Annotated in this window: 222 protein-coding genes, 1 tRNA gene, 2 pseudogenes and 2 riboswitches (1 of these 227 running past the window's edge); of the genes and pseudogenes, 133 read left to right on the top strand and 92 right to left on the bottom strand. The window is 71.6% G+C overall.

Going from position 1 to position 225,371, the window contains the following annotated elements:
• The 3 genes from AC5L30_RS13175 to AC5L30_RS13165 all read left to right on the top strand — a co-directional run.
• Positions 1-1,021, top strand: the 3' portion of a protein-coding gene (locus AC5L30_RS13175) for a fumarate hydratase (protein WP_494867450.1). Its footprint begins 647 nt before the window's first position; only the last 1,021 of its 1,668 coding nucleotides appear in the window; its start codon lies beyond the left edge, outside the window; its stop codon occupies positions 1,019-1,021.
• 258 nt (positions 1,022-1,279) lie between these two features.
• Positions 1,280-4,261 (top strand): AfsR/SARP family transcriptional regulator, encoded by a 2,982-nt coding sequence (locus AC5L30_RS13170; RefSeq protein WP_494867449.1) that lies wholly within the window; start codon positions 1,280-1,282, stop codon positions 4,259-4,261.
• A gap of 35 nt (positions 4,262-4,296) precedes the next feature.
• Positions 4,297-5,706 carry a class II fumarate hydratase gene (locus tag AC5L30_RS13165; RefSeq protein ID WP_494867447.1) on the top strand — a complete coding sequence of 470 codons (1,410 nt, stop codon included), beginning with the start codon at positions 4,297-4,299 and terminating at the stop codon, positions 5,704-5,706.
• Between the two features lie 19 nt (positions 5,707-5,725).
• Here AC5L30_RS13165 and AC5L30_RS13160 read toward each other — a convergent pair whose 3' ends face one another.
• Positions 5,726-6,016 (bottom strand): hypothetical protein, encoded by a 291-nt coding sequence (locus AC5L30_RS13160; RefSeq protein ID WP_494867445.1) that lies wholly within the window; start codon positions 6,014-6,016, stop codon positions 5,726-5,728.
• A 423-nt stretch (positions 6,017-6,439) separates the two neighbouring features.
• On the opposite strand from AC5L30_RS13160, the gene AC5L30_RS13155 reads away from it, so the two are divergent.
• The 3 genes from AC5L30_RS13155 to AC5L30_RS13145 all read left to right on the top strand — a co-directional run bounded on the left by AC5L30_RS13155 (position 6,440) and on the right by AC5L30_RS13145 (position 8,154).
• Positions 6,440-7,252: a helix-turn-helix domain-containing protein gene (locus tag AC5L30_RS13155; protein ID WP_494867443.1), complete on the top strand. Its 813-nt coding sequence runs from the start codon at positions 6,440-6,442 to the stop codon at positions 7,250-7,252.
• Entirely contained in the window at positions 7,243-7,425 is a 183-nt protein-coding gene (locus AC5L30_RS13150) for a DUF397 domain-containing protein (RefSeq protein WP_145789870.1), read from the top strand. Before AC5L30_RS13155 ends, AC5L30_RS13150 begins: the two co-directional genes overlap by 10 nt.
• A 129-nt stretch (positions 7,426-7,554) precedes the next feature.
• A complete protein-coding gene (locus tag AC5L30_RS13145) occupies positions 7,555-8,154 on the top strand; it encodes a GNAT family N-acetyltransferase (protein WP_494867441.1) in 600 nt (199 codons plus the stop codon).
• Here the strand turns inward: AC5L30_RS13145 and AC5L30_RS13140 are convergent.
• Positions 8,121-8,666 (bottom strand): CGNR zinc finger domain-containing protein, encoded by a 546-nt coding sequence (locus AC5L30_RS13140; protein ID WP_494867439.1) that lies wholly within the window; start codon positions 8,664-8,666, stop codon positions 8,121-8,123. The genes AC5L30_RS13145 and AC5L30_RS13140 overlap by 34 nt on opposite strands.
• A gap of 86 nt (positions 8,667-8,752) precedes the next feature.
• On the opposite strand from AC5L30_RS13140, the gene AC5L30_RS13135 reads away from it, so the two are divergent.
• The 3 genes from AC5L30_RS13135 to AC5L30_RS13125 all read left to right on the top strand — a co-directional run bounded on the left by AC5L30_RS13135 (position 8,753) and on the right by AC5L30_RS13125 (position 12,289).
• On the top strand, positions 8,753-9,727 hold the full coding sequence (locus AC5L30_RS13135) for an EamA family transporter (protein ID WP_494867437.1): 975 nt from the start codon (positions 8,753-8,755) through the stop codon (positions 9,725-9,727).
• A 76-nt stretch (positions 9,728-9,803) separates the two neighbouring features.
• Positions 9,804-10,520, top strand: coding sequence for an HAD family hydrolase (locus AC5L30_RS13130; protein WP_494867436.1), 717 nt, complete (start codon positions 9,804-9,806; stop codon positions 10,518-10,520).
• A gap of 56 nt (positions 10,521-10,576) precedes the next feature.
• Positions 10,577-12,289, top strand: a complete 1,713-nt coding sequence (locus AC5L30_RS13125; protein WP_494867434.1) for a S8 family serine peptidase — start codon at positions 10,577-10,579, stop codon at positions 12,287-12,289.
• A gap of 243 nt (positions 12,290-12,532) precedes the next feature.
• Here the strand turns inward: AC5L30_RS13125 and AC5L30_RS13120 are convergent, their stop codons facing one another.
• The gene (locus AC5L30_RS13120; protein WP_494867432.1) at positions 12,533-13,141 is read right to left on the bottom strand and encodes an endonuclease domain-containing protein; all 609 of its coding nucleotides are present in this window, start codon (positions 13,139-13,141) and stop codon (positions 12,533-12,535) included.
• Between the two features lie 110 nt (positions 13,142-13,251).
• On the opposite strand from AC5L30_RS13120, the gene AC5L30_RS13115 reads away from it, so the two are divergent.
• Together AC5L30_RS13115 and AC5L30_RS13110 are read left to right on the top strand one after the other, a co-directional pair.
• Positions 13,252-13,500, top strand: a complete 249-nt coding sequence (locus AC5L30_RS13115; RefSeq protein ID WP_494867430.1) for a hypothetical protein — start codon at positions 13,252-13,254, stop codon at positions 13,498-13,500.
• Positions 13,501-13,762: 262 nt separating this feature from the next.
• Positions 13,763-14,140 (top strand): hypothetical protein, encoded by a 378-nt coding sequence (locus tag AC5L30_RS13110; RefSeq protein ID WP_494867428.1) that lies wholly within the window; start codon positions 13,763-13,765, stop codon positions 14,138-14,140.
• A 49-nt stretch (positions 14,141-14,189) separates the two neighbouring features.
• On the opposite strand, the gene AC5L30_RS13105 is transcribed toward AC5L30_RS13110, so the two are convergent.
• Positions 14,190-14,798: an IclR family transcriptional regulator gene (locus tag AC5L30_RS13105; protein WP_494867671.1), complete on the bottom strand. Its 609-nt coding sequence runs from the start codon at positions 14,796-14,798 to the stop codon at positions 14,190-14,192.
• A gap of 294 nt (positions 14,799-15,092) precedes the next feature.
• Between AC5L30_RS13105 and cysS the strand changes: the two genes are divergently transcribed.
• Positions 15,093-16,508 carry a cysteine--tRNA ligase gene (gene cysS, locus AC5L30_RS13100; RefSeq protein ID WP_494867427.1) on the top strand — a complete coding sequence of 472 codons (1,416 nt, stop codon included), beginning with the start codon at positions 15,093-15,095 and terminating at the stop codon, positions 16,506-16,508.
• Positions 16,508-17,638, top strand: coding sequence for a 23S rRNA (guanosine(2251)-2'-O)-methyltransferase RlmB (rlmB, locus tag AC5L30_RS13095; protein WP_494867425.1), 1,131 nt, complete (start codon positions 16,508-16,510; stop codon positions 17,636-17,638). The genes cysS and rlmB overlap by 1 nt, the downstream gene beginning before the upstream one ends.
• Positions 17,639-17,757: 119 nt before the next feature.
• Here rlmB and AC5L30_RS13090 read toward each other — a convergent pair whose 3' ends face one another.
• A complete protein-coding gene (locus AC5L30_RS13090; RefSeq protein ID WP_494867424.1) occupies positions 17,758-18,849 on the bottom strand; it encodes an ABC transporter ATP-binding protein in 1,092 nt (363 codons plus the stop codon).
• A gap of 341 nt (positions 18,850-19,190) precedes the next feature.
• Here AC5L30_RS13090 and AC5L30_RS13085 point away from each other — a divergent pair.
• From AC5L30_RS13085 to AC5L30_RS13055, 7 genes are all read left to right on the top strand, one after another.
• Positions 19,191-19,267, top strand: a tRNA-Thr gene (locus AC5L30_RS13085).
• A gap of 660 nt (positions 19,268-19,927) precedes the next feature.
• Positions 19,928-20,383, top strand: coding sequence for a hypothetical protein (locus AC5L30_RS13080; RefSeq protein WP_494867423.1), 456 nt, complete (start codon positions 19,928-19,930; stop codon positions 20,381-20,383).
• The gene (locus AC5L30_RS13075; protein ID WP_494867422.1) at positions 20,380-21,426 is read left to right on the top strand and encodes a hypothetical protein; all 1,047 of its coding nucleotides are present in this window, start codon (positions 20,380-20,382) and stop codon (positions 21,424-21,426) included. The genes AC5L30_RS13080 and AC5L30_RS13075 overlap by 4 nt, the downstream gene beginning before the upstream one ends.
• A gap of 113 nt (positions 21,427-21,539) precedes the next feature.
• Entirely contained in the window at positions 21,540-21,941 is a 402-nt protein-coding gene (locus AC5L30_RS13070; protein ID WP_494867421.1) for a helix-turn-helix domain-containing protein, read from the top strand.
• Between the two features lie 35 nt (positions 21,942-21,976).
• A complete protein-coding gene (locus tag AC5L30_RS13065) occupies positions 21,977-22,396 on the top strand; it encodes a VOC family protein (RefSeq protein ID WP_088952055.1) in 420 nt (139 codons plus the stop codon).
• A 10-nt stretch (positions 22,397-22,406) separates the two neighbouring features.
• The gene (locus AC5L30_RS13060; RefSeq protein ID WP_494867419.1) at positions 22,407-23,078 is read left to right on the top strand and encodes a DUF998 domain-containing protein; all 672 of its coding nucleotides are present in this window, start codon (positions 22,407-22,409) and stop codon (positions 23,076-23,078) included.
• Positions 23,079-23,145: 67 nt separating this feature from the next.
• Positions 23,146-23,790 (top strand): histidine phosphatase family protein, encoded by a 645-nt coding sequence (locus AC5L30_RS13055; protein WP_494867418.1) that lies wholly within the window; start codon positions 23,146-23,148, stop codon positions 23,788-23,790.
• On the opposite strand, the gene AC5L30_RS13050 is transcribed toward AC5L30_RS13055, so the two are convergent.
• A complete protein-coding gene (locus AC5L30_RS13050) occupies positions 23,778-24,326 on the bottom strand; it encodes a hypothetical protein (protein WP_494867417.1) in 549 nt (182 codons plus the stop codon). The genes AC5L30_RS13055 and AC5L30_RS13050 overlap by 13 nt on opposite strands.
• Before the next feature lie 238 nt (positions 24,327-24,564).
• On the opposite strand from AC5L30_RS13050, the gene AC5L30_RS13045 reads away from it, so the two are divergent.
• Positions 24,565-25,332 carry an enoyl-CoA hydratase/isomerase family protein gene (locus AC5L30_RS13045; protein ID WP_494867416.1) on the top strand — a complete coding sequence of 256 codons (768 nt, stop codon included), beginning with the start codon at positions 24,565-24,567 and terminating at the stop codon, positions 25,330-25,332.
• A 76-nt stretch (positions 25,333-25,408) separates the two neighbouring features.
• On the top strand, positions 25,409-26,920 hold the full coding sequence (locus AC5L30_RS13040) for a serine/threonine-protein kinase (RefSeq protein ID WP_494867414.1): 1,512 nt from the start codon (positions 25,409-25,411) through the stop codon (positions 26,918-26,920).
• 70 nt (positions 26,921-26,990) lie between these two features.
• Here the strand turns inward: AC5L30_RS13040 and AC5L30_RS13035 are convergent, their stop codons facing one another.
• The 4 genes from AC5L30_RS13035 to AC5L30_RS13020 form a co-directional block, all read right to left on the bottom strand.
• A complete protein-coding gene (locus AC5L30_RS13035) occupies positions 26,991-27,434 on the bottom strand; it encodes an HNH endonuclease (RefSeq protein WP_494867413.1) in 444 nt (147 codons plus the stop codon).
• Positions 27,435-27,726: 292 nt separating this feature from the next.
• Positions 27,727-28,935, bottom strand: coding sequence for a hypothetical protein (locus tag AC5L30_RS13030; protein ID WP_494867412.1), 1,209 nt, complete (start codon positions 28,933-28,935; stop codon positions 27,727-27,729).
• A 67-nt stretch (positions 28,936-29,002) separates the two neighbouring features.
• The gene (locus AC5L30_RS13025; protein ID WP_494867410.1) at positions 29,003-30,556 is read right to left on the bottom strand and encodes an FAD-dependent oxidoreductase; all 1,554 of its coding nucleotides are present in this window, start codon (positions 30,554-30,556) and stop codon (positions 29,003-29,005) included.
• 24 nt (positions 30,557-30,580) lie between these two features.
• Positions 30,581-31,069 carry an MSMEG_6728 family protein gene (locus tag AC5L30_RS13020; protein ID WP_494867408.1) on the bottom strand — a complete coding sequence of 163 codons (489 nt, stop codon included), beginning with the start codon at positions 31,067-31,069 and terminating at the stop codon, positions 30,581-30,583.
• A 95-nt stretch (positions 31,070-31,164) separates the two neighbouring features.
• Between AC5L30_RS13020 and AC5L30_RS13015 the strand changes: the two genes are divergently transcribed.
• From AC5L30_RS13015 to AC5L30_RS13000, 4 genes are read left to right on the top strand one after another with little or no spacing between them, the layout of a single operon-like run.
• Positions 31,165-33,150: a potassium channel family protein gene (locus tag AC5L30_RS13015; protein WP_494867407.1), complete on the top strand. Its 1,986-nt coding sequence runs from the start codon at positions 31,165-31,167 to the stop codon at positions 33,148-33,150.
• Between the two features lie 50 nt (positions 33,151-33,200).
• On the top strand, positions 33,201-36,053 hold the full coding sequence (locus AC5L30_RS13010) for an AfsR/SARP family transcriptional regulator (RefSeq protein ID WP_494867406.1): 2,853 nt from the start codon (positions 33,201-33,203) through the stop codon (positions 36,051-36,053).
• Positions 36,054-36,083: 30 nt separating this feature from the next.
• Positions 36,084-37,073: an ATP-binding cassette domain-containing protein gene (locus AC5L30_RS13005; RefSeq protein WP_494867405.1), complete on the top strand. Its 990-nt coding sequence runs from the start codon at positions 36,084-36,086 to the stop codon at positions 37,071-37,073.
• Positions 37,070-37,855 (top strand): ABC transporter permease, encoded by a 786-nt coding sequence (locus tag AC5L30_RS13000; protein WP_494867404.1) that lies wholly within the window; start codon positions 37,070-37,072, stop codon positions 37,853-37,855. The genes AC5L30_RS13005 and AC5L30_RS13000 overlap by 4 nt, the downstream gene beginning before the upstream one ends.
• 19 nt (positions 37,856-37,874) lie before the next feature.
• On the opposite strand, the gene AC5L30_RS12995 is transcribed toward AC5L30_RS13000, so the two are convergent.
• Both AC5L30_RS12995 and AC5L30_RS12990 read right to left on the bottom strand, forming a co-directional pair.
• Complete coding sequence (locus AC5L30_RS12995; RefSeq protein ID WP_494867403.1) at positions 37,875-39,110, bottom strand: APC family permease; 1,236 nt, start codon at positions 39,108-39,110, stop codon at positions 37,875-37,877.
• An 11-nt stretch (positions 39,111-39,121) separates the two neighbouring features.
• Positions 39,122-39,859, bottom strand: a complete 738-nt coding sequence (locus AC5L30_RS12990) for a phosphatase PAP2 family protein (RefSeq protein WP_494867670.1) — start codon at positions 39,857-39,859, stop codon at positions 39,122-39,124.
• Positions 39,860-39,991: 132 nt separating this feature from the next.
• On the opposite strand from AC5L30_RS12990, the gene AC5L30_RS12985 reads away from it, so the two are divergent.
• Positions 39,992-41,203 carry a DUF4032 domain-containing protein gene (locus AC5L30_RS12985; RefSeq protein WP_494867401.1) on the top strand — a complete coding sequence of 404 codons (1,212 nt, stop codon included), beginning with the start codon at positions 39,992-39,994 and terminating at the stop codon, positions 41,201-41,203.
• A 26-nt stretch (positions 41,204-41,229) separates the two neighbouring features.
• On the opposite strand, the gene nagA is transcribed toward AC5L30_RS12985, so the two are convergent.
• The 3 genes from nagA to AC5L30_RS12970 form a co-directional block, all read right to left on the bottom strand.
• The gene (nagA, locus tag AC5L30_RS12980) at positions 41,230-42,339 is read right to left on the bottom strand and encodes an N-acetylglucosamine-6-phosphate deacetylase (RefSeq protein WP_494867400.1); all 1,110 of its coding nucleotides are present in this window, start codon (positions 42,337-42,339) and stop codon (positions 41,230-41,232) included.
• A complete protein-coding gene (locus AC5L30_RS12975; protein ID WP_494867399.1) occupies positions 42,336-43,301 on the bottom strand; it encodes an ROK family protein in 966 nt (321 codons plus the stop codon). Before AC5L30_RS12975 ends, nagA begins: the two co-directional genes overlap by 4 nt.
• 232 nt (positions 43,302-43,533) lie before the next feature.
• Positions 43,534-44,463: an SIS domain-containing protein gene (locus AC5L30_RS12970; protein WP_494867398.1), complete on the bottom strand. Its 930-nt coding sequence runs from the start codon at positions 44,461-44,463 to the stop codon at positions 43,534-43,536.
• A 200-nt stretch (positions 44,464-44,663) separates the two neighbouring features.
• Between AC5L30_RS12970 and AC5L30_RS12965 the strand changes: the two genes are divergently transcribed.
• The 19 genes from AC5L30_RS12965 to AC5L30_RS12875 all read left to right on the top strand — a co-directional run bounded on the left by AC5L30_RS12965 (position 44,664) and on the right by AC5L30_RS12875 (position 56,994).
• On the top strand, positions 44,664-45,449 hold the full coding sequence (locus AC5L30_RS12965) for a DeoR/GlpR family DNA-binding transcription regulator (protein WP_091403015.1): 786 nt from the start codon (positions 44,664-44,666) through the stop codon (positions 45,447-45,449).
• Positions 45,450-45,569: 120 nt separating this feature from the next.
• On the top strand, positions 45,570-46,580 hold the full coding sequence (locus AC5L30_RS12960; protein ID WP_494867395.1) for an ATP-binding cassette domain-containing protein: 1,011 nt from the start codon (positions 45,570-45,572) through the stop codon (positions 46,578-46,580).
• Entirely contained in the window at positions 46,577-47,593 is a 1,017-nt protein-coding gene (locus tag AC5L30_RS12955; RefSeq protein ID WP_494867393.1) for an ABC transporter permease subunit, read from the top strand. Before AC5L30_RS12960 ends, AC5L30_RS12955 begins: the two co-directional genes overlap by 4 nt.
• 110 nt (positions 47,594-47,703) lie before the next feature.
• Positions 47,704-48,108, top strand: coding sequence for a DUF3263 domain-containing protein (locus AC5L30_RS12950; RefSeq protein ID WP_494867391.1), 405 nt, complete (start codon positions 47,704-47,706; stop codon positions 48,106-48,108).
• Positions 48,109-48,344: 236 nt separating this feature from the next.
• Positions 48,345-48,980 carry a hypothetical protein gene (locus AC5L30_RS12945; RefSeq protein WP_494867389.1) on the top strand — a complete coding sequence of 212 codons (636 nt, stop codon included), beginning with the start codon at positions 48,345-48,347 and terminating at the stop codon, positions 48,978-48,980.
• Positions 48,977-49,372, top strand: coding sequence for a phage holin family protein (locus tag AC5L30_RS12940; protein ID WP_494867387.1), 396 nt, complete (start codon positions 48,977-48,979; stop codon positions 49,370-49,372). Before AC5L30_RS12945 ends, AC5L30_RS12940 begins: the two co-directional genes overlap by 4 nt.
• Positions 49,373-49,394: 22 nt before the next feature.
• Positions 49,395-50,048, top strand: coding sequence for a DUF3618 domain-containing protein (locus tag AC5L30_RS12935; RefSeq protein ID WP_494867385.1), 654 nt, complete (start codon positions 49,395-49,397; stop codon positions 50,046-50,048).
• The gene (locus tag AC5L30_RS12930) at positions 50,017-50,913 is read left to right on the top strand and encodes a hypothetical protein (RefSeq protein WP_494867384.1); all 897 of its coding nucleotides are present in this window, start codon (positions 50,017-50,019) and stop codon (positions 50,911-50,913) included. Before AC5L30_RS12935 ends, AC5L30_RS12930 begins: the two co-directional genes overlap by 32 nt.
• A 140-nt stretch (positions 50,914-51,053) precedes the next feature.
• A complete protein-coding gene (locus tag AC5L30_RS12925; protein WP_494867382.1) occupies positions 51,054-51,563 on the top strand; it encodes a GNAT family N-acetyltransferase in 510 nt (169 codons plus the stop codon).
• A 277-nt stretch (positions 51,564-51,840) separates the two neighbouring features.
• Positions 51,841-52,275, top strand: a complete 435-nt coding sequence (locus AC5L30_RS12920) for a hypothetical protein (protein ID WP_494867381.1) — start codon at positions 51,841-51,843, stop codon at positions 52,273-52,275.
• Between the two features lie 2 nt (positions 52,276-52,277).
• Positions 52,278-53,489, top strand: coding sequence for an SRPBCC family protein (locus tag AC5L30_RS12915; protein WP_494867669.1), 1,212 nt, complete (start codon positions 52,278-52,280; stop codon positions 53,487-53,489).
• Entirely contained in the window at positions 53,486-53,863 is a 378-nt protein-coding gene (gvpJ, locus tag AC5L30_RS12910) for a gas vesicle protein GvpJ (RefSeq protein ID WP_494867379.1), read from the top strand. The genes AC5L30_RS12915 and gvpJ overlap by 4 nt, the downstream gene beginning before the upstream one ends.
• Before the next feature lies 1 nt (position 53,864).
• On the top strand, positions 53,865-54,620 hold the full coding sequence (locus AC5L30_RS12905; protein ID WP_494867378.1) for a GvpL/GvpF family gas vesicle protein: 756 nt from the start codon (positions 53,865-53,867) through the stop codon (positions 54,618-54,620).
• 3 nt (positions 54,621-54,623) lie between these two features.
• Positions 54,624-54,941: a gas vesicle protein GvpG gene (locus tag AC5L30_RS12900; RefSeq protein ID WP_494867377.1), complete on the top strand. Its 318-nt coding sequence runs from the start codon at positions 54,624-54,626 to the stop codon at positions 54,939-54,941.
• Positions 54,910-55,239: a gas vesicle protein GvpO gene (locus tag AC5L30_RS12895; RefSeq protein ID WP_494867375.1), complete on the top strand. Its 330-nt coding sequence runs from the start codon at positions 54,910-54,912 to the stop codon at positions 55,237-55,239. The genes AC5L30_RS12900 and AC5L30_RS12895 overlap by 32 nt, the downstream gene beginning before the upstream one ends.
• A gap of 1 nt (position 55,240) precedes the next feature.
• Complete coding sequence (locus AC5L30_RS12890) at positions 55,241-55,624, top strand: gas vesicle protein (RefSeq protein ID WP_494867374.1); 384 nt, start codon at positions 55,241-55,243, stop codon at positions 55,622-55,624.
• Positions 55,608-56,435, top strand: coding sequence for a GvpL/GvpF family gas vesicle protein (locus tag AC5L30_RS12885; protein ID WP_494867372.1), 828 nt, complete (start codon positions 55,608-55,610; stop codon positions 56,433-56,435). Before AC5L30_RS12890 ends, AC5L30_RS12885 begins: the two co-directional genes overlap by 17 nt.
• Positions 56,432-56,644, top strand: coding sequence for a gas vesicle protein (locus AC5L30_RS12880; protein ID WP_494867371.1), 213 nt, complete (start codon positions 56,432-56,434; stop codon positions 56,642-56,644). The genes AC5L30_RS12885 and AC5L30_RS12880 overlap by 4 nt, the downstream gene beginning before the upstream one ends.
• Positions 56,641-56,994, top strand: coding sequence for a gas vesicle protein K (locus tag AC5L30_RS12875; RefSeq protein ID WP_494867369.1), 354 nt, complete (start codon positions 56,641-56,643; stop codon positions 56,992-56,994). The genes AC5L30_RS12880 and AC5L30_RS12875 overlap by 4 nt, the downstream gene beginning before the upstream one ends.
• A gap of 52 nt (positions 56,995-57,046) precedes the next feature.
• Here the strand turns inward: AC5L30_RS12875 and AC5L30_RS12870 are convergent, their stop codons facing one another.
• The 8 genes from AC5L30_RS12870 to AC5L30_RS12835 form a co-directional block, all read right to left on the bottom strand.
• Entirely contained in the window at positions 57,047-57,979 is a 933-nt protein-coding gene (locus AC5L30_RS12870) for an NHL repeat-containing protein (protein ID WP_494867368.1), read from the bottom strand.
• 93 nt (positions 57,980-58,072) lie between these two features.
• Positions 58,073-60,286, bottom strand: coding sequence for an AAA family ATPase (locus AC5L30_RS12865; protein WP_494867366.1), 2,214 nt, complete (start codon positions 60,284-60,286; stop codon positions 58,073-58,075).
• A 36-nt stretch (positions 60,287-60,322) separates the two neighbouring features.
• Positions 60,323-60,835: a hypothetical protein gene (locus AC5L30_RS12860; RefSeq protein ID WP_494867365.1), complete on the bottom strand. Its 513-nt coding sequence runs from the start codon at positions 60,833-60,835 to the stop codon at positions 60,323-60,325.
• 38 nt (positions 60,836-60,873) lie between these two features.
• Positions 60,874-61,632 carry a GTP-binding protein gene (locus AC5L30_RS12855; RefSeq protein WP_494867363.1) on the bottom strand — a complete coding sequence of 253 codons (759 nt, stop codon included), beginning with the start codon at positions 61,630-61,632 and terminating at the stop codon, positions 60,874-60,876.
• Positions 61,610-62,098, bottom strand: a complete 489-nt coding sequence (locus AC5L30_RS12850; RefSeq protein WP_494867362.1) for a DUF742 domain-containing protein — start codon at positions 62,096-62,098, stop codon at positions 61,610-61,612. Before AC5L30_RS12850 ends, AC5L30_RS12855 begins: the two co-directional genes overlap by 23 nt.
• Positions 62,095-62,568 (bottom strand): roadblock/LC7 domain-containing protein, encoded by a 474-nt coding sequence (locus AC5L30_RS12845; RefSeq protein ID WP_357755716.1) that lies wholly within the window; start codon positions 62,566-62,568, stop codon positions 62,095-62,097. Before AC5L30_RS12845 ends, AC5L30_RS12850 begins: the two co-directional genes overlap by 4 nt.
• A complete protein-coding gene (locus AC5L30_RS12840) occupies positions 62,565-65,168 on the bottom strand; it encodes a nitrate- and nitrite sensing domain-containing protein (protein WP_494867361.1) in 2,604 nt (867 codons plus the stop codon). Before AC5L30_RS12840 ends, AC5L30_RS12845 begins: the two co-directional genes overlap by 4 nt.
• On the bottom strand, positions 65,155-66,333 hold the full coding sequence (locus tag AC5L30_RS12835) for a hypothetical protein (RefSeq protein WP_494867360.1): 1,179 nt from the start codon (positions 66,331-66,333) through the stop codon (positions 65,155-65,157). Before AC5L30_RS12835 ends, AC5L30_RS12840 begins: the two co-directional genes overlap by 14 nt.
• Before the next feature lie 371 nt (positions 66,334-66,704).
• On the opposite strand from AC5L30_RS12835, the gene AC5L30_RS12830 reads away from it, so the two are divergent.
• Both AC5L30_RS12830 and AC5L30_RS12825 read left to right on the top strand, forming a co-directional pair.
• Positions 66,705-69,569 carry an alpha/beta fold hydrolase gene (locus tag AC5L30_RS12830; RefSeq protein WP_494867359.1) on the top strand — a complete coding sequence of 955 codons (2,865 nt, stop codon included), beginning with the start codon at positions 66,705-66,707 and terminating at the stop codon, positions 69,567-69,569.
• The gene (locus tag AC5L30_RS12825) at positions 69,569-70,435 is read left to right on the top strand and encodes an ABC transporter permease (protein WP_494867357.1); all 867 of its coding nucleotides are present in this window, start codon (positions 69,569-69,571) and stop codon (positions 70,433-70,435) included. Before AC5L30_RS12830 ends, AC5L30_RS12825 begins: the two co-directional genes overlap by 1 nt.
• Positions 70,436-70,444: 9 nt before the next feature.
• Here the strand turns inward: AC5L30_RS12825 and AC5L30_RS12820 are convergent, their stop codons facing one another.
• Positions 70,445-71,179: a DUF4232 domain-containing protein gene (locus tag AC5L30_RS12820; protein WP_494867356.1), complete on the bottom strand. Its 735-nt coding sequence runs from the start codon at positions 71,177-71,179 to the stop codon at positions 70,445-70,447.
• 172 nt (positions 71,180-71,351) lie between these two features.
• Between AC5L30_RS12820 and AC5L30_RS12815 the strand changes: the two genes are divergently transcribed.
• Complete coding sequence (locus AC5L30_RS12815; protein WP_494867355.1) at positions 71,352-71,819, top strand: DoxX family protein; 468 nt, start codon at positions 71,352-71,354, stop codon at positions 71,817-71,819.
• Positions 71,820-72,095: 276 nt separating this feature from the next.
• On the opposite strand, the gene AC5L30_RS12810 is transcribed toward AC5L30_RS12815, so the two are convergent.
• Positions 72,096-72,401, bottom strand: a complete 306-nt coding sequence (locus AC5L30_RS12810) for an ArsR/SmtB family transcription factor (RefSeq protein ID WP_494867353.1) — start codon at positions 72,399-72,401, stop codon at positions 72,096-72,098.
• 91 nt (positions 72,402-72,492) lie between these two features.
• On the opposite strand from AC5L30_RS12810, the gene AC5L30_RS12805 reads away from it, so the two are divergent.
• From AC5L30_RS12805 to AC5L30_RS12795, 3 genes are all read left to right on the top strand, one after another.
• Positions 72,493-73,455 carry a DMT family transporter gene (locus tag AC5L30_RS12805; RefSeq protein WP_494867351.1) on the top strand — a complete coding sequence of 321 codons (963 nt, stop codon included), beginning with the start codon at positions 72,493-72,495 and terminating at the stop codon, positions 73,453-73,455.
• 67 nt (positions 73,456-73,522) lie between these two features.
• Positions 73,523-73,658: riboswitch (SAM riboswitch) on the top strand.
• A 10-nt stretch (positions 73,659-73,668) separates the two neighbouring features.
• On the top strand, positions 73,669-74,955 hold the full coding sequence (gene thrC / locus AC5L30_RS12800; RefSeq protein WP_494867349.1) for a threonine synthase: 1,287 nt from the start codon (positions 73,669-73,671) through the stop codon (positions 74,953-74,955).
• 308 nt (positions 74,956-75,263) lie between these two features.
• Positions 75,264-76,283: a GNAT family N-acetyltransferase gene (locus AC5L30_RS12795; protein ID WP_494867347.1), complete on the top strand. Its 1,020-nt coding sequence runs from the start codon at positions 75,264-75,266 to the stop codon at positions 76,281-76,283.
• Positions 76,284-76,292: 9 nt separating this feature from the next.
• Here AC5L30_RS12795 and AC5L30_RS12790 read toward each other — a convergent pair whose 3' ends face one another.
• Both AC5L30_RS12790 and AC5L30_RS12785 read right to left on the bottom strand, forming a co-directional pair.
• Positions 76,293-76,535 carry a hypothetical protein gene (locus tag AC5L30_RS12790; RefSeq protein WP_494867346.1) on the bottom strand — a complete coding sequence of 81 codons (243 nt, stop codon included), beginning with the start codon at positions 76,533-76,535 and terminating at the stop codon, positions 76,293-76,295.
• Positions 76,475-76,801: a hypothetical protein gene (locus AC5L30_RS12785; RefSeq protein WP_494867344.1), complete on the bottom strand. Its 327-nt coding sequence runs from the start codon at positions 76,799-76,801 to the stop codon at positions 76,475-76,477. The genes AC5L30_RS12790 and AC5L30_RS12785 overlap by 61 nt, the downstream gene beginning before the upstream one ends.
• Before the next feature lie 166 nt (positions 76,802-76,967).
• Between AC5L30_RS12785 and paaN the strand changes: the two genes are divergently transcribed.
• Complete coding sequence (gene paaN, locus AC5L30_RS12780) at positions 76,968-78,641, top strand: phenylacetic acid degradation protein PaaN (protein WP_494867343.1); 1,674 nt, start codon at positions 76,968-76,970, stop codon at positions 78,639-78,641.
• Positions 78,642-78,795: 154 nt separating this feature from the next.
• On the opposite strand, the gene AC5L30_RS12775 is transcribed toward paaN, so the two are convergent.
• Entirely contained in the window at positions 78,796-79,326 is a 531-nt protein-coding gene (locus AC5L30_RS12775; protein ID WP_494867342.1) for a GNAT family N-acetyltransferase, read from the bottom strand.
• A 326-nt stretch (positions 79,327-79,652) separates the two neighbouring features.
• On the opposite strand from AC5L30_RS12775, the gene AC5L30_RS12770 reads away from it, so the two are divergent.
• The 3 genes from AC5L30_RS12770 to groL all read left to right on the top strand — a co-directional run bounded on the left by AC5L30_RS12770 (position 79,653) and on the right by groL (position 83,066).
• Complete coding sequence (locus AC5L30_RS12770) at positions 79,653-79,856, top strand: cold-shock protein (protein WP_196920002.1); 204 nt, start codon at positions 79,653-79,655, stop codon at positions 79,854-79,856.
• Between the two features lie 94 nt (positions 79,857-79,950).
• Positions 79,951-81,171, top strand: coding sequence for a hypothetical protein (locus tag AC5L30_RS12765; protein ID WP_494867340.1), 1,221 nt, complete (start codon positions 79,951-79,953; stop codon positions 81,169-81,171).
• Positions 81,172-81,443: 272 nt separating this feature from the next.
• Entirely contained in the window at positions 81,444-83,066 is a 1,623-nt protein-coding gene (groL, locus tag AC5L30_RS12760; RefSeq protein WP_030490078.1) for a chaperonin GroEL, read from the top strand.
• A gap of 56 nt (positions 83,067-83,122) precedes the next feature.
• Here the strand turns inward: groL and AC5L30_RS12755 are convergent, their stop codons facing one another.
• The 3 genes from AC5L30_RS12755 to AC5L30_RS12745 form a co-directional block, all read right to left on the bottom strand.
• Positions 83,123-83,371, bottom strand: coding sequence for a hypothetical protein (locus AC5L30_RS12755; RefSeq protein WP_494867339.1), 249 nt, complete (start codon positions 83,369-83,371; stop codon positions 83,123-83,125).
• Positions 83,372-83,448: 77 nt separating this feature from the next.
• A complete protein-coding gene (locus tag AC5L30_RS12750; protein ID WP_494867338.1) occupies positions 83,449-84,384 on the bottom strand; it encodes a GNAT family N-acetyltransferase in 936 nt (311 codons plus the stop codon).
• Between the two features lie 69 nt (positions 84,385-84,453).
• Positions 84,454-86,997, bottom strand: coding sequence for a S8 family serine peptidase (locus AC5L30_RS12745; RefSeq protein ID WP_494867337.1), 2,544 nt, complete (start codon positions 86,995-86,997; stop codon positions 84,454-84,456).
• A gap of 253 nt (positions 86,998-87,250) precedes the next feature.
• On the opposite strand from AC5L30_RS12745, the gene AC5L30_RS12740 reads away from it, so the two are divergent.
• The gene (locus tag AC5L30_RS12740) at positions 87,251-89,068 is read left to right on the top strand and encodes a glycerol-3-phosphate dehydrogenase/oxidase (RefSeq protein ID WP_494867668.1); all 1,818 of its coding nucleotides are present in this window, start codon (positions 87,251-87,253) and stop codon (positions 89,066-89,068) included.
• 88 nt (positions 89,069-89,156) lie between these two features.
• Positions 89,157-89,693, top strand: a complete 537-nt coding sequence (locus tag AC5L30_RS12735) for a hypothetical protein (protein ID WP_494867336.1) — start codon at positions 89,157-89,159, stop codon at positions 89,691-89,693.
• A gap of 10 nt (positions 89,694-89,703) precedes the next feature.
• On the opposite strand, the gene AC5L30_RS12730 is transcribed toward AC5L30_RS12735, so the two are convergent.
• Positions 89,704-91,104, bottom strand: a complete 1,401-nt coding sequence (locus AC5L30_RS12730; protein WP_494867335.1) for an FAD-binding oxidoreductase — start codon at positions 91,102-91,104, stop codon at positions 89,704-89,706.
• A gap of 68 nt (positions 91,105-91,172) precedes the next feature.
• Between AC5L30_RS12730 and AC5L30_RS12725 the strand changes: the two genes are divergently transcribed.
• On the top strand, positions 91,173-91,457 hold the full coding sequence (locus AC5L30_RS12725; RefSeq protein WP_366629570.1) for a DUF4031 domain-containing protein: 285 nt from the start codon (positions 91,173-91,175) through the stop codon (positions 91,455-91,457).
• On the opposite strand, the gene AC5L30_RS12720 is transcribed toward AC5L30_RS12725, so the two are convergent.
• On the bottom strand, positions 91,429-92,085 hold the full coding sequence (locus tag AC5L30_RS12720; RefSeq protein WP_494867333.1) for an HD domain-containing protein: 657 nt from the start codon (positions 92,083-92,085) through the stop codon (positions 91,429-91,431). The two genes, AC5L30_RS12725 and AC5L30_RS12720, sit on opposite strands and share 29 nt — an antisense overlap.
• Before the next feature lie 139 nt (positions 92,086-92,224).
• Between AC5L30_RS12720 and AC5L30_RS12715 the strand changes: the two genes are divergently transcribed.
• Positions 92,225-93,427, top strand: a complete 1,203-nt coding sequence (locus tag AC5L30_RS12715; protein WP_494867666.1) for an FUSC family protein — start codon at positions 92,225-92,227, stop codon at positions 93,425-93,427.
• Between the two features lie 24 nt (positions 93,428-93,451).
• Here AC5L30_RS12715 and AC5L30_RS12710 read toward each other — a convergent pair whose 3' ends face one another.
• Positions 93,452-94,720 (bottom strand): aminotransferase class V-fold PLP-dependent enzyme, encoded by a 1,269-nt coding sequence (locus AC5L30_RS12710; RefSeq protein ID WP_494867331.1) that lies wholly within the window; start codon positions 94,718-94,720, stop codon positions 93,452-93,454.
• A gap of 46 nt (positions 94,721-94,766) precedes the next feature.
• Positions 94,767-94,887, bottom strand: a riboswitch (SAM riboswitch).
• Positions 94,888-94,910: 23 nt separating this feature from the next.
• On the opposite strand from AC5L30_RS12710, the pseudogene AC5L30_RS12705 reads away from it, so the two are divergent.
• Positions 94,911-96,420: pseudogene (locus tag AC5L30_RS12705) on the top strand (PrsW family intramembrane metalloprotease); the annotation flags it as partial.
• Positions 96,421-96,426: 6 nt separating this feature from the next.
• On the opposite strand, the gene AC5L30_RS12700 reads toward AC5L30_RS12705, so the two are convergent.
• Together AC5L30_RS12700 and AC5L30_RS12695 are read right to left on the bottom strand one after the other, a co-directional pair.
• Positions 96,427-96,594: a hypothetical protein gene (locus AC5L30_RS12700; RefSeq protein WP_494867329.1), complete on the bottom strand. Its 168-nt coding sequence runs from the start codon at positions 96,592-96,594 to the stop codon at positions 96,427-96,429.
• A gap of 93 nt (positions 96,595-96,687) precedes the next feature.
• Positions 96,688-97,026, bottom strand: coding sequence for a GroES family chaperonin (locus tag AC5L30_RS12695; protein ID WP_030327790.1), 339 nt, complete (start codon positions 97,024-97,026; stop codon positions 96,688-96,690).
• 154 nt (positions 97,027-97,180) lie between these two features.
• Between AC5L30_RS12695 and AC5L30_RS12690 the strand changes: the two genes are divergently transcribed.
• Entirely contained in the window at positions 97,181-98,497 is a 1,317-nt protein-coding gene (locus tag AC5L30_RS12690) for an AI-2E family transporter (RefSeq protein WP_494867327.1), read from the top strand.
• A gap of 31 nt (positions 98,498-98,528) precedes the next feature.
• Here AC5L30_RS12690 and AC5L30_RS12685 read toward each other — a convergent pair whose 3' ends face one another.
• Positions 98,529-100,733: an ATP-dependent DNA helicase gene (locus tag AC5L30_RS12685; protein ID WP_494867326.1), complete on the bottom strand. Its 2,205-nt coding sequence runs from the start codon at positions 100,731-100,733 to the stop codon at positions 98,529-98,531.
• 102 nt (positions 100,734-100,835) lie between these two features.
• Between AC5L30_RS12685 and AC5L30_RS12680 the strand changes: the two genes are divergently transcribed.
• Positions 100,836-101,342: a DUF402 domain-containing protein gene (locus AC5L30_RS12680; RefSeq protein ID WP_494867325.1), complete on the top strand. Its 507-nt coding sequence runs from the start codon at positions 100,836-100,838 to the stop codon at positions 101,340-101,342.
• A 22-nt stretch (positions 101,343-101,364) separates the two neighbouring features.
• On the opposite strand, the gene sigJ is transcribed toward AC5L30_RS12680, so the two are convergent.
• Positions 101,365-102,330: an RNA polymerase sigma factor SigJ gene (gene sigJ, locus AC5L30_RS12675; protein ID WP_494867323.1), complete on the bottom strand. Its 966-nt coding sequence runs from the start codon at positions 102,328-102,330 to the stop codon at positions 101,365-101,367.
• 190 nt (positions 102,331-102,520) lie between these two features.
• Here sigJ and AC5L30_RS12670 point away from each other — a divergent pair, with 190 nt between their 5' ends.
• The 3 genes from AC5L30_RS12670 to AC5L30_RS12660 all read left to right on the top strand — a co-directional run bounded on the left by AC5L30_RS12670 (position 102,521) and on the right by AC5L30_RS12660 (position 105,234).
• Positions 102,521-103,462, top strand: a complete 942-nt coding sequence (locus AC5L30_RS12670; RefSeq protein ID WP_494867322.1) for a PPK2 family polyphosphate kinase — start codon at positions 102,521-102,523, stop codon at positions 103,460-103,462.
• Positions 103,463-103,589: 127 nt separating this feature from the next.
• Positions 103,590-104,216, top strand: a complete 627-nt coding sequence (locus AC5L30_RS12665) for a DUF47 domain-containing protein (RefSeq protein WP_030327784.1) — start codon at positions 103,590-103,592, stop codon at positions 104,214-104,216.
• Positions 104,217-104,226: 10 nt separating this feature from the next.
• Positions 104,227-105,234 (top strand): inorganic phosphate transporter, encoded by a 1,008-nt coding sequence (locus AC5L30_RS12660; RefSeq protein ID WP_196924668.1) that lies wholly within the window; start codon positions 104,227-104,229, stop codon positions 105,232-105,234.
• A 56-nt stretch (positions 105,235-105,290) separates the two neighbouring features.
• Here the strand turns inward: AC5L30_RS12660 and AC5L30_RS12655 are convergent, their stop codons facing one another.
• Positions 105,291-106,259 carry a Gfo/Idh/MocA family protein gene (locus tag AC5L30_RS12655; RefSeq protein WP_494867321.1) on the bottom strand — a complete coding sequence of 323 codons (969 nt, stop codon included), beginning with the start codon at positions 106,257-106,259 and terminating at the stop codon, positions 105,291-105,293.
• 277 nt (positions 106,260-106,536) lie between these two features.
• On the opposite strand from AC5L30_RS12655, the gene AC5L30_RS12650 reads away from it, so the two are divergent.
• The gene (locus tag AC5L30_RS12650; RefSeq protein ID WP_494867320.1) at positions 106,537-107,370 is read left to right on the top strand and encodes an NUDIX hydrolase; all 834 of its coding nucleotides are present in this window, start codon (positions 106,537-106,539) and stop codon (positions 107,368-107,370) included.
• Positions 107,371-107,498: 128 nt separating this feature from the next.
• Here the strand turns inward: AC5L30_RS12650 and pstB are convergent, their stop codons facing one another.
• From pstB to AC5L30_RS12615, 7 genes are all read right to left on the bottom strand, one after another.
• Positions 107,499-108,275, bottom strand: coding sequence for a phosphate ABC transporter ATP-binding protein PstB (pstB, locus tag AC5L30_RS12645; RefSeq protein WP_091402861.1), 777 nt, complete (start codon positions 108,273-108,275; stop codon positions 107,499-107,501).
• Between the two features lie 17 nt (positions 108,276-108,292).
• Positions 108,293-109,381, bottom strand: a complete 1,089-nt coding sequence (gene pstA / locus AC5L30_RS12640) for a phosphate ABC transporter permease PstA (RefSeq protein WP_494867319.1) — start codon at positions 109,379-109,381, stop codon at positions 108,293-108,295.
• Positions 109,378-110,469 (bottom strand): phosphate ABC transporter permease subunit PstC, encoded by a 1,092-nt coding sequence (gene pstC / locus AC5L30_RS12635; RefSeq protein WP_355005819.1) that lies wholly within the window; start codon positions 110,467-110,469, stop codon positions 109,378-109,380. Before pstC ends, pstA begins: the two co-directional genes overlap by 4 nt.
• Before the next feature lie 38 nt (positions 110,470-110,507).
• Positions 110,508-111,608: a phosphate ABC transporter substrate-binding protein PstS gene (gene pstS, locus AC5L30_RS12630; protein ID WP_494867317.1), complete on the bottom strand. Its 1,101-nt coding sequence runs from the start codon at positions 111,606-111,608 to the stop codon at positions 110,508-110,510.
• A 291-nt stretch (positions 111,609-111,899) separates the two neighbouring features.
• Positions 111,900-112,826 (bottom strand): mycothiol synthase, encoded by a 927-nt coding sequence (gene mshD, locus AC5L30_RS12625; protein ID WP_494867316.1) that lies wholly within the window; start codon positions 112,824-112,826, stop codon positions 111,900-111,902.
• 58 nt (positions 112,827-112,884) lie between these two features.
• Positions 112,885-113,748, bottom strand: a complete 864-nt coding sequence (locus tag AC5L30_RS12620; protein ID WP_494867315.1) for a polysaccharide deacetylase family protein — start codon at positions 113,746-113,748, stop codon at positions 112,885-112,887.
• A gap of 157 nt (positions 113,749-113,905) precedes the next feature.
• On the bottom strand, positions 113,906-114,625 hold the full coding sequence (locus tag AC5L30_RS12615) for a winged helix-turn-helix transcriptional regulator (RefSeq protein ID WP_363612376.1): 720 nt from the start codon (positions 114,623-114,625) through the stop codon (positions 113,906-113,908).
• Positions 114,626-114,866: 241 nt separating this feature from the next.
• On the opposite strand from AC5L30_RS12615, the gene AC5L30_RS12610 reads away from it, so the two are divergent.
• From AC5L30_RS12610 to AC5L30_RS12580, 7 genes are all read left to right on the top strand, one after another.
• Positions 114,867-115,925 (top strand): hypothetical protein, encoded by a 1,059-nt coding sequence (locus AC5L30_RS12610; protein WP_494867314.1) that lies wholly within the window; start codon positions 114,867-114,869, stop codon positions 115,923-115,925.
• A gap of 104 nt (positions 115,926-116,029) precedes the next feature.
• Positions 116,030-116,818 (top strand): LmeA family phospholipid-binding protein, encoded by a 789-nt coding sequence (locus AC5L30_RS12605; RefSeq protein ID WP_494867313.1) that lies wholly within the window; start codon positions 116,030-116,032, stop codon positions 116,816-116,818.
• A 105-nt stretch (positions 116,819-116,923) separates the two neighbouring features.
• Complete coding sequence (locus tag AC5L30_RS12600) at positions 116,924-117,001, top strand: Ms5788A family Cys-rich leader peptide (RefSeq protein ID WP_310503780.1); 78 nt, start codon at positions 116,924-116,926, stop codon at positions 116,999-117,001.
• 206 nt (positions 117,002-117,207) lie between these two features.
• Positions 117,208-118,056: a sulfurtransferase gene (locus AC5L30_RS12595; RefSeq protein WP_357351188.1), complete on the top strand. Its 849-nt coding sequence runs from the start codon at positions 117,208-117,210 to the stop codon at positions 118,054-118,056.
• A 2-nt stretch (positions 118,057-118,058) separates the two neighbouring features.
• Entirely contained in the window at positions 118,059-118,379 is a 321-nt protein-coding gene (locus AC5L30_RS12590) for a DUF1416 domain-containing protein (RefSeq protein ID WP_091402852.1), read from the top strand.
• A gap of 201 nt (positions 118,380-118,580) precedes the next feature.
• Positions 118,581-119,033, top strand: a complete 453-nt coding sequence (locus tag AC5L30_RS12585; RefSeq protein WP_494867665.1) for a winged helix-turn-helix domain-containing protein — start codon at positions 118,581-118,583, stop codon at positions 119,031-119,033.
• A gap of 60 nt (positions 119,034-119,093) precedes the next feature.
• Positions 119,094-119,957 (top strand): hypothetical protein, encoded by an 864-nt coding sequence (locus tag AC5L30_RS12580; RefSeq protein WP_494867312.1) that lies wholly within the window; start codon positions 119,094-119,096, stop codon positions 119,955-119,957.
• Positions 119,958-119,976: 19 nt separating this feature from the next.
• On the opposite strand, the gene AC5L30_RS12575 is transcribed toward AC5L30_RS12580, so the two are convergent.
• The 3 genes from AC5L30_RS12575 to AC5L30_RS12565 form a co-directional block, all read right to left on the bottom strand.
• Positions 119,977-122,031, bottom strand: coding sequence for an amylo-alpha-1,6-glucosidase (locus AC5L30_RS12575; RefSeq protein ID WP_494867311.1), 2,055 nt, complete (start codon positions 122,029-122,031; stop codon positions 119,977-119,979).
• A complete protein-coding gene (locus tag AC5L30_RS12570) occupies positions 122,028-122,408 on the bottom strand; it encodes an SCP2 sterol-binding domain-containing protein (RefSeq protein WP_494867310.1) in 381 nt (126 codons plus the stop codon). Before AC5L30_RS12570 ends, AC5L30_RS12575 begins: the two co-directional genes overlap by 4 nt.
• A gap of 79 nt (positions 122,409-122,487) precedes the next feature.
• Positions 122,488-122,862, bottom strand: coding sequence for a DsrE family protein (locus AC5L30_RS12565; protein ID WP_238666984.1), 375 nt, complete (start codon positions 122,860-122,862; stop codon positions 122,488-122,490).
• 12 nt (positions 122,863-122,874) lie between these two features.
• Here AC5L30_RS12565 and mtfM point away from each other — a divergent pair, with 12 nt between their 5' ends.
• Positions 122,875-122,979, top strand: coding sequence for a small membrane protein MtfM (gene mtfM, locus AC5L30_RS12560; RefSeq protein WP_030327764.1), 105 nt, complete (start codon positions 122,875-122,877; stop codon positions 122,977-122,979).
• A 2-nt stretch (positions 122,980-122,981) separates the two neighbouring features.
• A complete protein-coding gene (locus AC5L30_RS12555) occupies positions 122,982-123,572 on the top strand; it encodes a heme-binding beta-barrel domain-containing protein (RefSeq protein WP_204946022.1) in 591 nt (196 codons plus the stop codon).
• Positions 123,573-123,592: 20 nt separating this feature from the next.
• Here the strand turns inward: AC5L30_RS12555 and AC5L30_RS12550 are convergent, their stop codons facing one another.
• Positions 123,593-124,471 carry an aminotransferase class IV gene (locus tag AC5L30_RS12550; RefSeq protein ID WP_494867309.1) on the bottom strand — a complete coding sequence of 293 codons (879 nt, stop codon included), beginning with the start codon at positions 124,469-124,471 and terminating at the stop codon, positions 123,593-123,595.
• Positions 124,472-124,540: 69 nt separating this feature from the next.
• Here AC5L30_RS12550 and AC5L30_RS12545 point away from each other — a divergent pair, with 69 nt between their 5' ends.
• The 4 genes from AC5L30_RS12545 to AC5L30_RS12530 all read left to right on the top strand — a co-directional run bounded on the left by AC5L30_RS12545 (position 124,541) and on the right by AC5L30_RS12530 (position 127,983).
• Positions 124,541-124,969, top strand: a complete 429-nt coding sequence (locus AC5L30_RS12545) for a Fur family transcriptional regulator (protein ID WP_494867308.1) — start codon at positions 124,541-124,543, stop codon at positions 124,967-124,969.
• Positions 124,966-126,078 (top strand): CAF17-like 4Fe-4S cluster assembly/insertion protein YgfZ, encoded by a 1,113-nt coding sequence (ygfZ, locus tag AC5L30_RS12540; protein WP_494867307.1) that lies wholly within the window; start codon positions 124,966-124,968, stop codon positions 126,076-126,078. Before AC5L30_RS12545 ends, ygfZ begins: the two co-directional genes overlap by 4 nt.
• Before the next feature lie 23 nt (positions 126,079-126,101).
• Entirely contained in the window at positions 126,102-126,929 is an 828-nt protein-coding gene (locus AC5L30_RS12535) for a beta-keto acid cleavage family enzyme (protein WP_494867306.1), read from the top strand.
• 94 nt (positions 126,930-127,023) lie between these two features.
• On the top strand, positions 127,024-127,983 hold the full coding sequence (locus tag AC5L30_RS12530) for an asparaginase (RefSeq protein WP_328651987.1): 960 nt from the start codon (positions 127,024-127,026) through the stop codon (positions 127,981-127,983).
• A 228-nt stretch (positions 127,984-128,211) separates the two neighbouring features.
• Here the strand turns inward: AC5L30_RS12530 and AC5L30_RS12525 are convergent, their stop codons facing one another.
• Positions 128,212-129,009, bottom strand: a complete 798-nt coding sequence (locus AC5L30_RS12525; RefSeq protein ID WP_494867305.1) for an alpha/beta fold hydrolase — start codon at positions 129,007-129,009, stop codon at positions 128,212-128,214.
• Positions 129,010-129,121: 112 nt separating this feature from the next.
• On the opposite strand from AC5L30_RS12525, the gene AC5L30_RS12520 reads away from it, so the two are divergent.
• The 6 genes from AC5L30_RS12520 to AC5L30_RS12495 all read left to right on the top strand — a co-directional run bounded on the left by AC5L30_RS12520 (position 129,122) and on the right by AC5L30_RS12495 (position 133,336).
• Positions 129,122-129,718 (top strand): helix-turn-helix domain-containing protein, encoded by a 597-nt coding sequence (locus AC5L30_RS12520; RefSeq protein ID WP_494867304.1) that lies wholly within the window; start codon positions 129,122-129,124, stop codon positions 129,716-129,718.
• Entirely contained in the window at positions 129,715-130,347 is a 633-nt protein-coding gene (locus AC5L30_RS12515; RefSeq protein WP_494867303.1) for a hypothetical protein, read from the top strand. The genes AC5L30_RS12520 and AC5L30_RS12515 overlap by 4 nt, the downstream gene beginning before the upstream one ends.
• 71 nt (positions 130,348-130,418) lie before the next feature.
• Positions 130,419-130,733, top strand: a complete 315-nt coding sequence (locus AC5L30_RS12510) for a DUF2516 family protein (protein WP_030327754.1) — start codon at positions 130,419-130,421, stop codon at positions 130,731-130,733.
• Positions 130,730-131,617 carry an alpha/beta fold hydrolase gene (locus tag AC5L30_RS12505; RefSeq protein WP_494867302.1) on the top strand — a complete coding sequence of 296 codons (888 nt, stop codon included), beginning with the start codon at positions 130,730-130,732 and terminating at the stop codon, positions 131,615-131,617. The genes AC5L30_RS12510 and AC5L30_RS12505 overlap by 4 nt, the downstream gene beginning before the upstream one ends.
• 11 nt (positions 131,618-131,628) lie before the next feature.
• A complete protein-coding gene (locus AC5L30_RS12500; RefSeq protein ID WP_334507216.1) occupies positions 131,629-132,366 on the top strand; it encodes an alanyl-tRNA editing protein in 738 nt (245 codons plus the stop codon).
• 55 nt (positions 132,367-132,421) lie between these two features.
• Positions 132,422-133,336 (top strand): SDR family oxidoreductase, encoded by a 915-nt coding sequence (locus AC5L30_RS12495; RefSeq protein ID WP_494867301.1) that lies wholly within the window; start codon positions 132,422-132,424, stop codon positions 133,334-133,336.
• A gap of 12 nt (positions 133,337-133,348) precedes the next feature.
• Here the strand turns inward: AC5L30_RS12495 and AC5L30_RS12490 are convergent, their stop codons facing one another.
• From AC5L30_RS12490 to AC5L30_RS12470, 5 genes are read right to left on the bottom strand one after another with little or no spacing between them, the layout of a single operon-like run.
• On the bottom strand, positions 133,349-134,317 hold the full coding sequence (locus tag AC5L30_RS12490) for a helix-turn-helix transcriptional regulator (RefSeq protein ID WP_494867300.1): 969 nt from the start codon (positions 134,315-134,317) through the stop codon (positions 133,349-133,351).
• Between the two features lie 23 nt (positions 134,318-134,340).
• Positions 134,341-134,982 carry a response regulator gene (locus AC5L30_RS12485; protein WP_196919960.1) on the bottom strand — a complete coding sequence of 214 codons (642 nt, stop codon included), beginning with the start codon at positions 134,980-134,982 and terminating at the stop codon, positions 134,341-134,343.
• Positions 134,979-136,247: a sensor histidine kinase gene (locus AC5L30_RS12480; protein ID WP_494867299.1), complete on the bottom strand. Its 1,269-nt coding sequence runs from the start codon at positions 136,245-136,247 to the stop codon at positions 134,979-134,981. Before AC5L30_RS12480 ends, AC5L30_RS12485 begins: the two co-directional genes overlap by 4 nt.
• A gap of 11 nt (positions 136,248-136,258) precedes the next feature.
• A complete protein-coding gene (locus AC5L30_RS12475; RefSeq protein WP_494867298.1) occupies positions 136,259-136,993 on the bottom strand; it encodes an ABC transporter permease in 735 nt (244 codons plus the stop codon).
• Between the two features lie 12 nt (positions 136,994-137,005).
• Positions 137,006-137,914: an ABC transporter ATP-binding protein gene (locus AC5L30_RS12470; protein WP_494867297.1), complete on the bottom strand. Its 909-nt coding sequence runs from the start codon at positions 137,912-137,914 to the stop codon at positions 137,006-137,008.
• Positions 137,915-138,111: 197 nt separating this feature from the next.
• Here AC5L30_RS12470 and AC5L30_RS12465 point away from each other — a divergent pair, with 197 nt between their 5' ends.
• Both AC5L30_RS12465 and AC5L30_RS12460 read left to right on the top strand, forming a co-directional pair.
• Positions 138,112-138,903: an EI24 domain-containing protein gene (locus tag AC5L30_RS12465; RefSeq protein WP_494867295.1), complete on the top strand. Its 792-nt coding sequence runs from the start codon at positions 138,112-138,114 to the stop codon at positions 138,901-138,903.
• 1 nt (position 138,904) lies between these two features.
• Positions 138,905-139,426: an O-acetyl-ADP-ribose deacetylase gene (locus tag AC5L30_RS12460; protein ID WP_494867293.1), complete on the top strand. Its 522-nt coding sequence runs from the start codon at positions 138,905-138,907 to the stop codon at positions 139,424-139,426.
• Positions 139,427-139,479: 53 nt separating this feature from the next.
• Here the strand turns inward: AC5L30_RS12460 and AC5L30_RS12455 are convergent, their stop codons facing one another.
• From AC5L30_RS12455 to AC5L30_RS12425, 7 genes are all read right to left on the bottom strand, one after another.
• Positions 139,480-140,376, bottom strand: coding sequence for a GNAT family N-acetyltransferase (locus AC5L30_RS12455; protein WP_494867292.1), 897 nt, complete (start codon positions 140,374-140,376; stop codon positions 139,480-139,482).
• A gap of 202 nt (positions 140,377-140,578) precedes the next feature.
• The gene (locus AC5L30_RS12450; protein WP_494867291.1) at positions 140,579-141,586 is read right to left on the bottom strand and encodes a LacI family DNA-binding transcriptional regulator; all 1,008 of its coding nucleotides are present in this window, start codon (positions 141,584-141,586) and stop codon (positions 140,579-140,581) included.
• Between the two features lie 19 nt (positions 141,587-141,605).
• Complete coding sequence (locus AC5L30_RS12445; RefSeq protein WP_494867290.1) at positions 141,606-143,018, bottom strand: GH1 family beta-glucosidase; 1,413 nt, start codon at positions 143,016-143,018, stop codon at positions 141,606-141,608.
• Positions 143,015-143,848, bottom strand: coding sequence for a carbohydrate ABC transporter permease (locus tag AC5L30_RS12440; RefSeq protein ID WP_494867289.1), 834 nt, complete (start codon positions 143,846-143,848; stop codon positions 143,015-143,017). The genes AC5L30_RS12445 and AC5L30_RS12440 overlap by 4 nt, the downstream gene beginning before the upstream one ends.
• Entirely contained in the window at positions 143,845-144,828 is a 984-nt protein-coding gene (locus AC5L30_RS12435; protein ID WP_494867288.1) for a carbohydrate ABC transporter permease, read from the bottom strand. Before AC5L30_RS12435 ends, AC5L30_RS12440 begins: the two co-directional genes overlap by 4 nt.
• A gap of 69 nt (positions 144,829-144,897) precedes the next feature.
• Entirely contained in the window at positions 144,898-146,202 is a 1,305-nt protein-coding gene (locus tag AC5L30_RS12430; RefSeq protein ID WP_494867286.1) for an ABC transporter substrate-binding protein, read from the bottom strand.
• Between the two features lie 236 nt (positions 146,203-146,438).
• Entirely contained in the window at positions 146,439-147,197 is a 759-nt protein-coding gene (locus tag AC5L30_RS12425; RefSeq protein ID WP_494867285.1) for a maleylpyruvate isomerase family mycothiol-dependent enzyme, read from the bottom strand.
• Between the two features lie 114 nt (positions 147,198-147,311).
• Between AC5L30_RS12425 and AC5L30_RS12420 the strand changes: the two genes are divergently transcribed.
• On the top strand, positions 147,312-148,349 hold the full coding sequence (locus tag AC5L30_RS12420; RefSeq protein WP_494867664.1) for a UDP-N-acetylmuramate dehydrogenase: 1,038 nt from the start codon (positions 147,312-147,314) through the stop codon (positions 148,347-148,349).
• A gap of 173 nt (positions 148,350-148,522) precedes the next feature.
• Here the strand turns inward: AC5L30_RS12420 and AC5L30_RS12415 are convergent, their stop codons facing one another.
• Together AC5L30_RS12415 and AC5L30_RS12410 are read right to left on the bottom strand one after the other, a co-directional pair.
• Positions 148,523-149,311 (bottom strand): class I SAM-dependent methyltransferase, encoded by a 789-nt coding sequence (locus tag AC5L30_RS12415; RefSeq protein WP_494867284.1) that lies wholly within the window; start codon positions 149,309-149,311, stop codon positions 148,523-148,525.
• A 246-nt stretch (positions 149,312-149,557) separates the two neighbouring features.
• Entirely contained in the window at positions 149,558-150,325 is a 768-nt protein-coding gene (locus AC5L30_RS12410; RefSeq protein ID WP_494867283.1) for an SDR family oxidoreductase, read from the bottom strand.
• Between the two features lie 205 nt (positions 150,326-150,530).
• Between AC5L30_RS12410 and mshA the strand changes: the two genes are divergently transcribed.
• The 3 genes from mshA to AC5L30_RS12395 all read left to right on the top strand — a co-directional run bounded on the left by mshA (position 150,531) and on the right by AC5L30_RS12395 (position 153,741).
• Positions 150,531-151,895, top strand: a complete 1,365-nt coding sequence (mshA, locus tag AC5L30_RS12405; protein ID WP_494867282.1) for a D-inositol-3-phosphate glycosyltransferase — start codon at positions 150,531-150,533, stop codon at positions 151,893-151,895.
• Between the two features lie 57 nt (positions 151,896-151,952).
• Positions 151,953-152,468: a type III secretion system chaperone family protein gene (locus tag AC5L30_RS12400; RefSeq protein ID WP_112605262.1), complete on the top strand. Its 516-nt coding sequence runs from the start codon at positions 151,953-151,955 to the stop codon at positions 152,466-152,468.
• 232 nt (positions 152,469-152,700) lie between these two features.
• The gene (locus AC5L30_RS12395; protein WP_494867662.1) at positions 152,701-153,741 is read left to right on the top strand and encodes a hypothetical protein; all 1,041 of its coding nucleotides are present in this window, start codon (positions 152,701-152,703) and stop codon (positions 153,739-153,741) included.
• A 365-nt stretch (positions 153,742-154,106) separates the two neighbouring features.
• On the opposite strand, the gene AC5L30_RS12390 is transcribed toward AC5L30_RS12395, so the two are convergent.
• Together AC5L30_RS12390 and AC5L30_RS12385 are read right to left on the bottom strand one after the other, a co-directional pair.
• Positions 154,107-155,402 carry an MFS transporter gene (locus AC5L30_RS12390; protein ID WP_494867280.1) on the bottom strand — a complete coding sequence of 432 codons (1,296 nt, stop codon included), beginning with the start codon at positions 155,400-155,402 and terminating at the stop codon, positions 154,107-154,109.
• Positions 155,403-155,476: 74 nt separating this feature from the next.
• Positions 155,477-156,757: an MDR family MFS transporter gene (locus AC5L30_RS12385; protein ID WP_494867278.1), complete on the bottom strand. Its 1,281-nt coding sequence runs from the start codon at positions 156,755-156,757 to the stop codon at positions 155,477-155,479.
• Positions 156,758-156,909: 152 nt separating this feature from the next.
• Between AC5L30_RS12385 and AC5L30_RS12380 the strand changes: the two genes are divergently transcribed.
• Positions 156,910-157,677, top strand: coding sequence for a phosphoglyceromutase (locus tag AC5L30_RS12380; protein WP_196919940.1), 768 nt, complete (start codon positions 156,910-156,912; stop codon positions 157,675-157,677).
• A 63-nt stretch (positions 157,678-157,740) separates the two neighbouring features.
• Here the strand turns inward: AC5L30_RS12380 and phoU are convergent, their stop codons facing one another.
• Complete coding sequence (gene phoU / locus AC5L30_RS12375; RefSeq protein WP_151496297.1) at positions 157,741-158,394, bottom strand: phosphate signaling complex protein PhoU; 654 nt, start codon at positions 158,392-158,394, stop codon at positions 157,741-157,743.
• Positions 158,395-158,598: 204 nt separating this feature from the next.
• Between phoU and AC5L30_RS12370 the strand changes: the two genes are divergently transcribed.
• Positions 158,599-159,882, top strand: coding sequence for a sensor histidine kinase (locus AC5L30_RS12370; RefSeq protein ID WP_494867276.1), 1,284 nt, complete (start codon positions 158,599-158,601; stop codon positions 159,880-159,882).
• A gap of 24 nt (positions 159,883-159,906) precedes the next feature.
• Positions 159,907-160,590: a response regulator gene (locus tag AC5L30_RS12365; protein WP_030329696.1), complete on the top strand. Its 684-nt coding sequence runs from the start codon at positions 159,907-159,909 to the stop codon at positions 160,588-160,590.
• 90 nt (positions 160,591-160,680) lie between these two features.
• Here AC5L30_RS12365 and AC5L30_RS12360 read toward each other — a convergent pair whose 3' ends face one another.
• A complete protein-coding gene (locus AC5L30_RS12360; RefSeq protein ID WP_433271483.1) occupies positions 160,681-161,478 on the bottom strand; it encodes a DUF3109 family protein in 798 nt (265 codons plus the stop codon).
• A gap of 80 nt (positions 161,479-161,558) precedes the next feature.
• Here AC5L30_RS12360 and AC5L30_RS12355 point away from each other — a divergent pair, with 80 nt between their 5' ends.
• Both AC5L30_RS12355 and AC5L30_RS12350 read left to right on the top strand, forming a co-directional pair.
• On the top strand, positions 161,559-162,503 hold the full coding sequence (locus AC5L30_RS12355) for a Ppx/GppA phosphatase family protein (protein ID WP_494867274.1): 945 nt from the start codon (positions 161,559-161,561) through the stop codon (positions 162,501-162,503).
• A 75-nt stretch (positions 162,504-162,578) separates the two neighbouring features.
• Positions 162,579-163,385, top strand: coding sequence for a sugar phosphate isomerase/epimerase family protein (locus tag AC5L30_RS12350; RefSeq protein ID WP_494867273.1), 807 nt, complete (start codon positions 162,579-162,581; stop codon positions 163,383-163,385).
• Between the two features lie 31 nt (positions 163,386-163,416).
• Here the strand turns inward: AC5L30_RS12350 and AC5L30_RS12345 are convergent, their stop codons facing one another.
• The 3 genes from AC5L30_RS12345 to AC5L30_RS12335 are packed head-to-tail and all read right to left on the bottom strand — an operon-like array spanning position 163,417 to position 165,463.
• Complete coding sequence (locus tag AC5L30_RS12345; RefSeq protein ID WP_091402753.1) at positions 163,417-164,004, bottom strand: CGNR zinc finger domain-containing protein; 588 nt, start codon at positions 164,002-164,004, stop codon at positions 163,417-163,419.
• An 18-nt stretch (positions 164,005-164,022) separates the two neighbouring features.
• Complete coding sequence (locus tag AC5L30_RS12340; protein ID WP_494867272.1) at positions 164,023-165,189, bottom strand: glutathionylspermidine synthase family protein; 1,167 nt, start codon at positions 165,187-165,189, stop codon at positions 164,023-164,025.
• Between the two features lies 1 nt (position 165,190).
• Positions 165,191-165,463: a hypothetical protein gene (locus AC5L30_RS12335; RefSeq protein ID WP_494867270.1), complete on the bottom strand. Its 273-nt coding sequence runs from the start codon at positions 165,461-165,463 to the stop codon at positions 165,191-165,193.
• A gap of 106 nt (positions 165,464-165,569) precedes the next feature.
• Here AC5L30_RS12335 and AC5L30_RS12330 point away from each other — a divergent pair, with 106 nt between their 5' ends.
• The 11 genes from AC5L30_RS12330 to AC5L30_RS12280 all read left to right on the top strand — a co-directional run bounded on the left by AC5L30_RS12330 (position 165,570) and on the right by AC5L30_RS12280 (position 176,090).
• Entirely contained in the window at positions 165,570-166,490 is a 921-nt protein-coding gene (locus AC5L30_RS12330) for a proline dehydrogenase family protein (protein ID WP_494867268.1), read from the top strand.
• Between the two features lie 106 nt (positions 166,491-166,596).
• Positions 166,597-167,397, top strand: a complete 801-nt coding sequence (locus AC5L30_RS12325) for an alpha/beta fold hydrolase (RefSeq protein ID WP_494867267.1) — start codon at positions 166,597-166,599, stop codon at positions 167,395-167,397.
• Positions 167,390-167,965 (top strand): TetR/AcrR family transcriptional regulator, encoded by a 576-nt coding sequence (locus tag AC5L30_RS12320; protein ID WP_494867266.1) that lies wholly within the window; start codon positions 167,390-167,392, stop codon positions 167,963-167,965. The genes AC5L30_RS12325 and AC5L30_RS12320 overlap by 8 nt, the downstream gene beginning before the upstream one ends.
• Before the next feature lie 67 nt (positions 167,966-168,032).
• Positions 168,033-169,322, top strand: a complete 1,290-nt coding sequence (locus AC5L30_RS12315) for a hypothetical protein (RefSeq protein WP_494867264.1) — start codon at positions 168,033-168,035, stop codon at positions 169,320-169,322.
• A 43-nt stretch (positions 169,323-169,365) separates the two neighbouring features.
• Positions 169,366-170,757: an efflux RND transporter periplasmic adaptor subunit gene (locus AC5L30_RS12310; RefSeq protein ID WP_494867262.1), complete on the top strand. Its 1,392-nt coding sequence runs from the start codon at positions 169,366-169,368 to the stop codon at positions 170,755-170,757.
• The gene (locus AC5L30_RS12305) at positions 170,754-171,794 is read left to right on the top strand and encodes an ABC transporter ATP-binding protein (protein ID WP_494867261.1); all 1,041 of its coding nucleotides are present in this window, start codon (positions 170,754-170,756) and stop codon (positions 171,792-171,794) included. Before AC5L30_RS12310 ends, AC5L30_RS12305 begins: the two co-directional genes overlap by 4 nt.
• Complete coding sequence (locus AC5L30_RS12300) at positions 171,791-172,975, top strand: ABC transporter permease (protein WP_494867260.1); 1,185 nt, start codon at positions 171,791-171,793, stop codon at positions 172,973-172,975. Before AC5L30_RS12305 ends, AC5L30_RS12300 begins: the two co-directional genes overlap by 4 nt.
• Before the next feature lie 210 nt (positions 172,976-173,185).
• Entirely contained in the window at positions 173,186-173,395 is a 210-nt protein-coding gene (locus AC5L30_RS12295) for a helix-turn-helix domain-containing protein (protein ID WP_007465625.1), read from the top strand.
• A 270-nt stretch (positions 173,396-173,665) separates the two neighbouring features.
• Positions 173,666-173,767 (top strand): 30S ribosomal protein bS22, encoded by a 102-nt coding sequence (locus AC5L30_RS12290; protein ID WP_007465623.1) that lies wholly within the window; start codon positions 173,666-173,668, stop codon positions 173,765-173,767.
• 176 nt (positions 173,768-173,943) lie between these two features.
• The gene (locus tag AC5L30_RS12285) at positions 173,944-175,020 is read left to right on the top strand and encodes an NAD-dependent epimerase/dehydratase family protein (protein ID WP_494867258.1); all 1,077 of its coding nucleotides are present in this window, start codon (positions 173,944-173,946) and stop codon (positions 175,018-175,020) included.
• Between the two features lie 188 nt (positions 175,021-175,208).
• The gene (locus AC5L30_RS12280) at positions 175,209-176,090 is read left to right on the top strand and encodes a lysophospholipid acyltransferase family protein (protein ID WP_494867660.1); all 882 of its coding nucleotides are present in this window, start codon (positions 175,209-175,211) and stop codon (positions 176,088-176,090) included.
• 57 nt (positions 176,091-176,147) lie between these two features.
• Here the strand turns inward: AC5L30_RS12280 and AC5L30_RS12275 are convergent, their stop codons facing one another.
• From AC5L30_RS12275 to AC5L30_RS12265, 3 genes are all read right to left on the bottom strand, one after another.
• Positions 176,148-177,017 (bottom strand): HAD family hydrolase, encoded by an 870-nt coding sequence (locus AC5L30_RS12275; RefSeq protein ID WP_494867256.1) that lies wholly within the window; start codon positions 177,015-177,017, stop codon positions 176,148-176,150.
• 126 nt (positions 177,018-177,143) lie between these two features.
• On the bottom strand, positions 177,144-178,022 hold the full coding sequence (locus AC5L30_RS12270) for a DUF5667 domain-containing protein (RefSeq protein ID WP_494867255.1): 879 nt from the start codon (positions 178,020-178,022) through the stop codon (positions 177,144-177,146).
• A 280-nt stretch (positions 178,023-178,302) separates the two neighbouring features.
• On the bottom strand, positions 178,303-179,259 hold the full coding sequence (locus AC5L30_RS12265; RefSeq protein WP_494867253.1) for an ECF subfamily RNA polymerase sigma factor, BldN family: 957 nt from the start codon (positions 179,257-179,259) through the stop codon (positions 178,303-178,305).
• 508 nt (positions 179,260-179,767) lie between these two features.
• Between AC5L30_RS12265 and AC5L30_RS12260 the strand changes: the two genes are divergently transcribed.
• The 3 genes from AC5L30_RS12260 to AC5L30_RS12250 are packed head-to-tail and all read left to right on the top strand — an operon-like array spanning position 179,768 to position 182,380.
• The gene (locus AC5L30_RS12260) at positions 179,768-181,453 is read left to right on the top strand and encodes an AMP-binding protein (RefSeq protein WP_494867252.1); all 1,686 of its coding nucleotides are present in this window, start codon (positions 179,768-179,770) and stop codon (positions 181,451-181,453) included.
• Complete coding sequence (locus AC5L30_RS12255) at positions 181,443-181,697, top strand: glutaredoxin family protein (protein ID WP_030490173.1); 255 nt, start codon at positions 181,443-181,445, stop codon at positions 181,695-181,697. The genes AC5L30_RS12260 and AC5L30_RS12255 overlap by 11 nt, the downstream gene beginning before the upstream one ends.
• Positions 181,698-181,717: 20 nt before the next feature.
• Entirely contained in the window at positions 181,718-182,380 is a 663-nt protein-coding gene (locus AC5L30_RS12250; RefSeq protein ID WP_494867250.1) for an HAD family hydrolase, read from the top strand.
• Here the strand turns inward: AC5L30_RS12250 and AC5L30_RS12245 are convergent.
• Together AC5L30_RS12245 and AC5L30_RS12240 are read right to left on the bottom strand one after the other, a co-directional pair.
• On the bottom strand, positions 182,361-183,014 hold the full coding sequence (locus AC5L30_RS12245; protein ID WP_030329744.1) for a response regulator transcription factor: 654 nt from the start codon (positions 183,012-183,014) through the stop codon (positions 182,361-182,363). The two genes, AC5L30_RS12250 and AC5L30_RS12245, sit on opposite strands and share 20 nt — an antisense overlap.
• Positions 183,015-183,131: 117 nt before the next feature.
• A complete protein-coding gene (locus AC5L30_RS12240) occupies positions 183,132-184,436 on the bottom strand; it encodes a sensor histidine kinase (RefSeq protein ID WP_494867248.1) in 1,305 nt (434 codons plus the stop codon).
• Between the two features lie 370 nt (positions 184,437-184,806).
• Between AC5L30_RS12240 and AC5L30_RS12235 the strand changes: the two genes are divergently transcribed.
• From AC5L30_RS12235 to AC5L30_RS12210, 6 genes are all read left to right on the top strand, one after another.
• A complete protein-coding gene (locus tag AC5L30_RS12235) occupies positions 184,807-185,577 on the top strand; it encodes a redox-sensing transcriptional repressor Rex (RefSeq protein ID WP_030329747.1) in 771 nt (256 codons plus the stop codon).
• Positions 185,574-186,971, top strand: coding sequence for a glutamyl-tRNA reductase (locus AC5L30_RS12230; protein WP_494867247.1), 1,398 nt, complete (start codon positions 185,574-185,576; stop codon positions 186,969-186,971). Before AC5L30_RS12235 ends, AC5L30_RS12230 begins: the two co-directional genes overlap by 4 nt.
• Entirely contained in the window at positions 186,968-187,936 is a 969-nt protein-coding gene (gene hemC, locus AC5L30_RS12225) for a hydroxymethylbilane synthase (protein ID WP_494867245.1), read from the top strand. Before AC5L30_RS12230 ends, hemC begins: the two co-directional genes overlap by 4 nt.
• The gene (locus AC5L30_RS12220) at positions 187,933-189,513 is read left to right on the top strand and encodes a bifunctional uroporphyrinogen-III C-methyltransferase/uroporphyrinogen-III synthase (protein ID WP_112584249.1); all 1,581 of its coding nucleotides are present in this window, start codon (positions 187,933-187,935) and stop codon (positions 189,511-189,513) included. The genes hemC and AC5L30_RS12220 overlap by 4 nt, the downstream gene beginning before the upstream one ends.
• 20 nt (positions 189,514-189,533) lie before the next feature.
• Positions 189,534-190,517, top strand: coding sequence for a porphobilinogen synthase (hemB, locus tag AC5L30_RS12215; RefSeq protein WP_334498500.1), 984 nt, complete (start codon positions 189,534-189,536; stop codon positions 190,515-190,517).
• 483 nt (positions 190,518-191,000) lie between these two features.
• The gene (locus tag AC5L30_RS12210) at positions 191,001-191,570 is read left to right on the top strand and encodes a helix-turn-helix transcriptional regulator (protein ID WP_494867243.1); all 570 of its coding nucleotides are present in this window, start codon (positions 191,001-191,003) and stop codon (positions 191,568-191,570) included.
• A gap of 68 nt (positions 191,571-191,638) precedes the next feature.
• On the opposite strand, the gene AC5L30_RS12205 is transcribed toward AC5L30_RS12210, so the two are convergent.
• From AC5L30_RS12205 to AC5L30_RS12195, 3 genes are all read right to left on the bottom strand, one after another.
• Positions 191,639-194,917 (bottom strand): lamin tail domain-containing protein, encoded by a 3,279-nt coding sequence (locus AC5L30_RS12205; protein ID WP_494867242.1) that lies wholly within the window; start codon positions 194,915-194,917, stop codon positions 191,639-191,641.
• 92 nt (positions 194,918-195,009) lie between these two features.
• Positions 195,010-196,026: a GNAT family N-acetyltransferase gene (locus tag AC5L30_RS12200; RefSeq protein WP_494867659.1), complete on the bottom strand. Its 1,017-nt coding sequence runs from the start codon at positions 196,024-196,026 to the stop codon at positions 195,010-195,012.
• A 72-nt stretch (positions 196,027-196,098) separates the two neighbouring features.
• Positions 196,099-197,607: a lytic transglycosylase domain-containing protein gene (locus AC5L30_RS12195; RefSeq protein ID WP_494867241.1), complete on the bottom strand. Its 1,509-nt coding sequence runs from the start codon at positions 197,605-197,607 to the stop codon at positions 196,099-196,101.
• A gap of 37 nt (positions 197,608-197,644) precedes the next feature.
• On the opposite strand from AC5L30_RS12195, the gene AC5L30_RS12190 reads away from it, so the two are divergent.
• Positions 197,645-197,860 carry an FmdB family zinc ribbon protein gene (locus AC5L30_RS12190; protein ID WP_327042027.1) on the top strand — a complete coding sequence of 72 codons (216 nt, stop codon included), beginning with the start codon at positions 197,645-197,647 and terminating at the stop codon, positions 197,858-197,860.
• A gap of 152 nt (positions 197,861-198,012) precedes the next feature.
• Positions 198,013-200,859 (top strand): ATP-binding protein, encoded by a 2,847-nt coding sequence (locus tag AC5L30_RS12185; protein ID WP_494867239.1) that lies wholly within the window; start codon positions 198,013-198,015, stop codon positions 200,857-200,859.
• Between the two features lie 144 nt (positions 200,860-201,003).
• Here the strand turns inward: AC5L30_RS12185 and AC5L30_RS12180 are convergent, their stop codons facing one another.
• Complete coding sequence (locus AC5L30_RS12180; RefSeq protein ID WP_357190242.1) at positions 201,004-201,540, bottom strand: phospholipase; 537 nt, start codon at positions 201,538-201,540, stop codon at positions 201,004-201,006.
• A gap of 180 nt (positions 201,541-201,720) precedes the next feature.
• Complete coding sequence (locus AC5L30_RS12175; protein WP_494867238.1) at positions 201,721-203,382, bottom strand: glycoside hydrolase family 10-like protein; 1,662 nt, start codon at positions 203,380-203,382, stop codon at positions 201,721-201,723.
• 202 nt (positions 203,383-203,584) lie between these two features.
• On the opposite strand from AC5L30_RS12175, the gene AC5L30_RS12170 reads away from it, so the two are divergent.
• Positions 203,585-205,081 (top strand): amino acid permease, encoded by a 1,497-nt coding sequence (locus AC5L30_RS12170; protein ID WP_494867237.1) that lies wholly within the window; start codon positions 203,585-203,587, stop codon positions 205,079-205,081.
• Positions 205,082-205,128: 47 nt separating this feature from the next.
• Here the strand turns inward: AC5L30_RS12170 and AC5L30_RS12165 are convergent, their stop codons facing one another.
• Genes AC5L30_RS12165 through arfA form a run of 5 tightly spaced genes read right to left on the bottom strand, consistent with a single transcriptional unit; the run spans position 205,129 to position 210,897 of the window.
• Positions 205,129-206,157: a glycoside hydrolase family 43 protein gene (locus tag AC5L30_RS12165; protein WP_494867236.1), complete on the bottom strand. Its 1,029-nt coding sequence runs from the start codon at positions 206,155-206,157 to the stop codon at positions 205,129-205,131.
• Complete coding sequence (locus AC5L30_RS12160; RefSeq protein WP_181548743.1) at positions 206,154-207,011, bottom strand: carbohydrate ABC transporter permease; 858 nt, start codon at positions 207,009-207,011, stop codon at positions 206,154-206,156. Before AC5L30_RS12160 ends, AC5L30_RS12165 begins: the two co-directional genes overlap by 4 nt.
• A gap of 10 nt (positions 207,012-207,021) precedes the next feature.
• Positions 207,022-207,987, bottom strand: a complete 966-nt coding sequence (locus tag AC5L30_RS12155) for a carbohydrate ABC transporter permease (RefSeq protein ID WP_112584714.1) — start codon at positions 207,985-207,987, stop codon at positions 207,022-207,024.
• Positions 207,988-207,993: 6 nt separating this feature from the next.
• The gene (locus AC5L30_RS12150) at positions 207,994-209,322 is read right to left on the bottom strand and encodes an ABC transporter substrate-binding protein (protein ID WP_494867234.1); all 1,329 of its coding nucleotides are present in this window, start codon (positions 209,320-209,322) and stop codon (positions 207,994-207,996) included.
• Positions 209,323-209,382: 60 nt separating this feature from the next.
• Positions 209,383-210,897, bottom strand: coding sequence for an arabinosylfuranosidase ArfA (gene arfA / locus AC5L30_RS12145; protein WP_112670286.1), 1,515 nt, complete (start codon positions 210,895-210,897; stop codon positions 209,383-209,385).
• Between the two features lie 147 nt (positions 210,898-211,044).
• Here arfA and AC5L30_RS12140 point away from each other — a divergent pair, with 147 nt between their 5' ends.
• Positions 211,045-212,052 carry a LacI family DNA-binding transcriptional regulator gene (locus tag AC5L30_RS12140; protein WP_494867233.1) on the top strand — a complete coding sequence of 336 codons (1,008 nt, stop codon included), beginning with the start codon at positions 211,045-211,047 and terminating at the stop codon, positions 212,050-212,052.
• A 15-nt stretch (positions 212,053-212,067) separates the two neighbouring features.
• Here AC5L30_RS12140 and AC5L30_RS12135 read toward each other — a convergent pair whose 3' ends face one another.
• The 3 genes from AC5L30_RS12135 to AC5L30_RS12125 form a co-directional block, all read right to left on the bottom strand.
• Positions 212,068-212,793 (bottom strand): methyltransferase domain-containing protein, encoded by a 726-nt coding sequence (locus AC5L30_RS12135; protein WP_494867232.1) that lies wholly within the window; start codon positions 212,791-212,793, stop codon positions 212,068-212,070.
• 278 nt (positions 212,794-213,071) lie between these two features.
• On the bottom strand, positions 213,072-213,380 hold the full coding sequence (locus tag AC5L30_RS12130; RefSeq protein ID WP_124822832.1) for a hypothetical protein: 309 nt from the start codon (positions 213,378-213,380) through the stop codon (positions 213,072-213,074).
• 38 nt (positions 213,381-213,418) lie between these two features.
• Positions 213,419-215,056 (bottom strand): ABC-F family ATP-binding cassette domain-containing protein, encoded by a 1,638-nt coding sequence (locus AC5L30_RS12125; RefSeq protein WP_494867231.1) that lies wholly within the window; start codon positions 215,054-215,056, stop codon positions 213,419-213,421.
• A 62-nt stretch (positions 215,057-215,118) separates the two neighbouring features.
• On the opposite strand from AC5L30_RS12125, the gene AC5L30_RS12120 reads away from it, so the two are divergent.
• From AC5L30_RS12120 to AC5L30_RS12090, 7 genes are all read left to right on the top strand, one after another.
• A complete protein-coding gene (locus AC5L30_RS12120; RefSeq protein ID WP_494867230.1) occupies positions 215,119-215,889 on the top strand; it encodes an ROK family protein in 771 nt (256 codons plus the stop codon).
• Positions 215,890-216,008: 119 nt separating this feature from the next.
• Positions 216,009-216,377, top strand: coding sequence for a tetratricopeptide repeat protein (locus AC5L30_RS12115; protein ID WP_112584722.1), 369 nt, complete (start codon positions 216,009-216,011; stop codon positions 216,375-216,377).
• A 122-nt stretch (positions 216,378-216,499) separates the two neighbouring features.
• Complete coding sequence (locus AC5L30_RS12110) at positions 216,500-216,754, top strand: Smr/MutS family protein (protein ID WP_007465523.1); 255 nt, start codon at positions 216,500-216,502, stop codon at positions 216,752-216,754.
• Positions 216,755-217,126: 372 nt separating this feature from the next.
• Positions 217,127-217,741: a hypothetical protein gene (locus tag AC5L30_RS12105; protein ID WP_494867228.1), complete on the top strand. Its 615-nt coding sequence runs from the start codon at positions 217,127-217,129 to the stop codon at positions 217,739-217,741.
• Between the two features lie 8 nt (positions 217,742-217,749).
• The gene (locus AC5L30_RS12100) at positions 217,750-218,805 is read left to right on the top strand and encodes a helix-turn-helix domain-containing protein (RefSeq protein WP_494867226.1); all 1,056 of its coding nucleotides are present in this window, start codon (positions 217,750-217,752) and stop codon (positions 218,803-218,805) included.
• Positions 218,806-218,964: 159 nt separating this feature from the next.
• On the top strand, positions 218,965-220,440 hold the full coding sequence (locus AC5L30_RS12095; RefSeq protein WP_494867225.1) for a hypothetical protein: 1,476 nt from the start codon (positions 218,965-218,967) through the stop codon (positions 220,438-220,440).
• 538 nt (positions 220,441-220,978) lie between these two features.
• Positions 220,979-221,563: an HD domain-containing protein gene (locus AC5L30_RS12090; protein ID WP_494867223.1), complete on the top strand. Its 585-nt coding sequence runs from the start codon at positions 220,979-220,981 to the stop codon at positions 221,561-221,563.
• Here AC5L30_RS12090 and AC5L30_RS12085 read toward each other — a convergent pair.
• Both AC5L30_RS12085 and AC5L30_RS12080 read right to left on the bottom strand, forming a co-directional pair.
• Positions 221,530-222,000, bottom strand: a complete 471-nt coding sequence (locus AC5L30_RS12085) for an NUDIX domain-containing protein (RefSeq protein WP_494867221.1) — start codon at positions 221,998-222,000, stop codon at positions 221,530-221,532. The genes AC5L30_RS12090 and AC5L30_RS12085 overlap by 34 nt on opposite strands.
• A 4-nt stretch (positions 222,001-222,004) precedes the next feature.
• A complete protein-coding gene (locus tag AC5L30_RS12080) occupies positions 222,005-222,763 on the bottom strand; it encodes an XRE family transcriptional regulator (protein WP_494867220.1) in 759 nt (252 codons plus the stop codon).
• Between the two features lie 176 nt (positions 222,764-222,939).
• Here AC5L30_RS12080 and AC5L30_RS12075 point away from each other — a divergent pair, with 176 nt between their 5' ends.
• The 5 genes and pseudogenes from AC5L30_RS12075 to AC5L30_RS12055 form a co-directional block, all read left to right on the top strand.
• Positions 222,940-223,260 carry a hypothetical protein gene (locus tag AC5L30_RS12075; protein ID WP_089021118.1) on the top strand — a complete coding sequence of 107 codons (321 nt, stop codon included), beginning with the start codon at positions 222,940-222,942 and terminating at the stop codon, positions 223,258-223,260.
• 236 nt (positions 223,261-223,496) lie between these two features.
• Positions 223,497-223,925: a DUF3307 domain-containing protein gene (locus AC5L30_RS12070; RefSeq protein ID WP_328533118.1), complete on the top strand. Its 429-nt coding sequence runs from the start codon at positions 223,497-223,499 to the stop codon at positions 223,923-223,925.
• A gap of 32 nt (positions 223,926-223,957) precedes the next feature.
• Positions 223,958-224,140: a hypothetical protein gene (locus AC5L30_RS12065; RefSeq protein ID WP_494867219.1), complete on the top strand. Its 183-nt coding sequence runs from the start codon at positions 223,958-223,960 to the stop codon at positions 224,138-224,140.
• Positions 224,141-224,244: 104 nt separating this feature from the next.
• Positions 224,245-225,177 (top strand): hypothetical protein, encoded by a 933-nt coding sequence (locus AC5L30_RS12060; RefSeq protein ID WP_494867658.1) that lies wholly within the window; start codon positions 224,245-224,247, stop codon positions 225,175-225,177.
• 84 nt (positions 225,178-225,261) lie between these two features.
• Positions 225,262-225,371, top strand: a pseudogene (locus AC5L30_RS12055) (FtsK/SpoIIIE domain-containing protein); the annotation flags it as partial.

Here is a 225,371-nt window from a genome sequence, read left to right as displayed (position 1 = left end):
GTTTCTGGAGGAGAAGCTGCGGCTGATCGGCACCGCCGCCTGCCCGCCGTACCACCTGGCCATCGTCATCGGCGGCACCTCCGCCGAGTACGCGCTGAAGACCGCGAAGTACGCCAGCGCCAAGTACCTCGACGCGCTGCCGACCTCGGGCTCGATGAGCGCGCACGGCTTCCGCGACCTGGAGCTGGAGGCGGAGGTGCTGGAGCTGACCCGCAACTTCGGCATCGGCGCGCAGTTCGGTGGGCGGTACTTCTGCCACGACGTACGGGTGGTCCGGTTGCCCCGGCACGGCGCGTCCTGCCCGGTGGCGATCGCCGTCTCCTGCTCGGCGGACCGCCAGGCCGTCGCGAAGATCACCCCGTCGGGCGTGTGGCTGGAACGGCTCGAAACCGACCCGGCGCGGTTCCTGCCCGACGTCACCGACGATTCGCTCGACGCCGAGCTGGTCGTCCGGGTCGACCTCAACCGGCCGATGAACGAGATCCGCGCCGAGCTGTCGAAGTACCCGGTGAAGACGCGCCTCTCGCTCTCCGGGCCACTCGTGGTCGCCCGGGACATCGCACACGCCAAGATCGCCGAGCGGTTGGACGCCGGTGAGCCGATGCCGCAGTACCTGCGTGACCACGCGGTCTACTACGCCGGCCCGGCGAAGACCCCCGAGGGGTACGCGTCCGGCTCGTTCGGCCCGACCACCGCCGGCCGGATGGACGCCTACGTGGAGAAGTTCCAGGCCGCCGGCGGCTCGCAGGTGATGCTGGCCAAGGGCAACCGTTCGGGTCAGGTGACCCGCTCCTGCCAGCAGCACGGCGGCTTCTACCTCGGCTCGATCGGTGGCCCCGCGGCCCGCCTCGCCCAGGACTGCATCAAGCACGTCGAGGTGCTCGAATACGCGGAGCTGGGCATGGAGGCGGTCTGGAAAATCGAGGTGGAGGACTTCCCCGCGTTCATCGTGGTAGACGACAAGGGCAACGACTTCTTCGCCGAGGTCACCAAGCCGGTGCTCACCGTCGGCCGCCGCTGACCTGACCGGTACGCGAACGGGCGCCGGGCGAAATCGCCCGGCGCCCGTCCTGTCGTCCGTGCTTCGCCGACATCGGTACGCCCACCCCGCTGGGGTGGGACGGGCGCACCGCCCCCGTCGGATGCCGTCACCGACAACCCGGATCGAGTGTGCTGCGCACCGCTGTCGATCCGCTCTCAGATCACTCTCGCCTGACCGAGGCGATCTGTTACCACCGGACTACTCTGCTGGAGGTTGCACCACTGACGGGGAGAGCAGATGCGGTTCGGGATCCTGGGGCCCCTGCGGGTGGGCGGTGGCGAGTCCACTGTCACCGCGGGACGCGACCGGATCGTGCTCGCCATGCTGTTGTTGCGGTCCGGCCGGCTCGTGCCGGTCGACGAACTGGTCGACGCGGTGTGGGAGGACAACCCCCCAGCCACCGCCCGGGCCCAGTTGCAGACCTGCGTGTCGCGGTTGCGCCGCCGGTTCACCGAACTCGGGCTGGCACCGGAGCTCATCGTCACCGACCCGGCCGGGTACGGCGTGCGTACCGCACCGAACGACCTGGACGCCGAGGTCTTCACCCGGGGCGTGGAGGGGGCCCGCGCCCTGGCCGTCGCCGGTCGGCTGGCCGAGGCGCGTACCGGATTCCGCGCCGCGCTGGCGCTGTGGCGGGGGCCGACACTCGGTGGCATCCCGAGCCGGAGCGTCCGCCGTCGCGCGCAGGCGTTCGACGAGCAACGCCTCACCGCGTTGGAGGAGTGCGTCGACGTCGAGCTGCGCCTTGGTCAGGCGGCCGAGCTGATCGAGGAGCTGGCGGAGAGCGTCGACCGGCATCCGTTGCGGGAGCGCCTGCGAGGCCAACTGATGCTGGCGCTCTCCTCGGTCGGGCGGCAGGCCGACGCGCTCGCCGTCTACCGCGAGGGCCGGCGGATCTACGCCGACGAGCTGGGCATCGAACCCGGAGTCGAATTGCAGGAGCTGCACCAGCGGGTGCTCGCGGGCGATCTGGCCCTGGCCGGCCGACCGGCCGGACCCGCCGGCGCGGTCCGCTCGCTACCCCGGGCGATCGGGGACTTCATCGGTCGGCAGGAGACGGTGGCCCGCCTGGTCAAGGAAATCGAGGAGGACGGCACCCGGATCCAGGTGGTCGACGGAATGCCGGGGAGTGGCAAGACCACGCTTGCCGTACACGTCGCCAGCGCGCTCGCCGACCGCTATCCCGACGCCCAGCTCTTCATCGACCTGCACGGGCACAGCGAACGTCGGCCGTTGACACCGGCAACCGCCGTGGCGGCCCTGCTCCGTCAGCTCGGTGTGCCGGCCGAGCGGGTGCCGGAAAACCTGGACGACCGGCTGGCGCTCTGGCGAATCGAGCTGGCCGGCCGGCGGGCTCTGGTGGTGCTGGACAACGCCGCCAGCGCCGACCAGGTGGCACCGCTGCTGCCCAACGGCCCGCACTGCCTGGTGCTCATCACCAGTCGTCGTCGGCTGGTCGGGCTCGACGAGGGCCGGCCGTCGTCACTGCCGGTCCTCGACGCCGACGAGGCGATCGAGATGCTCGGTCGGGTGGCCGGCATGGAGCGGATCGCTGCCGAACCGGAGGCCGCGGCCGAGGTGGCGCGCCGCTGCGGCCATCTACCGCTCGCCATCCGGCTGGCCGGTGCGCGGCTGGCGCACCGACCTCGCTGGCAGGTCGCCGACCTCGCCGAGCGGCTGGTCGCCGGGGCGGGTCCGCTGGCCGAGCTGACGGCGGGGCAACGTTCGGTTGGGCAGGCGTTCGCGCTGTCGTACGCGCAGATCTCACCGTCGGCGCAGCGGCTGTTCCCGCTTCTCGGCCTGTACCCGGGCGGACGCCTGGACAGTCGGGTGGCCGCGGCCCTCGCCGGGCTGCCGCTGGCCGACACCCAGGAACTGCTGGATGAGCTGGTCGACGCCCACCTGGTGGAGGAGGTGCAGCCCGGTCGGTACCGGCTACACGATCTGCTCCGCGAGTACGCCCGGCTGCTGCTTGCTGCGCCAGAACGGCAGTCGGACCGCCGAGCCGCTCTGGAGCGGCTGCTGGACCATCACCTGTCCGTCACGTTGGCGATCGCCCGGATGATCGAGGCGGCGGGCAGTCGCCGGAGCATCCCCGCGCACACGCCCGGCCGACCCGATCTGCTGGCCGCCCCGGTGTTCGAGGGGCGGGCGTGGTTCGAGGAGAACCACGCTGGTCTCACCGCCCTGGTCCGGGTGGCCGAGGAGGAGGGCTTTCCGGTTCAGTGCTGGCAGTTGGCCCGGGCCTGCTGGCGGCCCAACTTCGACGGCGGGCATCTCGATGAGCTGATCGAGACCCACACGATCGGGCTTCGTGTTGCCGAGCGGCTGGGTGACGAGGCGGCTATCGCCACGATGTTGAACTACGTCTCCTCGGCGTACTTCCGACTGGCCCGGCTCCCGGAGGCGATCAGAGCGATGGAGATGGCGCTCAGTCTGCGCCGCCGCGTCGGGTTACGCGGCGATGTGCTCACCACGCTCTGGAACCTGGGCGTCTCGTACGCCGCGAACGGGGAACTTCGGCAGGCTGAGGCGAAGTTCGACGAGGCGCTCGGCCTGATCCGCGGTCGGGAGGACGCAGACGCGCTGAGCAATTTGTTGAACAACCTGTCCTACACCCTGATCGGCTGGGGTCGGTACGACGAGGCGTTGCGCCTGGCTCGGCTGCACCTCCTGCTGGCCCGGGAGACGAGGGACCTCCGGCAGACCAACAACGCGATCGGGCATCTCGCCATGGTCCGGCACCGGATGGGTGACCTGGGCCCGGCCCGCCGTCTGCTGCGGGTGGCCCTGTACCTCAAACGGCTGGGCGGCAACCGGTTCGGCGAGGGCGAGGTGCTCAACGAGCTCGCCGTGATGGAACGCGTCGCCGGACAGCCGGACCGCGCCGCCGCACTGCATCGGGAAGCGATGGTGGCGATGGTCGACGCCGGCGACCGCATCGGCCAGTGTGCCTCCCGTAACCTGCTGGCCCGGGCGATCCTGGAGCAGGGGGACGTGGCCAGCGCGCTCGACCTGCACCGTCGGGTGCTCGCCGACGCCAGTCGGCTCGGTGCCCGCTACGAGAAGGCCCGGGCGTTGGAGGGCGTCGCCCGCTGCGTACGGGCCACGGATCCGACGGCGGCCCGCGTGCACCTGGAGCAGGCGCTGGCGTTGTTCCGAGAGATTGAGTCGCCGGACCGACACGAGGTGGAACGGCTGCTCACCGAGTTGGGCTGACGGATCATCTGCGAGTCCGCCACGGGCGCGGCAGGATGGTACGCGTGACGACTCCAGAGGCGACCGGTTACCGCATCGAACGCGACTCGATGGGCGAGGTGGAGGTGCCCGCCGAGGCGCTGTGGCGGGCGCAGACCCAGCGTGCGGTGCAAAATTTCCCGATTTCCGGCCGAGGTCTCGAACCGGCCCAGATCAAGGCTCTCGCCCAGATCAAGGGCGCGGCGGCCGAGGTCAACGGCGAGCTGGGCGTGATCGACGCCAACGTGGCCGCCGCCATCGCCGCCGCCGCCGCGCACGTGGCCGACGGCGGTTACGACGACCAGTTCCCGGTGGACGTTTTCCAGACCGGCTCAGGCACGTCGTCGAACATGAACACCAACGAGGTGATCGCCACCCTGGCGAGCCGTGAGCTGGGCTCACCGGTACACCCGAACGATCATGTCAACGCCTCCCAGTCGAGCAACGACGTCTTCCCGTCCTCGATCCACCTGGCGGCCACCCAGTTCATCGTGGAGGACCTGCTGCCGTCGCTGGCGCATTTGGCGGCCGCGCTGGAGGCCAAGGCCGCGGAGTTCGAGACGGTGGTCAAGGCCGGGCGTACCCACCTGATGGACGCCACGCCGGTCACCCTCGGCCAGGAGTTCGGCGGGTACGCCGCCCAGGTGCGCTACGGGATCGAACGGCTGGAGGGCGCGCTGCCCCGACTGGCCGAGCTGCCGCTGGGCGGCACCGCCGTCGGCACCGGGATCAACACCCCGCTCGGCTTCGCCGCCGCCGTGATCGACAAGCTGCGCGAGTCGACCGGGTTGCCGCTGAGCGAGGCGCGTAACCACTTCGAGGCGCAGGGCGCGCGGGACGCGCTGGTGGAGACCTCGGGGCAGTTGCGGACGGTCGCTGTCGGCCTCTACAAGATCGCCAACGACATCCGCTGGATGGGTTCCGGCCCCCGCGCCGGTCTGCGTGAGCTGCGCATCCCCGACCTCCAGCCCGGCTCGTCGATCATGCCGGGCAAGGTCAACCCGGTGGTCGCCGAGGCGATGCGGCAGGTCTGCGCCCAGGTGATCGGCAACGACGCGACGGTCGGGTTCGCCGGCTCGCAGGGCGACTTCGAGCTGAACGTGATGCTCCCCGTGATGGGTCGCAACCTGTTGGAGTCGATCCGGCTGCTCTCGGCGGTGAGCCGGCTCTTCGCCGACCGGCTGGTGGCCGGCCTGGTCGCGGACGCCGAGGTCTGCCTGGCGTACGCCGAGGGTTCACCGTCGATCGTCACCCCACTCAACCGCTACCTGGGGTACGACGAGGCCGCGTCGATCGCCAAGGAGGCGCTGGCCAAGCAGACCTCGATCCGTGAGGTGGTGATCTCCCGGGGGCACGTCGACTCCGGCAAGCTCACCGAGACCCAGCTCGACGAGACGTTGGACCTGCTCCGGATGACCCACCCCTGACCCGGCTCGCCTGCCCTGGTCAGGGTAGGTGCCGTGGTCTCGCCCAGCCGAGGAAACGGGTGAAGAGCGCGGCGGGGTCCGGGCCGTCGTGTGGGTTGAGCCGGTACAGGTCGGCAGCCGCCTCGTGCAGGACGGTGCACAGGTAGACGCTCAATCCGATGCGGTCGTGCGCGTACTCCCGGCGCAGGGTGAGTCGGGCGACCGGGCACGGCCAGGGCGCCGCGCAGACCCGGCAGAGCCAGAGCGGGCGAAGCGGCAGATGCGGTCGACGTGGAGTCGTGGCGCGGCCGGCCGGGGTGGTCCGGGACATGCGGCGGCCTTCCTTTCGACCTGAATCGTTTGTGGCATCGGCATCACCACGCCCCCCCGCTCGCCCCGGGCCGGGCTGCCCCAAGATCGCGCTCGATCCTGGATGGAGTGGCGTCCGCACGCCAGGACCCCACTCTTTCCAGGATCGAGCGCGATCTTGCGCGGTGGGTCTGGGTGGTGGGCGTGGTCGCGAGGTCTTGGCTGTCTGGGAGGTGGGACCGCCCGGCACGGGGGAGCGGGCGGTCCCGTGCGGCGTCGGCAGGTCCCGGGGGACGGGGAGCGGCGCCGCACTTCACAGTCTGGTGATCAGGCGACTACGGTCGGAAGGGTTTGGCCGCGTCGTCATAGTCGCCCTGTTTCGGGTGGCACCGCCGCTGGCGGCCGGCTGGAGATGATCGTCGGCGGGGTGGAGGGCGGGCACGGCATGGCCGATGGACAGATGACGGCGGCGGCGTTCCTGATCGCGGAGCTGCGCCGGGCGCGGGTCCGGCGCGGCTGGAGTCAGGAGGAGCTGGCCAAGGCGGTGAACTACTCGGCGTCGATGGTCAGCGCCGTCGAGCTGGGGCAGCAGGTGCCCACCGCCAAGTACCTGGAACTCGTCGACCGCGCCCTGGACACCGGCGGCCTCTTCGGCCGGATGTCCACCGAACTGGTCAGCCTGGACCGGGCGCAGCCCTGGCTACGCGGCTGGCAGGCGATCTTCGAACAGGCGCGCACACTCCGGTGGTATGAGCCCCGCTACGTGCCCGGGCTGTTCCAGACGGAGGACTACGCCCGGGCGGTCTTCGAGGCGGGCGGCCTACTCGCCCCCGAAGAGGTCGACCGGCGACTGACCGCCCGGATGGAGCGCCAGGACGTGCTGCGCAGCGAGCGTGCGCCGCAAATCGTGGCGGTGCTGGACGAGGCCGTGCTGCGGCGACGGGTGGGCGGGCGGAAGGTGATGCGCGACCAGACGCTGCACCTGGTGGGCATCGCCACCGGGCACCCCCGGGTTCGGTTGCACGTGGTGCCGCGATCGGCCGAGGAGTATCCGGGGCTCGGTGGGCAGTTCGCGCTCGCCGTCCTGCCCGACGGCACGGAGGTGGCCTACCTGGACTGTCAGGTCCGCGGCCAGGAGCTGGACCAGCCGAAGGATCTGTTGCGGTTGCAGCGGGTCTGGGAGGCTACCCTGGGCGAATCCCTGCCCCCGCAGGCGTCGATCGAGTTGATGAACGAGGTGGCCGAGTCGTGGAGTTGACCGGTGCTCGATGGCGCAAGAGCAGCCGCAGCAACCAGGACGCCAACTGCGTCGAGGTGGCGACGAATCTCGGGGACGTGGTCGGGGTGCGAGACAGCAAGGACTCGGACGGGCCCGTGCTCGTTGTCGACGCGTACTCCTGGCGGCTCTTCGTGGGCGCGCCCCCGCGCTGACGCGACCGCCTCGCCCGCGACGGCGGTCGGGTTTCCCGCGCAAGTTCGCCGAAGTTGCGCGGATCTTGCGGGCGGTCGGCCCGGTAAAGAGGTCGACGGGGTCGTGGGGCGGGACGGATGATCCGGGCTGTGGGTGACGATGGCGTGGGTGTGCCGGCGGGGACCGGGCGGCTGCGGTTGCGGCGGCTGACCATGGCCGACGTGGGCGCGCTGGTCGAGCTGGACAGCGATCCCGAGGTGATGCGCTTCCTCACCGGTGGTGTCGCGACCCCGCTGGCCACCGTGCGCGACGAGCAGTTGCCGAGGTTGCTGGCCCAGTACGACAGGCATCCCGGGCTGGGTCGGTGGGCGGCGCACGACCGGGAGTCCGGCGAGTTCCTGGGCTGGTTCGCGCTCGATCCGTCGGAGGACGGCACCGAGGCCGAGTTGGGCTACCGGCTGCGCCGCTCGACGTGGGGGCGGGGGCTGGCCACCGAGGGGTCGCGGGCGCTGGTCCGGTACGCCTTCGAGACCGTCGGGGTGCGTCGGGTCTGGGCCGAGACGATGACGGTCAACGAACGCTCCCGGCGGGTGATGGTGAAGGCCGGCCTGCACTACGTGCGGACCTTCCACCTCCAGTGGGACGACCCGATTCCGGGCACCGAGCAGGGCGAGGTGGAGTACGAGGTGCGGGCCGAGGAGTGGGCGGCCGTCGGTCAGGAGCGGCCGGCGGCCCGGCGGGCGCGGTAGGCGGTCACCGCGGCGCGGTTGCCGCAGCCGGCCTCGCAGAACCGCCGGGACCGGTTTCGGGACAGGTCGACGACCACGTTGTCGCAGTCCGGGTATTCGCAGATCCGCAGCCGGCTCAGCTCCCCGGTACGGACCAGGTCGGCCATCGCCATGGCGGCCTCCACCGCGATCCGGGTGGCCAGCGGCGCGTCGCGGGGCACGGCGTGCAGGTGGTACGGCTCGTCGTCGTGCTCGATGAGCTGGGGCAGCGCCTTGTGTTCCAGCAGCAGGCCGTTGACCACCGCGACGATCTCGGGTGGCTCGGCGTACCAGATGCGGCGTAGTTGAGGCCGCAGCTCCCGGACGGCGTGCAGCTCGGCGTCGGTGTGCTCGTGCCGGCCGCTGTAGGAGTAGCGGACGAAGAACGCGTCCAGCGCCGCGACGTCGGGCAGCAACTCACCGTCCCGACCTGCGGTGTTGACCAGCGCCGCGGCGGCGATCAGCGAACACTCGGTGTCATGAGCGAACAGCAACTTGACTCCTGTCATGGCTTCCGCCTAGCGTCATCACCACAAGGATAGTTTGCTCATGACACGGTGCCCATCCCGAGGAGCGCGACATGCACTCACGACCTGCTGCCGGCGTCGGGTTGGCGCTGCTCTCCGCAGTCACCTTCGCCACCTCTGGAACCTTCGCACGATCGCTCATTGAGGCCGGTTGGTCAGCCGAGGCCGCGGTGATCGCCCGCGTCGGCGTGGCCGCCCTGGTGCTGGCGATCCCCGCCCTGCTGTCGCTGCGGGGCAAATGGGACGTGCTGCGGAGCAACGCCACCGCAATCGGGCTGTTCGGGCTCCTCGGCGTGGCGCTGGCCCAGGTGTGCTTCTTCAACGCCGTGCGCTACCTGCCGGTCGGTGTCGCGTTGCTGCTGGAATACCTGGGCATCATCCTCGTCGTGGTCTGGATGTGGCTGCGGCACGGGCAACCGCCCCGCCGGCTCACCGTCGCCGGGTCGGTGGCCGCGCTGGCCGGGCTGGCGTTCGTGCTCGACCTCGCCGGCACCGCCGACTTCCACCCGGTGGGTGTGCTCTGGGGGCTGGGCGCGGCGTTCGGCCTGGCCGGATACTTCGTGCTCGCCGGCCGGGTCGACCCCCGGCTGCCCTCGGTCGCCATGGCCAGCGGCGGAATGGCCGTCGGCGCCGCCGTGCTGCTCCTCATCGGGCTGACCGGCCTGCTGCCGCTGCACGCGACCTTCGGCGAGGTCACCTTCGCCGGGCAGCCCACCAGCTGGTTGGTGCCCATCGCCGGGCTGTCGCTGGTGGCCGCCGTCATCGCGTACCTCGCCGGTATCGCCGGCACCCGCATCCTCGGCCCGCGCCTGTCGTCGTTCGTCGGGCTGACCGAGGTCCTCTTCGCGGTACTGATCGCCTGGCTCTTCCTGAACGAGCTGCCAACCGGTTGGCAGTTGTTCGGCGGTGCGCTGATCGTCGCCGGCGTCGCCCTGGTACGCCTCGACGAACTGCGAGGGTCGCCCTCGACGCCCTCGACGCCCGCGCCGGTCACGCCCGAGCCCGAGCTGGCACTTGACCGCCGGTGAGGTTTGCGGTCGGTGAGTTCGACGGGCGGTGACTTCGACGGGCGGTGTGTTTCGCGGGCGTGAGAGAGTGGGCGTCGTGCTGACCACTGTGGTGTTCGACGCTGACGAGACGCTGCTGGACCTGCGCCCAGCGGTCACGGGTGGGCTGGTGGCCGTCCTCGACGAGATGCGGCGACGCACATCGGCGGCGGCCGGGGTGACGCTCGCCGAGCTGGAGTCGGACTGGAGGGCGGTCTTCGGCGAGCTGAGCGCCGCCCCGGTGGCGGAGATCCGGCGCGCCGCACTGGCCCGGTCGCTGGCCCGCGCCGCGCTGGTCCACCACCTGGACGAGATCGCCGACCTCTTCTTCGCCCAGCGCTTCGCCCTCACCCGACCGTTTCCGGACGTACCACCGACGCTGGCCACGCTGCGCGACCGGTACACGCTGGGCTTCGCCACCAACGGCAACAGCCGCGCCGAACGGTGCGGGCTCGCCGGCGAGTTCGCCTTCGAGCTGTACGCGCACGAGAATGGCCTGCCCAAGAAACCGGCCGCCGAGTTCTATGCGGCGGTGGTCGCGGCGGCTGGGGTGCCAGCCGGGCAGATCGTGTACGTCGGCGACTCATGGGAGCACGACGTGGTGGCGCCCCGGCGGGCCGGCCTGCGATCGGTGTGGCTGAACCGGCTCGGCCTGCCCCGCCCCCCTGGCTGCCCGCCCGACGCCGAGGTTGCCAGCTTGGCCGAACTGCCGGCCGCGCTGGCGAATCTCGAACTGGCGGGATTCACGGCCATAACGGGCGCTCAACTGGCGTAATCCGGATCGTTGCTGTGTGATGGCTGCCACGTCCCTCAACGAGAGGATCCCATGTGGTGAGCAAGCGCTTCACCGCCCGCACGGTCGCGACCGCGGCAGTGCTGGCACTTACGGCTACGGGGTTGGGTGTGCCGGCCAACGCCGCGCCGAGCAACTCCCGCACCTTCACTGTCGTCGCCGAGGACGGCGTCGCCGCCGACACGGCCGCCGCCGCGATCCGAGCAGCTGGCGGCACTGTGGTGTCCCGGTCCGACGAGGTCGGCATGTTCCAGGTCAGCAGCGACCGGGCCGACTTCGCGGCCAGGGCGACCGCCGCGCCGACGCTGATCGGCGCCGCCGAGCAGAAGGCCATCGGCCGCAAGCCGAAGCTGGACCGGGTCGAGCAGGAGCACCTGCTCTCCGCTGCCGGTGCCCGTGCTGCCGGTGCTGCCAAGAAGGGCGCCAAGCTCGATCCGCTCGACGACAAGCTGTGGGGCCTGGAGATGATCCAGGCCGACAAGGCGCGCAAGATCGAGCCGGGCGACCGTCGGGTGACCGTCGGCGTACTGGACACCGGTGTCGACGCCAGCAACCCGGACATCGCGCCGAACTTCAACTGGTCGCTGTCGCGCAACTTCGCGCCCGACCTGACCGACGTGGACGGCCCCTGCGAGGTGGCGAGCTGCCTCGACCCGGTCGGCACCGACGACGGCGGGCACGGCACCCACGTGGCCGGCACCATCGGCGCTGCGGCCAACGGCTTCGGCCTCTCCGGCGTCGCCCCGAACGTCTCGCTGGTCGAGCTCAAGGGCGGCCAGGACTCCGGCTACTTCTTCCTCGACCCGGTGGTCAACGCCCTGGTCTACGCCGGACGGTCCGGGATCGACGTGGTCAACATGTCGTTCTACGTCGACCCGTGGCTCTACAACTGCACCGCCAACCCGGCCGACTCGCCGGAGGACCAGGCCGAGCAGCGGGCCATCATCAAGGCGATGAAGCGGGCGCTGATCTTCGCGCACAACAAGGGCGTGACCCTCGTCGGTGCGCTCGGCAACAACAACGAGGACCTGGGCGCCCCGCGTACCGACGTCACGAGCCCCGACTACGGCGCCGACCCGTACGACCGACCGATCGACAACGAGAGCTGCTGGGACCTGCCCACCGAGGGCCCGCACGTGATCGGAGTGTCGTCGGTCGGCCCGTCCGGCAAGAAGTCGGACTTCTCCAACTACGGCACCGAGCAGATCTCGGTCGCCGCGCCGGGTGGTTGGTTCCGGGACGGCTTCGGCACCGACACCCACCGGACGCCGGCCAACATGATCCTCTCCACGTACCCCCTGAAGGTGCTGCAAGAGGAGCCGATCTCGGCGACCATCCCGGACCCACGGGTGGACGCCGACGGCAACATCGACCCTCGGATCGCCAACGAGGTCTTCAAGCAGTGCAAGGCCAACGGTGAGTGCGGCTACTACACGTACCTCCAGGGCACCTCGATGGCGTCCCCGCACGCCGCCGGCGTCGCCGCGCTGATCGTCAGCCGGCACGGTAAGGCGCAGGGTCGGACCGGCTTCGGGATGTCGCCGGACCAGGTCGAGCAGCACCTCTACCGCACGGCCGCCGAGCACGCCTGCCCGGAGCCGCGCCTCCAGCAGTACCGCAACGAGGGCCGAGACGAGACCTACGACGCGTACTGCGCCGGTGGGGTCAACTTCAACGGCTTCTACGGCTACGGGATCGTCGACGCCTACGCGGCGGTGAAGACCCCGCTCAAGCCGAACGCCCGCCCGTAGCGCACATCGCACTGCGGAGGTGGCCCAACCGCCACCGTCCCCCAGGGCCCGGTCGACGCTCGTCGACCGGGCCCTGGGTCGTCCGGGCCTGTTGTCCGTCATCGTCCGGGCCCGTTGTCATCGTCCGGGCCCGTCGTCACCGGCCGTCGCTTAGCGTTGATCATGATCAACTCAGTTTCCTTGAAGGCGCGGGGTTGGTGGCTGAAGGATGGCGCGGTTTCCAGGAACCCGAGATGATCATGGTCATGTGGACGATCCCCGTCGCCAACCGCGGCTGACCAGCGCGTCGCGTACCTCTCGAAGCATCGCCGGGAACTCGCCGTGCAGCCGTCGGCTGGTCACGTGCAGGACCAGCCAACCCGCGGCGACCAGCTGATTCAGCCGACGGCGATCGCGGTGCAGCTGCTCTACATCGGAGTGCCACTTCCCGTCGTACTCCACCGCCACCCGATATTGCGGCCAGGCCAGATCGGGGTGAAGCACAATGCCGGTCGGCAGGCGTACCGGATGTTGAACCGCTGGGCGCGGCAGCCCACCCAGCACCAACCGCACGCGTAGGTGTGACTCCGGCGGAGACTCAGCTCCGCCGTCGGCCAGGTCGAAGACCCACCGCGCTCGTCGCCCACCGGGTCGGTCAGCATTGCGGGCAGCCATGGCTGTCAGGGTGTCGCGTTCGGCCAGCCCCTGCCCGAGCATCGAGTCGACGATGGCGACTGCCCGGATCGGGTCGAGCCAGACAGCCGTTTCCCAGGCGGCCCGCCCGGGGTCGGACCGGGGGATCGGGAGATCCCGCTGCCCGGACCTGGGCGGGTCGGCCGCCGCCCAGCCATCGCCCCGGCTGACCGCCACCATGCCCCCTGCTCCGACGGACATGGCGGCCGCGCGGGACAGCTGCCGTGCTGGGCGTGGTGACATTCCGCCGGCAGGTGGACGCCCTGCTCCCGTAGGTCGCGCTGCATTACGTGGACGTCCAGCGTTCGCCGGTCGCCCTGCGTCCGGTGGTCGGCCCGCGTCTGGTGGTCGGCCTGCGTCCGGTGCTTGGCCCATGGCTGATCGGCGGCCTGCGTCTGGTGGTTGGCCTGCGTCCGATGGCCGGCCCATGGCTGATCGGCGGCCTGCGTCTGGTGGTTGGCCTGCGTTTGATGGTCGTCGCGTGTCTGCCGGTCGTCGGGTGGTTGGCGCGCCCGGCTCAGGGGTCTCGCTCGCCATGAGCGGGGTGATGGCGTTGACGTGCACGCGGAGGCCGCGCTGTGGGCCGATCCGCAACGGTCGGGGCACGAGGACGTGCACATCGTCGGTGAAGCTCGCCGCGTGTCGGACGCCGTGCAGGTAGGCGGCCGATGGGCCGCCGACCACCACTCCGGGCGGTAACCGGAGGAGGGCGGCGCGACACGCGAGGGAATGGTCCCGGTCCAGCCGGGCATCGGCGTAGATGTCGTGGCGCAACCGCACCCAGGCGGAGTTGCGCAGCTGATGTTCGGTGAGCAGGCCGTCCCGGACAGCGTCGGAGCCGCGGAAGACCTGCCAGGCCAGGGCATCGGGGCGATGCGGACGTGGGGGCATGCCGAGCAGCCTGCCGACCACCGACGGGCCACCGAAACCCCTGTGGACAACCCGGCCCGCGCGTACCGCCGGGCCTGTGGACAACCACGAATCCGCCGGCCGATCGTGCTATGGCACGGGCCGGAGTGGCCGATCAATCAGGCAATCGACCCGCCGGCCGGCTTTGATCCACTCGCGTTCCTGAAAGTCGGGCGGTCACCGGCCTCGGGATACCGCGACTTCCGTGAACCCGAGTTGATCAAGCCGCAGGGGCGCGGGCGCGCGGCGATGAGGTGGCGCGCGGTGTGAGGTGGCGCGGGGTCGCCTGGGCGGGGGGCGGTGAGGTGAGGGGGCGGGGTCAGCTGAGGGCGGTGGTGATGGCTCGGGCGGCGGCCAGCACCTGGGGGCCGATCGTGTCGACGTCCAGCGGGGCGAGCGCGACCACGCCGACGCTGGCCTCCAGCCCGGGTACGCCGAGCACCGGTGCGGCCACCCCGTACGCCCCGGCCTGCAACTCCCCGCTGCTACTCACCGGCTCTGCCACCCCGGCCCGACCGGCCAGGATCGCCCGGCCCGCCGCTCCACGGTCCAGTGGATGCCGTGCCCCGGCCCGGTACGCGACGTGGAACGACGTCCAGCTCGGCTCGACCACGGCCAGGGCGACGCCCTCGCCACCTTCGACGACGGTCAGATGCGCGGTCGCGCCGGCCTGCTCGGCGAGACGGCGTAGCGCGGGCAGCGCACCCTCGGCGAGCAGCGGCTGGGCGCGTCGGGCCAGGTGCAGCAGTCCAGCTCCGAGGCGCAGCCGACCGTCTCCGTCTCGACGCAGCATGCCGTGCCCGGTCAGCGCACTGACCAGCCGGTAGACGGCGGCCCGGCCGATGCCGAGCCGATTCGCGGCCTCGGTGACGGTCAGACCGCCAGCGGCGTCGGCGACCAGGTGCAGCAGCCGCAACCCTCGGTCCAGCGTCTGCGACGTCTCCCCGCCCCGCCCGGCAACCGCGTCGGCCCGCCCCGTACCAGCCCCGGCCCGCCCGTAGGCCGCGTCGCCCGGCCCCGAGGCCGGCCCGAAGGCCGCGTCGCCCGGTCCGGAGGCCCGCCCGTAGGCCGAGCCGCCAGGCCCGGAGGCCGGGTCGGCGGGGGCGGTGGGGTTGGCTGGCGGGTCACCGGAGCCACCGGAGCGTGCGGTCGCATCCACGCCTGGCAGCGTACGACCCGGCACCGGCGGACCCGGACAGGCACGGACAGCTACCCTTGTACGGTGACGCTACGCCTGTATGACACCGCCACCCGATCGGTGCGGGACTTCGTCCCGCGGGAAGCCGGCAAGGTGGGGGTCTACCTGTGTGGTCTCACCCTTCAGGCCCCGCCGCACATCGGTCATCTTCGCTCCGGCGTCAACTATGACGTCCTGCGTCGCTGGCTGTTGGCCGCCGGCTACGAGGTCACCTTCATCCGCAATCTGACCGACATCGACGACAAGATCCTGGTCAAGGCGGGCGAGCAGGGTCGACCGTTCTGGTCGATCGCGTACGCCAACGAGTTGCTGCTCGCCGAGTCGTACCGGTCGTTGAACGTGCTGGCGCCCACCTATGAGCCGCGCGCCACCGGGCACATTCCCGAGATGCATGAGCTGATCACGAAGTTGATCGCCGACGGGCACGCGTACCCGGCGAGTGACGGCTCTGGCGACGTCTACTTCGAGGTGGCGTCCTGGCCGGCGTACGGGTCGCTGTCGGGTCAGTCCCCGGACGCCATGCAGTCCGCCGGGGACGCCCCGGACCGGGGCAAGCGGGACCCGCGCGACTTCGCGCTGTGGAAGGGTGCCAAACCGGATGAGCCGGCGGACGCCTACTGGCCGTCGCCGTGGGGGCTGGGCCGTCCGGGCTGGCACATCGAGTGCTCGGCGATGTGCTGGCGTTATCTCGGCCCGGAGTTCGACATTCACGGCGGTGGCCTGGATCTGACGTTCCCGCACCACGAGAACGAGATCGCCCAGTCCCAGGCGGCCGGGTTGCCGTTCGCCCGCTACTGGGTGCACCACGGCCTGCTGAGCATCGGCGGGGCCAAGATGGGCAAGTCCGCCGGCAACGCGTTGGGCCTGGCGTACGTGGACTCGCTCGGGGTGCGGCCGGTGGAGCTGCGCTACTACTACGCCGCCGCGCATTACCGCTCCGTGATCGACTACTCGGAGGATTCGCTGCGCGACGCCGCCACCGCGTACCGGCGGATCGAGGGTTTCGTGCAGCGGGCCGTCGAGCGGGTCGGTGCCGGGCAGTTCGGTGAGCTGCCCGCCGGCTTCGTCGCGGCGATGAACGACGACCTCAACACGTCCGCCGCGCTGGCCGTGCTGCAACAGCACATTCGGGACGGCAACACCGCGCTGAGCGTCGGCGACGATGTGACCGTCCGCACCACGCTGGCCGTGGTGCGGGCAATGCTGGATATTCTCGGGATCGACCCCCTCGACCCGGCCTGGACCGGTGGCGGCCGATCGGACGATCTTCGTGCCGTGGTGGACTCCCTGATCGCGCTGGCCCTGGAGCAGCGCGCGCAGGCGCGGGGCCGCAAGGACTGGGCCGCCGCGGACGCCGTTCGTGACCAGCTCAAGCTGGCCGGCGTGGTGGTCGAGGACACCCCCCAGGGCCCCCGTTGGACTATTGGAGAGCAGGACTGATGGCCGGCAACTCGCAGCGCCGTGGCCGGCGACTGACGTCGAAGGCAGGCGCCCCCAAGGGCACCGGCGGCAAGAACAAGGACTCGTTGGCCGGGCGGGGTCGCACCCTGCCCGCGGACGAGCGGCCGTGGCACAAGGGCTACTCGGGCACGGAGAAGCTGCCCCAGCGCACCGCCTGGAAGCAGGACAAGGAGCGCCGCGCGGCGGCCGAGGAGGGGCGTGCCCCCAAGATCGGTCAGCCCGGTAGCAAGGACACCACCTGGGGCCGGGGCGGCGGTCGGGGCGTACCGGTCGGTCGCGGTGCCACCGGCGGGCGGGGCGGCAAGCCCACCGGGCGGTCCGGCCCCCGGGTCACGCCGGGGCGCAAGTCCAACCCGTCCAAGGACACCCCGGAGTTGCTGGTCGGGCGTAACCCGGTGCTGGAGGCGTTGCGCGCCAACGTGCCGGCGACGGCGCTCTACACCGCCCAGGGCATCGACATGGACGACCGGATCAACGAGATCATCCGGACCGCCGCCGACCGGGGCATCGCCAACCTGGAGATCAGCCGCGCCGAGTTGGACCGGATGACCGGCGGGGTGCTGCACCAGGGCGTCGGCTTGCAGGTGCCGCCCTTCGCGTACCAGCCGTTCGAGGACATGGTCGCCGCTGCCCTGGAGCAGCAGGCTCCGCTGCTGGTCGCGCTGGACGGGGTCACCGACCCGCGCAACCTGGGCGCCGTGATCCGTTCGGCTGCCGCGTTCGGCGCGCAGGGTGTCTTCGTACCCGAGCGTCGTGCCGCCGGGATCACCGCGACCGCCTGGCGGACCAGTGCCGGTGCGGCCGCGCGGGTGCCCGTGGCGCAGGTGACCAACCTGACCCGGTCGCTGAAGGCGTGCCGCGACGCCGGCTTCATGGTCGTCGGCCTGGATGCCGACGGTGACACCGACCTCTACAACCTGGAGGCCGCGGTCGGTCCGTTGGTGGTCGTGGTCGGTTCCGAGGGGCGCGGTCTTTCCCGCCTGGTCGGGGAGACCTGCGACCTGACCGTCAGCATCCCGATGATCTCCGAGGTCGAGTCGCTCAACGCCAGCGTGGCGGCGGCGGTCGCCCTGGCCGAGGTCGCCCGCCGGCGCTCCGTCGAGCTGTAGCCGCACGTCCACGAAGGCTCCCTCCGCCCAGCGCGGGAGGGGGCCTTCGTGCTCATTCAGGTACGACGACGAAGGGGCGGCCCGCCGAAGCGGACCGCCCCTTTCGGTACGGCGTTACGTCAGATCCGGCCACCGGTGGCGGCGTGGAAGACGTGGCTGCGACCGGCAACCGGCCGGACGAACACGGTGTCACCCATGTTCGGCATGTTGCGCCGGTCGGTGCGGACGACGAAGCGCTCCGAGTTGCCACCCAGCGCGGCGTGGCCGTAGACGTTGGCGTCCGAGCCGAGGTCCTCGACCAGCTCGACCACGACCGGCATGCCGCCCTCGGTCGGGCTGACCAGCTCGCAGTCCTCCGGGCGGAAGCCCACGGTGACCTTGCCGTCGCCACCCTCGGCGCGAGCCGCCTCGACCTGCTCCCGGGTCAGCGGGATCTGCAGCTCGGCGAACTCGGCGCCCCGCTCGTTCAGCGGGACGGTCTTGATGTTCATGGCGGGAGAGCCCATGAAGCCGGCGACGAACACGTTGGCCGGGGTGTCGTAGAGCGCCCGCGGGGTGTCCACCTGCTGCAGGACACCGTCGAGCAGCACCGCGACCCGGTGACCCATGGTCATGGCCTCGACCTGGTCGTGCGTGACGTAGACCGTGGTGACGCCCAGCTTGGCCTGGAGCGACGCGATCTGGGTACGGGTCTGCACACGGAGCTTGGCGTCGAGGTTCGACAGCGGCTCGTCCATGAGGAAGACCTGCGGCTCGCGGACGATCGCCCGGCCCATCGCGACACGCTGACGCTGACCACCGGAGAGCGCCTTCGGCTTACGGCTGAGGTACTCCTCCAACTGGAGCAGCCCGGCCGCCTCCTTGACCCGCCGGTCGATCTCCGACTTGGAGGTCTTGCGCAGCTTCAGGGCGAACGCCATGTTCTCGTACACCGTCATGTGCGGGTAGAGGGCGTAGTTCTGGAAGACCATCGCGATGTCGCGGGCCTTCGGGGGAAGGTGGGTGACGTCACGCTGGTCGATGTAGATCGAACCGGCGTCCACGTCCTCCAGGCCGGCGAGCATCCGCAGGCTGGTGGACTTACCGCAACCGGAGGGGCCGACCAGGACGAGGAACTCCCCGTCGCCGATCTCGAGGTCCAGCTCGTTGACGGCGGGACGCTCTTGGCCCGGGTAGACCCGGGACGCCTTGGAATAGGTGACAGTAGCCATGGTGAAGCGCTTCCTTTCACCGGCAGGAACGTGCCGGACGATCCGAGTGAAGGAGCAACCGGCACGTGTCCGTGCCGGTCAGCGGACGGTGGGCCGGTCGCGGGGGCGCCCGGGTTGTCGTCCGTGTCAGTGAACCGTAAACGCGTTTACCCGTGCTGCCAAGGCGGGGGGCCGCCGAGCCCACCAGGCGGGCTACGCATTCCGGTCACTCGGGCACGGTCAGACATCAATCGACACCACGTCAAGCGAGCGTGCGTCGGGTAGTTGACGATTCCCATGGTCGGGAGGCATCGCGATCGGGATAACCGGACGTCAGTCGCTATGCTGACCTCGACGCACACGCCCCTGTAGCTCAGCTGGCCAGAGCACTCGCCTTGTAAGCGAGATGTCGCCGGTTCGATCCCGGCCGGGGGCTCCAATTCCATCAGACCTTTCCGACCGGCAACGCTGTGCCTTTGCCGGTCCGCCCCGAGGGGCACCCCGGCGTCGACCGAGTCGCTATCGTGCCTTCGTCCCGCTAGCAGCCGGCGGCCCACCGGGAACCACCACGAAACAAAGCAGTGCCTTGCTCGTGCGGGGACTGACCGGAGGTCTGCTCTTTGCTGCCGGAAGCACTCCGGCGGCGGAGCCCACGCGCGTCGAGCAACCGGTCCAGGCCACAACCGCCGTGCCGTCTCCGACGCCCGACGTCCGCGGCGGGCTGGTCGCGGCATCGCAGCGGTCGCACGGGGCCGCCCACCGATACGCAGTGCGTCTCGGTGGACCGCGTCGACCCGCATGCCTGCACCGGCCGTTTCGACCCAACGGCAAGGACGGATGTCACGTCGTTCCTCCCCGTGGGCGCACCGAGCATCGTCTCGATCGGCATCCGCCTGTCGCCGTTCACGATCACCAACCGACGACCAGGGCTGGGTCCGCGCCGGTACGCGCTGGTGAGGCCGCGGACTTCTATTACCGCGAATAACAGAGCAGCCGAAGCGGACCATGCATAGCGCTGCTGGGTGAACGTATTCGGTGACTGGCTGTCCTATCGGTGACAGCGCATTCTGCAAACTGCCTGGTCAAGCAGTCCGACATAGTGCCGGTAACCATCGACGGGTCCTCCCGTTCTGTGCAGGGCTGCCATCATGCGAAGATGGGGGATTTTTCCGAGGAGTTGACGGGCACGCGCCAAAGATCGCTGGACCTGATTGCGGAGATGCGCCAGCAGTCCGTGAATTGGCGGCACCGTGTGCAGGCAGAGGTGGACGCGCTTGAGGCGAGCGGGCCGGACGACGAGAGCGAGAGTGTGCCGGAGGGTGCTCCCGCTCAGTACGCGGCAGTTCGTGACCGGGTTAATCGGGGAGAGTTGGATTGGCTCGACGTCCTGGCCGGGCGGGTGGACGACGCCGACGCCAAGGCCGTGCATGTCTGGCTGGACGGCCGGATGGAGATGACGCGTCGGGCATGCCGCCTGCTGGAGCGGGGTGCCTCGCTGGATGAGGCCGCGGCTGGTGTGGGTCTGGACCGGGCGTCGGAGAGGGGCCAGGGATGACGCTGAAGGTCGACAGCCGCTACCTGGTTGGCTACGCGGGGCAGCTTGAAGCGAACAAAGACGACGCGCTCGTCTCGATCGAGCAGTACTGCCGGCAGCACTGCCTCGACTTCGACGGGTTGGACGGCACGCTTCACCCGATGCAGTGGAGCATGGAACAGATGGCGAGTTCCATGCTCGATTGCTGTGACGCCGCCAAGCGGGGCATGTGGTTGGCCGCACATGGCCTGCGTGGCGCGGCAAAGGCGTATGACGCGGCGGACGTCTCCTCGGCGGAGCAGTTGTGGACTACGGGCCGAGCCTGGTCGATGCCGTCCGGCCATCGCGAGCGCGACGTAAGCGCACCCGGTGTCTTCTCCCAGGGTGCCGACGTGGCGCTCTCTCCGCCGCCCTTCACATCGCAGGTGGGCCAGGTCAAGGACGCGATCGACCAACTGATCGGCCCCGTCACCGGATGGGTGGCGCAGCTGACCGGCTTTGACCTGATGGAGAAGCTGACCCCGATGACCCTTGGTGACTCGGGAGCAATCCGCCGCGTCGGTGCGGCGTGGGGTGAGATGGAGCACGCCTTCCTCGCGGTCGCTGAGGACATCGACCGCGGCATGGACGTGCTGTCGACGCACTGGACCAGCGATCTGCCGGACACCGGTGGTGCCTCGGCAGCCTTCGACTACCACATCCGGAAACGGTGGAAGCCGGCCCTGGAAGCGGTGGCGCAGGTGTGTGACACCACGCAGCAGTTGTACGAGTTGGCAGCCGCCGAATACGAGTACCTGATTCATACCCTGCTGTTCGCGTTGAACTTCTACTCGAAGAAGTTGAAGAAGGCCATGAAGGTGTTCACGACCACGACCGACTGGAAGACGTTCCTGTCGACCCTGTGGGAGATCGTCAGCACCGTGTGGGACGTGATCGTTGGAACCTACGATCTGGTGTACAAGCAGACGATGATATTCAAGGAGGTTGTCGAGATGGTGGTCGCCAACCTCGTGCAAATCCGGAATCGGATGCGGGGCGACTTCGAGGCCCTCAAGACCCTGTAAGGCGGTGTCTTGCCCGCGGATGCCCCGAGTGGAGCGGCGCGCCACCCGACGGGACGACGGAGCGCCCGGCGGTAACCTGGGGCCGGAGCAGCGCGCGAGCGGGACGGGTGCAGATGAGTCGGGCCGTGGAGGAGTCGAACCGGGCGATGCTGCGCGCCCGGGACGCGATGGACCGGGCGTACGCCGAGCCGCTGGACATTCCCGTGTTGGCCCGGATCGCGCACGTCTCCGAGGCGCACTTCATCCGTACCTTCCGGGCCACCTTCGGTGAGACCCCGCACCGCTACCTGCAACGCCGCCGGGTGGAGCGGGCGATGGCGTTGCTGGTGGAGACCGACCGGGACGTGACGGACATCTGCTACGCCGTCGGCTTCGGCAGCCTGGGCACCTTCAGTCGGACGTTCCGGCAGATCGTCGGCGAGTCGCCCTCGGATTTCCGGCGTCGGCGCGTCGCGCCGGCCAACGTGCCGTCGTGCTTCACCAAAGCGTGGACCCGACCCAGCAGTTTTGGATAAGCCGCAGGTCACGGTCTACCTCTAGCGTCATGGGCATGACGATGAACGCGATCAGCCGCTCCCAGATCTACGTCCTCGACCAGGACGCCGCGCTTGACTTCTACGTCAACAAGCTCGGCATGGAGGTCAACACCGACCAGGACCTCGGCTTCATGCGGTGGCTGACGGTGAACCTGCCCGGCGACCCGGAGCGGGAGATCCTGTTGGAGAAGCCGGGCCCGCCCGCGCTGGACCCGGCCACCGCCGAGCAGGTCCGGGAGCTGCTCACCAAGGGTGCCCTCGGGGGTTACCTCTTCATGACCACCGATGACGCCCGCAAGACGCACGAGGATCTGGTGGCGAAGGGCGTCGAGATCACCGACGAGCCGACCGAGCGCCCGTACGGGATCGACTTCGGCATCCGGGACCCGTTCGGCAACCGGATCCGCATCGGCCAGATGTTCCCCCGGGCGTAGGGGGCGGGTGATGAGCCAGGCTGCGGCATTCCCCGTGGTACGACCGACCGCCATCGGTCGGGACCGCCTGCTGTTGACCGGCGGGGTGCTCGCCGGCCCGATCTTCGCCGGCTCGGCGATCGTGCAGGCGGCGACCCGGGACGGCTTCGACTTCCGTCGCCACCCGGTCAGCGTGTTGAGCACCGGCGAGCTGGGCTGGATCCAGATCGTCACGTTCCTGGTCACCGGAGTCCTCTGCGCGCTGGCCGCCCAGGCGCTGCGCCGCCGTACCAGCGAAGGCGGCGGATCGGTCTGGCTACCCCGACTGCTCGCGCTGTACGGCCTGGGCCTGGTCGGGGCGGCGATCTTCAGCGCCGACCCGGCCGATGGTTTCCCGGCCGGTACGCCTCGGGGTGCCGGCGAGATCAGTTGGCACGGGGGCCTGCACTTCCTGGTGGCGGCGGTGGCCTTCGTGTCGCTGATCGTGGCGACGGTGGTGGCCGCCCGTCGGGCCGCCCGGCAGGGTGCGCGCGGTCGAGCCGCGTACAGCCTGGTGACCGGGATGTTCTTCGCGGTGGCCTGGGTGACGCTGATCGTCCGGCCGGCACCGGCTGTGATGGTGGCGTTCGGCCTGGCGGTGACGGCCGGCTGGCTGTGGGTGTCGGTCACCTTCGCGCGGGCGGCGTCCGGTCGGGCCGACTGAACCGACGGCCGCAGGACCGGGAGGTGCGGGTCGAACCCGCGCCTCCCGGTGTGTTGAGGTGGGGGCCATGGTGACCCGGTTGCTGTACCTGACCCGACACGCCGAGCAGGATCTGTCCGAGCTGAGTCGGGCTGATGCCGGCGAACCGGATACCGGCCTGTCGGAGCGCGGCCGGCAGCAGGCCACCCTGCTGGGCGAGCGCCTGCGGGCCCGTCGGTTCGCCGCCGTCCATCACGGGCCGCTGCGCCGGGCCGCGCAGACCGCCGAGCTGATCGCCAAGTCGCTGCCCGACGTTCCGGTGTACGAGACGGAGCTGGCCGGTGACCACCTCCCACACGACACGGATCCGGCTGGCCTTCCGCCCGCGTACGCCGAATTCCTGGCGCAGTTCTCGGCGGCCGAGCGGGTCGACGGGCCGCGAGTGACGGCGGACGCGGTGCGGCGGTTCGCCGGCCCGGTCGGCGAGGGGCCCGTCGGCGGGGAGCCGGTCCGCGAGCTGGTCGTGACGCACAGCTTCCTGATCGCCTGGCTGGTGCGGCATGCCCTCGACGCGCCGGAGTGGCGGTGGTTGGGCTTGAACTCGCACAACGCGGGGCTGACCGTCATCCGGTACAGCGCGGCCGGCCCGCCGAGTCTGGTCGCCGTCAACGATGTGGCCCACCTACCGCCGGAGCTGCGGGGCACCGGCCTGCCCCCGGACTATCTGACGTAGGACTCGGTGGCCCGCAGGAGTAGCTTGACCACCGCCTGGGTGGCCGGCGGCGGCGTCCCGTCGGCCGGGCAGTCGGCGTACCCGGTGTCGGTGCTGGCCACGGTGAGGCGGTAGTGCATCGCGTCCGAGCAGTTGGTCGCGGTGGTCGGCTGCCGCGCCTCGGTGGCGAGCCGGGGGTCGGCGGCCAGCCCCGCCAGGATGCCCTGATCGGCAGGGGTGAGCCGGCCGTTGCGCCGGCTGCCGGCCCGGTCCGTCACGGTCCACTGGCCATCCGGTTCAACGACGATGGAGTCCCCTCGCCCGGCGAAGCCACCGGAGATTCGCACCATCACTCGGGGGGCCACACCGCTGGCCCCGGCGCTGACGGTGGGGGCGGTGGTCGGCTGCGAGGTGCCGGTGGCCGGGGCGGCCGGGCCGGTAACGGTGCTGGCCGAGGGCTGGGGCGGGGTGGTGGGGGCTCGGTCGACGCTTGTGCAACCGGTCAGGAGCGCGGCCAGGAGCACGACCGTGACGACGGTCGTCGATGCGGGTCTCATCTCCGTCGGACGCGCGACCCCAACCGTTGGTTCCCCGCGTCCGACCGGAAGCGGTCCGAGCCGTTCTGGCAATCGTGGACAGTTTCCGTTTCGCGCTGACGGAAACTGTCCACGATTGCTTCAGCGGTGCGCCTGCGCCGGGCCCGACCGATCGTCTTCGCTATGGTCGCCGCACCGGCGTGCGACGTCGGCGGCCAGATTGGCGGCGTCGCTCCAGGTGGCGCGGGAAGGAGCGGATGTGTCGGACGCGGAGTTGACCGTCAAGGTGACCGGGTCGGTCGCCACCGTGGTTATCAGCAACCCGGCCCGGCGCAACGCGATGACCGCGGCCATGTGGCGTCAGCTGCCCGAACTGCTCGACCGGCTGGAGCCCAACCCCGCCGTACGGACGTTGGTGCTCACCGGCGCGGGCGACGCCTTCTGCGCGGGTGCCGACCTCGGTGACCTGGCCGAACTGCTGGACGCCGGTGACACCAGCATCGCGGTGGCCGCCGAGGAACGGCTGGCCCGATTCGCCAAGCCGACCGTCGCGGCCATCCGGGGCGCCTGCGTCGGTGGCGGGGCTCAGCTCGCGGTCGCCTGCGACCTGCGGATCGCCGCGGATGGCGCCCGCTTCGGCGTACCGCCGGCCCGGCTCGGGCTGGTCTATCCGGCGTCGACGACGCGCCGGCTGGCCCGGCTGGTCGGCCCGTCCGCCGCCAAGCATCTGCTGTTCACCGCCGAGCTGATCGACGCCGAGCGCGCTCTGCGGATCGGCCTGGTCGACGAGGTGTTGCCGGCCGACCGGCTCGCCGCGCGGCTGGACGAGCTGACCGCGACGATCGCCCAACGATCACCGCTGAGCATCGCCGCCGCGAAGGAGATCATCGACGATCGGGCCGAGCCCGCGCGGATCGCCTGGTGGCACCGGAAGGTGGTGACCACCGGCGAGGCCCGGGAGGGGGTTGCGGCGATCACCGAACGCCGACCGCCCCGCTTCGCCTGGCAGCCCCAGACCGGCGACTGACCGCGTCGCTCCCACTCATCGCAACACCTCGATCCCGGGTACCCGGTTCCCAGGCCGGTACGGCAGGCTGTCCGTCGTGCAGCGTGATCAGTTGCTTGCGGGCCGCTACCGGCTCCTGGAGCGCCTCGGCAGTGGTGGCATGTCGGCGGTGCACCGGGCGTACGACGAGGTGCTCGAACGGGACGTGGCGGTGAAGGTGCTGGTCGCCTCGGACACCAACGCTCGACAGCGGATCCGGGGCGAAGCCAAGGCCGCGGCCCGGCTGTCGCATCCGCACGTCACAAGCGTCTACGACTACGGCGAGTCGGCGCTGGACGGTGCCCAGGTCCCGTTCGTGGTGATGGAGTTGCTCGGCGGGCACACCCTCGAACACCGGTTGGTGGTCGGCCCGTTGCCGCCGCGCGCCGGTTTGCGGGTGTGCGCCGAGGTGGCCTCGGCGCTCGCCGCCGCGCACGATCAGGGGTTGGTGCACCGCGACATCAAGCCGGGCAACGTGATGCTCACGCCGACCGGCGCGAAGGTGCTCGACTTCGGCATCGCGGCAGCCGCCGGCGCACCGGAGATTGACTTTGAGGGGCGGTTGCTGGGCACGCCGGCGTACCTGGCGCCGGAGCGGTTGCTGGCCGGCGAGGTGCTGCCGGCCAGCGACGTGTACGCCCTCGGCCTGCTGCTGCACCGGGTGCTCACCGGTCGGCTGCCCTGGCCCGCCGAGGCACAGACCGGGATGCTCCGCGCGCATTCGCACGTCGAGCCGGACCCGCTGCCCCCGATCGACGGCGTACCGACCGAGGTGCACCGGCTCTACCGCTGGTGCCTGGCCGCCGACCCCGCCGACCGGCCGCCGGCCGCCGACGCGGCCCGCATCCTGCTAGCCGCTGCCAGCGGAGCCGCCCCCGGGGCCGCTGCCGTTGCCGCCGAACCGGCGGCGGAGGCCGCCGAGCCGACCAGTGCCGCGACCAGCGCCGAGCCGACCAGTGCCGAGTCGATCAGCGATATGGCGGCGTCGGTGAGGCGTAGGCCGTGGCGTCGGGGGCGGGCGATTCTGACGGTCGGCGGAGCCGTGATCGCCGCGGTGGCGTTGGCCGGCTCGCTCGGCGACTTCAGCAATCGCCGCCAGGGACAGAGCGCCGCGCCGACCGGCAGCGGCCCGGGCACCACCACGGTGGGGATGCCCCGCATCGAGGAGCCGACCGGCGCGCTCGACAGCGGACCGTCCGCCGTACCGCCGACCAGGAACACCACGCCCGCGACCCGGACCGGCCCCGCGACCGGCCCGGGCGGGACAGTGCCCCCGGGCCCGACGCCCACCACCGCAGGCCCGACCCCGACCCCGGCCTCGCCGACTCCCACCCCTGGTGCCGGCGTACCCGTGGACGCGCGCGGCGGAACGGTCACCGTTCGCTGCGTGGGGAAGTCGGTCGAGGTGCTGGAGGTGGCGCTCGCGCCCGACTTCCGGGTCGAGGCGTACGACCCGGGGCCGGCGATGCAGATCGTGGTCGAGCTGACCTCTGCGCAGTACCGCAGCGAGATCCGGGTGCAGTGCCCCAATGGCCAGCTGAAGCCGAAGGTCAAGGAACGCGCCGCCTGATCGGGGGCCGGCGGGTGCCGCGCCCGGGACGTACCCCGGACGCGGCCCCCCGTTCCCGCCGGCCGGTCTGTCACCGCCCGGCCAGCGCCCCCCAGCCCGGGTTCACCGGCTCCCGGCGCAGCGGCATGCCCGCCTCCGCTGGCGTCCGGTCGCCCTTGCGCTGGTTGCAGGCGTAGCAGGCGGCGGTGGTGTTCCGCCAGGTGTTCCGGCCGCCGCGCGAGCGGGGCAGGATGTGGTCGATGGTGGAGGCCGGCCCACCGCAGTACGCGCAGCACCGGCCGTCGCGGCGCAGCACACCGGCACGCGACCAGGCCGGCCCGGAGTTGAACCTCCACCGGGTGACCACGAACCGGACCAGCCGCACCACCCGGGGCATCGGAAAGACCCCGATCACCCGGTCCGGCTCTGCCTCGTGGATCTCGGCCACCCGACGGCAGAGCATGCGGACGGCGTGTTGGACGGTGACCCGGTGCAGCGGGCCGAGGTCGGCGTTGATGACGAGGACGGCGTCCACCGGGATCTCCCTCCGTGGCGATGACGAACAAGGCGACGACGAACAGGGCGATGACGAACAGGGCGATGACGAACAGGGCGATGACGAACAGGGCGACGAGGAACGGACAGCAAGAAGCCGCCCGGTCCGGCTGTCGGACGGGGCGGCTCAGCGCGTACGGGTACGCGTCAGTCGGGCCGGCCCGCCCGGGGACCTTCCGCTCGGTAACCGTCAGCGGGCAGCGTCGACGGCACGGTGGTGACGTGCGACATCGTCATGAGCTGCTCCCGCGCTGGTGGTTGACCTTGCGCGCTCACGGTAGGTCGACGTGGGACGCACGGGCAACGTATTTCGATCGGCCGGCCTCCCCAGGACGCCGCTGGCGGCGGGTGCGGGGAGTTGCTGTCGCCGCGACCTGGGCGGTGGTCAGCGGCCGGTTCAGCCGCAGCGCCATCCGCGCGGTGAGTTCGCTGTCCAGCAGGGGCCGGTTGACCTCACCGGCGACCGCCAGCGCGGGCCCGGAGACCGTCCGCCAGATGGCGGCCAGCCCGGCGCCGAGGCCCACCAGGGCGACGGTGGCCCGGGTGGTCGGTGAGCCGGCGGCCGCGGCGGCACTCACCCCGACGACCGCGAAGAGCACCAACAGCAGGGGTACGAGCACCGGCCAGAAGATGCCCCGGGCCGCCTGCGCCACCAGCCGCCGGTCCCGGATGATCAGGTTCCTGGCGATCACCGCGTAGTCCTCCTCGTCGAGCAGGTCGCGGGGGTGCAGGCCGCCGGTGAGCACGTCGCGCCAAAGGTCACCCTGGCCGCGCAGCGCGCGGCTCAGTGCGGCGGGCGTCGGCTCGTTCGGGGCCCCGTGGCCGGCCCGGTCGACCGCGCTCGCCCAGGCGGCCATCGACCGGCGCACCACTGCGGCCGAGTACGGCGGCAGCACGCTGGCCAACTCGTCCAACCACCGGCTGATTTGAACCTGCCGGCCGCCGAACTGCCGCAGCAACTGTGCGACGTCGCCGGCTCGGACGGTATCGGCCACTGATCGGCCCAGCCGGTAGGCCAGCCCGACCCGGTGGTTGGCGGCCATCGCCCAGCGCAGCACCTCCACGTTGAGCTCGTCGAGGGCCAGCAGCAGTGGCACCGGGTCGGCGGGGTCGGGCTGACCCAGGTCGGGCAGCAGGGCTCGGGCGGCCGACGTGTCGGGCACCGGCCCGGTGTGCCGGGTGAGGTCGGCGATCTGGGCGAGGGCGACGTCCACCCCGTCGAGGTACATCCGCATCCGCCGGTGGACGGACATCTCGGTGAGGTTGGAGAGTTTGGCCGGCGGTACGGCCGGGCGGGCCTCGACGAAGGCGCGGGGCTCCGCGTGCTGCCCGTGGTGGTAGGCGTCCGCCATCCACCAACCCAGCCGGAGCGCGGTGACGATGCAGGCGCGCTCGTCGCGGATCAGCGGGTACGCGTCGTCGCGGCCGATCTCGTCGATCGACGAATCGTTCTCCGCGCCGGCGCGGTGCAGTGGTGACATCTCCCGCTGCCCTCCCGCCCGGCCGATCGACGGTTGATCATTCGAGCGTACGGCAGCGTACCGTGGCTTATGTCATGTTTTGTCGATTTGGCCTGGCGCGACCGGCCAGCAGTCCACGCGGTCGGATCGAGCGCACCGGCTCGGCTGCGGCACCCTCCGTGCGCAGGATGTGGTTCGCGGCGATGATCCCGGTGGCGGCCGAGCGTTCCATCAGCGCGCTCGGGAAGCCCGTGGCGATGCCGTCGCCGGCCAGGTAGACGCCGTTCGCGTCGGTGCGTACCCCCGGTCGCCAGGCGTGGCTGCCCGGCGTGAACGCCGGCGCCTGCGCCTCCACCCGGGCTCGCAGCTCGCGGACCCGCAGGTCGGCGGCCTCCGGCCAGAGCGCGACCAGCTCGCGGCGCATCCGCTCGGCCAGCTCCTCGGCCGGCACGCCGGGTTCGCAGGCGTACGCGTGCAGCTCGATGACCGACCCGCCGGTCTGCCGCGCCCAGCTCCGCGGCTCGTTCTCCAGCCGGTGGTAGAGCGTCACCGAGTCCAGAGTGGGCTGCCGGGACACGCCGCTGAACACCGCCCGCTCGGCGGCCACGTCCCCGTCACACCAGTACCGGGCCACCGCGTACGGCGGGCCGGGGGTGCCGAAGGCCGGCATCCGTGCCGCCAGCTCGGGTGCCTGCTCGGCCAGCTCCGGCGAGGCCGCGACCAGCGCGGCGAGCGCCGGCGGGTCGACGGCGAGCACCACGTGACCCGCCGGATGGTTACCGCCGTCGGTGGTCGTCACCCGCCAGCCCTCGGCGTCGCGGTGCACCCCGGTGGCGGCGCAGCTGGTCCGGACCCGGCCGCCGTGCCTCTCCACGTGCCGGGTCAGCGGCTCCCAGATCGCCGTGGCGTAGTCCTCGTCGGGGCAGTCGAAGGCCAGCCCTTCCGGGTTGCCGAGCAGATAGAAGTGGAACTGGGCGACCATCTCGGCGGCCGACATCTCCGCCTCGTGGTTGAAGAACGAGTGCGAAAAGACCTCGAACAGCATCGCCCGCGCCCGGTCCGGCAGCCGCAGCGACGCCAGCAACTCGTCGGCGGTGGTGTCGTCGAGGTCGGCGTAGGTGCGCACCGGGTCGTAGCTGAGCAGCGGCAGCGCGGCGTCCCGGTCCATCAGTCGCAGGTCGGCCAGGCGCAGGCTGGGGCTGCGCAACAGCAGCGCCAACAGGTTCGCCGGCGGTGCCGGCGGCAACCTGCCGAACTCCTCGGTCGGCCACTGCTCGCTGAGAATCGGGTAGCCCGGGACGGGTTTGAGGAAGCCCAGCTCGGGGTCGATCCGGCAGAGGATGGACCGCCAGTTGTAGTACTGCCGGAAGAACGCGTGGAAGCCGTGCTCGTTCTGCTGGCTGCCGTCGGCGAGCGCCTCCGGCCAGGCGCCCAGTCGACCCCCGAGCGTGGGTGCCGCCTCCAGCACCGTGACCGCCACACCCCGTTCGGCCAACACCACCGCCGCCGACATGCCGGCGATGCCGCCACCCACCACCACCGCCGTGGTCCGTCGCGGCACCCGGTCGGCACCGCCGCCGCCCGGGTCCACCTGGTGCTGCCGTACGCCGATCAGCCGACCTACCACTTGCGACAGCGCCATGGGGCCAGTCTGCCCCACCTCGGGTCAGTCGGCCGGCAAGCAGCGGCGAGGGCGGTCGGAGGCCGGCCAGACGTACTCCAGGTCCTCCGGCACGTCGTCGCCGAACAGTGGGCGGTAGTGCGCCGGGTCCTTGCGCAGCAGCGACGAGCGATGACTCAGGTGCAGGTCGTCGCGGCCCAACCACGGTGGCAGCTCACCGGCTCGGGCCAGCTCGTCCTGGGTCCGTACGACGCCGGCCCCGCAGGCGGCGGTGAGGTCGACGGTCATCGTGGTGGCGCAGGTGTCGGCCCGTCCCGGTTCGGTCCAGACCGCGCACATGTCCAGCCCGTAGCGGACGAGCGCCTCCTCGTACCCGGCCCACATCTTCACGGCCGGGTGGTTGCGCCAGCCGTACCCGGGCCGGGTGAGCCCGCGCAGCACCTGGATGGCCTCCACCCGCTGTTTGCCCAGCCGCTTCTGGTCCAGCGTGCGGGCGCTGGCCAGAAAGCCCGGGTACGGGAGGAACGTCTGCATGTCGCTGCTCTACCCGTCGCCGGAGCGGACATACCTGGTCACGGGATGATCCGGACGGGGTCGCCCACCGTGGCCGTGCTGATTACGATCCGGGCATGGCGGAGCCGTGGCGGGACCGGGCGCGACGGGCGGTCGAGTGGAACTGGCGGCTGCGATCCGTCGGTGACCCGCGCCCGCACTACGTGATCTGCGGGAAGGACGCGCTCGCCTACTACGTGGCCCGGGCGATGCTCGAATCCGACCTGCCGGCGGGTGGGGCCCGGGTGACCGTCGTGGTGCCCGAGCGTTACCGCAGCAACGGGCCGGACGTAGCCGGGCTGCGCGGGGTCCGGGTGGTCCGCTCGGACCGGCTGGACGTGGCCACCTTCGAGGCCGCCGGCCTGGCCGGCGCGACCGGGCTGGCCCTGCTGCACCAGGACGACGTGGGCAACCTGCACGCCGCGCTCTGCGCCCAGGCTGTCGACCAGCGGGTCCGTCAGGTGCTGCGGATGTTCAACGGCACCCTCGCCGACGGCGTGCGCAAGCTGCTCAAGGCCCCGGTCGAGGTGCTCTCCGACGCCGAGATGGCCGCGCCGGCCTTCGTGGCCGCCGCCCTCAACGAGGTCGACCCCAGTTCCTTCCAACATCGGGACAAGACGCTGCGGGTGGCCCGGCGGGCCGACGTCCGACCGCAGGACGTGGTCTGCGCGCTGGCACACCTCAGCGAGACGCAGGGGGTGGAGCTGCTGCCGGCCGAGCAGGCCGGCGCCGACCTGGTGCTCGCCGAGGCGACCGGCCAGCCACCGGGCACCGAGGTCGCCGCCCGCCGGCTGGTCCGCGCGCGTCGGCGACGCCGCCCGGTCGCGGTGGTGATGGGGGCGGTACGCGGCTTCGCCACCCGCAAGATCGGCATCGCGGTGATGGCGGTGCTCGCGCTGATCGCGGTGCTGGGGGCGCTGATCTCCCGGGCCGAGGACGTCTCTCCGCTGGAGGCGCTGTACCTGACGCTGGTCACCACCCTCAGCGGCGCCGACCCGGACACCACCAAGGCGGCGGACGCGCAGATCATGCAGGTGGTGCTCAACCTGGCCGGGTTGGCGCTGATCCCCCTGATCACCGCCGTCGTGGTGGACGGCATCGTCAATGCCCGGCTGGCCCTGCACACCGGTCGGTTGCAACCCGCGCGGGTCGGGCACGTGGTGGTGATCGGCCTGGGCAACGTCGGCACGCGGGTGATGGCGCAGCTGCGCGAGTACGACGTCGAGGTGGTGGCGATCGACAAGGACCCGGAGCCGCGTGGCGCGGCTCTGGCCCGCCAACTGGAGGTCCCGCTGATCGTCGGCGACGCGGCGCTGCCGGAGACGCTGGTCGCCGCCTCGGTGGCCGACTGCCAGGCGCTGGTGGTGGCGTCCACCGACGATGTGGCCAACCTGGAGGCGGCGCTCGCTGCCCGCGACCTCCGTGCCGACCTGCGGGTGGTGCTTCGGCTCTTCGACGGTGACTTCGCCGAACGGGTGGAGGAGACCTTCGCGCTCGGGGTGTCCCGATCGGTCTCCTACCTGGCCGCCCCGGCCTTCATCGGGGCGCTCACCGAACGCGCCGTGATCAGCACCATCCCGGTCGACCGGCACGCGCTGCCGGTCGCCGAGGTGCCGGTCGCCGCCGGTTCCGAACTGGACGGCCGGCCGCTGGACGTGGTCAACCGGGACGGGCAGGTCCGGCTGATCGCGCGCACCCCGGCCGGTGGTGCCAGGACGATCTGGTGGAAGGACCTCGACCCCCGGCAGGTGATCTTCGCCGGTGACCGGCTGACCGTGGTCGCCCGGCGGCGTGGGTTGGACTGGCTGACGCGGCAGTGCGCCCCGCCCGCCCACCCGGTCCCGGTCCCGCGCCCCGCCGGGGCGGTCCACGGCGGAGTGCGCGTCCCAGCGGCGGCGTCCCCCTCGGTGCCGGGCCCGACGGATTCCGGGGTCGCCGCGTCCGCGCCCGGCGCGGCGCATCCCGTTGCCCCCGACGAGGGCGCCTCTTCGACGACCAATGGCGGCCCACCGGACGACTTCGAGCTGACCCACCGGTATGACGGGACCGACGAGGTGAGCTGACGCCACCCGGCGCAGCAGGAAACGGCCCACACTGAGCGACAATCCATGACATGCGTTTCCGCATCCTGGGGCCGACCCAGGTGGTGCTGGCCGACGGGCGAGAGGTCCCCGTGGGCGGTCCGCGGCTGCGCGCCCTGCTGGCGCTCCTCCTCCTCGACGCGGGTCGGGTGGTCTCCGCCGAGCGGTTGATCGACGGCCTGTACGGGGAGCACCCGCCCCGGGGGGCGGCCAACGCCCTCCAGTCCCAGGTGTCGCGGCTGCGCCAGGCCCTGCCCGCCGAGCTTGACCCGGTCGAGTTCCACCCGGCCGGTTACCGCCTGGCGGTGGATCCCGACGACGTCGACGCGTACCGGTTTGAGCGGCTGGCCGAGGCGGGACGCCGCGCGCTCGTCGACGGCGACTGGCCCCGGGCGGCAGCGGTGTTGCGCGAGGCGTTGGGGCTGTGGCGTGGTCCCGCTCTCGCCGATGCCATCGGCGCAGCCGGCGCGCCCCCGCGGGCGGCCCGGCTGGACGAGCTGAGGCTGGCCGCCGTCGAGGATCGGGTCGAGGCGGATCTGGCGTTGGGGGCGCACGGCGCGCTGGTCGCGGAGCTACGGGAATTGGTCGCCGCGCATCCGTTGCGGGAGCGGGCCCGCGGTCAGCTCATGCGCGCCCTGGCCGCACTGGGTCGGCCGGCGGAGGCGCTGGCCGAGTTCGCGGACGCCCGGCACACGTTGGCCGCGCAGTTGGGCGCCGACCCGTCGGCGGAGTTGGCCGCAGTCCACCTCGCGGTGCTGCGCGGTGAGGAGCGCGGGTCGGCCGAACCGGCGCTGCCGAGTCAGCTCACCACGTTCGTCGGGCGGGAGGAGGAGCTCACGCGCGTCGGCGAGCTGCTCGGCGAGCGCCGGCTGGTCACCCTCACCGGCCCCGGGGGTGCGGGCAAGACGCGCCTGGCGATCGAGGCCGCTGGCCGGGTCGACGCGGAGGTCCGTTTCGTCGAGCTGGCCGGGCTGGCTGACGGTTCGAACGTACCGCAGGCGGTGTTGAGCGCCCTCGGCCTGCGCGACGCGGGCCTGCGCGCCCCAGCCGAGCAGGGCTGGCAGACCACCGATCGGCTGGTCGAGGCGCTCGCCGAGCGGCGACTGCTGCTGGTGCTCGACAACTGCGAGCACGTTCTCGTCGACGCGGCCCGGCTGGCGGCCCGGTTGTTGAGCGCCTGCCCGGCGTTGCGCGTCCTGGCCACCAGCCGGGAGCCGCTCGGGCTGGCCGGTGAGGCGTTGTGCCCGCTGTCCGGGCTCACCCTGCCACCGCTCGGCGCGTCCGCGCTGGACGCCGACGAGTACGCGGCGGTGGTCCTCTTCGTCCAGCGGGCCGTCGACGTCGCGCCCGACTTCACCGTCACGCCGGCCAACGTCGAGATGGTGCTGCGGATCTGCCGCAGCCTGGACGGCCTGCCGTTGGCGATCGAGTTGGCCGCCGCGCGACTGCGGGCGCTGTCCGTCGCCGAGGTGGCGGCCCGTCTCGACGATCGGTTCCGGTTGCTGTCGACGGGCAACCGCGCCGTGTCGCCGCGGCACCGCACCCTCCGGGCGGTGGTCGGGTGGAGTTGGGATCTGCTCGACGACGCCGAACGGGAGGTGGCCCGACGGTTGACCGTCTTCGCCGGTGGGGCCACGCTGGACGCGGCCGGGCGGGTCTGCGGCCTGCCCAGCGCCGAGTTCGTCGACGCGCTCACCGGTCTGGTCGACAAGTCCTTCGTGGAGATGACCGGCGGCCGGTACCGGATGCTCGAAACGGTGCGGGCGTTCTGCGCCGAGCGTCTCGCCGAGGCCGGTGAGGCCGACCAGCTCCGCCGCGCGCACACCGCGTACTTCCTGGAGTTCGCCTGGACCGCCAGCGACCACCTGCGGGGTGCGGAGCAGCTGCACTGGTTGCGACGGCTCGACGCGGAGCGGGACAACCTGCATGCGGCGTTGCGCCGGGCCACGGCCGCTGGTGACGCGTCCGACGCGGCCGGGATGGTCGCGGCCCTGTCGTTCTACTGGTGGCTGCGCGGCATGCGCGGGGAAGGGGCGCGGCTGGCCGGGGACGTCCTCGAACTGCTCGGCACCGAGGCACCACCGGGGCTGAGCGAGGAGTTCGCCCTCTGCGTCTACAACGCCTCGCTCGCGGGCTCCGGCTACCTGCCGTCCGTCGGGTCGCAGTCGTCCGTGATCCGCAGTCTCGACCGGCCACCGCGACAGCCGTTCCTGCTGTACCTGTCGGGGATCTCGACCGGGCCGCCGTCCGGCGGTGCCGAGGATGTCGACGAGCTGATGGGGGAGCTGCGGCGGCTGGTCGGCCCGGACGAGTGGATCAACGCGCTCGGCGCGATGGGCAGCGGCTCGGCGCTGATGTGGAGCGGCCATTGGGACCGGGCCAGGGCCGCGCTGACCACCGCGCTCGACGGCTTCCGCAGCACCGGGGACCGGTGGGGCAGCATGATCACGCTCGGTGCCCTCGGCGAACTGGCCGCCTGGCAGGGCGATCCGGAGACGGCGGGCGCCCACATGGATGAGGCCATGGGATTGGTCGAGGCCCTCGGGTCGGCCGTCGACCAGGCCGACATGCTGCGTACCCGGGGGGAGATAAGGCTGCGCGCCGGTGACCTCGCCGCGGCGCACGACGACTTCGCCGGTGCGCTGCTCCTCGCGCAGCGCAGCGGCGCGCCCGAGTTCGTGACCAGCGCCCGGCTCGGCCTCGCCCAGGTGGCCCGAATGCGCGGGGACCTGACCGCGGCGAGGCGGTTCTGCGAGGAGGCGCTGACCGGCGGCCTCACCGGCTGGTACGTCGGCGAGGCCGCCCGCGCGGAGATCATTCTCGTCCTGAAGGAGATCACCGAGGCGGAGAAGGCTGGTACGCCGCCGTCAGCGGACGGTGCGTGATCCGTCAGCGCCCGACCGCACCCTGGGGGCATGACGACATTCGAGGTGGTCGCCGAGGGGCTGGGCAAGCGGTACGGCCCGACCCGCGCGCTCGACACGTTCGACCTGACCGTGCCGACCGGTACGGTCCACGGACTGCTGGGGCCGAACGGCGCGGGCAAGACGACGGCGGTACGAATCCTCACCACGCTGCTGCGCTTCGACACGGGACGGGCCACCGTGGCCGGGTACGACGTGCTGCGCCAGCCGGATGAGGTGCGCGCCCGGATCGGGCTGACCGGGCAGTACGCCGCGGTCGACGAGATCCTCAGCGGCCGGCAGAACCTGGAGATGTTCGGCCGGCTGTTCCGGCTCGGCCGACGGGAGGCTCGTCGACGCGCCGGTGAACTGTTGGAACGGTTCGGGCTCGACGAGGCGGCGAGTCGGTCCGCCGGTGAGTACTCGGGTGGGATGCGTCGCCGACTGGACCTCGCCGCCAGCCTGATCCGTACGCCGCGGGTGCTCTTCCTGGACGAGCCGACGACCGGCCTGGACCCGCGCAGTCGCAACCAGGTGTGGGACCTGGTCCGTGGTCTCGTGGCGGACGGGACCACGGTGCTGCTCACCACGCAGTACCTGGAGGAGGCCGATCAGCTCGCCGACCGGATCTCGGTGATCGACGCCGGCCTGGTGGTGGCCGAGGGCTCGCCGGACCAGCTGAAGGCGATGACCGGTGGCGACCGGATCGAGGTGGTGGTCCGCGACGCGGCCGAGCTGAGCCGCGCTGCCCGCCTCGTCGCGCCGATCTGCGGTGCGGAGCCCGAACTCGACCTGGAGGTCCGACGGCTCAGCGTGCCGGTGCGCGATCGCGTCGCTGGCCTGGTCGACGTGGTACGCGCGCTGGACGACGCCGGAATCGCGGTCGAGGACATCGGCCTGCGGCGCGCGACGTTGGACGAGGCGTTTCTGCACCTGACTGGGCACCGGCCGGACGAAGCCCGCGAACCCGTCGGGGCTGGACGAAAGGCGGACGTGGCATGACCACCGCTGTCGCCGACGGTTGGACGATGACCAGGCGGAACATGACCCACGTGATCCGCGCGCCCGAGGAGTTGATCCTCTACTTCTCGCTGCCGATCATGTTCGTGCTGGTCTTCGGGTACGTGTTCGGCAGCGGCATGCAGGTAGCGGGTGGTGGCAGCTACCGCGAGTTCCTGCTGCCGGGGGTCTTCGTGATGACGATGCTGTACGGGCTGGGGGCCACCGCGACCGGCGTGGCGCTGGACCTCAGCCGGGGCGTGGTCGACCGGTTCCGGTCGATGCCGATGGCACGGTCCGCCCTGATGACCGGTCGCAGCGCCGCCGACCTGCTGCGCGCCCTGCTGGAGATGTCCACACTCCTGGTGTGTGGGCTGCTCGTCGGGTGGCAGTGGCGACAGGGCGTCGGTAAGGCGTTGCTCGCCGTCGGGCTCCTCCTGCTGCTGCGAATCGCGATCACCTGGGTGGGGATTTACCTGGCGTTGCTGGTCCGCAACCCGGACACGGTCGGTGTGATCGTCTTTCCGGCGGCCTTCCCGTTGAGCGCGATCTCCAATGTCTTCGTGTCGCCCGAGCTGATGCCGTCGGTGGTCGGGACGATCTCGGAGTGGAATCCGTTGTCGGCCACCGTCGCGGCGATCCGCGAACTGTTCGGCAACCCGGGTCTGGGTGGCGACTCCTGGCCGGCGGAGCACGCGATGCTGTTGGCGGTGCTGTGGCCGGTGCTGCTGATCGCGACGTTCGCCCCGCTGGCCGTGCGCCGCTACCAGCGGCTCAGCCGCTGACTCCGGCCGCCGGCCAGGGTCAGCGACGAGCCCGCAGAGCGTAGAAGGCGGCACCGACGGCGAGCACACCGAAGCCGGCGAGAACGCTGCCCAGTGGCAGGTTGACCGCCAAGAGCAGACAGCCGGTCAACCCCAGGCCGGCGAGCACCCGGACCGGCAACCGCCGGTCCGGGTCCCGGCCCAGGGTGAGCGCCGCCGCGTTGGTGATCGCGTAGTAGACGAGCACGGTGCAGCTGGAGAAGCCGATCGCGTCGCGGACGTCGCCGAGCAGCACCACCACGATCACCACGGCGGCGACGGCCAGTTCGGCGCGGTGCGGCACCTGGTGCACCGGGTGCACGGCGGCCAGCGCCCCGGGCAGGTCACGGCGGCGGGCCATGGCGAGGGTGGTCCGGCCGACCCCGGCGACCAGGGACAGCAGCACCCCGACGACCGCGATGGTGGCACCGGCACGGACCACCCACGCCAGGCCGGGCAGCCCGGCGGCGGTCACCACGTCGACCAGGGGCGCGGCGGAACCGGCCAGCCGGTCGGCGCCGAGCACGCCGAGGGTGACGACGGCCAGCACCAGGTAGATCACGAGCACCGCCCCGAGCGCCAGCGGCACCGCGCGCGGGATGGTCCGCTGCGGGTCGCGGACCTCCTCGCCGAGCGTGGCGATCCGGGCGTACCCGGCGAAGGCGAAGAACAGCAACCCGGCGGCGGTGAGCACGCCCCGCGCCGAGCCGCCGGGTTCGCCGAGCCGGCCCAGGTGCACCGGCCCGCCGACCACCCCGACGACCGTGACGAGGACCAGCACCGCGAGCACCAGGGCGACCAACGCCCTGGTCACGGTGGCGGTCTTGCCGATGCCGCGCAGGTTCACCGCGGTCACCGCGAGCACCGCGCCGGCGGCGACCAGCCGGGCCTGGCCCGGCCAAAGGTACGCCCCGACGGTCAACGCCATCGCCGCGCAGCTCGCCGTCTTGCCGACCACGAAGCCCCAGCCGGCCAGGAACCCGGCGAACGGCCCGAGGCGCTCCCGCCCGTAGACGTAGGTGCCGCCGGACTCCGGGTAACGGGCCGCCAGCCGCGCCGAGCTGATCGCGTTGCAGAAGGCGACGAAGCCGGCCAGCACCAGCGCGGGCAGCAGGCCGGCGCCGCCGGCCGCCGCCACGGCCGGGCCGAAGACCACGAAGACGCCCGCGCCGAGCATCGAGCCCAACCCGATGACAACCGCATCGGGTACGCCCAGCCGCCGTGCCAGTTGATCCACGATCCGAAACCCTAGGGGTACGAGGTGAACGGCCGGTCCCACCCGCGTAGCCGGCCGGGGAGCGGCACGCCGTCCCAGGGCGCCCGGTGCAGCAACCGGTCCAGGAGCAGGCCCAGCAGCAGCCCGGCCACCGAGTCGGTCAACCAGTGCCAGCCCAGGTAGGTGGTGGTGGTGAGGACGACCAGCGGCGGCACGATGCGGATCACGGTGACGAGTCGGGCCGGTAGGTGGCGGCCGAAGCTGCGGGCCAGTGGGGCGAGCAGCAGTGCGATGACCCCGTACCAGACGATGGCGTTGGCGACGTGCCCCGACGGGTAGGACTGGGCGAACCGCACCGGCAGGTCGTCGTGGAACAGCGGCAGGGTCTGCTCGGGGGGCAGGAAGGGCTCCTTGACGCTGGCGCTCGGCGCCGCCCGCGCGATCCAGACCTTGAGCGGACCGATCGTCAGAAGGGTCAGCACGAACGCGACCACCGGCGGCAGGATCGGCCGCACCGACCGCAGCCGGACGGCCAGCAGCACGCCCAACCCGACGGCGATCAAGGTCAGCGGGGTGCCCTGGCCGAGGAAATTCAGCACCCGGGCCACCCAGTACGCGGCGGCCGGTCGGTGCCCGTCGGCCCAGTCGGCGACCGCGCGGTCCAACCCGAAGAGCTGGTCGGCGGCGAGCGCCACCGTCAACCCGACCAAACCGACCAGCAGGAGCGCGTCGAACCACCAGCCGGCCGGGCGAACGGGCCGTAGCCGCAGGTCACGTCGTACCGCTGTGGGTTTGAGCACGCGACCACGCTACCGGCCCGACGCGAGGCCGGGGTGTGCGGCGCTGTGGGCCCAACCACGATCAGAGGCGGATGCGGGGGGCGACCAGTCATGCTTGTGCCCGTGCGGATCACGTCTGCCCTCGTGGACCCGGCGCTGCTCGACCTGCCCTGGTCGACACCGCTGGAGGAGTGGCCTGCCCAACACCTGGTCGCGCTGCCGCAGGGCATCTCCCGGCACATCGTCCGGTTCGTCCGGTTGGGCGACTACGTGTATGCGTTCAAGGAGACCCGCGAGCGGATCGCCGAGCGCGAGTACGACCTGCTCCGCGCCCTAGAGCGGATCGACTTTCCCTCCGTCGAGGCGGTGGCGGTGGTCGCCGACCGGCAGACCGAGGACGGGGAACCGCTCGAATCGGTGCTGATCACCCGGCACCTGCAGTTCTCGCTGCCGTACCGGGCGCTCTTCTCGCACACCCTCCGGCCGGAGACGATGAGCCGGCTGCTGGACGCGCTCGCCGCCCTGATCGTGCGGATGCACCTGACCGGCTTCTTCTGGGGTGACTGCTCGCTGTCGAACACGCTGTTCCGGCGGGACGCGGGCGCCTTCGCCGCCTACCTGGTCGACGCGGAGACGGGCGCCCTGCACAACTCGCTCTCCAACGGTCAGCGTGGCGAGGACCTGGAGATCGCCCGGGTGAACATCTTCGGTGAGGCGTTGGACCTGCAGGCCGCCGGCCTGCTGCACGAGTCCATCGACCCGGAGGTGGTCTGCGAGGAGGTCGTGCAGCGTTACGAGCGGCTCTGGCACGAGATCACCTATGAGCAGGCGATCGAGCGGGAGGCCCGGCACGACATCGAGGGCCGGATCCGCCGCCTCAACGAGTTGGGCTTCGACGTCGCCGAGGTGGCCATGTCCTCCATCGACGGCGGGCGTTTCCTGGTTCGGCCGAAGGTCGTCGACGCCGGCTACCACACCCGGCGGCTGCTGCGGCTGACCGGGCTGGACGCCGAGGAGAACCAGGCCCGCAAGCTGCTCAACGACCTGGACGCCTACCGCGCGGAGAGCGACCTGATCGACGAGCAGCAGGCCGCCCACCGCTGGCTCACCGAGGTCTTCGAGCCGGTGGTCCGGGCCGTGCCCGCGCACCTGCGCCGCAAGCTGGAGCCGCAGGAGCTGTTCGCCCAGATCATCGAGCACAAGTGGTTGCTCTCCGAGCAGGCCGGCCGGGACGTCGGGATGCGCCACGCGGTCCAGTCGTACCTGGCCGACGTGCTGGTGCACCGCCCCGACGAGCAGGCCGTCCTCGGCGTGGAAGTCCCCGCCATCGGCTGAGCTGGGCCTCCGCGCGGCGTTGGACGTCACTCCACCCAGGAGCCTCCGCGCAGCACCCGCACCACGTTGAGGTCGTCGTCGAGCACCACCAGATCGGCGCGGAGACCAACCTGGAGGGAGCCGACCCGGTCGCCCAGACCGATGGCCCGCGCCGGGGTGGTGGCCACCATCCGTGCGGCGTCGGCGATCGGGATTCCGGCGTTCACGGCGTGCCGCAGCGCGGCGTCCATGGTCAGCGTGCTGCCGGCGATCGCGCCGTCGCGGGCGAGTCGGGCCACCCCGTCGGCGACGGTGACGGCCTGGCCGCCCAGCTCGTACTCGCCGTCCGGCATTCCGGCGGCGGCCATCGCGTCGGTGATCAGCGCGGCGCGGTCCGGGCCGGCGGTCGACGTGGCGAAGGTCAGCGTGCCCTCGTGCAGGTGCACCCCGTCGGCGACCAGCTCGCAGATCACGGTGGGCGCGTCGAGCAGAGCCACCACCGGCCCCGGCTCGCGGTGGTGCACCGGCCGCATCCCGTTGAACAGGTGGGTGCCGACACTGGCGCCGGCGGCGACCGCGGCGCGGGTCTGCTCGTACGTGGCGTCGGTGTGGCCCACCGCCGCGACCACTCGCCGCGCGGTGAGCAGCTTGATCGCCTCCAGCGCGCCGTCGCGCTCCGGGGCGAGGGTGACCATCCGGATCGCGCCCCGGCCCAGCTCGATCAGCTCGGTCAGCTCCTCGGTCGACGGGTCGCGCAGGTACTCCGGGTTCTGCGCGCCGCAGCGGGCGGCCGACAGGTACGGCCCCTCGAAGTGGACCCCCGCCAACACGCCCTCGTCGACCAACGGGGCGAACGCCTCGGTGGCCGTACGCATCAACGGAAAGGGCGCGCTGACCAGGCTGGCCAGCAGCGTGGTGGTGCCGTGCGAGAGGTGGAAGTCGGCCGCCTTGCGGGCCTCGTCGGCCTCCCCGGTGGTGAAGGTGTGCCCGCCACCGCCGTGCGTGTGCATGTCGACGAAGCCGGGCAGGATCCAGTGCCCGTCGCGTACCGACGGATACTCGGCCACTGCGGTGATCCGATCCCCGTCCCACTCGACGCAGCCCTGTCGGACGACTCCGGTCGGGGTCACCACTCGGCCGTTCACCCGTACGGTCATCGCTTCTCCTGATGGTCACGGACACCCATGGTGTCCAAGGCGAGCAGGGCGGCACCGAGGCAACCGGCCTCGTCGCCAAGGGCTGCCGCGACCAGCTGCGGCTCCCGGTGGAAGGTCATTCGTTCGTGCAGCGCCGCCCGCAGCGGAGTCAGCAGCCGGTCCCCGGCCTGGGCCAGGCCGCCGCCGAGCACGATCGTCGCCACGTCGAACAACGCCTGCCCGCTGGCGAGGCCGTCGGCGAGCGCCTCGACCGCCTCCTGCCAGACCCGATGGGCGAGCGGTTCGCCGGCCGCGGCCCGTTCGGCCACCTCAGCCGCGGTCACCGGGGTGTCGGCGGTCTCGCCGGCGAGTTCGGCGTAGCGGCGGCCGATCGCGGCGGCCGATGCCACCGCCTCCAGGCAGCCGGGGCGGCCGCAGCCGCAGCGCGGACCGTCGGGCCGGACCAGGATGTGGCCGATCTCCCCGGCGGCGCCGTGGGCGCCCACGGCGGCCGTGCCGTCGACGACGTGCGCGGCGGCGATGCCGGTGCCGATCGCCACGAACAGCACGTGCCCGGCGCCGCGTCCGGCGCCGAGCCGAGCCTCGGCGAGACCACCGACACGCACGTCGTGGCCGAGCGCCGTCGGCAGGCCGAGCCGCTGCACCGTCAGGTCCCGCAGGGGTACGTCCCGAAAGCCCACGTTCGCCGACCAGACCGCGACTCCGCGCGCCTCGTCCACCACCCCGGGCACGGCGATGCCGACCGCGATCGGGGTGAGCCCGTCGGCGCGGGCCTTGTCGGCGAGCCCGCCGGCCACGTCCAGGATGGTGCCGACCACGGCGGCCGGGCCGCGTGCGGCGTCGGTGGGGTGGCGCTCGGTGCGAACCACGACGCCGTCCGGTCGGACCAGGGCGCACTTCATGCCGGTGCCGCCGACGTCCAGCGCAACGACCACGGAGTCCGTGCCCCCACCGTCGCTCACGGTGCCAGCTCGGTTCGCGACTGCGGGGCTCGCAACCCCGGCTCACTCCTCGCGCTCACGGTGCCAGCTCGGTTCGCGACTGCGGGGCTCGCAACCCCGGCTCACTCCTCGCGCTCACGGTGCCAGCTCGGTTCGCGACTGCGGGGCTCGCAACCCCGGCTCACTCCTCGCGCTCACGGTGCCAGCTCGGTTCGCGACTGCGGGGCTCGCAACCCCGGCTCACTCCTCGCGCTCACGCCAACACCACGGACCGGGTCAGGTGGCGGGGCGCGTCCGGGTCGAGGCCCCGGCTGGTCGCCAGCGCGACCGCGAAGCGTTGGGCCAGGATCAGGTCGGCCATCGGGTCGACCGGGGTACGGCCGGCGGACCAGCTGCCCAGCACCGTGCGCCAACCGTGCGTGCGGCTGTGCACGAAGGCCGCGCCGGTGGCGGCCACATCCTCGGGCAGCCCGTCGGGCAGCTCACCGAACGCCCAGACCAGCCGGCCCGGCGCGGCGACCGAGATGGGCCCGTGCCGGTAGTCCATCGCCGGGTACGCCTCGGCCCAGAAGGTGGCCGCCTCGCGGCACTTCAGCGCCGCTTCCTGGGCCAGCCCGATCGTCCATCCCCGACCGAGGAAGGTGACCTGCTCGATGGTGGCCGGGTCGATCGGCAGCGGGGATCGCACCGCCACCTCAGCGTCGGCGGCGAGCGCCGTCACCGGGTCGCCCAGCTGGGCCCGGAGCAGGGCCAACGCGGTGGTCGCGAAGCGGGTCTGCACCACCGACCGTTCGTCGGCGAAGGGCATGGCCACGGTGGCGGTGGCCAGCTCGACCGCCGGGGACGTGGGGTCACCGACGATGACGGTGGTGGGTGTCCGTCCGCGCAGCGCGGCGAGCAGTTCCAGCACCTCCGTGGTGGTGCCGGACCGGGTGATCGCGATCAGCCGGTCGTAGCGGCGGCCGGCGGGGAACTCGGACGCCTGGAACGCGTCCGTCTCACCCTGGCCGGCCTGCTCGCGGCGGGCCGCGTACGCCATCGCCATGAACCACGACGTGCCGCAACCGATGACGGCGACCCGCTCACCGGGGCGCGGCAGGTCACCGCGTACGACCTCGGCCAGCCCGGCCGCCTCCCGCCAGCAGTCGGGTTGGCTCGCGATCTCCGCGTCCACGTACGCCATGGGAAACTCCTCGCAGGGCTGATCGATGCGCAATACGGCTCGTTAGACCCGCATTTCGCGCGTTATTCTGCGCGAACGCGGGTGACCATGGCAACCGACCGGTCGATCGCGCAGGTCAGTCTTTTGCGCAAGCCTAGTTTCGCGCACTAGTGTGCACGCAATCAATCACCGTCCGTGCAGTTGCTGGGAGGGCCCCCGCAGTGGACCGGTACGCCAGATGGAACGCCCTGCTCGAAATGCTGACCGACAACGGCCGGGTCAGCGTCGAGGCGGCAGCCGAGCGGCTGGATGTCTCCCAGGCCACCATCCGGCGTGACTTCGACCAGCTCGCGCAGCAGCAGATGATCACGAGGACCCGGGGCGGCGCGGTCGCCAACGGCGTGTCGTACGACCTGCCACTGCGCTACAAGACGGCCAAGCACTCGGCCGAGAAGCAGCGGATCGGGGCGGCGGCCGCCGCGCTCGTCACGCCGGGCACCGTGGTCGGCCTGAACGGCGGCACCACCAGCACCGAGGTGGCGCGGGCGCTGGCCGTCCGACCGGATCTGAACACCAGCGCCGAGGGTGCCCAGCTCACCGTGGTGACCAACGCGCTGAACATCGCCAACGAGCTGCTGGTCCGATCCCGGATGAAGGTCGTGGTGGCCGGCGGCGTGGTGCGCCCGAAGTCGTTCGAGCTGGTCGGCCCGCTGGGCGGGGCGCTGCTGCGCGAGGTCACCCTGGACGTCGCCCTGCTCGGGGTGGACGCGATCGACCCGCAGCTCGGCGCGGCCGCCCACCACGAGGGGGAGGCGGCGATGAACAACCTGATGGTGGCCCGCGCCAAGCGCGTGGTGATCATCGCGGACTCCTCCAAGTTGGGGGGTCACGCCTTCGCCCGGATCTGCCCGGTGGAGCGGGTGGAGACGCTGGTGACCGACTCCGGCGCCGCGCCGGAGGTGGTGGACGCGTTCCGCGCTGCCGGCGTGCAGGTCATCTGCGCCTGATCGGTCACGCTCCGTCGATGAATTAACCTGATCGGCGCGTCGATGCATACCGGGTATTGCGCGCTTCTGCATACCGCGTATGGTGTCGCCTGTCACGCCCACCCATCGGGGAGGTGCAGCTTGCCAGCTGTCCTGGAGATCGAAGGTCTACGTAAGACGTACAAGAGTCGTCGACGCGGCACCCGCAACGCGCTCGACGGCTTCGACATGCGGGTCGACGCGGGGCAGGTGCACGGCTTCCTGGGTCCCAACGGGTCCGGCAAGACCACCACGCTGCGTACCCTGCTCGGCCTGATCCGGCCCGACGGCGGCCGGATGGCGCTGCTCGGGCACGAGGTCCCCGACGCGCTACCCACGGTCGCCGGCCGCGTCGGCGCGATCGTGGAGAGCCCGCAGTTCTTCCCGCACTTCACGGCCCGGGACACGCTGTCCCTGCTCGCCGGGGCGGGCGAGGTGCCGGCCACCCGGGTCGACGAGGTGTTGGAACTCGTCGGGCTACGCGACCGGTCCGGCGAACGGGTCAAGACGTACTCGTTGGGCATGAAGCAGCGGCTCGCCGTGGCCTCGGCCCTGCTGAAGAACCCGCAGCTGCTCATCCTCGACGAGCCGGCCAACGGCCTCGACCCGGGCGGCATCCGCGAGATGCGCACCCTGATGCGCACCCTCGCCGAGTCCGGGATGACAGTGGTGCTGTCCAGCCACATCCTCGGTGAGATCCAGCTGATCTGCGACTCGGTCACCATCATCTCGCTGGGCCGGCGGGTCGCGTTCGGCCCGGTCGACGAGGTGCTCGCGCAGCACTCGTCCGGTGCGGTCCGGATCCGGCTGGAGGCGGTCAGTGACCTGCCGGTGGCCACCGAGGCGCTCACCGAGGCGGGAATCCGGGTCACCGGTCACCCGGACCACCTGATGCTGGCCGGCGTCGACAAGCCGGCGTCGGTGACCCGGCTGCTCGCCGAGAAGAACCTCTACGTCAGTGAGTTGGCGCCGATCGCCGTCGATCTGGAGAGCGTCTTCCTCGAACTGACCGCCACCGCGCCGGTACCCGGTCAGCACCGGCAGGTCGACGAGTCCATGAAGGTCGGCGGGACGGGTCAGCCCGGTCCCGCCGCAGGAGGGTGGGGCGCGTGAGCCTCTTTCGTACCGAGCTGCGCCGGCTCAGCAAGCGGCGTTTCACCCGCTACATGTCGCTGCTCGGCCTGCTGGTGCTGGCCGCGGTGCTGGTCGGGGTGTTCTTCACCAACCAGAAGATCGACGCCGGCCAGCTCGCCCAGGCCGAGCGTCAGGCCGACCAGCAGTACCAGGAGCAGCTGCGCTGGAGCGAGCAGGAGCGCGCCGCCTGTGAGCAGGCCAAGACGGCCGGCACGGCGACCGACGGCCGCTACCCGGACGACTGCTCGGTGATCACGGCCCCGCCCCGGGAACAGATCGAGGCGAGTTGGTTCCTGCCCTCGACGTTCGACTTCAAGGAAACGTTCGCCGAAACGCTGATCCCGTTCGCGGCGATCCTCGCCCTGGTCGGGTTCGTCATCGGCGCGTCCTTCGTCGGCGCCGAGTGGAGCACCGGCGGCATGATGAACCTGTTGCTCTGGCGGCCGAAACGGCTCACCGTACTGCTCACCAAGCTGGCCGCGCTGCTCACCGGCATCCTGGCGGTGACGCTTCCCGCCGCGGTGCTGTGGTTTGCCGGGTTCTGGGCGGTCGCCACCTTCCGCGGCAGCACCGAGAAAATGACCTCGGGGGTCTGGCAGTCGTTCATCCTGACCGGCGTACGCGGCGTGGTGCTGGTGTTGGTGCTCACCACCATCGGCTTCGCCCTCGCCTCGCTGGGTCGGCACACCGCGATGGCCCTCGGTGGCGTGGTGGCGGTGATGGTGGTCGGCCAGTTCGGCCTGGGCATCCTGCTGTCCATGGCGGGCGTGCGGTTCGCCGAGGCATGGCTGCTGCCCACGTACGCGCTGGCCTGGATGACGAAGACGGTCACCCTGCAGGACTGGAACTCCTGCAACGCGACCTACTACGGGGAGTGCAAGCCGGCCACGATGGACATCACCTGGCAGCAGTCCTCCGTTCTGCTCTCGGTCGGGGTGGTGGTGATCCTCGGGGCGGCGCTCTGGGCGATGCGCCGCCGCGACATCTCCTGACCTGACCGAAGCGACGCGGCGCGGCCGACCCGGCCGTCGGGGTTCCCGGCGGTGCGGACCGGCCGCGCCGCTTGCTGCGTCCCTGGTCGCCGCTGGCTAGGCTGAGCGACATGTCCGCCGACACCACCCCGGCCGCTCCCGAGCCGTCCATCGACGCTCGTCCGGGTGAGGTCGCGGGCGCCGCCGGGCCGACCGTCCCGAATCCTCGACCGGCGCCGCCGATCGAGACCGCCGACGAGTCGGAGTCGCCGGCGGACGAGTCGGCGCAGCCCGCTGATCCCGCGGCGGGGCTGACCGAACGGGAGCGGGCCATCCTCGCCTTCGAGCAGCAGTGGTGGCGGCACGCCGGTGCCAAGGAGCAGGCCGTCCGGGACACCTTCGGGATCTCGTCGACCCGTTACTACCAGCTACTCAACGGTTTGCTGGACAATCCGGCCGCACTCGCCGCCGACCCCGTGCTGATCAGCCGACTCCGCCGTTTGCGCTCGTCCCGCGCCCGCAACCGCCGCCGCTGAGCGCAACACCCCCGCCCCGCGCCCCTAACCACCGCCGCTGAGCGAAACGCCCCGCGATCTTGCACTTCCTGTCGCCGTTCGCGGCTTCTGCACGTCTTTGTCGGAACACGAAGTGCAAGATCGCCGCAGTGGGGCGTCGGGCGCGTCGGGCGTCGCCGCATGGTGGCTGACCAGGCGGGTAGGCGGGGGGCGTTCCGGGGTCGCGTGCGACCTCGGGCTCAGGGAAGGAGCGGGGTATGACGGCAACGAACCAGAGCGGCAAAGGACAGCAGGCCCGACAGGAGGCCTCGCGGGTCGGCCAGCAGGCTGCGCAGGTCGGGGGTCAGGTCGCCCACACCGCCGCTGAGCAGGGCGGTCAGGTGGCCGCAGAGGCGCGGCGACAGGCCCAGCAGTTGACGGGTGAGGCGACTGGGCAGCTTCGGGAGCAGGCGCAGACGCAGCAGCGGCGGGCCGCTTCGGGCCTGCGCGACCTGGGTCAGAACCTCAGTTCGATGGCCGAGCGGGACGGCGATTCCGGGATGGCCGGTCACGTGGTACGCAAGGCGGCCGACGCCGCCCAGCAGGCCGCCGGCTGGCTCGACGAGCGTGAACCGGGCGAGGTGCTCGACGAGGTCCGCACGTACGCGCGGCGCCATCCGGCGACGTTCCTCGCGGGCGCGGCGGTGGCCGGGCTGCTGGTCGGGCGGCTCACCCGTGGCCTGACCTCGCCGGCCTCGGGCAACGGCCAGGGTGGCAACGCCGGTGCTCCGTCACCTGCGCAGGGCGCACCGGCGGACGCCGGTCAGCAGCCGTACGTGGGGACGGCGCGGGCACAGAACCTCGCGCCCGCCGGTGAACCGGCACGTGACCTGCCCGGCGGGGTGGCACCGTGAGCGCCCCGGAGAAGGAACGGACCCAGGCCTCGGTCGGCGAGCTGATCGGCGATGTGACCCGGGACATGTCCACCCTGGTGCGCAAGGAGGTCGAGCTGGCCAAGGCCGAGTTGCGCGAGGAGGTCAGCCAGGCGGGCAAGGCCGGCGGCATGTTCGGCGGTGCCGCGCTGGCCGGGTTCTTGGCGGTGCTCTTCGTGTCGTACGCCCTCTGGTGGGGGCTGTCCAACACGATGGACCAGGGATGGGCGGCGCTGATCGTCGCGGTCCTCTGGGCTGCCGCGGCCGGTGGTCTCTTCATCAACGCCCGGACCCAGCTGAAGCGGGCTCGTGCGGTGCTGCCCCGGACGAAGCAGACTGCCCGGGAGCTGCCGGACGCCCTGCGGGGTCGGTGAACGAGTCGGGAGGGAACAGGTCATGTCCAGTGATCCGGATCAGATCCGGCGGGAGATCGAGACCACCCGCAACGAGTTGAGCAGTGACGTCGACGCGCTGACCGACAAGGTCAACCCGCGTCGGATCGCCGGTGAGCGCGTCGGGCAGGCGCGCGGGGCGTTCACCCGAGCGAAGGAGAAGGTGATGGGCAGCTCGAGTCATATGGGGCAAGAGGCCAGCCAGCGGATGTCGCACATGGCAGGCTCGGTTCGTGACGAGACCCGATCGCTCGGGCACCAGTCTCGGGAAACCATGGGCTCGGTGCGGGACGAGGCGCGCTCACTCGGGCAGCAGACCCGGGAGCAGGCTCAGGGCAACCCGATGGCCGCCGGCCTGGTCGCCTTCGGAGTCGGTCTGCTGGCCGCCTCCCTGATCCCGCCGAGCGGACGTGAGCGGCAACTCGCCGGACGAGCGCGGAGCATGGCGAGTGAGCACTCCGATCAGCTGCGCGAGCAGGCGAGCCAGGTTGGCCACCAGATGCAGGACAACCTGCGGGAGCCTGCGCAGCAGGCGGCGCAGTCGGTCCGGTCCAGCGCCCAGCAGGGCGTGTCCGCGGTACGGGACCAGGGCCGTTCGGCAGCCGGTCAGGTGCAGGGAGAGACGCATGCGGCCGTCGACGACCTTCGACAGCGCTGACCCGATCGGTGTGCCGGGGCCGGCGCCGGTGATGCGGGTAAGCTCCGCGTCCGCGCCGGCCCCGGACCGGCCGGTCAACGAGGACCTGGTCTTCCGGTTCGGCCCGCTGGTCGGTGTCCTGGACGGCGCGACGGTGCCGGACGGCTTCGACACCGGCTGCGTACACGGGCCCGAGTGGTACGTCCGGCACCTGGCGGCCCGGATCGGCGTCGCCGAGGCCGTACGCCCGGCCGCCCGGCTGACCAGCAACCTGGCCGCAGCCATCCTCGCGGTGCGCGCCGACCACGGCGGGCAGTGCGACCTCGACCATCCGGGCACCCCGTCCAGCACGGTCTGCCTCCTGCGGGACTGCGGCGACCAGGTGGACTACCTGGTGCTCTGCGACAGCCCGCTGGTCCTCGACGCCGGCGGGCAGGTCAGCGTGGTCACCGACAACCGGTTGGACGCGGCGATGGCGGAGCTGCGGGAGACCGTTGCCATCGTGCCGGGCGGTTCGGCGGACCCGGTCACCCGGTTCCGGCACGCCGTGAGCGTCCAGCGCGAGCGGATGAACCGCACCCACGGCTACTGGGTGGCGGCTTCCGACCCGGACGCGGCCTTCCACGCCGTGACCGGGACCGCGCCCCGGCACGGTCCTGGGGCGTTACGGCGGGCGGCGCTGCTCAGTGACGGTGCGTCCAGCGCGGTGGAGCAGTTCGCGCTGACCGACTGGTCTGGTCTGCTGGATCTGCTGAGCGCGGACGGTCCCGGCGCGTTGATCGACCGGGTGCGGGACGCCGAGCGCGACCACCCCGATCGACTGCGCCGGCACAAGTCCACCGACGACGCGTCGGTGGTGTTCTGCGAGTTCGGGTCAGCGGTTTGAGCGTTCGACACCCGGTCGGGTGACAACAGAGCGTGATGTGGAACACCCGGGCCGCCCGACCGGCCGGTACCGGTGTCCGGACCGCCAGTGGATGGCCAATGGGGTGGACTTCGGCCGATGAGGGCGGCAGACTGCGGCACGTGGCGGGTGCGGTCCGGCTGGAGCCGGTGGACGAGCGGAACCTGGAGCCGTTGCTCTCCGTAGCGGCTGCGGAGGCGGAACCCGGTGACGTCATGCCCCCGGTCGAGGCGCCCGCCGGCTGGTCGCTCGCCCGCCGTGAGGCGTTCCGCGAATTCCACCGGGCGAGCTTCGGCGGGCTGGACGGCCCGACCCGTTCGCAGATGTACGCCATCATCGTCGGTGGCGAGGTGCTGGGCATGGTGCGGATGACCCGCTGTGACGAGCCGCGCACGGTGGAGGCCGGGATGTGGCTCGGCCGCTCGGCGCGCGGGCAGGGGATCGGCGCGGCCGCCCTGCGCGAGCTGCTGAATGCTGCCGCCGGGGTCGGCATGCGAGCGGTGGTCGCCGAGACGACCCCGGACAACATCGGCGCGATCACCGTACTCGAAAAATGCGGTGCGAAACTGCGCGAGGATGACGGCAAGGTGCATGCCGAAATATGCCTCGATTCGACGCTTCCCGCTCTCTGAGGGCCACTGTAACGTTTCGCCCTGCCCGCATTCTCCCTGCTCATAGCCCTCAAGAAGTCCGATCTGAGTCTTCCTGTGCCGGATTTCCGAATGCCTTTCCCTCGACGTCCATGGAATTTGTCGTAGCGGTTTCGGAGTAATGCTGCCGGGTACTGCCCGCCGGGTCCGCAGATACGGGACGTCTGATCGAGGGCATGGATGGCGCTTTTCCCCGGTAGCCCTTTTCCGGCCCGTACCGGACAGGCGTCCGGACCCACCGGGGAGCGAGGGAGACCTGATGAAGACCGGAACACGAATCGGGCTGGCGGTGGGCTTCGGCTACCTGCTGGGCCGTCGCCGCAAGTTGCGTACGGCGCTGACCCTGGTCGCGGCCGTCGCCGCCGGCCGGGCGAGCCGGGACCCGGGCGGTCTGCTCAAGCGGGGCACCGATGCGTTGCAGTCGTCCCCCCAACTGGGCAACCTGGGTCGACTCGGTGGGCCGTTGGTCCACGCCGGTCGAGCCGCCGCGAACGCCGCTGCCGGCAGCGGCATAGACGCGCTCACCGGGCGGCTGCGCGACTCCGCGGACACCCTGCGCCGCCGCTCGGGCGGTCAGGGCGGTGCGGCCAGCCGGAGCGGCCCCGACGACCACGGTGCTGGCGGGGACGGCGACCGCGGCGCGACCAACGACGACCGCGGCGAGGCTACGGCCGAGCAACGGCGGGGGCGGTGACCATGGCGGCCAACCCGGCAGGACTCGGTGACAAGCTGCGCGGCCAGCTGGCCGACGAGGTCCGCAACCTGGCCGGTGCGATCGGCGATCGTGCGGCGAGCGTGGTGACCGAGCGGATCACCGGTGCGACAGGGCGGCTCAGCGAGTACGCGCGTCAGGGTGGCGGGCCCGGTCTGATCGCCGCCGCCACCGGCGCGCAGAAGCTGGCCGAGGGCGGGTCGCCAATGAAAGCGATGCTGCACGCCGGTGTGGCCGGCGGTAAGGAGAAGGTGATGTCGGCTCTTGGCCGCGCGGGCGGCAAGGGCGGTAAGGGCGGCGGCAAGAAGAAGGTCACCAATATCGTCGAGACGATCGAGGTCGGTGTGCCGGTACGGGCCGCGTACAACCAGTGGACGCAGTTCGGCGATTTTCCTAGCTTCATGAAGAAGGTCGAGCAGGCCGAGAACGACTCGGACGAGAAGATGACCTGGAAGGCTCAGGTCTTCTGGTCGCACCGGACGTGGGAGTCGACCATCGTCCGTCAGGTGCCGGACAAGCTCATCCACTGGCGGTCGAAGGGCGAGAAGGGCTCGGTCGACGGCACCGTCAGCTTCCACGAGGTCACCCCGGACCTGACCCGCATCCTGGTGGTGCTGGAGTACCACCCGCAGGGGCTCTTCGAGCACACCGGCAACCTGTGGCGCGCCCAGGGCCGACGGGTGCGGCTGGAGTTGAAGCACTTCGTCCGGCACGTCATGACCGAGGTGGCGCTCGACCCGGACCAGGTCGAGGGCTGGCGCGGCGAGATCCGTGACTCCCAGGTGGTCAAGGACCACGAGACCGGCCTGCGCGAGGAGCGCGAGCAGCGCGAGCGGGGACAGGAGCAGCGCGGCGGGGCGCCGGCCGGCCCGGAGGACGACGAGTTCGCCGAGGATCAGCCGGCCGAGGAAGAGCCGCGCCGCCGGCCCGGCGGGCGACTGCGCCAGCGTCCGCAACGGCGACCGGTCGAGCCGGAGTACGACGAGGAGTACGAGGCATACGAGGACGGCTACGACGAGGGGTACGCGGACGAACCCGACGAGGAGCCTCCGCCGCCGCCCCGACGTCGTGCGCCGGAGCGGGCCCGCCGGCCCCAGCCCCGCGAGGAGCCGCAGCGACCCCGTCCTCCTGTCCGACGTGGACCCGAGCCGCCGCGCCGGCCCGTGGTGCGCCGCCGCCGCGAGGAGGACGAGTGACGCTGGCCGCCGGCGATGCCGCCGCCGGGGGAGCCCTGGAACGCGTGGGCTCCGCCGGCGGGCTCGCCGACGTGGTGGAGACGGTGCTCGACAAGGGCGTGGTGATCGACGCGCAGGTGACCGTCGGGGTCGTCGGCATCCCCCTGGTGGAGATCAACGCCCGGGTGGTGGTGGCGAGCATCGAGACGTACCTGCGGTTCGCCGAGGCGGTCGACCGGCTCGACCTCGACCCGGGCGAAGGACTGGGCGACGGGCTGGGCGGTCTTGTCGGTGGCGTCACCGGCGCGGTTCGAGACGTGACCGGTTCCGTTCGGGACGTCACCGGCTCGGTCAGGGACGCCACCGGCAGTGTGCGGGACCTCGGGAGGGGCTGACATGGCAGGGGAGACGGGACTCTTCGTCTACGGGCTGGTGCCGGCGGACGTGGAGGCGACGCCCGACGCGGCCGGGGTCGGCGAGCCGCCCGGCGAGGTGACGGTGGTCCGGCACGGCGACCTCGGGGCTCTGGTCAGCGAGGTGCCGTTGGATACGCCGCTGGGGCGGTCAGCCGACCTTCGGGCGTACCAGGAACTGCTCGACGGGACAGCGGTCGTGGCGCCGGTCCTGCCGGTGCGGTTCGGCACCGTGGTCACCGGCCCGGACGCGGTGCTCGACCTGCTGCGGCCGCACCACGACCGGTTCGCCGCCGCGCTGGCCGAGTTCGAGGGCCGGGTGCAGTACGTCGTGCACGGGCGCTTCGAGGAGCGGGCGTTGCTGCGCGGCATCCTCGACGAGAACCCGGCAGCCGCCGGACTCGCCGAGCAGGTGCGTGGTCGGGCCGAGACGGCCACCCGTGAGCCGCGAATCCGGCTCGGGGAGTTGATCAGTCAGGCGGTGGAGCTGCGCCGTGAGGCGGAAAATCGGAGGCTGCTCGACGTATCGGCCGAGTACGTCGTCTCCACGCAACTGCGCCCGCCCAGTCACGAGATGGACGCCGCCCACGCGGCCCTGCTGGTGGACACCGACCGCGAGGCCGCCCTGGTGGACGCGCTGGAGGAGTACGCGCAGGACCGGCGGGGCCTGCTGACGTTGCGGCTGCTCGGGCCGTTCGCCCCGTACGACTTCGTCGCCGCGCACCAGCTGGCGGGGTGACCAGTGGACCTGCTCTGGGCGCTGCTGACCCTGCCGTACGCGCCGGTGCGCGGGCTGACCGCGGTGGTCGGGGTGATCGCCCGGGAAGCCGAGTCGCGGCAGCGGAACCCGGTCAACGTCCGGCGCGAGTTGGAGGAGTTGGACGCTGCCGTGGAGGCCGGCGAACTCGGCGCCGAGGAACGCGACCGGGCGGAGCAGCGGGTGCTGGACCGGCTGACCGGGGGCGCCGACCGGGCCGAGCGAGCACGCCCGCCTCGCCGTGGCCCGGCACGCGAGGGAGGAGTGCGCCATGACCGACGACGCCCGGGCCCGGCGGCGTGACCCGGCCGCTGCGGGATACCCCGACGACGAGTACGTGGAGCCGGTGTCGGCGGCCGAGGCGGCCCGGGCTGGGCTGCGGCAACTGGTCGAGCTGACCGGCCGCGAGTCATCCGTCACCACGTCGTTGGAGGCCACCGAGGACGGCTGGCTGGTCGGGGTGGAGGTCGTGGAGGCGCGCCGGATTCCCAACTCCACCGACCTGCTCGGCCTGTACGAAGTGGAGCTGGACATCGAGGGGAACCTGCTCGGCTATCGACGGGTGCGGCGCTACCAACGTGGGAAGGGCGAGGTGGGCTGAGATGACCGCTGCACAGCCACCGTCGGTGGTGCAGAACTCCGGCCAGGTCCTGCCCGCCGGCCACGAGCCGGCCAACCTGGGCGACATCCTGGAGCGGGTGCTCGACCGGGGCATCGTCATCGCCGGCGACATCCGGGTCAGCCTGCTCGACATCGAGCTGCTGACACTGAAGCTGCGTCTGGTGATCGCGTCGGTCGACACCGCGCGCCAGATCGGAATCGACTGGTGGGAGCACGACCCGTGGCTCAGCTCCCGGGCTCGTCCCCCGGTTGAGCCGGGTCCTCGTGACCCGGAGCAGGTCGAAGCGGAGCGGCGGCCCCGGGTAGCGGCTCGGGCCCGACGCCGTGACGCCGAAGTGGAGGAGTGGAATGAGTTCGACGGCTGAGGTGACCGCCGACCGGCCCGCCCCGGCCGCCGGGGCCTGGCTGCACGGCGTGGTCCGGGACGCCGAGCCGGCGACGCTGGCAGCGATCGGCGGGATGGACGGCGGACCGGTCCGCGCGGTGTCCGCCGCCGGACTCGTCGCCGTGGTCAGCACCGCGCCGCTGGACGAGTACGGCGAGCAGCCACTACGCCGCAACCTGGAGGATCTGGCCTGGCTGGAGCGGACGGCCCGGGCACACCATGCGGTGGTCGAGGCGCTGGCCCGGCGAGGTCCGGTGGTGCCGGCCCGGCTCGCCACCGTGCACACCGACGACGAGCGGGTGGCCGGCTCGCTCATCGACCGTCGCGCCGAGTTGATCGCCGCCCTGGACCGGCTGACCGGTCGTGGCGAGTGGGGCGTCAAGGGCTACCTGGTCGGGGAAGCGGCCACCGTCAGCGCCGAGACGGGCGAGGGCGGCGGAGTGGGGACGGCTTATCTGCGGCGCCGACGTGCCCAGTTGACCGCCCGGCAGGAACGCCAGCAGGCGACGAGCGCGGCTGCGGACGCGGTGCACAGCGCCCTGTGCGAGTTGGCCGTGGCGGGCCGGCGGCACGCGCCGCAGGATCGCCGGCTCTCCGGTGCGTCCACCCCGATGGTGCTCAACGGGGCGTACCTGGTCGACGTCGGGGCGATGTCCCGCTTCACCGAACTGGTCGGCTCGTTGGGCGCTCGGCATCCGGGTCTCCAACTGGAGTTGACCGGCCCGTGGCCGGCGTACTCCTTCGTCGCGGAACGGCCGGAGCCCGCGCTCACCGTACGGGAGTCGGGGTGACCACCTCGCTCGCGCCGAACAGCGCTGACGATCCGCTCGCGTACCGGCCGGTCGCCCTGGTCGACCTGCTTGACCGGGTGCTCGCCACCGGTGTGGTGATCAGCGGTGACATCACGCTGTCCATCGCCGAGGTGGACCTGGTCCGGATCTCGCTGCGCGCGCTGGTCGCCTCGGTCGGCGCGCTGGCCCCGCCGCAGGACGCCGGATGACCGGACGGGACGAGGCGGCGGAGCTGGCCGCGGCGCTGGGCGTGGGGTCGTGGCAGCCGCCCCGGGTCACCCCGCTGGACCGCCGGATCGCCGTGGACCGGGACTCGGTCGAGCGGGGCCTGGCGAGCCTGGTGCTGACCGTCGTCGAACTGCTGCGGCAGCTCATGGAGCGGCAGGCGCTGCGCCGGGTGGATCTCGGTGACCTCACCGAGGAGCAGGTGGAGCGCATCGGGGTGACGCTGATGGCCCTGGAGGAGCAGATGACCGGCCTACGCGAACACTTCGGGCTGGCGCCGGAGGACCTGAACCTGGACCTCGGGCCGCTCGGTCCGCTCCTCCCCACGGACTGACCCGAGTTGACCGGCGGCGACCCGGGGAGGGGGCCGCCGCCGACCGCCCGGGTCAGGCCGGGAGCCGGACGATGTCGTAGTCGGTGCTGGGCGTCGGTTCCACGTCGAACCGGCCGTTCACCACGTACAACGCCGAGCCGAGCAGGTCGCCGGTGGCCGGCGACCGTAGCTGCGGGCCGGTGATCTCCCGCTGCACCACGCCGGCGGTGAAGCCGGCGTTCATCCGGACCACCGCGACGACGTTGGTCAGGTTGCGGATCACGTGCAGGGTGCGCCCGCGCAGCACCAGCCCGTCGGCCCGGTCCACGGAGTAGCCGCCCAGGTCGAAGAGGCTGCTGGCGCCGGTATGCGGGTCGACGCGTACGAGTCGACCGGTCAGCATCTGCGCGACCAGCAGCTCACCGTCCGGCAACGCCACGATCCCGTTGTTGAACGCGTCCGGCGTCGCGCCCGGGCCGGCCAGTGGCAGCACCCGGAAGGCGTCGGGTGCCGGCAGTCGACCAGCCGGGCCCAACGGCACCACGTACAGCACCGGCCGGGTGGAGTCGGTGAAGTAGATCGCCCGCTTGGTGATCACCAGGTCGTTGACCAGGCTGTTGGGGTCGGTGGTGAACTGGTAGTGGGCCAGCCGGGCGCCGGTGCCCGGGTCATACACGCTGGCCCCGCCGCCGGAGAAGTCGGCGGTCCAGAGCCGGCCCTGCGGGTCGAGTTCGATGCCCGCCTTGGCGGTGCCCGGTGTGCCGGGGATCAGCACCGAGCCGCGTCCGGTGCGTAAGTCACCCCGCCACACCGCACCATCCAGGACGGAGCCCACGTAGACGGTGGTGCCCCGACCGATCGTCAACCCTTCCGGGGTGAACCCGTTCGGCAGCGCGATCCGGGCCGGGAACGGCTTCGCCGGATGAGCCGCTGCCGGTGCGCCGACCGAGACCAGGGTCGCCGCCGCCACGAGAGGGACGAGGAGGAGAGAGAGCCGCTTGCGCAAGGAACACCACCTGACGTCGCAGTGGATGACTCCACTGAGGAATGTGACGTACTAGGAACGTCCCGGGCGCGACGAAAGGTTGTGCTGGTCTGATCACCCGCGGTTGGCGGCGTACGCGGCCAGGGCGGCGACCTGGGCCGGATCCAGCGACGGGCGTACCCGGGCCCGTGCCGTCGACACGTGCTCGGCGGTGACCGTGGCGGCGGCGAGCGACTCCCGCATCGCGGCCAGTGCCGCCTCGCGGACCAGCGCCGCGCAGTCCGCGGCGGAGAAGCCGGTCAGCTCGTCGCCGAGCGCGGACAGGTCGACGTCCGGCGCCAACGGCACCGGCCGGGACGCGGCCCGCAGGATCTCCGCGCGGGCCGGCCCGTCCGGCGGTGGCACGTACACCAGCCGCTCCAACCGGCCCGGCCGCAGCAGCGCCGGGTCAACCAGGTCCGGGCGGTTCGTCGCGCCGACCACCACCACGTTGCGCAGCGTCTCCACCCCGTCCAACTCGGTGAGCAGGGCGGCGACCACCCGGTCCGTGGTGCCGCCGTCGGTGGCCTGCCCGCGTACCGGCGCCAACGCGTCCACCTCGTCCAGGAAGATCAGGCTGGGGGCCGCCTCCCGGGCCCGACGGAACAGTTCGCGGACCGCGCGTTCACTCTCACCGACCCACTTGGAGAGCAGTTCGGCGCCCTTGACCGACAGCACGTTGGCCCGCCCCGACCCGGCCAGCGCGGTGACCAGGTAGGTCTTGCCGCAGCCCGGCGGCCCGTAGAGCAGCACGCCGCGCGGTGGCTGCACGCCGAGCCGGGCGAAGGTGTCCGGGTAGGTCAGCGGCCACAGCACCGACTCGGTCAGCGTCTGCTTGACCTCGTCCAGCCCACCCACGTCGTCCAGGGTCACCGAGGCCAACTCCAGGGTGGATGCCGCCATCGTGGTGGGCCGGACCACCTCCCGGGCGGCGGTGAAGTCGGCCATCGACACCGTCGGCGTCTCGGCGGACTTCTGTCGCAGCGCGGCGCGTACCCCGGCCTCCCGGACCAGTGCGGCCAGGTCCGCCGCGACGAACCCGGGGGTACGCGCGGCCACCTCGTCCAACCGGACGTCGTCGGCCAGCGGCACCTGCCGGGTCAGCACAGTGAGCTGCTCGCGGCGCAACGCCTGATCCGGGAGCGGGACGCTGATCCGCAGCGACAGCAGGTCGGGCGCGCGCAGCGCGGAATCGACCGCCTCCGGCCGGCCGGTGGTGCAGACCACGGCGACGCCGGCGCGGACGCTCTCCGCGAGCACCTGACGGAACACCGTCGCCACCGGGCCAGGATCGTCCGCGGGTGCGAGCGCCTCGACGTCGGTGACCAGCAGTACCGCCGGGCCGCCGGCTCGGGCCGCTGTCGCCGCCGCACGCAACCGCTCGGCCGCGGCCTGACTGGCCAGCGCCGCCACCTCCGGTGCCCAGAGCGGGTGCACGCGGGCACCCACCCGGGCGGCCACAGCCCGCACCAGCGCCGACTTCCCGGAGCCCGCCGGGCCGACGAGCAACACCCCCAACGAGATGGTGGTGCCGAGCCGGCCCAACACCTCCCGGTGGTGGAAGCCGAGGTCCAGCAGCTCGGTCAGCTCCTCCGCCTGGGCCCGCAGCCCGGGCAGCTCGTCCACGTCGGGCGCGTCCTCGTCCGGAAGCGCGTCGGCGCCCGCACCCGGCCGGGTCGGCGGGGTGCCGGCCGGGGCGGGCCCGCCGTGGGTCGTCGCACCGTGCTCCCAGGCGACCGATGTGCCCATGGTGACCAGCGCGCCGGCCGTCGGCTCCACCGTGACCACGGTGAGCAGGGTGCTGGTCCAGGCGAAACCGACCGTGTTGGCGAGGCTGCGTCGGGCCGCCTCGACCAGGCTGCGGGCCGAGGCGTCCGGCAGCACGTCCTGCGGCAGCAGCGACACGTCATCCCCGGCGGTGAGCACCTTGCCCAGCAGGGCGAGCCGGAGCATCTCCGGGCTGACCGCCGCCACGACCCCCACCGGCCCGGCCAGGACGATTCGGCTCGCCGGAACCAACGGCACCGGGCTCACCCGCACCTGACCGCCGTCGCGCAGACCCAGGTTGCCCAACGTCAGGTCGTCGGCGTACAGCAGGGCGCTACTCGCGCCCGGCCCGGCCGCCGCCGCGATCCCGGCCGTCTCCCGGCGGCCGACAAGGCGGACCGGGTCGCCGGGGCGTAGTCCCAAGGCGGTCAGCGCCTCCGGGTGCAGGCGCACGATGCCCCGTCGGGCGTCCAGCGCCGCGGGCCGCAGGCTCGCCGTCAGGGTCAGGTCGGGTTGCGCCACTGCCCGACCGTAGCCGTCAGCGGCCAGCCCTGTCGGTCAGCGCCGCGGATCCAGTTCGTCCAACAGCGTCGGGTCGCGGCGGATCAGCTCGGCCAACCGGGCCGCCGGGTCCGGGGTGAACCCGTCCGGGCCGGGCGCCCAGGCGGGCACCGTCCGGCCGGAGAGCGGCCAGGCGGGCGGGGGTTCCACCGGGGTCGGCGGGGGCACCGGGCCGACCGCGACGGTCGGACCGTCCCAGCAGACCCGCATCGGGTACGTCCGTCCGGCGTGCTCCACGTGCACGGTCACCGCCAGTCCGGGGTACGCCCCGACGACCTGGCGGACCACCTCGGCCACCTCCTCGACCGGCCCCCATCCGGCCACGTCGCTCGGGGCCTCCGCCCCCGCGTGCCGCGGGTCGTGCCGGCCCGACCGGGCATTGCAGGTGTCGCTGCCGTGGCCGGGCGGGCTCGACGGCGCGGTGGTGTCGTCACGGTCGGTGGCCCGACGCCGCGACGCCTCCTCACGTCGGGCCAGCCGGGCCAGCGTCTCGTCCAGGTCGCCCCTCACCTGATCACCTCTTCCCGCCACGGCCGGAGCTGGTCGGCTCAGGCCTTTCTGTCCCGGGTAGCGCGGTCCAGCGCGCGGTCCAGGACGACCAGTAGGGCGTCCCGCACCGAGAGCCGGTCGCGGGCATCGAACTGCACCAGGGGTACATGATCGCCGATGGCCAGCGCCCAGCGGATCTCGCCGAGCTCCAGGGCCAGCCGCCCGTCGAAGGCGTTGACCCCGACGACGAACGGCAACCCGGCCCGCTCGAAGAAGTCGACGGCCGGGAAACAGTCGTCCAACCGGGCGCTGTCCACCACCACCAGCGCGCCGAGCGCGCCCCGGGCCAGGTCGTCCCACATGAAGCCGAACCGGGTCTGCCCCGGCGTGCCGAACAGGTAGAGCTTCAGACTGCGGTCGATCGTCACGCAGCCGAAATCCATCGCCACCGTGGTGGTGGTCTTGGTGGACCGGGCACCCGGGTCGTCCACGCCGATCCCGGCGGTGGTCATCTCGGCCTCGGTGGTCAGCGGCGCGATCTCGGAGATCGCACCCACGGTGGTGGTCTTGCCCACCCCGAACCCACCAGCCACCAGGATCTTGACCGGGATCGGTGGTGCGGCCGGCTTACCGGCCGGCGGCGACGCCGACCCCGTGCCGGACGGGGGCCGGTACGGCGGCGGCGCGGTCGGCGGTGGGCCGGCCCGCCCGACTATCGGCCCGGTCCCCGAGGACATGCCGTAACGGGCGGCGGCGCTGTTCGCGGCGACCCCGCCGAGCGGGGCGACCGGCCATTCAGGAGATCGCACGGAGTCCATCAATCACTCGCAGGATGAGATCGGGGTCGACAGCGTCGTCGGTGTCGGTGACGTGCACGTCCAGGTGCCCGGCGGCGCGCAGGTCGCCGACCAGGACCCGCGTCACGCCGAAGTGCAGCCGGGCGCGGGCCGAGATCTCGGCCACCGAGATCGGCTCGGCGCAGAGCGCGATGATCGTCTGAAGTTCCGGTGCCAGCAGGGCACCGGGTGAGCCGGCCCACCAGCCGCTGTCCATCCGGGCGGTCACCTGGGTCTCCAGCCCGATCGCCGGGTCGGCGCCCGCCACCCGCCCGGAGGTGAGCACGAACGGACGGGGACCAGCCGGCTGGCCCCCGTCCGGCTCCGGCTCGGAGAGCGCCGGTGTCGCCGCCGCGCCGTCCCCTGTCGCGGGTGGCGTGCGCAGGTACGGGCGGATCCGAACCTTGGGTTCCGGATCCGGATCCTCGCCGGCGACGTCGGGGGTCACTGCTGAACGGCGTTCTTCAACTCGACGATCAGCCGCGGGGTCAGGGCGCCACCGGCCCGCCCGGCGAAGAGCGTCATCTCGTACGCGACCGTGCCCAGGTTCGCCGAACGGTCGGCGACCACCCCGAGCACGGAACCACTGCTGATCGCGCTGATCAGCAGGTAGCCGTCGGCCATGTCGACGATCACCCGGTTCAGGCCGCCGAGCGCGTACCAACTGGCGGCCCCACCGGCGAGGCTGGTCATCCCGGACACGACGGCGGCCAACCGTTCCGCGTTGGACCGGTCCTTGATCGCCGACATGGCCATCAGCAGACCGTCCGAGGAGACCGCGATCGCCTCCAGGACCCCGGCCGTGCTGGAGGTGAAGGAGTCCAGCAGCCAGTTGAACGTACGGGCCTCCGGGCTGAGGTCCCCAGTGGCGCTGGGCTGACTCTGGTCGACGTTTTCGTGCAGGAAGGGGCTGGTCACCGTGATGATCCTTCTTCGTTCCGGTGGTCGGGGCTGACTTCGCGGAGAGCGCGGGCGACGCCCGCCTCGAACTCGTTGATGAGATCGCGGACCTCGGCCGGGTCGCCGAGATGGATGCTCAGCGGTTGGCAGGCCGGGATGGCGGTGAGGTTCGCCCCCGGTACCCGTCGGCTCAACCGGGGCCGCTCCGGTGCGGCATCGGCCGAGCCGCCACCACGCGGCACCGTGGGGCCGGCGCCTCCCGGCGTGCTGGGCAGGTCGACGGTCGTGCCCGGGTCGACCACTCCCGCGCCGGCGCTGGCCGTTCGCGCCGAGGCCCCGTCGAGGCTCGGCGCCACGTGCAGCTCGGCGCGGCGTACCCCGGCCTGGAAAGCCTCGACCAGCGCGCGGGCGGCGGCGGGGTCCGCGCCGGTGGCGTCCACCGGCCGGGTCGTGGCGGCGGTGGCGTGCAGCGTGGCCCCGGGCACCCGTTGCCGCACCCGTGGCCCGGCCGGCTTGCCCGCCGGTTCCGGGCTCGGCGGTTCGGGAGCGGCCTGCTCCGGCTGGCCCTGACCGAACGCGTTCCAGGACGGGCCGGCGTCCAGGCTGCGGGTGGCCCGGCTGAGCAGGTCCGAGTCGAAGCGGGCCGGCACGGCGACGGCCACCGCACGGGACTGCGCGTCCTGCTCGGGGTCGAACGTCGGCGTCGTACGCCGATCCCGGGCCGGCACCGCGGCGCGGGCCACGGCGGCCCCGGCGCGGTCGGCGCGGCGCAGCACCAGCGACGCCGACGGGATCTCCAGCTGTGCGGTCACCCCACCGCCGCCGGTGGCGGCCAGGGCAACCTGCCAGCCGTGCCGACGGGCCAACCGGCCCACCACGAAGAGACCGAGCACCTCGGTCGGGGCCAGGTCGAGCCGTTCCCGGCGGGTGAACCGGGCGTTCTCCTCAGCCAGCCGTTGCTCACTCATGCCGATGCCGTGGTCCACCACGGTGATCCGCGCGCCGAGGCCGGACGTCTCGGCGGCCACCAGCACCCGGGTGTGCGGCGGGGAGAAGACGGTGGCGTTCTCCATCAGCTCGGCCAGCGCCAGGACGAGGTCACCGACGACGGCCGGCGCGGCGGAGATGCCCGCCGGCACCTGCACCTCCACCCGGGTGTAGTCCTCGATCTCACCGAGCGCCAACCGGACCACGTCGGCCAGCGGCACCGGCGCGGTGTGCGCGTCGGCTCCGGCCGAGCCGGAGAGCACCACCAGGCTGCCGGCGTTGCGCCGCAACCGGCTGGAGATGTGGTCGAGCCGGTACAGGTGTTCCAGGCGGCCGGGGTCGGCCTCCTGCTGCTCCAGCCGGTCGATCAGCGCGATCTGCCGACCCACCAGGTTCTGCGTACGCCGCCCGACGTGGCCGAACATCTGCGCCACGTTGCGCCGGCCGGCGACCTGCCGCTCGACCAGCTGAGCCGCCGTGTTCTGCACCCGGTCGAAGGCCCGCGCCAGGTCGCCGATCTCGTCGTTGGCGCGGATGTCCACCGGCTCCAGCCGGACCGCTTGGGGTCTCTCGGTCTCGTCGTCGGTGACCCGGACCAGCTCCGCCTCGGCGACCCGGGCGACCCGGTCGGCCGAGCGGGTGAGTCGGGTCAGCGGTCGGGCCACCGTCCGCGCCACCGCCACGCTGAGCAGCACCACCAGCGTCAGGATCAACGCCGTCGCGGCACCGACCAGGTACGCGGCGGTCAGTGCGCGCCTCTGCTCGGCCGTCACCTCGGCGAGCACGTCGGCGATCAGCTTCTTCTCGACGAACTGACCGAGCCGGATCATCGTGCGGACGGCCGGGAAGAGCGCCTCCATCGGCACGTCGCGGACCGCGGCGGCCGGATCCCCGGCGCTTCTGACCAGGAAGTCGGGGCTGGTACGCGCGGCCACGGCGGCATCGTTGAGCTGGGCCACCGTGAGCTGCTCGGGTGTGATCAGGCTGCGGAAGCGGGAGTTGTCGACCATGAGCGCGGCGATGCACGCCACGTACCCGGCGGTGGTGTCCGGGGTGCCGATCGCCTTGACCAGCAGGCTCAGGGTGGCGCAGGTGCCCAGGCCCTCGTCGGCGCGGAGCAGCCCGTCGAGGGCGAGCACCTGACGGCCCGGCAACGTGTCGGTGTCCACCCCGACCACCAGCCGCAGTGACTCGATGATTCCCTTGTTGACCGGACCGAACGCGTCCATCACCTGACCCGGGTTGGCGACCCGGGCCAGGACGGCGGTCCGCAGGTCGATGAGGCTGGACACCCCGTCGAGGGCGCTGTCGATCTGGTCGGTCAGCGCGTCGCTCCGCGCCGCCCGGAGGTCGGCCACCCGGTCGTCCACGTCGGCGGACTTGCGGACCAGTTCACTTCGCTCGATGCGGCCGAGCAGGAAGCCGACGGAGAGGATGCGCTCCTGCTGGAGGTCCTGGACCAGGCTGCCGACCCGGCTGGCGAGCCGTACCCGTTCGGCGGTGTCGCCGGCCCGCTGCGCCGCGGCGACCCGGTCGAGCATCACCGGCACGGCCAGGCCGACCATGCTGAGCAGCGGAATCACCACGAGCAGTGCGAGCTTGCCGCGGATCCGGAGCCTACCGAGCAGCATCGAATGCTCCCCACTGTGTGGTCTCCGGGTCACGGGTCGCACCGATCGGTTGCAGCGCACGCGGCTCGTCGGCCGGCGGTTGCCAGGGGTCGCGGTGCGGTGAGGCGTCCGGGCCCTCCGCGTGGGTCGCGGCCAGGGCGGCCCGACGCTGTGCCCGGCGACCGGCGGCGATCAGCAACGCGGCGAGCCAGCTCAGCAACAGGGCAGCGACGCCCCCCGCCCCCGCGGTGAGCCAGCGGTCCCGGTCGAGCCGGTCGATGCGCTCGCCCAGCAGATCGTCCAACTCGGTGAGAATGACCGGCTGAAGTTGGCGGGCCGAGCGGTGCGAGTTGAGCGCGGCGGCGTTCAGTTGGCCCGGGTTGACCACGCCGGTGTCCTTGCCCGGCACGGAGTACGCGGCGAGCGCCTCCACCGAACGCTGGTAGGTGTCCAGGGGGGTCAGCACGCTGGCACCGAGGTCGGTGCTCTCCGAACCGTCCACGGCCGAGCGCAGGTTGTCGACGAGGTCGGCGGCGGGTGTCAGGGCGGACACCCGCAGGCCGGTCAGTTCCATCAGGCCGCGCGGTTGCTCGGCGGCCGGCCGGCGGGAGACCAGCGTGCCCAGGTCGGCGAGCCGGCCGGCGCCGACCACCGCCTCGGGCAGTTCCTGGCCGGCGCTGTCCTGGAGGAAAAACGAGTCCGCCTCCGGGTCGCGGACCAGCCCGGAGCTCTCCCGGACCTTCCGGTGCAGGGCCAGCAGCAGATCGGCGACCTCGCTGTACGCGGTGTAGGCGGCCTCGGGGTCGGCGGCGCCCCGGCCACGCAGCGCCTCCAGCTTGGCCCGTACGCCGGCCCAGCGTTCCTGGCTGAGCAGTTCCGCGCCGATGCGGGCGTCCACCGCGGCGGCCTCCTCGACCGCTCCGTTCAACGCCTCCCGGGCGACGGGGCGGCCGTTGACGGCGTTGGACTGAGCCTCCACGAGGGCGTCGGTGACCGCCGCCAGAGCGGTGAGGTACTGCACGCCGAGCCGTTCCCGGACGGCAAGTTCCCGGTCGTCGGTGGTCTGCCGCCAGTTCGACGTGACGAGCAGGCCCAACGGCGCCAACAGCGCTCCGATGAGCAGCAGGGGCAGCAGCCGGCCCAGCGTGGACGGCCGTCGACGGGCCCGCGGCGCGGGGACTGTCATGTGTGTCTCCTCGGCGTGGGGCGCGGATCGGCGCGGCGTCGGGCTGGCCGACAAGTCCCGTGCACCGGACCGGAAAACTAATCGAACCCTCGCCTGGTCAGACCTCACTCGGCGAGTCAGGTTCGCGTCAGTTCGAGCCATGTCACCATTTGTCCGCGTTACCGCCACGCTCTGTGTCATCTGTGGGTGTGACATGGAGGGATCGAGGTGGATATCTGCGGAAGATCGGAATTCACAGAATCCGAACTCAACTCGCTGTGCCGCGTCGGACGTTGCGCGCTCGCACCCCGCTCCGCACCGATCGGGGCAACCGGACGAACGTACGGCGGATCTCAGCCAACGCTCAGGCTGCGGGCCGTACCGTGTGCCGCATGACATCGCCGTCGCCGGCCACGTGGTTCCGGCGTGCCCTGCCCACCCGCCGCCGGGCGACCGCCGCCGCGGTGGTCGTCGTGCTGTTAGCCGCCGCCGTGACCTGGGCGGTGTGGCCACAGGGACCGGGCGTACGCACCGAGAGCGCGATGCTCACCGTCCGTTCCGGACCATCCGGCGACCAGCCGGTGAACCTGGACACCACCCTCTACCTGCCGGACGACGCCTCGTCCGGTCGGAAGGTGCCGGCGGTGCTGCTGGCGCACGGGTTCGGCGGCACGAAGGAGTCGGTGCGCTCCGACGCGGAGGAGTTCGCCGGGCGCGGCTACGCGGTGCTCACCTGGACCGCGCGGGGTTTCGGCCGCAGCGGCGGCGAGATCCACCTGGACAACCCGGACTACGAGGTACGCGACGCTGAGCGTCTGCTGGACTGGCTGGCCGCTCGGCCGGAGGTGCGCACCGACGCTGCCGGCGACCCGAAGGTCGGTGTGGTCGGCGGCTCGTACGGCGGTGGGCTGGCGTTGCTGCTGGCCGCCCAGGACCGTCGGGTCGACGCGATCGTGCCCATGATCACGTGGAACGACCTGTCCCGCGCGTTCCTGCCGGAGAGCACCGGCGCAGCGCCGACCGAGGGCGTGTTCAAGAAGGGCTGGGCCGGCCTTTTCTTCGGTGGCGGCGGCAACGTGGGCTCCGGCCCGGCCGGGCTCTCCGGCGGGACCGCCGCCCAGCCGCAGGGCGCACCGGCGTCGGCCGGCCCGCCCAGCCCCGGACCGGGCGCCGGCCCGGGCACCGGCCCCGGTGGTGCCCCGACCGGTGCCGCCGATCCGTCCTGCGGTCGGTTCGCCGCCGACGTGTGCGCCGCCTATCTGCGGATCGCCACCAGTGGCCGCGCCGACCAGGCCGCCGTGGACCTGCTGCGCCGCTCCAGCCCGGCCGGCGTGTTGGACCGGATCAAGGCACCCACCCTGCTGGTGCAGGGCGAGGCGGACACCCTCTTTCCGCTCGGTGAGGCGGACGCGAACGCGCGCGGCATCGCCGCCACCGGCACCCCGGTCCGGGTCGCCTGGTTCACCGGCGGGCATGACGGTGGCAGCGGACCCCGTTCGGACGAAGACCGGGTGAAGTTCCTGACCGTCCAGTGGCTCGACCACTACGTCAAGGGCGAGGGCGACGCGCCCGGCGACGACTTCACCTGGTCGCGGATCGCCGGCTTCGACGCGCTCGACCGGGGTCTCGTCGCCACCGGTTTCCGCCGCGCCGACTACCCGGGCCTGGCCGGCAACGCCCGCCGGGAGGTGACGGTCGCCGGTCCGGCGCAGCCGATCGCGAACCCGCCGAACGGCAATCCAGCCGCCATCTCCTCCATCCCGTTCGCGGGCGGGCTCGCCTCGCTGCTGGACGGGGTGGCCGGCGACGTACCCGGTCAGCACGCCCGGTTCGAGTCGGCCCCGCTGACCGAGGCGGTGGACGTGGCCGGTGCGCCCACCGTCACCGTGCGAGCCGCGTCGCCGACCGGCGAGGCGGTGCTCTTCGTCAAGCTCTACGACGTCGACCCGGACGGCGCGGCCACCCTGCCGAACGGCCTGGTCGCCCCGATCCGGCTCACCGGCCTGCCGCGGCAGGTGCAGGACGCCCGCCCGGTCACCGTGACGTTGCCGGGGATCGTCCGCCGGGTGGAGGCCGGGCATCGGCTGCGGCTGGTGGTGGCCACCTCCGACCAGGCGTACACCACGCCCGCCGAGCCGACCGTCTACACGGTGGCCGCGGACGGCGCGGTCAGCCTGCCCACGGTCAGCGGCGAGCCGATCCCCACCGCGGCGACGATCTGGCGCTGGGTGCTCGCCGGCCTGCTCGCCGCCATCGTGCTCGGGCTCGTCGTGGTCGTCGCGCTGGTCCGCCGCCGGCACCGCCGCCAGGACCGGTCGGTGCATCCGGAGTACGCGGACACCCCGCTGGCCGTGCGCTCACTGCGCAAGGAGTACGCGGACGGCTTCGTCGCGGTGTCGAACGTGGACTTCGAGGTGCACCCTGGTCAGGTCGTGGGTCTGCTCGGGCCGAACGGTGCCGGTAAGACCACCACCCTGCGGGTGCTGATGGGGCTGACCCAGCCGACCGCCGGGGAGATCTACGTCTTCGGTCGTCGGCTGGTGCCCGGCTCGCCGGTGCTGTCCCGGATCGGGGCGCTGGTGGAGGGGCCGGGTTTCCTGCCGCACCTGTCGGGTCTGGACAATCTCAAGGCGTACTGGCGGGCCACCGGGCGGCCGTGGGAGGACGCGCAGTTCGACGCGGCGCTGGAGATCGCCGGGCTGGGTGACTCCGTGCACCGGAGGATCAAGAACTACAGCCACGGGATGCGGCAGCGCCTCGCCATCGCCCAGGCCATGCTCGGCCTCCCCGAACTGCTGGTGTTGGACGAGCCGACCGACGGGCTCGACCCGCCGCAGATCGCCGAGATGCGCCGGGTGCTCCAGCGGTACGCCACGGACGGCCGAGCGGTGCTGGTCTCCAGCCACCTGCTGGCCGAGGTGGAGCAGACGTGCACGCACGCGGTGGTGGTGAACAAGGGCCGGATCGTGGCGTCCGGGCCGGTGGAGGAGATCGTGGGCGAGTCGCCGAGCGTGCTCTTCGACGTCACCGACCCGGTGGCGGCGCGGGCGGTGCTGGACCGGCTGCACGGGGTTCGGGTGTTGCCGGAGAGCGACGGCCAACTGGTGGTCGACACCAACGGCACGGCCCGCAGCGAGGTGGTGGCGGAGCTGGTGCGCGCCGGCATCGGGGTGGACCGGGTGGTGCCTCGGCGGCGCCTGGAGGACGCGTTCCTCGCCCTGGTGGGCGAGAACTCTCGGGGAAGCGGTGACCGGTGATGGTTGTTACTGACGCGGGTGAGGCCCGTGGCTACCGGCCGTCGGCCACCATGCCGTTCGTGGCGGAGTTTCGTCGGCAGGCGTCCCGGCGGCGGACCCAGTTGGCGCTCGGATTCATGGTGTTGCTGCCGCTGATCATCCTGATCGCGTTCCAGTTCGATTCCGGCGGTGACGACGACAACGGTCGTAACGAGTTCGCCAGCCTGGTCGAGCTGGCCACCTCCGGCGGGCTCAACTTCACCCTTTTCTCGATCTTCGTGTCGGCGTCGTTCCTGCTGGTGGTGGTCGTCGCGCTGTTCTGCGGCGACACGGTGGCCAGCGAGGCGAGCTGGGGCAGCCTGCGGTATCTGCTGGCGGTCCCGGTGCCCCGGGCGCGGTTGCTGACGGTGAAGCTGATGGTCGCGCTCGCGTACTCGGGGCTGGCCCTGCTGCTGTTGGCCGGCACCGCGTTGCTGGCCGGAACCCTGCGCTACGGCTGGTCACCGCTGCGCAGCACGGTCGCCGCCGAGCTGGAACCCACCGAGGGGCTGCTCCGGTTGCTGGCCGTGCTGGGCTACCTGGCGGTCGTACTGCTGGTGGTGGCCGGTCTGGCGTTCCTGCTGTCGGTGACCACGGACGCCGCGCTGGGCGCGGTGGGTGGTGCCGTGCTGCTCTGGATCCTGTCCAGCATCCTGGACCAGATCACCGCCCTGGGCGCGCTGCGCGACTTCCTGCCCACCCACTTCAGCACCGCCTGGCTGGGTCTGCTCTCGACTCCGGTGCAGACCGACGATGTGGTGCGCGGCTGCATCTCGGCGATCAGCTACGCGACGCTGTTCTGGGGGTTGGCGTTCTGGCGCTTCACCCGCAAGGACATCACGTCGTAGCGGGCTGGCTCACAGCCGGCTGTCGGGTGGGCTCACCGACGACGGCACCGCGCTCGGTGCCGGCGGCGGGGCCGGCCGGGTCGGCACCGGTGTGGACGGATCGGCTTTCTTCCAGGCGCTGACGCCGATCCGGCCGGTGTTGCCGAGGTCGATCGGCCCGTCCGGGTCCACCTCTTCGGCCGGCTGCCCGGCGGCGGGCGCCGCCGTCAGGAACTCGCCGTTGGTGGCCACCACGGTCGAGTCGGTGACCAGGTTGCGCCAGAGCACCACGGCGGTGGCCCGCTCCCCGGCGGCGAGGATGACCTTCCGGGGTGGTTGGTCGAAGCCCAAGGTGATCTCTTTGGCGCCGTTGACCACCCGCAACATGATCGGCTCGCGCGCTTCGTCGAACACGTGCAACACCGGGTAGCCGTTGAGCTGGTAGGGCTGGTCGCCGCAGTTGACCAACTCCAGGCCGAGGGCGCGCAGACCCATCGCGGCGTCCCCGCCGGTCGACCGGATCCGAACGCCGGTCGCCGGGCACTCGACCGGCGGCTCGGTGCTCGCGGTCGGGCCTATTCCCAGCCCCGACGCGGTGGGCGGTCGGCTGGGGTCGCCGGACGGGCCGCGATGGTCGCCAGGAGTGCAGGCGCCAAGCACGAGGGCCGCCGTCACCGCCGTGAACGCCTTGAGCGCGGTGAACGCCTTGATTGTCGCGGACGCCGTGCTGGCCGGCCGCCGTGTTGACGTCTCGCGAGAGATCATCCGCCGATCCTCGCGCACGTGGGCGTTCCACCGCTGACCGCCCCGGGACCTCGGCGTCCTCGTTCACACCGCTTTCACGAGGGATTATCCCACCAGCAAAGAACTTATGTTTTTCGATGCCTTGATGCCCCACGATTGGCGAGACTCATTCATTAGCTTCGATGGAGGTGCCATGAACGTCTCTCGGCTCGGCGGGCCGATCCTGTCCCTGTTCCGCATCGTGATCGGCCTGCTGTTCACGTTGCACGGCCTGTCCTCGGTATTCGGGTTGTTCGGCGGCAACCCGATGACTGGTAAGGCGGTACCGCCCGGCGCCTGGCCGGGCTGGTGGGCCGCCCTGATTCAGTTGGTCTGCGGCGTGCTGGTGCTGGTCGGGCTCTTCGCCCGACCCGCCGCGCTCCTCGCCTCCGGCTCGATGGCGTACGCCTACTTCGTGGTGCACCAGCCGGACGGTCTGCTGCCGCTGCACAACGGAGGCGAGCGGGCGGCACTCTTCTGCTGGTCGTTCCTGCTGGTCGCGGCGCTCGGCCCGGGTTCCTGGGCCCTCGACACGCTGCTCGCCCGGCGTCGCGCCGACGCCCCCTCGGCATCGGCATCGGGACCGGCTTCGGCGGCCGAGCCCGACGCGGTGTCCGTCTGACCACAGCCGGCCGTCCAGCGAAGGGCCGGTGAGCGCCTCCACCACGCGTCGCCGGAGCCGCAACGAGGCGGCTTCGGCGACGCGCCGGTCGAGGGCGAGCCGATGTGCCCGGTTGATGTGCCCGGTTGATGTGCCCGGTCAGGGCTGGCGGTGCGCCCGGTCGGGCCGCACCTCTTCGCTGATGTCGTAGACGATTCAGCTCCAAAGCGGGCGACTGGAGCATCTCCCGCCCGCCGCCGGGTGGGTCGTGGCCGGACGGGCGTGGGTGGGGCGGCGTCAGGCAGGCGGGCGCTGAGTCAGGACCGCGTCCAGTAGGCCCGGGTAGAGCTTGTCCAACTCGTCCCGGCGGAGCCGGACCAGTCGGCTGGTGCCGACGGCCCGGGTCCGGGTCAGGCCCGCCTCGCGCAGCACCTTGAGGTGGTGGCTACGGGTCGCCTTGGAGACGCCGAAGTCGAAGGTGCCGCAGGCGGACTCGCCGCCCTCGGCGAGCGCCCGAACGATCTGTAGCCGCACGTCGTCGGCGAGTGCGGCCAGCACGCTGGTGACCGGTACGGCGGTCAGGTCGGGCTCGTGCGGCTCCATGTGACCAGTGTAACCCTTGTTCGACAACGATCGAACAACACCCTAGTGTCGGTGTCGTTGGTTCGACGATACTCGAACATTGGAGTTGCTGATGCGATCCCGCGCCACCGCGTACCCACTGGTCGCCGTGCTCGGCTGGGGCGTGATGTTCCCGATCCTTGCCAGCGCGCTCAATCGGGTCGACCCGCTCAACCTGACCACCGCGCGCTACCTGCTGGCCGCCGTCGTCCTGGTCGCCATCCTGCTGCTCCGCGAGGGTGCCGGCGCGCTGCGGCACGGTGGCCGGACGCTGGAGGTGGTGGTGCTCGGAGTGGTCGGCTTCGCGGGCTTCAACCTGCTCACCAACCTGGCGCTCGAACACGCCGCCCCGCAGCAGATCTCCCTCTTCGTGGCCACCACACCGGTGATCACCCAGCTCGTTCGGTGGGCTCGCGACGGCGTACGCCCGAAGCCGCTCCTGCTGGCCCTCTCCCTGGTGGCGCTCCTCGGAGTCGGCCTGGTGATCACGCGCGGGAGCTTGGCCGGGCTCGGCCAGTTCGGCCTCGGCGGGCTGATGATGATCGGCGCGGTGCTGGGCTGGGGCATCTACACCCACGGTGCCAGCCGGTTCGGCGAGTGGTCGCCGCTGCGCTTCACCACCCTGACCGCGCTCTCCGGCACGGCCGCCATGCTCGTCCTGAGCATCGCCGCCGACGCCGTCGGCTGGCAGCACGCGCCGGCCGCCGCCGACCTGGTGGCGGTTGCCCCGCAGTTGGCGTACGCCGTGCTGGTGGGCGCCGTGATCGCGGTCCTGGCCTGGAACACCGGCGTGCAGCGACTCGGTGCCGCCAACGCCGCGCTGTTCATGAACCTGGTCCCGGTGACCACCTTCGCGGTGCAGATCGCCCGCGGCTACCGCCCGGAGGCCGTCGAACTGGTCGGGGCCGCCATCACGATCGCCGCCCTGATCGCCGCGAACCTCGCCGCTCGGCCCCGGGCCACGTCGCTGCCCCAAGCGAGCGCGGTGACGGACCCGATCGCGGTGACCGACCCCGTGGCCGTGAGCGCCCGCTGACCCACTCCCTGGGATCCGCCCTGGAGGCCACGCCCGGCTTTGCCTAGACTCGACGGCACAACTGAATACCTCATCCAGAGGGGCTGAGGGATACGGCCCGACGACGCCCCGGCAACCACCCCGCGCGCTCACCGCTGAGCGACCCGCGGGGCAGGTGCCAATTCCGTCCCCGCCGCACCGTGCGATGCGGGGAAAGATGAGAGGACTCTCGACATGACGTCGACGCTCGTCACCTCCGGCATCGACACCTCTGCCAGCCCGGCCCGCGCCCTGGTCTGTCGCGCCTGCTCGGCGCGTTACCCGCTCGCCGCCCAGCACGCCTGTTACGAGTGTTTCGGCCCGCTGGAAGTCGACTACGACACCGCCGCGCTGGCCACCGTCACCCGCGAGCAGATCGAGGCCGGCCCGAACAACATCTGGCGGTACGCCGCCCTGCTCCCCGCCGGTCAGGACCCGGTCAGCCGGGTCACCCTCGACCCGGGGCTGACCCCACTGGTGGCCGCCCCGCACCTCGCCGTCGAGCTGGGCATCACCGCGCCGCTCTGGGTCAAGGACGACAGCGCCAACCCCACCCACTCGTTCAAGGACCGGGTCGTCTCGGTGGCGCTCACCGCCGCCAAGGCGCTCGGCTTCACCCGGTTCGCCTGCGCGTCGACCGGCAACCTGGCCAACTCGGTGGCCGCCCACGCCGCCCGCGCCGGGGTGCCCTCGGTGGTCTTCATCCCCAGCGACCTGGAGCAGGGCAAGGTCATCACCACCGCCGTCTACGGCGGCGAACTGGTCGCCATCGACGGCTCGTACGACGATGTCAACCGGCTCTGCGGCGAGCTGGTGGAGACCGACGAATTCGAGGACACCGCGTTCGTCAACGTGAACGTCCGGCCCTACTACGCGGAGGGCTCCAAGACCCTCGGCTACGAGGTGGCCGAGCAGCTCGGCTGGCGGATCCCGGCGCAGGTGGTCATTCCGATGGCCAGCGGCGAGCTGCTCACCAAGATTGACAAGGCGTTCTCCGAGCTGGTGGAGATTGGCCTGGTCGAGGCGCCGGCCGGCGGCTGGAAGGTCTTCGGCGCGCAGTCCGCCGGCTGCAACCCGATCGCCACCGCCCTGCACGCCGAGACCGACACGATCATCCCGGTCAAGCCGACCGGCATCGCCAAGTCGCTCAACATCGGCGACCCGGCGGCCGGCCTCTACGCCCTGGAGGCGGTGCGCCGCACCGGCGGTTGGATGGAGTACGCCGACGACGACGAGATCCGTGCGGGCATCCGCGACCTGGCCCGTACCACCGGGGTCTTCGCCGAAACCGCGGGTGGGGTGACCGTGGCCGTGCTGCGCAAGCTGGTCGAGTCCGGTCGGCTCGACCCGACGGCCGAGACCGTCGTGTTCAACACCGGCGAGGGTCTGAAGACCATCGACGCGGTGGCCGGCCAGGTCGGGCCGACCCACCACATCAAGCCCTCGCTGCGGGCCGCCCGCGACGCCGGTCTCCTCGGCTGATCCGGCCCGGCGCTTCGTTGGCCGCCCTCCGGGTGGGGGACGGGCGGCCACCCGGTTGGGGGACCAGCCGGATCCACCGGGTAACTGGATTTTCGCTGTGAGTGTGGAAAACCCGCCGCTACGGACTTGACGGCAGGAACCGGACGGCGCAAGATGCTCCGTGCGGGAGGGCATTTCGCCGAAGACTTTTGAAGTTCTTGCGACCCAACGCCGGAGGCGTTGTGCGAGTGTCCCTCCCGACCACGTTCGATCGGGCCAGCGATTAATTCGCTGGCCCGATCGCTTTTCCCGGGTGCACCCTCAGCGGCATGAGCATCACTATCGCGTCCTTCGACGGCGCCGACCGGACGTCGGTCGACGAGGCGTACCGGATCGGGTCGGCGGCCAACGACGCCGACGTGCCGGACTTTCCTCCCTTCTGCCGGCGCCGCTTCGACGCGCTGTTCCACACGCCGATGCCCGGCACCCAGTCGCTCTGGGCATTGGCCCGACTGGACGGTGTGCCGGCCGGCTACCTCCAACTGGACCTGCCGCAGCTCGACAACACCGACAACGCCACCGCCGAACTGACGGTGCATCCCGAGCTGCGGCGCCGGGGCGTCGGTCGGGCCCTGCACGAGTACGGCGTACGCCTGCTCCGCGAGCACGGCCGCAAGCGGGTCGTCGCGATGACCGTCTCCGCGCTGCCCGACGGGCCGGCCCGAAGCGTGGCCGGCGACGCGTTCGCCGCCGCCGCCGGAGCCCAGCCCGCCCTCACCGACGTGCGTCGCCGGCTCGACGTCAGCAAGATCGATCGGGTGGCGCTGCGGGCGGCGCTCACCGAGGCCCGCCCGCGAGCCGAGGGCTATCACTCGGTCTGCTGGCAGGGGACCACCCCGCAGGAGTACGTCGCTGACATCGCCTATCTCGACGGCCGGCTGCTGATGGACGCGCCCTTGGGCGACGTGCAGTGGGAGCCGGAGCAGGTGGACGCCGAGCGCATCCGTGGCAACGAACGGGCACTGGACGCCCGGGGCCGGCGGCGCTACCACCTCGGGATGCGCCATCAGGCGTCCGGGCGGCTGGTGGCCTGGACGCTGCTGGACGTGGGCGCCTCCACCGACTGGCACGCCTTCCAGCAGATCACCATCGTCGACCCGGCCCACCGTGGGCACCGACTCGGTCTCATCGCCAAGGCGGAGAACCTGCACCACCTGCTCACCCACGAGCCGGCGGTACGCGTCATCGACACCTTCAACGCCGCCAGCAACAGCTACATGGTGGCGATCAACGAGCAGCTTGGCTTTCGCCCGGTGGACACCTGGACCAACTGGCAGCTCACCCTCTGACCCGGCTGATCACCCGTCCGTCCGTTCCAAGCGCTCGACCAGCTCGCGGATCGCGGCGTGAACAGAGCGCAGGCGGCGCAGCGGCTTGCGGGTGTCCCAGAAGGCGGGCGCGTCGAGCCGGTCCGCACCCACCCCGGGCGCCTGGTCGCTGTCCTCGGGGAGCTGCCAGGTCCGGGCACCGAGCCGCCAGATCAGGACGATCGCGATGATCGGCGGTACGGCCAGCAGCGCGAGCCGCTGCCCTGGCGGCACGCCGCCCAGCCAGGAGATCTCCCGCCGCCCTCCAGACACCTCGGGTAGGCCGCGCACTGCCAGGCGATCAGGTCGAGGGACACCCCGACGGTGGACAGCACGTACATCGCGGTCATCGTCGCGGCCAGCAGCCGGCACAGCGCCCGCGCGGCTTGGCCGCCGCGACCGGTGACCGGCAGCATCCAGACCGCGATGTTGCTGAGCATGAACGGCAGGAGCAGGACTATGTCGGCGACCCCGTGCACCCGGATCTCGGTGATCCTCACCCGCCGTCCTCACCCTGGCCGAAGGCCCGCGGTTACCCGCTGCCGCCGCGAGCAACCCCGTGCCGTCGGCCATTGGCGCTTCTGCTCGGGAACTCGACTGCGGCATGAGCCGCTGTCGGGCATTCGCGCTACTGCTCGCGGACCGGACTCAGGCATGATGGCGGGCATGACGGAGACCCCGCATCCCCTGTACGACAGGCACGCCGACACCCTCAACCGTGCGCTGACCGCGATCACGGAGCGGGGCTACTGGTCCGCCTACCCCGAATCCCCCAGCCCCCGGGTGTACGGCGAGACCGCCGCCGCCGACGGTAAGGCCGCCTTCGAGGCGTACCTCGGTGGTGACTTTCCGCTCGACCAGCCCGGCAGCGGCGACCGGGTGGCCACCGAGACGAGCCCGTTCGGGGTGGAGTTGGCGGTGCGGTACCCGCACGCCGGCACCGGCGAGCTGATCAACGCCGCCTCCGCCGCGCTGCCGGCGTGGCGCGACGCCGGCCCGCAGGCCCGGGTTGGCGTCTGCCTGGAGATCCTCGACCGGCTGCACAAGCACATCTTCGAGCTGGCCAACGCGGTGCAGTTCACCAGCGGGCAGGCGTTCGTGATGGCCTTCCAGGCCGGTGGCGCGCACGCGTTGGACCGGGCGCTGGAAGCGCTGGCGTACGCGTACGCCGAGATGACCCGGCACCCGGGCACGGCGGGCTGGGAGAAGGCCGCCGGCAAGGGTGACCCGCTGCGGTTGACCAAGACGTTCCACGTGGTGCCGCGTGGGGTGGCGCTGGTGATCGGCTGCAACACCTTCCCGACCTGGAACTCGTACCCGGGGCTGTTCGCCTCGCTGGTCACCGGCAACCCGGTGATCGTCAAGCCGCACCCGCGCGCGGTGCTGCCGCTGGCCATCACCGTGAAGTACGCCCGGGAGGTGCTCGCCGAGGCCGGGTTCGACCCGAACCTGATCATGCTGGCGGCCGAGGCGCCCGGTGAGAAGCTCGCCAGCGACCTGGCCCTGCACCGCTCCATCCGGATCGTCGACTTCACCGGTTCCACCGAGTACGGCGACTGGCTGGAGACGCACGCCCGGCAGGCGTCGGTCTACACCGAGAAGGCCGGCCTCAACACCGTCGTCATCGACTCCACCGACGACTTCGCCGGCATGTGCCGCAACCTCGGTTTCACGCTGACCCTCTACAGCGGGCAGATGTGCACCACCTCGCAGAACATCCTCATCCCGGCCGGGGGCATCGAGACCGACCAGGGGCACAAGAGCTTCGACGAGGTGGCCGGCGGTATCGCCGCCGCGGTCGGCAAGCTGACCGCCGACCCGGCCCGAGGCGTGGAGCTGACCGGCGCCATCGTCAACGACGGGGTGCTGGAGCGGCTGGCCGAGGTGACCAAGGTCGGCGAGCCGGTGCTGGAGTCGCGGACCGTCGCCCACCCGTCGTACGCCGACGCGGTGGTGCGTACCCCGACGATCGTGAAGCTGACCGCGGACGACGCGGAGACGTACGGCCGGGAGTGGTTCGGGCCGATCTCGTTCGCCATCGCGACCGACTCCACCGTGCACAGCCTAGAGTTGCTGCGCCGCACGGTCGGCGAGAAGGGCGCGCTCACCGCCGGGGTCTACTCGACCGACGAGGCGGTGCTGGACGCGACCGAGGCGGTGGCGGTCGAGGTCGGGGTGCACCTGTCCTGCAACCTCACCGGCGGTGTCTTCGTCAACCAGTCGGCGGCGTTCTCCGACTTCCACGGCAGTGGGGCCAACGCGGCGGCCAACTCGGCGCTGACGGACGGGGCGTACGTGGCCAACCGGTTCCGGATCGTGCAGTCTCGGCGGCACGTCTGAGTTTCGGTAGCGGTTGGGGTTTCCGGGGCAGCCCGACCCGCTCCGGGCGGTCAGGCTTGATCCCTGCGCGGGTCGGGCTGCCCCGGAAACCCCTCCTCGGGCGCGGTGGCGCGGACGCTTCCGGTTGGGGGCATCAGAGTGGTTCTGCCTCGGGTCAGGCTGTTCTGCGCATCTGTAGTTCGGTGAGGGCTGGGATGGTGGGGTGGGGGACCCGTACGCCGGTGTCCTTGAAGCCCAGGCGCTGGTAGGCGCGGTAGGCGCGGTCGTTGCCGACCACCACCTCCAGCAGCAGCTCCGGTCGGCCACAGGCTCGCGACCAGGCGGCCACCCCGTCGATCAGCTCGCCGAGCAGGCCACGGCCGCGCCAGGTCGGCGTGACGTACACGGCGTAGATCACGGTCAGGCCGGGTTCGTTCGGGGCGGTGGTGCCACCGGCGTGGCCGACCAGCCGGCCGCCCGGGTCGGCGATGAACTGCGCGTTGCTGGTACCGGCCGAGGTGTACGCGACCCGGGCCGCGTACTCGTTGTGCGGTCGGGCCGCCGCGTCCGCCAAGGTCTCCAGGAAGGCCAACGGAGCGTCGGCCAGCATCTCCAGGCGCAGCGCCCGCATCCGGGCGGCGTCCTCCGGTCGGACCCGGCGGATCTCCGCGAGCCGCACGGCCGATGAGCCCATGTCCGTGGTCATGCCCGCATGCCTACCACAGGGGATGGACGCGTCGTTTCGTGAGCTGTGCCCTCCTGCCGTCACCGTGCGCGCGCCGTGCGGTCCGGCCTCCATTTGCAATGACGGCGGCGAATCCGGTGAATCGGGAAACCGGCCAATCAGGGTGGTTGGGACACCCCCGGAGTGTGTCCGATTTCTGGCCGTGCGCGGCCGTGACTGCTCGTGTAACGTGCGATTTCGGTCACCTGGTTCAATGGCGATCATCGATCGCTGAGTCGGTGGTCGGGGCGCCCGGCCGCGCCGTGCGCCGGGTCAGGCAAGACCGCGCAGAGTGAGGGAAGTGCACCGTGGCACAGGGCACCGTGAAGTGGTTCAACGCCGAGAAGGGCTACGGCTTCATCGCCGTCGACGGCGGTCAGGACGTGTTCGTCCACTTTTCCGCCATCGAGATGGACGGTTACAAGGCGCTGGACGACGGTCAGCGGGTCGAGTTCGAGGTTGCCCAGGGCCAGAAGGGCCCGCAGGCAGAGCACGTACGCGTCATCGGCTGAGCTTCCTGGCCGATCGGCCCCTGAGTCGGGGCTGCGGCAGCGGCGCGCAGCCGGGAAGATCGTGAACCGTTCCAGCCGATGCTGAGGAGCGTTCATGACCGACCAGCCGCCCCCGCCCACTCCGTCCCCCGGGTCGGGGGAGCCGGACCCGTCCGATCCGTCCTCGCCCGCTGGCGGCCCCGGCCAGTCCGGTCCACCGCCCGGCTGGGGGCCGGGTGCGCCGCCCCCGGCTGGCCCGCCCTCTGGCGACGTCGGGCCGCCCGGCTGGCAGTCGGGTATGCCCCCGGCTGGCCAGGCTGCCCCACCGCCCGGCTGGGATCCCGCGCAGGGTGCCTGGGGTGCGGCTCCGCCGCCGCAGGGCTGGGCGTTCCCACCCACCGGGGGTTACCCGGTCGGGTCGGGTCCCTACGGCGGGCAGCCGTGGTATCCGGGGCCGCCGGTCGGCTGGTACCCGCCTGGTTACGGGTTCGACCCGAACGATGCCCTGGTCACGCCGCCCGGTGCCGGCATCGGCGGATGGTTCAACCGGTGCGGGGGAGCGCTGCGTCGGGGCTGGCGGCAGTTGGTGCCGATCATGCTGCTCACCCAGGTGCTGCCGGCGGCGGTGCTCTCGGTGATCGCCCTCGGGGTGGACCCGTCGGCGAAGTGGGCCGCCCAGACCGAGAGTGCTCCTGGCGCCGCGCTGCCGGACAATTTCGCCGCCGAGTTGGGGAGCCTCCTTCTCGTGCTGGTCGGCGGCAGTCTGTTGGTGGGCGTGGTGCAGGCCGTCGGGTGGGCCGCGGGCAGCTGGGTGATCACCCGGCAGGCCGCTGGCCAGCCAGCCAGTCTGGAGTCGGCGTTGCGCTACGGCCTTCGTCGGGCGCTCGGGCTGTGGGGCTGGACCCTGTTGATCAGCCTGCTCATCGGCGTCGGTGTCTGTTTCTGCGTGCTGCCGGGCATCTACCTGGCGTTCGCGCTGAGCATGGCCGGCCCGGCCTATCTCTTCGAACGCCGCAACCCGATCGGCCGCTCGTTCCGGATGTTCCACGACCGGCTCGGCCTGCTGCTCGGTCGGGTGGCCCTGGTGGCCCTGGCGGTGATCGTCGTCAGTCTGGTCTCCAGTTCCCTGGAGGGGGTGGGCACCTCCGCGTTCGGTGCGGATCCGTTCGCGTCGCCGGGCACCGCGGCCGGAGCGGTGGTGGTGATCGGGGTCACCGCGGTGCTGGCCCTGCCGGCCCACCTCGCCCAGATGGTCGGTCTGCTGGTGACGTACGCCGAGCAGCGCGCCCATGAGGCGCCGGTGAACACCGCTGGACTGGCTGCGGAACTCGGCTGAGCGGCGGCATCGTGCTTGCACTCGGCAGGGGAGAGTGCTAAACAAGTCATTGGCACTCGCATACCGTGAGTGCCAATGGTCGGGACGGTGGGGCCAGGTTGCGCCGGCGTGGAGACGCCGGGGCGGCACATGGCCGGTCGTCGCGGGCTATCCGGCCCGGCCGAAGGACGTCGTCGTCGCCAGGTGGCGACGTCCCAAGGTGCGTACACCAGGCGGCCCATCCGGGGCACACATCTCGGGTGGCCCGTGAGTGTCCAGGAGGACAACGCCGTATGGCCAAGATGATCGCGTTCGACGAAGAGGCGCGCCGCGGCCTCGAGCGGGGCATGAACCAGCTCGCCGACGCCGTAAAGGTGACCCTCGGCCCCAAGGGCCGCAACGTCGTGCTCGAGAAGAAGTGGGGTGCCCCCACCATCACCAACGATGGTGTGAGCATCGCCAAGGAAATCGAGCTCGAGGACCCGTACGAGAAGATCGGCGCTGAGCTGGTCAAGGAGGTCGCCAAGAAGACCGACGACGTTGCCGGTGACGGCACGACGACGGCGACCGTCCTGGCCCAGGCCCTGGTTCGCGAGGGCCTGCGCAACGTGGCCGCTGGCGCCAACCCGATGGCCCTGAAGCGGGGCATCGAGGCTGCGGTCGCGAGCGTCTCGGAGGAGCTGTCCAAGCTCGCCAAGGACGTCGAGACCAAGGAGCAGATCGCCTCCACCGCCTCCATCTCCGCTGGCGACAGCACCGTCGGCGAGATCATCGCCGAGGCGATGGACAAGGTCGGCAAGGAAGGCGTCATCACCGTCGAGGAGAGCAACACCTTCGGGCTGGAGCTGGAGCTCACCGAGGGTATGCGCTTCGACAAGGGCTACATCTCGGCCTACTTCATGACCGACCCGGAGCGTATGGAGGCCGTCTTCGACGACCCGTACATCCTGATCGCCAACAGCAAGATCTCGTCGGTGAAGGACCTGCTCCCGATCCTGGAGAAGGTCATGCAGTCGGGCAAGCCGCTGCTGATCATCGCCGAGGACCTGGAGGGCGAGGCCCTCGCCACCCTGGTGGTCAACAAGGTCCGTGGCACCTTCAAGTCGGTCGCCGTCAAGGCGCCGGGCTTCGGTGACCGCCGCAAGGCCATGCTGACCGACATCGCCATCCTCGCCGGTGGCCAGGTCATCAGCGAGGAGGTCGGCCTCAAGCTCGACGCCGCCAGCCTCGACATGCTGGGCCGCGCCCGCAAGGTCGTGGTGACCAAGGACGAGACCACCATCGTCGACGGTGCCGGTGACGCCGAGCAGATCCAGGGCCGGGTCAACCAGATCCGGGCCGAGATCGACAAGAGCGACTCCGACTACGACCGGGAGAAGCTGCAGGAGCGGCTGGCCAAGCTGGCCGGCGGCGTTGCGGTGATCAAGGTCGGCGCGGCCACCGAGGTCGAGCTCAAGGAGCGCAAGCACCGCATCGAGGACGCCGTTCGCAACGCGAAGGCCGCCGTCGAGGAGGGCATCGTCCCGGGTGGTGGCGTCGCGCTGGTGCAGGCCGGCAAGACCGCCTTCGACAAGCTCGACCTGGTCGGCGACGAGGCGACCGGTGCGAACATCGTCAAGGTCGCGCTGGACGCCCCGCTGCGGCAGATCGCCGTCAACGCCGGCCTTGAGGGCGGCGTCGTGGTGGAGAAGGTCCGTAACCTCGAAGCGGGTCACGGTCTCAACGCCGCCAATGGCGAGTACGTCGACCTGCTGGCCGCGGGCATCATCGACCCGGCCAAGGTGACGCGCTCGGCGCTGCAGAACGCCGCCTCCATCGCGGCGCTCTTCCTCACCACCGAGGCCGTTGTCGCGGACAAGCCGGAGAAGACCCCGGCTGCCCCGGCTGGCCCGGGTGGCGGGGACATGGACTTCTGAGTCCAGTTCCGACACCGAACGGGGCGGGCCGCTGACGCGGTCCGCCCCGTTCGTCGTCAGGTCGGCAGTGGGCGCTGGTTGCGCCGTTTCTGTGCCCGGTTGTACGGCGGAGGCAGCTGGATCGGCGCGTCCACCATCTCCTGCGGCTCCTCGACCACCGACGACTCACCGTCGGTGGTCATCTCGGCCAGTTGCTCGGCGTCGCCGTAGTCGAGCCGGTCGAACGGCAGTTGGCCGGGGAGTTCATCCACCGGTTTCCAGGTGATCGGCGGGCCGTCCTCGGTCTGGTTGTCATCCGTGGTCATGGCTGCCTCCTCTACCGAAACGGTAGGGGGCGTCGATGGCCGATGCGGGCGAATGGATCTATGTCCCGTTTGCCCGGTTATGCCGTCGGTAGGGTTCGCCGGTACAGGAAGAAGACCCGCTCGATCCGCGCGCCCGCGCTGCCCGAATAGAACGGCACCGGCCCTACCCAGCCAATCTGCGCCCGGTCCAGCCCCGCCGCCCGTTGGTCGCGCAGGCAGCGCCGCAACAGCACCCCACCGATGCCCGACCCCTCTGCGGCCGGGGCGGTGCCCATCGGCCCGAACCAGCTCGGCCGAGACGACCCGTACGCGGCGAAGCCGAGCACCTCGCCGTCCCGCTCCGCCAGGTGACAACCGGCGCCGGCGCGCCCCACCGACCCGGCCAACTCGCCATCCCACGTGCCGCCGAAGGTGGACCGGGCGAACGCCGTCAACGCCGGCAGGTCTGCTGGCTCCGCCCGGCGTACGGTGACGCCCTGCTCGGCCAGCCGCCGCTGGGCCGCCTCCGTGGACCGCAGCGCCGGCGACCCGTCGTACGACAGGTCCGCGGTCATGTTCCAGGCGGTCCGGTCCTGCTGGTAGCCGAGTGCGAGGGCGGCGCAGACCGCCGGCGTGTAGCGGACGTCGATGCCCGGCCACGCGTAGTACGGCGGGTTTCCGGCCAGCAGCACCTCGGTCGCCCCGCGCTCGGCGAGCACCCGCTCGGCCCGCTGGAGCAGCGCCCGGCCGACGCCCCGACGCCGCTGGTCCGGGAGGACCGCGACCAGGTCCACGTGCCCGATCCCCGGCTCGGCCGATGCCACCGAGCAGATCAGCACCCCGACCAGCTCCGCGCCCCGGTACGCGCCCAGCCCGACCACCGGCCGGTCGGCGGCGGCCCGGGGCCAGAGCACGTCCACGATCGAAGCCGCCTCGGCGGCGTCCTCGGGCAGGTCGAGGGCCTGCTGGCAGAGCTGTACGGCGCTGGGGACCAGGTCGGCGGTCAGCTCGGTGACGGTGATCTCGGCGTCCATGGTCGCCGACCCTAGATCACCGGATGGAGAGCCGCACCCCCGGCTCAGCGCCTCAGGAAGGAAACCTTCCTACTGCTGGGCGGCGCGAACGGCGGCGTAGGCGTCGACCTGGCCGGCACCGGTGACGTTCGAGGGAGCACCGCAGGCGTCGGAGGGGCTGTCGGAGCGATAGGTGGGCGTCGCCGCCGTGGCGGTGTCCCGGAGAATCTGCCGGGTCCGGCTCACGTCGCCGACCAGCGCCGGGTTCGCCGACCACATCAGCGCGACCACCCCGGCCACCTGCGGGGTCGCCATCGACGTGCCGTCCAGCGCGGCGTACGTGCCGCCCGGCATGGCCGACACCACGCCCACCCCCGGTGCCAGCACGTCCGGCTTACCCGGGCCGCCCGGCACCGGCCCACGCGAGGAGAACTCGGCGACCCGCCGCTGGGCGTCCACCGCGCCCACGGTCAGCACGTCCGCGTACGGGGCCGGCGGGTCGTCGATCGACGCGCACCACGGGCCGGTGTTGCCGGCCGCGGCGACCACGAAGATCCCGGCGGCGTCCAGGGCGGCGGTGGCCGGCCGCAGTACCCGCTGGTCGCAACCCTCGATCGACGGGCAGCCCCACGAGTTGGTCAACACCTGCGGGGCGCGCTCCGGCCGGCCATCGGTGAACGGGTCGCCGCCGGCCGGAAAGGGCGCCAGCATGAACTGGAGACAGTCCAGGTAGTGCCCGGGGCTGCCGAGGTTGCGGTCCAGGTTGACGCAGCCCACCCACTGCGCGTCCGGCGCCACCCCGATGCCGTCGCGCCCGACCGCGCTGCCCACCGTGTGGGTGCCGTGCCCGCCCTGGTCGGTGGGGTTCCGGGTGTCGTCCCACGGGTCGTACCAGGAGTCGTCGCCGCCCCGGAACCCGGCTCGTAGCGCCGGATGGGTGCCGTCCACCCCCGAGTCGGAGCTGCCGACCACGATGCCCGTGCCGGTGACCCGGAGTTGGGACCACACCCGGTCGGCGCCGATCTGGCGGATGTTCCACTCCGGGCCGGTGGGCTTGGGCGCGCTGCCCCGGTTCTGCCCGGCCGGAGCCGGCAGCGGGCGCAGGCGCTGGCTGACCAGCACGCGGGCCACCTCCGGTCGGCGGGCGAGCCAGGCCCGCACCGCCGGGCCGCCGTCCACCTCGACCGCGTTGACCAGGTAGTACGACACCGGGTCGAGTCCCAGCCGGTTCACCCCCCGGAGCAGGTCGCGCTGGCTCTGCTCGGCGGTCGTCACCAGCCGCCGGTAGACCTCCGCCGCGCGGGCGTCCCGGCCGGCCCGACCCGGCGCGCCGGCCGGAAGATTGCGCAGGTCGGCCTGGGCGCGCAGCACCACGAACAGCCGCTCGCCGTACAGCCCCGGCTGGCCGGGGCCGAGGTCGACCACGCCGAACGCCACCAGCAGCACCACGGCCGCCACCGCGGCGACCCGCCTGCTCGGGGTGCGTGCCGTCGGCCGGGCGAGCAGCACCGCGTACCCGATGGCCACCAGGACCGCGACGGCGAGGCCGACGCCGGCGGCGGCCGCCACCCAGAACGGGACGTCCCGGGTGCCGACCAGCAGCAGGGTGATCTCCTCCGGGTCGGTGAAGGCCAGTGGGCCGAGCGCGGCCAGGCCCACGAGCCAGCCGGTCGCGGTCCGGCCGGCACGGGTGGCCTCGGCCGGGTCGGCGCTGGCCCGCCAGGTCGCGGCCCAGAGCGCGGCCAGCCCGAAACCCACCGGTGGCAGGGTCAGCAGCGCGGGCAACTGGGCGCCGGACTGGCCGGCCCCGGCCGCGAGCAGCAGCAGCGCCACCCCGGCGACCAGGCCGCCGAGCAGCACCAGCCGAGCTGGCCGGGGCGGTCGCCCCACCGCGAACGGGGACCAGAAGGGGACGTCCAGCAGAGTCGCGGCCAGCACCCCGAGCGCGGCGGCCGCCAGCAGCGCGAGTGCGGTCTCCAGGAGGCCGCCGAGCGCGCCCAACCAGGCCCACGGCAGCAACAGCGCCAACCCGGCGGCGACCGCGAGCAGCGGCACCGGGCCCGGCCGGTGCGGGCGTCGCTGGGGTTCGACAGCCTTCGGGCTCCCGGTGGCCTCGGGCCGTGTGGCGTCGCCGTCGGCGGTGGCCTCGGGCCGTGTGGCGTCGCCGTCTCTGGCGGGTGCCGGGCCGCCGACCGAGCCAACCAGCCCGGGGTACGCCCACCGGCGCGCCGACCAGCGCACGGCGAGTGCGCTGAGCAACGCGGCACCGGTCAGCGCGGCGAGGTACGCCTCATGGTGCACCGGCGGCACGACCCGCAGCAGTGTGAGCACGCCGAGAGCGAGTGCCCCGATCAGCCAGGCCCGCCCGGTGACCCGGACCGCGGCCGACCGGGGCAGCACGGCCAGCAGCAGGGCGGGCGTGCCGAGCACCACGACGGTCGCCAGGCCGAGCACCGGCCAGAGCCAGCCGATCCGGTCCCGCCCGAAGCCCAACAGCACCTGATCGGTGAGCCAACCACCGGTCTGGGTGCCCACGGTGACCGCAACCGTCCAGCAGCCGACCAGCACGGCCGCGACCACCGGCCACGGGGAGTTGCGGTCGCCGGGTCCGGGTTGCGCGGGTTGACCTTGCATCCGAGAACCTTACGACTACGACGAAGGGTTTCGACCCGACCGTCGCGTCCCGGGGTTTCGACGAACCGTGCAGATCTTGGACAGTTTCCGTCAGCGGCTAACGGAAACTGTCCAAGATCTCTGATTGTCGGTCCGAAGCGGGTGGCGAGACGTGTCGTGAGCGCTCCCGTAGCAGGTAGGTGCAGTACGGGGCAGGCGGCGAATGTCGACACGGTGGCACGGCGGTTACGGTGGACGGGTGCGCGACCCCAATATCTCCCGATCCGTCGCCGGTCAGCTCTCACCGGTCCGCCGTGCGTCCGACCTGCGTCGACTGCGTGCCGAGCGCTTCGACGTGCTGGTCATCGGTGGTGGGGTGACCGGAGCCGGTGCCGCCCTGGACGCTGCTTCCCGGGGCCTGAAGGTGGCGCTGGTCGAGGCGCGTGACCTCGCGGCCGGCACCTCCAGCCGGTCCAGCAAACTCATCCACGGCGGCCTGCGCTACCTGGAGCAGTTGGAGTTCCACCTGGTCCACGAGGCGCTCACCGAGCGCGGCCTGCTGGCCACCCGGCTCGCGCCGCACCTGGTACGCCCGGTGCCGATCATGGTGCCGCTGCCGGCTGGCCGGGGTCTGCGGGACCTGCCGGCCCGGATCTTCCGCCGCTCGTACTACGGCGCCGGGGTGGCCGCGTACGACGCCTTCGCCGGGGTCTTCGGCGGTGGCCGGGGTATGCCCCTACACCGTCATCTGACCCGGGAGGGTGCCCGGCGGATCTTCCCGAGTTTGCGGGCCGACGCGCTGGCCGGGGCGATCCGCTACTACGACGGGCAGGTCGACGACGCCCGGCTGGTGGTCACCCTGGCCCGCACCGCGGCCAGCCTCGGCGCCACGGTGGTGAGCAGTGCCCGCGCCGTCGGGTTGATCCGGCAGGCGCGCGAGGTGACCGGCGTCCGGGTCCGGGACCTGGAGGCGGCGCCGGGCTCGCCGGACGCGGAGTTCGAGGTGCACGCCCGCACCGTCATCGCCGCCACCGGCGTGTGGAGCGACGACATGTCCCGGATGCTCAACGACGTGGGGCTGCGGCCCGGCGTCCGGGTGCGCGCCTCCAAGGGGGTGCACCTGGTGGTGCCTCGCTCGGCGATCACCGGCGAGACGGGGCTCATCCTGCGTACGGCGAGTTCGGTGCTCTTCGTCATCCCGTGGGGCGGGCACTGGATCATCGGCACCACGGACACCGACTGGCGGCTGGACCGCTCCCACCCGGCCGCCTCGGCCCGCGACATCGACTACCTCCTCCAGCAGGTCAACACCGTGCTGGACCGGCCGCTGACCACCGCCGACATCGAGGGGGTGTACGCCGGGTTGCGGCCGCTGCTGGCCGGCGAGGCGGACTCGACCTCGAAGCTCTCCCGTGAACACGCGGTCTTCGAGCCGATGCTCGGGCTGCTGCTGGTCGCCGGCGGCAAGTACACGACGTACCGGGTGATGGCGTCCGACGTGGTCGACCGGGCCGCTCGCCGGCTCGGTGGCGCCCGCTCGTCGCGCACCGCCGATCTGCCGCTGCTCGGCGCGGACGGGTACCCGGCGATGTGGCGGGACCGGGCCGACCTGGCTCGCCGGCACGGTGTGCCGGTGGGCGTGGTGGAGCACCTGCTGGAGCGGTACGGCACGCTCACCCTGGACCTGCTGGCGCTGGTCGACGCCGATCCACTGCTGGCGTCCCCGCTGGCCGGTGCTCCGGAGTATCTGGCGGCGGAGGTCGCCTACGCGGCGCGGGCCGAGGGCGCGCTGCACCTGGAGGACGTGCTGACCCGGCGGACCCGGATCTCGTTCGAGACCAGCCACCGCGGGCTGGAGTCAGCGGAGCACACCGCCGAGCTGATGGGCGCGGTGCTCGGTTGGGACGCGGCCACCCGGGCTCGCGAGGTCGAGCACTACCGCGCCCGGGTGGAGGCGGAGCGGCAGTCCCAGTTGATGCCGGACGACGCGGCGGCGGACGCGGCCCGGCTCGGCGCTCCGGACGTGCGGGGTTACGCGGCCGACCGGGGCGGCGACGACGATCAGGCGGAGCTGCGCCCGTCCGCTCGATGACGAATTGCGACGTTACCGATGGGTAACCATCGATACCGGCCCGGATGGTGGTTTCGGACGCTACCTACGGTGGGGTAGGTTTCCGCGCGTGCTACCCCGCGCGCGCCCTCGTCTGCTCGTACCCCTGCTCGCCGTCGCGCTCGTCGGCGCCCTGACCGGGTGCTCCCTCTTCGACGGAGACAAGCCGAGCACCCCGGTGGCGCAACCGACCGCCGGCACGGCGGGTGGCGGATCGCAGCTGGAAATCCCCACCACGGTCGCCGCCGGTCAGGTCAGCCTGCTCCAGCGGCTCGGCGAAGACGGGCCGATGCGCACCCTGAGCGTCGAGCGGAACGGCGCGTGGCAGTGCATCGACTGCGCCGGCGACGGCGTGACCTCCCGGGGCACCCTCGCACCGGAGCTGACCGATCGGCTTCAGGTGCTGCTCGCCAACCCGGCGCTGGCCGACGAGACCGATCAGGCCCGGCGGTACCGGACCACCTGCATCGACGCCTTGACGTCCAGCCTCATCACCTCGGCCGGGCTGATCACCTCACAGGACTGCCCGGGCGAGGAGCTCACCCCGGTCGCCGGGGAGATCCTGCTGCTGCTCACCCAGGCGACCCCGGCCGAGGTCAAGGGCTGACCACAGCCGGTCAGAGCACCTTGCCCGGGTTGAGCAGGCCGGCCGGGTCGAGCGCCGACTTGATCGCCTGATGGACCCGGACGCCGACCGGCCCGATCTCCCGGGCCAGCCAGTCCCGCTTGAGCAGCCCCACCCCGTGCTCGCCGGTGCACGTGCCGCCCAGGCCCAGGCCGAGCCGCATGATTTCGTCGAACGCCCGCCGGCCCCGCTCCACGCTCGCCGGGTCGGCCCGGTCGACCACGATGTTCGGGTGCATGTTGCCGTCCCCGGCGTGCCCCACCACGCCGATCGGCACCTCGCACTCGGCGGCGATCCGGGCGACCCCGTCCAGGAGCGCGGCGAGAGCGCCGCGTGGCACCGCCACATCGTCGATCACCAGACCGCCGTTGCCGCCCGGGTAGGCGTCCGCCGCGAACTTCTCCATGGCCGGGTGGGCCAGCCGGCGGGCCTGGAGCAGCGCCGCCGCCTCCACCGCGTCGGTGGCCGCGTAGACCTCGTCGGCGCCGACGGCCTCGCACACCTCGGCCAGCACGGCCAGGTCGTCCGCCGCCCGGGAGCCGGTGTCGGCGGCGGCCAGCAACAGGGCCTGCGCGTCGGTCCGCAACCCCATCGGCTGGTACGCCTCGATCGCCCGCAGGTGGGTCTGGTCCAGCAACTCCAGCAGGCTGGGAGTGAGCCCGCGAGCCGCGATCTCGGCCACCGCCGCGCCGGCCGTGGCGGTGGATCCAAAGACCGCCACCAGGGTCAGCGAGTCGGCCGGGGCGGGCCGCAACGCCACGGTCACCTCGGTGATCACGCCGAGGGTGCCCTCCGAACCGACGAACAGCCGGGTCAGGTCGTAGCCGGCCACCCCCTTGGCCGTACGCCGGCCGGTGCGCAGCACCTCGCCGGAGGCGAGCACCACCTCCAGGCCGAGCACGTACTCGGTGGTCACGCCGTACTTCACGCAGCACATGCCGCCGGCGTTGGTGGCCACGTTGCCGCCGATCGTGGACGACTCCCAGGAGCCGGGGTCCGGCGGGTACCAGAGGCCCTGCTTGGCCACCGCCCCGGCCAGCGCCGCGTTGACCACCCCCGGTTGGACCACCGCGATCCGGCTCACCGGGTCGATCTCCCGGATCTCGTTCATCGCGACGGTGCTGAGCACCACGGCACCGTCCACCGCGTTCGCCGCGCCGGCCAACCCGGTCCGCGCGCCCTGCGGCACCACCGGTACGCCGTGCCGCGCCGCGGCCTGGACCACGGCGACCACCTGCTCGGTGTTGCGCGGGCGGGTCACCACCAGCGGGATGCCGGCGGCGCACAGGTCGGCCTCGTCCCGCTGGTGGATGCGCAGCAGGTCCGGGTCGGTGAGCACGGCGTCGTCACCGAGCGCGGCGCGCAGGTCGTCGAGGAGCGCGGTGGGGGCCATGCAGCCGAGGCTAGGTCGCCGACCGGCGATCATCAACATGATCGACTGGGCGGGATAACTTGGGCACCATGCTCTACCTGGACCGGCCGGCCTGGCCGTGGCGCGGTCGGCTCTGGTCGCACCTGATCAGTGACGTCTCGTACGCCGAGCTGCACGCCTTCGCCGAGGCGCTCGGCGCGCCCCGGCGCGGCTTCGACCGGGACCACTACGACATTCCGGCCGACCGGTTCGCGGCGGCGGTGTGGCTCGGCGCCCAGGTGGTGCCGAGCCGGGAGCTGGTCCGGTTGCTCCGCGCCGCCGGCCTGCGGCGCCCGAAGCACCTGGTCAGCCCGCGTTCTCCGGCTCCCCGGTGAGCGCGGCCAGCTCGCGGCGCACATTGTCCCGGGCGGGCTCTTCCCACCGGCTCGCCAGCGGTGGCAGCCGGAACAGCGCGGGCAGCGCCAGCAGGCCGGTCAGCACGGCGGCCCGCCCAGCCCGGAAGGCCGGCTCCGGCACGTGGGCGTACTCCCGACGGATCGCCGCCGCGTAACGCTCGTAGCGGGCCGGCGGCGCGGCCAGCACGGACAGGTCCGCGTCGCAGAGCAGCGCGCCGTCCCGGTCGTCGGACGCAACCGTGTGCCCGGCGGTGAGCAGCACCAGCCGGCGCACCTCGGCCACCGCGGGCGCCGGCACCCCGAGCCCGGCGAGCACCCTCTCGGCCAGCGCGGCGCTGTCCCGTTCGTTGGCGTCGCCAGCGGCCCGGGGGTCGTAGACCGCGTCGTGGAACCAGGCCGCCAACCGGACCAGGTCGGCCCGACCGGCCAGGTCGGCGTGCTGGTCCACCACATCGAGCACCGCCGTCAGATGGGCCAGCGTGTGATAGTGCCGGTGCGGTTCTCGCCACCGGTCGATCACCTTCTCCCCGGCCCGGGTCGTATTCGGATCGGACCTCGCGCCGGCATCCCGGGCCGCCGCCCGCCACCGGTCCAGCAGATCAACCACCGCCCGAGTCTGCCGCATCCGCCCGCGACGCGCGGAACGGGAGGATTCAGCGAGCCCACCACGGGTAGTCGCGCCCATGGCCGTGGCCCGGGACAAACGACCTCGAGTGGTGCGACGTACCGCGCTGCGCGAGGGATTGGTGGACATCGACGGCGCGCGGATCGCCGAAGCCACCGAACAGCTGCGCCACCGCGGTCGAGCCACCCTGCACGACCGGCTGCACCGGGTACGGATGGCCGGCGGACTCGCCGTGCAGGCCGGGCTGGCTGCCGGGCTCGCGTACCTGATCTCGCACACGGTGCTCGGCAACCCACAACCGGTCTTCGCGCCGATCTCCGCGGTCGGCACCCTGGCCGCGTCGGTCGGCCAGCGGTTCCGTCGGACCGTGGAGTTGATCGTCGGGGTGGGCATCGGGGTGGCGATCGGCGACCTCCTGATCTACCTGCTCGGCACCGGGGCGTGGCAGCTCGGCCTGGTGGTCACGGTGGCGATCCTGCTCACCATCTTCGCCGGGGCGAGCGTGGCGATCGTCATCCAGGCGGCGGCCACGGCGGTCCTGATCGTGACGCTGAGCCCGTCGACCCAGAACCTGGAGATCCCCCGCTTCGTCGACGCGTTCCTCGGCGGTGGGATCGCGCTGCTGGTCACGGCGGTGTTGCTGCCACTGAACCCACTCCGAGTGATCAACCGTGCCGCCCGACCCGCGCTGGACCTGCTCGCCGCCCAGCTCGACGCCACCGCCGACGGGCTGCGCGACCGGGACCGCGCCACCATCCAGAGCGCACTGGAGAGGCTGCGCAACAACAAGGAGGAACTGGCCACGTTGGGCGAGGCGATCGAGGGGGCGAAGGAGACCGCCACCCTCTCCCCGGCCCGCTGGCACCGCCGCGACGAGCTGACCCACTACGCGGAGGCGGCCGACCCGATCGACCGGGCGATGCGCAACAGCGGCACGCTGATCCGCCGGTCCGTCACGCTGGTCGAGGACGAGGAACCGGTGCCCGATCCGATGCCGGACGCGATCGGCCACCTCGCCGAGTCGGTCCGGCTGCTCAAGCACGAGTTCGCCGCCGGCGAGGAGCCGGAGAAGGCCCGGGAACGGTCGCTGCGGGCGGTCAGCGAGGCCGGCCGGGCATACGGCGCCGGGGTCGGCTTCTCCGGCAGCGTGGTGATCGCCCAGATCCGCACCACCGCGAGCGACCTGCTGGTCGCCTCCGGGATCGAGCAGGAGGAGGCGAACCGGTGGATCCGCACCGCCTTCGGGGAGCAGGAGCGCCCGGTCGGTGAGCCCGCCGAGCCCGGCGAGACCCCGAAGCCACCTACCGCCCCGCCGGTCGGCTGAGCGCGGGTCACCGCCGGGCGGGCCTCAGCCCAGCTCGGCCAGCGCCGCGAGCAGCCGGTCCACCTGGGCGGCGGTGCTGCCCAGCCCGATGCTGGCGCGGAGCGCGGTGGGCGGCAGGTCCCGCCGGCCGGTACGCCCGGCCGCCTCGGTGAGCAGGCGCCGGGCCAGCGGGTGGGCACAGAACAACCCATCCCGTACGCCGATGTGGTGCTCGCCGGCCAGCCGCGCGGCCACCTCGGCGGAGTCCCGTCCGGCGACCACGAACGAGACGATGCCGACCCGGGGCGCGTCCGGGCCGAAGGTGCGCAGCTCGACGACGTGCGGCAGGGCGGCGAGGCCGGTCCGCAACCGGGCCAGCAGGTCCTGCTCGTGGGCAGCCACGGCAGTTTGGTCCGCCTCGTCGAGCGCCGCGCACACCGCCGCCAGCGCGACCGCGCCGAGCAGGTTCGGGGTGCCACCCTCGTGTCGGGCCGGGCCGGTCGCCCAGGTCACGTCGTGGGTGGCCGGCCCGACGTGGCTGGTGGCCCCACCACCGGCCAGGTACGGCGGGGCGGTGTCCAGCCAGTCCGCCCGGCCGATCAGCACGCCCGCGCCGAACGGCGCGTACAGCTTGTGGCCGGACACGGCCAGGTAGTCGACGTCGAGCGTGGGCAGGTCGACCGGGGCGTGCGGGGCCAGTTGCGCGGCGTCGAGCACGATCCGGGCACCGTGCCGGTGGGCCACCCGCGCCAGTTCGGCGACCGGCCACCGCTCGCCGGTCACATTGCTCGCACCGGTGACCGCGACCAGCACCGGCAGCGCCGGACTGCTGCCCCGGCGCAGCTCGGTGAGGGCGGCGGCGAGGTCGCGTACCGCCCCGTCGGGGTCGGTGGGCACCGGCAGCCGCACCGACCCGCGCGGCCAGGGCAGCAGGTTGGCATGGTGCTCGCCGGCGAACGTGACCACCGTGGTCCCGGCCGGCACGGCCCGCGCCAACAGGTTGAGCGCGTCCGTCGTGTTACGGGTGAAGATCACGTGATCGTCGGCGCGAGCGCCGAAGAAGTCGCCGATCGTCTGCCGGGCCTGCTCGTACGCCAGGGTGCAGCGTCGCGACAGCGCCCCCGCTCCGCGATGCACGCTGGCGTACCAGGGCAGCAGCTCAGCCACGGCGTCGGCGGCGGCCCGCGCGCACGGCGCAGTGGCCGCGTAGTCCAGGTTGATCTCGCCGGGCACGCCGAGGACGTCGAGCGGCGCGGACGGCGCCGACGGCACGGTGGGCAGGCTGGGCAGCGAGGGGACGAGAGTGACGGACACGCCGGAACCTCCCGGGTCAGGGACCCCGGGTGCGACATCGGGACGGGGTCCGCGCTTGCCCAGCACACCGATCGGGCTGGGCCCGGTCATCACCCGGGGCACCCCACCGCGAACTCGACGAGGGTTGCCGGCCAGCAAGCCGGGGCTTGACGCTGGCGCTCGTGACCTGCCGGCAGCATAGCGGCTACCGATGCGACCGAACCAGCCGGCGGCGGATGGCTACGCTGACCGCATGGCCGACACCCCGCCCGGTTCACCGCTGCCGTCGTCGCCCGCCGCCCCGCCTGTGCCCGCCGCCCCGCCCGTGGCCGAGACGCCCCGGATGCCGCTGCGGCGACTGGGCTGGCGGCGGTTCCTGGTACTGGCCGGGGTGGTGCTGTTCATCGCGGCGTGCGCGGTGTTCATGGTCTTCACGCTCGGCCAGTCGCTCGGTGTGCAGGCCCTGCTGATCGGGGTGGTCGCCGCCATCCTGCCGGTGCCGGTGCTGGTCGCCTGCTTCCTCTGGTTGGACCGGTACGAACCCGAGCCGCTGAAGTATCTGATCTTCTGCTTCGCCTGGGGGGCGTTCGTCTCCACCGCCGCCTCGCTCACGGTGAACGACTTCGCGGCCAACCGTTTCGCCGACTGGGGCCTGCCGTCGGCGCTCACCGGGGTGCTGGTGGCGCCGTTCATCGAAGAACTGACCAAGGCGCTGGGCCCGATCCTGCTGCTGGTGTTCCGCCGCCGCGAGTGGTCGGGGATCACCGACGGCCTGGTCTACTGCGGGCTCGCCGCGGTCGGCTTCGCGATGGTGGAGAACATCCTCTACCTGGGCGGGTTGGGGTACGCGTCCGGTGCCGACCGCTACGGCCCGGCGACCGGCATCCAGCAGGTCATCGCGATCTTCATCCTGCGGATCCTGCTGTTCGGGTTCGCCCATCCCCTTTTCACCGCGATGACCGGTGTGGGGCTGGGTATCGCCTCCCGGACGGCCGACCGGCGCATCCGGGTGCTCGCCCCGATCGCCGGCCTGCTGCTGGCGATGATGCTGCACGGCACGTGGAACCTGCTGCCCACGCTGACCCAGGCCACCGGCGAAGCCATGATCATGTTGTACGGCTTCCTGGGCCTCATGGTGCCGGTCTTCTTCGGCACGGTGGGGCTGGCGCTGTGGCTGCGTGCCTGGGAGGGCCGGCTCACCGAGCGGGCCCTGCCCGACTACGTACGCGCCGGCTGGCTCAGCCCGCCCGAGGTGGCCGCCCTGAGCAGTCTCGGCAGGCGGCACGCCGCCCGCAGTTGGGCGCGGCGAGTGGCTGGCGACGCCGGGGTGCGGGCGATGCGGGGATACCAGTCAGCCGCCACCCGGCTGGCCCTGCTGCGCGACGGGACGCTGCGCGGCCTGGACCGCAAGCCCGCCGACCAGGAGCGGACCGCCCGTGAGGAGCGGGAGTTGCTGGACGCGATCAGCTCGTACCGGTCGTTCTTCGTCGGTCGGGACCCGCAGGCCCCGGCGGGGGTCTGGGACGGCAGCCGCTACCACCTGCGCTTCCCGGACGGCACGGAGCGCCCGGTGGACGCGCCGGACGAGCCGGTGGTGCCGATCCCGGTGGTGCTGGCCCCCGCCCCGGCGGCGGTGGGGTACCCCCCACCCGGCTGGCCCGGCCCGCGACCGGCGCCGCCCTGGCCGCCGACCCACCCCTGACGGCTGGCGGTCGCCGCCTGGCGGTTCAGGTCATCAGCGAGGTGAGAAAGTCACCGAGGCCCTGGAACATCGCGACCAGCGCGGCCCCGATCGCCCGGAACATCTGCGCGGCGCCGTCCGGCCGAAAGGCCATGAAGTAGATCAGGAACGCGACACTGCCCCAGGTCAACAGCTTCTTCACGAATACCGGCATCGTCCCTCCCCAGGGCCACGGTCGCCGGATGGCTTCCCGTCGTGCGGCCGGGCAAACGGTGCGCGACGGGGCCTGGTGGCCGGGGGAGGTGCGTCAGAGGTAGAGGCCGGTCGAGTCGTTCTCGATCCGCTCGGCGGCCACGGCGTGCACGTCCCGCTCCCGCAGCAGCACGTAACCGCGGCCGTGCAGCTCGACCTCGGAGCGGTCGTCCGGGTCGAAGAGCACCCGGTCGCCGGAGACGATGGCGCGGACGTTCGGCCCCACCCCGACCGCGGTGGCCCAGGCGAGGCGCTTGCCGACCGCGGCGGTCGCCGGAATGACGATGCCAGCGGTGGAGCGGCGTTCGCCTTCGCTGCCCTCCATCCGCACCAGCACACGGTCGTGCAGCAGGCGGATCGGCAGGCCGGCGTCGAGATCGTTGTCGGCGGTCACGCCGCAGACGCTACCGTGTGGCCGACCGCGGCCGGCCGGTGGTTACGCCGGAGACGGTCGGGGCATTGTGTGGCGGAACTGCCCTACGGTGTCGAGAACGGACGTATGCTGTCCGACCTGTCGCCGTGGGCGGGCCGGGTTCTTCTGCCAGGAGGTGCGCTTGAGCCGCTTCGAGCGGGTACGCGGGCGGCTTCGCCGCGCCTACCAGTCACGACAGGAGTCGGCGCGTGCCGACGAGGGCACGTCGGGTGAGGCGCTGAACGACGCGTCGGAGGCGGCCCGGGTGGCGTCGCCGGCCGTACCGGGGCCGACCGCGCCGCCGAGCGCCACGGTCTACGGCGCGGAACCTCCGGTGGACCTGCACAGCTCCACCGCCAGTCGGGACGACGCCGACGTTCCGCACGGCCTGCGGATCGCCGCCGCGTGGTGCTGGCGACTGATCGTGATCGGCGTGGTGGCCTGGGCCCTGCTAATGATCGTCAGCAGGATCAAGATCGTGATCATTCCGCTGGCCATCGCGCTGCTGCTCTCCGCGCTGCTCGCCCCGGCGGTGGGCTGGCTGCTGCGGGCCCGGTTCCCCCGGTCGTTGGCGACGGCGGTGGTGTTGGTCGGCGGCCTGGCCGCGGTGATCGGCACGCTGACGCTGGTGGTCAACGAGTTCATTCGCGGCGTACCGGAGCTGAGCGAGAAGTCGTCGGAAGGTGTCCGGCAGATCCAGAACTGGCTGAAGACCGGCCCACTGCACCTCTCCGACACCCAGCTCGACCGCTACATCGACGAGGCGCAGGCCTGGATCAACTCGAACACCTCCAATCTCACCAGTGGCGCACTGAGCACCGCCGCGACGCTGGCCGAGGTGCTGACCGGCACGCTGCTGGTGCTCTTCGCGACGTTCTTCTTCCTGCGCGACGGCAATCGGATCTGGCGCTTCCTGGTCCGGCTGCTGCCGGTGGCCGCCCGGTGGAAGGTCGACGACGCCGGCCGTGCCTCCTGGCACACGCTCGGCGCCTACGTCCGGGCGACCGTGCTGGTCGCCTTCATCGACGCGGTCGGCATCGGCATCTTCCTGGTCATCTTCGACATCCCGTTCGCCTTCCCGCTGGCCGCGCTGGTCTTCCTCGGCGCGTTCATCCCGATCGTCGGTGCGGCGCTCTCCGGCGGCGTGGCGGTGCTGGTGGCCCTCGTCGACAGCGGCCCGGTGACCGCGTTGATCATCCTTGGTGCGGTGATCGGCGTACAGCAGATCGAGGGGCACGTGCTGCAACCGCTGATCATGGGACGGGCGGTCGCTCTGCACCCGCTCGCGGTGATCATCGGCATCGCCGCCGGTGTGGTACTCGCCGGCATCACCGGCGCGCTGGTCTCCGTGCCGCTCATCGCGGTGCTGAACACCGCGGTCCGCCGGCTTGCCGCCCGAAGGGTCCCGGACACCCCGCCCGACGCCGTGGTCGTCGCCTCCCAGGCCCCCTAGACCCGCGCGTCCGGGGCGCCTGGGCCGAAGGTCAGGACTTGGCCAGGCGTTCCAGGGCGCCCCGGGCCACCTCGGGACGAGTCGTGTACCAGAACGGGGGCAGCGAGCGGCGCAGGAACGGCCCGTAGCCTCGGGCCGTCTCCAGCCGCGAGTCGAGCACCGCGACCACGCCCCGGTCGCCGGTCGCCCGGATCAGCCGGCCCACCCCCTGAGCCAGCCGGACCGCCGCGATCGGCACGCTGACCGCCGCGAAACCGGAGCCGCCACCCGCGTCCACGGCCGCCGCGCGGGCAGCCGCCAGCGGTTCGTCCGGGCGGGGGAAGGGCAGCCGGTCGATGACGACGAGCTGACAGGCGTCACCCGGCACATCCACCCCCTGCCAGAGCGACATCACCCCGAACAGGCAGCTGGCGCGCTCCTCGCGGAAGCGACGCACCAGCAGCGGCAGCGCCTCCTCACCCTGGAGCAACACCGGCAGGTCGGTCCGCGCGCGCAACAGCTCCGCCGCCTGCTGCGCGGCCCGCCGGGAGGAGAAGAGCCCGAGAGTACGACCACCGAGCGCCTCGACCAGCCCGAGCAGCTCCTCTCCGGCCGCCTCGGGCAGCCCGGAGACGCTGGGGCGGGGGAGGTGCGCGGCGACGTACAGGATGCCCTGCCGGGCATAGTCGAACGGCGAACCGACGTCGAGTGACCGCCATCCGGGGCCCTCGGTGGCCGGTACGACGGCGTTCGGGGTGACATCGCCGGCGAGGCGACGGCCCGGCGTCTCGGCGGCCGGGCGGCCCGGCCCGGTGCGGGCGGCCAGCGCGGCCGCGGCGGGGGTCGGCGGGGCGGGCGGTGGAGCGTCCAGCCCGAGGGCGCGGGCGACCGTGTCGAACCGGCCGCCCAACGCCAGGGTCGCCGAGGTGGCCACGACGGTGCGCTCGTCGTACAGATGGGTGGCGAGGGTGCCGGCCACCGACAGCGGCGCGACCACCAGCGCCCGGCGGCTGCCGCTGTCGTTCTTCTCCACCCAGGCCACGTCGTGGTCGCCCTCCTCCAGCAGCCGCTGCGCGGTGGTGGAGAGCTCGTCCAGGGCGGCCTTGGCCTGCTGCTTGCGGACCGGGTCGGGGTCGTCGGACTTGACGTCGCCGATCGCGTCCAGGGCGGCGCGGGTCGCCGCGTCGAGCAGCGTGCACGCCTCCCGCAGTGGCGTCGGCAACCCCGCGGTTATCCGCCCGGCGGGCGCCTCGGCCAGCCCGACCGCGAGGGCGTCACCGGCGGCGGTGAGCGCCTCGGCGGTCTCCGGGCGCAGCAGCGTACGCGCCCGCCGGGTGGTCCGGTCGATCAGCTCCGGCACCAACTCCGCCTGGGCCGCGGAGGAGACCCGGTCGGCCAGCTCGTGCGCCTCGTCGACGATGAGCAGCTTGTGCGGCGGCACGATGTGCCGGTCGGCCAGCATGTCGACCGCGAGCAGGCTGTGGTTGGTCACCACGATGTCGGCCTCGCGGGCGCGGGCCCGGGACGCCTCGGCGAAGCACTCCTGCCCGAACGGGCAACGGGTCGCGCCGACGCACTCGCGGGCCGGCATCGACACCAGCCGCCAGGCCTGGTCATCGACGCCTGGGTCCAACTCGTCCCGGTCGCCGGTGGCGGTCTTCTCGGCCCAGTCCCGCAGCCGCTCGACCTGCTTGCCCAACCGGCCCGCCTCACCGAGCCACTTCGTCCCGCCGCCGGGCCGCGCCGCGGGGGCGTCGAAGAGGGTGTCCTCCGGCTCCTCCTCGGTGGAGTTGTCCAGTCGGGCCAGGCAGAGGTAGTGGTGGCGGCCCTTGAGCACGGCGAAGGTGGGCCGCCGGCCGAGCACCGGCTCGACCGCGTCGGCGAGCCGGGGCAGGTCGTGGTCGACCAGCTGGGACTGCAACGCCAGGGTGGCGGTGGAGACCACCACCGGGCCGTCCACAGTGAGCGCCGGCGCGAGGTATGCCAGCGACTTGCCGGTGCCGGTGCCCGCCTGCACGAGCAGATGCTCGCCGCCGGCCACGCACTCCTCGATCGCCGTGGTCATCTGCAACTGGCCGGGGCGTTCCGCGCCGCCGGGCACCGCGCCGACCGCCGCCGCCAACAGCTCCGTGCCACTGGGCCGGGCACCCCGCCGCCGGCCCTTGGCACGGGCCGACGGGGTGGTGGAACCGGTGGCGGTGCGGGGCGGAGTCACCGTGCGACGGTACCCGGCGCCGCCGACACCGGCCGCGCCCATCCGCCGCGTGGCGCGCTGCCGACCCGGCCGGGCGTTGCGGGCGATGCCGTCCGGTTACGGCCGCGCTACGAGGCGTGGGCAGTATCGGTTAGGGTGCGAATCATGCCGAGCGACATGGTCCGCGTGATCTACCGCAAGTACGACGGCAGCGCCCACCGCGACTACCCGGCCCGCCGGCTCACCGAGGACGATCTCGGCATCTGGCTCGGCGTGCCCGAGGGCACCGAGTCCGTCTACCACGGCCGGCCCTCGGTGGAGAAGATCCCGTTCGTGCTGCTGGTGCCACATCGCGCCTGGTGGACGGCCATGTTCAACCCCCCGCCCCGCACCAGCGAGGTCTACTGCGACATCACGACCCCGGCCCGTTGGGAGTCCGACGACCTCGTCCACCTGATCGACCTAGATCTGGACGTCGTCCGGCGTCGGGCCACCGGCCTGGTGGAGCTGCTCGACGAGGACGAGTTCGCCGAGCACCGCGCCCGGTTCGGCTACCCGGACGACGTGGTGGCCGAGGCCGAGGCCGCGGCCCAACGGCTGTTCGGGGCCCTGGGCGACGGCACCGAGCCGTTCGCCACCGCGTACCGCAAGTGGTTGGCCCTGGTGGTCTGACGCCGCGCGCCCGGTCGGGGGCTCACCAGCGTGGTGGCCAGCCGTCGTCGGCGTCCAGGGGCGGCAGGTCGGTCAACTTCTCCGGGTTGAGCTGGTTGTAGATGGCGGTGATCCGGCCCTGGTCCACTGCGAACGCGGTGACCAGGCGGATCGTTCGCCCGTCGCTGTGCGTCGTCTCCAGTTGTAGACCGAGGGCGCCGTCGACGAGCACGGGCCGAGCCAGCACCCGGTCGGCGTACCGGCCGGTCCGGCCGAACAGGCCGAGCGTGAGGCGACCCACGGCCTCCGCGCCGAGCACCGGGCGACGGGCTGCGGGGAAGTGCCCACCCGAGTCGCCGACGAAGACCACGTCCGGCGCGAGCACCTGGAGGAGTTGGTCCAGCTCGCCGGACTCGGTGGCGGCGACGAACGCCTTGAGCACCCGGCGTTGCTCGGCCGGGTCGGCGGTGTGCCGGGGTACGTCCGGCGCGGTGACCGCCCGACGGGCCCGGGAGGCGAGCTGCCGGGCGGCCACCTCGGTGGTGCCGAGCACCCGCGCGACCCGGGCGAACGGCAGCGCGAACACGTCGTGCAGCACGAGGGCGACCCGTTGCTCCGGCGCGAGCCGCTCCAGCACCACCAGCAGCGCCGTGCCGACCTGGTCGGTGCGGACCGCCCGCTCCGCCGGGTCGGGCGCGTAGCCGTCGGCCGGCGGCCGGCCGTCCAACGGGCTCACCACCGGCTCCGGCAGCCACTGCCCGGGGTACGCCTCCCGGCGGACCCGGGCCGAGCGGAGCACGTCCAGGCAGATCCGGGCGCAGGTCGTGGTCAGCCACGCGGACAGGTCCCGGATCTCGGCGCGGACCGCCGGGTCGGCCAGCGCCCCGGCGTAGCGCAGCCAGGTCTCCTGCACCGCGTCCTCGGCCTCACTGCGGCTGCCCAGCATCCGGTGGGCCACCGCGAGCAGCCGGCTCCGTTCGGCCTCGAACTCCGTCGCCAGCTCCCGCACGACAGACCACCCCTTCCGGTCGGCGTCCCGCCCTACATCCTCCCGCCGAGCGGGCGCGCCGGCAGCCCCGGAACGGCCTGGCGATGCTGTCGGCGGGCGGGGCGCCGGTCAGCGGGCCGAGGTCCGGAGGCGGAGGTCCGGAGGCGGCGCTCGGCGGGCGGAAAGCCGGTGGGTGGGTGATGATCCGTGCATGAGCGCACCCCAGCAAGGGCAGATAGTGGCACCGGACGGCGGCTCCGTGCGGGAGCTGCTCCGGGTCACCGCGCCGGTGGATCTCAGCGCGATCGACCCGCGATCCATGCCCGGCCTGCCAGAGCCGGCGGGCCGCGGCGAGCACCGCAAGACCTGGGCGCGGGAACAGGTCGAGTTGGTCGGCGAGGAGCTGGGCAGGCAGCAGGAAATGCTCTTCGCGATGGCCAAGACCGGGTCGGAGCGGCCGGCGCACCGGGTGCTGCTGGTGCTCCAGGCCATGGACTGCGGCGGCAAGGACGGCACGATCAAGCGGGTGGCCGGCGCGATGAACCCGCTGGGCCTGCACATCCGCTCGTTCGGGCCGCCGACCCGCCAGGAGCTGCGGCACGACTTCCTCTGGCGGATTCGCCGGGAGCTGCCACCGCCGGGGTACGTGGGGATGTTCAACCGTTCGCACTACGAGGACGTGTTGATCGCCCGGGTCGGCTCGCTGGTGCCGGAGACGACCTGGCGAGCCCGCTATGACGAGATCAACTCGTTCGAGCGGGAGTTGACCGAGGGCGGCATCACCCTGATCAAGGTGATGCTGCACATCTCGTACGCCGAGCAGGGCGAGCGCCTGCTGGATCGGCTCACCGACCCGCGCAAGCACTGGAAGTACAACCCCTCCGACATCGACTCGCGGGGGCACTGGGACGACTACCAGGCCGCCTACGCCGAGGCCCTGAGCCGGTGTGGCACGGACGCCGCGCCCTGGTTCGTGGTGCCGGCGGACCGCAAGTGGTACCGCGACTGGGCGGTTGCCCACCTGCTGCGTGAGACGTTCGACACGCTCGAACTGGGGTATCCGGCTGCCGATTTCGACGTGGCGCGGGAGCGAAAGCGCCTGTTGGCTGGGGGAGCGGGTGCGGGTGGGGCGGCCGAGATGAACGGCAGGTGAACGAGCGGTGAATGGTGCCTGGCCAGGGGTGGGCCGGCGAATTCCCGGTTCTGCCGTTTCCTAGCATTCACCGAGCGGGCGCTCTCGGGCGCCGCCACCCTTCCACCGACGCGACGAGGTCTGTGCTGTGAAGTTTTCCTTCCGCCCCACCGAGGGCGCCTTCTACGAGCTCTTCACCAGGGCCGCGCAGAACCTGGTCCGGGGCACCGCGCTGCTCAACGAGCTGGCCCTGCCCGGCGTGGATGTGCAGTCCGTCAGCGAGCGGCTGACCGAGGTCGAGCACGACAGCGACCAGATCACCCACGAGCTGTACAAGAAGATCAACTCGACCTTCATCACCCCGTTCGACCGGGAGGACATCTACCGGCTCGGCTCTCTGCTGGACGACGTGATGGACCACCTGGAAGCGGTCGGCGACCTGCTCTACCTCTACGGGCTGACCGAGCTTCCGGCGCTGCCCCGCGAGCTGCACGAGATGGTCAACGTGCTCGACCAGCAGGCCAAGCTGACCGCCGACGCGATGCCCCGGCTGAAGTCGATGAAGGATCTCGAGGACTACTGGATCGAGTGCAACCGGCTGGAGAACGAGGGCGACCGGATCAACCGGCAGCTGCTCGTCCGGCTCTTCTCCGGTGAGTACGACGCGTTGACGGTGCTGAAGATGAAGGAGGTCGCCGACGAGCTGGAGGCTGCCTGCGACGCCTTCGAGCACGTGGCCAACACCGTCGAGACCATCGCGGTCAAGGAGTCCTGATCCTGTGACCGTGACACCCGAACTCATCGCCGTGCTGGCGGTGATCGGGGTAGCCCTGGCGTTCGACTACACCAACGGCTTCCACGACGCCGCCAACGCGATCGCGACAAGCGTCTCCACCCGGGCGCTGACCCCCCGGATCGCCCTCGGCCTCGCCGCGGTCGGCAACTTCATCGGCGCCCACTTCGGCGCCGGGGTGGCCAAGACCGTCGGCGACGGCCTGGTCACGCTCCCCACCGGGGTGAGCAGCCTCGGGGTGGTCTTCGCCGGTGTGCTCGGCGCGATCGCCTGGAACCTCATCACCTGGTACTTCGGGCTGCCCTCGTCGTCCTCGCACGCGCTCTTCGGTGGCCTGGTCGGCGCGACCCTGCTCTCCACCGGCGGCATCGTGCAGTGGGTCAACATCGGCGAGAAGGTGCTGCTGCCGATGGTGCTGTCGCCGATCGTCGGCCTCACCCTCGGTTACCTGCTGATGCTGGCGATCCTCTGGCTGTTCCGGAAGGGACAGCCGGGCAAGCTCAACCGGGGCTTCCGCTGGGCACAGACCGCCTCGGCCGCCGCCATGTCGGTCGGCCACGGCATGCAGGACGCCGCCAAGACCATGGGCATCGTGGTGCTGGCGCTCTACACCGGTGGTTTCCAGGAGAGCAAGACGCACATCCCGGGGTGGGTGTTCTGGACCTCGGCGACGATGCTGGCCCTCGGCACGTACGCCGGCGGGTGGCGGATCATCCGTACCCTCGGTCGCAAGATCATCGACCTGGGGCCGCCGGAGGGCTTCGCCGCAGAGACCGTCGCCAGCGCGGTGCTCTACTTCAACGCCCTGGTGCTGAAGGCGCCGATCTCCACCACCCACACGATCACCTCGGCGATCATGGGTGTGGGCGCGACCAAGCGACTCTCCGCGGTTCGCTGGAACGTGGCCGGCAACATCGTGCTCGCCTGGATCATCACGTTCCCGGCCGCCGCGCTGATCGCGTGCGTCACGTACCTGCTGGTCCGGCCGCTCTTCGGCTGAGTTTCCGAAAGGGCCCCCGGTCACGGTCTCGCCGCGACCGGGGGCCCTTTGTCTGTTCAGACGTAGCGCACGCCGATCTGCTCGCGGACCGTGTCCAGCAGGGCCATCACCTCAAGGGTCGTGGCATGCGGCACCACCGGGCTCTCGGTCAGGCCGGCGGCCAGGCAGCGCTGCACCTCGATCGCCTCGTACTGGTAGCCGTTGCCGGCCCCGTCGGCGACGATCGTCTCCGGCTCCGCGCCGGCCCGGTGCAGAGTCACCGAACCCGGCCGGAAGAACGGCTCCGGCAGGTCGATCCGCCCGGTGGTGCCGGTGACCGAGGCGGTCTGCCCGCTCAACCCGACCATGCCGCAGCTCAGGGTTGCCAGCGCTCCGGTGTCGTAACCGAACAGCATGCCGGTGTTCTCGTCCGTACCCTCCGGGCCGAGCTGCGCCCAGGACCGGACGTGCTGCGGCACACCCAGCAGCAGGTGGGCCAGGCTGATCGGGTAGATCCCCAGGTCGAGCAGGGCGCCCCCGCCCAGCGCCGCGTTGCGCATCCGATGCTCCGGGCCGAACGGCCCGGCCACCCCGAAGTCGGCCCGGACGCCGGTCACCGTGCCGATCGCCCCCTCCGAGATCAGCTCGACCACCCGCAGGATCATCGGATTCAGCCGCATCCACATGGCTTCCATCAGGAAGACCCCGGCGGCGCGGGCGGTCTCCACCAACTCGGTGCTGGTGGCCAGGTCGAGGGTGAACGGCTTCTCCAACAGCACCGCCCGCCCGGCGGTGAGGCAGGTCATCGCCGCCTCGTAGTGCGCGGAATGCGGGGTCGCCACGTAGATCGCGTCCACCTCCGGGTCGGCGGCCAACTCCACCCAGGAGCCGTAGGCGCGCTTCGCGCCGTACGTGTCGGCGAAGCGCCGCGCGCTCTCCGCGGCGCGGGAACCGACCGCGACCAACTCGGCGTCCGGCACCAACCGGAGGTCTTCGGCGAAACGGCTGGCGATGTGGCCGGTGGCCAGGATGCCCCAACGAGTCATGCCGGAACGCTAGCCGAGCCAGGTGAACCGCCCGCCGCCCGGCCTGCTGCTACCCGGCCCGTTGTCTGTTGCGCGGCTCGCGTTGCGCGGCTCGCGTTGCGCGGCTCGCGTTGCGCGGCTCGCGTTGCGCGGCTCGCGTTGCGCGGCTCGCGTTGCGCGGCTCGCGTTGCGCGGCTCGCGTTGCGCGGCTCGCGTTGCGCGGCCGTGTGCCCTGCCCCGCGTCCGCCGCGATCGGCGGCGACCGCGACCCCGCGTGGCCGGGAACTAGGCTCGCGGCATGACGACCGACAGTGACGGCTTCGCCGCCCCGGCCGCCCTGGTCGAGCACGCCCGCCGGTTCCAGGCCGAGGGTGGCACCCCGACAACGCCGCGGGTCGCGTCCACCGTGTTGCTGCTGCGTCCGACCGGCACCGACTTCGAGGTGTACCTCATCCGCCGGGTCGCCGCGATGACCTTCGGCGGGATGTACGCCTTCCCCGGGGGCGGGGTGGACCGCTCCGACTCGGAGGCGCACCTGGGCTGGGCCGGCCCGACACCCGGCGAGTGGGCGGACCGGCTCGGTGTGGCCCCGCAGGCCGCGCAAGCGGTGGTCTGCGCCGCCGCGCGGGAGGTCTTCGAGGAGGCCGGCGTACTGCTCGCCGGCCCGAACCGGAAGACCGTGGTGGGCGACGTCAGTGGCGACGACTGGGAGGCCGCCCGGCAGGACCTGGAGGGGCGCCGGCTGGGCTTCGCGGCGCTGCTCGCCGACCGGCAGCTCACCCTTCGGTCGGACCTGCTGCTGCCCTGGAGCCGGTGGATCACTCCCGAGTTCGAGCCGCGCCGCTTCGACACGTACTTCTTCATCGCTCTGTTGCCGGCGGGGCAGCGGACCCGCGACGTCTCCGGCGAGGCCGACCACACGCTGTGGATCCGGCCGGCGGACGCGCTGGCCCGCGCGCAGGCCGGCGAGCTGACCATGTTGCCACCGACCCTGGTCACGCTGGCCCAGGTGGCGGCGGCCGGCGACCTGGCCGGGGTGGCGCGGGCCGCGGCCGACCGGGACGCCGCCACTCCGGTCACCCCGCGCCTGGACCTTCCCCCGAACGGCGAACCCCGTTTCGTCCTGGGCTGACCGCTGCCCCCGCGCCGCCCCGCGCTGGGCCGGGTCGCCGCCGCGCCGCGCCGGACACCGGGCCGGGGTACGCAAGAGGGGCGCCGGTCAGGTTGACCGACGCCCCTCGCGGACCGGGAGCCAGCGGCTCAGCCGAAGCGGCCGGTGATGTAGTCCTCGGTCTTCTTCACGCTGGGGTTGCTGAAGATCTTCTGGGTGTTGTCGTACTCGATCAGCCGGCCGGGGTCGCCGGTCTTCTCGATCGAGAAGAAGGCGGTGCGGTCCGACACCCGCGCGGCCTGCTGCATGTTGTGCGTCACGATGATGATCGTGAACTTGTCCTTGAGCTGGAACATCAGGTCCTCGATCGCCAGAGTGGAGATCGGGTCCAGGGCGGAGCACGGCTCGTCCATCAGGACGACCTGCGGCTCGACCGCGATGGTCCGGGCGATGCAGAGCCGCTGCTGCTGACCACCGGAGAGGCCCGCGCCGGGCTTGGCCAGCCGGTCCTTGACCTCGCCCCACAGGTTCGCGGCGCGCAGGGCCTTCTCGGCCGCGTCCTCCAGGATCGACTTCTTGCGGACCCCGTTGAGCTTCAGCCCGGCCACCACGTTCTCGAAGATGCTCATGGTGGGGAACGGGTTCGGCCGCTGGAAGACCATGCCGATCGTGCGCCGGACCGCGGTGACGTCCACGTCCCGGTCGTAGATGTCCTGGTCGTCGATGGTCAGGCTGCCCTCGACCCGGGCCCCCGGCAGCACCTCGTGCATCCGGTTGATCGACCGCAGGAACGTCGACTTGCCGCAACCGGACGGCCCGATGAGGGCGGTGACCGTCTTCGGCTCGACAGTCAGGTTGATGTTCTCGATCGCCTTGAAGCCGCCGTAGTACGCGGTGACGTTCGAGGCGGAGACGCGCTTGGCCATGGTGGTACCTCCGGGGTTCATCGGCTGAGCCTGTTGCGACGGGCCAGCAGCTTCGCCGCGATCGTCAGGATGAGCACGAGGGCGACCAGGGTGAGTGCCGCGGTCCACGCCCGTGCCGGTGCGTACTTCGACGCGTCACCGGCCTGCTGGTAGACGAAGAGGGACAGCGACGACTGGTTGTTCTCGAAGGGGTTGGTGTTGATCGCGGCGCCACCGCCGGCGACCAGCAGCACCGGCGCGGTCTCGCCGGCCGCGCGGGCGATGGCGAGCATGACGCCGGTGACGATGCCGGGCAGCGCCGTCGGCAGCACCACCCGCAGGATCGTCTTCCACTTGGGTACGCCGAGCGCGTACGCGCCCTCGCGCAGTGGCGCCGGTACGAGGCGGAGCATCTCCTCGGTGGACCGGACGATGGTGGGCAGCATGAGCACGCTCAGCGCGAGCGCGGCGGCGAAGCCGGAGAAGCTGGGCCGACCGTCGTTGAACCACGGCGACACGATCAGCACCCAGAACGCCAGCACGAAGAGGCCGGAGACGATCGACGGAATGCCGGTCATCACGTCCACGAAGAACCGGATCGCGAAGGCGAACTTGCCCCGCCCGTACTCGACGATGTAGATCGCGCAGAGGACGCCGAGCGGGACGGTGATCAGGGTGGCGATGCCGACCTGCTCCAGCGTGCCGACGATCGCGTGGTACGCGCCGCCGTTGGCGTCCCGAGCCCCGATGTTGTTCATCGAGGTCTGGAAGAAGTTGACGTCCAGCCGGTCGGCACCCTTGCTGACCAGCGTCCAGACCACCGACACGAGCGGCAGCACCGCCAGTACGAAGGCGGAGTGGATCAGTGCGCTCCAGGTGCGGTTGCGGGCCGACCGGCGCCCCTCGACCGCGTTGGCGGCGGCGAAGAGCCCGACCAGGTAGAGGATCGCGCCGAGGACGACCACGAGGACGGGGCCGCCGATGCCGGTGCCGTAGACGATCACGGCGGAGAGCGCCAGGGCTGCCACGGCGATGGCCGGGGCGGCGTACCAGGGCAGCCGCTTGGCCCGCAGCGAGTCGGGCTGGGCCGGCGGTCGGGTGCGATGGGAGGTGGCGGTAGTGGTCATGCGGCCGACTCCGTGAACTCCCGGCGGCGGTAGATGATCGCCCGCGCCGTGATGTTGACGATCAGCGTGATGGTGAACAGCACCAGACCGGAGGCGATGAGCGCGCCCCGGCCGGTCTCGTTCGCCTCGCCGAACGCGTTGGCGATGTTGGCGGCGATGGTGTTGCCGCCGTTCTGGATCAGGTTGAACGAGATGCCGAAGGTGATGCCAAGGGTCAGCGCCAGGGCGATGGTCTCGCCGAGCGCCCGGCCGAGGCCGAGCATCATCGCGGCGATGATGCCGGGACGGCCGTAGGGGAGCACCGCGGTGCGGAGCATCTCCCAGCGGGTGGCGCCCAGGGCGAGGGCGGCCTCCTCGTTCGCCGTCGGCGTCTGGAGGAACACCTCGCGGGAGAGCGAGGTGATGATCGGCAGCACCATGATCGCGAGCACCAGGGCACCCAGCATGACGGACGCCCCGAAGGGGCCGTCACCGCCGAAGAGCGGGATCCAGCCGAAGTGCTGGTTCAGCCAGACCGAGAAGTCCCGGACGGGGCTGCTGAAGACGTCCCGTCCCCAGAGGCCGAAGACCACGCTCGGCACGGCGGCCAGCAGATCGACCAGGAAGCCGAGCGCGGTGCCCAGCCGGCGCGGCGCGTAGTGCGACAGGTAGAGCGCGATGCCGAGCGCCACCGGCACCGCGATGAGCAGTGCGAGCGCCGAGCTGAGCACGGTGCCGAAGGCGAGCGCACCGATGCCGAACTTCGGCTCGGTGTCGTTGGGGGACCAGCCCTCGTAGGACCAGAAGTTCTCGGTGTTGGCGCGTAGGGCCGGCACCGCCTTGGCGACCAGGAAGATCGCGATGGCGGCGATGATGACCAGAACGGCGGTGCCGGCGGCCAGGGTGAGACCGCGGAAGGCCCGCTCGGCGCCGAACTTGCGGCTGCGCGGCAGCGCGCCGCCGCCGCCCAGCCCGGTGCCGCCCGGGGAACGGGTGCTGACTGGTGCCTCGGCCACACGCGCCGAGGCACCGGCGGGCCACTCGTGACTCTGGGTCACGCGCGTCCCGCCGGTGCCGGCGTCGGCCGAGCGGTGAGGGGTTTCACCCATCTGCTCGCTCGATTCGGTTGCGGAGGTGTGGAATCGGGTCAGGAGAGGTTCTTGACCGCGGTCTCGACCTTGGTCCGGACCGTCTCCGGCAGCGGGGCGTAGCCCAGCTCGGTGAGAGATGCCTGGCCCTCGGCGCTGGCGGCGTGGCCCAGCAGGCCCTTGACCAGCTTCAGCTTGTCGGCCGCGAGGCCCTTGCTGCAGACGATCTCGTACGTCGCCAGGACGATCGGGTAGGCCCCGGCCTCCTTGGTGTTGTAGTCGATCTTCAGCTTGAGGTCGTCGCCCTGACCCTCGACGGCAGCGCCGGCGATGGTCTTGCCAGCCGCCTCGGCGGTCAGCGGGGCGAACTCGCCGTTGCCGTTGCCGATCTTCGACATCTTCAGACCGGCGTTCTCGGCGAACGACCACTCCATGTAGCCGATGGAGCCGTCCGCGCCCTTGACCCGGCTGGCCACGCCGTCCGAGCCCTTGGCGCCGGTGCCGCCCGGGGCCTTCCACGCCTTGGCGTTGCCCAGGGTCCAGTCGCTCTCAGCGGTCTTCGAGAGGTACTTGGTGAAGTTGTCGGTGGTGCCCGACTCGTCCGAACGGTGGACGGTCTGGATCGTGGTCGCCGGGAGGGTGGCGCCCGGGTTGTCGGCCTTGATCGTGGCGTCGTCCCACTTGGTGACCTTGCCGGCGAAGATCTTCGCCAGGGTGGCCGGCTTGAGCTGGAGGTTGTCCACGCCGCTGACGTTGTAGGCGACGGCCACCGGGCCGATCACCATCGGCAGGTGGATGGCCTTGCCACCGACGCACTTGGCGTCCGCCTGCGGCTGCTCCTCCGGCTTGAGCGCGGAGTCGGAACCGGCGAAGTCGGCGGTCCCGGCGATGAACGCCTGGATGCCGGCGCCCGAGCCGGAAGCCTCGTAGTTGATCGTGGTGCCCTGGCACTTCTGCTGGTAGGCCTTGATCCATTCGGCCATGGCGTTCTTCTGGGCCGACGAGCCCTGGGCGTTCACCGTGCCGGTGGCGCAGTCGACCGCGGCGGCCGAGCCCGAAGCACTGGTGCTGGGCTCGTTGTTGTCCGAGCCGCATGCACTGAGACCGAGCGTCGCAGCAAGAGCGAGGCAGGCAATAGTGCCGTACCGCTGGAGCTTCACCTGAGGGGTTTCCCTTCGCGTCTGACTTGGCACCCCGATCCCGGGGCCCGAGGACCGGCACTGACCGGCTGACACGAAAGTTAGAAGTGCCAGGTAGCCGGTTCGCCGGTCGCAAGTGAACGCAAGGTGAACACGTACGGCCCCCGAGGTGACCGCTTGCTGAGGGTGAGTTGTCCGTTAAGTGAACCGGGGTACACCTGTCGGAATTATGGGTACATTTCCGGTTCGCCGTTATGTCGCCGACGCCCGGCCGTTACCTACCGGTGACCGGGTCACGGCGATGGCCGACGGTCAGCCCAGGTGGTAGTTGATGTGCGCGGACCAGCGGGCGAAGCCCAGCCGCTCGTAGAGCGCGACGGCCCCGGTGTTCGAGTCGTCCACGTAGAGCATCACCCGGTCCAGGCCGCGCTTGTCCCGCAGATGTGCCAGCCCGGCGGTGGTCAGGGCCCGGCCCAGCCCGCCGCCGTGCGCGGTCGGCTCCACCCCCAGGACGTACACCTCGCCGATCCGGGCCGACCCCGGCCGCTCGTGCACCTTGGTCCAGTGAAAACCGAGCAGCCGGCCGGTCGCGGTCTCCTCGGCGAGCAGGAAGCCAGCCGGGTCGAACCACGGCTCGGCGAGGCGGACCCGCAGGTCGTCCGACGTCCACCGGCCCTGCTCGGGGTGCTCGGCGAAGGCCCGCGCGTTGAGGGCCAGCCAGGCCACGTCGTCCGCCCCGGGGTGGAACGCGCGTAGCGCCACCCCGTCGGGCAGGCGCGGCTCACCCAACGGGGCGGCCAACGGCCGACGCAGTTGCCAGAGCACCCGGGCGCGGGTGAAGCCGAGGTCGACGGCGAGCGCGGCGGCCGAGGGGTGGTCGCCGTGCGCCCACGCCCGCAGCGGCCCGGTGGCCGAGGCGAGTACGCCCCGGGCGAGCGCCCGCCCGGTGCCCCGTCGCCGGTACGCGGGGTGCACCACCAGCTCGACCCCGATCCCGCCGACCGGGTCCGTGGTGTCCAGGTGCGCGTACCCGGTGAGGGTGCCGTCGTCGGCGCGGGCGATCAGATGCACGGCGGGGGCCTCGGGGTCGCGCAGCCGGAGCAGGACGTGCTCGTCGAGCGGGTCCGCTCCGTCCGTGTCACCCGCGGCGCTGGCGAGGGCCAGTACGTCGGCGATCTCCGTCGACGCCAGTCGGTCGCTCCGGGTCACCTGGTCGCTGGTCGGCTCCGCGCTGCTCATTCCGCCACCGTATCCGTTACGTGTCGTGGCGCCCGGACCGTCGCCGTAAAGCCGCGGCTCACGTCGGGTCGGTGGGGAGTGCCTCCAGCTCGAACCGGGCGGTCAGGTCGGGCAGGATCCGGCGCAGCGCCTCCACCGTGCCCTCTCGGTCTCCACCGGCGTCGTGCAGCAGCACCACCGAGCCTGGTTCGGCCTGGCTCAGCACGGTCGCGGTGATCTTGCTGGCGCCGGGAAGCTCCCAGTCCGACGGGTCCACCGACCAGTGCAGCGGGGTCATGCCGAGCTGCTGTGCCACCGACACCACCGGGTACGTCCAGGCTCCGCCCGGCTGGCGGTACCAGACGATCGGAGCGTCCGGCACCGCCGCCCGGATCGCCGCGTTGGTGCGCAGGAGGTCGGAGCGGATCGCGTCGGCCGATCGGGCGCCCAGGCCGATGTCGTGGTGCCAGGAGTGGTTGCACAGGGTGTGCCCGGCGGTCACGATCGACTGGACGAGGTCGGGGTGGTTCTGCGCGTTCTCGCCGACCACGCAGAACGTGGCACGCACGTCGTATTCGGCCAGGAGGGCGAGGACCTGCGGGGTGTAGCGCGGGTCCGGCCCGTCGTCGAAGGTCAGCGCGAGCCGCGGGGTGCCGGTGGTGGCGTACGCGCCGAACAGGTTGTCGCCTCCGGCGTCTCGTCCGGACCCGTCCTGGCCGGTCTCGGCCGGGCCGGCGCTGTCGCTCGGGGCTCCGCCCGGCTCACCAACGCCGGGTTGGTCGGCGTAGTGCGGCCCGTCGGCGCTCGTGGTGACGCCGGTGGACTGCCGGGGCGTCTGGTCGGGGAGGAGGCTGCGGCCCAGCGCGTACGCGGAGCCGAGCAGCCCCGCCACCACCAGCGTCACGACCCCCGCGGCCCGCGCGGTGGAACTGCCCCGCGTCACGACTTCCGCCCAGCTCGCCGGTCACGCCGGCCCGTCGCCCCCGTGTTCAGTGCGCGCACCGTCGCCCCTTTCTCCGACAAACCCGGCAGTCAGAATAGAGCTGCCAAGCTGCGCAAAAAGGGGCATATGGGGAAATCTCCCCGGAGTGATCCGTAGATCAGACCGGCAGGGGCGCGTGCTCCGGCTCGGGGAGTGACCGCGACGGCGGAACGACGAACTTGTAGCCGACCTGGCGGACGGTGCCGATCATCGACTCGTACTCCGAGCCGAGCTTGGCGCGCAGTCGCCGGACGTGCACGTCCACCGTGCGGGTGCCGCCGAAGTAGTCGTAGCCCCAGACCTCGCGCAGGAGCTGATCCCGGGTGAACACCCGGCCCGGGTGCTGGGCCAGGAACTTCAGCAGCTCGAACTCCTTGTAGGTGAGGTCGAGCGGGCGGCCCTTGAGCTTGGCCGCGTAGGTGTCCGGGTCGATGGTCAGCTCGCCGGCCCGGATCGAGCCACCCGCTCCGGCGGTCGCGTTGCTGAGCCGGCCCACCGCCAGCCGTAGCCGTGCCTCGACCTCGGCGGGACCGGCCGAGGCGAGGATGACGTCGTCGACGCCCCAGTCGGCGTTGAGTGCGATCAGGCCGGCCTCGGTCACCACCGCGACCAGCGGCACGCCGAGCCCGGTGGCGTGCAACATCCGGCAGGTCGCCCGGGCCTCGCTCAGCTCCGAACGGGCGTCCACCATCACCGCGTCCGGGCTGGGGCCCGCGACCAGGGTGCGGACGTCGCGCGGCGCAGTGCGGACCGAGTGCGGCAGCAGGTCGAGTGCCGGCAGCACAGCCGACGGTTCCCCTGCGCGTGCGGTCACCAGCAGCAGGATCTCCACGATCACCTCCGTCCCGGCGGCGCGAGGCCGCACGCGACCAGTCGCACTCATCAAGGAGTGCGCTGAGAAATTGCGTGGTCCCGGCGTCGCTGACGGGCGGGTAACGCGTTGAGCGTAACCGATCGCCTCGGCCGCGCCGTCAGGCAATTTCCCGTTTGTCTATCTTGCCCCTGATCGTGGCGCGGATTTTAACGTCGCTGAAACCCGTGACCACCGCGTCGGGCGGTCGGTCTGGCACGATCGGGTCGTGTTTCCCTCCACCTCGCCCGAGGCCGGCCGCGAATCGTGGCCCGCTGGGCCCCAACCGGGCCCGGCCGCCGCACCGACGCGCGGCCAGCCGCCCGCGCCGCGTACCGGTCCGGCCACCACCGATGGCGATCGCCGCGAACGGGGTGGGCCGCGCCGTGCCCGTCGCGCCGGCGAGCCGGCCCGCCGATCCGAAGACGAGATCGACGAGCCGGAAGAGGAGGTCATACCCCCGGTCGAGGTGCACCGGCAGCTGGCGCTGACCATCGCCGGCTTCGCCGCGCTGCTCGGTGTCGGCCTGGTGCTCGGCGCGCAGACGTCGGGCCCCGGTCACCGGCTGCCGTTCGCCTTCATCATCTTCGGCGTCCAACTGCTGTTCGTGCTCGCCTGGACGATGGCCATGCGTCCGCCCGCGTTGCTGGTGGTAGCCGGCATCAGCGCCGCTGTCGCGGCGCTCGCCGACATCGCCGCGGTGCAGACCGACGTCGCCGGTCTGGCGCCGCTGGGCTACCTGGCCGCTGGCGGGTTCCTCGCCGCGGTGCTCGGCCAGCTGGTTCGTCGGGTCGACCGGGTTCGGGTCACCGACTCCCTCGGCGCCACGCTGCTCATCGTGGTCGGGGTGGTGGCCTTCGGCACCCTGATCGTGCTCAGCCGGATCCCGGCCGGCACCCAGGCGATCACCGTCTGCCTGACTGCGAGCGGTGTCGCGCTCACCGTCGCCCGGCTCACCGACGCCGTACTGCCCTGGCCCCGGCTGGCCCCGCAGGTGCCCCGGGGCGCCGCCGGCGTGGTGGCCGGCGCGATGGTCGGCACGCTGACCAGCGCCCTCCTCGGCAGCTACCTGGTGGCTCCCTTCACGCCGACCCGGGCCGCCGTGATCGGCCTGGTCGCGGCGGTCACCGCCGTCCTCTCCGACCTCGCCGTGGGGTACGCGGAGGCGGGCCGGTTGATGGCCGGGGAACCGCCCACGATGTGGGTGGCCCGGCACATGCAGGGCCCGCTCGGCGGCTTCGCCCTGGCGGCGCCCGCCGCGTACGCCATGTGCATGCTCTTCCTCTGAGTCACGGTTGAGCGCGGAGGCGGTCGGGTACCTACGGGTGCGCCGCCCTGCGGTGTCGGTGCGAACGACCCGTCGCGGCGCGACGGGCGGAGACAGGAGGCGGCGTGGCACAGGACTATCCGGTGACCGAGGCGCGACCCCGACGGCGTGGCCGCAAGCTGCTCATCGGGCTGTTCGTGCTGCTTCTTCTGCTGGCGGGGTTGCTGGTGGTCGCCGACCGGGTGGCGGTCGGGGTCGCCGAGCGGATGATTGCCGACCGGGTCCGCCAGGAGATCACCAAGCAGGGCGCCCAATCCGCCGAGCCTGAGGTGGAGGTGGGCGGAACCCCGTTCCTCACCCAGGTGCTTGATGGCCGTTACCAGCGGATCACCATCAACCTGCGGGACGTGCAGGCCCCGGTCCAGGGCGACGCCGTCCGACTGCCGGTGCTCGATGTGACGGCCCGCAATGTTCGGGCCTCGCTGGACACCCTGCGCTCCGGCCAGGGTGACGTCGTGGCGGACACCGTCAACGGCGCCGGCACGATCAGCTACGAGAGTCTGGCCGCGCTGCTGAACCGCCCGGGTCTCACCCTCGGCGAGCAGAACGGCAAGCTCACCGTCACGGCCCCGGCCGACATCCTCGGTCAGAAGCTCACCATCAGCGGCACCGCCGACGTCACCGTCGCCGACAACGGCGCCGTCGCCCTGCGTTTCAACGACCTGGACGCCGCGGGTCTGCCGAACCTGCCGCTGGCCCGGGCCTTCCTCAGCAACTACGCCAAGAGCATCTCCATCGACGTGCCCCTCCCGGACCTGCCGTTCCAGCTCGCTGTCCGGGAGGTCCGTCCACTGCCGGAAGGGCTGGCGGTCACCGCCGACGCCAAGAACGTGCCGATCAACTCCGTCAACTGACGCCGGAAGCGTGGTGGGACGCCGAAATCCTCGGCGTCCCCGGGGATTCCCGGATGGTGGTCGGCTGAGTGGCAGCACGGTCACTGGCTGGTAGGCTCCCTGGCCATGGGGACCCACCTCACCAAACGGCGCGCGGTCGACCTGTGCCGCGTGGCCACCTGCCTGTGTCGCCCCGTCATCTGACGGCGGGGCTGTCTCCGGCCGCCTGACGGCGGCCACCGGCACAGGGTTCTCGCACCCTCCGGTTATCCCACCGAACGCCCGGCAGCGGCGCCGTCGCACGAACCCGTGATCCCGTCCTTCCGCTGGGTCCCGCGCGTGGTGCGACAGATACATCCATCGATTCGCGCGCGTTGGCTCACCATCCATCCTCACCAGGGAGTGATTCGATGAGTCGCGACACCGCACTCGTTTCGGCCGAGTGGGCCGAGAAGAACCTCGACGCCCCGGGCGTCGTCTTCGTCGAGGTCGACGAGGACACCTCGGCCTACGACACCGGCCACATCGCCGGCGCCATCAAGATTGACTGGAAGACCGACCTTCAGGACCAGGTCCGCCGGGACTTCGTCAACAAGACGCAGTTCGAGGCGCTGCTCTCCGAGCGGGGCATCAGCAACGACGACACCGTCATCCTGTACGGCGGCAACAACAACTGGTTCGCCGCGTACGCCTACTGGTACTTCAAGCTCTACGGCCACCGCGACGTGAAGCTGCTCGACGGCGGCCGCAAGAAGTGGGAGCTGGACGCCCGCCCGCTCGTCACCGACCAGGTGTCCCGCCCGGCGACGCAGTACGTCGCGCAGGAGCCGGACACCTCCATCCGGGCCTTCCGCGACGAGGTCGTCGCCGCGATCGGCACCAAGAACCTGGTCGACGTGCGCAGCCCCGACGAGTTCGCCGGTCGCCTGCTCGCCCCCGCCCACCTGCCGCAGGAGCAGGCGCAGCGGGCCGGCCACATCCCCACCGCGATCAGCGTGCCGTGGTCCAAGGCGGCCAACGAGGACGGCACCTTCCGGTCCGACGACGACCTGCGCAAGATCTACGGCGACGCGGGGCTCGACGACGGCAAGGAGACCATCGCGTACTGCCGGATCGGTGAGCGCTCGTCGCACACCTGGTTCGTGCTCCAGGAGCTGCTGGGTCACCGCAACGTCAAGAACTACGACGGCTCCTGGACCGAGTACGGCTCGCTGGTCGGTGTGCCGGTCGCGCTCGGCGACGAACCCGGGGAGGCCTGATCATGACTCTTCCCACCGCCGCGGGTTGCGCCGCACCGGACCAGGCCGCGCCGCTGCCGGCCAGCCTGGACCTGGAGAAGGAAACCGTCATCACCGGCATCGTCCGCTCCGCCGAGGCCGAGCCGGTGCCGGGCGCGTACGTCCGGCTGCTCGACTCGACCGGTGAGTTCACCGCCGAGGTGGTCACCTCGGCCGCCGGGCAGTTCCGGTTCTTCGCCGCGCCGGGTTCCTGGACGCTGCGGGCGTTGTCCCGGCACGGCAACGGTGACACCGCGGTCACTGCCGGCCGGGGCGTCAACGAGGTTGCCGTCACCGTCGCCTGACCCACTGCTCTGATCGACCGGGGCCGGTCGCCCTTCCGGGGGTGGCCGGCCCCGGTCGTTTCTTCGCAGCGCGCCGGCACGCCGGGGCGGGTGCCGAAATTCATTGGCATGCGTCACTATCTACGGGTGGAATTCAGGGATGAAAGCGGCGGGTCCGACGAAGCGGTCCCCATCGTCCTCTGCGTGGGCACGGACATCTCGATGCGGGAGCGGGTGCTGAGCCAACTCGACGGGCTCGCCCCGGTGCTCAGCTGCGCCGACCTGACCGAGCTGCGTGAGCTGCTGTCGTCACCGGCGGGTCCGACGCCGGTCAACCCCACCGTCCTTCCGCTCGCCGAGGCGCAGGGCCCGGTCGAGTGGGGTGACCTGGTGGTCGACCGGGCCGGCCACCAGGTGACCTGGCGCGGCGAGCCGCTCCCGCTGACTCCCACCGAACGGGAGCTGCTCGCCCTGCTCATCGGCCCGCCGCTGGTGGTGTGGAGCTACGAACAGCTCTGCGCCTCCGCGCTGGGTGGCGCGGACACCACGGCGCTGCAGGCCACGGTCAAACGGCTTCGCCGCAGGTTGCGGGGCCTGCCGGGCGGACCGCAGGTGCACACCGTGCGAGGGGTCGGCTATCGACTCGACCCGCCGTCGCGGCTGAGCGGCCACTGACCCAGCCTGCCGACCGCCTCCGCCGCCGGCCCGGCGGCGGGCGCGTGACACCATGGCCGGGTGAGCGGTGCTGTCCAGACGGGTTGGGCCTCCTCGGCCGACCCTGCCGCGCCGACACCGACCCGGTCTCGGCGGCGATGGTTGCTGGCTGCGACCGTGGCCTGGGCCGTCCTGCTGGCCGGGCTCACCTGGTTGTCGGTGCGGGACGACCCGCCGACCGTGCGCGAACAGCGTTCCCTCGATCAGGCCGGCCCGGTGCTCGACCGGGCGGTCGGCGAGCTGGCCCACGCGGCCGGTGCGGCCGGTCTGCTGGAGCTGGGCCCGGCGCGGATCGCGTCCGGCTGCCGGGTCACCCCGTTCGCCGACGGGGCGAGGCTGCGGCGCGAGGTCGGGGTGCTCGCGGCCCCCGGTGACGGGCAGGCCGTGCTGGCCGGCATCGCCGATCGGCTGCCGGCCAGCTGGCGGGCCGGGGTCGGGCCCGGGGTGGACGGCCCCGAGCTGCGCGCCGACGCCGGAGAATTCGTGGCCGTCGAGGGACGGCCGACCGTTGACGGCCGGGTGCGCCTGGTCGTCGACACCGGCTGCCGGCCGGTCGGCGCCGGCTACCCGCCGGCCCCGACCACCGAAGCCGGCCCGGAGACCGCCGCGCTGACCGCGGCGTTGCGGGCACTCGACCGGCCGGGTGACGCCGCGCCGGAGCTGGTCACCGCGCCCTGCCCGGGCGGTGGGATCGCCCGCACCGCGCGGTCCGCGAACGGCCCCGGCCCGGCGGCCTCGACCGCCGCTCTCGCCCTGCTGGCCGGCAACGCCCCACTGCTGGACCAACCCCCGGTGTACGCGTACCGCACCGGTGCCGTCACGGTGCTGGCCGAGATCAGCCCGGACGCCACCCGGGTGGCCGCCACCGTCGGCTGCCCGGGCTGAGCCGGGCAGCCCGCTCAGCTCAGCTGCGGTCCGGCTGGTCTTCCGGATCACGGCTGCGGCCCAACGCGTCGACCATGCCCCACCGGCCGGGGATGTCCAGCAGCTCGACCCGGCCCATCCCCGGTGGCACGGCCGGGTCGATGATCAGGTGCTCGCCGTGCGGCTCCAATCCCAGCATCACCCGGAGCAGCAGCAGCGGGGTGCCGGTCGACCAGGCTTGCGGGCTGCACGCGGTCGGGTACTCCACCGGGTAGTCGGTGAGGTCCCGGGCGTAGCCGGCGAACGCCTCCGGCAGCCGCCCCTCGAAGTACCGGGACGCCGCCAGCATCGTGTCGCAGAGCAATCCGGCCTCCTCCCGGAAGCCGTACCGCCACAACCCCCAGGCGATGATCGAGTTGTCGAACGGCCAGACCGTGCCCACGTGGTAGCCGATCGGGTTGTAGCGTCCCTCGTCCGCGGCGAGCGTCCGCACCCCCCAACCGGAGAACAGTCGTGGCCCGAGCAGGTGCTCGACCACCTTGCCGGCGCGCGACTCGTCCACGATGCCGCTCCACAGCAGGTGCCCGATGTTCGAGGTCAGCGCGTCCACCTGCCGGCCGTCGGCGTCCAGTGCGAGCGCGTAGTACTCCCGGTCGGGGATCCAGAAGTCGCGGTCGAACCGCCGTTTGAGGTCGGCGGCATCCCGCTCCAGCTTGTCGGCGAGCTCCGGGTCGTTCCAGAAATTGCGGGCCAGCCGGGCGGCCCGGACCTTCGCGTCGTACGCGTAGCCCTGCAACTCGCAGGTGGCCCGGGGGAAGCCGGGCAGCTGGCCGTCGGCGTACGAGATGGCGTCCCAGGAGTCCTTCCAACACTGGTTCTGCAGGCCGGTCTCCGGGTTGCGGGTCTGGTACCAGAGGTAGCCGGTGCCGAGCAGGTCACCGTAGGTGTCGATCCACTCCAACGCCGCGCGGACCTGCGATTCCAGCTTGCGGACGAGGGTGGCGTCGCCGGTCCACCGCTCGTACTCGTCGATCAGGATGATGAACAGGGGCGTCGCGTCGGCCGACCCGTAGTACGGCGAGTGTGGCTGCTCCTCGAAGCCGGCGGTTTCCCCGTACCGCAGCTCGTGCAGGATCTTGCCGGGTTCCTCGTCCCGAAAGTCGTCCACCCGCTGACCCTGTAGTCCGGCCAGCATCAGGATGGTGGGTGGGACCAGCTCTGGCAGGAACGGCAGCACCTGCAACGAGGTGATGATGCTGTCCCGGCCGAACAGGGTCATGAACCAGGGCAGCCCCGCGGCGATCAGCCGCACGCCCAGGGCGATCGACTCGTAGCGCAGCGCGGCCAGGTCGTTGAGGCTGCGCCGGTACGCCCCGGCCAACGGCTCGCAGTCGCAGCCGAGCTTCGGCGCCCGGTCGATCAGCTCCTGCTGCTCGGCCCGGATGGCGTCCGCGCTGCGGCTGCCGCCGTACGGGAGGGTGGCCCGGATGTCCTCGCCGCGGGCCCCGAAGACGACGCTGGAAACGTGCAGCCGGGTCGTCCACCTGTCGTTGCGGGCTATCCGGATTCGGAAGGTCATCCCGGTGTCGTCGACCTGTGCCGGCGCGGTGGTGCGGACCTGCATTTCCCGGTGGAACGCCTCCCGCCGGTAGGTCAGCCGCAGCTCCTTCTCGGCGACCGTGACGGTGGTCCGGCCCCGCTTCTGCCGAGAATTCTTGATCTCGAACAGGTCGGCGAAGTCCGCCCCGATCTCGATCCGGAGGGTGCACTCGACCTCCGCGCCGAGGTGGTTCAGCACGGTCAGCTCCTCCTCGAAGCTACCCACGATCGCCCGGCTGCGGATCACCGACGCCTTGGCGTCCAGATAGTGCGTGGGTTCGCCGGGGGCGAGGAAGAACTTGGTGCGGTACGACTCGGCATCGTCGACGGAGAGGGCGTGCAGCCGTTCGCCGTCCAGGGTGAGCACCCACTTGGACAGGAAGCGGGTGTCGAAGGAGAACAGCCCGGTGGGGAAGTCGTAGGACGGCTCGATGTCCCCACGCCGGTCGCTGACCAGGAAGGTGTTGCCGTCCAGAATGCTGACGAGGTCCTTCACCTGTGGCGCCCGGCTGCTCGACGGGCCGTTTCGCGGGGGTCGCGGGTGCCGGGCGGGTTCGGAAAGAACCGGCGGAAGGCGAGGAAGAGCACCACGTTCCCGCTGAACGTGCTCTCGTTGCGCAGCACCGCCGCGACCCCCTGGGCCTCGCCGGTGATCAGTCGGTCGAAGAGGGCGGCGCTGCTGTACCAGATGGCGTCGGCCGGGCCACGCCCCCGGCTGACCTGGACGAATCCGGGCCGCATCCGGACCAGCCAGTGTTCGGTGCGGTGGTCCTCGCCGAGGTCGATCTGGAGGGTGCCGTCGGCCAGGCCGCCCAGGACGTCGGGTGCGCGCGACGGCAGTGCCTCGAAGAACCTCTCCGCCGCCTCGGTCACATCCGAATCGTAGGCAGCCGTCCGAGATGTCGGGTCGGTATCGGCACTCCGCTCGGATCGACCCACCGCCGCCGTGCGGTCAGTAGACGAGTGCCTGCGCGCCCTCGGCCATCGCCTCCTCGACGAAGACCGCGGCACCGGCGATCCGGACCCCGGGGAGTACGTCGTCCGGGCCGATCTCCCGTCGGGCCGCGCACTGCGTGCAGGCGGTCACCCGGCCGCTGGTCAGGATGACGTGCAACAACTCGGCCAGGGGCGCGGAGTGCGGCAGGTCGAACTGCTGGGCGCGACCGGGCAGCGCGAACCAGGTCGACTCACCGGTCAGCCAGAGCGAGACGTCCACCCCGGCCGCGACCGCCGTTGCGGCGACGGTGAATGCCTGTGCGCACCGCTCCGGGGCGTCCGCCCCCGCGGTGGCCTTGACGACGAGAGTGCGGGCCATGTGGCCCAGCATAGGATGGCCGGGATGGTTACCGAGATCGGGTTTGTCAGCCTGCTGGTCGCTGGCCTGGGCGGGCTCGCCGGTGGCCTGGTCTACCTTGCCGTACGCATTTCGAGAGGACGTTGGTGACGCTGGTGAGCGAGAACCCGCTGCAGCCGCCGTGGCTGAACGCGCCGCCGGTCGAGGAGTACCCGTTCGAGGAGAGTCACGACCTGCGCGTCGGGCCGAAGCTGCACCCCGCGCTGGATGCCCTACTGCCGTACATCGGCCTGTGGCGTGGTCGGGGCAAGGGCGGTTTCCCCACCATCGAGGATTTCGACTACGCGCAGGAGATCCGGATCAGCCACGACGGCCGACCGTTCCTGCACTACGAGTCGCGGGCCTGGATCCTCGACGAGCAGAGCAAGCCGGTCCGTCCGGCCGGTCGTGAGGTCGGCTGGTGGCGGCCGGTCCTGGTGGACGGTCGGGCGACCGACGAGCTGGAGGCGCTGCTGACCACCCCGAGCGGGGTGATGGAGCTGCACCTGGGCAAGCGCACCGGCACGCAGGTCGAGTTCGCCACCGATGCGGTGATCCGGACTCCGACCGCCAAGGAGGTCACCGGGGGGCACCGGCTCTTCGGCATCGTCGAGGGTGCGCTGCTCTACGCCCAGGAGATGGCCGCCATGGGGCACGGGCTCAGCCCTCACCTCTCGGCCCGGCTCGTCCGGGTCGGCGGCTGACCTCGACGGTCGGCGGCTGGCTAGACGGGAAAACCCAGCAGGGCCTGGAGGGCAGGGGTGCGCGGGCAGCGAGCCCGACGCACCCCGTCCAGGGTGTGCACCTCGGCGGCGCCGCGCAGTGACGAGGTGAACCACACGCCGTCGGCCGCGTGCAGCTCGTCGGTGGTGACCAGCCGCTCGGCGGCGCTCAGGCCCAGCCCGGTGGCGTGGGCGAGCAGCCAGGCCGCGGTGGTGCCGGCGAGGATGCCGGTGCTGGCGGCCGGCACCGTGCAGAGTGTGTCGCCGGTGAGCCACACCACATTGGCGGTGGGGCCTTCCAGCGCGTACCGGTCGGACGAGATCCAGAGCACGTCGTCCACGCCGGCCCGGCGGGCCCAGCGGCGGGCGGCGCTGTTGACCGCGTACGACGTGGACTTGATGCCGGCCGGCAGCCAGCTCAGCTCGTTGCGGGCGGCGGCGGGCAGCCCCAGCGGCAGGGTGGCCACCGTGATTCCGTCCCGACGGGCGGCCCGGGCGGACGCCGGAACCTCGGCCAGCGTGGCGTAGACCGTGGGCGGGCCGCCGGCCTCCGGGCCTCGGGTGCAGACCAACCGGAGTGCTCCTTCCACCGGTGCCGGCCAGCCTGTCCGCACCTCGTCCAGCAGGTCGACCAGCGCGGCGGTGGGGGGCAGGGGCAGCTCGACGGCGGTGGCCGCCGTGGCCAGGCGGGCCAGGTGTTCGTCGCGCAGCCACGGCTGGCCGTCCCGCAGGTGCATGGTCTCGAAGAGGCCGTCGCCGTGCAGCACCCCGAGGTCGTCACCGCGGAGCACCGGGTCGCCGGGCGGGACCGGGCCACGCCCCAGAACGGCGATCCGCGCGGTCGGGTCGGCCGCGGCCTTCCCGACGGACGACCTCACCATGACCGTCGAGCGTAGCGGTGATCGATCGCGGTGCGAGGAACAGCCTGGTGGCCGAACTATGATCGGACGGTGTCCGAATCCTCCCTCGCGGAAATGCTGCGGGCCCGCGGGCTGCGGCTGACGGCCCAGCGGCAGCTCGTCCTCCAGGCGGTGCTCGATCTGGGCCACGCCACCCCGGAGCAGGTGCACACCGCGGTCCGGGAGGTCGCCGCCGGGGTCAACATCACCACCATCTACCGCACGCTTGAGCTGCTGGAACGGCTCGGTCTGGTCACCCACACGCACCTGTCGCACGGCTCACCGACCTATCACGCCGCCGGTGAACACCAACACGTCCACCTGGTCTGCCGGGAGTGTGGCGCGATCGACGAGATCGATCCGGAGCTGCTCTGCCCCCTCGCCGACCAGTTGGCCGCGCAGCGCGGGTTTCGGGTGGACATCGGGCACGTGTCACTTTTCGGCGTCTGCGCACGCTGCGAGAACGGGGACCAGAAATGATCGACATCGCGGGTGCGGTGGCCGTCGAGAGCATCGACGAGGCCAGCCGCGACCAGCCGGATCCGGCGCACGTCGCGGCCGGCGTGCGGGGGGTGGCCGCGCACTACGGCGACCCGCTGCGTGAGCAGCGCACCCTCGACACCGCTGTCGGTCTGGTCGACCGGTCGCACCGCGGGGTCATCGCGGTGCCCGGGGAGGAACGAGCCGGCTGGCTGCACACCATCACCTCACAGCACCTGACCACCCTCTCCGCGAACGAGGGCACCGAGTTGCTGGTGCTGTCGCCGCACGGCCACGTCGAGCAGCACGCCATGGTCGCCGAGGACGGCGAGACCGCCTGGCTGGACACCGAGCCCGGTGCGACCCAGGGCCTGCTGACCTACCTGGAGAAGATGCGGTTCTTCAGCAAGGTCGAACCACGCGACGCGACCGCCGAGCGCGCACTGTTGTCGCTGGTCGGGCCGGCGGCCATGGAGGCGCTCGGCACGCTCGGCGTGACCGGGCTCGCCGCGCCGGACGTGGTCGCGGTGCCGGGTCCGAAGTTCGCGCACGGTGCCGTGCCACCCCGGGCGAGCGTTCGGTACGACGTACGGCCGCTGCCGATCGGCGGCTGGGCCCGACGGGGTCCGCTCGGGGTGGACCTGCTGGTGCCCCGGTCGGCGATGGACCAGGTGGTGGCGGAGCTGCGCGGTGCCGGGGTGCCGGTGGCGGGGCTCTGGGCGTACGAGGCGATCCGGGTGGCCGCTCGGCAACCCCGGGTCGGGGTGGACACCGACCACCGGACCATCCCGGCCGAGGTCGACCTGATCGCCCCGGCGGTGCACCTGGACAAGGGTTGCTACCGGGGGCAGGAGACGGTGGCGCGGGTGCACAACATGGGCCGGCCGCCGCGTCGTCTCGTACTGCTGCATCTGGACGGGGTGACCACCGATCAGCCGCCGGTGGCCGGTACGCCGGTGACCCTCGACGGCCGGGCGGTCGGCTTCGTCGGCACCGCCGTGCTGCACCACGAGCTGGGCCAGGTCGCGCTCGCGGTGCTGAAGCGGAACGTCCCGGACGACGCCGCCCTGCTGATCGGTGAGACCGCGGCGGCGATCGACCCGTCCTGAGCGGGCCGTCTAGGATCGCCGGCATGACAACAGGGACGTTGATCACGGTGGCCCCGACCGGCGCTGAGTCGGCCAAGGCGGAGGTGCCGGCGCTGCCGGTGACCCTCGACGAGTTGCTGCTCACCGCCAAGGAGTGCGAGGCGCTCGGCGCCGCCGTGATCCACGTCCACATCCGCGATGACGAGGCCCGACCGACGCTCGACCCGGTGCGTCTGGCCGACACGGTGGCGGCGCTGCGGGACAGCACCGACCTGATCGTGCAGCTCTCCTCCGGCGGGGCGGTGACCGACCCGGAGGTCGCCCGGCTCGCCGTGCTCGACGCCCGACCGGACATGGCCTCCTGCACCATGGGCACTGTCAACTTCGGCGACGACGTCTTCCTCAACCGCTGGGAGTTCATCGTCGACCTGCACACCCGGATGCAGGAACGCGGAATCGTGCCGGAGTACGAGATCTTCGACCTGGGTCACCTGTCCGCGTTGCAGCGGTTGCTCGGCAAGTACGGGCTGCCGGCCGGCGGGCACGTGCACGTCGACTTCGTGATGGGTGTGCCGGGCGGTATGCCGGGCACCACCGAGACCCTGGTCGCGGCCCATCGGATGCTGCGGGACCTGCCCGAGGGCACCACCTTCTCGGCCACCGGCGTCGGCCGGAGCACCATCGCGGTGCTGTTGGCCTCGCTGTCGGCCGGCGGGCACCTGCGGGTCGGTATGGAGGACACGGTGACGTACGCGAAGGGCCGCCCGGTGGAGTCCAACATGCAGTTGGTCGCCCGGGCGGTGGGTTTCGCCCAGCTCGCCCAGCGCCCGCCGCTGACCACCACCGAGGCCCGCGAACTGCTCGGGCTGTAAGGCCGGGTCTGTCCCGCGCCCCTGTCACCCGGGCGGTGGACCTCCTGGTCACCCCGCCGCCGGGCACCCCCGGACCGTCGGTACCGTCCAGCGCGTGACGAAGACGTACGAGGGCGGCGCGCCGCTCGCCGAGGTGGTCCGGTCCGGGTTCGTGGAGGGTGCGCACCGCGGCTCGGTGGTGGTGCTGGACGCCGCCGGTGTCGCGGTGGCCTCCGCCGGAGACGTGACCTCGCCGATCTTCCCCCGCTCGGCCAGCAAGCCGATGCAGGCCATCGGGATGCTCCGGGCCGGCCTGGCCCTGACCGACCCGGCCGACGTGGCGCTGGTCTCGGCGAGTCACGCGGGCGAGGAATTTCACCTGGCCCGGGTCGGTGCGCTGCTGGAGCGCGCCGGGCTGGACGCGTCGGCGCTGCACTGCCCGCCCGACCTGCCGGTGGGCGCCGCGGCCCGGGAGGCGGTCCTCCGCGCCGGTGGCGGCCCGAGCCGGGTGCAGATGAACTGCTCCGGCAAGCACAGCGGGATGCTGCTGACCTGCGAGGCCGCCGGTTGGTCGCGGGAGGGCTACTGGCGGCCGGAGCACCCGCTACAGCAGCGGTTGCGGGCCGCCATTGAGGAGTTCACCGGCGAGCAGGCGGCGGCGGTGGGGGTCGACGGCTGCGGCGCTCCGGTGCTTGCGGTGTCGCTGACCGGCCTGGCCGGGGCGTACCTCCGGCTGGTCGACGCGGAGCCCGGCTCGGTGCCGCGCACGGTGGCCGACGCGATGCGGGCGTACCCGGAGATCGTGGGCGGCACCCAGGCCGACGACACCCGGCTGATGCGGGGTGTGCCGGGGCTGCTGGCCAAGGTCGGCGCCGAGGGCGTAATCGCCGTGGCGCTGCCGGGCGTCGGCGCCGTCGCGCTGAAGATCGACGACGGGGCCGACCGGGCCCGGATGCCGGTACTGGTCTCCGCGTTGCGCCGGCTCGGTGTGGACGCCCCGGTACTGACCGAGTACGCCGAGGTGCCGCTCTTCGGCGGCGGCGTTCCGGTCGGGGCGGTCCGCCCGCTCTGGTGACACTGCCGGCCCGCCGGTCTGGCGGCCCGCCGGTCGGTGGTCCGGCTGACCGACGCGGCGGCCAACTCCGGATCGAGCGCTATACCTCACGGGTATGAATATGACTCTGAGGTATAGCGCTCGTCGCGGTGTCAGCTCCGTCGCGTCAGGACGGGTCTGATGACGGACGCGGTGATGCGGCGCTGTCGGCCCGCGTCACGACGTCCGAGGCGTGCGTCGCGGGCGCGCTCAGCTCAGAAAGTCGAGCAGCGCGGCGTTGACCGGCTCCGGACGCTCCAGCGGCAGCAGGTGCGCGGCGTCCGGCACGTCGGGCAGTCGTACCGCGCCGGGGACCTCGGCGGCGATCCGGTCGGCGAGCCGGCTGATGTCCGGCACGTCGGCGGCACCGGCGGTGACCAGGACGGGAATCTTCAGCTCGCCGAGACGGCCGATCGCCGGTGGCGACAGCTCTCCCACCTCGACCGCGCCGAGCGCCAGCTCGGCGGCGAGGGCGCGCTGGTCCATCTCCTGGGCGAACGCGACCAGCTCGGGGTCGACGTCCTCCGGCTGGCGGCGCGGGCCGACCACCCAGAACCGCACCTCACCGGCCGCGCCGGCGACGAAGTCGTCGGGGTCGACCTCTCCGACCAGGGCGTCCCAGAGGTCGTTCGCCTCGTCGGACCACTCGTTGCCGGAGACCGCCGTGTCGAACAGCGCGAGCGCGCTCACCCGGTCGGGGTGAGCCAGCGCGGTGTCGATGGCGACGGCCCCACCGAAGGAGCAGCCGACCAGGGCGGCCTGCGGAAGGTTGAGCGCATCCAGCAGCCCGGCCACGTCGTCGTGGTGCGCGAACGGGGCCGGGGGGAGTTCCGAGTCTCCGTAGCCGCGCAGGTCCGGGACGATCACCCGGTGCCGGGCGGCGAGCGCGGCCACCTGCCCGCGCCACATCCGCCGGTCGGCAATTCCGGCGTGCAGCAGGACGACGGGCGAGCCGGTGCCGGCCTCGTCGTACGCGATGCTTGCTCCATTGACTGTGATCTTGTGCACGGACGGACCGTACGGATCGGCCGAGCGCCACGCAAACGGGGTGCTGAGACCTTGCTAACTATGGTTAGCGTTTTGCTTGCAGGAGCTAGCGCTGGCTATTAGCGTCGCTGCCATGGCCACACCCAAGGACCTTCCCGACGTCGGCGGGTTCATCCGCGATCTGCGGCGCAACGCCAAGATCTCGCTACGGCAGCTCGCCGAGCAGGCGGGGGTCAGCAACCCGTACCTCAGCCAGATCGAGCGTGGCCTGCGCAAACCCAGCGCCGAGGTGCTCCAGCAACTGGCCAGCGCGCTGCGGGTCTCCACCCCGGCGATGTACCTGCGCGCCGGTCTGCTCGACGACAAGGAAGGCCACGGGGTGCTCGCCGCCATCGCCGTGGACGCCGACCTGACGATGGCGCAGAAGCAGTCGCTCAGTCAGATCTACGAGACGTTCCGCCGGGAGAACACCCGGCTGGCCGAGGCCCAGGCCGAAGCCGACGCGGCCCAGGCCGACCAGCCCGCCAGTCAGCCCGCCAGTCAGCCCGCCAGCCAGGCCGCGGACCTGGCCAATGTGGCCGCCACCGGCCCCACCACCGTGGACGGCACCCCGACCGAGGCCGTGCTCGAGTCGGTCGCCGTCACCGAGGCGGGCACCGCCCCCGCCCCGGGCAGCACCAGCATCCCCCAGAAGAAGGCCGCCGAGGCGGCCGAAGAGGAGACGTCATGAGCGAGCCGAAGACCAATCGCATCCCCGCCCCGATCTACGCCGCAGCCGGCGCCGGTGAGCTGGCCATCGAGCAGCTGCGCAAGCTGCCGGCCGTGGTCGGCGTCCTGAGCACCCGCGTCGTCGCCGACCTGGGTGGCCGGGCCGTGCTGACCGGCTTCGAGCTGAAGCAGAAGGCCACCGAGACGCTGCGTACCGCCAACGAGACCGCCGACCTGGCGAAGCTGCGTGAGGTGGCCGACATCGACAAGCTGCGCGCCGCCGCGACCCGCAACGCCGCCCTGGTGGTCGCGGGCGCCCAGGTCGCCCAGGAGCGCGCGTTCGCCGCGTACGGCGCGCTGGTCGCCCGGGGCGAGCGTGTCGTCGGTGCCGGCGTGCTGGAGGCCGCCGAGACGGTCAACGCCGACATCGAGGCCACCGAGGCCGTGACGCCGGCCACCACTGCGGCTGCCACCCCCGCCGCTCCGGCCCCCGCCGCCGCGCCGACCCCGGCCGACGTGGCCGAGATCGCCGAGGCCAAGCCGGCCGCGGTCAAAAAGATCGCCCGCGCGCCGAAGGCTGCCAAGCCGGCCGAGACCCCGTCGGCGAAGCTTCCCCGGGCCACCAAGCGGACCCGTCCGGCCGCCGAGTAACTCGTCGGGTCGACGACCCCGGCGGCGTCCTTGTCGGACGTAGCCGGGGTCGTGGACATAAACTTGCCGACATGGCCAACGCCGCGCCGATCTTCGCGTTCGAAGTCCGCTACGTGATCGAGCTGATTCTGCTCGTCTTCGCGCTGATCATCCAGGGTGTCGCGCTGGTGCACGCCGTCACGCAGCGCTCCGACGCCTTCCCCGCCATCGGGACGCTGCCCAAGGGCGGCTGGATCGCCATCCTGGCGGTCTGTCTCGTGCTCACCCTGCTCGGCTTCGGTCCGATCAGCCTCTTCGGACTGATCGGCATCGCCGCCGCGCTCATCTACCTGCTCGACGTCCGGGTCGGTCTGCGCGACCTGAGCGACGGCAAAGGGTTCTGGTGAGAGGTTTTCGCTGGCCGCCCCCACCCGACAGCGGGCCCCGCACCTGGGGGCCCGGGCCGGGCGGGCCGCGTACCGGTCGGCCGGCGCTGCCGGAGCCGGAGACCGAGCTGGTCACCACCCCACACGGCGTACGGCTGGAGCGGCTGGTCACCGGCACCGGTGATCCGGTCACCGTTTTCGCCCACGGGCTGGGCAACGGCATCGCCACCACCCGCCCGTTCGGCAGTGGGGTGAACGGCCGCAAGGTGTTCTTCCAGTTCCGCGGGCACGGCCGTTCCGAAGCCCCGGACGGGCCGTGGGACTACCTGGACCTGGCCCGGGATCTGCGTGCGATCGCCGACCTCGGCGGCGCCAGCCGGGCGTTCGGCGCGAGCCTCGGCGCGGGTGCCCTCTGCCGACTTCTCGCGGAGAGCCCGGAACGTTTCGACAGGCTGGTCTTCTTCCTGCCGGCGGTCCTCGACGAGCCACGCGGGCCGATCGCCCGGGAACGCGTCACCGACCTGCTGGAGGCGGTGGAGAGCGGGGACGCCTCGGCGGTCGCCGACATCGTCACGCTGGAATTGCCCCCGGCCGTGCGCAACACCCCGGCCGGCTGGGCGTACCTGCGACAACGGCTCGACCAGCTGCTCCGCGACGGTCTGGCCGAAGGTCTGGCCACGCTCACCGACCAGACACCGCTGCGCCAGATCGGTGACCTGACGGCGGTCACCGCGCCGGCGCTGGTGATCGGTTGCGCGGGCGACGACCTGCACCCGGTCGAGGTCGCCGAGCGGCTCGCCGTCGCGCTGCCCCAGGCCACCCTGCACGTGTACGACCGGCCCGGCGTGCTCTGGTCGGAACGCGCCGATCTGCGGGACCGCATCTCCGGCTTTCTGAACGAGTAACCTGCCCTGTCATGGGCGTCACACAGCATGGCCGGACGCACCGGCTGGACCTTGCCGACCCGACCCTGCGCGAATGGACGTGCACGGTCCTGCACGCCGACGCGGAGCAGGGCATCGTGCTGGACCGTTCGGCCTTCTACCCGGGCGGCGGTGGTCAACCACCCGACCACGGGGTGCTGCTCTGGCAGGGCGTGCAGACCCGCATCGTCGGCACCCGCAAGGGCGACGACCCGTACCTGATCCCCGCCGAGGGTGACCCGCTGCCGCCGGTCGGCACCGAGGTCGTCGGCGCGGTGGAGGACGAGCGCCGCACCCGGCTGATGCGTACCCACTCCGGCCTGCACGTGCTCTGCGGTGTGGTGTTCCGGGACTTCGGCGCGCTCGTGACAGGCAACTCGATGGAGCCGGGCGAGGCCCGGATGGACTTCAACCTCCCCGAGGTGCCCCCGGATTTCAAGAGCCGCATCGAGGAGCTGGTCAACGCCGAGGTGGCCGCTGACCGCTCGGTCGCCACCCGGGTGCTGCCGCGCACCGAGGCGCTGGCCCTGCCGGACATCATCCGCACCCAGTCCAACCTCATCCCGGCGGATGAGCAGGAGGTCCGGATCGTCGACATCGTCGGGCTGGACGTGCAGGCCGACGGCGGCACCCACGTCGCCTCCACCGCCCAGATCGGCAAGGTGCAGGTGGTCAAGGTGGAGAGCAAGGGCCGGGCCAACCGTCGGGTCCGGGTCCGGCTGGTGGATTAGATCGAGTACCGAATTCGGACGTCGGTTGTCAGGTATTCCTGACAACGTCGGAGGCATGACACAACCGCTCACAGGAAAGATCGCGCTCGTCGCCGGTGCCACCCGTGGTGCCGGGCGGCAGATCGCCGTTCAGCTCGGCGCGGCCGGTGCGACCGTCTACGCCACCGGTCGCAGCACCCGGGCCGGCCGCTCGGAGATGGACCGGCCGGAGACCATCGAAGAGACCGCCGAGCTGGTCAGCGCGGCCGGCGGCACCGGCATCGCCGTTCAGGTCGACCACCTGGTGCCCGAGCAGGTCCGCGACCTGGTCGCCCGCATCGACGCCGAGCAGGGCCAACTCGACGTGCTGGTGAACGACATCTGGGGCGGCGACCCGCTGGTCACCTGGGACAAGCCGGTCTGGGAGCAGCCGCTCGACGCCGGCTTCCGTACCCTGCGACTGGCCGTCGACACGCACATCATCACCAGCCACTTCGCCCTGCCGCTGCTGATCCGCAAGCCCGGCGGGCTGGTGGTGGAGATGGGCGACGGCACCAAGGCGTACAACGACGAGAACTACCGGCTGTCGGTCTTCTACGACCTGGCCAAGGTCTCGGTCAACCGGCTCGCCTTCAGTCAGGCGCACGAGCTGAAGCCGCACGGCTGCACGGCCGTGGCGCTCACCCCCGGCTGGATCCGCTCCGAGGCGATGCTGGAGCACTTCGGCGTGACCGAGGAGAACTGGCGCGACGGCGCCGCCACCGACCCGAACTTCCTCATCTCGGAGACCCCGGCCTTCGTGGGCCGTGCGGTGGCCGCCCTCGCCGCCGACGAGGACAAAGCCCGCTGGAGCGGCAAGTCCGTCGACGCTGGCACGCTGTCCAAGGTGTACGGCTTCACCGACCTGGACGGCAGCCAACCCGAGGGCTTCCGCTACATCACCGAGGTGGTCGACGCGGGCAAACCGTCGGACGTGACCGGCTACCGGTAGGCGCAGAACCGGCTACCGGTAGAGCGCCGCGAGCCGGTCGGCGCTCTCCGCGAACAGCTGCCGCAGCTCGGGTGGGTCGAGGACCTCCACCTCGGGGCCGAGCCCCAGCAGTTGGTGGTACGCCACCTGGACCGACTCGACGGGCAGCCGCGCCACCACCCAGCCCTGCCCGTCGGGTGGGCTGGCGGCGGCGACCAGTTCGTCGTACACGAAAGGGGCATCGACCAGGTGCCGGAGCCGGCGCAGGCCGGCGGGGCTCAGCCGGACGGCGACCTCGGCCCGCAGCATGGTCCGCAAAAACGACCCGGCCTGCTCGCGCCAGTGCCCGGCCAGGTCGAAGCCCTCGTCCCGGTCGAAGTGCTCGTCGCCCACCTCGACCCCGGTGACCCGGTCCACCCGGTAGGTGCGTACGTCGTCGCCGATCCGGCCGACCAGATACCAGACCCCGCTCTTGAGCACCAGGCCGTACGGCTGGACCCGGCGGGTCACCTCCCGGTCGCCGCGTCGGTAGCGCAGCTCCACCAGCCGGTCTGTCCAGGCCGCCCGGGCCAGCTCGGGCAACCAGAGCGGTGGCGCGGTCTCCCGGAACCAGCCCGGCATGTCCAGGTGGAACCGCTGCCCGGCGCGGGCCGGCGCGTCGCGCAGCGCGGGTGGCAGCGCGGCGAGCACCTTCAGCTCGGCGGACGCGACCGCGTCGGCGAGCCCCATCTCGCCGGCCGGGCCGGGCAGCCCGGCGAGGAAGAGTGCCTCCGCCTCGTCCCGGGTCAGCCCGGTCAGTCGGGTGCGGTAGCCGCCGAGCAGGCGGTAACCGCCGGCCCGCCCCCGGTCGGCGTAGACCGGCACGCCCGCCGCGGAGAGCGCCAGGACGTCCCGGTAGACGGTCCGCTCGGAGACCTCCAGCTCCCGTGCCAGCTCACTCGCGGTCATCGACCCGCGCGCCTGCAACAGCAACAGCAACGAGATCAGTCGAGACGCGCGCACCCGCCCATCCTGCCCGGTGCCGCTCACCGCCCGCCGGGCGTCAGCAGCCCCCGGTCGTACGCGGTGGCCACCGCGGCAGCCCGGTCGTTGACCCCGAGCTTGGCGTACACGTGCAGCAGGTGCGTCTTGACGGTGGCCTCGCTGATGAACAGGCGGGTCGCCGCCTCCCGGTTGGAGGCACCCCGGGCCACCAGGGTGAGCACCTCCAGTTCCCGTTGGCTGAGCGGCTCCTCGGCAGGAGCGCGCAGCCGGCCCATCAGCCGGCCGGCGACGCTCGGCGCGAGCACCGACTCACCCCGGGCCGCGGCCCGGACCGCGCGAACCAGATCTTCCCGAGGGGTGTCCTTGAGCAGGTAGCCGGTCGCACCGGCCTCGATCGCCGGCAGCACGTCCGCGTCCGTGTCGTAGGTGGTGAGCACCAGCACCCGGGCGGCGCTGCCGGCGCGAGCCAGCCTGCCGATGGCGGTCACCCCGTCCATCCCGGGCATCCGCAGATCCATCAGCACCACGTCCGGCCGCAGCGTCGCGACCAGGACCAACGCCTCCGAACCGTCCGCCGCCTCACCCACCACCTCGAAATCGGGGTCACCGGTGAACATCCCCCGCAGCCCGTCCCGCACCACCGGATGGTCGTCGACGATCAGCAGTCGTACCGGGGCGGTCACCCGGCACCTCCGGGTAGCGCGGGGACGGACGCCGAGATGGCGGTGCCGTTGCCCGGCTCGGATTCGACGGCCAACTCGCCACCGACCCGGGTCACCCGCTGCCGCATGGCGGTCAGCCCGTACCCGCCGCCCGGCTCGCGAGGCACCGGCCGGTCGGTGAGGTCGAAGCCCGTCCCGTCGTCACGGACATCAAGCGTGACCACGTCCGCCATGTACGACAGGGTCAGCCCGACCCGCGACGCGGCGGCGTGCCGGGCCACGTTGGACAGCGCTTCCTGGGCGGCCCGGAGCAGGGTCACCTCGACCTCCGGGTGCAGCGGACGGGGTGTGCCGGTGGTGGCCACGTCGGCCCGTACCCCGTTCCGGGCCGACCAGCGCCCGCCCAGCTCGACGAGGGCATCCGGTAGCCGGGCCGTCTCCAACGGTTCCGGACGGACCGCCTGTACCGAGCGGCGGGCCTCGGTGAGGCTCTCCCGGGCCAGCGCGAGCGCATTGTCGACGTGCCGGCGCCAGTCGGCGGACCGGTCACGGGTCTGCTCGGCCGCCTCCAGCTGGGTGATGATGCCGGTCAACCCCTGAGCCAGGGTGTCGTGGATCTCCCGTGCCATTCGTTGCCGTTCGTCCAGCACGCCGGCCTCCCGGGCCTGGGTGAGCAGTTGGGCGTGCAGCCCGGCGTTCTCACTGACCGTCTCGGTGAGTTGGCGGTTGGTCTCGCCGAGTTCCGCCACCAAGCGCTTGCGTTTGGCGTCCTCCTGTTCGGCGATCATCGCGAACCAGGTCACCGAGCCGGCCACCACCAGGTTGAACAGCACCAGCAGCAGCCAGAGCGGCCAGTGCGAGATCGCTATCGCCAGGCCACCGCCCTGCGAGGTGGCGATGAGTGCGGCGGTGGCTGTCACCCCGGCGATCCGCCAGCGCCGGGGCAGGACCGGAAAGGCATGGATGTAACCGATCCAGGCGAAGAGGCCGTACCACGGACTGGCGGCCACCAGTGCGGCGGCGAACGTGATCAGCCCGGCGTAGTAGACCGCCATCAGCTTGCGCCGGCTCTGCCAGCCGGGGTGCAGGGTGACGAACCAGGTGACCCAGCACCCGGCGGCCACGGCGACGGCGATGGTGGGGGTCACCCCGAGGCCGTGGGGTGCTGGCGCGACGAGGGCCAGCAGGGTGCCGAGAGCCAGCCCGCCGTAGGGGACCACGCGATAGAGGGTCGCCTCGTGCTCTCGCCACCTGGCCAGACGGTCGTTCGCACCGCTGCTGGTCATCGAATCCCCGATCACTCCCAGCGGAACAGTTTCGCCGCGCCGGCGCCCGCCGCCACGGCGACCACCGCCATTATCCCCAGGTGCAGCGGCTGCGGTGGTGTGCCGGTCCAGGCGTCGAGTAGCGCCTGCACCCCTGGTGGTGTGTAGTCGCCGATTCGGACCAGAAAGTCCGGCAGGAGGAACCGGGGAACGTAGACGCCACCGAAGAACATGACCGCCATGAACAGGGGCACGGCCATCGCCTGCGCCGACTTCGCCGTCCGCGCCACCGCCGCCACGAGCAGACCGAGCGCCAGCAGGGCCGCCGTGCCGAGGAGGAGGGCCAGTGTGAAGCCCAGCGGACGCCGGGGCAGCGGAACGTCGAACGCCAGCCAGCCCACCGCGACGAGCAGTACGGCGCTGACCAGGATGGTGGCGAGCGAGATGAGCAGTTGGGCGGTCAACAACGCGGCGGGGCTGGCCGGCGTGGTGGCCAGCCGGCGCAGCACCCCACGTTCCCGGTAGGTGGCCAGCACCGTGGGCAGGATGTTGACCGCCGACATGGCGAGCGTGATCACCAGCAGTGAGGGTGCGAAGTACTGGATGAAGGACAGGTCACGGAACTGGGTCTCCGGCTGACGTGTCGCCGGGATGAGCCCGAACACCACCAGCAGCGCGAGCGGTAGGACGATGGTGGTCAGCGGCGAGCCGAAGTCCCGCAGGAAGAGTCGTGTCTCGATCTTCAGGATCTGCCCGAAGGCGCGCATGTCGGTTCTCCCTCAGGCGGCGGGCCGGCGCCCGGTCAGCTCGACGAAGGCGTCGTCGAGGGTGGACTGCTCCAGCCGCAGATCGGCGGCGACGATCTGGTGGCGGGCGAGCACCGAGGTGACGGCGTGCAGCAGGTCACCGGTGCCGGTCACCACCACCTGGCTGCCGGTGCGCTGCACGGCGGAGACTTCGGGCAGGTCGGTGAGGAGCCGGTCGTCGACCGGGGCGGACGGCCGGAACCGGATCCGCTGCTCGGGAGCCACCGTCGACACGAGCCCCGCCGGGGTGTCCAGCGCGACCACCCGGCCTCTGTCGATGACCGCGACCCGGTCGCAGAGTCGCTCGGCCTCCTCCATGAAGTGGGTGACCAGCACGATCGTCACTCCGCTGTCGCGGACCTGTTCGATGAGGCTCCAGGTGTCCCGCCGAGCCTGCGGGTCCAGCCCGGTGGTCAGCTCGTCGAGGATCGCGATCTCCGGGTTGCCGACCAGCGCCAGCGCGATGGAGAGTCGCTGCTTCTGACCGCCGGAGAGCTTCTTGTACGCGGTGTTCCGCTTCTCGCCGAGGCCCAGCCTCTCGATCAACTCGACGGGGTCGGCCGGGTTGCGGTAGAACGAGGCGTACAGCTCCAGGGCCTCAGCCACCCGGAGCTGGTCCGGCAGTTGGCTCTCCTGGAGTTGCACCCCGACCCGCTGGCGCAGGTGGGCCGCGTCCCGGCGGGGGTCGAGCCCAAGGACCGACACCCCGCCCCCGTCGGGGACACGTAGACCGGCGACACACTCCACGGTGGTGGTCTTGCCGGCGCCGTTCGGACCGAGGACGCCAAAGATCTCCCCGGCCTGCACGGTGAGCGACACGTCGTCCACCGCCACCAGATCGCCGTACCGCTTCTTCAGGTGGGTCACCTCGATGACCGGCATCGTGCCGCCTTCCGCCGCTGACTTCGTACCCCTCAAGGGTTGTCGGGGTGACCCGGCGGCGAATCGACCGGTCGGCGACGAAGCCCGGCGTCCCCGGTGGATCGCGGCCGTCCGCCAACCGGTTGATGTGTACGCGACGGGTCGCTGCTAGCGCTCCGCCCGGCGGATTCGATCACGGCTGGTTAGGCTGCTCGATCGTGGATGTCAGCAGAATCGCCAGCCCGGTGACCGGGGTCGTCGGACGCTTTTTCGCCGGGGCGGGGCTGCTCCTACGTGGGTTGGGCCTCTACGTCCGCAGCCCGGGGTTGGTGCTGCTCGGCATCGTGCCGGCGCTGATCTCCGGCGTGCTCTTCCTGGCCGCGCTCGCCACGCTGGTGTACTTCGTGGACGACCTCGCCGCGCTGGTCACCCCGTTCGCCGACGACTGGTCGAGCACTGGTCGCAGCCTGGTCCGGGTGATCGCCGGGCTGGCCTTCCTGGGGCTCGGTGGCCTGCTCGGCGTGCTCACCTTCACCGCGGTCACCCTGGTCATCGGCGACCCGTTCTACGAGAAGATCTCCGAGCAGGTCGAACAGCGGTACGGCGGCACGCCGGGCGCGGTGGACGTGCCGTTCTGGTCGTCGCTGCGTCGCAGCCTCGCCGACTCGGTACGCCTGGTGGCGCTCACGGCGCTGGTCGGCATCCCGCTCTTCGTCGCCGGCTTCATCCCGGTGATCGGCCAGACGGTCGTCCCGGTCATCGGGGCGGCCGTGGGCGGCTGGTTCCTCGCCGTGGAACTGGTCGGCGCGCCGTTCTACCGTCGCGGGATGCGGCTACCGCAGCGCCGGACGATCCTGAAGGCCGACCGACCCACCGCGCTCGGCTTCGGCGTGGCTGTCTTCCTCTGCTTCCTGATTCCGCTCGGCGCCGTGCTGATCATGCCGGCCGCGGTCGCCGGCGCCACTCTGCTGGCCCGCCGCTCGATGGGCCAGCCGATCGAGGAGAGCTGACATGGAGATCACCCTGGTCGAGGGGGACATCACCGTCCAGCGGGTGGACGCCATCGTGAACGCCGCGAACTCGTCCCTGCTCGGCGGCGGTGGGGTCGACGGTGCGATCCACCGGCGCGGCGGGCCGGCCATCCTGGCCGAGTGCCGGGCGCTGCGGGCGTCCCACTACGGCAAGGGTCTGCCCACCGGCCAGGCGGTGGCGACCACTGCCGGGGAACTGCCGGCCCGCTGGGTGATCCACACCGTCGGGCCGGTCTGGTCGGCCACCGAGGACCGGTCGGCGCTGCTGCGCGACTGCTACGCCAACAGCCTCGCGGTGGCCGACGAGGTGGGCGCGGCCACGGTGGCCTTTCCGCTGATCTCCGCCGGTATCTACGGTTGGCCGGTCGACGACGCGGTCGGTCAGGCGCTGGCGGTGCTGCGTTCGGCCACCCCGGCCACGGTCACCGAGGCCCGTCTGGTGCTCTTCGGCCCCGACACCCACGCCACCGCCCGCCGCGTGTTCGACAACCCCGTCGCCTAGGGGCTGGAGCGACACCGCCCCGCCGGACGCGGAGGCCCACGGGTGGTTGGCGGTCAGGTCAGGTCGGCCAGGCAGGTCCACTGGGATGCCACCGGTCGGTAGCCCAGTCGGGTGTTGATCGCGAGCATCGGCCCGTTCGCTTCGTCGTTCGAGGTGTACGCGACGCGCACGCCGTCCGCGGCGGCCCGGTGCAGCGCGGCGGTCTTGGTGATCCGGGCGAGGCCCCGCCCCCGGTATTCCGGGATGGTGCCGGTGAAGTCCGACCACATCCGGTCCCCGTCCCGCTTCACCAGGCTGAAGGCGGCGACCGCACCATCGACCTCGGCGGCGGTGCTGGCCGCCTTGTCCAGGCCGAGGTTGTCCCAGACGTCGTACTGCCAGCTCTCGTAGCTGATCGAGTCGACCGGCACGTCGCCCGGCTCGTCGGCGGCCGAGGCCACGTCCGCCGCGTACAGCAGGTGCGGGTCCAGGTCGGAGATCGGCAGCAGCCGTACGCCCGGGGGTAGCTCGGGTAGCGCGGGCGCCGGGTCGAGGTCGAGCGCCGAGTAGCGCACCTCCCGGCTGGGCTCGTAACCGTGTCGGCGGGCGAACGGCAGCCCGTCCGTCTGCGCCATCGCGCGTATCCGGCGGATTCCCAGTTGGCGGAGGTGGTCGGTGGCGGCGGTCAGCAGCGCCGTGCCGACGCCCTGTTGCCGGTGTTCCGGGTGCACGTGCAGCATCGAGATCTCGCCGAAGTTCGGGGTGGAGGTCCAGCCTGAGCGTTGCGCGGACGTCCACCCGACCACCCGGTCGTCGACCTCGGCCACGAAGGCGGTCCAGCCCTCCTCGGGTGGGGGCTCGGCGAGCATCTTCCGGGTCGACTCGACCCCCCGCACCAGGTACGGGTAGACCGTCGTCCGCAGGGCCACCACGCCCGGGGCGTCGTCCGGCTGTGCCACCCGGATTCGCATGTCAGGCCCCCATCGGTACGGCGGCGACCGCGCCGACCGCGACGAGTTGGTGGGAACAGCTGAACACGTGCGGCAACGCAACAGGATCCGGCATGCCGGCGAGGCTAGCGACGATCGTCTGTCGAAGCGACGCAATAACCATGCGGATCTTGCGGGTCGGGCGGGGCGCGGATCGCACGGCGGGCGCGGCGCGGGCTGGGAGTCAGGCGGAGGCTCGTCGGATCAGCTCGGTGGGGAGCATGATCGCCTGTTCGATGGTCTCCCCGGCGGCCAGCCGGAGCAGTTGGCGGGTCATCCGACGACCGAGCTCCACGATCGGTTGCCGGACGGTGGTCAGCGGCGGCTCGGTGTAGGCGGCGGTCTCGATGTCGTCGAAGCCGACCACCGCAACGTCGTCCGGCACCCGCCGACCAGCCTCCCGCAGCGTACGCAGGGCGGCGTGCGCCATCAGGTCGGAGGCGGCGAAGACGCCGTCGAGGTCGGGATGTTCGGTGAGCAGGCGGCGCATCGCCGCCGACCCGGATTCCCGGGTGAAGTCACCGATGGCGATCAGCTCGGGCAGCGCCGCGTCGGCGACCGTGCTGCGGTAGCCGCTGAGCCGCTCGATTCCGGCGACCATGTCCTGTGGCCCGGCGATGGTCGCGATCCGTCGACGACCGCTGTCGATCATGTGCCGGACGGCCGCGGTCACCCCGGCCACGTGGTCGACGTCCACGTACGGGACGGGTACGTCGCCGAGCGGTCGACCGCTGACCACCACCGGGATGCCGAGTCGGGCCAGCGTGCCGGGCAGCGGGTCGGCACCGTGCAGCGACGCGAAGAGCACGCCGTCGACGTGCCGGCCGGTGGTGTACCGCTCGACCCGATGGTGCCCGGCCGGCGAGCCGGCGAGCATCAGCACCAGTTGCTTGTCGGCCGCCTCCAGCTCCTGGCTGACGCCCCGGATGATGCCGGGGAAGACCTGGTCGTCGGAGAAGACCCGGGTGGCCGCCTCCGGCATGACCAGGGCGATCGAGTCGGTGCGCTGGGTGACCAGGCTGCGGGCGGCCAGGTTGGGGACGTACCCCAACTCGGCGACCGCCCGGGTGACCGCCTCGCGGATCGGTTCGGCGACTGTGGTGGAGCCGTTGACCACCCGGGACACGGTGGCGCGGGACACACCCGCCCGCGCTGCCACCGCTTCGAGCGTCGGCCGCTGCGCCGTCGTCATCGCGCCTTCCCCCCGCTCGTCACAGCCCGTTCCGGGAGATCACCTCCTGGTACCACCGGGCGCTGGCCTTCGGTGTGCGCCGCTGGGTCAGGTAGTCGACGTGCACGATCCCGAACCGCTTGCGGTAACCCTCCGCCCACTCGAAGTTGTCCAGGAATGACCATACGAGATAACCGCGCAGGTCCACGCCCCGGGAGATCGCCTCGTGCGCCGCACGAAGGTGCCCGTCGAGGTAGGCGATGCGATCGGCGTCGATCACCTGTGCCGGACCGTCGGGCGAGTCGGCGCCGGGCTTGTCGGGGAACGCCGCACCGTTCTCGGTGATCAGCAGCGGTACCCCGGGGTAGTCGGCGGCGATCCGCTCCAGCAACCGGGTGAGCCCGGCCGGCTCGATCATCCAATCCATGTCGGTGAGCGGTCCGGCCGGCGGCAGGAAGTGCACTGCGCCCTCGGTGCCCGGATACGCGTCGTTGCCGGCGCCGTCGGGCCGACCGGCCACGTAACTCGGGGCGTAGTAGTTGATGCCGAGCAGGTCGATCGGGGCGGCGATCAGCTTTTCGTCGCCGTCGCGGATGAACGTCGGCTCGACGATCCGGGCCACGTGCTCCCGGACGTCGTCCGGGTAACCGCCGGCCAGCAGCGGGTCGAGGAAGATCCGGTTGTGCAGGCCGTCGACCAGGCGGACCGCGGCGGCGTCGGCGGCGCTCTCCGGGTCGGCCGGGCGTACGTCGGCCGGGTTGACGGTGACGCCCACGCTGCGCGCGCCGGCCGCCCGCAACGCCCGCGCCGCCAGGCCGTGCCCCAACAGCAGATGGTGTACGGCGGTGAAGGCCGCCGCCGGGTCCTGCTCACCGGGAGCGTGCAGGCCGTTGGCGTAACCGAGGTAGGCCGAGCACCACGGCTCGTTGAGCGTGGTCCACACGTCGATCCGGTCACCGAGGCGGGCGTACACCGCGGTGGCGTAGGTGGCGAAGTGTTCGGCGGTGTCCCGGTTGGTCCAGCCGCCCCGGTCACCGAGGGCCTGCGGCAGGTCCCAGTGGTAGAGGGTGACGATCGGGTCGATTCCCCGAGCCAGCAGCGTGTCCGTGAGCCGGTCGTAGAAGTCCAGCCCACGCGGGTTGGCGGGGCCGGTGCCGTCGGGCTGGATCCGTGGCCAGGCGACCGAGAACCGGTACGCCCGCAGGCCCAGCTCGGCCATCAGCGCCACGTCGTCGGCGTACCGGTGGTAGTGGTCGCAGGCGACGTCGCCGGTGTGGCCCTGGTACACCTTGCCCGGCGTACGGCTGAAGGTGTCCCAGATGGACGGACCGCGTCCGTCGTCGCGGGCCGCGCCCTCGATCTGGTATGCGGCGGTGGCCGCCCCCCAGAGGAAGTGTTCGGGAAACCGGATCTCGTTGCTGTGCCGGTTGGTTGGCTCGCTCCGCTCGTTCACGCCTTAACCGCACCTTCCATGATTCCGCCGATGATCTGCCGGCCGAACAACACGAAGACCAGTAGCAGGGGCAGCGTCGCGATGGCAGTTCCGGTGAACACCTGCGACATGTCCTGGTAGTACCCGTCCGACAGTGCTCGTAGGGACAGTTGCACTGTCGGATTCGCCGGATCGTTCAGTACAGCGTACGGCCAGAGGAAGTCGTTCCAGGTGGTCATGAAGGTGAGCAGACCGAGGACGGCGGCGGCGGGACGCAGGGCGGGCAGCACGACGTGCCACCAGATCCGGGCGGTGCCGCAGCCGTCGATCCGGGCGGCCTCGATCAGCTCGTCGCTGACCGCCTGGCCGGCGTACTGCCGCATCATGAACACCCCGAACCCGGTGACCAGGGCCGGCACGATGACCGCGGGCAGCCGGTCGTTCCACTGCAGTCGGGTCATCAGGAGATACAACGGGATCACGCCGAGCTGGGTCGGCACCATCATGGTCGCGATGATGACGAGCAGCAGGGCGTTGCGCCCGCGGAACCGCAGCTTGGCGAAGGCGAAACCGGCCAGGCTGGAGAAGAGCACCACGGAGACGGTGACCGTGGTGGACACGATCGTCGAGTTGATCAGACCGGTCAGGAAGTACGCGTCGGTGTTGTCGAACAGCCGGGCGATGTTGGCGCCCAGGTTGCCGCCCGGTGTCATCGGTGGCGGCAGTTGCCCCATCGCGTCGCTGGATCGGCTGGCCACCACGAACATCCACCAGATCGGAAAGACCGACAGGCCGGCGGCGACTATCAGGGCGAGGTAGGTGAGCGGGCTGGCCCGCCAGAGTCGGCTCATCGCGCGGCTCCCTTCCGCGGGCGGTCCCCGCCACCGAGACGGCGCAGGAGCAGCACGTTGACTGCCGCGACGATCGCGATGAGCGCGAAGAGCAGCCACGCCACCGCCGAGCCGTATCCGAAGTTGTAGTGGGGTGCGAACGCGTTCTCGAACATGTACATGGTCAGCGTCTGCGACTCGCGCGTCGGGCCGCCCCGGATCGGGTTGGTGCCGGAGTGGAACAGCCGGGGCTCGGTGAAGAGTTGCAATCCGCCGATGGTGGCGATGATGGCGCAGAAGATGATCGTCGGTTTGAGCAGCGGCACGGTGATCGACCAGAACTGCCGGGCCCGGTTGGCGCCGTCGATGGACGCCGACTCGTACAGGTCGCGGGGGATTGCCTGCATCGCGGCCAGCAGGATCAGCGCGTTGTAGCCGGTCCACCGCCAGTCGACCATGGCGGAGATCGCCACCCAGGAGGCGAACCGGTTGGACTTCCAGCCGATCGCGTCCAGCCCGACCAGGTCGAGCAGCCAGTTGATCATGCCGAACTCGCGGCCGAAGATCACCCCGAACACGATCGCCACCGCGGCGGTGGAGGTGACGTTGGGGACGAGCACCGCCATCCGCCAGCCGGTGCGAGCCCGCAGGCCGCGGTTGAGCAGGTTGGCCAGCCAGAGCGCGGCCAGCAACTGCGGGACGGTCGAGATGACGAAGATCCCCAGTGTGTTGACCAGCGCGTGCCAGAAGTCGGCATCGGCCAGCAGCCGGGTGTAGTTCTCCGCCCCGACGAAGGGGTGGTCGGCGCCGAGCAGGTCCCAGTCGTGCAGCGAGACCCAGAAGGTGTACGCCAGCGGGTAGACCCCGAAGACCGCGAAGAGCAGGAAGAACGGGGCGATGTACAGGTACGGCGAGAATCGGGTGTCGAGCCGGCTGAGCCGACCTGACGAGCGCTGGGGTGCCGGTACGACCGGCGGGCGGGCGTCGAGCTGGACGGTCATGCCCGGGGACTCCTTTCCGCCGTGCGGGCGGGACTCCGGTCGTCGGAGCCCGCCCGCACGCTGGTTGGGCTACTTGGCGGCGGCCTTCTTCGCGTTGGTCACCGCTTCGGTCCAGCCCTGCGCGGGGCTGCGCTGGCCCAGCTCCACGGTCCGTACGGCGTTCTCCACCTCGGTCCGGACAGCCTGGTTCTTCGGGCCCATGTAGACCGGCTTCAGGCTCTTCGCGCCGGTGCCGAAGATGGCGCCGACCGGTGCCCCGGAGAAGTACGCGTTGGTCGCGCCGGTAATCGCCGGGTCGTCGAGCGCCTGCGGCGAAGAGGGCAGCGGGCCCTTGGCCTTGAACGCCCCGATCTGTCCCTTGGCGCTGGTCAGGAACTTGGCCAGCTCGATCGCCTCGGCCTGGTGCTTGCTCTGCTTGGGCACGGCGAGGTGCGATCCACCCCAGTTGCCGCCGTTGCCGGGCACCCGGGCGATGTCCCACTTGCCCTGGGCGCCAGCGCCGGCGTTGGCCTCGATCACGCCGGTCATCCAGGCGGGGCAGGCGATGGTGGCGAACTTCGACTGCTTGAAGGCGGAGACCCACTCTTCCGACCAGGAGCCGTACTTTCCGGAGAGGCCCGAGTCGATGATGTCCATGGTGGTGTCCCACGCCTGCCGTACCGATGGGTTGCTGTCGACGACCAGGTTGTCGCTGGTGTCGTAGTAGCTGTAGCCGGTGGTGTTGCCGGCGGTTTGCAGCAGGATGGTGTTGAAGGTGTTGGTCGCCCCGTCGAGGAAGGACGCGCCGGTCTTCGCCGCGGTGAACCGCTCGCCGGTGGCGATGTAGTCCGGCCAGGTGGGCCAGAGCTTGGAGACCGCCTCCCGCTCGGTGGGCAGGCCGGCCTTTTCGAAGAGGTCCTTGCGGTAGCAGATGGCGATCCCGCCGACGTCGGTGCCGAGGCCGATGAGCTGCTTGCCGTCGGCGGTCAGGCCGGCGTTCCACTTCCACTCCAGGAAGTTGCCCTTGAGGTCGGCGGCGCCGTGGTCCAGCAGGTTGACGAAGTTCGCCGGGTTGGCCTTGTACTCGACCAGCAGGCCCTCCTCGATGGCCACCACGTCGCCGGCCCCTCGGCCGGCGGCGAGCCACTGGGTCAGCTTCGGCGAGTACTCGTCGAGGTTGGTGCCGGTGCCGCGTTCGACGATCTTCACGTCGGGGTTCGCGGCCATGTACTCCTGGTAGAGCTGCTCGTAGCCGAACTGGCCGAAGACGTCGACGGTCAGGGTGACCGGTCCGTCGCCCGGCTCGTCGCCGCCGCCGCAGCCAGCGGTGACGAGCAGGGCTGTGGCGGCGGTGAGGGCCACCGCGGCGAGGCGGCGGCGCGGGAAGACAGCCATGGGATTTCGACCTCTCTCAAGGCGGGCGGGTGATGGCAGATGGCTAAGAGAGCGCTCTCACGACAGGGTGGTGGGTCGGCCATCCCCTGTCAAGAGAGCGCTCTCTCAGCGTTGTGTTCCCGTGATGGACGGTCCCCGCGGGGCGGCGGCACGCGATAATGGGCTGGACCCCCGGACGCCGACGAGGGCGCCACCCCCGCTGGGGTGACGCCCTCGTTCGTGGTGGGTCGGTTCGGTCAGCCGGTGCGCAGACCGTTCAGCAGGGTGCGGTCGCCGGCGACATCCAGCGTCTCGAAGCTCACCCGCCCCCAGAGCGCCAACAGCAGGTCGCTCGCGGTGCCGCTGACCTGGGCGCGGGCGTGGTGATCGTCGTGGTCGAAGATGGTCGCGGTGTCGAGCAGCGCGACCCCCTCGCCGCGCAGCCGCAGATACCACTCCTGGGCCGCATCGGTCGCGCAGAGCTGTACCACCCCGTGCCAGTCACCCGGCACCTGCCGCCGGCCGGCCGGCAGCCAGGTGTCCAGCACCTCGCTCACCCCGTCGGCCGCGAGCTTCGCCTCCACAGGGTCACCAGCCGCGATGGCGAGCTGGGCGTCCCAGCGGTGCACAGCCGTCTCGTGGGCCATCCGACGCGGCCAGAAACCGGCTTTCTTCGGCTGTGGGGCCCAGTTCCACGCCGGCGACTCCGGGTCGAGCCCGTCGAAGAGGGCCATCACCCGGTCGTACCCCTGCTGCCACAACTGGAGCGCGCTCACGCCCGGGTCGGCCTCGAGCGTCTCCCGTCGAGGCGGCTGGCTGGTCTGGCCGGAACCGGCGAACGACGAAACCCAGTGGTAGATCCCGGCCATGTGCAGTGTGAGGTCGTTGACCGTCCAGCCCGGACAGGACAGCACCGGTGTCTCCGGCGGCGCCTCGGCCACCGCTGCCGCGAAGGCCGGACCCTCCGTCCGGAGCGCCCCGATCCAGAAATCCTTGCTGCCCTGCAGTCTGCTCATCGCCATCCTCCCGGGGGTGCCGGGCGACCAGTGGGTGCCACGGCTAATTGTCAGCCTAAGGTGAAGGGCGTGCCAGACGCCTCCGCCCAGCCGACAACCGACGCCGATCGTGCCATCCCCGGTCCACTCGCCGGGTACACCACCCTACGGACGGGTGGGCCGGCCGAACGGATCGTGGCCGCCGGCAGTGCCGACGAGCTCGTCCAGGCGGTGCGGACCGCGACAGAGCCGATCCTGATCCTGGCCGGGGGCAGCAACGTGGTGATCGGCGACGCCGGCTTCCCCGGCACCGTCGTCCTGGTGCGCTCCCGCGGTGTGCAGGTCATCGCCGAGGACGCCACCTCGGTCACCGTACGGGTCGACGCCGGCGAGCCGTGGGACGACCTGGTCGCCGCCACGGTCGCCAACGGCTGGGCCGGGCTGGAGTGTCTCTCCGGCATCCCCGGCTCGACCGGTGCCACCCCGATCCAGAACGTCGGCGCCTACGGCCAGGAGGTCGCCGAGACGATCACCGGCGTCGAGGTGTACGACCGGGTCGAGGGCACCCGACAGGTCATCCCCGCCGCCGACTGCGGCTTCGCCTACCGGGGCAGCATCTTCAAGTACGTGGACCGCTGGGTGGTGCTCTCGGTCGACTTCCGGCTCACCCGGTCTCCGCTCTCCGGGCCGGTGCGCTACGCGGAACTGGCCAGGGCCCTCGGCGTCGAGGTGGGCGACCAGGTGCCGCTGGCGGACGCCCGAGCGGTGGTACTGCGACTGCGCGCGGGCAAGGGGATGGTGCTCGACGCCAACGACCCGGACACTCGCTCGGTCGGCTCCTTCTTCACCAACCCGGTGCTCGACCGAGGGACGTACGAACAGCTCCTGGAACGCTCCGCGGAGCTGGGCGACCCGCCCGCCTGGCCCGGGGCGGACGGCCTGGTCAAGGTGAGCGCCGCCTGGCTGATCGACAAGGCCGGCTTCGCCAAGGGCCACCCCGGCGAGGGTGGGGTGGCGATCTCCAGCAAGCACACCCTGGCGCTGACCAACCGCAGCGGCACCGCCCACACCAGTGACCTGCTGATCCTGGCCCGCACCATCCGCGACCAGGTTCACGCCCGCTTCGGCGTAACCCTGCACCCCGAACCAGTCCTCATCAACTGCGCTTTCTAACGCACCCACCCTGCCTCACGCCCCGCCCTCGCCCCGCGATCTTGCAGTTTCTGCGGGGGCATAAATGCTGCAAAAGGGCAAATCATCAACCGAAAGTGCAAGATCGGCGTGCCGGGTGGGGTGTGCCGGGTTGGGGCGTGTGCGCTGGGAGTGCGGGGTGCGGGGTGTGTGAGTTAGGGGAGGGGCCAGGGGAGGGTTAATTCGCCCTGGCGCCAGCGGGTGGGATTGTCGAGAATGGGCCAGCCCGATTCGCGGAGACGGGTCACCGCTCGTAGCCAGCGTTGGCGGGGGCCGAAGGTGGCGTACGGGGCGGCGGCCTGCCAGGCGTCGTCCAGGGCGCGGATCAGAGCGTGCACCGGCTCACCGGGAACGTTGCGGTGGATCAGCGCCTTGGGCAGCCGCTCGGCCAACTCGGCGGGGCTGCCCAGCGTGGTGAGCTTCGCGGCCAGGGTCAGCGTCCGGGGGCCGTCGGCGTCGATCAGCAGCCAACTGGCGAGCCGCCCCAACTCGTCACACGTGCCCTCGACGAGCACTCCACCGGGGGCGAGCGCGGCGGTCATCGTCTGCCAGGCCTCGGCCACCTCGCTCTCGTCGTACTGCCGCAGCACGTTGAACGCGCGGACCAGCACCGGCCGCAGCCCGGCCAACTCGAACCCACCCCGGGCGAACGTCAGCCCGGGTGGGTCGGCGGCCGACGCCGCGGCCGCCACCCGGGCCGCGTCGATCTCCAACCCGACCAGCCGTACGTCCGGACGTACCCCGGCCGCCAGTCGAGCGCGTAACTCCACCGCCGTCACCGGGGTGGCGCCGTAGCCGAGGTCGACCACCAGAGGGTCGTCCGCCGCCAACAGCCGGTCGGCACAGGTGGCGACGATCCAGTTGTCCACCCGACGGAGTCGGTTCGGGTTCGTCGTGCCGCGGGTGACCACGCCGAACGGCCGCCGCCGCGCCGCAGGGCTCATGTCGACCTCAGGGCCAATCTCCGTTCGCGACTGCGGGGCTCGCAAACCCGGCTCACTCCTCGCGCTTCACTGCGTGGTCTCCGTTCGCGACTGCGGGGCTCGCAAACCCGGCTCACTCCTCGCGCTTCACTGCGTGGTCTCCGTTCGCGACTGCGGGGCTCGCAAACCCGGCTCACTCCTCGCGCTTCACTGCGTGGTCTCCGTTCGCGACTGCGGGGCTCGCAAACCCGGCTCACTCCTCGCGCTTCACTGGCCGACCCGGTGCACCTTGTGCTGGGCGGCCTGCGCTCGTGGCCGGACCACCAGCCGGTCGATGTTGACGTGCTCCGGGCGGGTGGCGCACCAGGCGATGCAGTCGGCGACGTCCTCGGCGACCAGCGGCCCCGGCACCCCGGCGTAGACGGCGGCCGCCCGTTCCGCGTCGCCCTCGAAGCGGACCAGCCCGAACTCCTCGGTCTTCACCATGCCCGGGTCGATCTCGATGACCCGCAGCGGCCGGCCACACAACTCCAGGCGGAGCGTGCCGGCGATGGCGGTCTGCGCGTGCTTCGCGGCGGTGTAGCCGCCCCCGCCCTCGTACACGGTCAGGCCGGCGGTGGAGGAGACCACCACGATGGTGCCGGAACCGGAGGCCTCCAGGGCCGGCAGCAGCGCCTGGGTGACCCGGAGGGTGCCGAGCACGTTCACGTCGTACATCCACTGCCAGTCGGCGACCGAGCCGGACTCCACCGGGTCCAGCCCGCGCGCCCCGCCTGCGTTGTTGACCAGGAGGGTGACCGGCCCGGGTGCCTGGGCGGCAGCCTCGGCCAACTGGGCCACCGACTCGTCCGAGGTGATGTCGCAGGTCACCGCGGTGGCCTGCCCGCCGGCGGCGGTGATCTCGGCGACCAGGTCGGTGAGGCGATCGGCGCGGCGGGCGGCGGCGAGCACGTGGAAGCCCTCGGCGGCGAGCCGGCGGGCGGTGGCCGCGCCGATTCCGCTGGACGCTCCGGTGACGATGGCGACTGAGGTCATCCCGACATTGTCACCCCGGGCGTACGACCAGCCCCGACCGGGCGTACGGCAGCCATTCCCGGTCGTTCGGTGATGAGGTCCGTCACCCCGAGGGGCCGCGCCGGGGAATTTCCGAAGCCCGATGGGGAAGATGACGTCCGGCGTACAGGTTGACCGAGAAGCGCCGGTCGTGCGAGACGGCATCAACCGTGACGAAGGAGCGGATGTGGCGGAAATGCACACCGGTGTCGGGCGTCAGCGAGGTGCCCGACCGTGGCCTCGGCCTCGCCGCATCGCCACCCTGTCGGTGCACACCTCACCCCTGCACCAGCCCGGCACGGGTGATGCCGGCGGAATGAACGTCTACATCCTCGAAGTCGCCCGGCGTCTCGCCGAGGCCAACGTGGAGGTGGAGATCTTCACCCGGGCCACCTCCGGCGACCTTCCCCCGGTGGTCGAGATGGCGCCCGGCGTGCAGGTCCGGCACATCACCTCCGGCCCCCTGGAGGGTCTCACCAAGGAGGAGCTGCCCGGTCAGCTCTGCGCCTTCACGGCCGGGGTGCTGCGCGCGGAGGCATCCCGCCCGCCCGGCCACTACGACCTGATCCACTCCCACTACTGGCTCTCCGGCCAGGTCGGTTGGCTGGCCAAGGAGCGCTGGGGGGTGCCGCTGGTGCACACCGCGCACACCCTCGCGAAGGTCAAGAACGCCCAGCTCGCGGCCGGTGACCGGCCGGAGCCCAAGGCCCGGGTCATCGGCGAGGAGCAGGTCGTCGCCGAGGCGGACCGGCTGGTCGCCAACACCCGGGTCGAGGCCAGCGACCTGCTCGACCGGTACGACGCCGACCCGACCCGGGTGTGCGTCGTGCAGCCGGGCGTCGACCTGGCCCGGTTCCGGCCCGCGCCGGGCGACCGGTCCGCGGCCGCCCGCCAGGCCCGTCGCCGGCTGGGGCTTCCAGTCGACGGGTACGTGGTTGCCTTCGTCGGCCGGATCCAGCCGCTCAAGGCCCCCGACGTGCTGATCCGCGCGATCGCCGCGTTGCGGGAGCGCGACCCGGCGCTGGCCGACCAAGTGACCGTGGTGATCTGCGGCGGGCCCAGCGGCAGTGGGCTGGACCGGCCCACCGCCCTGATCGAGCTGGCCGCCAAGCTCGGGGTCAGCGACGGGGTGCGGTTCCTGCCACCGCTCACCGGCGACGACCTTCCGGCCCTGTACCGGGCGGCGGATCTGGTCGCGGTGCCGTCGCACAACGAATCCTTCGGGCTGGTCGCCCTGGAGGCGCAGGCATGCGGTACGCCGGTGCTGGCCGCCGCCGTCGGAGGGCTGGTCACCGCCGTCCGGGATCAGGTCAGCGGCGTACTGATCGACGGACACGACCCGGTCGACTGGGCCCGTGCGCTGGGCAGCCTGCTGCCGAACCGGGCGCTGCGGTCGGTGCTGGCCCGAGGTGCCGAGCAGCACGCACGACATTTCTCCTGGGACCGTACGGTCGCCGGTTTGCTCGGGGTCTACGGCGAGGCGATCGCCGGGCACCGCGCCCGGCTCGCGGCCGACCTGGCGGGTGACCCGGCGCTCTCCTGTTCCTGGTGACCCGGGGCGCCCGTTGTCACCCGGTGCGCAGGCCGGGTCGGTCGTAGAGTGGGTCCGGTGAGCCCGAAAAGCGATCTTGCGACCCTGATCGAGTCGGTCTGCGCCGAGCGGGACCTGGCCTGGGAGTCGACCGGCCCCGGCTCGTACGCGGTGACGTTGCCGGGCACCCACAAGCTCAAGACGATCTGCAACCTGATCGTCGGTGAGCACGCGCTGCGGATCGAGGCGTTCGTGATGCGCCAGCCGGACGAGCGCCGCGAGGAGCTGTGGGCCTGGCTGTTGCAGCGCAACGCCCGGATGTACGGCGTCTCCTTCTCCACCGACGCGGTCGGCGACGTGTACCTGACCGGTCGGGTCAACCCGGCCGGCGTGGATGCCGACGAGTTGGACCGACTGTTCGGCGCGGTGCTCACGTACGCCGACGAGTCGTTCGACACGATGCTGGAGATCGGGTTCGGCAGCTCGATCCGGCGCGAGTACGAGTGGCGGGTCAAGCGGGGCGAGTCGACCGCCAACCTGGCCGCCTTCGCCCACCTCTTCGAGCCCTCCGGCGCCGGCCCCGACCCAACCTGACCCAACACCCGCGCCTCGCGCGCCTGGGGTTCGGACTGCTCCTGACGGGTATGCCGCACCGCGCGGTGCGGCAAGGGACCCCCGCGCGCCGATGACGGAGTGCCAAGGAGCGGAGCGTCCCATGGCTCAGCGGAACAGCTCAGGTCGCGGCGCGACTGCGACCAGGACGAAGCGACAGGCCGGCAACCAGACGCCGGGTACGCCCGGAGTCTCCGAGTCGGAGATCTCCCGGATGCGGGTGGACGACATCCGCGGGCAGCTGCGCAAACGCGGGGTCTCCGGGATCTCCGGACTGCGCAAGCCCGATCTGGTGAAGCAGTTGGTGCGCTCGATGCGGGCCGGCGCGGGTCGGAGCAGCACCGGCCCGTCGGGCCGGGCCACCGGTACCCGGGCCTCGGCGGGTCGTGCCGCCGCCACCAAGAAGTCGGCGGCCAGGCCGGCGTCGAGCCGCGCGAAGGCCGCGCCGGCGAACAAGAGCGCGCCCGCGAAGCGGGCCGCCGCCACGAAGGCGACCGCCACCCGGAAGTCGACGGCGGCGGCGAAGAGGGCACCGGCGAAGAAGGCGACCGCCGCGAAGAAGACGACAGCGGCGGCGAGGCCCGCGGCCGCCCGCAAGACCACGGCCGCGAGCAGGACGACCGCCGCCCGTAAGACAGCGGCGGCGCGGAAGACCACGGCGGCCCGTAAGACGACGACGGCGCGTACTTCGCCCGCGCGGAAGGCGCCGGCGAAGAAGGCACCAGCGCGGCCGGCGGCGAAGCGCACGACGCCGGCCAAGAGCGCGGCGGCGAAGCGCACGACGCCGGCCAAGCGCACGACGGCGAAGCGTGCGACGCCGGCCAAAAGCGCGGCGGCGAAGCGCACGTTGACGCCGTCGACCGGCGGCGGGACGGCGGCCGGCGGGATCCGGACCGGCCGGGGTACGGGTCGGTCGGTGCGCAGCTCGCAGGTGATCTCGTCGACGATGGACCGCCCGGAGCGGCCGGGGCGGAGTCTGATCACGGCGAATCACGAGGTGATCCAGCGCTGGGCCCGGGAACGCGGGGCGAAGCCGGCGACCATCGCCGGCACCGAGCGGGATGGTCGGGCGGGGGTGTTGACCTTCAACATTCCCGGATACCGGGAAAGCAGCCGGATCCGCGAGATCACCTGGGATGAGTGGTTTTACACCTTTGACCTGCGGCGGCTGAACCTGATTTACCAAGAACAGTTGCGGGACGGCCGGCAGAGCAACTTCTTCCGGACCGAGTCACCCGATCGGGAAGACGGTTGAGGTGTTTGCGGGAATGGCCGACGGGTAGTCGGCTGTTGCCAACGGACGAGGCCGGAGCAGCGGATACTCGCCAGTTGTGACCGGCGAGACAGCGGTTCTGGGTTGAATCCAGAATCCGGGCGAACTAGCTTTATTGCACCGCGCCACGTTTGGAAACGTTCGGGGGAGCGGCGGATCGATCAGATCCGCGCACCAGACGAGGCGCGAGGGGACGGGTGGATTAACCGTTGGGGGACGGTTCCCACCTGTTTGGACCGGCGGCGTGAGCGGGCGATGCTTACGGGGGTGAGTGTTGCCCGCCGCCGCCGGCCCCACCGGCGGGCGCCCACCACGACCTCAGGGACGTGGTGGGCGCTTTGCGTCGGTTATCCGGTCGGTACGCGGTCTGCGGGGGTTGTCGGCTCCAGGTTGGCGACCCGGCGCAGCGCGGCGACGTGCCGCTCCCGGGGTGGTCCGGCGAGCAGGTGCCCGAGCGCGGCCAACAGACCCAGCCCACCCACGATCAGCCAGTGCCGGTCGCCGAGGTGCTGGAGGCTCACCCCGCCGAGGGTGGGTGCGACGAACGCCGCGGCCGGGAACGTCAGGTAGAAGACCGACTGGTAGCGCGCGCGTAGCTGCGGTGGCGCCAGGTCCGCGTTGATCTGCGCGTTGGGCGGGGCGGCGAGCATCGAGCCGACCGTCCAGACCACTGCGGCACCCAGGTAGATGGCTATTTCGTCGGCGATGGCGAGCGCCCCGAAGCCGAGCGCGAGCAGCGCCGTGGAGGCGGCCAGCACGACGTCCTTGCGGTGTCGGTCGATCAGCCGGGGCACGAACAGTTGGCCGACCACGATCAGCGCGCCGCCGAGCGCCACCACCAGGCCGTACGCCGATGGGCCCAGGCCGTCCGCGCGCATGGCCAGCGGCATGATCGTGGACGTCTGCATGGTGAGTACGGCCAGCACGAAGGTGAGCCCGACGAAGACCAGGAAGGTGCGGTCGGTGAGCGCGGTGTGTAGTCCCGGCCGGCGGGTTCGGATGGATTTCGGTGCCGCGCCTGCGGCGGGCGGTGAGCCGGCCGCTGGCCGGGCCAGCCGCAGGGTTTCGGGCACCTTCCAGGCGATCACGGCGGCGGCGGTCAGGGTGGCGCCCGCGTCGACCAGGAACAGCGCGGTGAAGCTCGCCTCGGCCAGCACCCCGGCGAGCAGCGAGGCGACCGCCATGCCCAGGTTGAACGCCCAGAACTGAAGGTTGAACGCCCGCGAGCGGCGCTCGGCGGGCACCACGTCGACGATCGCCGCCACGAACGCCGGGCTGGGCATCGAGTGGACCACGCCGATCAGCGCGGAGAGCACCGCGATCAGCAGCAGGGGCCGGGTGAAGGCGAGCGCCACCATCAGGCCGACCGTGGCCAGGTGCGCGGCGAGCAGGGTCGCCCGGCGTCCCCACCGGTCGGCGAGCACCCCGCCGAGTAGTACGCCGGCCGCCCCGCCGGCCCCGTACGCGCCGACCACCGTGCCGGCCAGCCCTTCGCTCGCGCCGCGTACGTCGGTGAGGTAGAGCGAGAGGAACAGCATGGCGAACGCGCCGGCGCGGTTGATCAGCAGGCCGGCCCAGAGATACCAGAAGGTGGCGGGGAGCCCGCCTGCGGTGTCGTGCCACCAGCGCCGCAGGGCGTGCACCCGACCTCCCGACAGTTCAGGTTGTTAACTGTTTCCACTGCACAGTAGGAACTCCGGCACCGCCGCGCCACTCATTACGCCTCGGCGGGCTGCGTCGTCCGGGCGGCGGTGGTCGGTGTCAGTGCCTCACCGGAGCGGCGCAGCGCGGCGGCCCGCCGTTCCCGGGCCGGCCCGGACACCAGGTGGGCCACTGCGGTCAGGAGGCCGAGCGCGGCGCAGCCGTACCAGAGCGTGTCGTTGCCGGCGTGCTCGCGCACCAGACCGCCGAGGATCGGCGCGCTGGCCCCGGCGATCTGCCAGGAGAGGGAGAACGCGCCCTGGTAGCGACCGCGCAGCTCGGCCGGGGACAGCTCGGCGATCAGCGTGGAGTTGGAGGGCGAGTTCAGCATCTCGCCGACCGTCCAGATCAGCACGGTCAGCCCGTAGAACCAGGCGGTGCCGGCGAACGCGGTCAGCCCGAACCCCACGCCCATGACCACGGATGCCAGCGCGAGCACGTGCGAGCGGCTCCGGCCCCGGATCAGTCGGGGTACGAAGAGTTGGCCGACCACGATGAGGATGCCGTTGAGCGCGATCACCGAGCCGTAGGTGGCCGGGCTCAGGCCGTCGTCGCCCATCGCGATCGGCAGCATCGAGATGTGCTGGAGGAACACCAGCGCGGCGAACAGGTTGAGTGCCACGAAGCCGAGGTAGACCCGGTCGGTGAGGATGGTGCGCAGCGCGCCGCGCGGAGCCGCTGCTGCCGTGACGGCGGTGATCGGGCCAGCCTGTCGGGTCTCCGGCACCTTGATGAAGATGATCAGCGCGGTGATCAGCATGGTGGCCGCGTCGACCACGAACAGCAGCAGGTAGTCGGCCTGGGCGGCAAGGCCGGCGAGGACCGCGGCGCAGGCGAAGCCCAGGTTGATCGCCCAGTAGTTGAGCGAGAAGGCGCGCAGCCGGTCCTTCGCCGGCACCACGTCGATCATCATGGCCCCGAACGCGGGCCGGGCCGCCTCGGCGAACATGCCGAGCAGCAGCGCGCCCAGCGCCACCGCCCAGAGGTCCCGGGCCAGTCCGAGGCCGAGCATCATGGCCGCCGCGCCCACGTGGGCGGTGAGCAGCGTCGGCCGGCGGCCCCACCGGTCGGCGAGGGTGCCGCCAGCGGTGGTGCCGAACGCCCCACCGACGCCCCAGAGGCCGATCACCAGGCCGGCCTGCGAGGCCGAGAAGCCACGTTCCTGGGTCAGGTAGATGGCGAGGAAGACGAGGACGAACGAGCCGAGCCGGTTGATCAGGGTGCCGGACCACAGGTACCAGAAGGTGGTCGGTAAGCCGCCGGTGGTGTCCCGGAACCAACTCCGCATCGTCCGCATATGGCGCCCCGCTTGCAAGTAATGACCGATGTGACTGGCGTGCCTTACGACCCTAGTGGCGGCCGGATCCGCTGGTCATCAGCTTTTTCACGTGGTGGTCGTCACGACGGCTGCCCGCGTGTCCGTCGGACGGTTGAGGCAGGATGATCCGCATGACTGCGAGCGAAGGGCCCACCGTCGGGACGCTGGTCCTGCTGCGACACGGTGAGAGCGACTGGAATGCCAAGAACCTCTTCACCGGCTGGGTGGACGTCGACCTGACCGAGAAGGGCGAGGGCGAGGCGCGGCGCGGCGGCGAACTGATGCGCGAGCACAGCCTGCTGCCGGACGTCGTGCACACCAGCGTGATGCGCCGTGCGATCCGCACCGCCGAGCTGGCGCTCAACGCCGCCGACCGGCACTGGATCGCCGTGCGCCGGTCGTGGCGGCTCAACGAGCGCCACTACGGCGCCCTGCAGGGCAAGAACAAGAAGCAGACCCTCGACGAGTACGGCGAGGAGCAGTTCATGCTCTGGCGTCGGTCGTACGACACGCCACCGCCGCCGATCGACGACAACGACGAGTGGTCGCAGGTGGGTGACCCGCGTTACGCGCTGCTGCCGACCGAGCTGATGCCGCGTACCGAGTGCCTCAAGGACGTCGTCGAGCGGATGCTGCCCTACTGGTACGACTCGATCGTGCCGGACATCCTGGCCGGCCGGACGGTGCTGGTGGCCGCGCACGGCAACTCGCTGCGCGCCCTCGTCAAGCACCTCGACCAGATCTCCGACGAGGCGATCGCCAAGCTGAACATCCCGACGGGCATCCCGCTGCGCTACGACCTCGACCCGCAGCTGCGCCCGCTCACGCTGGGCGGCACCTACCTCGACCCGACCGCCGCGAAGGCAGCCGCCGCGGCGGTGGCCAACCAGGGGCGCTGAGCCAACAGACAGGGGCCCCTCGTCATCGCGCAGAGCAATGACAGGGGCCCCTTTCATTCCGGGTCAGTTGCTGCTGGGCGTGCTCTCCCCGGTGATCAGGTAGATCACGTGCTCGCCGGCGTTGACCGCGTGGTCGGCGAAGCGCTCGTAGAAGCGGCCCAGCAGGGTGGCGTCGATCGCCGTCTCCACCCCGTACGGCCAGTCGTCGCCGAGCAGCACCGCGAACAGGTTCTTGTGCAGCTCGTCCATGGCGTCGTCGTCGCGGTCCAGCTCGCCGGCGAGGTCGGCGTCGGGCTTGGCCAGCACCGAACCGATCTTCACGGCCATCCGGTCGGCGATCTCCGACATCTCGGTGAAGACGGTCCGCAGCTCGGCCGGGACGGCCGGGGAGGGGTGCCGGCGCAGCGCGGTCTTCGCCACGTGCTCGGCGAGGTCGCCCATCCGCTCGAGATCAGCGGCCACGTGCAGCGCGGTGATCATCGCCCGGAGGTCGGAGGCAACCGGCGCCTGCCGGGCGAGCAGGTCACAGACCCGCTCCTCGACGTGCCGGTAGAGGTCGTCGATCTCGGCGTCCCGCTCGATGACCGTCTCGGCGGCCTGCCGGTCGGCGGTGAGCAGGGCCCGGGTGGCCTGGCGCATGGCGGCGCGGACGCCCTCCGCCATGTCCACCAGCAGTTGGCTGACGATCTGGAGGTCGGCCCGGAACTCGTCGCGCATCATCACGTCCTGTGGTCGGTCGCCGCCGACGGGTGCCGGCGCAGGGGGTTGAGCAGGTGCGACGCCAACGGTAGGGCGCGTGGACGGATCCCGGATGAACCACGGTGAACGACGCCAGACGTGGGGGTGAACACTTCCGTAAGTGAGGGTAGTTCGTCCCGGTCTGTGTGGTAGCCAGGTTAACAATGACCCTACGATCGCCGGGTGGAGTGGGCGGTGGCGGTCGTGGTGGCCCTGGCTTTGGTGGCCGGGATGGCCGCCGGTCTGCTGCTGCCCCGGTTCCTGCCAAGGCGGGACGGTCACTCCACGTCGACGGGGAGCGTCAGCTTCCGCTGGAGCAGGGGGAGGCCCGCGATAGCCGACGAGCAGCAGGCCGGGCTCGGCCGCCGGACGATCGACTCACTCCGGGCCGGTGTCGTGGTACTGGACAACGACGACGTCCCCGTGTTGATCAACCCGGCCGCCCGCGCGATGGGGTTGCTGCGTACCGGCAGCACCCCCGGCTCAATCGCCGCGCATCCGCTGATCCGTACCCTTGCCGGCCAGGTGCGACGCACCGGCGTGCGGCGCGAGATCGAGCTGGACCTGCCCCGGGGTCGCGACAGCGCGGGGGAGAACCCGCTCGGCGTGCACCTGCGGGCGATGGGTCTCGGCAACGGCTTCATCGCGGTCGAGGCGGTCGACGTGACCGAGTCGCACCGGCTGACCCGGGTACGACGCGACTTCGTGGCCAACGTGAGCCACGAGCTCAAGACCCCGATCGGGGCCCTGCAACTGCTCGCCGAGGCGTTGCTGGACGCGACCGAGCCAGCCGACGCCGCGACGCCCGATCTCTCCGAGGACCTGGTGGCCGCCCGCCGGTTCGCCGAACGGATCCAGCACGAGTCGACCCGGCTGGGTCGGCTGGTGCAGGAGTTGCTGGAGCTGACCCGGTTGCAGGGGGCTGAGCCCCAACCACCACCGGAGCCGGTAGCGCTGGACTGGGTGATCGCCGAGGTGGTCGACCGGACCCGCACCACGGCCTCCGCCCGGGGTGTCTCGGTGGCCGTGGACGGTGAGCGTGGTCTCACCGCGTACGGCAGCGACTCCCAACTCGCCACGGCGGTGGCGAACCTGGTGGAGAACGCCATCAACTACTCCGGCGAGGACACCACGGTGCGGGTGACCCTCCGCGGCGACGACGAGCACGTCGAGGTCGCCGTCGCCGACCAGGGCATCGGTATCGCCCCCACCGACGTGGACCGGATCTTCGAGCGGTTCTACCGGGCCGACCAGGCCCGCTCGCGTGCCACCGGCGGCACCGGGCTCGGCCTGGCGATCGTGAAACACATTGCGAGCAACCATGGCGGACGGGTCGAGGTATCGAGCACTCTTGGTGGTGGATCGACGTTCACCCTCCGGCTGCCTGCCAGTCCACCGGATGACCTTTTGGCGACACTGCCGCCGGTTGGGATCGAGTCCGGTCCGACTGGGCTACGGCAGGTCTGACAGCAAATGGAAAGGAAATCCCCGTTGAGCCGCGTTCTCGTGGTCGAGGACGAGGAGTCGTTCTCCGACGCCTTGTCGTACATGCTCCGTAAGGAGGGCTTTGAGGTTTCGGTCGCCGCGACCGGCACCGACGCCCTCACCGAGTTCGACCGGACCGGCGCCGACATCGTGCTGCTCGACCTGATGTTGCCCGAGATGTCGGGGACCGAGGTCTGCCGACAGTTGCGGCAGCGCTCGGCCGTGCCGATCATCATGGTCACCGCCCGGGACAGCGAGATCGACAAGGTGGTCGGGCTGGAGATCGGCGCCGACGACTACGTCACGAAGCCGTACTCGCCGCGGGAGCTGGTCGCCCGGATCCGGGCGGTGCTGCGCCGGCAGAGCCCGGAGGTGGCCGAGGCGGGTGCGCCGACGCTGGCCGCCGGACCGGTGCGGATGGACATCGAGCGGCACGTGGTGACCGTCGACGGCGGGGCCGTGCAGCTGCCGCTGAAGGAATTCGAACTGCTGGAGCTGCTGCTGCGCAACGCGGGCCGGGTGCTCACCCGCGGCCAGCTCATCGACCGGGTCTGGGGTGCCGACTACGTCGGTGACACCAAGACGCTGGACGTGCACGTCAAGCGGCTGCGCTCCAAGATCGAGCCGGAGCCGTCCGCGCCGCGCTTCATCGTGACCGTCCGGGGCCTGGGCTACAAGTTCGAGCCGTGATCGGCGACCGAAGGGGGTCTGTGCTCGGCGCAGGCCCCCTTCGGCCTGTCCGCGCCTGCTCAGCGAGCCAGTTCCGGGAGCTGAGCGACGCTAGACCTCGTCGGCCGGGTGCGGGGCGATCATGCCCTGCTTCGTCCTGGTCGCGCAGAGCTCGGCCAGCCGCTCGTACGCGGCAGCGCCGATCAGGGCGGTCAGCTCCGGCCCGTACGACAGGTACATCGGCTCGGTGCCGACGTGCGCGTCCGTCGAGGAGGTGCACCACCAGTCCAGGTCGTGCCCGCCGGCGCCCCAACCCCGCCGGTCGAACTCGGACAGCGTGGAGACCAGCACCTTGCTGTTGTCCGGCCGCTTGACCCAGTCCTGATCGCGGCGGATCGGCAGCTGCCAACAGACGTCCGGCTTGTATTCCAACGGGTGCACCCCGTCGCGCAGCGCCTGGGCGTGCAGAGCACAACCGCCCCCGCCGGCGAAGTCGGCGTCGTTGAGGAATACGCACGGACCGTCGGCGCCCTGGGTGGCGGTGCGGCGGGCCGGGTTCTTGCCGTCGATGGTGTCCTCGTCGGTCCAGTTCTTGAACCCGCGCCGGAAGTGCTGCCAGGTCGACGGGGTGAGTCGCCGGACGGCGTTGCGAACCCGCTTCTCGTCGTCCGAGTCGGTGAAGAACGCCCCGTGCGAGCAGCAACCGTCGGCGGCCCGGCCGGCGATGATGCCGTGGCAGCCCTTGCCGAAGATGCAGGTCCAGCGGGAGAGCAACCAGGTCAGGTCGGCCCGGATCAGGTGCGTCTCGTCGGCCGGGTCGGTGAACTCGATCCACTCCCGAGGAAAGTCCAGGGGCACCTCGCGGCTGCGCGGGTCGCCCGGGTCGTCCACCAGCACACGGAGCTCCATCGTCACTCGGCCCAGCGTACGCGCGGTGACGTCCCCAGGCCGGTGAGCCGCGCAAACGTGTTGCGCCTAGGGTCTTCACCATGCGACTGGGTGTCCTCGATGTCGGATCCAACACGGTGCACCTCCTTGTGGTGGACGCGCACCACGGCGCGCACCCGTGGCCGGCGCACTCCGAGAAGGTGGTGCTCCGGCTGGCCGAGCAGATCGGCCCCGACGGCGCGCTGACCGAGGCGGGTGCGGACGGCCTGGTCAAGGCCGTGGGCATGGCCAAGGCCGCGGCCGCCGGGCTGGAGGCCGACGACCTGATCGCGTTCGCCACGTCCGCGGTGCGTGACGCCACCAACGCGGCCGAGGTGCTGGCCCGGGTTCGGGACGAGACCGGCGTACGCCTGGCGGTGCTCACCGGGGCGGACGAGGCGCGGATGACGTTCCTGGCCGTACGGCGGTGGTTCGGCTGGTCTGCGGGCCGGCTGCTGGTGCTCGACATCGGTGGCGGCTCGTTGGAGATCGCCGCCGGCATCGACGAGGACCCGGACGTCGCGGTCTCCCTGCCGCTCGGGGCCGGTCGGCTGACCCGCGAGCGGCTGCGGGTCGATCCGGCCAGTGCGGCCCCGCCGTCGGCGGAGGCCGTCGACAAGCTCCGGGAGTACGTGGACGGCCGGCTGGACAAGGTCGTCGACCAGATCACCCAGGTGGGCTGGGACTGGACGGTGGCCACCTCGAAGACGTTCCGCACCCTGGCCCGACTGGCCGGGGCGGCCCCGTCCGGCTCCGGGCTGTGGGTGCGACGCAGCCTGACCCGGGCCGGCCTGCGGCAGGTCATCGGCTTCATCCGGCACATCCCACCAGCGCAGTTGATGGAGCTGGAGGGGGTCAGCACGGGCCGGGCACACCAGTTGCTGGCCGGCGCCGTGGTCGCCGAGGCGGTGATGCGCCGCCTGGATCTGGACTCGCTGGACATCTGCCCGTGGGCGCTGCGGGAGGGCGTCATCCTCCGCCGGCTCGATCAACTGGAGCCGATCTGATCCGGCGGCCGTTTTCGGTCGATTTGCCGGCGCTCGTCACGATGCCCCCGGCGCTGCCGGGCTACGCTGGCTGATGTGACTTCCCGCGTTCCCGTGCTCCTGTCCAGCTCGTCGGTCTTTCCCGAGCCGACCGCGGCGGCGTTCCAACTGGCTGCGGCGCTCGGCTACGACGGCGTCGAGGTGATGGTCTGGACCGACGTGGTCAGCCAGGACGCGGGCGCGCTGCGCGGCCTCTCCACGCACTACGGCGTGCCGGTGCTCTCGGTGCACGCGCCCTGCCTGCTGGTCACCCAGCGGGTGTGGAGCCCGGACCCGTGGGAGCGCCTGCGCAAGGCCGCCGAACTGGCCGAGACGCTGGGCGCGCCGACCGTCGTGGTGCACCCGCCGTTCACCTGGCAGCGCGACTACGCGCGTAACTTCGCCGAGGGTCTGGCCACCGTCGCGGACCGGTTCACCGGGCTGCGCTTCGCGGTGGAGAACATGTACCCGGTGCGGATGGCGGGTCGGCACTTCGTCCCGTATGTGCCCGGCTGGGATCCGACCGACACCGGCTACGCGTCGTACACCCTCGATCTGTCGCACTGCGCGGCCTCGCACAGCGACCCGCTGGAGATGGCCGACCGGATGGGTGCCGGGCTGGCGCACGTGCACCTCGGGGACGGCACCGGCGAGGGCCGCGACGAGCACCTGGTGCCCGGGCGCGGCACCCAGCCCTGCGGGGAGTTGCTCTCCTCGCTGGCCGGCCGGGGTTTCACCGGGGCGGTGGCGGTGGAGGTCGCCACCCGGGGCGCGAAGAGCCGCGCGGTGCGCGAGGCGGACCTGCGCGCCGCGTTGGAGTTCGCCCGCCAGCACCTGCCCGCGTCGTCACCGGTCGACGCCTGACCCGCCCGCCCGACATCGGGCGGTGGCGGTGTCAGCTGACCGGTGAGAGCGAGTCGGCGGCGGAGGTCGGCTGCGGGGCGACCGTCACCTGCTCGCCGACCGCCGCCCGCTTGCGGGCCCGGTGCGCGGCGACGTGCGAGCGGGTGGCGCAGCGCTCCGAGCAGAACCGGCGGCAGCAGTTGGACGACGTGTCCAGGTAGACGTTGCCGCACCGCTCGTCGGCGCAGACCCCGAACCGGGCGCTGCCGTACTCGCAGAGCCAGACCGACAGCCCCCAGACCGCGCCGGCCAGGTATTCGGCACTGACCGAGGCGCCCCGACTGGTCACGTGCATGTGCCAGTCGCTGGAGTCGTGCCCGGAGATGCGCGGCTGCACCGGGAACGCCTCGAGCAGCGCGTTCAGCTCGGTGACCGCCTGGGCGTCCCGCCCCGAGGTGCCGTACTCGAAGACGTCGCGCAACCGTTTCTGCGCCCGGCGGAAGATCGCCACGTCCCGGTCCGCGACCTCGTCGCGCATCCAGGCGTTCTCGTCGGGGAAGAGGGCCCGCAGGTCGTCGAGGTCGTCCAGGCGGGCGTTGACCAGGTCAACGCCGGTCCGGGCGTACGCGTCGAAGTTCACGCCCCAACGGTAGACGACTCAGCGGGTGCGCGGCGCGTCGATGTAGTGCGGCAGGAACCGCGCGTAGCCGTCGGTGATCAGACTCGCGCTCTCCCGCACCCCCACGCCGGCCGACTCGCCGTCGACGATCCAGCTGCCCAGCACCATCCGGTTGCCGGCGAACTGCGGCAACGCCCGGAACTCCTGGTAGCACCAGCCCTCGTCGCCGTAGATCCCCGGGTTGGTGATCTCCTGATCGGCGGTGACGATGCGGACCGAACCGCCCTCGCGGCCGAGCAGTGGCTTGGCGACGTACTCCGACATGCCCCGCGGCGAGTCGAGGTACGCCGGGAGCAGGTACTCGTGGCCGGGGTACAGCTCCCAGAGGACCGCGAGCAGCGCCTTGTTGGAGAGCAGCAGTTTCCAGGCCGGCTCGATCCAGGTGGTCGGGGTGCCCGGGGCCAGCGCCGCCGGCCCGTACGGCTCGGCCAGCATCCACTCCCACGGGTAGAGCTTGAAGCAGGTGGTCACCGGGCGGTCGTCGCCGTCGACGAAGCGCCGGCCGTCCCAGCCGATCTCCTGGATGGGCTGGAGCTCGACGCTCAGGCCGGCCTGCCGGGCGGTCTCGGCCAGGTAGCCGGCGGTCATGTGGTCCTCGCCGGACTCCTCCTCGTTCGACCAGAGCACGTGCACCCGAGGGTCGTGCAGCCCGGCCCCGATCTTGGCCCAGGCGCCGACCAGCCGCTCGTGCAGGCTGTTCCACTGGTCCAGCTCCGGCCGGGTCTGCTCCAGCCAGTACCACTGGATGATGCTCGCCTCGACCAGCGCGGTGGGAGTGTCCGCGTTGTACTCCAACATCTTCGGGGGCCAGGTGCCGTCGTACGCGAGGTCGAAGCGCCCGTAGAGGGTCGGTGGCGCCTCCCGCAGCGACCGGGCCACCGCCTCGGCCGCCCACTCCGGGATGCCGAACTCGGCGTACCGGCGCTGCGCCACCACGTGCTCGGCGGCGGTCACCGACATCCGATGCAGCTCCTCGGTGGCCTCCTCCAGCCGCAGCACCTCGTCCAGGTCGAAGGCGTACGCGGCGGTCTCGTCCCAGTACGACATGATCCCGCCGTCGGGCAGCTCGGTGTCGACGTAGACCAGCCCCTGCGACCGGATGGTGGCGTCCCAGTCGGTGCGCGGTGTGACCGTCTCGCGGCGCACGTCAGCCGCCGCAGGCGGCGAGGTGGGTGCCGAATCCGCCGCGTTCGGGCAGGGCGGCGGTGGTCGGCTCGGGGGCGGTGCGACCGGCGGCCGGGTCGGCGACCCGCATCGCCAGCGCGACGGTGTCGCCGCCGCCGACCGGCCCGAGGGCGCAGTCGTCGTCATCGTCGTCGTCCGAGGTCATGTTGCAGCCCGAGAGGGCGAGCGCGAGAGCGGTGAGCGCGCCGAGCTGCACGGAGGCCGACCGGAGCCGGCGGCGGGGGCGTTGGTCCACGGCATCGTTGTAGCCGATCGACGCCACCACCGCCGCCCCGCCCCCAGGTTCAGGCGGCCCAGCCGCCCCTCGGCGGGGCCCCTGGCAGGGGCGTTACGCTCGGCTCATGCTCCGTTCCGTCATCCTCGCCGCCTCCCGGTCATCCCAGGTCGAGCGGCTCGTCGCGACCGCCCCGTACACCCGGGACGTCGTACGCCGGTTCGTCGCCGGCGCCGCCACCGACGACGCGTTGCGCGCAACCCGCGTGCTCGTCGACGACGGCCTCGCGGTCACCCTCGACCACCTCGGTGAGGACACCGTCCGCCCCGAGCAGGCCACCGCCACCCGGGACGAATACCTGAAACTGCTGAGGATGCTCGGCGCCGCGGGGCTCACCCCGGCCGCCGAGGTGAGCGTGAAGCTCTCCGCCCTCGGCCAGATGTTCGACGAGCAGTTGGCGTACGACAACGCGCGGGCGATCTGCGCGGCGGCCGACGCGGCGGGCACCACTGTCACCCTGGACATGGAGGACCACACCACCACCGACTCGACGCTGGAGGTGCTGAGCCGGATGCGCAAGGATTTCCCGTCGACCGGCGCGGTGCTCCAGGCGTACCTGCGCCGGACCGAGTCGGACTGCCGGGAGCTCTCCTCGGCCGGGTCGCGGGTGCGGCTGTGCAAGGGCGCCTACAAGGAGCCGGAGTCGGTGGCGTACCAGTCGGCCCGTGAGGTGGACAAGTCCTACGTCCGCTGCATGAACATCCTGATGTCCGGCGACGGGTACCCGATGCTGGCCACCCACGACCCCCGGATGATCGCCATCGGCGAGGACCGGGCCCGGTGGTTCGACCGGGGGCCGGAGCGCTTCGAGTTCCAGATGCTCTACGGCATCCGCCCCGAGGAGCAGGCCCGGCTGGCCGGCGAGGGCTACACCGTGCGCACCTACGTCCCGTACGGCGACGAGTGGTACGGCTACCTGATGCGCCGGCTCGCCGAGCGCCCCGCCAACCTGGTCTTCTTCGGCCGCGCCCTGATCTCCAAGAAGTAGTTCCTCCGGTTCGGCCGACGGGCCGGCGGCGACCCCTCGGGTCACCGTCGGCCCGTTTCGGTTGTCTGACTTGCCAACGTTGGCTAAGTGCCTTAGCTTTAAGGCTATGACGGCTAGCCAGGTACGGCGGGACGGCGGACACATCGCGTACGAGGCGCAGGGCGAGGGGCCGCTGGTCGTCCTCGCGCACGGCATGGGCGAGAACAGGGCGAGCTTCCGGCACCTCGTGCCGCTGCTGGTGGCCGCCGGTCACCGGGTCGTCTCGGTCGACGTCCGGGGGCACGGGGAGTCCAGCGCCGGCTGGCCGACGTACGCCCCGGCGGAGGTCGGCGCGGACCTGCTGGCCGTGGTCCGCGACCTCGACGCCGGTCCGGCCGTGCTGGTCGGCAGCTCGTCCGCCGCGGCGGCGGTGGTCTTCGCCGCCACCGACGCGCCCGAGCTGGTCACCGGCATCGTGCAGATCGGCGCGTTCGTCGGTCAGCCGAAGCTCAACCCGCTGCTGCGGATGGCGATGTGGTCCGTGCTGCACAGCCCCCGACTGTTCGGGATGTTCCACAACACCCTGTTCCCGGTGCACCGACCGGCCGACGACGCGGCCTACCGCCGCTTGATGGTGACCAACCTGCGCGAACCCGGCCGGATGGCCGCGACGCGCGGCGTGATCGCACCGGCCGAGCCGCACTGGACCGCCCGCGCCCCGCAGGTGCGGCAACCGGTGCTGGTGCTGATGGGGTCCAAGGACCCGGACTTCCCCGACCCGGGCGCGGAAGCGCGAGCCGCCCGGCGGCTCTTCGGCACCGCCGAGGCCCGCATGATCGAGGAGTCCGGCCACTACCCGCACGCCGACCAGCCGCAGCGCACCGCCGAGCAGTTGCTCGACTTCCTGGCGGTGTGCGCCGGTGCCTAGGGTCGGCCTCAACCAGCAGACGGTCGTACGGGAGGCGGCCCGGCTGGCCGACGAGGTCGGTTTCCAGCAGCTCACCCTCGCCGCGCTCGCCAGCCGGCTCGGCGTCGCGTTACCCAGCCTCTACAAGCACGTGCGGGGTGCGGACGCGCTGGCCCAGAAGCTCGCCGCCCTGGCCACCGCCGAGTTGGCCACCGAGATGAGCACCGCCGCCGTCGGCCGCTCCGGTGGCGACGCGCTCCGGGCCATGGCGTACGCCTACCGGGACTACGCCCACCGGCACCCCGGCCGCTATCCGGCCACCCAGCGGGTGCCCGACCCGGCCGACCCGGAGCACGTCGAGGCGGGCGAACGCGCCGTCGGTGCCATCTTCGCGGTGCTGCGCGGGTACGGGCTCACCGGTGACGACGCGGTGGACGCCACCCGGGCACTGCGCAGCGCCCTGCACGGCTTCGTGAGCCTGGAGGCGGCAGGCGGCTTTGGCCTGCCCCGCGACGTCGACCGCTCGTACCACCAGTTGGTCGCCGGCCTGGACATCTCGTTCCGCTCCTGGCCGGGCACCGGCGGGTGAGCGAGGCCGGCGCGATCGGCCCGGGGCGGCCTCGCCGCATCCAGGTAGTGGTCGTACCCTTCGGCGGGTGACTGACGAGGTGCAGCAGCCAGCACCGCGGCGGCTCTGGCCGCTGTGGACGGTGCTCGTGGTGGTCGTCCTGCTGCTGGGCTGCGGCCTGCCGGCGGCGCTCGTCGTCGGAGTGATCCGGGAGACAGGCCCCCGCCCCACGGTCAGCCGGGTCGGCGCCTCGGCGGCCGACGACCCGGCCACCGCCGTGGCGCGCGGGTTGTCCGACCGGATCACCGCCCAGCTCCACCGGCAGTCCGCGGCACTCCTCGGCGGCGACCGCGCCGGGTTCCTCGCCGTCGCCGATCCCGCCGCCCACAACGACCTGCGCCGACGCTTCGCCGCACTCCGCGAGCTCAAGGTGACCGGCTGGCGGGCCGAGCCGAGTGGCCTGCCCGTGCCGATCATCGGCAAGCCCGGCGAGTGGCGGCTACTGGTGCGCTTCCAGTACTGCTTCGTGACGCCGAAGTGCCGGCCCAGCCCGGTGCTGATCGGCACCCGGTGGCGGGAGAACGGTGACCAGCCCCGGATGGTCGCCATGGAGGAATCCAGGTCGGTGGAGACCGGCACCCGACCGTGGGAGATCAGCGACCTGGCGGTCGCCATCGGCGCGCGGACCATCGTCGCCACCACCCCGGCGTTGCGCGGCAAACTGCCCGGCCTGCTCGCACAGGCCGAGGCGGCGGCCAAGGTCGCCGACGGGTACGCGGTGACCGGATCACCGCCGGACCGGTACCGGATCTTCTACGCCGGGCGCACCGAGTGGCAGCGCTGGTACGGCGGGGAGCGCCCAGAATGGACCGGCGGTTACGCGGTGACCGTGGGCGGAGGCCACCACGAGGTGGTGCTCAACGCCGAAGGGCTCTCCAACAGTGGCACCGACGACCTGCTCCGGCACGAGCTGACCCACGCGGCGTCGTTGCCGGAGCGCGGCTACCCGGGCAAGCTCACCTGGTGGTTGGTGGAGGGCCTGGCCGAGTTCGCCGGTGCCGGCGGCCAGGCGGTCGACCGGTACGAGGGAATCGCCGACGTGCGCAAGATGGTCCGGGGCGGCTGGGACGGCAAGTTGGAGGGCGTCAACCCCGCCGACGACGCCTCCGCCGAACGGGTCGCTGGCAGCTACGGCATCGGCTACCTGGCCGTTCGGCACCTCGTCGACAGGTACGGGCCGCTGCGGCTGCTCACCTTCTTCAGGGCAGTGGTGCACGACGGCCGGACCATCGACGCGGCCTCCGAGAAGGCGTTCGGTGAGCAGTGGTCGACGCTGCACGACGAGTGCGTGGCGTACGTCCGCGCCGCCGCCGGCTGACGCAGCTCGGAGGCGGTGCGACGGTGCGCCGTACGATCGATGGGTGCGCCGTCCTCAATCGTCACGGCCCGCCAGCACCACGCGGCCCCGCCTGCTCATCGCCCTGACCGCCGTCGTCGTCCTCACCGCCACCACCGCCGCCTCCTGCGGCGACGAAGGCCCCGACCTCGCGCTGGCGTCGGCCGCCCGCAACCCGGTCACCGAGGTGATCGACGCCCCGGCCACGGTGACCGCTCGCGCCGCCGCCACCCTCACCGCCCCCGCCGACGGCACCCTGTCCAGCCTGCGCGTCCAGCCTGGACAGCGGGTCCGGCGCGGTCAGGTGCTGGCCGTGGTCGACTCGCCGAGCGCGCAACAGCGGCTCCGCCAGGCGAAGGAGGCGCTGACCGCCGCGAAGCGCGCCGGTCGAGGCGTGGGAACGGGCAGCCTGACCAGCAGCCGACGCGGCACCGACAAGGCCGCCGACGAGGCGTTCGACGCGGCCCGCAAGGCCGCCGAGAAGATCGCCGACCCGCAACTGCGCGACGCGCTGCTGACCCAGGTGACGTCCGCGCAACGCCAGTACGCGGCCGCCGCGCGCAGCGCCGACCAGGCCGTCCGCGCGGTGCAGCGGGGGATCAACGGGTTGAGCTCTGCCGTCGGCGCGCTCTCCGCGGCACAGCGGCTCCAGGCCCAGCAGGCGTACGACCTGGCGAAGGCGACCGTCGACGCGCTGACCCTGCGCGCCCCGATCGCCGGGGTGGTGCAGCCGGGCGGCACCCGGGCCGGTGGTGGCGCGAACGCTGCTCTGGCCGGGTTGTTGGAGCAGGCCGGTGGCGCGCAGGCGGCCGGCCTCGACCCGTCCGTGCTGGCCCCCAGCCAGGGTGGGCCGCCGGCCGGCGTGGACGACGCGGTCGCGGTCGGTGGTCAGGTCACCGCCGGCACGCCGGTGCTGACCGTGGTGGACACCGGGCAGTTGGGTCTGCTCGCCGAGGTGGACGAGACCGACGTGCTGCTGGTCAAGGCCGGCGTGACCGCCACGGTCGAGTTGGACGCCGTCACCGGCGCCAGCTACGACGCCACCGTCCGGTCGGTCGACGTGCTGCCCACCAACTCCGCGCAGGGCGGGGTCACCTATCGGGTACGCCTGGCGCTGGGCGCCGGGAAGCTGGCCGAGGACGAGCCGGCACCGACGCCCCGCCCCGGCATGAACGCGATCGTGCACCTGCGGGTACGCGAGGCCGTCGACGCGGTGACCGTCCCCGCTTCGGCGGTGTTCTCCGCCGACGGCCGGGACGCGGTCTGGGTGGTCCGTGACGGTAAGGCGGACCGGGCGTCGGTGACCGTGGGCGTCCAGGGGTCCGACCTGGTGCAGATCCTCAACGGCGTGCAGCCCGGCGACCGGATCGTGGTGCGCGGGGCCGACCAGGTCCGCGACGGCCAGGAAGTCCGGTGACCGAACCCGCCGCCGCGGATCCGCGCGGCGACCGGCCGGCAGGGGAGCGCGTCCCGGCCATCGAGGCGGTGGACGTGTCCCGGACGTACCAGCTCGACGGGGTGTCGGTGGAGGCGCTGCGCGGGGTGTCGCTCACCGTGCAGCCGGGGGACTACGTGGCTCTGGTCGGGCCGTCCGGCTCGGGCAAGTCCACCCTCATGCACCTCCTCGGTGGGCTGGACCGGCCCACCGGTGGCCGCCTGGTGATCGGCGGGCGCGACGTCAACGCCCTGGCCCCGCCGGAGATGGCGACCCTGCGCAACGAGACGATCGGCTTCGTCTTTCAGGCATTTCATCTGCTGCCGCGTACCTCGGCGGTGGAGAACGTGGCGCTGCCCCTGGTCTACCGGGGGGTGTCGGCCCGGCAGCGGCGGGAGCGGGCGGCGGCGATGCTGGGCCGCGTCGGCCTCGGGCACCGGCTCGACCACCGACCCAACCAGATGTCCGGCGGTGAGCAGCAGCGGGTGGCGATCGCCCGCGCGCTGGTCACCGAGCCGACGGTGCTGTTGGCTGACGAACCCACCGGAAATCTGGACAGCGTCACCGGCGCCGCCGTGCTGGAGCTGTTGGAACAGCTGAACGCGGAGTCCGGGGTGGCGCTGGTGATGGTCACCCACGACCAGGAGGTGGCGGCCCGCGCCCAGCGTCGGATCACCATGCGCGACGGGGTGGTCGTGGCGGACAGCGCAGCGAGCGCACACCCGCCGAGCGCGGACACCGACGACCCGCACTCCACCCATGATCGACCGCCATCCGTTGATCACGGTCGACCTGCGACACTGGTCTCCGCTCCCAGCGCGGAGCCCCGGTCCGCGTCCGGAAGCGGCCCGGGGCACCCGTCCGGTGGCTCCGGTGGCGCCGCCGGAGCCACCGGACGCCTTCCGCGCGAGGGCGAGCGGCCCGAGGCCGATCCCCGCGAGGCCGACCCGGGCGACGCCGGTCCGCGCGGCCGCGCGGCGGGCGGGCCCACGGAGGAGCGGCCCGGAGGTACGGCGTGAGGGTCGCCGAAGCGTGGCGGGTGGCGCTGGACGCCCTACGGGCCAACCGGTTGCGCAGCGCGCTGACCATGCTCGGGGTGATCATCGGGGTGGCCTCGGTGGTCCTGCTGGTGGCCATCGGTACCGGCACCAAACAGAAGGTCGAGCAACAGGTCGAGGGCCTCGGCTCCAACCTGTTGCTGGTCGTGCCCGGCCGGATCGAGGTGGGCAACGCGCCGGTCGTCTCGCCGCTGACCCTCAAGGACGTGGACGCCGTCACCCGGGTGGTCGGCGACCCCGAGCGGGTGGCGGTCACCGTCGCGTCCGGGGCGACCGCGCGGGCCGGCGCCCGTTCCGACTTCACCACCGTGCAGGGCGTCCTGGAGACGACCCCGGCGGTCTTCACCCGGTCGCTGGCGCGGGGACGCTATCTCACCGGCACCGACGTGGACACCAGCCGACGGGTGGCGGTGCTCGGCGACTCGGTCGCCCGTGCGCTCTTCCCCGACCGGGACCCGCTCGGCCAGCAGGTGGCGCTGGCCGGGGTGCGGTTCCGGGTGATCGGGGTCTTCGCGCCCCTCGGGCAGAGCCTCGGCGTCGACCGGGACGACGAGGTGCACGTCCCGGTGACCGCCGCGCAGCGGCTCTGGGGGACCCAGCGGGTCGACGGCATCGCGGTGAAGGCGCCGGACCGGGAGCGGATCGACGAGCTGGGCGAGCGGATCGTCGCCGAGCTGAACCGCCGTCACCCGGACACCGAGTTCAGCGCGGTCACCCAGCAGCAGATCCTCGGCGTGCTCGGCGACATCCTCGGCGTGCTCACCGGCGTACTGGCCGCCATCGCCGGCATCTCGCTGCTCGTCGGCGGCGTCGGCGTCTCCAACATCATGCTGGTCAGCGTCCGGGAGCGGACCCGGGAGATCGGGCTCCGCAAGGCCGTCGGGGCGCGCCCCCGCGACATCGGCGTGCAGTTCCTGCTGGAAGCGGTGCTGCTCACCACGATCGGCGGGCTCACCGGCATGGCGCTGGGCGTGGGAACCGCCCTGCTGGTCGACGCGCTGTCGCCCATTCCGGCCGCGATCACCTGGTGGTCGTTGGCGCTCGCCTTCGGCGTGTCGGCGGTGGTGGGCATCGTCTTCGGGGTGGTTCCCGCGCAGCGCGCCGGCCGTCTCGACCCGGTGGTCGCGCTGCGCACCGAATGAGCAGCGCCGACAACCGGACGACGGACGCGGAGGGGCGGATACCGGGAGCACGGATCGGGTGATCCGGCCACCGAAGCATGATCAGTTGCAGGAAGGGATCGCGCCGGTCACAACCGCCCCGCTACCGTACTGGTAACACGCGCGTCGTCGGCCCGGCCCGGAGCATCCGTCGGGTTGGCACGCGCCGGGCATGGGATGGGTCGGTGAGCCATGGCCGGGTCACAGTCCGACGGACGGCTGTCGGAGGTCAAGTTCCTGACCGTCGCGGAGGTGGCGACGGTCATGCGGGTGTCAAAGATGACGGTCTATCGCCTGGTGCACAGCGGTGAGCTCACCGCCGTCCGGGTCGGCCGGTCATTCCGGGTGCCCGAGCATGCGGTGCACGAATATCTCCGGGGCGCTTTTCAGGAGACCGCCTGAGCCACCACACCGCCCTCCGATCGCCGGCTGACCGGCATCGGTGAGCGTAAGGAGTGGGCTGGCGAGCCCCGCGGTCGCGAACCAGAGGCAGCCGCGACGGGGGCGCGTTGGTCCGGCTGACGCCCTGCGGCTACCCTGGAGCCCGACCGAGACCCCACCGGTGCGCCCCGCCGCCCAGACTGGTCCGGTCCGTTGTCCGCAAGCGGTCGCCGTCGCCACCTGCGTGGTGTCATCCGGTCCGCCCCGCACGTTGTATCGAAAGGCTGTCGTATGGGCTCGGTGGTCAAGAAGCGCCGTAAGCGCATGGCTAAGAAGAAGCACCGCAAGCTGCTGCGCAAGACCCGCGTCCAGCGTCGCCGTCTCGGCAAGTGATCGCCGCCGGGCTCGACGGACAGGCCGGCGGCGCATGCTGCGCCGGAGCGCCCCCGGCCCATCCGACCGCCCGGCGTTCGGCGTCACTTGCCAAACTGTCGACCTCCGGAGGCTCAGGTGATCAGGCCGTGGTCGTCGTCCCGGCTCGGTCCATCCTGCCGGGGTAGGTGCGTCAGATGACCCCCGGTGGCACCTCAGGTGCTCCGGGGGTCGTCGTCGTCACCGGGGTGGGCCGTTACCTGGGTGCCCACGTGGCGGCCCGACTGGCCGCCGACCCGCGCATCGAGCGGGTCATCGGGGTCGACGCACCGGACTCCGGCACCGAGTTCACCGATCTGCTGGACCGGGTCGAACGGATCCGCGTCGACAGCGGTTCGCTCGGTGGCCTCCTCGCCGACCTGGACGTCGACGCGGTGGTGCACCTCGCGCTGGTCACCTCACCCGACCCGCAGCACGGCGGCCGGTCCGCGATGAAGGACCAGAACGTCATCGGCAGCATGCAGCTGTTCGCCGCCTGCCAGCGGGCACCCCGGCTGCGCAAGCTGGTGGTCCGTTCGTCGACCGCCGCGTACGGGGTGTCGTTCCGGGATCCGGCGGTCTTCACCGAGGAGACCGAGCCCCGCGAGGTGCCGCGCGGCGGTTTCGGCCGCGACATCCTCGACCTCGAGGGGTACGTCCGTGGTTTCCGGCGCCGCCGGTCCGACGTGACCGCCACGGTGCTGCGCTTCGCCCCGTTCATCGGCTCGACCGCCGACACCACGTTGACCCGCTACTTCTCGCAGCCGTTCGTGCCGACCGTCTTCGGCCGTGACCCCCGTCTGCAGTTCCTGCACTTCGACGACGCGTTGGAGGTGCTGCACCGGTCGATCGTGGAGGACCATCCCGGCACGTACAACGTCGCCGGCCCGGGGGTGCTGTCGCTGTCCCAGGCGATCCGGCGCGCCGGCCGGGTGGCTGTGCCGGTGCTGGAGCCGGGTCTCTCCGGGGCCGCCGCGCTGGCCCGCACCATGGGGTTCGGGCGCTACGGCCTGGACCAGGTCGACCTCTTCGTGCACGGCCGGGTGGTCGACACCAGCAGGCTCGAGCAGGAGTACGGCTTCACGCCCCGGTCGACCGCGGCGGCGTTCGAGGACTTCATCCGCGCCCATCACGGTGGGGTGGTGGTCACCCGGGATCAGCTGGCCGCCGCCGAGCAACTCGTCCTGGACGGCATCCGGCAGGTCCGCTCAGCGGTGCGGGAGCGGTCGTCGTGAGCGGGCCGACGAGCGGGCCGGAGGAGGGGCGCGACCCGCAGTCGGTCGGGCGTTTCGACGTACCCCAGCAGGTGCCCGCGCCGGACGCGGAGCCGGCGCGGCGCAACGGACATCGACCGGCCACACAGGCCGCGCCGACCCCGACCGCAACCCCCGCCCCGGCCCCGGCTGACGAGGTCGACGCCGCGTTGCCCGGTGGCACCGAGCCGGCGGTGCCGGACCGGCCCGGCGACCACTGGGACCGCAAGGTCGCGAACGGGTTGGCGTTCCTGCGCCGACGACTCTCCGGTGACTACGAGGTCGACGAGTTCGGCTTCGACTCGGAGTTGACCGACGCGGTCTTCCACCCGCTGCTGCGGCTGCTCTACCGGGACTGGTTCCGCACCGAGGTCAGCGGGGTGGAGCACGTCCCCGTGGACGGCCCCGCCCTGGTGGTCGGCAACCACTCCGGGACGGTGGCACTGGACGCCCTGATCCTCTCGGCGGCGCTGCATGACAAGCATCCCGCCCACCGCTACCTGCGGCTGCTCGGCGCCGACCTGGTCTTCCGGATGCCGGTTGTCTCCGAGCTCGCCCGCAAGACCGGCGGCACGGTGGCCTGCAACCCGGACGCCGAGCGGCTGCTCGGCGGCGGCGATCTGGTCGGGGTGTTCCCCGAGGGCTTCAAGGGCATCGGCAAGCTCTACGCCGACCGGTACAAGCTGCAACGCTTCGGGCGGGGCGGGTTCGTCTCGGCGGCGCTGCGCACCGGCACCCCGATCGTGCCCGTCGCCATCGTCGGCGGCGAGGAGATCTACCCGATGCTCGCCGACATCAAGCCCCTGGCGCGGCTGCTCAAGCTGCCCTACTTCCCGGTCACGCCGACGTTTCCGCTGCTCGGGCCGCTGGGCATGGTGCCGCTGCCCAGCAAGTGGCTGATCGAGTTCTGCCCGCCGATCCCCACCGCCCACCTGACCGACTCGGCGGACGACCCGCTGGTGGTCTTCAACCTCGCCGACCAGGTGCGGGAGACCATCCAGCAGACCCTGCACACGCTGCTGGAGCGACGCCCCGACCCGTTCGGCCCGTAGCGCGTGCGGCGAGCCTCGGTCGCGCCGAGGCCCTGACACCCGCCCCGAAATGGCGGCTCAGCCGGCGCGGCGGCGGCGTTGCAGGGCCAGGCCGGCGGTGACCGCACCGGCGACCAGCCCGGCCGCCGCGGTCGACGGTACGGCGATCTTGACCGCTCGACGGCCGGTGCGGAAGTCCCGCACCTCCCAGCCGTGCTGGCGGGCCTGCCGCAGCAGGGCGCCGTCCGGGTTGACGGCCACCGCCCGGCCCACCGAGCAGAGCAGCGGCAGGTCGTTCGCCGAGTCACTGTAGGCCGCGCAGCGGGTCAGGTCGAGCCCTTCCACGGCGGCGAGCTGGGTGACCGCCTCGGCCTTGGCCGGCCCGTGCATCAGGTCACCCATCAACCGCCCGGTGTACGCCCCGTCGCGCACCTCGGCCACCGTGCCGATGGCACCGGTCAGGCCGAGCCGGGCGGCGATCACCCGGCCGATCTCGACGGGGGCGGCGCTGACCAGCCAGACCCGTTGACCGGCGTCCAGGTGACCCTGGGCGAGCTGGTGGGTGCCGGCCCAGATCCGGGGGGCCATCATCTCGTCGAAAATCTCCTCGGCGAGGTGCTCGACCTCGTTGACCCGCCAGCCCTGGACGAAGGCCAGCGCCGCCTCCTTGGCCAGGGACATGTCACCGGCGTGCTCCCGGGCCAGCAGCCGGAAACGCAGCTGTTGCCAGGCGAATCGGGCCAGGTCGGCGGTGGTCACGTAGTTCCGGGAGGCGAGCCCTCGGGCGAACCAGTAGATCGACGCGCCCTGCATCATCGTGTTGTCCACGTCGAAGAACGCCGCGGCGGTCGGGTCGGGTGCGCTGACCGGAGCCAGGTCGGTCTCCGCCCAGCCCGCGGTGTGCCCCTCGGCGTCGGTGCTGACCGTCACCTTACGGCTACGCGCCACGCGATTCCCTTCCTCACCGGTACGACGGATGCTTCCCCGCGAGGGTATCCGCCGCAGACGGGCGACCGGCCGGGCACACAGCGAACTGTGGCGCGGCCGGTCGGCCGTGCGGTATAGAGCGGCGGGTCAGCGAGCCCCGGGGCAGGCGCTCGGGGCCGGGCCGAGGGCGTCGCTGGCGGTCGGGGCCGGCAGGCCGCAGGCGATTGCCGCGCGCAGGTCGTCCGAGCGTTCCCGGATGCTGTCCAGCAGCAGCAGCGACTGCTGGGTCCGTTCCCGGTCGACGCGGCTGCTCCCGTCGAGCAGACCGCGTACCGCCCGGCGCTGGCTCGTCACGAAGGTGTTGAGGGTGTCCAGGCTGCCCGGCTCGGCCCGCTGCACCGCGGCCGAGGTCAGCAGGCGAACTCCCTGCCGGCTGTCGGCGTCCATGTCGTCGAGGACGGCGCTGTAGCCGATCCGGTCACCGCGCAGCTTGGCGGCTTCGCCAACTCTGGTCCGGGCGAAGTCCAGGAAGAGTTGGCCTCGGCTGATGTCCGAGCTGGCCAGGGCGAGCTGCGCCCGCTCGGTCGAGCGCTTCATGCCGTACAGCGCATCGCCGGGCACCGCGTTCTCGCTTGCGGCGGAGATCCCGGAGACGGCGATGGCCCCGGCGGCGATGCCGACCAGGATCGCGCCCCGGGCTCGGGCCCGCCGGGCGGTGACCGCCGGCAGTAGCCGCCCGCGGGTGGTCGTGGCGGCCGGTTCGCTGGCCGCCGCTGGTGTGGTGCCCAGCCCTTCCCGCTCGGCGGTCGCGAGCAGCATTGCCCGCAGGCCGGTGCGGAAGTCCTGGTCCACCTCGACAGCCGGGGGGTCGACGCTGAGCCGCTGACCCACTGCGACGAGCGGCGCGAGTTGACCGTCCACTCGGGATCGCACGTGGTGTCGCCGAGCGCCGTTGGCCTCGTCGAGAAGCTGCGCGAAGCGCTCCGCGCGCCGGCGGGAGAAGAGGGTGTTGTCCACCGCAGGCACCTCCTCTCGCTGGTCACGGCCGGTCGGCCGCCGTCGTTGCCAGCGACCGGGCGGCAGTGTGACACCACGGAGGTGAGGTACCGCCGGCGTGCCGGTCGGACCTCGGTGACCCGGGCCTGCCGGGACATCCACCGGTCGCACCCGGAGAAACGCGGCGGACCGGGCACGGGTTACGGGCCTGGCGGAGCGGAAATTACAGAAAGTGATCGTCATCACCAGGCGGGACCGACTCTGAGCTGCGCGGACGCTGATCGACGTCCGTCGGTCCCGCCGTAACAAACTACGGCTGGAAGCCGTCGGGCAGGAGCCGGGCCAGGGCGCGGACGGCGCGGTACTGGAGGGCCTTGATGGCTCCCTCGTTCTTGCCCATCGCGCGGGCCGTCTCGGCGACCGAGAAGCCCTGGAGGAAGCGGAGCACGATGCACTCCTGCTGCTCCGGGTTGAGCTGCTTCACGGCGGTGAGGAGCGCGACGTTGGTGATGTGCTCCACCACCGCGGCCTCCGGGCTGCCCTCCGGGCCCCGGTCCTCCCGGTCGGCGTCGAGCACGTCGCCGGTGGTGACCTCCAGCCGGTACCGACCCGACTTGAAGTGGTCCGCGACCAGGTTGCGGGCGATCGTCACCAACCAGGCGCCGAGGTCGCGGCCCTGCCAGGTGAAGCTGCCGATCCGCTTGAGCGCGCGCAGGAAGGTGTCCGAGGTGAGGTCCTCGGCGAGTTGTCGGTTGCCGACCCGGAAGTAGACGAACCGGAAGACGGTGTCCACGTACCGGTCGTAGATCAGACCGAACGCCTCGGACTCACCAGCCTGGGCCCGCTCGATCAGCGTCCAGACCTCGGTTGCCGGGTCGGACGGGTCCGGGCGGCTCGGGAAACCGGTCGGGGTGGTGGCGGTGGTGGCCGGCACCGCCGGGATCACCGCTGTCTCACCCGCCGCCGGCTCGGTGGTGACCGCCGGTGTGTCGGTTACCCGACGACCCTGCACGGGCATGGTGGGTCGGGCCGGTACGGCGACCCGGCCGCCGGCCGGTTTCGCGTTTCCACCGGGCACCGCGGGCCGCGGCGGTGGCTCGTTGTGGTGCGGCCGGCTGCGGGTCCGTTGCGCCGGGCTGTCACCCCGTACGGCGCCGCCGTGCTGCTCGTCCAGTGGGGCACGGGCTGCTGGCCGTTCGTTGACGTGGGAGCGGGCCGGTTGGCCGGTCAGGCCGACCGGGCGTTCCGCGTAACCGAAGGTGGTCACCGCGTTGCCCCCGTCCCGTCGGTCGCCGGGCGGGCCGGTCTGGGTCTCGTCGGGGCGGACCGACCGGGTGACCGGTCGGGCAGGACGGTCACGGGAGTTGCCGACGGGCGGCAATTCCCCTGGAGGTGCTGGTCCAATGCGCTCACAGGCACGGGGGCCTCCTCGGGCTGAGGGGTGTCGACTCACGGCAAATGGGGTGACCCGACCCGAGTGATGATAGGGCCAACGTCACCCGCGCGTGGCAAGTCCGTTACACAAGGCGGAAGTATTTCCCGCTCCGCCGCACCGGTGGCGGACCGGTTGTCCGTCGTGTGCGATTGACTTTCCGTCGACGCGGTGTTCCAGGATGGATGCCCAGGTGGGAGGCATCCCGCCCGTTCGGCTGACCTGGCGTGCCAGCCGGTCGGACGGGGGTGGCCGAACCACCCGTGGTCAGCGTCGCACGTCCCATCGACAGGACCCGATCGGATCGCCGATGGCACACCGGACAGTCCCGTACATGGGACTGATGCGCTGTCGTCCTCTGAGCGTGGCCGCGACCGTCGGGCGTGGCCCGTCGCCGTCCGCTGTGCCAGACTCGATCACCGTGCAGGACGTCCCGGAAAACCCCGCGCCGAACCTCGCCGACCGGGTCCGCCGGGCGGCTCTCGACCGCGCCGACCGGCCCGCGCTGCACTGGCGTGAGCACACCCTGAGCTGGTCCGAACTGGACGCCGCGGTGGACGCCGCCGCCCGCGGCCTGTCCGCCGCCGCGCCACCCACCGACCCCGGCGGCACGCCGCCACGCGTCGCCATCGCACTGCCCAACACGCCGGACTTCGTGATCACCTGGCTCGGCGCCCTCCGCGCCGGGCTGGTCGCCGTGCCGGTCAACCCCGGCTTCACCGCCCCGGAGCTACGGCACGTGCTGGCCGACTCCGGCGCGTCGGTGCTCATCGCCACCGACCGGGTCCGGGACCTGGTCACCGGCGTGGCCGCCGAACTGCCCGCGCTCGCCTCGGTGTACGGCACGCCACCGACCGCCCAGGCACCCGGACCGGCACCCCGCCCTCCACGAGGCGGCGCCGACCTGGCTGTACTGCTCTACACCTCCGGCACCGAGGGCCGACCCAAGGGAGCGATGCTCTCGCACCAGGCCCTGCTCGCCAACCACGAACAGGTGGCGGAGATCGAGCCGCCGGTGGTCGGGCCGACGGACACCGTCCTGCTCGCGTTGCCGCTGTTCCACGCGTACGGGCTCAACTCGGGGCTCGGCGCGGTCGTGCACCACGGCGCGACCGGCGTGCTGCTCGACGAGCCGGGCCCGACGGCAGGGCTGGACGAGATCGCGCGGCACCGGGTCAGCGTGCTGGTCGGCGTACCGTCGATGTTCCTGACCTGGGCCGGCGCGGCCACCGCCCGGGCGGCGACCGCGTCGGTGCGGGTGGCGGTCTGCGGCGCGGCGCCGCTCGAACCCGCGGTCGCGGCGCGCTTCACCGAGGCCACCGGGCATCAGGTGCACATCGGGTACGGCCTCACCGAGACCGCGCCGGTGCTCACCTCCACCGTGGTCGGCGGCGTGGCCAAGCCGGGTTCGATCGGCCGACCGCTGCCCGGGGTGCGGCTACGCCTGGTCGGCGCCGACGGGGTGGACCTGTGGCGCGACGGGCTGGCCGTCCTCGACGACGACCCGGATGAGCTGGACATCTCCGACGTGGCGCCGGGCACCGACCCGGGGCAGATCGTGGTGTCCGGCCCCAACCTCTTCACCGGCTACTGGCCCGACGGTCGGGGCGGCCCGGACGCCGAAGGTTGGTGGGGCACCGGTGACATCGCGTACGCCGACGAGGACGGCGACCTCTTCCTGGTCGACCGGCTCGGCGAGTTGATCCTGGTCAACGGATTCAACGTCTATCCGCACGAGGTCGAGCTGGTGCTCGCCGGGCACCCCGGGGTGGTCGAGTCGGCCGTACTGGGTGTGCCGCACCCGCGGACCGGCGAGACTGTGCGGGCGTACGTGGTGCCGGTGCGGGGCAGACCGGTGACCGGCGAGGAGTTGCTCGCCCACTGCGCACGGAACCTGGCCCGGTTCAAGTGCCCGACCGCCGTCGAGTTCGTCGACGCCCTGCCGCACTCGGCGATCGGCAAGGTACGCAAGGCCCAACTCCGGTCGGCGACGCCGACCGACCGCACGGAGGTAACCGATGGCCAGTGACGCCCGACTCGCCCTGATCACCCGACCCGGCTGCCACCTGTGCGACGACGCCAAGGCGGCGCTCGACCGGGTGGTGGCGGTCACCGGCGACAAGTGGGTCGAGTGGGACGTCACCGGCGACGAGGGGTTGGAGCGGGAGTACGGGGACCGGCTGCCGGTGGTGATGCTCGACGGCAAGGAGCACGGCTACTGGCGGGTCGAGGAGGACCGGCTGCTGCGGGACCTGACCACGCCGCAGCTCTGAGGAGTGCCTATGGTGCTCTGATGACCCCTGCACCCCCGCACCTCGTCTGGGACTGGAACGGCACCCTGCTCAACGACCTGAGCCTGGTGGTGTCCGCCACCAACGTCGTGTTCGCCAGCCTGGGCGGGCCCACGGTCACCCCGGACGAGCATCGGGTGCGGTTCCGCAGGCCGATCGCCGAGTACTACGCCGAGGTGCTCGGGCAGGCCGTCGACGACGACGAGTTCGGTCGACTGGACAAGATCTTTCACGACGCCTACCGCATTGGGTTGACCACCTGTGAGCTGGCCGCGGACGCGCGTGCCGCGATGGCCGCCTGGCCGGGCAGCCAGAGTCTGCTCTCCATGTGGTTCCACGAGGAGCTGGTCCCGACCGTGCACACCTACGGGCTGACCGGCCACTTCGCCCGGGTCGACGGGCTGCGGGCCACGGTCGGCGGCGGCCGCAAGGCCGAACCGCTCCAGCTGCACCTGGCCGAACTGGGCGTGGACGGCGCCTCGGTGGTGCTGATCGGCGACTCCATCGACGACGCGGACGCGGCGCTCGCGGTGGGCGGCCGTGCCGTGCTCTACACCGGCGGGTTCACCGACCCGGCCCGGCTGCGCGCCTCCGGTCACCCGGTGGCCGACACCCTCACCGACGCGGTGGCCCTGGCCCGGGAGATCAGTTCCGCAGGTAGGTGAGGACGGCCAGCACCCGCCGGTGCTGTTCGGTGTCCGGCGGCAGGGTGAGCTTGGTGAAGATGTTGCGCACGTGCTTCTCCACCGCGCCGTCGCTGACCACCAGGGCTCGCGCGATGGCGGTGTTCGAACGCCCCTCGGCCATCAGGGCGAGCACCTCGCGCTCGCGGGGGGTCAGCTCGCGCAGCGGGTCGTCCCGGCGACGCCGGGCGAAGAGCTGACCGACCACCTCCGGGTCGAGCACCGTGCCGCCGCCCGCCACCCGGCGCAGCGCGTCCAGGAACTCGTCAATCGCGGCAACCCGGTCCTTGAGCAGGTAGCCGATCCCGCCGCCGGCGCCGCCGGTGGTGGCGAGCAGATCATCGGCGTACGAGACCTCGACGTACTGGGAGAGCACCAGGATCGGCGTACGCGGCACCAGCCGGCGGGCCTCCACCGCAGCCCGCAGCCCCTCGTCGGTGTGCGACGGCGGCATCCGGACGTCGACGATCGACACGTCGGGCCGGTGCTCGACCACCGCCTCGACCAGGGCGTCACCGTCCCCGACGGCCGCCACCACCTGGTGCCCGCTCTCAGTCAGTAGCCGGACCAGCCCCTCCCGGAGCAGGACGGCGTCGTCGGCGATCACGATGCGCATGGCTGTGTTGTCTACCACGTCCGGCCCGTCACCCGGGCTCGGAGCGGCGCCGGACCGCTCACAGCATCTTCTTCGTTCGCGACTGCGGGGCTCGCAAACCCGGCTCACTCCTCGCGCTCACAGGGGAAGCTCGGCGCGGATCTCGGTGGGGCCGCCGGTCGGGCTGACCACCATCAGTTCGCCACCGGCGGCCCGGACCCGGTCGGCGATGCCGGCCAACCCGTGCCCCTTCGCCAGGTGCGCGCCGCCCTGCCCGTCGTCGCCGACCCAGACCTGAAGGTGGGTGCCCTGCCGGGCCACGGCCACGGTGGCCTCGGTGGCCCGGCTGTGCTTGGCGACGTTGGTCAGCGCCTCGGACACCACGAAGTACGCGGTGTTCTCCACCGCCGGGTCGAGCCGCCCGGCCGGGGTGCCGAGCTGCGGGTCCACCTGGAGCTCGATCGGGATCAGCCCGCGGCCGGCGAGCGCGGCCAGGGCGCTGGGCAGGCCCCGGTCGACCAGGATCGGCGGCGCGATGCCCCGGGACAGCGCCCGCAGCTCGGCCAGCGTGTCCCGGGTCTGGGTGACCGCCTCGTCGATGGTGCGGCCGGCCGCCTCCGGATCCGAGGCGAGCTGCATCCGGGCCCGGCTGAGGTCCATCGCCAGCCGGACCAGGCGCTGTTGGGGGCCGTCGTGGATGTCACGTTCCAGCCGGCGTAGCGCGGAGGCCTCGGCGGACACGGCGGCCCGCTTCTGCTCCTCCAGCACGGTGATCCGGTCGCGCATCTCGGCCACCCCGGTCAGCATGGCCTTGGCGAAGCTGGCCTGGAGCAGTGCGCAGCCCCGCACCACGATCGGCAGGGTGATCAGGAAGAACACCCCGAGCGCGGTGTACAGGCCGATCCGGGCGGTGGTCGAGTCGCCCAGGCCGAGCAGCTGCGCCAGGTCCTGGTCACCCTCGCCGTCGGCCCGGGGCAGGGCCCAGTCGTACGCCCAGTAGAGCGAGCCGGTGATCGCCGCGGCCCACCAGGCCACCGTCACCACGAAGGTGCCCACCGCCGCGATCAGCCGCAGGATGCCGTGCGCCAGGTCGAGCCAGGACTGGGCGTCCCGCATCGGTACGAAGATCCGCCGCCAGGCGTTCGCGCCCGCCTCGGGCAGCCGGTAGTGCGGCCGGATCCGGGGTTGGTGCAGCACCGCGGGCAGCCGCAGCCGCTCGACGTCGGCCAGCCCACGGGCTGCGTACAGGGTGCCGCTGAGGATCGGCAGGCCGATCACCGTGACCACCAGGCCGATGCCGACCGCGAGGCCGACGATGAGGACGACGAAGCTGGCCACCGCGAGGGGCAGGCCGAGCAGCACGTACCCGGAGTCGACGAAGAGCTGGCGGGGGATGCTCGGTGCCAGCGTCGGTCGGTCGCTGGTGGCGGCAACGGCGGTCATGCTCAAAGGCTAGGCAGCTGGGCTCGGTGTCCCCATCCCGAAACCCCGCCTCTCCTCCGTAGTGCTGCCCCTACCACCGCCGGGACGACCCGGGGCAGGGTCGGCGCGGGATTGGTCAGAGAAGTCGGGATTGAGCAATAATCGCCCGGGCGGCGAGCGGACCAGGCCGTTTAATCGATCTTGTGGAATGGAGGTGCTGGTGGGGTCGCGCCACGCAGCGGCAAGATCGCGATTTGTGCACGTCTTCACAAGCGCCTACGCTGTGACTCCGACGCGCCCTGCTAGCACAGCCGGCAACCTCGGTCGCCAGCGGGAGTCCAGAAACGGCCGACCAGCGGAGTTGGCCGAGGATCGCACCGCACGGAGTCTCATGAGTCAGCACCGTCACCCAGGCGCGCCCGGCCGCGCCGGTGCCGTACCGGCGCTCCCGGATCTGCCCGAGGCGACCGTCGCTCGGCTTCCGGAGTACCTGCGCGCGCTGCACAACCTCGCCGACACCGGGCACGAGACGGTCTCCAGCGAAGGGCTCTCCGCCGCCGCCGGGGTCAACTCCGCCAAGCTCCGCAAGGACCTCTCCCACCTCGGCTCGTACGGCACCCGGGGCGTCGGCTACGACGTCGCGCTGCTGATCGAGCAGATCGAGTATGTGCTCGGGCTCACCCAACGCCGGGCGGTCGCCCTGGTCGGCGTGGGTAATCTCGGTCACGCTCTGGCCGGCTACGACGGCTTCGCCAGCCGGGGCTTCCGGATCGCCGCGCTGCTCGACGCCGACCCCTCCCGGGTCGGTGAGGAGATCAACGGCCTGGTAGTCCGGCATGTCGACGACCTGCCGACGGTCGCCGCGGAGGAATCCCTCGCGATCGGCGTGATCGCCACCCCGGCCGCCGCCGCCCAGCAGGTCGCCGACCAACTGGTCGCCGTCGGCGTGACGAGCATCCTCAACTTTGCGCCGTGCGTACTCTCGGTTCCGGAGGGGGTCGACGTGCGCAAGGTCGACCTCGCCATCGAGCTGCAGATTCTGTCCTTCCACGAGCACCGCAAGGCGTCGCTGACCGCGCTGCCCGCCACCGGCGGGTCCGCTCTCACCGCCCTGCCCGGCGGGTTCGCGGCCACCGACACCCAGGAGGCGATCGGCACGTGAAACTGCTCGTCGTCGGCGCGTCCTACCGGACCGCCCCGGTCGCCACGCTGGAGCAGCTGGCCGTGCCCCCCGCCGACCTGACCCGCACCCTGGACCGCCTGGTCGCCCAGCCGTACGTCGCCGAGGCGGTGATCGTCTCCACCTGCAACCGCGTGGAGGTCTACGCCGCCGTGTCCGGTTTCCACGGTGGGCTCGGTGACGTCTGCGCCGTGCTGGCCGAGCAGGCCGGCAGCTCGCCGACGGCGCTCGCCAGCCACCTGTACGTGCACTACGACACCGCGGCCGTGGACCACGTCTTCCGGGTCGCCACCGGGCTGGACTCGATGGTGGTGGGCGAGGCGCAGATCCTCGGCCAGCTGCGCGACGCGTACCACTGGGCCACCGGCGCCGACTCGGCCGGCCGGCTGCTGCACGAGCTGATGCAGCAGGCGTTGCGGGTCGGCAAGCGGGCCCACGCCGAGACCGGCATCGACCGGGCCGGCCAGAGCGTCGTCACCGCCGCGCTGGAGCTGGCCGCCGGGCACCTCGACGGCGACCTCGTCGGCCACCCGGCCCTGGTGGTCGGCGCCGGCGCGATGGGTTCGCTCGGGGTGGCCACGCTGTCCCGGCTGGGCGCCGGGCCGCTCACCGTCAGCAACCGGGGCGCCGACCGGGCCGTCCGGCTCGCCGAGTCGTACGGGGCGAGTGCCGCGCCGATGACCGAGCTGGCCGACACCCTCTCCACAGTGGACATCGTAGTGGCCGCCACCGCGTCCACCGAACCGGTCCTCACCCGGGCGGTGGTCACCACGGCGCTGGCCGAACGCGACCCGACCCGGGGTCCGCTGGTCCTGCTCGACCTGGCCGTTCCGCGCGACGTCGAGGAGGGAGTCGCCGAACTCCCCGGCGTCGAGGTGATCGACATCGACCGGATGGCGACGCTGCTCGCCGACGGCCCGGCGGCTGCCGACGCCGCAGCCGTCGAACGCATCGTGCTCAGCGAGGTGGAGAGCTTCCTCACCTGGCTACGCGGCGCCGACGTGGCACCAACCGTGGCCGCGCTGCGCGGCCGGGCCGACGACGTGGTCACCGCCGAGCTGCGCCGACTGGCCCAGCGTCGCCCCGACCTCGGCGACGACCTGCGGGCCGAGGTGGCCCGCACGGTGCACCGGGTCGTGCAGCGGCTGCTGCACCAGCCCACCGTCAAGGTCCGCCAGCTGGCCGCGGAGCCCGGCGGCGACCAGTACGCGGCACTGCTGCGCGAGCTGTTCGACCTCGAGGTGCCGCAGACCTCGCCGGTGGACACCGTCCCGGACGTGTTGACCCCTGACCTCGGCATGGCACTCCCCGGCACCGACCCGGTGTCCGGAGCCGACGCCGCCGAACCGACCCCACCCACCGGAGGTGCGCGATGACCGCCCCCCTGCGCCTCGGCACCCGGGGCAGCGCCCTGGCGATGGCCCAGTCCGGCCAGGTCGCCGAGGCGGTGACTGCCGCCACCGGCCGCCCGGTCGAGCTGGTCGAGGTGGTCACCGCGGGCGACCGCTCCAACGCGCCGGTGCACCGGCTGGGCGTCGGGGTGTTCGTCTCCGCACTGCGCGACGCGCTGACCGCCAGGACGATCGACTTCGCGGTGCACTCGTACAAGGATCTGCCCACGGCCGCCGCCGGTGGGCTGCACATCGCGGCGGTGCCGGCCCGGCAGGACCCGCGCGACGCGTTGGTGGCCCGCCACGGCCGGACGCTCGCCGAACTGCCGCCCGGAGCCACCGTGGGCACCGGCGCGTTGCGCCGGATCGCCCAGTTGCACGCCCTCGGCCTGCAACTGGAGGTCACCCCGATCCGCGGCAACGTCGACACCCGCCTGGGGCGGGTGCTCGGCCCCGAGGCCGACCTCGACGCCGTCGTCCTGGCCCGGGCCGGTCTGGCCCGACTCGGCCGGCTCGACGTGATCACCGAGTCGTTGGACCCGATGCTGATGCTGCCCGCGCCCGCTCAGGGTGCGCTGGCCGTGGAGTGCCGGGTCGACGACCAGGACCTGGTCGAGCTGCTCGCGGTGCTCGACCACGCACCGTCGCGTGCCGCGGTCACCGCGGAACGCGCGTTTCTGGCAACCCTGGAGGCCGGGTGCAGCGCACCCGTCGCCGCCTATGCCGAACTCGCCGAAGGCGAGACCGGCGATGAGATCTACCTGCGCGGGGCGGTGATCAGCCCGGACGGCACGCGTGACCTCCGGCTGTCCCGCACCGGAACGCCCGCCGACGCGGCGGAGATCGGTAAGGCACTCGCCGCCGAACTCCTCGACCTCGGCGCCGACTCGATCCTCGGCCACGAAGGACACACCGGCCCGGGGACCCAGCAATTTGGGAGCACAGAATGACCCGCACCCGTAAGCCCGTCGGCCGTATCGCGTTCGTCGGGGCTGGCCCCGGTGACCCGGGCCTGCTGACCCGTCGGGCCCACGACGCCCTGGTCGACGCCGACCAGGTGATCTACGACCGGGGAGTCCCGGAGTCGTTGCTCACCGTCGTTCGCGCCGAGGCCAGGGACGATGCCGAGTTCACCCCGGCCGAGGGCGCGCCGGGGGACGTGGCGAAGGTGCTGATCTCCGCGGCCCGCTCCGGGCTGAACGCGGTGCACCTGGTCGCCGGCGACCCGTTCGGGCACGACTCGGTGGTCAAGGAGGTGCAGGCGGTGGCCCGCACCGCCGCCCACTTCGAGGTGGTGCCCGGCGTCGGCCAGGCCGAGGGTGTGGCCACCTACGCCGGGGTTCCGCTGCCGGGTGTGCGTACGGCCGCCGACGTCGAGGACGTCAGCGCACTGGACTTCGAGGCGCTGGCCACGGCGGTCGGCCGGGGTTCGCTCGCGCTCGCCGTGGACGCCGGTGATCTCGCCGCCGTCCGGGACGGGCTGCTCGCCGCCGGGGTCGACGGCACCACCGGTGTCGGGGTGACCGGCGACGGCACCGGCGAGACCCAGTACACGACCACGTCGACCGTGGACAGCTTCGTGGCCGCCGCGCTCGGCTTCACCGGCCGGGTGGTGCTCACCGTCGGTGTCGGCGTGGGGCAGCGCGACAAGCTGAGCTGGTGGGAGAACCGCCCGCTGTACGGCTGGAAGGTGCTCGTACCCCGGACCAAGGAGCAAGCCGGCGCAATGAGCGCCCGGCTGCGCGCGTACGGGGCGATCCCGTGCGAGGTGCCGACCATCGCGGTCGAGCCGCCGCGCACCCCGGCGCAGATGGAGCGGGCGGTCAAGGGCCTGGTCGACGGTCGGTACGCCTGGGTGATCTTCACGTCGGTGAACGCGGTCCGCGCGGTCTGGGAGAAGTTCGCCGAGCACGGCCTCGACGCCCGGCATTTCGGCGGCGTCAAGATCGCCTGCATCGGTGAGGCCACGGCGGACGCGGTCCGCGCGTTCGGCATCCAGCCGGAGCTGATCCCCGCCGGGGAGCAGTCCTCCGAGGGTCTGCTGGCCGAGTTCTCGCCGCACGACGAGATCCTCGACCCGGTAGGCCGGGTGCTGCTGCCGCGCGCCGACATCGCCACCGAGACGCTCGCCGCCGGGCTCACCGAGCGCGGCTGGGAGGTCGACGACGTGACCGCGTACCGGACGGTGCGGGCCGCGCCGCCGCCCGCCGAGATCCGCGACGCGATCAAGTCGGGCGGCTTCGACGCGGTGCTCTTCACCTCGTCCTCCACCGTGCGCAACCTGGTCGGCATCGCCGGGAAGCCGCACGCCCGGACCGTTGTTGCCGTTATTGGGCCCAAGACGGCGGAGACCGCGACGGAGTTCGGCCTGCGGGTCGACGTGCAGCCGCCGCACGCCTCGGTGCCCGACCTGGTGGAGGCGCTCGCCGCCTACGCCGTCGAGCTGCGCGAGAAGCTGGCCGCCATGCCGGCCAAGCAGCGCCGTGGCTCGAAGGTGCAGGGGCCGACCGCCCTGCGCTTCCGGTAGTCGTTCGAGGAGGCCCTTCCATGTCGTACCCCGAGATCCGGCCCCGCCGGCTGCGCCGCACCCCGGCGGTCCGCCGGTTGGTGTCCGAGACCCGGGTCGACCCGGCCGAGCTGGTCGTGCCGATGTTCGTCAAGGAAGGGCTCACCGAGCCCCGGGCCATTTCGTCGCTCCCGGGGGTGCTCCAGCACTCCCGGGACTCGCTGCGCAAGGCGGCGGTCGAGGCGGTCCAGGCCGGTGTCGGCGGGATCATGCTCTTCGGCGTGCCGGAGCAGCGGGACCCGACCGGCTCCGGCGGCATCGACCCGAACGGCATCCTCAACGTCGCCATCCGCGACGTGGTGGCCGAGGTGGGCGACGCCACGGTGGTGATGAGCGACCTGTGCCTCGACGAGTTCACCTCGCACGGGCACTGTGGGTTGCTCACCCCCGACGGCGAGGTCGACAACGACTCCACCCTGGCCGCGTACGCCGAGATGGCGGTGGCCCAGGCCGCTGCCGGGGTCGGCATGGTCGGGCCGTCCGGAATGATGGACGGCCAGGTCGGCGTGGTACGCCGGGCGCTCGACGCCGCCGGGTACCAGGACGTTTCCGTGCTGGCGTACGCCGTCAAGTACGCCTCCGCCTTCTACGGCCCGTTCCGCGAGGCGGTGGAGTCGGCGCTGGAGGGCGACCGGCGCACCTACCAGCAGGATCCGGCCAATCTGCGGGAGTCGCTGCGCGAGGTCGCGTTGGACGTCGCCGAGGGCGCCGACCTGGTGATGGTCAAGCCGGCGCTGCCCTACCTCGACGTGGTGTCGGCGGTCCGGGCCGCGGTGGACGTCCCGGTCGCCGCCTACCAGGTTTCCGGTGAGTACGCGATGGTCGAGGCGGCCGCCGCGAACGGCTGGATCGACCGGGAGCGGGTGATGCTGGAGACGCTCACCTCGATCAAGCGAGCCGGCGCGCAGGTCATCCTCACCTACTGGGCCGTCGAGGCCGCCGGCCTGCTCCGCCAGCGCTACTGAGCGGCCCGCCTGCGACCATCGGCTGCCGCGCGCCGCTGGTGGCGCGCGCGGTGAAGCGGCACCGGACGTGGCCTTGACGGCTTGACTCCGGGTCTCGTCTGGCGCATTCCTGGCCTCGACGCCGTCTCGTCTGGCGGATTCCTGGCCCCTCGGCGGTCGTCTCGCGGATCCCTGGCCCCGACGCCTCCACGCCTGCCTTTGCTCTGCACCCGCGGACGCGACGGCTACGGACCGTGACCGGTGCATATCGGGGTGCAGAGCAAAGGCAAAGGCAAAGGCAAAGGCAAAGGCAAAGGGTCGGGGGTTGGGTTCCTGCTCCCCTTTGCGGTGATGACGTGCTGCTCGATACCCACGGTTTCGCCGGCCGTGCGGGAGCCACCTTCCCTGCGGTGACGGGCGTCCGGTTGTCCACAGGTCCCGCCGTTGTCCACAGGCCCGGGAAACGGGGCTGCGAGCAACGGAGCGAGCCGGGACGGTGGCGGCATGGACGACTCACCGACACCCCCGGATGCACCCAGCGCCGACAGCTGGATCCGCGACGGTCCGAGCCCCAGCATCGCGCAGCGGAAAGTCATACTCAGCGAGCCCTCCGACACCCCATGGCCGGTCGTTGGCATCGTCCGCGCGATCCGTCGTCACGCCGACCTGAGCCAACGTGAGCTGGCCCAATGGGCGAGGGTGCACCATGCGACCATTGGCCGAATCGAGGCCGGTCGGACTGTTCCGAGCATTGAGCTGCTCCGCCGGATCGTCGGGGCCGTCGGATGTCGGCTGGCCGTCGTCGACGAGTTCGGCCGGGTGCTGAGGCCGATGCGGGACTGGGAAGACACGCGCGACGGTGCGGGGCGCCGCTACCCGTCGCACCTGGACACCATCCTTGACCCGGAGCCGGGGGAGTGGTGGGCGGACATCTACGGGCTGGCTCGCCCGCCCGAGACGTTCTACCGCAATCGGGAGGTCCGGGACGCGATGCGTCGGCGCAGCCAATGGGAGGTGCGGGTAGCCAGGCACCGCGGCGATCCGCCGCCGCCACAGCTCTGGCGGTACCGCTGACGCAGGATGGACGACGGCCCGCCGAACCCCACTGGGGGCGGCGGGCCGTCGTCGACCACCTGCCACGATCAGTCGTCGTTGTTGATCGTTCCGGTCGCAAGTGGGTCGGCCAGCCGCAGGCCGGGCACGCCGGCCACCAACAGCGTCAACTTCTCGTCCGCCTCCCGCTTGCGGTCACCGCGCACCGTCACCGGGAACGCCACCGACGTCTGCCCGGCGGCCAACACCTTGCAGCCGGCGTACGGGTCGAAGTCCGAGCCCGCCTGTGCCGTGAGCCCGACGGTGGCGGCGCAGAGCAGCACCGACTGGGACAGCGGCCGGGACACGGTGGCGCTGAAGGTGAGCTGCTGGGTGCCCTGGTTGCCCTCGGCCACCTTCACGTCGGTAACGGTCAACGACGCACGGGACCGGAACCGGGCCACCTGCGGGTCGTGGTCACTGGAACCCCGTGACCCGTCACCGGCGAACTCCGCCGGCCAGTCGGCGTTGATGTGCGCCGCCCGCACCTGCACCAGGTCGCCGTAGAACGCCTCGTTGACGAAGAGGTGGTCGAGAGTCTGCGCCTGCCCCTCGAAGCTGTACGAGTAGGCGGAGGCCGGCGCGTCCGCGACGAGGTTGTCCCACAGGTTGCGCAGGCCCGCCTCGTAGAGCGGGGCGAGCTGATCCGACGGCGTGGGCTGCTCGCCGGTGGCGATGGGATCGTCCGGGCGGGGGAAGACATTGAGGTCCCCGCCGTAGACGACCCGGGCGGCCTGGTCGGCCGCCTCGATCGCCGTGACGATCGCCGCGCCGTAGCGCGCCTGCTCCCGCCGCTGCCCGACCCGGCTGTCCGGGCCGGAGGAGTAGTGGTTGCTCAGCGCGTACAGGGTGAACCGCTCGGTCGAGTCGGGTGCCGCGGCCACGCTGAACTTGCCCAACTGCGGAGCACGGGTGAAGACGTTGTTTCCGTCCCGACCGGTCGAGGTGTCCACATCCGCCGGCAACACCGCGTTGAGGGCCTTCGGGTTCTGCACGTCCGCGTTGGCCGGCAGCCCCGCAGCCCGGTACTGAACGGTCGGTGCCGAGCCCAGCAGGGGGTCATTCGCCGTCGCGGCCGCCAGCGACACCCGGTCCGTGCGGTACAGGAAGGCGGCGGTGATACCGCGGGCGTCCGCGCCGGTCCGGTCATAGGCGGCGGCGTACGCGGGCCCGCCGGCCGCCGCCACGGTGAGCGCCAGCTCCTGAATGCTGTCCGGAGCGCCATCGGCGTTGTTGGTGTCGCCGCAGCTCAGCGCCGCCCCGGAGACCGTGCAGATGTCCTGGTCCTCGGCCTCCTGCACCAGGATCAGGTCCGGTGCGTGCAGGTCCTTCACGATCTGGTCGGCGAGCGCCGCCAACTGCTCGCGGTATTCCACCTCGCTGCCCGGAACGTAGTCGAACGGCGGGTCGACGCCGACGCAGCCGGCGTTGCCGGCGAAGTCGCAGCCGTCGAACGGGTCGTCGCGGTAGTCGTACAGGTTCTCCACGTTGTAGGTGGCCACGGCCACCTCCTGCGACCGGTCGGCCGGCTTGGGCGGGCTGTTCTTCGACGGGTCGGCCCCGGCAGCGAACTCCGCCCGCTCGACCTGGACGCCGTACTTCTCGAACGAGTAGTAGACCCCGCCCACCGCGTCCGCCCGCAGCGTGTCGAAGGTGTGCGCCGGCGGGAGCAGCGCGGCGCTGTCCCCGGCGGTGGCCTTCACGCCCATGCTGCCGAGCAGCGTCCGCTGGCCGTTGCCGTCGTCGAAGCGGCGGGTCGGGTCGTTGTCCAGCGGGTGTGAATCCCGGAAGACCCGCCGCGAGTACGGGTCGACGCGGTCCAGCAGCGGGTCGTCGCGGTCGACCACCCACAGCTCGGCGTCGGCGGTGGAGGAGAAGACGTCCCGGCCGCTCACCGCGCCGCTGCCCGCGCGTACCCGCATGCGGGAGCCCTCGTGCCGCTCCCAGAAGCGCTGCGCGTCGGTCAGCACGGCCGGCGGCACCGCGTCGGTCACCGCGACCGCGGTGTCCACGGCCAGGCCGCCGCCGATCCGACGGACCAGCGACGCGCCGGAGAGCTGGGTGAAGTTGTAGTACTCCGACACCCGGGCCCGCAGTACGACCTCGTCGCCGACCGTCGGCACGTAACCGCCGATCAGCGAGGTGAACGTGCCCATGAAGACGAAGATGCCGTCGGAGCTGGTCGGGTCGCCGTCGGTGTCACCGACGCGGCTCTGCAGGAAGAACCCGTGCTGCGCCGCCCCGGCCGAGGTGCGGGCCAGGGTCAGCTGGGTGATCACGCCGCGTACGTCGTACAGCGTGCTGCTCGTGCCGTTGCCGCTCGCCGGTGCGAGCGGTGACCGGTCGGTCGGACCGGACTCGGCGTCGGTGGTCGGACCCTGCACCTCGCCGACGGTCAACTCCCGGGTCACCTGCACGGCCAGCGCGCAGCTGGCGTTGCCACCGTCCGCGTCGGTCGCGGTGAGGGTGACGGTGTACGCCCCGGCGGCCAGGTCGGCGCTCACGCCGACCGTGGCGCGGGCGGTGCCGCCCACCCCGTCCGCCGGAGTGAACGTGGTGCGGGTGATCGAGCCGGAGGTCGGGCTCGGGCTGATCGCGGTCACCGCCAGGTCGACGATCGTGTCGTCGGGGTCGGCGGCGGTCACCTCGCGGCTCGCGGCCGTGCCGGCGGCGGTGACCAGCGGCCCACCACAGGTCAGCGTGGCCGGCACGTCGACCGGGCCACCGCCGTCCACGGTGTGCGCGCCCAGCCCGTCGAACGTGTCGACGGGGAAGCCGGCCCACTGGGTGGCCGGGTCGAACGCGTCCGACGGGTCGGTGTCGCCAGCGGTCACGCTCGGCAACCGGCGCACTGTGTTGTCCGCGGTGCTGGTGACGCCGGCGCCCCACTCGGTGCCCGGATCGAGGCCCACCTGGCCGATCGAGTCGAGCACGGTGGTGCCCCGGCGCAGCACTATCGCGTCGTCACCGTTGAAGAGGCTCGCACCGGTGGTCTGGTCGGCCTGGGCGAGGATGGCGGCCCCGGCCGACGCGCTGGCGAACACGAACGCGTCACCGGCCGCCACGCTGCCGGTCAGGGCGATCGTGGTGGCCGTGGTGGAGCCGTTGAAGTAGAGCTGCAACTGGTAGCCGCCGGCCGTCAGGTCGACGGCGGCGCCCGTGCCGTTGAACAGCTCGATCGCCTTGTTGTTCGACGAACCCTCGACGTACTCCGAGATGAACAGGTCGGTGGGCGCGGCGCTGGCCGCGGTGGGTGCGACGCCGAGCGCCGTGACGGTCACGGCGGCGGTGGCGGTCGCGAGCGCGGCGATTGAGCGGCGCGGGCGCATAGGGCCTCCACGATGGGTGGATGGGGGTCAACGCACGTTAAGGTGCGCGGCTGTCCACCGTCCATCCCCTAATGGACAGTTTCGTGAATTCCTCAGCGCGGCGGATCGAGGCGGTGCACCAGCTCAGCGACGTCGACGCTGTATTCGCACCAGTCCCGGTCGGGGCGGTAGCCCAGCTCCGCGTTGACCTTGAGCATCGCCTCGTTGGCCTGCGCGTTCCAGGTCTGCACCTCGATCAGCTCCGGCTCGGCGGAGCGCAGCTCCAGCAGCATCCGGGCCTTGATCGCCCGATCGATGCCGTAACCCCGGTGATCCTGCGCGACGATCGTGTCGTACTGGTCGGCGCGGGTCGGGTGCTGCGCCGGCACCACCACCTCGGTCAGGCCGGCCACCTCGCCGCTCTGCTCGTGCCGGGCGAGCACGATGTACGGCTTCATGCCCCGCCGGTGCAGCGTGTCGAGGCTGTCGCGCAGCCGCTCCGGGTCGTAGGAGCTGGGTCGCAGCTCACCGTCGTCGACGTCGCGCACCTCGGCCTTGGCCCGCGCGTACGCCTCGATCAGGTCGTCCGGCGGCCCGCCCGGGAAGAACTCCAGCTGGTAGCCCGCCCCGATGCCGGTGGCCATCTCGGCCAGCTCGGCCCAGTCGACCGCGCTCAGGTCGAGCACGCTGCGCGTCTCCACGTACTCCCGGTTGAAGCCGAGGGACTCGTAGAAACCGACCGCGGGCGTGTCGCCGACGACCTCGACCCCGATTGACCGGAAGCCCTCCTGGTAGACCCGGCGCGCGGCACGCAGCACCAGGTCACGGCCGAGACCGGTGCGCCGCGCGGACGGGTGCACCAGCACCTCGAGCACCCCGATGTCACCCAGAAGGAGTACGTGCACCTGGCCGACCACCGCGCCCGTGCCGCCCGTGGTGGTCGGCTCGGCCTGGGCGATCCAGGAAATCCGCCGCTCGCCGGGCATCACCTCGGCAAGGTATTCCCGCAGCGAAGTCTCCCGCCAGGGCGGGTCCTGCGGCAGATCGGCCGCCAGGACCGCGTTCAGCGTGGCCAGCAGCGACGCGATCTCGGCGGACGACGCGGTCCTGGGGTCCCACTCGCGCACCATCACCCGTCTAGCTTGCCGCTAACAGAGGCCCGGGGGAAGTGTCCAGTTCTCCAACGTATCGAGACGATCACTTCACAACCGACTGGCCCGTCCGTACCGGTTAGCGGTGTCGTAGACGTCCTGGGCGTACCGCCGTACGTCGTTGTAGGAGAGGATCGCGTTCCACCAGTCGCCCGGAATGCTCAAATTCCGGCCACCCTTGCAGAGGTAGTTTCCCGCTGCCAGGGCGGCGTCGTCCAGGTCGTGCGGGTCCTTGCGGCCGTCGTTGTCGGCGTCCGCGCCGATCTCCTTCCAGGTGGTCGGGATGAACTGCATCGGCCCGATCGCACGGTCGAGGACCCCGTCCCCGTCCAGCTCCCCACGGTCGGTGTCGATGATCCGCATCCGACCCTCCTTGCCGTCCAGCGGCAGCCCGATGATGTTGGGCAGTGCCTTGCCGTCCTGCCCCAACCGCGCGCCGTTGGCCGAGCCGTGTCCCGATTCGACGTGACCGATCGCGGCCAGCGTGGTCCAGCTCAGCGCGCAGCTGCGGTTGTTCTGGGCGAGCACCAGCTCGGCGTAGCCGTACGCCTGCATGGCGACCGCGGGGATGCCGACCTTGGCACCGACCTGCTGCGCCCAGCCGGCCAGGGCGTCCGACGGTCGGCCACCGATCACCGACCCGGTCGGTAGCCCGTTGCCGGGCAACCCGCCGCTGGGCAGTGGGAGGGTGGGCAGCGGCCCGGTGGGCAGGCCGGACGGCGCCGCCGACGGTGCGACCCCGGTCGGTGTGGCCGAGGCGTCGACCGCGACCGGGCGCGGTGCGCGGATCGCGGCCGGGACGAGCAGCGCTCCCGCCGCGGCGGTCGCGGCGACCAGCGCCAGCAGGAAGACGCCGGGCAGGGTCAGCCGACCACTCGGCCGGCGAGCCCAGGCCCGGGTCGCCCGGGCCGCGGCTGCGGCTGCCCGGCGCGGCGGCAGCCGTACCGCGTGCGCGAACTGCACCCGCCGCCGGCGGGCCGGGTCGGACGCCGGCACGGCCGGTAGCTCATCCACAGTGGTCTTCGCCGGATCCGCGGCACCGGTCTTCGCTTCGTCAGCCGGCGTGTCGACGCTCGACGCGCCGGCCGTCTTCGGCGCGGCCGGGCCACTGACGCTGCCCTCCGCCTTCGGGTCCTCGACCTTGGCGGCATCGGCCTTCGTGGCGTCGGCCTTGGCGGCTTCGGCCTTCAGATCCTCGGCCTTGGGTGCCTCGGTTTGGGGGGCGGTCGTCGGGCCAGCGGTCGAGGCGGGCTCGGCCGGGACCTTCGTGCCGGTGGCGTTCGCGTCCACGTCGGACCCGGCGGTGTCGGTCGCGGTGGGCTCGGCCGCCGGCGGAGTCGACGCGGTGACCGGTGGCGTGGTCGACGCGGTGACCGCCGGCGTGCTCGGTGCGTCCGCGGAACGCCCACTCAGCCAGGGGCGGCGGGGGCGGGGCACCTTGCGTACCGGATCGGGCGCGGCCCCCGAGCCTTCGAGCGGCCCGTCCAGCGGCGCGGCCGGTCGTAACGGTTGCACTCGCGTGTCGTCCTCGCCGTCCACCACTCGTCGAGTATCACCCATGCTCCGCCAACCGTCAGATCCACGTACCCTGGGTGGCATGCCCCGGTACGAGTTCCGCTGCCGCGCCTGCGGCGACACCTTCGAGGTCAACCGTTCGATGGCGGCGGCCGGTGAGCCGGCCAGCTGCCCACAGGGACACGCCGACACGGTCAAGCTTCTTTCCGCGGTCGCGGTCACCGGCCGGGGTGGTGCCGCCGGTGGTGCTCCGGCACCCGCCGCCGGTGGCTGCTGCGGCGGTGCCTGCGGCTGCTGATCGGGCCAATTCGCCGCCGCCTGGTGGTCCAGCCTTGCCGGGAGCGGGTCCGAGTGGCACGTTGAGGCGGCACCTGCCCGGCCGTTCTCACGATGCGTGATCGTTCGGACTCAGGCAGCATGAACCCGACGTCACGGGCGGAGGTTCCTCGCATGTCGCCACGGATCCAGCTCCCGAGCGGTTGGGTGACCTTCGTGTTCACCGATATTGAGGGCTCGACGCGGCTGGCCCAGCTGCTCGGCCCGGACTACCGCCCGGTGCTCGCCGAGCATCGACGGCTGCTGCGCCGCACGCTGGCCAGCACAGGTGGCGCGGAACTGCTGACCGAGGGCGACTCGTTCTTCCTGGCCTTCGAGGAAGCGACCGCGGCGATGACCGCGTGCCTGACCGCCCAGCGGGCATTGTCCAGCCACGACTGGCCCACCTCCGAAGCCGCGCCCCGGGTGCGGATGGGCCTGCACACCGGCTATGCCGAGCCACGCGACGGCGAGTACGCCAGCCCGGAGGTGCACCGGGCCGCCCGGGTGGCCGCCGCCGCGCACGGCGGGCAGGTGCTCTGCACGGCGTCCACCGCACGACGGGCCGAGCCGTTGCCGCCGGGTGCGACCCTGCTCGACCTGGGCCTGCACCGCCTGCGCGGCTTCGACGACCGGGAACGACTGTTCCAACTGGTCGCCCCGGGCCTGGAGCGGCAGTTCCCCCGGCCTCGCACCGCCGACGCGGTGGCGCACAACCTGCCCACCCAGGTGACCTCGTTCGTTGGCCGCCAGGCCGAGCGCATCGAGCTGGGTCTGCTGGTGCGACAGCACCGCCTGGTCACCGTGCTGGGCGCGGGCGGCGCGGGCAAGACCCGGCTCGCGGTGGAGTTGGCCAGCGGAGTTGTCGAGGCGTACCCGGACGGGGTCTGGTTCGTCGACATCGCCTCGGTGACCGACCCGGGGCTGGTGGCGTTCGCGATCGCCGCCGTGCTCGGCCTGCGACCCGAGCCCGGCCGGCCGATGCTGGACACCCTCGTCGAGTACGCGGCCAACCGCCGGATGCTGGTCGTACTGGACACCTGCGACACCCAACCGGCCGCCTGCGCGGAGGTGATCGCGCGGTTGTTGTCCGGCGGGAGCGGCGTACGGGTGCTGGCCACCAGTCGTGAGTCGTTCAGCCTGCCCGGCGAGGTGGTGTGGCGAATTCCGCCGCTCTCGGTCGACCCACGCGCGGACGGTGCGGAGAGCGACGCGGTGGCGCTGCTGCTGGACCGTACGGCGGCGGCGCGCGGCGGTCGGCAGCCCGACCCGGCCGAGTCCGCCGACCTGCGCCGAGTCGTGCAGCGGCTGGACGGCCTGCCGCTCGCCATCGAGTTGGCCGCCGCCCGGCTGCGGGTGCTCTCCGTCGGCCAGCTCGCTGAGCGATTGGACGATGTCCTCGGCACCCTGGACGCCGGCCGGGTGGACCCGGATCCGCCGCCGGTGGAGCGGGGTTGGTCCGGCAACCAGCAGGACACCGTGGACCTGGTCGCGGCGGCGGCCGGGGCGTCGCCGCCCACCCCGGCGACCCGGGCGGTGCAGCGCTCGGCCACCGAGCGGCACCTGACCATGCAGGCCACCGTCACCTGGTCGTACCGGACGCTGGGGCCCCGGGCCGCCCGCCTGCTGCGGTGGCTGGCGGTCTTCGCCGGCCCGGTGGATCTGGCGACGGTGGAGTGGCTGCTGGGTGACGATCCGCTGGACCCGCTCTCGGTCCTGGTGGACAAGTCGATGGTGTTGGCCGAGCCGCGTGCCGCCGGCAGCACCTACCGGATGCTCGACCCCATCCGGGCGTACGCGGCGCGGCGGTTGGCCGAGGCGGGTGAGGAGCAGGCTGCTCGGGACCGGCACGTGGCCTGGTCGGCGCACGCGTTGGACCGGGCCCACCTGGGTCAGGACGGCCGGCCGGTGACGTTGTCGTTGTACGCCCTCGATCCACTGGCCGGAGAGCTGCGTGCCGCGCTGCGCTGGTGCGCCACCGGCGGCAGCGCCCGCGCCGGTCTCGGTCTGGCTGGCGGGCTGGACCAGTGGTGGCTGGAGCGGGGTCTGGCCCGGGAGGGGCGGCTGTGGCTGTTCCGGCTGTACGGGCGGATCGCGGAGACGGGGGAGCGGATCCCGGAGGCTGAGCTGGCGGCGGCATACCACATGCACTCGTTGCATGCCAGCGCCGATGGCGAGTTCGCCGAGGAGCTGCGCTACTCCCAGCGGGCGGAGGCGGCGGCCCGGCAGGCCGGCGACGCCGGGTTGCTGGCCCGGGTGCTCGCCGGTCGGGCCGCGCCGCTGGTGGACATGGGGCAGTTCGTCGAGGCCGAGCGGGTGTGCCGGGAGGTCATCGACTGGGCGCACGGGCAGGACGTGGTCGGCGAGGCGCTGTTCGCGGTGTTCAGCCTGGCCGAGCTGCTCTGGCGGCGGGGCGCCCTGGAGGAGGCGGCCGAGCTGCTGGGGGCGGTGCGTCCGGTGGAGGCGGCCCGGCCCGTGGAGCGGGGCCGGCGTTCGGTGGACATGCTGCTCGGGATGGTCGCGTTGGCCCGGGGTGACGTGATCGCCGCGCACGAGCATCTGCTGGTGGCGCTGCGCTCCCGGATGGGCCACGGCTACCACGGCCGGGCGTGCGACACCCTGAACGCGGTCGCGGTGCGCTGCGCGATCGGCGGGGAGCGGTTGACCGCCGCCCGACTGTTCGGGGCCGCGCAGGCCACCCGGGCGAGCATGCGTGCCACCCCGGGTATCTTCGGCGGCTACTGGGCTGAACAGCAGGCGGAGTTGCGCGCGGTGCTGGGTGACGCGGCCTTCGACGACGCGTACGGCGAGGGTGCCGAACTGGGGCTGGACGAGGCCGCGGCGCTGGCACTCGACGTGGAACATCCGGACCTGGCGGCCGACTCGACCCGCTTCAGCACCGGCCTGTCCCAACCGACCCCCCGCCGCCCGGCCGACCCCGACCCCGACCGCCACCCAGCCACCCGAACCGAACGCGCCTAACCCACCCGCCCCCCGCTCCGCCCTTGCCCACCCTTGTTGATCAAGAGATTTCCGTCAGGAAACGCGTTCCCGATGACCGAAACCTCTTGATCAACGCGGGCGGGGGAGGGTGCGAGGGTGGGTGGGGGTGGGGTGGGGTGGGGGTTAGTGGGTTGCGGCGTTGGCTTCGGCTTGGGCCTTCATGCGGGCGGCGCGGTCGATGTCGGCCTGCTGGACGGCCGCTACCGAGCCGAAGATGCTGACCGCCTGGTAGTAGGTCCAGGCCAGGCTGTAGCAGGCCGGCCGGACGACCGAGTTGTACGTGGTGCAGACGCGCTTCAGGTCCTCGTAGAAGGCGCTGTCGAGGCGGGACTTGTTGGCGGAGAACTGGCCGACCGCCTTGTAGTTGCGGTAGCCGAAGTCGTGCCGGTAGCAGCCCAGGTTGAAGGTGAAGCCGAGCGGGTTGTCCGGGCTGGACGAGCAGTAGTCGGTGGACCAGTTGAAGTTGTACTCGGCCCAGGGGGCCCGGTTGACCCGGGCGCTGTTCCACGAGTTGTAGCTGGACGCGCTGGTCTGGGTCCAACTGGACAGCACGGAGAGCCGTTGGGCGGGGGTGACGGCGGCGGCGGGGGAGGCGATGGCGAGGGTGGCGAGCAGCGCTAACGCGCCCGAGGCGAGCAGGGTGGCGAGACGTCGGGGCACGGGTTACCTCCGCGGGGGTGAGCGGGTGGGACGGAAGTTACCGGCGGGTTACCGGATGTCGATGAGTGTCGATCAGCTGATCAACTAGGCGGTATGCGCGTCGCCAACTATTGGTGACATACGTTGAAACAGACGAATGCCCCGGACGCGCGAGGCGTCCGGGGCATCCAGGGAAGCGGGTCAGCGCAGGACGAATGCCGGCGGGCTCGCGGGGCTCTCGTTGGCCGAGCGGTCCAGCGCGGTCAACTGGTAGGTGTAGCGCCGGCCAGGCTCGGCCGAGGTGTCCACCCAGGACTGGGCGCCGCCGGGCGTGGCCCGGACGGTGTCGACCAGGTGCGCGGCGTCGGCCGTGGCGCACCGGCCGGGCAGCGTGGTGCCGTCGAACCGGTAGATCGCGTACGAGGTGGCGGTGCCGAGCGGGCCGACGCCGTCGGCGGGCTGACGCCAGGTGAGCCGGACCCCGTCGGCCTGTCGGGTCGCCTGGCTGACCACCGGGAAGAGCAGCGGCCGGGCCGGCAGGTGCGGCATGGCCGGCACCAGCGCCGGGCGGGAGTAGTGCTCGGCGGCGTAGATGTCGGTGGCGCCGAGCCGGTTGGCCCGCACCTGCACCGCGGAGAAGTGCACGTTGCCCTGCACCTCCGGGTACGACCGGTTGAGCGTCAGGTGATCGGACAGCTCACGCGGGTTCTGCCAGAACGGCCCGTACGCCGGGTCTCCGCTCTTGTAGTCGGCCTGGCCGATGTAGAGCTGCACGCGGGTGCCGCGTACCGTCTCGGCCCACCACGGCACCAGGCGCGCGTAGTCGGCCGCCGGGTACTGGCCGATGTACCAGTAGAGCTGCGGCACCACGTAGTCGATCCACTCCTGCTTGATCCACTTGCGGGTGTCGGCGGAGATGATGTCGTACGACTGGCTGCCGGTGGTGTCCGAGCCGAGCGGGTCGGCGGTCTTGTTACGCCAGATGCCGAACGGGCTGACGCCGAACTTCACCCACGGCTTCGCCGCCTTGATCTTGCCGTTCATCTCCTGGATCAGCAGGTTGATGTTGTCCCGCCGCCAGTCGGCCCGGTCGGTGAAGCCCCGGTTGTGGGCCGCGAAGGTCGCGTCGTCCGGCACCTGGTGGGTGCCGCTGGGGTAGGGGTAGAAGTAGTCGTCGAAGTGAACGCCGTCGATGTCGTACCGCTTGACCGCGTCCATCATGGCGGTCTGGACGAACTCGCGGACCTCCGGGATCCCCGGGTTGTAGTAGAGCCGGCTGCCGGCCACGCCGGCCGGCGGGTAGGCGAAGGTCCAGTCCGGGTGCTGCTGCGCCGGGTGGCCGGGGGCGAGCTGGGCGAGGTCGGCGCCGGCGCCGCCGGGGGCCGGCATGGAGACGCGGTACGGGTTGAACCAGGCGTGGAACTCCAGGTTCCGCTTGTGCGACTCGTCGACCAGGAAGGCCAGTGGGTCCCAGCCCGGGTCCTGGCCGCGTACCCCGGTCAGGTACTCCGACCAGGGCTCGTACGCCGAGGGCCAGAGGGCGTCGGCGGTGGGCCGGACCTGCACCACGACGGCGTTGTGGTGCAGTCGCCCGGCCAGGTCGAGCAGCTCGCGGTACTCGGCCTGCTGGGCCGCGATCCGGTCCGGGTTGGTCTGGGACGCCTTACTGGGCCAGTCGATGTTGACCACCGACGAGATCCACATGGCCCGGAACTGCCGCTTCGGGGTGGCCGGGTCGACGGCGCAGGTGGCGGTGCTGGTGGTGTCGGCCGCGCCGGGCGCGGCGCTCGCGGGGGTGACGGTGACGAACGTGCCGAGCAGGGCTGCGACCAGCCCGGCGACTCCGAGTCGGGTGGCTTTCATGCGGTCTGTCCCTTCGTTGGGGCTCCCGGGTGTTTCGCGCGATGCGCGGCAAGATTCGCCGCTGATGTCCGCGTTACTGGTAGGAAATTTTCACAGTCTGGCCATCGCCGCAAGAGTTCGTGGTTGACGAATCGCGCCGCTGGGTAGCAACGCCGGTCACCGGCCGCCACGGAGGTGGTCGCACGGTGGGAGGGGTGACCGGGTGTCCGTGCTGCGCACAAAACCAATCAAGGACGTGATCGCCCAAGGTGAGGCGGACGGCGCCGACGGCCAACTGGGGCTGAAGAGGCGGCTCGGCGCGATCGACCTCACCGGCTTCGGCATCGGCATCGTGATCGGCACCGGCATCTTCACGCTCACCGGGATCGAGGCCCGGGACAGCGCCGGGCCGGGCGTGGTGATCTCCTTCGCCATCGCCGGCGTGGTCGCCCTGCTCGCCGCCCTCTGCTACGCCGAGCTGGCCTCCAGCGTGCCGACCGCCGGCAGCGCCTACACCTACGCGTACGCCACGATGGGCGAGATCGTCGCCTGGATCATCGGCTGGGACCTGCTGCTGGAGTTCGCGCTCGGCGCCGCCGTGGTGGCCCGAGGCTGGTCCGGCTACCTCGCCGAACTGCTCGACCTGCCGACCCGGTGGTTCGGCGAGGAGGGCAGTACGGTCAACGTGGGTGCCATCGCCATCGTGCTGATCCTCGGCATCGTGGCGATCGTCGGCATCCGGGAATCCGCCCGGATCACCAACCTGCTGGTGCTGGTGAAGGTGGCCATCTGTGTCTTCGTGGTGGTCGCCGGGCTGTTCTTCGTCAAGGCCGCCAACCTCACCCCGTTCATCCCGCCGGCCGAGCCGGCCGGTGGAGGCGACGACGGCATCAAACAACCGGTCACGCAGGCGCTCTTCGGACTGGAGCCGTCGGTCTTCGGCTTCGTCGGGGTGCTCAGCGCCGCCGCCGTGGTCTTCTTCGCGTACACCGGCTTCGAGGCCGTGGCCAACCTGGGCGAGGAGACGAGGAAGCCCAAGCGGGACCTCACCCTGGGTCTGCTCGGCACGCTGCTGATCTCCACCGTGCTCTACATCGGCGTCTCGCTGGTGGTGGTCGGGATGGTGCCGTACACCGAGATCGACCGGGGGGCCCCGATCGCGTCGGCCTTCGAGTCGGTCGGCGCGGGCTGGGCCGCCGTGCTGGTCTCCATCGCCGCGGTCGCGGGCCTGACCAGCGTCATCCTGGTCGACCTGGTGGCGATGGGCCGGATCGGCTTCGCCATCGCCCGGGACGGGTTGATTCCTCCCTCGATCGCGAAGGTGCACCCGCGCTGGGGCACCCCGTACCGGATCTCAGCGATCATGACGGTGGCGGTCGCGCTGCTGGCCGGCTTCCTGCCGCTCTCCGCGCTGGCCGACCTGGTCAGCATCGGCGCGCTCTGCGCGTTCGTCCTCGTATCGGTGGCGGTGCCGATCCTGCGCCGGCGGCGGCCGGACCTGGAGCGGCCTTTCCGGGTGCCGTTCTCGCCGGTGCTGCCGATCGTCTCGGCGCTGGCCTGCTTCTACCTGATGCTCAACCTGTCGGTGGAGACCTGGCTGCGGTTCCTGGCCTGGATGTTGCTCGGTGCGTTGATCTACTTCGGCTACGGCCACCGCCGCAACCGACTGGCCCAGCACGAGCCGGCGGTTGCCCCGGCACCCCGCGAGCCGACCGCCTGAACGGCGCGTGCGGAAGGGCCCACCTCGGGCCCTTCCGCACGACCAGCTCAGGGGCGCGGCTGCGGTGCGGCCGTCGGGCCCTTGACGACCGGCTTGCCGTCGACCCAGGTCACCTCGTCGAGCCACACCTGCCGACCCGGGTCGGTGCTGCCCTCCTGGCCCGGCGGCCAGGCGTGGTACAGCAGCCAGGTCCGCCCGTCCTTGACCACCATCGACGCGTGGCCGGGGCCCGAGGCGGCCTCGTTGCCCTTCAGGATCGGGTTCTCGGTGGCCTTCACACACGGGCCGGTCGGGCTCTCGCACACCGCGTAGCCCTCGGCGTACTCCGCCCGGTCGTACGCGTTGGCGGCGAAGAAGAGCAGCAGCCGACCGTCCTGACGGTGGAAGAACGGCCCCTCGATCAGGGTGCCCTCCCACGGCTCGGTCTGCTTCAGCAGCTTGGTCGGCTCGCCGATGAGGGTCAGGCCGTCGTCGGCGAGGCGCTGCGACCAGAGCCAGGTGTCCACCCCGATAGCGTTGCCGTCGTTCTTCCACAGCAGCCACAGGCTGCCGTCGGTGTCCCGGTACGGGCTGGCGTCGATCGCCCCGCCCAGGTCGGCCTGGCAGATCAGCGGGCCGGCCGCGTCGTCGGAGTACGGCCCCTGCGGCGCGCTGGCCACCGCCCGCCCGACGCACTGCCGCCCGGACTCCCGGCCGGCGACCGTGTAGTAGAGCAGGAACCTGTCCGGTGCGAGCTGGATCGCCTCGGGCGCCCAGGTCTTGCCGGCATCCGCCCAGTCCGGCAGCGTCGGCAGGGCATCCTCGGCCTCGGTCCAGTCGACCAGGTCGGTCGAGGTGAGCACCGGGACGTTGCGGCCGCCGGAGTTGGTGTGGAACAGGTACCAGGTGTCGCCCACCTGGATCGCCTGCGGATCCGGGGCGTCGGTCTTCACGACAGGGTTGGTGAACACGCTTGAGTCGCTCCCGCTGCTCGTGGTGGGGGTGGGTTCGGTGTCGTCGGAGCAGCCCGCAACGAGCAACGCGGCGGCGAGAACGATCGCCGCCGCGCCACGTCGCCGGGCGGGCGTACGCGTCATCCCTTCAGACCGCTGCGGGAGACACCCTGAATGATGTGCCGCTGGGCCAGCACGAAGAGGATCAGCACCGGCAGGCTGGCCAGCACCGCGCCCGCCATGATCACCGGGTAGTCGGTGACGTACGAGCCCTGGAGCAGGCCCAGGCCCGGCGGCAGGGTGAGCTGCTCCGGGCTGAACAGCACGAAGATCGGCCAGAGGAAGTCGTTCCAGTTGGTGAGGAACGACAGCACGGCCAGGGTGGCCAGCGCCGGCCTGGACAGCGGCAGCACCACCTTGTAGAAGATCTGCCACTGGTTGGCGCCGTCCAGCGTGGCGGCCTCCTCCAGCTCGTTCGGCAGGGAGAGGAAGAACTGCCGCAGGAAGAACACCCCGAACGCGCTGGCCGCGCCGGGCACCACGACCACGGCGAGGGTGTCGATCCAGTTGAGCTGGTCGACGATCAGGAAGTTCGGGATGATCAGCGAGGTCGGCGGGATGAACAGCGTCCCGACGATTAGCGCGAAGGTCACCCCGCGCCCCCGGAACTTCAGCCGGGCCAGGGAGTACGCGGCCATCGAGGCGGTCACCAGCACCAGCGCCGAGTGCAGCGTGGCGGCCAGCATGCTGTTGAGGAACCAGCGCAGCACCGGGTTCGCCGAGTTGTTGAGGATCTGCTCGTAGCCGTACCCGGCGAGCGGGTTCGGCAGCCAGCTCGGCGGGATCTGCTGGGCGGCGGTGTAGGTCTTCAGCGAGGTGATGACCATCCACAGCAGGGGGACCAGGAAGATCAGGGCCAGGGCGACCAGGGTGGCGTAGAGCCCGACCCGGCGCAGCCCCGGTGTGGAGCCGTCGGTTGTCGGCGTGGGCGTCGTCATGGCGGTCCCCTCAGTCTTCCTTGTAGCGGAAGAGGCGGAAGTTGGCGATGCTCACGACCGCCAGCAGCAGGGCGAACACAATGCTCATCGCGGCGGCGCGACCGGCGTTGTTGTTCCGCAGGCCCTCCTCGACGATGAACCAGACCACCGTGCGGGTCTCCGTGCCGGGCGTCCCCTGGGTGATCAGGAATGACTGGCCGAACATGTTCGCCGAGGCGAGCACGGTCGTCGTGATCACGAAGAGCAGCACCGGCCGCAGCCCGGGCAGGGTGACGTTGCGGAACCGCTGCCACGCGTTCGCGCCGTCCATCCGGGCCGCCTCGTACAGCTCCGGCGAGATGTCCTGGAGGCCGGCCAGGTAGATCACCGCGTTGAAGCCGGACGTCCACCAGACGGTCACCCCGACCAGCGAGATCCACGCCCACGGCATGTTCGTCACCCAGGGGGTGTCCGACGGCAACCCGACCACGCCGAGGAGCCGGTTGACCAGGCCCAGGTTGGCGTCGAGCAGGAACCGCCAGAGCAGGCCGATCACCGCGACACCCAGCACGTACGGCGCGAAGTAGATCGCCCGGAAGAACGTCCGGCCCGGGAAGGAGCGGTTGAGCAGCAGTGCCAACCCCAGCGGTACGACCACCAGCAGCGGCACCGACAGCACCGTGAAGATCGCGGTGGCCCGGACGCTCTGCCACCAGTCGCCGTAGACGGCGGAGTCGCTGGAGAAGAGCTGCTTGTAGTTGTCCAACCCGACGAACGGTCGGTTGGGCAGCTGGAAGTCCCACTGGTGCACGCTCAGCCAGACGCCGAGAACGATCGGCAGCAGGCCGAACACCCCGAACAGGACCAGGTAGGGAGCGAGGAACAGATATGGCGTCGCCCGTCTGGTCCGACCCGCCGAGGCGGACCGGCGGACTGCGTTGGCCGCCGGGGGCGGCGCGTCACCGCGCGCCGCCCCGACCTCGATCACGTCCGCCACGGGGTATCAGCTCCCGTACTTCTTGCGGTTGTCCTCGAGCTGCTTGTTGGCCTTCGCCACACCGTCGTCCAGCGCCTGCTTGGGCGACTTCTTGCCCAGCGCGGCCTCGTTGAAGGAGTTGTAGAAGGTGGTCATGACCTCGCCGAGACCCGGGGCCGCCGGCGGGAACGCCGCGTACTCCAGCTCGGGGGCGAGCGACGAGATCTCCGGCAGCGCCTTGAACTCGGCGCCCTCGCGGACGGCCTTACGGGCCGGCACCTGGCCGCCCTTCGCCCAGTCCAGCGAGTGCTCGCTGAGCCAGTTGATGAAGACCTTGGCGCCGGAGACCTTGTTGGCGTCGTTGGCCCGCTGCTTCACGATGGTGAAGTTGTGCGAGTTGGCCCAGGCCGCCGGCTTGCTGCCGATCTGGGGGAGCGGGGCGACGCCCCACTGCACCTCGGGGCTCTTCTTCAGATCGTTGATCTGCCAGATGCCGTTCCAGGTGAAGGCGTTCTTGCCGCTCTTGAACGAGAGGTAGTCGGCGTCCTGACCGACGTTGGCCGGCGAGAAGCCCTGCTTGATCATGTCGACCAGCCAGGTGCACGCCTCGACTGCCGGGTCCGAGTTGAAGGTGGCCTTGGCCACGTCCGCGTCGAACAGGGTGGCGCCCCACTGGTTGAGCAGCGAGTAGAAGGTCATGCCGCCGGTGAACTGGAACGGGCTGACCCAGAAGCCCTGGATGCCGGCCTTCTTCAGCTCGGTCAGCGCGGCGACGTAGTCGTCCTTGGTCGTCGGCGGCTTGTTCGGGTCCAGGCCGGCCTTCTGCATGACGGCCTTGTTGTAGTAGAAGCCCAGCGGGTGCATGTCCAGCGGGATGCCGTACCGCTTGTTGTTGTAGAGCCCGCCCTTCCACACGGTGGGGGCGAAGTCGCCCTCGGCGAGCTCCAGATTCTTGGCGACGTCGTCCAGCTCGGTGATCACGCCGCGGGCGGCGAAGGTGGCGAGCTGGTCCATGTGCATGACCGCGATGTCCGGGCCGTTGCCGCTGGAGGCCGCGCCGGGGAGCTTGTTGTAGTAGTCCTCCCACTGGTACGTGGCCACCGACACGGCGATGTTCTTGTGCTCGGTGTTGAACTGGTTCACCAGCGTCTTGAAGATGTCGCCGTCACCGCCGGTGAAGCCGTTCCACAGCTTCAGGTCCACCTTGGGGCCGGTGTACTCCTTGCCCCCGTTGCCGGCGGCCGGCCCGGAGGCGCTGTCATCGCCGCCGCAACCCGCGAGGGTCAGCGAGGCCGCGGCGCCGAGTCCGAGACCGAGGCCGAGCAGGCGACGCCGGCTCATATCGTTCTGGATCATGCTTTATCTCTCCTTGAGGGGAACGGAATGAATTGTGCCTGCTCAGAACCGGTGTGACACCTACGCGTTGGCCGGGCCGAAGCGGAGCACGCTCCAGGACACGGCGGGCAGGCGCACGGTGCACCGGCCGCCGTCGGGGGTGGGGGTGGGCAGGTCCCGAGGCGTCACCCGATCGGGCTCGGCCTCGGTGTTCATCGCCGACGGGTCAGAACCGGCAGCGATGCTCTGGAAGGACAGGCCGGACATAGCCGGCAGTCCGCGCAGATCGATCTCCAGCGGGAGATCGGTGGAGTCCCGGTTGACCGCGAACACGGTCAGCTCGCCGGTCTCCTCGTCGTGCACGGCGACGGTGTCGAGCACCGGCACGTCCCCGTACTTTTTCGTGTCGTAGCGCGGCGACACCGGGTCGGTGCGCAGCACGGTGCCCCGGGCGTACCGGGCAGTCAGCGCGAACGGGTGGAAGATGCTCTGCCGCCAGGCCGGGCCGCCGTTGCGGGTACGGATCGGCGCGATCACGTTGGCCAGCTGGGCCTGCGCGGCCACCCCGACCCGGTCCGCGTGCCGCAGCAGGGTGATCAGCAGATCGCCGACGACCACCGCGTCGACCGCGGTGAAGTCGTCCTCGATCAGCGCCGGGGCCTCGACCCAGCCGCGCCGGTCCAGGTCGGCCTGGAGGCGGGATTCGTACCAGACGTTCCACTCGTCGAAGGAGATCTTCAGCTTGCGCTTGTGCCGCTGCTTGGCGGCCACGTGATCAGCGGTCGCGACGACCTCGGTGATGAAGTTGTCCATGTCGACTGCCGAGGCCAGGATGCTGGCCTGGTCGCCGTCGGACGGGTCGTAGTAGGTGTGCGCCGAGATGTAGTCGACGTGCTCGTAGGTGTGCTCCAGCACCGTCGCTTCCCAGGAGGCAAAGGTGGGCATCCGCCGGTTGGAGCTGCCGCAGGCGATCAGGCTGATCGACGGGTCGATCATCTTCATCGCTCGGGCGGCCTCGGCGGCGACGCGGCCGTACTCGTCAGCGGTCTTGTGGCCGACCTGCCACGGGCCGTCCATCTCGTTGCCCAGGCACCACAGCCGCACCCCGTACGGGTCCTCGGCGCCGTGCTTGCGCCGCAGGTCGGAGAGCTCCGTGCCGCCCGGGTGATTGGCGTACTCCAGCAGGTCCAGTGCCTCCTGGACCCCACGTGTGCCGAGGTTGACCGCCATCATCGGCTCGACGCCGGCCTCGGCGGCCCAGGTCATGAACTCGTCCAGCCCGAACGCGTTGGTCTCGATCGTCTTCCAGGCCAGGTCGAGTCGGCGGGGCCGGTTGCCGACCGGGCCGACCCCGTCCTCCCAGCGGTAGCCGGAGACGAAGTTGCCGCCCGGGTAGCGGACCACCGAAACGCCCAGCTCGCGGGTCAGGTCCAGCACGTCGCGGCGCAGGCCGCGGGAGTCGGCGCTGGGGTGGCCGGGCTCGTAGATGCCGCCGTAGACGCACCGCCCCATGTGCTCGACGAATGAGCCGAAGAGGCGTCGGTCGGCCGGGCCGATGGAGAAGGCCGGGTCGATCGTCAGCTGCGCGGTCCGCAAGGGGATGCCACCTTTCCTCGTGCCGATGCCCGGGTGAGCGCGGTCACTGTTCACCCGGTGTCCACCGTTTCTACAACGTTGTAGGCAACGTTGTAAAGGGCTGATGACGAGGTATGGTGCGCTGGGTTACATCGGGGAGGTTGCAAAGTGCGACACAGGCTCAAGGACGTGGCTGAACGGGCCGGGGTGTCGGTGAAGACCGTTTCCAACGTCGTCAACGGCTATGTGCACGTACGGCCGGACACCCGTGCCCGGGTCGAAGAAGCGATCGCCGAGCTCAACTACCGGCCCAACCTCTCGGCCCGCCACCTGCGCAAGGGCCGCACCGGCGTGATCGCGTTGGCCGTTCCGGAACTGGACATCCCGTACTTCGCCGAGCTGGCCCGCTACGTGGTCACCGCCGCCGCCGCGTACGGCTGGACGGTGCTGATTGACCAGACCGGCGGTCGGCGGGAGCAGGAACGGGTGGTTGCCTCCGGCATCACCGACCACCTGATCGACGGGCTCATCTTCAGCCCGTTGGCGCTCACCGCGGAGGACCTGGCCGGCCTGGACGGCACGCCCATGGTGCTGCTCGGCGAGCGGGTCGAACATGGCCCCGCCGATCGAGTGGTGATCGACAACGTGACCGCCGCCCGGGAGATCACCGCTCACCTGATCCAGCTTGGCCACCGCCGGATCGCGGCCATCGGCTCCCAGCGGACCGACGAGGGCGCCAGCGCCCGGCTGCGCCTGGCCGGTTATACCGACGCGCTGCGCGCCGCCGGGCTCGACTACGACGAAACCCTGGTGGCGCCCGCGTCGGCCTGGCACCGCGCCGACGGTGCGGCCGCCATGCAGGGCCTGCTCACCTCCGGGGTACGCCCCGACGCCGTCTTCTGCTTCAACGACACGCTCGCGCTGGGTGCCCTACGCGCCCTGCACGAGGCTGGTCTGCGGGTGCCCGAGGATGTGGCGGTGGTCGGCTTCGACGACATCGAGGATGGCCGGTTCTCCATCCCCACCCTCAGCACCGTCGCACCGGACAAGGAGAAAATCGCCCAACTGGCGGTCGAACTCCTCGCCAACCGCCTGGACGGCGACCGCACCGCCCCGGCAAAGGAGCTGTCCGCCCCCTACCGGCTGGAACTTCGCGAATCAACCCAGACTCTCTGACCCGGGCCGGACGGGTCAGTCGAAGAAGCGGGCCAGATGGGACTGGGGTGCCGGGTCGGCGTCCGGGGGGAGGGGGGTCAGGTCGGCGAAGATCGAGGCGCCGTCGCAGCCGGCGTGCAGTGGGTACCACCGCGGCGTGCCCGGTGGCCGGAGTTGGCAGATCCCCTTGAACGTCTGCACGTCCATCAGCCGGACGTGGGTCGGGTCGGCCACCGCGTTCACATGCCCCCACCAGGGGCTCATCACGTGCAGCACGCCACCGGGGCGGAGCACCCGGTGACACTCGTCGACCAGCGGCAGGAAGTCGATCAGGTGCTCCAGGATGTGCACCGCGAAGAGAACGTCCACCGAGCTGTCGGCGAGCGGCAGTGAGCCGGACAGGTCCGCGACGGCATCCACGCCGGGTGCCGGGTAGATGTCCAGCCCCAGGTTGCTCGACCACTGCTTGGTCGGGCCGCAACCGAGGTCCACGACCACCGGGGCCCGCCCGCCGATTCCGACCCGGCACCAGACGCCGTAGACACCTGCCAACTGTCCGACCAGATCCCGCACCAGCCGTAGCTGGGCGGGCTCGGCCACGTCGCCGCTCAGATGGGCCACCCCCCGGTCGAACCGCACCTCGACCGCCAGGTCCCGCAACCGATCGTCGTGGCGGACCTGGTCCGCCCATGCGTGAGCGAGGAATTCGTCGATCGCCCGCAGCCGGTCGGCCGAGGGCGGAGTCTGTGCCAAAGCGACCATTCGGGCCACCTCCCGCCGCGCGTTACCCGCAATCGCGCCCGTTATGCCCCGCTCGTCGACCTTCTCGGCGTGGCCCGCGCAGCGTGTCGCGGCCTGCCGGACAGGACCGCGATGAGGTTATACCTCTGAGGCATAAATATGACTCACAGGTATACCCCTCAACGGGGACACCGGGCGCAGGCTCGGCCCGCCTTACCGAGCGGCCCAGCGCCCGAGCGGGCCAGCGCCGAGCGGCCCAGCGCTCTGGCCGCCGAGCGCTGCCCGCCGAGCGCCCCGGGTCAGCCGGAGAGGGTGCGGCGGCCCCCACGCATCCGCTGCCGAGGCGGCGGGTCGGCGGGCTTCGGTCGCTTGAGGTGGTAGCGGTGCAGTTCGTGGTTGCCGGGTAGGGACGGGTCCTCGCTCATCGCGACCAGCTCCCAGCCCTGGTCGCCGGCCCGGTTCAGGTGGGCCAGCGAGGTGTCGCCGTACGGCGTCACGTCGACCATCGAGCCGTCCGGTCCGTACCAGACGAAGACGACCTCCCAGCCGAGGTCGTTGGTCGCGGCCTGACGGCGGCGGACCAGCAGGGCGTACTCCCACTTGAGCATGGCGTCATTCTCACCCCGCGCCGGCCCGCGGGCACGGATCAATCCTCGGCGATCCGCCCGGCGTCGACCCGCAGTCGCCGGTTGGTCTCGATGGCGGCCAGCATCCGCCGGTCGTGGGTGACCAACAGCAACGTTCCGGGGTAGCTGGCCAGTGCCGATTCGAGCTGCTCGATGGCCGGCAGGTCCAGGTGGTTGGTGGGCTCGTCCAGCACCAGCAGGTTGACTCCCCGGCCCTGGAGCAGGGCCAGCGCGGCCCGGGTCCGCTCACCGGGGGAGAGGGTGGCCGCCGGTCGGGGCACGTGCGCCGCCCGCAGGCCGAACTTCGCCAGCAGGGTCCGCGCGTCCGCCGGCGACAAATGGGGTACGGCCGCCTCGAACGCGTCGATCAGCGGTACGTCGCCGAGGAACAGCCCACGGGCCTGGTCCACCTCGCCGACCACCACGCCGGGCCCGAGCGAGGCGGTGCCGGCGTCCAGCGGCAGCCGCCCCAGCAGCGCCGCCAACAGGGTGGACTTGCCCGAGCCGTTCGCCCCGGTCACCGCAACCCGGTCCGCCCAGTCGATCTGGAGGTCGACCGGGCCGAGGGTGAAGCCGCCCCGGCGTACCACCGCTCCGCGCAGCGTGGCCACGACGGCGCCGGCGCGGGGCGCGGCGGCGATCTCCATCCGCAGCTCCCACTCCTTGCGGGGCTCCTCGACCACGTCGAGCCGTTCGATCAGCCGTTCGGTCTGCTTGGCCTTGGCGGCCTGCTTCTCGCTCGCCTCGCTGCGGAACTTACGGCCGATCTTGTCGTTGTCGGTGGCCTTGCGGCGGGCGTTCTTCACGCCCTTCTCCATCCAGCCGCGCTGGGTGCGGGCCCGAGCCTCCAGCCCAGCCTTGGTGTCGGCGTACTCCTCGAAGTCCGCGCGGGCGTGCCGGCGGGCCACCTCGCGCTCCTCCAGGTAGGCCGCGTAGCCGCCGCCGTAGTGGTGCACCTGCTGCTGCGGCAGGTCCAGCTCCAACACCCGGGTCACGGTGCGGGTGAGGAACTCCCGGTCGTGGCTGACCAGCACCGTGCCGGCCCGCAGCCCGGTGACGAACTCCTCCAGCCGCTCCAACCCGGCCAGATCCAGGTCGTTGGTCGGCTCGTCGAGCAGGAACACGTCGTACCGGCTGAGCAGCAGCGACGCGAGCCCGGCCCGGGCCGCCTGGCCGCCGGAGAGCCCGGTCGTCGGGTGGTCCAGGTCGACCGCGAGGCCCAGGTCGGCGCTCACCTGCTCGGCGCGTTCGTCCAGGTCCGCGCCGCCCAGGGCGAGCCAGCGCTCCAGCGCGTCGCCGTACGCGTCGTCGGCGCCCGCCGCCCCTGCGGTCAGCGCCTCGGTCGCCGCGTCCAACGCCGCCTGCGCGGCGGTCACCCCGGTCCGGCGGGCCAGGAAGTCCCGTACCGTCTCGCCCGCTCGCCGCTCCGGCTCCTGCGGCAGGTGGCCGACGCTCGCGGTGGGCGGGCTGAGCCGCACGCTGCCGGCCTCGACCGGCAGCAACCCGGCGAGGGTACGCAGCAGCGTCGACTTGCCGGCCCCGTTCGGCCCGACCAGCCCGACCACGTCGCCGGGGGCGACCACCAGGTCCAATCCGGCGAAGAGCGGGCGGTCGCCGTGCCCGGCGGCCAGGTCCTTGACGATCATCGTGGCGCTCATCAGGACGGCAGCCTATCCGGCCCCCCGCATACGACCGGCCGGCAGCGGGCAGACTCAACGACGTGGTGACCACACTGGCGATCGACTGTGGCGGCGGGGGCATCAAGGCCTCCGTGCTCGACGAGGCGGGAACGATGCGGGCCCGGCCGTTGCGGGTGCCCACCCCGTACCCGTTGCCGCCCGCGCTCTTTGTCCGGACCCTGCTGGATCTGGGCGGGCGCCTGCCAACGGCGGACCGGCTCACGGTCGGCGTACCCGGGATGATCCGGCACGGAGTGGTCGTGAGCACGCCGCACTACGTGACCCGCAACGGCCCCCGCACCCGGGTCGACCCGGACCTGCTCGCCGAGTGGTCCGGCTGGGACGCGCGCGGCGCGCTGGCCGACGCGTTCGGGGTGCCGGCGCTGGTGCTCAACGACGCCGAGGTGCACGGCGCCGGAGTGGTCGCCGGCGCCGGCTGCGAGCTGGTGCTGACCCTGGGTACGGGGCTGGGCAGCGCGCTCTTCGACGGCGGGGTGCTCGCACCGCACCTGGAGTTGTCGCACGCGCCGGTGCGCTGGGGCACCACCTACGACACGTACGTCGGCGAGCCGGAACGTCGGCGGCTCGGCGACGCGTTCTGGTCCCGACGGATCCGGCAGGTGGTGGACGGGCTCCGCCCGGTGTTCCGTTGGGACCGGCTCTACCTGGGCGGGGGCAACTCCCGACTGATCCGGCCCGAGCAACTGACCCGGATGGGCGACGACGTGGTGGTGGTGCCGAACACCGCCGGAATCGTCGGCGGTGTCCGCGCCTGGGAACTTTCCGCCGGACGCCGGGACGCCCGCACCTGACCCTTCGGCGCCCGTCGGCGGCCCGAACTGACCCGATCTCGACCCCGGGAACAGTCGCCAAACGTCCGGTGTTGTGCCAGCGTCGGAACAGGTGACGGTGCGACCCGAGGAGGTGGCAGATGGATCTTCTGGCGGACTACCGGCGGGCGACCATGTTCTTCGAAACCGGTGACCCCAGCGGGGCAGCCCGACTGCTGGAGCCGATCATCGACGCCGAACCCGGCAACGCGGCGGTCCGGCAGTTGCTGGCCCGGGCGTACTTCCAGTCGGCCCAGCTCAACCGGGCCGAGGAGCATCTGCGCGAGTTGGTTGAGCGGGACCCGAGCGACCACTACGCGCACCACGTGCTCGGTCGGACGCTGGAGCGGCTGAACCGACACACCGACGCGCTGCGGCACCTGCGGATCGCCGCGGCGATGTACGCGGCCAACGACGACTACCGGACCGCGCTGGAGCGGGTGGAGACCCGACTGGGCGGCCGGCGCTGAGCGTGCACCGTGGCATGGCAGGGGCGGTCCTTCGGGGCCGCCCCTGCCGTCGTCGGAGAAAGCGGGCCGGCGGGCGTGCCTAGGATGGCGGACATGGGACCTGACCGGCCGGGGGCTGCGGCATGAAGCTCAAGCTGGACCTGCACGAGATCTTCAACAAGGGCCAGGACATCGACCGGGCGTTGCGCGGGATCATGGACGAGGCGGTGGCGAAGAAGGCCACCCTCGTCGAGATCATCCCCGGCAAGGGGTCCGGCCAGCTCAAGAAGCGGGTGCTGCGGTTCCTCGACCAGAAGGACGTCAAGCAGCTCTACCACCGGGTGGAGAAGGACTCGAAGAACTTCGGCCGCCTCTTCGTGCACTTCCGCTGGAAGTAAGAGTCTCGACTTCCCGACCTCCCACGCCATCTGCGACACGCCTTCTGGCCTGCCGGAACGCCTTCCGTTGTCTTCTGGCATCTTCCGCCGTTGCTCGCGCTCGGTTGTGCCGAATCTGTGCCCGGCTGCAAGCCCCTGATCGCGAGGGCGCTGCTACCGGGTCGCGACCCACGGTGGCCGAGATTGTCGGACCCATCCGCGATCATGGCGCTCGTTGAGCTGGCTGCTCGGCACATGGCTGCTGGCTTCAGCTCGGGGTACTCGGGGTTGGCGCGCGGGGCTGGTAGCTGCTCGCGGACGCCTCCCGACCAGGACGTGGAATAGCACGCGGAATATTTGACACGGGTTCTGCAACCTGGCATGCTCCCTGTCGTGGAGATCGCCGAACCGCTGGATCGGACGGCCTGCTACGGCATCTTGAAGCCGTACCTCGCCGACCTTGATGAGTCTTTCCAGACCGCAATGCGGCGCTGGCAGACCTGGCTGGGGCACCTTGAAGGGTCCCCGGCGGACGTGTCGCCTCGGGCGCGGGCCAACATGCTGTACGACTTCATCGTCGCGGAGGTGACGGACCGGTTCATCGCGAAGCCGCATGTCCGCGTGCGGCGAGAGCGGGGTTTCCTGGTGGTGCGGTTCCACGACCAGGTGGCCATGCGGTTCAAGAAGTTCCGGAGCAAGAACCTGAAGACCAGCGGGGGTTACACCCAGCAGGCGCTGGCCTTCGCGGGTCAGACGCTCGAGCTCTCGGAGTCGTCCATCCAGCCGATGACCCACGTGGTTGCTGGTTACCTCCTGGACGACCTTGAGGTGGGCATGTCGAAGGTGGCCGTGACCTGCTCGCTCTATGGCGAGCACATGTGGGCCCCGATTCAGATCTTCAGCAACAACGTGGTTGTGCCCTCCCAGCCCACTGTCGACTCCGGTCCCCGGGTGGTCGTTAGGAGCAAGCGCGCCAAGCAGGCCAACGAAGCGGCCAACGAGTCCTAGGGAATGTGATGAACGAGAACCCTCGCATGCTCGTCGTAGCACGGGAAGCGCAGGGCCTAACGCAAGAAGAGCTAGCCCAGAAAGCAGGGCTAGCTCAATCAACCTTGAGCAAGGCCGAAAATGGCCTGAGGCCCCTTCCCGCCACGGACCTACCAGCCGTAGCCGAAGCGCTACACGTGACTCCCGAGCTTCTTTGCTGGCAAGATGAGATATACGGGTTCGGCAGCGCGAGCTTCTTTCACAGAAAGCAGCAAAGCCTGTCTCAGCGCAACTTGCGAAAGGTCCAAGCGCGCATCAACCTGCTCAGGATGCGCATTCAGAGATTGCTGAACGATATTGATATCGGGACCTCGTTCACGATCCCCAGAATTGATGTAGACCAAGCAGGAAGCGCTTATGAAGCCGCGCGCCGTGTGCGCGCGGCTTGGCGTTTACCAATGGGCCCGATCTCGAATCTAGTAAACGTAGTCGAAGCTGCCGGTGGTGTAGTGGCGAGGCGTGACTTTCAAACTCACCGCATCGACGCTATTAGTGTTTGGCACCCTGGTAGCGGCCCCCTCTTCGTCCTCAATTCGGAGCTGACACCTGAAAGGCAACGCTTCGTCCTCGCTCATGAGCTAGGGCATATGGTGATGCACGAAGGCGAACCCCCACGGGAAACCGCCGAGGTTGAGGCCGATGAGTTCGCGGAAGAACTTCTGATGCCAGCCGCCGAAATCAACCGCGATCTGCGGGATATTGATGTCCGGAAGGCTGCGGCACTTAAGCCTTACTGGAAGGTGCCGATGCAGTCTTTGATTATTAGAGCCCAGCGGTTGGGTACTATCACGCCAAGCCGGTGTCGAAGTCTCCACTCCTACATGAACAAAGCTGGATATCTAAGTAGCGAGCCGATGCCTCTTGAAAGAGAAGAACCGCAAGTCATGCGGGAGTTGATGCGGATCCATCTCGACGAGCACGGATACTCTCGGGAGGAACTTGCGAAAGTCGTAGGAATGAACGGAACCGATTTAAGCGTTGAATTCCCTCTACCCCAGCAATCCCGCCTACGTGTAGTGCGCTGACCGGCCACGGTTGTCCGGTAGATGCTGTCACCTATTTTTGGTGGCAGCATTTGCTGTACCCAGGCCAGTGGCTCGCGGCAGGGATCTAGACAGGTCAGCCCCCAGCGCTCTACGGTGACGTACCGACATCAACTTCATGTCCCGGGGGCGCGTCAACCAATGACTGATGAAGTGGCACAATCCGATGCCCAGCTGGTCGCGCAGGATCCGACGTTCTCCGCGATTGCACGCGCTGAGGCGGCGGGGAAGGGCCTTCAGGAGTTCGAGCAACTGATGCTCGAGATGGTCCACTCTTGGGGTCTGCCAACCAAAGACGTGGTTGTGGAGGTGACCGAGCGGAAGCGGTTGCTTCGGAACATCCCCGAGGTGCTTGGCGCTCTGAATAGCAAGCAGCTCGACGAGTCCTCTTATATCTCTAAGATGATTCTTGCCGCCTCTGTGGGTCTGTTCGATGCGGCGCTGAGCTACTTGTGGAATGAAACCATGACGCAGTTGAGGTTGCGCGTAGCCTCCTTTGACGTCCAGTATTTTTTTGATCTAGCTGAGGCTGACCCCGAACGACGAAAGCAACTTCAGACGGCCGACGACCTGGCGAAGATTACCGACGCTGCATTGCTTGATGCGGCGCAGCGCGTACAGCTGATAAGTGAAGTTGGGTTCCGTCAGCTCGACACGATCCGGTATATGCGTAACAAGGCGAGCGCGGCACACCCGACGGCTATCCCGCTTACTGGGTTGAAGCTAGCCGAGTGGCTAGAGACGTGCATTCGGGAAGTAATGATTCTGCCGCGAGAACACGTCGTTGCGGAAATCGGACAGCTTCTGAACAACGTCCGAACGCAGCGTCTCACGAAAGCCGACGTTGCGCAGGCCGCAGGCCGCTTCCGCGGCTTGATGGCCGACCAGGCGGACAACCTCGCGGCTGGCCTATTTGGTGTCTATACATCGCCGGCTTCAAAACCTGAAACGCTGGACAACGTGCGTGAGCTATGGCCCTCTCTCTGGCCTGAGGTAAGCGATGCGGCCCGGAACGGGTGCGGAGTGAAACTTGGGCGTTTCCGCGCGAACCTCGATCGGGATAGAGCGGAGCGAGCGCTTGAACTCCTCAACTTGGCGGAAGGCGGGGCGGCCTATCTTCCCGAGTCTGACCGAGAGGCGGGATTGGCGGAAGCCTTGGAAGCCCTCAACGATGCTCACGAGGCTTGGAACAACTTCTACGAGGAGCCGGTTGTCGCAAAGCGCCTGCTCGACCTTGTAGGCAAGTATGGGCAAGTGCCGTCATTGCTGTGCCAGTGGTACGTTGAGCAGATTGTTTACGTATTTCTCACAAATGGCTACGGCGTGGCCTGGAATGCAGACCCCATCTACAAGGAGCTCATCGGCCTCTTCGATGCTCACCAAGCGTCGTATGCCCTGCGCTCTTTTGCCGACGTCAAGATTTCGAGCCGGCTGCAATATGAACTGCCACGCCAGAAGTGGAAGGAACTCGTCGAACTGATTACCCCAAAGCTGACCGGCGGGGACGATCGGAGGCTACTAGCAGATATCGACGGCTTCCATGGCACCCCTGATCAATTGGTCGTGGACACGAATATCCGGCGTCGGCTCGGGCTTTCCAAGTCAAGAGCAAGTTGACGATGTCGTCGTGGGCGTAACCACCGTGGCGAGGCCGTGGTGGGGATGGGGCGCGAGCTTCATGGGCAGGCCCCCGCCTGCCGGCAACGCCGGCCCGAGGGGTCGCAGAGGCTCCGGGGTCAAGGGCGGCCCGCAGGGCCGTCGCGCCAGCGATGCGAAGCACCCTTGAGGTCGGAGGGGCGGCCCCGCATCCTCCGCGCCGCATCCCCACCACGGCCGGCAGTGACTCGCCCTCCGGCGCGGCGGTACGACGGTCGCCGCGCCCCGGCCGGCTGCCGGCCCACGAACCCCAACCACCCTCAGCGCCGCCGTCTGCGGCGGCCCCCGGGGTTCCGCCCCAAAGCGCCAGCCGAGGGCACCGGGCATGGTCGCCCGGCCATCCCCGGCCGGGCGACCATGACGCCCCATCGGCGGCGCGTGCGGCCCGTCAAGGGCCGCCTTGAAGACGTACAGAAACTTTGAACCACTTCGCCGGCAGCTCGGCCGGCACTCGAACACGGGATGGCGAGCGGACCGGGTGCCTCCGTACCCTGGCGATATGGCCGACCTCGTCGACACCGCTCGGGAAGTTGCACGACGCCTGCTGGAGACACCGTTGCCCCGTCGATGGAGTCACGTCCAGGCGGTCGCTGCCAAGGCGGACCGGATTAGCGGAGCAGTCCCGAGCGAGGATCGTGAGGTGCTCGTAGCGTCGGCCTGGCTACACGACGTCGGTTACAGCCCTGACCTGGTCGACACCGGCTTCCACTCGCTCGATGGTGGCCGCTGGCTGCGCCGTGAGCACTTCAATGAGCGGATTGCCGCCTTGGTCGCTCATCACTCCTGCGCCTGGCTGGAAGCCGAGGAGCGTGGGCTCGGTGAGGCCCTGGCCGCCGAGTTCCCTCGGGAGGAAACCGCGGTGACCGACGCCATCTGCTGCGCAGACATGACGACTGGACCGGATGGCCAGGATTTCGAGGTGTTGGACCGGCTAGCGGAGATTCGGTCGCGGTACGGGCCGGAGCACCTGGTTACCCGGTTCATCGGTCGGGCGGAATCGGAGATGGTCGCTGCCGTACGGCGGACTCAGCGCCGGCTCGCCGGCGTCCATCAGCCGATGAAGGGCTCGGGGCGTTCCTCGTAGCCGTGGGTGATGCGAAGCAGGGTCGACGGGTGGATGTTGAGCGCGGCCAGCTCGTCGCGGGCCACCCACCGGACGTCATGTGACTCGTCGCTCGGCGTCGGTGTGCCGCTGACCGGTACGGCGCGGAAGCAGAGCGAGAACTGCTGTCGTACCTCGCCGTCTGAGTACTCGATGACGTGACCGGGGTCGGAGTAGACGCCGACCATCCCGAACACTTCAACGCGGATGCCGGTTTCCTCGTGGGTTTCCCGCACTGCCGTCTCTGCGACCGACTCGCCGACTTCCTGTCCGCCGCCGGGCAGGGACCACAGGCCGTTGTCGGTCCGCTGGATGAGCAGTACCCGTCCGCGATCGTCTCGTGCGAAGACGGAGACGGCGACGACGATGCTGTTGGCCTTCGGCGCGCTCGGGTCGTGGTAGTGCTCGGTTCTTGCCATGCTCTTAGGCTGCCATCTCGCCGCGTGGCTGAGTCGTCGAGGCAGCTAGGACCCGGTCGAAGCTGTCGGCGTACGTGCCGAACAGATCGCCGCCGTTGAGCCTGCGCAGATGCATCACGGGCGCATGTGGCGCCGGAAACCCGAGCACGTGCATGTTCACCAACATCTCGTCATCGAAGCGGTAGATCGAGTTGTACAACGTCGTGTCGTGGTAACGGACCTTTACACCGGGCGCATCGCCAAGCTGGTTGTAGTACTGCTGAACTTGGCGGATCTTGGCCGCCATCACACCCGGCGAACCTTCCTCGATGCTCTTGCGCTCAATCGCCTCGCTATTCGGGTCGCCGAGCAGGATTGTCACCGTGACGCCGTCAACAACCTTTTGACGCAGGGTGTTGATCAGCCTGCGGTCCTGCTCTACGAGGAACAGGCCGGCGTAGGCCAGCACGTCTATCCGCTTCTCCGCGCGTTCGATCAGTCGACGCCATAGGTCGTACGGCACGGCAGAGCGCCGGGTGTAGAGCTGCACCAACTCGCTCTGCCCAATCCTCGACGCCTTCTCGGGGGTCACCGCGTCTGGCCACAGGTACGGCACGTCTTCCCGCACCATTGCCGCGATTGCATGTCGGTGACGCGGGTACGGCGTCCGGTCTTGCGTGATCCACCGTTCTACGGTCTTCGCGTCAACCCCGATTTTTTCGGCCACAGTGACCGGCGTCAGGCCGTTGCGCAGGATGGCATCGCGGAGCCGGTCGTTAGGCATCGTTCCTCCTCAAGGGACGACTAGGGACGCATTCATCGTAACTAAGACGTCCCATAGTCGTCCAGCCCATCGGATGGGTTGTCCCTGGCTTTTCGGGAGCCTTATCCGCAGAGGCCACGAGCAACAGTCCACCGGGGACTAGCTCATTACCTGGCCCGAGACCCAGGAGGTTTGTTGTGAAGCTGTACGTGGACACCCAGAGCAAGCAGGTCCAGGTGACGAAGGACCCGGAGCCGAAGAACGACCAGAACGGCAATCAGCGGTCGGAGAAGAACACTGGCCGGCTCATGTGGTCGACCCAGGTCTTCGTGCTCGACGAGACTGGCGGCGAGATCATCACCATCACCACGGCGGGTGAGAAGCCGGGCGTGACGGTGGGACAGCTCGTCGCTGTCGAGCAGTTGGAGGCTATTCCGTGGGCGACCAACGGGCGTAACGGCGTCGCGTTCCGTGCGATCTCGCTGAAGCCGAAGGCTGGTAACTCGGCGGCTAAGTAGGTCCCTCGCTCACCGCACTGTGTGAGCCCTGGTGTCTGAACGCACGAAAGCGGCCTGATGGTCCGCTGATCCATCTCTGATTCGTCCGGAAGCGGTTCTGGTTCGCACGTTTCCGGCCGGTGGCCACGTCAGGTGGTCACATCCCTCAAGGCACGGGGTCGGTACTGGCTCGCATACCTGCCGACCCCGTCTGCCTTTCCAACCTGTCTGCCCTCGTCATAGGGAGTGGTTGTCTCATGCTCGTTTCCGCCATCGTGTTCGCCGTTGTCGCGGCGACCCTCTACGCCGGTCACCAGGTGGCCGATCACGTTCTTGGCCAGTCCGACAAGCAGGCCGCGCACAAGGCCGCCCCCGGTTGGGACGGCTGGCGTCATCTGTTGGGCCACGTGATGGCCTATCACCTCGTGGTGGTGGTCATGCTGGCCATCACCATCGCCGCCCTGGACCTGCCCGTCACCGCCCTCGGGCTTGCCGCTGGGCTCGGCTTCTCCGCCGTCTCGCATGCGTTTCTTGACCGGCGGTGGCCGGTGCGCTGGCTGCTCACTCACACGGGAAGCGGCGACTTCGCCGACCGTCAGGCCCCGATCTGCGGGATGTACCTGGCCGATCAGTCTCTGCACGCGGCGTGCCTCTGGGCGTCCGCGCTGCTCATCGCCTGCCTCTGAACCCCTCACTCTGAGCAAGGGAGATCCCTGCCATGGGCAAGAAGTACCTGTTCAGCGAGGACGACACCGGTCGTGTCCGTGAGGTCAAGGTCGACCCGAAGCACCTGGACAAGCAGCTCCGCGAGGAGCGCGCCGCTGGGCGCACCCCAACCGTCCTCGACGAAGACGACCGCATCCGCTTCGGCCTGCTCGGCAACAAGCTGCGCGACCGCTGACCTCGGTCAGCTCTAGGAAACGAGCGCGGGGCCGGTACTGGCTCGCAACCTGCCGACCCCGCTCTCTCCAACCCATCCAACCCAGTCTCTTGGGAGGACGTGTCATGTCCAAGTCTAGCCCTCGCCGCTTCGCTGGCAGGTCAACCGGAACGGTGACGGTCATCGAGGCCAAGGTCCACCGCTCCTCCGCGCGTAACGCCCGCATGGCGTTCATCCTCACGGCGGTCATCGTCGGCCTCCTCTCGGCCGTGGTGGCCGCTTCCTACATCCACCCGATCCTCGCCGTCTTCATCGGCGCCCTGATCGGCGTCCCGACCGGCGGCCTCGTCTGGCTGCTCGTCCGGATCTGGCCAATGATCCGGCTGCTGTGGTGGTGGACCCCGGAAACCATCCTCGGTGCCCTACTGCTCACAGCCTGGGTGCAGCTCGCCAACCACACCCCAACCCTGGTGACCCTGATCGTGGTCGCCCTGGTCGTCGGCGTCCCCGCCGCAATCCGCCCGGTTCGCCGCCAGGTCATCGCGTGGACGTGGTGCCTCGTGGTGAGGCATCGGCTGCGTCTGTGCTTCGCGCAGTTCATCATCGCCAACCAGTCCGGTTCGCTGCCGCTGATCCTCTGGGCCAAGCCCACTCCGGTTGGCGAGCGGGTCTGGGTCTACCTGCGCCCCGGCCTGTCCGCCAAGGACCTGGAAGGCCGCCTCGACAAGATTGCGGTGACCTGCCATGCCTCCACCGTGCTCATCGAGCGCGCTTCGGAGAACAACGCCGCCTACCTGCGGTTCGACATCAAACGCCGTGAGGTGCTGACCGCCCACGTCGGTTCCCCGCTGGTCGACGTGATCGACCCGAGCGCCCCCGTCTCGGCATCGCCGCTGACGGTCCCCACCGCCCTGGACCTGCCGGACGTTCACGCTCCGACGTTCACCCTTCCGACCCAGGGCAAGCCGGCGAAGCAGCCGGCCACCACAGCCAACGGCAGCAAGCCCGCGGCTTCCTCGTCGTCCGTGCCGGACGACGACACCTCTGACTGGATCTGACCTCAACCCAACCCGGGACGCGAGGAGCCATGGCGGCTCGTTCGTGTGGCTCCTCGCGCCCACAACGCCCAGGAGGGCACCCTGATGACCACCACGATTCCCACCACTGCTGAGGCAGTGCCGGTGGGTCCTGGCCTGTCGATGTTCGACCCGATCTTCATCGGGATCGACGAGTTCGGCCAACCCGTCTACCT

The organism is Micromonospora sp. BQ32, from assembly GCF_059358895.1.
This window is presented reverse-complemented; position numbering and strand designations above follow the sequence as displayed.

Excerpts from the sequence above, each read along its gene's own strand:
- AC5L30_RS13170 (WP_494867449.1), top strand. The coding sequence starts at position 1,280 with ATGCGGTTCGGGATCCTGGGGCCCCTGCGGGTGGGCGGTGGCGAGTCC.
- AC5L30_RS13165 (WP_494867447.1), top strand. The coding sequence starts at position 4,297 with ATGGTACGCGTGACGACTCCAGAGGCGACCGGTTACCGCATCGAACGC.
- AC5L30_RS13160 (WP_494867445.1), bottom strand. The coding sequence starts at position 6,016 with ATGTCCCGGACCACCCCGGCCGGCCGCGCCACGACTCCACGTCGACCG.
- AC5L30_RS13155 (WP_494867443.1), top strand. The coding sequence starts at position 6,440 with ATGGCCGATGGACAGATGACGGCGGCGGCGTTCCTGATCGCGGAGCTG.
- AC5L30_RS13135 (WP_494867437.1), top strand. The coding sequence starts at position 8,753 with ATGCACTCACGACCTGCTGCCGGCGTCGGGTTGGCGCTGCTCTCCGCA.
- AC5L30_RS13120 (WP_494867432.1), bottom strand. The coding sequence starts at position 13,141 with ATGGTGGCGGTCAGCCGGGGCGATGGCTGGGCGGCGGCCGACCCGCCC.
- AC5L30_RS13110 (WP_494867428.1), top strand. The coding sequence starts at position 13,763 with ATGTTCGGTGAGCAGGCCGTCCCGGACAGCGTCGGAGCCGCGGAAGAC.
- rlmB (WP_494867425.1), top strand. The coding sequence starts at position 16,508 with ATGGCCGGCAACTCGCAGCGCCGTGGCCGGCGACTGACGTCGAAGGCA.
- AC5L30_RS13090 (WP_494867424.1), bottom strand. The coding sequence starts at position 18,849 with ATGGCTACTGTCACCTATTCCAAGGCGTCCCGGGTCTACCCGGGCCAA.
- AC5L30_RS13075 (WP_494867422.1), top strand. The coding sequence starts at position 20,380 with ATGACGCTGAAGGTCGACAGCCGCTACCTGGTTGGCTACGCGGGGCAG.
- AC5L30_RS13070 (WP_494867421.1), top strand. The coding sequence starts at position 21,540 with ATGAGTCGGGCCGTGGAGGAGTCGAACCGGGCGATGCTGCGCGCCCGG.
- AC5L30_RS13065 (WP_088952055.1), top strand. The coding sequence starts at position 21,977 with ATGACGATGAACGCGATCAGCCGCTCCCAGATCTACGTCCTCGACCAG.
- AC5L30_RS13060 (WP_494867419.1), top strand. The coding sequence starts at position 22,407 with ATGAGCCAGGCTGCGGCATTCCCCGTGGTACGACCGACCGCCATCGGT.
- AC5L30_RS13055 (WP_494867418.1), top strand. The coding sequence starts at position 23,146 with ATGGTGACCCGGTTGCTGTACCTGACCCGACACGCCGAGCAGGATCTG.
- AC5L30_RS13050 (WP_494867417.1), bottom strand. The coding sequence starts at position 24,326 with ATGAGACCCGCATCGACGACCGTCGTCACGGTCGTGCTCCTGGCCGCG.
- AC5L30_RS13030 (WP_494867412.1), bottom strand. The coding sequence starts at position 28,935 with ATGTCACCACTGCACCGCGCCGGCGCGGAGAACGATTCGTCGATCGAC.
- AC5L30_RS13025 (WP_494867410.1), bottom strand. The coding sequence starts at position 30,556 with ATGGCGCTGTCGCAAGTGGTAGGTCGGCTGATCGGCGTACGGCAGCAC.
- AC5L30_RS13020 (WP_494867408.1), bottom strand. The coding sequence starts at position 31,069 with ATGCAGACGTTCCTCCCGTACCCGGGCTTTCTGGCCAGCGCCCGCACG.
- AC5L30_RS13015 (WP_494867407.1), top strand. The coding sequence starts at position 31,165 with ATGGCGGAGCCGTGGCGGGACCGGGCGCGACGGGCGGTCGAGTGGAAC.
- AC5L30_RS13010 (WP_494867406.1), top strand. The coding sequence starts at position 33,201 with ATGCGTTTCCGCATCCTGGGGCCGACCCAGGTGGTGCTGGCCGACGGG.
- AC5L30_RS13005 (WP_494867405.1), top strand. The coding sequence starts at position 36,084 with ATGACGACATTCGAGGTGGTCGCCGAGGGGCTGGGCAAGCGGTACGGC.
- AC5L30_RS13000 (WP_494867404.1), top strand. The coding sequence starts at position 37,070 with ATGACCACCGCTGTCGCCGACGGTTGGACGATGACCAGGCGGAACATG.
- nagA (WP_494867400.1), bottom strand. The coding sequence starts at position 42,339 with ATGACCGTACGGGTGAACGGCCGAGTGGTGACCCCGACCGGAGTCGTC.
- AC5L30_RS12970 (WP_494867398.1), bottom strand. The coding sequence starts at position 44,463 with ATGGCGTACGTGGACGCGGAGATCGCGAGCCAACCCGACTGCTGGCGG.
- AC5L30_RS12950 (WP_494867391.1), top strand. The coding sequence starts at position 47,704 with ATGTCCGCCGACACCACCCCGGCCGCTCCCGAGCCGTCCATCGACGCT.
- AC5L30_RS12945 (WP_494867389.1), top strand. The coding sequence starts at position 48,345 with ATGACGGCAACGAACCAGAGCGGCAAAGGACAGCAGGCCCGACAGGAG.
- AC5L30_RS12935 (WP_494867385.1), top strand. The coding sequence starts at position 49,395 with ATGTCCAGTGATCCGGATCAGATCCGGCGGGAGATCGAGACCACCCGC.
- AC5L30_RS12930 (WP_494867384.1), top strand. The coding sequence starts at position 50,017 with ATGCGGCCGTCGACGACCTTCGACAGCGCTGACCCGATCGGTGTGCCG.
- AC5L30_RS12920 (WP_494867381.1), top strand. The coding sequence starts at position 51,841 with ATGAAGACCGGAACACGAATCGGGCTGGCGGTGGGCTTCGGCTACCTG.
- AC5L30_RS12915 (WP_494867669.1), top strand. The coding sequence starts at position 52,278 with ATGGCGGCCAACCCGGCAGGACTCGGTGACAAGCTGCGCGGCCAGCTG.
- AC5L30_RS12905 (WP_494867378.1), top strand. The coding sequence starts at position 53,865 with ATGGCAGGGGAGACGGGACTCTTCGTCTACGGGCTGGTGCCGGCGGAC.
- AC5L30_RS12895 (WP_494867375.1), top strand. The coding sequence starts at position 54,910 with ATGACCGACGACGCCCGGGCCCGGCGGCGTGACCCGGCCGCTGCGGGA.
- AC5L30_RS12890 (WP_494867374.1), top strand. The coding sequence starts at position 55,241 with ATGACCGCTGCACAGCCACCGTCGGTGGTGCAGAACTCCGGCCAGGTC.
- AC5L30_RS12885 (WP_494867372.1), top strand. The coding sequence starts at position 55,608 with ATGAGTTCGACGGCTGAGGTGACCGCCGACCGGCCCGCCCCGGCCGCC.
- AC5L30_RS12875 (WP_494867369.1), top strand. The coding sequence starts at position 56,641 with ATGACCGGACGGGACGAGGCGGCGGAGCTGGCCGCGGCGCTGGGCGTG.
- AC5L30_RS12855 (WP_494867363.1), bottom strand. The coding sequence starts at position 61,632 with ATGGACTCCGTGCGATCTCCTGAATGGCCGGTCGCCCCGCTCGGCGGG.
- AC5L30_RS12840 (WP_494867361.1), bottom strand. The coding sequence starts at position 65,168 with ATGCTGCTCGGTAGGCTCCGGATCCGCGGCAAGCTCGCACTGCTCGTG.
- AC5L30_RS12835 (WP_494867360.1), bottom strand. The coding sequence starts at position 66,333 with ATGACAGTCCCCGCGCCGCGGGCCCGTCGACGGCCGTCCACGCTGGGC.
- AC5L30_RS12830 (WP_494867359.1), top strand. The coding sequence starts at position 66,705 with ATGACATCGCCGTCGCCGGCCACGTGGTTCCGGCGTGCCCTGCCCACC.
- AC5L30_RS12825 (WP_494867357.1), top strand. The coding sequence starts at position 69,569 with ATGGTTGTTACTGACGCGGGTGAGGCCCGTGGCTACCGGCCGTCGGCC.
- AC5L30_RS12820 (WP_494867356.1), bottom strand. The coding sequence starts at position 71,179 with ATGATCTCTCGCGAGACGTCAACACGGCGGCCGGCCAGCACGGCGTCC.
- AC5L30_RS12815 (WP_494867355.1), top strand. The coding sequence starts at position 71,352 with ATGAACGTCTCTCGGCTCGGCGGGCCGATCCTGTCCCTGTTCCGCATC.
- AC5L30_RS12810 (WP_494867353.1), bottom strand. The coding sequence starts at position 72,401 with ATGGAGCCGCACGAGCCCGACCTGACCGCCGTACCGGTCACCAGCGTG.
- AC5L30_RS12805 (WP_494867351.1), top strand. The coding sequence starts at position 72,493 with ATGCGATCCCGCGCCACCGCGTACCCACTGGTCGCCGTGCTCGGCTGG.
- thrC (WP_494867349.1), top strand. The coding sequence starts at position 73,669 with ATGACGTCGACGCTCGTCACCTCCGGCATCGACACCTCTGCCAGCCCG.
- AC5L30_RS12795 (WP_494867347.1), top strand. The coding sequence starts at position 75,264 with ATGAGCATCACTATCGCGTCCTTCGACGGCGCCGACCGGACGTCGGTC.
- paaN (WP_494867343.1), top strand. The coding sequence starts at position 76,968 with ATGACGGAGACCCCGCATCCCCTGTACGACAGGCACGCCGACACCCTC.
- AC5L30_RS12775 (WP_494867342.1), bottom strand. The coding sequence starts at position 79,326 with ATGACCACGGACATGGGCTCATCGGCCGTGCGGCTCGCGGAGATCCGC.
- AC5L30_RS12765 (WP_494867340.1), top strand. The coding sequence starts at position 79,951 with ATGACCGACCAGCCGCCCCCGCCCACTCCGTCCCCCGGGTCGGGGGAG.
- groL (WP_030490078.1), top strand. The coding sequence starts at position 81,444 with ATGGCCAAGATGATCGCGTTCGACGAAGAGGCGCGCCGCGGCCTCGAG.
- AC5L30_RS12755 (WP_494867339.1), bottom strand. The coding sequence starts at position 83,371 with ATGACCACGGATGACAACCAGACCGAGGACGGCCCGCCGATCACCTGG.
- AC5L30_RS12750 (WP_494867338.1), bottom strand. The coding sequence starts at position 84,384 with ATGGACGCCGAGATCACCGTCACCGAGCTGACCGCCGACCTGGTCCCC.
- AC5L30_RS12745 (WP_494867337.1), bottom strand. The coding sequence starts at position 86,997 with ATGCAAGGTCAACCCGCGCAACCCGGACCCGGCGACCGCAACTCCCCG.
- AC5L30_RS12730 (WP_494867335.1), bottom strand. The coding sequence starts at position 91,104 with ATGGCCCCCACCGCGCTCCTCGACGACCTGCGCGCCGCGCTCGGTGAC.
- AC5L30_RS12725 (WP_366629570.1), top strand. The coding sequence starts at position 91,173 with ATGCTCTACCTGGACCGGCCGGCCTGGCCGTGGCGCGGTCGGCTCTGG.
- AC5L30_RS12700 (WP_494867329.1), bottom strand. The coding sequence starts at position 96,594 with ATGCCGGTATTCGTGAAGAAGCTGTTGACCTGGGGCAGTGTCGCGTTC.
- AC5L30_RS12685 (WP_494867326.1), bottom strand. The coding sequence starts at position 100,733 with ATGGGCGCGGCCGGTGTCGGCGGCGCCGGGTACCGTCGCACGGTGACT.
- AC5L30_RS12680 (WP_494867325.1), top strand. The coding sequence starts at position 100,836 with ATGCCGAGCGACATGGTCCGCGTGATCTACCGCAAGTACGACGGCAGC.
- AC5L30_RS12670 (WP_494867322.1), top strand. The coding sequence starts at position 102,521 with ATGAGCGCACCCCAGCAAGGGCAGATAGTGGCACCGGACGGCGGCTCC.
- AC5L30_RS12655 (WP_494867321.1), bottom strand. The coding sequence starts at position 106,259 with ATGACTCGTTGGGGCATCCTGGCCACCGGCCACATCGCCAGCCGTTTC.
- AC5L30_RS12650 (WP_494867320.1), top strand. The coding sequence starts at position 106,537 with ATGACGACCGACAGTGACGGCTTCGCCGCCCCGGCCGCCCTGGTCGAG.
- pstB (WP_091402861.1), bottom strand. The coding sequence starts at position 108,275 with ATGGCCAAGCGCGTCTCCGCCTCGAACGTCACCGCGTACTACGGCGGC.
- pstA (WP_494867319.1), bottom strand. The coding sequence starts at position 109,381 with ATGACCACTACCGCCACCTCCCATCGCACCCGACCGCCGGCCCAGCCC.
- pstC (WP_355005819.1), bottom strand. The coding sequence starts at position 110,469 with ATGGGTGAAACCCCTCACCGCTCGGCCGACGCCGGCACCGGCGGGACG.
- mshD (WP_494867316.1), bottom strand. The coding sequence starts at position 112,826 with ATGAGCAGCGCGGAGCCGACCAGCGACCAGGTGACCCGGAGCGACCGA.
- AC5L30_RS12600 (WP_310503780.1), top strand. The coding sequence starts at position 116,924 with ATGGGGACCCACCTCACCAAACGGCGCGCGGTCGACCTGTGCCGCGTG.
- AC5L30_RS12595 (WP_357351188.1), top strand. The coding sequence starts at position 117,208 with ATGAGTCGCGACACCGCACTCGTTTCGGCCGAGTGGGCCGAGAAGAAC.
- AC5L30_RS12590 (WP_091402852.1), top strand. The coding sequence starts at position 118,059 with ATGACTCTTCCCACCGCCGCGGGTTGCGCCGCACCGGACCAGGCCGCG.
- AC5L30_RS12585 (WP_494867665.1), top strand. The coding sequence starts at position 118,581 with ATGCGGGAGCGGGTGCTGAGCCAACTCGACGGGCTCGCCCCGGTGCTC.
- AC5L30_RS12565 (WP_238666984.1), bottom strand. The coding sequence starts at position 122,862 with ATGCTGGGCCACATGGCCCGCACTCTCGTCGTCAAGGCCACCGCGGGG.
- mtfM (WP_030327764.1), top strand. The coding sequence starts at position 122,875 with ATGGTTACCGAGATCGGGTTTGTCAGCCTGCTGGTCGCTGGCCTGGGC.
- AC5L30_RS12550 (WP_494867309.1), bottom strand. The coding sequence starts at position 124,471 with ATGGTGAGGTCGTCCGTCGGGAAGGCCGCGGCCGACCCGACCGCGCGG.
- ygfZ (WP_494867307.1), top strand. The coding sequence starts at position 124,966 with ATGATCGACATCGCGGGTGCGGTGGCCGTCGAGAGCATCGACGAGGCC.
- AC5L30_RS12535 (WP_494867306.1), top strand. The coding sequence starts at position 126,102 with ATGACAACAGGGACGTTGATCACGGTGGCCCCGACCGGCGCTGAGTCG.
- AC5L30_RS12520 (WP_494867304.1), top strand. The coding sequence starts at position 129,122 with ATGGCCACACCCAAGGACCTTCCCGACGTCGGCGGGTTCATCCGCGAT.
- AC5L30_RS12515 (WP_494867303.1), top strand. The coding sequence starts at position 129,715 with ATGAGCGAGCCGAAGACCAATCGCATCCCCGCCCCGATCTACGCCGCA.
- AC5L30_RS12510 (WP_030327754.1), top strand. The coding sequence starts at position 130,419 with ATGGCCAACGCCGCGCCGATCTTCGCGTTCGAAGTCCGCTACGTGATC.
- AC5L30_RS12500 (WP_334507216.1), top strand. The coding sequence starts at position 131,629 with ATGGGCGTCACACAGCATGGCCGGACGCACCGGCTGGACCTTGCCGAC.
- AC5L30_RS12495 (WP_494867301.1), top strand. The coding sequence starts at position 132,422 with ATGACACAACCGCTCACAGGAAAGATCGCGCTCGTCGCCGGTGCCACC.
- AC5L30_RS12480 (WP_494867299.1), bottom strand. The coding sequence starts at position 136,247 with ATGACCAGCAGCGGTGCGAACGACCGTCTGGCCAGGTGGCGAGAGCAC.
- AC5L30_RS12475 (WP_494867298.1), bottom strand. The coding sequence starts at position 136,993 with ATGCGCGCCTTCGGGCAGATCCTGAAGATCGAGACACGACTCTTCCTG.
- AC5L30_RS12470 (WP_494867297.1), bottom strand. The coding sequence starts at position 137,914 with ATGCCGGTCATCGAGGTGACCCACCTGAAGAAGCGGTACGGCGATCTG.
- AC5L30_RS12460 (WP_494867293.1), top strand. The coding sequence starts at position 138,905 with ATGGAGATCACCCTGGTCGAGGGGGACATCACCGTCCAGCGGGTGGAC.
- AC5L30_RS12455 (WP_494867292.1), bottom strand. The coding sequence starts at position 140,376 with ATGCGAATCCGGGTGGCACAGCCGGACGACGCCCCGGGCGTGGTGGCC.
- AC5L30_RS12450 (WP_494867291.1), bottom strand. The coding sequence starts at position 141,586 with ATGACGACGGCGCAGCGGCCGACGCTCGAAGCGGTGGCAGCGCGGGCG.
- AC5L30_RS12440 (WP_494867289.1), bottom strand. The coding sequence starts at position 143,848 with ATGAGCCGACTCTGGCGGGCCAGCCCGCTCACCTACCTCGCCCTGATA.
- AC5L30_RS12435 (WP_494867288.1), bottom strand. The coding sequence starts at position 144,828 with ATGACCGTCCAGCTCGACGCCCGCCCGCCGGTCGTACCGGCACCCCAG.
- AC5L30_RS12430 (WP_494867286.1), bottom strand. The coding sequence starts at position 146,202 with ATGGCTGTCTTCCCGCGCCGCCGCCTCGCCGCGGTGGCCCTCACCGCC.
- AC5L30_RS12425 (WP_494867285.1), bottom strand. The coding sequence starts at position 147,197 with ATGAGCAGACTGCAGGGCAGCAAGGATTTCTGGATCGGGGCGCTCCGG.
- AC5L30_RS12415 (WP_494867284.1), bottom strand. The coding sequence starts at position 149,311 with ATGAGCCCTGCGGCGCGGCGGCGGCCGTTCGGCGTGGTCACCCGCGGC.
- AC5L30_RS12410 (WP_494867283.1), bottom strand. The coding sequence starts at position 150,325 with ATGACCTCAGTCGCCATCGTCACCGGAGCGTCCAGCGGAATCGGCGCG.
- AC5L30_RS12395 (WP_494867662.1), top strand. The coding sequence starts at position 152,701 with ATGCGGGTGGACGACATCCGCGGGCAGCTGCGCAAACGCGGGGTCTCC.
- AC5L30_RS12385 (WP_494867278.1), bottom strand. The coding sequence starts at position 156,757 with ATGCGGACGATGCGGAGTTGGTTCCGGGACACCACCGGCGGCTTACCG.
- AC5L30_RS12380 (WP_196919940.1), top strand. The coding sequence starts at position 156,910 with ATGACTGCGAGCGAAGGGCCCACCGTCGGGACGCTGGTCCTGCTGCGA.
- phoU (WP_151496297.1), bottom strand. The coding sequence starts at position 158,394 with ATGCGCGACGAGTTCCGGGCCGACCTCCAGATCGTCAGCCAACTGCTG.
- AC5L30_RS12360 (WP_433271483.1), bottom strand. The coding sequence starts at position 161,478 with ATGGAGCTCCGTGTGCTGGTGGACGACCCGGGCGACCCGCGCAGCCGC.
- AC5L30_RS12355 (WP_494867274.1), top strand. The coding sequence starts at position 161,559 with ATGCGACTGGGTGTCCTCGATGTCGGATCCAACACGGTGCACCTCCTT.
- AC5L30_RS12330 (WP_494867268.1), top strand. The coding sequence starts at position 165,570 with ATGCTCCGTTCCGTCATCCTCGCCGCCTCCCGGTCATCCCAGGTCGAG.
- AC5L30_RS12325 (WP_494867267.1), top strand. The coding sequence starts at position 166,597 with ATGACGGCTAGCCAGGTACGGCGGGACGGCGGACACATCGCGTACGAG.
- AC5L30_RS12295 (WP_007465625.1), top strand. The coding sequence starts at position 173,186 with ATGGCCGGGTCACAGTCCGACGGACGGCTGTCGGAGGTCAAGTTCCTG.
- AC5L30_RS12290 (WP_007465623.1), top strand. The coding sequence starts at position 173,666 with ATGGGCTCGGTGGTCAAGAAGCGCCGTAAGCGCATGGCTAAGAAGAAG.
- AC5L30_RS12285 (WP_494867258.1), top strand. The coding sequence starts at position 173,944 with ATGACCCCCGGTGGCACCTCAGGTGCTCCGGGGGTCGTCGTCGTCACC.
- AC5L30_RS12260 (WP_494867252.1), top strand. The coding sequence starts at position 179,768 with ATGCGCTGTCGTCCTCTGAGCGTGGCCGCGACCGTCGGGCGTGGCCCG.
- AC5L30_RS12255 (WP_030490173.1), top strand. The coding sequence starts at position 181,443 with ATGGCCAGTGACGCCCGACTCGCCCTGATCACCCGACCCGGCTGCCAC.
- AC5L30_RS12250 (WP_494867250.1), top strand. The coding sequence starts at position 181,718 with ATGACCCCTGCACCCCCGCACCTCGTCTGGGACTGGAACGGCACCCTG.
- AC5L30_RS12245 (WP_030329744.1), bottom strand. The coding sequence starts at position 183,014 with ATGCGCATCGTGATCGCCGACGACGCCGTCCTGCTCCGGGAGGGGCTG.
- AC5L30_RS12240 (WP_494867248.1), bottom strand. The coding sequence starts at position 184,436 with ATGACCGCCGTTGCCGCCACCAGCGACCGACCGACGCTGGCACCGAGC.
- AC5L30_RS12235 (WP_030329747.1), top strand. The coding sequence starts at position 184,807 with ATGAGTCAGCACCGTCACCCAGGCGCGCCCGGCCGCGCCGGTGCCGTA.
- hemC (WP_494867245.1), top strand. The coding sequence starts at position 186,968 with ATGACCGCCCCCCTGCGCCTCGGCACCCGGGGCAGCGCCCTGGCGATG.
- AC5L30_RS12220 (WP_112584249.1), top strand. The coding sequence starts at position 187,933 with ATGACCCGCACCCGTAAGCCCGTCGGCCGTATCGCGTTCGTCGGGGCT.
- hemB (WP_334498500.1), top strand. The coding sequence starts at position 189,534 with ATGTCGTACCCCGAGATCCGGCCCCGCCGGCTGCGCCGCACCCCGGCG.
- AC5L30_RS12210 (WP_494867243.1), top strand. The coding sequence starts at position 191,001 with ATGGACGACTCACCGACACCCCCGGATGCACCCAGCGCCGACAGCTGG.
- AC5L30_RS12205 (WP_494867242.1), bottom strand. The coding sequence starts at position 194,917 with ATGCGCCCGCGCCGCTCAATCGCCGCGCTCGCGACCGCCACCGCCGCC.
- AC5L30_RS12200 (WP_494867659.1), bottom strand. The coding sequence starts at position 196,026 with ATGGTGCGCGAGTGGGACCCCAGGACCGCGTCGTCCGCCGAGATCGCG.
- AC5L30_RS12195 (WP_494867241.1), bottom strand. The coding sequence starts at position 197,607 with ATGGGTGATACTCGACGAGTGGTGGACGGCGAGGACGACACGCGAGTG.
- AC5L30_RS12190 (WP_327042027.1), top strand. The coding sequence starts at position 197,645 with ATGCCCCGGTACGAGTTCCGCTGCCGCGCCTGCGGCGACACCTTCGAG.
- AC5L30_RS12185 (WP_494867239.1), top strand. The coding sequence starts at position 198,013 with ATGTCGCCACGGATCCAGCTCCCGAGCGGTTGGGTGACCTTCGTGTTC.
- AC5L30_RS12175 (WP_494867238.1), bottom strand. The coding sequence starts at position 203,382 with ATGAAAGCCACCCGACTCGGAGTCGCCGGGCTGGTCGCAGCCCTGCTC.
- AC5L30_RS12165 (WP_494867236.1), bottom strand. The coding sequence starts at position 206,157 with ATGACGCGTACGCCCGCCCGGCGACGTGGCGCGGCGGCGATCGTTCTC.
- AC5L30_RS12160 (WP_181548743.1), bottom strand. The coding sequence starts at position 207,011 with ATGACGACGCCCACGCCGACAACCGACGGCTCCACACCGGGGCTGCGC.
- AC5L30_RS12150 (WP_494867234.1), bottom strand. The coding sequence starts at position 209,322 with ATGATCCAGAACGATATGAGCCGGCGTCGCCTGCTCGGCCTCGGTCTC.
- AC5L30_RS12135 (WP_494867232.1), bottom strand. The coding sequence starts at position 212,793 with ATGGTCGCTTTGGCACAGACTCCGCCCTCGGCCGACCGGCTGCGGGCG.
- AC5L30_RS12130 (WP_124822832.1), bottom strand. The coding sequence starts at position 213,380 with ATGCTCAAGTGGGAGTACGCCCTGCTGGTCCGCCGCCGTCAGGCCGCG.
- AC5L30_RS12125 (WP_494867231.1), bottom strand. The coding sequence starts at position 215,056 with ATGAGCGCCACGATGATCGTCAAGGACCTGGCCGCCGGGCACGGCGAC.
- AC5L30_RS12115 (WP_112584722.1), top strand. The coding sequence starts at position 216,009 with ATGGATCTTCTGGCGGACTACCGGCGGGCGACCATGTTCTTCGAAACC.
- AC5L30_RS12110 (WP_007465523.1), top strand. The coding sequence starts at position 216,500 with ATGAAGCTCAAGCTGGACCTGCACGAGATCTTCAACAAGGGCCAGGAC.
- AC5L30_RS12100 (WP_494867226.1), top strand. The coding sequence starts at position 217,750 with ATGAACGAGAACCCTCGCATGCTCGTCGTAGCACGGGAAGCGCAGGGC.
- AC5L30_RS12095 (WP_494867225.1), top strand. The coding sequence starts at position 218,965 with ATGACTGATGAAGTGGCACAATCCGATGCCCAGCTGGTCGCGCAGGAT.
- AC5L30_RS12090 (WP_494867223.1), top strand. The coding sequence starts at position 220,979 with ATGGCCGACCTCGTCGACACCGCTCGGGAAGTTGCACGACGCCTGCTG.
- AC5L30_RS12085 (WP_494867221.1), bottom strand. The coding sequence starts at position 222,000 with ATGGCAAGAACCGAGCACTACCACGACCCGAGCGCGCCGAAGGCCAAC.
- AC5L30_RS12080 (WP_494867220.1), bottom strand. The coding sequence starts at position 222,763 with ATGCCTAACGACCGGCTCCGCGATGCCATCCTGCGCAACGGCCTGACG.
- AC5L30_RS12070 (WP_328533118.1), top strand. The coding sequence starts at position 223,497 with ATGCTCGTTTCCGCCATCGTGTTCGCCGTTGTCGCGGCGACCCTCTAC.
- AC5L30_RS12065 (WP_494867219.1), top strand. The coding sequence starts at position 223,958 with ATGGGCAAGAAGTACCTGTTCAGCGAGGACGACACCGGTCGTGTCCGT.
- AC5L30_RS12060 (WP_494867658.1), top strand. The coding sequence starts at position 224,245 with ATGTCCAAGTCTAGCCCTCGCCGCTTCGCTGGCAGGTCAACCGGAACG.